Below are 230,686 nucleotides of genomic sequence, written 5' to 3'. Positions count from 1 at the left end.
ACTTCAACCCGATGATGGCGGCAGCAGGACGCGTGACGATTGCTGAAGTGGAGGAGATCGTAGAAACGGGGCAACTAAGTCCTGCAACAATCCACACGCCAAGCATCTATGTACAAGGGTTATTGCAAGCGGATCAGGAAAAACGAATTGAGCGGTTAACTACGCGATAAGGAAGGGGAATGTTCACCATGACGACAATTAATTACAGAGAAAGAATTGCTAGACGCGCGGAAAAGGAAATTAACAATGGCGATTACGTAAATCTTGGAATCGGCATGCCAACACTGGTCGCTAACTATATTTCGGATGATAAGACTGTTGTGCTTCAATCGGAAAATGGTCTTCTTGGAATCGGACCGTACCCGACGGAGGATGAAGTTGATCCTGATCTGATAAACGCAGGAAAAGAAACAGTTACGACAATCCCAGGATCGGCATTCTTCAATAGCGCGGAATCATTCGCAATGATCCGTGGCGGACATGTCGATGTTGCAATCCTTGGTGGAATGGAAGTGTCCGAAAAAGGGGATCTCGCGAACTGGATGATTCCTGGAAAGATGATCAAAGGCATGGGCGGCGCGATGGATCTTGTGCATGGCGCAAAGAAGATCATCGTCATCATGGATCATGTTGCAAAAGACGGATCAGCTAAGATTAAAAAAGAATGCTCACTTCCTTTGACAGGAAAAGGCGTTGTCCATAAAATCATCACGGAAAGAGCTTTAATTGACGTGACACCGGAAGGCTTGGAACTGAAGGAAGTTTTCGAGGGGTTCACTGTCGAAGACGTCATTAACTCGACAGAAGCTGAATTAAAAGTGAATATTGGTTGATCACTAAATGCCAAATCCTCGTTAATGAGCTTGGCATTATTTTTATCTATTGAATCAGACAACATATCTATCGAATCGAAAGAGTTATCTATTGAATATGCATAGTTATCTATTGAATCCGGAAATTTATTACCAAAAAAGGACCTTGGACTCACCTGCTTTGTAGCGGCTTCCATCAAATTATTAGACATCTAGTTTGTAAATTGGAACAATTTCGGGTACACTACAATAAACTGAATTCAAATAGCGTTGGCAGTGAAGAGGAACTAGTAATCGGTACGGTCGATTGAAGAGAGCAGGCGGTTGGTGCGAGCCTGTACGACTACGATGAACTCGCCTATGAGCCTGTATCGGTGAACGAAAAGTAACCGGTGCCGTTTTCCGCGTTAAGGAAACAAGTTGGGCGGCATTGCCGTCAATTTGGGTGGCACCGCGGGAGTATACATACCTCTCGTCCCTTATCTTTAAGGGACGGGAGTTTTTTAATTCCCGCAAAACGCGATTTTGTTTGTAATGGAAAGGAATGAATCAGAATGAGTTATCAACATGTACAAATCGAGAAGAAGTGGCAACAGTATTGGAAAGACAATAAGACATACAAAATGGTCAACGATGAATCAAAGCCGAAATTCTACGCCCTTGATATGTTCCCATATCCGTCAGGTGCAGGACTTCACGTCGGACATCCACTTGGCTATATCGCAACGGATATTTTAAGTTCATTCAAAAGAAAGCAAGGTCATAATGTCCTTCACCCGATGGGATGGGATGCATTTGGTCTTCCAGCCGAGCAATATGCAATTGATACGGGTAATGACCCTGCTGAGTTCACCGCGAAAAATATTGCGACGTTCAAACGCCAAATGGATGATCTTGGGTTCTCTTATGACTGGGATCGTGAAGTGAATACAACAGATCCGAAGTACTACAAATGGACGCAATGGATTTCATCCAACTGTTTAAAAAAGGCTTGGCGTATATTGATGAAGTGCCTGTAAACTGGTGTCCTGCACTTGGAACTGTCCTTGCGAATGAAGAAGTAATCGACGGGAAATCGGAACGTGGTGGCCATCCAGTAGAACGTCGTCCGATGCGTCAATGGGTATTGCGTATTACGGAATATGCGGATCGCCTACTTGAAGATTTGGATGATCTTGACTGGCCGGATAGCTTGAAGGATATGCAACGGAACTGGATCGGTCGTTCTGAAGGTGCTCAGTTGACATTCGAAATTGGCGGAACAGATCTTTCATTCGAAGCTTTCACAACTCGTCCGGATACGATTTTCGGTGCGACATATGCGGTACTTGCTCCTGAGCATAAGCTTGTTAAGCAAATTACGACTGCTGAACAACAGGCAGCAGTTGACGCTTATTTGGATAAAGTGAAAACGAAGAGTGACTTAGAACGTACAGATCTTGCGAAAGAGAAGACGGGCGTATTCACAGGCTCTTATGCAATCAACCCAGCAAGCGGCGAGAAGATGCCGATCTGGATTGCGGATTATGTGCTTGCTTCATATGGTACGGGTGCGATCATGGCAGTTCCTGCACATGACGAGAGGGATTATGAGTTTGCGGTTGAATTCAAATTGCCAATCGTAGAAGTCGTTGCCGGTGGCGATGTTACGAAGGAAGCTTATGTTGGCGACGGCGAGCATATCAATTCTGGTTTCTTGGATGGGTTGGGCAAAGAAGAAGCAATCGAAAAGGCAATTGCTTGGTTCGTTGAAAACGGAAAAGGCGAGAAGAAGATCACGTACCGTCTTCGCGATTGGCTATTCTCAAGACAACGTTATTGGGGTGAACCAATCCCAGTCATTCATTGGGAAGACGGTTCCATGACTACGGTCGATGAATCCGAACTTCCGTTAATGCTACCGAAGACGGATAATATCAAGCCAAGTGGAACAGGTGAATCTCCGCTTGCAAATATCGAAGAGTGGGTTAACGTCGTTGATCCGGAAACTGGCATGAAAGGCCGCCGTGAAACGAATACAATGCCGCAATGGGCAGGAAGCTGCTGGTACTATCTGCGTTATATCGACCCGGATAATGATGAAATGCTGATTGATCCGAAGCTTGCAGAACGCTGGTTGCCGGTTGACATTTACGTCGGCGGAGCGGAGCATGCGGTACTTCACCTTCTATATGCTCGTTTCTGGCATAAAGTGCTTTATGATATCGGTGTCGTTCCAACGAAGGAGCCATTCCAAAAGCTGTTCAACCAAGGAATGATCCTTGGAGAAGGACATGTGAAAATGTCTAAGTCTCTTGGCAACGTCATCAATCCTGACGATATCGTCCATTCGCATGGAGCGGATACACTTCGCCTATACGAAATGTTCATGGGTCCACTTGACGCATCAAAAGAATGGTCAACGAACGGCCTTGATGGAGCGCGCCGTTTCTTGGATCGCATCTGGCGACTATTCGTCAATGAAGATGGAACGCTTAGCTCGAAAATCGGAGGCACGCCGGGTGGCGCACTTGAAAAGGTGTATCACCAAACTGTGAAAAAAGTGACTGAGGACTTCGAAGGAATGCGCAATAACACTGCAATTTCGCAGATGATGGTGTTCATCAATGAAGGCTATAAAGTCGACTCGATTCCTAAAGAATTTGTTGAAGGCTTCGTCATCATGATTTCACCGATCACTCCGCATCTTGCGGAAGAGCTATGGGAGAAGTTAGGTCATAGCGAATCGATTTGCTATGTTGCATGGCCGTCCTTCGATGAATCGAAACTATTCGATGATACAGTGGAAGTAGCTGTACAAATCAACGGTAAAGTCCGTGCGAAGATCAATGTTGCTAAAGATATTACAAAGGAAGAATTAGAGAAAGTCGCGCTTGAAGATGATCAAGTGAAGCAATGGATCGATGGGAAGGAATTGAAGAAAGTTATTGCAATTCCTGGTAGATTGGTCAATATTGTTGCTGTTTAATAAATGAAAAATCCACGGGAAAGAGTAAATTCTTTTTCCGTGGATTTTTTTGTTGAAATCTTATCGGTGAGAGATACTATTGTTCAAAGGAATCCATCCCAGCCCAAGAACTGTCATCCTCGCTCGAGAATCGTCTTTCCGCGCTCAAGAATCGGATTCTGCACCGAATAATCTGCCGCCTACATTACAAACTCAATCCCTCGCAAACGCTCCGGCACTCATCCCCGCAATCCGTCCTGTAACAAGCGCAGATGTAATATTATATCCACCTGTATAACCATGGATATCCAATATCTCTCCGCAGAAGAAAAGTCCGTCTTTTTTACGTGAAGCCATCGTCTTCGGTTCGATCTCCTTCGTGGATATCCCCCACCTGTGACGAATGCCTTTTCAATCGGCTGCGTACCATTAACCGTCATTGGAAAGCCCTTTAACAAGCCAGCCAACTTACGGATTTTTTCATTTGATATTCCTGCGCCAGTATCAGCTGCATCAATTTCTGCCCTTTCGAATAAAAACAGAAGCCAACGTTCAGGGGCGACACCCTTCAAACTATTCTTAATCGCTTTCTTCGGATCTTCCTTCAACATAGCGTAAATCATTTGAAATGCCTTTTCTTCATTCATCGATGGCAAGGAATCAATCCGCATCTCAACAGGCTTCGCACCGTTTTTCATCCGTTCCTTCACGACAAACTGGCTGCACCGTAATATCGCAGGACCGCTTAATCCGAAGTGGGTGAATAACATATCCATCTGATGTGTAACCAATGTTTTTCCCTTGGCGTTCAATACGGATACAGCGACGTCGCGTAGTGCAAGTCCTTGTAATTCTTTTGATTGGATAAATGGTTCGCCGGACAATAAAGGGACTTCAGTTGGATACAATTCAGTCACAGTATGACCTGCTTTTTCAGCCCAAGGATATCCGTCCCCTGTACTGCCGGTTTGTGGGACTGCTTTTCCACCAACAGCAACCACTACCGCATTTGCACGGATTTCTTCCCCATCTTCAAGACGAACGCCTAAAATCCTCTCATCATCCATCAATAGTTTCTTAACACGAGTAGATAACCGCACTTCGACATTCAGACGATCCATCTCACTAAGCAATGCATTCACGACATCCTTAGCGTTATTTGAGACGGGAAACATCCTGCCGTGATCTTCCTCTTTCAAAGGAACGCCAAGCCCTTCGAAGAATGCGATTATATCCTCATTGTTGAAAACGGAAAATGGGCCGTATAAAAATCTCCCGTTTCCAGGGATGTTCTTAACGATTTCTTCGAGTGGCAAACGGTTTGTAACGTTACACCGTCCGCCCCCTGAAATGGATAGTTTATTGCCAAGTTTTTTTCCTTTATCCAAAAGAAGGACCTTGCCTCCCTTTTCGGCTGCAGCGATGGAGGCCATTAACCCTGAGGGACCCCCACCGATGATAATAACGTCATACATAAATGGAACCACACTTTCAGTTTTTCTCCATTATACATGAACTGTCCAATCAATTCCGCCTTGGCGGAATTGTGTCCAGATTTTTTCGAGCTTGCTCGAAAAGCTCCTTTGAAAATCTGTGACATCCCCCGGAGGGTTAACTTAATTCAGCCTGGATTTGCATTTTTATCCTATTAGGAGTAACTATTCGATCCGTCAATTTTTGTAGGGGTGGAACATAGGCTGAATTCAGTTAATCATTGTGAAAAGTGTCGGCTGGGGTTAAACTGATAAGTAGCTTTGTCAAGTAGTTCTTAAGATTGGAAGGATCAAATATGTCATCAAACCTTGTAAAAGGCACGGCCATTTTAACAATCGGGCTCTTTTTATCCAAGGCGCTCGGTCTTTTATATGTTATTCCGTTTTATGCCATTGTTGGTGAGGAGAATGTTGGTTTATATCAATATGCATACATTCCTTATAATTTGGCGTTAGCTGTTGCGATTTCAGGTGCACCACTGGCCATTTCAAAATTTGTATCAAAATATAATGCTGTAGGGGATTACGCTACCGGTCGGAAACTGATGAAATCCGGAATGCTTGTCATGGTTGTGACGGGGGTATTATCGTTCTTAGTATTATTTTTCATGGCAGAACCGATAGCGCATCTCGTCATAGATGCTGACGACAAAAATTTTACAATCGCAGAGATCACATCCGTCATTCGCTGGGTGAGCTACGCATTGCTTGTCGTCCCGCTTATGAGTATCGTCCGTGGTTACTTGCAAGGAAATCAGAAGTTTGAGCCGACTTCCGTTTCACAGCTTATTGAACAAATTGTTAGGATTATTGTCGTGCTTCTTGGGCGTTCATCGTAGTGAATGTTTTAGATCTCTCGCCAAGGATAGCTGTTAAATTTGCTGTGTTTGCAGCTTTCATCGGTGCGTTGGCGGGGCTGGTTGTTTTGTATAAATACTGGTTGAAATACAAACCCGAGTTCAAGCAACTGTATGAGAGCAGTCCACCGGCAAGTGATATTACTTTTTTCGATATGTACAAAGAAGTTATCGGTTATACAATACCTTTCGTTCTTGTTGGCGTTATCAATCCCTTATATCAATTCGTGGATATGATCACATTCAAAGATGCGATGAAATCAATTGGTTTAAAAGACGTCACGACTATGTATTTTACGATGCTCAACTTTTTGACACATAAGGTTGTCATGATACCCGTAATGGTTGCGACAGGGTTTTCAATGGCATTAATTCCTGTCATAACAGGTTTCTACACGAAAAAAGATCAGAAGGGAATCAGCAGGTCACTCGACCAAACATACCAGATCATGCTGTTTCTGACAGTTCCGATGGTCCTCGGACTGATAATCCTTTCAAATGAAATATATACATTTTTCTATAGCGAAAATTCAATCGGTGCCGATGTGCTGGCTACATATGCACCAGTCGCAATCCTGTTTGGACTCTTCACCGTAACAGCTGCCATCCTTCAAGGGATCGATAAACATAAATGGATTGTCTTTACATCGCTTACGGGCTTACTGGTTAAAATGATTTTGAATATCCCTCTTATCAAGCTTTTCGAAGTGAACGGCGCGATAGCTGCAACAACAATCGGATATGGAATAGCAGTTTCCATTAATCTGTTTGTGATATCGAAGGTGCTCAATTACCATTCGAGAATGGTGTTCAGGCGATTGATCCTTATCGGGATTTTCAACGTTATTATGTTTATTGCAGTCCACTTTACTTTAAAAGGATTACTTGCAATCAGTCCAGTTGGTGGTAAAATGCAAGCGCTGCTTTACGTTCTGATTTGTGCTTTTGTTGGGGCAACTGTGTATGGAGCCTTGGCGTTAAAATCAGGTCTTGCTCAAAAGTTATTTGGTGATCGTTTAACGAGAATTACGAAGAAGTTAGGGTTTGGAGGATAATCAATGCGTTTGGATAAATTACTCGCGAATATGGGATTCGGCTCGCGTAAAGAAGTGCGCCAGCTTCTGAAGAAAGGCGCAATACAGGTGAATAGTGAACAGGTGAAGGACCCTGCGCTTCACGTTGATCCAGAATTGGATGAAGTAACGATCCTTGGTGAGCGGATCGTATATAGGGAATTCATATACTTAATGATGCATAAACCGCAAGGGGTTATATCGGCGACAGAAGACCTTCGGGATCGGACTGTCATTGATTTATTGGATAATGAGTACAGACATTTTGAGCCTTTCCCGGTTGGCCGTCTTGATAAGGACACGGAAGGCCTGTTGTTAATCACCAATGACGGAAAGCTGACCCATGAATTATTATCACCGAAGAAAGAAGTTCCGAAAACGTATTATGCGCATATTGAAGGAGTCGTCACTGAAGAAGATATTGCGAGGTTTTCTGAAGGGGTGACGCTTGACGACGGTTATTTCACCAAACCTGGCAAGCTTCGGATTTTAAAATCTGCCGATGTATCCGAAATCGAACTGACAATTACTGAAGGGAAATTCCATCAGGTTAAGCGTATGTTCGAGGCTGTGGGTAAGCGGGTTATCTATCTTAAACGCCTATCGATGGGACCGTTGCAGTTAGATGAAGGGTTGAAGCTTGGGGAATATCGTGAATTAAAGGAAGATGAATTGGCTTTACTTCGCAATGAAAAAGCTGAACTGGATTGACAGTTCAGCTTTTTCAATTTCTCGCATGTGTTAACGTCTAGCTCCGGGCGGCAGCCTCTCGGGTCGCTTCGCCCTTGAAAGAAAAGGCAAAGAGCGCCTTTTCTTTCAAGTCCTCCAGCGCCTGTCGAGGCTAAACGCCGCCCTACGCTTTTGAGTGTCGTCTAGCTCCGGGCGCCAGTCCCTCGAGTCGCTGGAAGAAAAACCAAAAAGGCAAAGACCGCCTTTCCGGTTTTTCTTCCAGCGCTTGTCGGGCCTAAGCAGGCGCCCTACGCTTTTGAGTCGTCTAGCTCCGGGCGCCAGAGGCTCGGGTCATAAGTCAAAGCTACTGCGTGGCAAAGACCGCCACTCCGTATCTTCGCCTTATGCCTGTCGCCTCTAAGCAGGCGCCCTACGCTTTTGAGTTGAGTGTTGTCATAAGGGTAATTTAACTTTTTTCTGAGTTGTTGTCCATTTTCCGCGGGTTGGGCTTGTTATGAGTTCATTATATTCAAGAACGTTCAAATCCCGTTGTGCGGTGCGGCTTGTGATGCCGAATTCTTCTACTACGTTTTCGGTTGTAACCATGCCCCGATCAAGAATGTACAAGTAGACATCCTTAATACGGATAAGCATACGATCAGTAGCGGTATTCAACTGTGGAACCACTCCTTCATCTTCATTTTCCAAATCTATGGGCATGAGACTATTGAATGTTACCTATGCAAGTTGAAATTGGCCCCTGACAATGCACTCCTTTCAGCAGAACGCTGTATCGGATAAATGTTCCGATAATATAATTATAGCTTATTTTCGGCGATAGTAAAAGAATTTTTTGTTAATTCAATGTAAATTTTGCTTGGTACTTTATTTTCCAAGCTGAACATGTGAAAATAAGATAATAGGAAAGAGGGTGCCTAAGTTGGTAAATTGGAAAGAACAAGCATTGGAAAAACAGGATTTTGTAATTGATGATTTAAAGCAGTTGATTTCTATTCCTTCTGTATTAGATGAAGGTTTGTCCAGAGAGGAAGCGCCGTTCGGTCCGAGCCAAAGCGTGCGCTGGATTGGCTTTTAGAGGAAGGTAGGAAAGCTGGTTTTACCGTCAAAAATATCGACAATATGGCAGGGCATATCGAAATGGGCGAAGGCGATGAACTATTAGGGATCCTTTGTCACGTAGATGTCGTACCGGCCGGAAGTAACTGGACTTACGGGCCGTTCGAGGGTAGTGTAGCTGATGGGAAGTTGTTTGGACGTGGCGCAATCGATGATAAAGGCCCGACAATTGCTGCTTGGCATGCCATGAAAATGGTGAAAGAAGCCGGCATCCCTCTGAATAAACGGGTACGTCTCATTATTGGAACTGATGAGGAAAGTGGATTCCGTTGTGTTAGACGCTATTTTGAAAAAGAAGAGATGCCGACAATCGGGTTTGCACCGGATGCAGATTTCCCGATTATCAATGCCGAAAAGGGAATTTCATCATTGGTCTTTTCACAAAAAACGAATACGCCAGATGGACAATTACTTGACTTCAAATCAGGAAATCGGACGAATATGGTGCCTGACCATGCTCAAGCAGTCATTGGTATTGGATTCGCTGAAATTAAGGATCGGTTTGAAAGCTTTATGGATTCCTATGATTACGGTGCAACAGCAAACGGAAATGATCACGACAACGATAAGTGTCAACGGGAAATCCGCTCATGCGATGGAGCCCAATAAGGGTGTGAATGCAGCTGTTGTGTTGGCCTCCTTCCTGAATGAAATCTTCACAGATGGAGCATCAAAGGAATTCACACAATTCATTGTGGATGCATTTGGAAATGAAACACGTGGACGCTATCTTGGCCTAGATTTCAATGATGAAATATCAGGTGATACGACTTTGAATGCAGGTATCGTTTCTTATACACCTGAAGAAGGTGGACGAGTTAACGTAAGCATGCGCTATTCGGTTACGTATCCGTTTGAGGAGAAAGTTGACAAATGTACTGATGTGCTTGTAGATTCTCCTTTCAACTTAGAGGTGAAATCCAATTCAAAACCACATCATGTGGATGCAAATGACCCGTTCATTAAAACATTGCAGGAAGTTTATACAGCATACACAGGTGAAGAGGCTGAACTTTTATCAATCGGTGGCGGTACGTACGCACGTGTGTTGGATAAAGGAGTCGCTTTCGGCATGCTTTTCCCGGGTAGGGAAGATGTTGCCCACCAAGCGGATGAATATGTATATATAGAGGACCTTATAAAGGCGACAGCCATATACGCGGCGGCAATCAGCCGTTTAGTGTCTAATGAGGAAGGGGAAAGATAATGATTCACTTTATCGACGGGCAATTTTTAGCGAAGGATAGTATTAACGTTTCCATTGACGATAGAGGCTATTATTTTGGAGACGGTGTTTACGAAGTCGTAAAAGTATATGATGGTGAATTATATACTGCAGAGGAGCATATCGAGCGTCTATTTCAAAGTGCTTCAAAAGTTAAAATGACCGTTCCTTATTCCGAACAGCAGTTAATTGACATTGCCAAGGAATTGGTTAAGGTTAATGGAATCGTGACAGGGCATATTTATATGCAAGTGACCCGCGGAGTTGCTGCGAGGGTACATCAGTTCCCGAACCCCGGAACTGCACCTGTTGTAACAGCGTATGCGGTCCATAATCCAAGACCGATGAAAACTATCGAAAATGGAGTACGGACGATAATTGTTGACGATATTCGATGGCTCCGTTGTGATATTAAGAGCTTGAACTTATTAGGGAATGTCCTTGCTAAACAGGAAGCTTATGAAGCAGGATGTGCCGAAGCGATTTTCGTACGGGATGGTATTGTGACAGAAGGATCTTCTTCTAATATGTTTGGTATCAAAGATGGTGTTGTTTACACACATCCTGCATCAAATCTCATTCTAAATGGAATCACCCGTCGAGTTGTATTAAAATTATGCGAACAAAACGGAATAACTGTAAAAGAAGAAACATTCTCACCTGACGAAGCTCTTGAAATGGATGAGTTTTTCATGACTTCTACGACAGCAGAAATTACACCAGTTATTATGATTGATGGGAAAGCGATTGGGTCAGGCGAACCTGGTCCTATAACAAAGAAATTACAAGAGGCTTTTACCCGTCAGATTCCTGTTTCAGTAGTAGGAGAATGATTATTGTCAATTGAACGGAGTTGATGGATTTGGCGCAGCTCGTCAAACTGCTTGATTATATTTCCCGCTATGAAAATGATTTATCACATTATCCTACACAATATATCAGGCTTAAAAAGTCCCAATGGGAAAGGATGAAGCTCCAATGGCAGAACGGAGCGGAATTCCCGGGCAGGGAAGAAATTCCTGAAGTGGAGGAGGAGCAGCTGAGGGAGGGGAATTGGCTTACCCCTCTTTTCAGTTTGTTTGGAAGGAGAAAGGAAAGAGAGTTTGAGGCTGAGACTGATGAAATGGATGTCGTGACGGATGAAGTGAGTGAGTTGGAAAATTTCGGATTTAATCCTTACGTCTTATCAAACCCCGGCAATCTTGAACATCTTCGCAAGCTCTTTTTAGATCAGCTATTTCATTTCCAGTTGAAATGGGCAAGCTCTACATTGCGGGAAACATCTCACCTAAGTGCGAGGTTCATGGGAGATAATTTGCTTAGAAGCTTTACCCAGCAACTGCCCGACAGTTTTCTGCTATTCTATTATCCAATCCTTCAAGTGAAGAAAGCCCCGGTTGAAGTGGATATTATATTGGTAACCCCACTCGAATGTCTGTGCATCACAATAGTGGAACAGGAAGATATTGCAGCGTATGTTGCTAATGGAGATCGTTTTTGGACGAAAAAGGTTGGTACCAAGGAATCAAGGATCCTTAATCCTCTAATTGGGCTTAATCGAATGGAGAAAATCATCTCGGGGATTTTCAGTACCCAAGGAATTGACTTCCCTATTAAGAAATTCGTACTATCAAGAAACGGGTACATCGATTATCCCGGATCCCCGTTTGATATTAAAATTATAGACCGCCGGACGTATAATGAATGGTTCACATCACTCCAACAATCCACTTTTCCAATGAAGTTCAACCAATTCAAGGCGGCCCAGTCGATTTTGGATAATGTCCAGACTACAGCATTCAGCAGGCTGGATTAAATGAATGACAACGATAAAAACGAAAAGAAATGAGTGTAAATAAAATGAGGCTGCGCAATAAACCATGGGCAAAAGACTTCATGGCAGAACATCCAGATGTACTAATCAACGAAGAAGAAGGAGCAGTGAAGGATTGGAAGGCGATTTTCAACAATGAAAACCCAATCCATGTAGAAGTAGGTACTGGTAAAGGTCAATTCGTCATCGGAATGGCATTAGCGAATCCGGACATTAACTATATCGGTATTGAACATTTTGATAATGTTATTGTATCCGCTTTGGAAAAGGCCATAGAGGCGGGAAAACCATCGAACCTGAGATTACTTCGGGGAAATGGTGCTAATATGGAGGACTTATTTAAGGCTCGAGAGTTGGATCGTATTTATCTAAACTTTTCAGATCCATGGCCAAAAACCCGACATGCAAAAAGAAGACTTACGCATGAATCATTTTTGGCAAGATATGAGGAGGTTTTGAAGAAAAAAGGTGAAATCCACTTCAAAACGGATAACCGCAAACTATTTGAATACTCACTTGTTTCCATGTCTTCTTATGGCATGATATTGAAAGATGTCTCCTTAGATCTACACGCAGAAATGCCTGAGGATAACATCATGACGGAATACGAAGAGAAATTCTCGGCAAAGGGACAACCTATTTATCGGTTGGAGGCAATGTTTAACAATTAGGGAAATGCAAGAAAGGGGATGTTTTGGTTGGATACATATATATTTCACGATATGAAAATTACTTGGCTTGATGGTGGTGTGAACTTTCTTGATGGAGGTACCATGTTCGGAGTGGTTCCTAAGGCATTATGGTCCCGGAAATATGAAGTGGATGAGAATAACTTGATCGAACTCAGAACAGATCCTATTCTCATCTCCTATGAAGGGAAAAACATCCTGATAGATAGTGGAATAGGTAAAGGGAAGCTATCTGAAAAAATGAAGCGTAATCTTGGTGTGCGTGAGGAGACGAAGCTTGAGGAAAGTCTAACGGAGCTTGGTTTGAAGCCTGAGGATATCGATATTATCTTAATGACGCATCTTCATAACGACCACGCCGCAGGCTTAACAGGCTGGGTGGATGAAAAGCTTGTCTCGGTTTTTCCGAACGCAGAAATTCATGTTTCAGCAGTCGAATGGGATGAAATGAGAAACCCGAATATCCGCTCAAGAAACACATATTGGAAAGAGAATTGGGAGCCTATCCAGCATCAGGTGAAAACATTCAATGAACATACAACTATAGTTCCTGGGATTGAAATGATTCATACTGGAGGCCATAGTGACGGCCATAGCGTCATCAAACTAACCCAAAACAATGAAACGATCTTGCATATGGGAGATATCATGCCAACACATGCACACAGCAATCCGCTATGGGTGCTTGCTTATGACGACTATCCAATGACGTCAATCTTTGCGAAGGAAAAACTGATGAAAGAAGCCTTGGCAAACCATTATCGATTCATCTTTTATCATGATGCAGTTTACCGTCTTGTCCAATGGGATGAAAGCGGCAAGGAAATTACAGAATCAGTTGCCCGGACTAAATAAAAAATACCGTCACATGGAAAATGTGTGACGGTATTTTTTACTTCATTTTACTTCTGAATCAATTCTACAACAGTGCCTGTTTCTGCATTTGCTGCGAATTCAAATTGTTCAAGTTCGCCATTTCTAATCCGCGAAATGCCGCCCCTATATACTTCCATCGATAAGACATTGTTCGTAAACGGTTCTGGTTTCATGACAATCCATGATCCATCAATAGGCCCCTCTTTTTGAAAGCTTCCTTTACATCATTTAAGACACGTTCTGCTGGAGTTTTCGGGTTCAGCTTTTCAAAAGCCTGATTAACAATCAGTCCAGCTGCTACACCTGTTAAGACTCCTGATACGAAATCTTTCACTTTCATAGTTTGAAACCCCCTCATCAATCTCAATCAATCTTACCCAAGTGTACCATATTTCAGTGGTGATTTTACATTCGATTCGGTGAAAAGCATTAAAATCCTGCTTCGGTAAAATTAATTCGCAAAGCTAAATATTCGTGATGGATAGTTTTTGACTCCTGCATTATACTTAAGGGAGTACATAATGAATTGGGGGAAACTTTTCATGAATAACGAAACATTAACAATGTTTAAAACACTTACTGAATTACCTGGTGCACCAGGCAATGAACACCTTGTTCGTGCTTACATGCGTGAAGAACTTGGGAAGTATTCTGATGAACTCATTCAAGATAATCTTGGAGGAGTGTTCGGTGTCCGTAAAGGTCCAGAAGACGGTCCAAGAATCATGGTAGCAGGGCATATGGATGAAGTTGGCTTCATGGTATCAAGTATCACAGATAACGGAATGCTCCGCTTCCAGCCACTTGGTGGTTGGTGGAGTCAAGTATTACTTGCACAACGTGTTCAAATTATTACAGACGCTGGTCCAGTTGTCGGTGTTATCGGATCAATCCCACCTCACCTACTAAGTGATGAAGTTCGAAATAAACCAATGGATATTAAAAATATGCTTATCGACATTGGTGCCGATGATAAAGCCGATGCTTTGAAAATTGGTATTCGTCCTGGACAGCAAATCGTTCCAATCTGCCCGTTTACACCGATGGCAAACGAAAAGAAAATTTTGGCAAAAGCATGGGACAACCGCTATGGCTGCGGTTTGGCAATTGAACTTTTGAAAGAGGTTCATGGCGAAAAGCTTCCGAATACTCTTTACTCAGGAGCAAACGTTATGGAAGAAGTAGGTCTTCGTGGAGCTCAAGCAGCTGCAAGAATGATCAATCCAGATCTTTTCTTCGCATTGGATGCAAGCCCAGCAAACGACGCTTCTGGCAATAAAAACGAATTTGGCCAGCTTGGAAAAGGTACGCTTCTTCGTATTTTTGACCGTTCAATGGTGACGCATCGTGGAATGAGAGAGTTCATCCTCGATACAGCTGAAACGCATAAAATCCCTTATCAGTACTTCATTTCCCAAGGTGGAACGGATGCCGGTCAAGTTCACGTTTCAAATGAAGGCGTACCAAGTGCTGTCATTGGTATTTGTTCAAGATACATTCACACAGCTGCATCCATCATTCACACGGATGATTATGCTGCGGCAAAAGAGCTTCTTGTAAAACTTGTCAAAGCTTGCGATAAAACAACAGTTGAAACGATTAAGAGCAACGTCTAATAATAAACAAAAGACCATCCTTCATGACAGGATGGTCTTTCGTTTACTAAATTCCGCAGATGCCGTTTATTTCCGGAAGCGCTCGTTAATTTCGGAAACCGCTCGTTTATTCCGGAAACCGCTCGTTTAATCTCAGAAGCGCTCGTTTATTCCGGAAACCGCTCGTTTAATTTCAGAAGCGCTCGTTTATTTCCGGAAGCGCTCGTTTATTCCAGGAAGCGCTCGTTTAATCCGGAAACCGCTCGTTTAATCCCAGAATCGCTCATTTATTCCCGCAACGAAAGGAGAATCGCATGAAATTCATCATTGGATCGACTAACCGGGCAAAAGTTAAGGCGGCTCGTACAATTATAGCTAAACATTTCCCAACTTCTGAACTCCATGAAGTGAAGGTATCATCCGGAGTGAAGATCAGCCCATCGGAGATGAAGAAACACGAACAGGTGCATTAAATCGAGCAATAAATGCTGCAAATGAACACGTTGGGGCAATCGGAATTGGTCTCGAAGGCGGCGTCCGAATGCTCGATAACGAAATGTTCCTTTGCAACTGGGGTGCACTCGTTTTACCTTCCGGTGAAAAATTCACAGCTGCCGGTGCCCAAATCCCTTTGCCAAATAGCATTGCTGCAGAAATACATAAAGGAAAAGAATTAGGAGTCGTCGTCGACGAATATTTCCAAGCGAGCGGCATTCGCCATAGTGAAGGTGCAATTGGCATGTTCACAGCCCACTCAGTCACCCGCGACCTGCTTTTCGAACATATCATGCAGTTATTAATAGGCCAGTTGAAGTTCCACCAAACATCACGCTGAACTGCTATATTTGCATATGTCGATTATTATCTTTAAAATAGATATCGGCTATTTAAATAGATTGGAGGAAGCCGAATGTTCCGCATATGGAAATTCCTATTCCTGACACTACTCTCAATAACAGTACTTAGCGCTTGTGGGAAAACCCTCGAAGAAAAGGCTCTGGACGGAATTGCAGCCGCAAAAACTGCATTCGAACTAAATGACAAAGCCGTTAATGCTGAAGTTGAGAATGTTTCCTTGTATAAGCCAGCCGGTTTTACGATTTCTAAAAGTTCCAATGGACAAAATATTATCATGAAAAAAGGTGATGAAACCTTTCTTCTTTTCATCAATCCAAATGAAAACAGGGAGAGCCGCCTGTTTTACGACCTATTGGAAAGAAACGATAAATCTGTCCGCTATGAAGAAATATTCACTGATGATGGCTATTTTGGCTTTGCATCCATTTTGAACAAAGGTGAAGATCAAGTCGAACTTATAACAAGTGTCGGTGGGATTAAACTAACAACAATTACTAAAAAGAAGAACATAGAAAGCAAGATGGCCAATATGATGGAAATTGTACGTTCCATTGAGCAAGGCTTGCAATAATTTTATAATATAGGCGGTCACACGGCGCAACATGCGAAGCGGCGAGCGGCCGCTTATTTTTAGAAAGGATGATGAATATGAATTCATCTAAGCTTGTAGAGTTATTGAAAGAACGTCTTCCGTCAAAAGAATTAGAATGGCGTTTCGATAGAAAAACGGACAAAGTAAGGTTGGAGCATAGCGTTTTGAAAAAGGGAATGGATATTTCATTACCAGAAATCCTTGCGAAATATGAAACGAAACAAGAATCCGCAATTAATGAAGTGATTTACACCATTAAAGAAACATTTAATGCAATGGAAATCGAACAGTCAGAAGGATTCAGTAAAGAAGGTGCGATTTACCCGGTAATCCGGTCCACTTCTTTTCCTCAAACCTCCAAAGCTGGGAATAGATTTATCGTCAAAGACCATACGGCAGAGACAAGGATCTTTTACGCACTGGATTTAGGCACTACTTATCGATTGATAGATGAAACAATGTTGGATGCTCTTGGTATGTCAGAGCAAGAAATAATGGAGTCAGCCATGTTCAAGGTAAGATCATTGCCGACGAATATGAAGAAAGATGAAGTGGCAGATAATGTGTTTTACTTTGTTAATAATAATGATGGTTATGACGCAAGCCGTATATTGAACCAGGCCTTCCTAAAAGAAATGGAAGGGGAAATCGAAGGTCATATGACTGTTTCCGTCCCCCATCAAGATGTGCTTATCATCGGCGATATTAGAAATGACACGGGTTATGATGTACTTGCACAGATGACAATGCAGTTCTTTACAGTGGGGGCTGTTCCAGTTACATCATTGTCATTTATTTATGAAGATGGTAAATTAGAACCTATCTTTATAATGGCGAAAAATCGGGTCGCGAGAAAGGAAAGAAAAAAGAAATGAATATCTTTTACAATCAAAAAAGTGTTGGGGACGTCCTTTTAGTACAAGTTACGACTGATCGTCCGAAAGAGACAGAAATTACTTCTGTGAATGATATCACATTAATAAAGGATGCATCTTCTAAAGAAGTTGCTGCATTTAACGTTTTCAATGCTTCAAAATACGTTGAAATCAACGGAAATGGACAAGTTGAAACGACAGAGGAAATTGTAGGAAAGCTGAATGAGGCATTAAAAACAAATGGTGTCGATCTTGAGCTTGATGTGGATCTATCACCGAAATTCGTTGTTGGGTTTGTAATTGAGAAGGATAAGCATCCAAATGCAGATAAATTAAGTGTTTGCACTGTAGACGTTGGAAACGAAAAACTCCAAATCGTCTGTGGAGCCCCGAATGTTGATAAGGGCCAAAAAGTGGTCGTTGCAAAAGTTGGAGCTGTAATGCCTTCGGGATGATCATTCGTGATGCAGAATTAAGGGGAATTGCATCATCAGGGATGATTTGTTCTGCAAAAGAACTTAATTTGCCGGATGCCCCAACAGAAAAAGGTATCTTAGTCCTTCCAGAGGATTCTCGAATTGGTGAGCCATTCAGTATCTAACTTGCTGATCTTAAGTTAGCAACTTGGTTATTTTTGGCAGGAAGTGATCCCGAATTGCCGTCAATATCCGTCCAACGTACTGTGAAAAACAGTACGTTTTTCTTATTTTGGGCCCCAGATTGATTTAACCGACAAAAACCTGCTAAAATAGAATGATCGACTTGAAAAGAGTGATAGATTTGACTTGGTTTAAAAAAGTTATGAACAAAATATTTGAATCCGAAAAAGATGAAAGACCCGAAGATACATATACTATAGAAGATATCGATGTTGATGATAAAGTAGAAGACGCGAAAGAAAAACCGGCTTTTCGTTTTCCAATAATAACTGACGCTGAAATATATGGCTGGGAACCAGACTCTGAAAATGATAGTAACGAAATAGGAACACTTACGACAAAATTGGATGATGAAGAAGATTTTAAACCTATTCCTTTATATAAAAATGAAAGATGGCCAAGTGAAAAGGAAAAAGGGAAGATTCATAGGGCGACTACATCATCTAAGTACCTTACTAATAGAGTGATTGAAACTGATCTGAATCAAGTAAACTCAATTACTGAAAAAGAGGAAAGCAGAAAAACGACCGTAATCAAACAGAATAAGCGACCATTTACACCAACTACTGTTCCTTCTCCTGTGTACGGCTATATGAAACCTACCAAACGGCGGGAAAGTACTTTGGAAATTGAAGATGAGGATTTGGCTTTGAGTTCTTCCTCGATTAAAACGGCAGTTAATGAATATGAAGAAAAAGTTAGTAAAGACATACAGGTGGTGGATGAAATTGACCGCATTGAATCGGAAAATCATGCACATACTTCCAATAATGATATTGAAGTAAATGAACGATTTAATGAGGTACCACATCTAAATGATAGTCAAGTTAAAGATCAGATGCCAATCGACGACAATGACCAGTCTGAAGCAATTCAAGAAACGATTGTTTCGATTGAAGAAGACAATGTTCTTGAGGGAAAAAGCGAAGCGATTGAACTTGAATCTACCGATGCATCGCCTACTCAAAGTGACTCTACTGAAACCGATGATTTAGATTCAACCCAAGTAATTACGGAATCAGAAGAAGTGGAGCCGCAGAAAAAGGAACGAATTGTCCCTTTCAATGTATTGATGTTGAAAAACGATAAACAAAAGTTAATGGAACGTGAAGCGAAAGAAAGTATTTCTGAAAATAAGGAAACGGAGACTAATCTTCATAGTCAGGTGCCGGAATCTAATTTGGATGAAGAAATGAGTTTGCCACATTACGCATTCCCTTCAAAAGATTTCCTTATACAGCCCGAAGCGCATATCGAGGATACAGAATGGCTTCAGACTCAATCAGCGAAATTGGAAGAGGCACTTTCCTATTTCTCCATTCAAGCAAATGTTATTGAAGCGGTACAGGGTCCCACAGTTACGCGATTTGAATTGACTGTCGGACATGGAACGAAAGTGAGCAAGGTTAGAAATCTAACCGATGATTTGAAACTTGCTTTAGCAGCAGAAGATATCCGAATTCAGGCACCGATCCCTGGAACCAGTTCAATTGGCATTGAAATTCCGAATCGAAAACCAAGGGCTGTTCGAATATCTGAGGTCATAGAAACAAAAAGGTTTCAAGACTCTGAATCACCGTTGGAAGCTGTACTTGGACTTAGCTTGACCGGCGAACCGGTTACGATTGACTTACGTAAAATGCCACATGGGATGATTGCAGGGGCTACTGGTCCGGAAAATCCGTGTGTATAAATTCAATTTTAGTTAGTTTACTTTATAAATCATCACCGACAGACTTGAAAATGCTTTTAATTGACCGAAAATGGTTGAGCTTGCTCCTTTCAATGGCATTCCACACTTAATCAGTCCAGTTATTACTGATGTGAAGGCTGCTACAGCTGCCTTAAAGTGGGCTGTTGGCGAAATGGAACGGCGATATGAACTATTTGCGCATGTTGGTGCAAGAAATATTGAACGGTACAACGAGATGGTTGAAAAGGATCGTAAATTCTCATTGAAACTGCCATACTTGTTAATCGTAATTGACGAGCTTGCGGACTTGATGATGATGGCACCGGCGGATGTTGAAGTTTCAATTGGACGGATCACACAGAAGGCAAGAGCCTGTGGTATCCATCTAATCATTGCGACACAACGGCCATCCGTCGATGTTATTACGGGTACAATAAAGGCGAATGTACCGACGCGTATTGCTTTTTCGGTTTCATCCCAAATAGATTCCCGAACGATCATTGATACACCTGGGCAGAAAGGCTTTTAGGTAAAGGTGATATGCTATATCTTGGAAACGGCCAATCTTCAGCGATTCGATTACAGGGTACATTTGTCACGGATGCCGAAATTGAACGTATAATAGAACACGTTCAGAACGAGGCGGCTCCCGAATACCTATTTGGTCAGGAAGATCTTTTAGCCAATGCAATGGAGGAAGAGGAATCCGACCCACTTTTTGTTGAAGCATGCCAATTTATTATCAATCAGGGAAGTGCTTCGACATCCCTTTTGCAGCGGAATTTTAGCATCGGCTATAACCGTGCGGCTAAATTGATGGATCGTATGGAAGAATTAGGTTTCATATCAGAGCAAAAGGGAAGTAAACCACGAGATGTTTTTTTAACGGAAAATGATTTTGATCAATTCCTTAATAGAACCGATAAATCCCAAGTTTAAATTTAAATTTATAGAATAACGCATTACTTTATGTTTGAGAATATAGGAACAGAAACGATCCCGGGAGGTTGCAATATGACATTGTTCCATTTTACGGGAATCAAAGGATCGGGAATGAGTTCCCTTGCACAGATTCTTCATGATTCCTCCCATACAGTACAAGGTTCGGATGTAGAGAAGTATTTCTTTCCGGAAGACCCGTTGCATGAAAGAAAAATAACGATTTTACCATTCGATGAAAATAATATAAAACCGGGGATGACAGTAATTGCAGGGAATGCTTTCCCTGATAGTCATCCTGAAATTGTGAAAGCTAAAGAAACAGGCGTTGACGTAATTCGCTATCATGAATTTTTAGGCAATTATATGAAAAACTTCATCTCAATTGCTATAACAGGATCACACGGTAAGACTTCGACAACTGGATTGTTGGCGCATGTCTTGTCCGGCAATTCACCTACTTCTTATCTGATTGGTGATGGCACTGGCAGGGGGATTGAGAATAGCGAGTACTTCGTTTTTGAAGCATGTGAATACAAGCGGCATTTTCTTGCCTATGAACCTGATTACGCCATAATGACTAATATTGATTTTGACCATCCGGATTATTTTAAAGACCTTGCTGATGTACTGGATGCATTCGGGGAAATGGCTTTAAAGGTAAAAAAGGCGATTATTGCTTGTGGAGATGATATTCATCTACAACAAATACAAGCGAATGTCCCTGTAGTGTATTATGGATTTGATGAAGGAAATGATTTTTCAGCGAAAAATATTAAGAAATCCGAAAAGGGTACCATGTTCGATGTATATGTGAGAAATGAGTTCTATGATACGTTTACGATTTTCTTGCCTGGTGACCATGCCATTTTAAATGCCCTTGGCGTCATTGCCCTTTGCCATTATGAAGGGATTGCGGCTTCTGGTATTAAGGAAAGACTTGCAACATTTAACGGTGTGAAAAGACGCTTTTCTGTTACAGAATCACATGGTAGGGTAATTGTGGATGACTATGCACATCATCCGACTGAGATAAAGGCTACATTGCAATCGGCGAGGCAGAAATATCCTAACAAGGAAATCATTGCGATATTCCAGCCTCATACTTTCACACGTACTGCAGCGTTACTCCAACAGTTTGCGGAAAGTTTACAGACAGCGGATCACGTATATCTATGTGATATATTCGGTTCCGCGCGCGAGCAATCCGGTAACTTATCAATTAATGATCTAATCGATAAAATTCCAGGAGCTAATCACCTATCTCTTGAAAATATTGATGTACTTGATGTGCACGGAAATGCAGTTTTCTTGTTCATGGGTGCTGGTGATATTCAAAAATACATGAATGTTTTTTCGGAGCATACCGAAAAAGAGGAAACAGCCTAATCCGTTTGGATTGGCTGTTTTTTATTTTTGTAAATCCCGGATTAGTCTCATTAGATGAAAAACAATTTCTTTAATAAAAAATAAAGGGGATTTGAAAAGTTTGTCGAAAAAGGTTAAAGATGGCTGAGTTTATTTACCTACTTTAAAGGGTAGAAATTATTTATGTATGTATATCGGAAGGAGGAAGTGCTATGCAAGTATTATTGTATATTGCGGCCATCGTCGCTGCAGTGGCTTTTTTGATTTTATGTATTAGCCTGGCGATGACCCTAAGTTCATTAAAAAAGACACTAAAAAGCGTTTCGGAAACTATGGATAATTTGACGAACCAGTTGGAGGGTATTACATCGGAGACAACTGAACTCCTTCATAAGACAAATGCCCTTGCGGAGGATATTCAACAGAAATCCGAAAAATTGAACACTGTTGTGGACGCAGTAAAAGGGATGGGTGACTCTGTCAGTAATTTGAACAGCTCAGTTCATCGAATTACCAACTCAATTACTGTTGAAGCTGAAAAGAACAGTGATAAAATAGCCCAAGCAGTGCAGTGGAGTAACGTTGCTTTTGGAATCATTGGTAAAGTAAGGGAAATGAAAGAAGAGCGGTCATCAGGTTGGACAGTCTATAAGTCGGATCCAAATCAAAAAAGATTGCCAAGCCCAAAGTAATTGTTATCTATCTAAAACTGAGTAGTGACCAAAATATATTTAGGAGGAATTAACATGACTGAAAAACTAAAGGACGCACAAAACCAGCAATATTATGGAAATCAGGAATATAAAAATACTTTTGGGGAACCATCACATCTACCTGTAAATTATCCGTATCGCTCCAATACTGACGACTTCTATGAGGAGGATAATTCAGGAGCTGGAAGCTTCCTACTTGGCGCTTTAGTAGGCGGAGTGATTGGTGCGGCTGCAGCATTATTCCTCGCTCCTAAGACGGGCAAAGAGATGCGTGACGACTTTTCAGACCAAGCTGTCCACATTAAAAACAAAAGTATTGAGTTAAGTACAGTTGCAAAGGACAAGGCAACTGAGATTTCTGCTGTTGCCAAAGAAAAGACAGATGAATTAGCTAAAACAATCCAAGAGCAATCTGGTCAGATCGTTGATAAAGTAAAGTCGATGACAAATAAAACATCTGTCCCGATGCACGATGGTACAGTTTCGTCTGAAGGCGAAGAACAAATTGAGTTTGTTGAAAATAAAACCGAAGAAAACAAAGAGTCTGCGGATCATCAATCAACAAAAAACAGTACTGTTGCATACGATAATAGCGAGAATATCGGTGAAGAAAAGAATGTAAATCAAAATCATATCTCAGTTGAAAAAGAGAAATAATAAGTTTTTTATGAAGGTAGAGGGAAACTGAAAAAGTTCCCTTCTGCTTTTTAAATTAGGCCGATTCACATCAAACTCCGTGAATTAGTGACAATTTACAGAAATGACGTGACATTTCGAATGCATTTCATTATACTTGGACTATTATACAAAAATGCAACATAGAATTCCTTCTTCGAAAAGGGAATGATGTGTATGGGGAGGAGACATAATGATGAGACAAAATGGGTTGGATGAACTTCGCAGACAGGTTGATGGGCTGAATAACCAAATACTGAACTTGATCAATGAACGCACATCTGTTGTTCAGGAAATTGGCAGGGTCAAGGAAAAGCAAGGTGTGAACAGATACGATCCGATTCGTGAAAGAGAGATGCTAAACGCACTAGTCCAGTCAAACAAAGGTCCGATCCCAAATGGTATTTTAGAACAGATTTTTAAAGGGATATTCATGTCAGCTTTAGAAATTCAAGAGGACGAGCAACGTAATGCGCTGCTTGTTTCACGTAAACGTAAACCCGAGGATACGATTGTAAATGTAAACGGTGAAGAAATTGGAAACGGTTCTCCTACATTCGTCTTTGGGCCATGTGCTGTTGAATCGTATGAACAAGTTTTGGCAGTCGCTCAATCGATTAAAGCTAAAGGATTGACGATGCTAAGGGGCGGTGCATATAAACCGCGTACGTCTCCTTATGACTTCCAAGGACTTGGTCTTGAAGGATTGAAAATCCTAAAGCGCGTATCAGACGAAACGGGATTGTCCATTGTAACTGAAATTATCACACCATCCCATTTGGAAGAGGCTTTGGATTATATAGATGTTATCCAAATAGGTGCCCGTAACATGCAGACTTCGAATTGTTGAAGGAAGCAGGTATGGCGAATAAACCAGTTCTATTAAAACGAGGCTTAGCTGCAACGATTGATGAATTCATTCATGCGGCTGAATATATCATTTCTAAAGGGAATAGCCAAATTATGCTATGCGAACGTGGTATCCGTACGTACGAACGTGCGACGCGTAACACATTGGACATCTCAGCTGTTCCAATCTTAAAACAAGAAACCCATTTACCAGTATTCGTTGATGTTACTCATTCAACTGGAAGGAAGGACTTATTGCTTCCAACTGCAAAGGCGGCTATCGCTGTAGGTGCAGATGGAGTTATGGCTGAAGTGCATCCTGATCCAGCAGTTGCATTATCCGATGCTGCACAGCAAATGGATATTAAACAGTTCGACGAGTTCTATGCGGAGCTACAAAGGTTTATGAATACACATCAAACCATTTGAAAAGTGGAAATGCAGTAGGAACTTTCTGTAAAAAGCGCCGGACCTTTTAAGGTACCGTGCTTTGATTATAATAAGAGTAAACGAATACATAATCATAATGAAGGGAAGGAGATTCGATAATGTCAGTAACAATTTATGATGTAGCAAGAGAAGCGAATGTTTCGATGGCGACAGTATCTCGTGTTGTGAACGGCAACCAAAATGTAAAGCCGGCAACGCGTAAAAAGGTGTTAGATTGCATCGAGCGCCTTGGTTATCGACCAAACGCAGTGGCAAGAGGACTTGCCAGTAAAAAAACAACAACTATAGGTGTCATCGTCCCGGACATTTCGAAAAGCTACTATGCAGAACTTTCCCGCGGTATTGCGGATATAGCAACGATGTATGAATACAATATTATCCTTTCCAATTCAGATAAACGTCCAACAAGGGAAGTTGAACTTTTTGAAGATCATCTTGGAAAACAAGTTGATGGTGTAATTTTCATGAGTGACTCCCTGTCTGACGAAATTCGGAAAGAAATGGCGACAGCAAATGTTCCAGTTGTGTTAGCCGGTACTCTTGACGCTGGCACGAATTTGCCGACAGTGAATATCGATCATGAAGATGCAGCCTATCAAGCGGTTAAGAAATTGATTGAAAATGGACATAAACGAATTGCTTATGTATCCGGACCTCTATCCAGGGATATCAATCGTCTTTGCAAGAAGGTAGGTTACGAAAAGGCATTGAAAGAAGCTAATTTACCACTTATTGATGAGTATTTCATAGAAACGAATAATACGTATGATGATGCGTATGAAAAGTGGAAGTTGATTCGTGATTTGGATGAGAGGCCGACAGGTATTTTTGCTGGGAATGATGAAATTGCTGTTGGTATTATGAATGGGCTAAGAGATGATGGTTTATCGGTGCCTGATGATATTGAGATGATTTGTTTCCAACATACACTATTGTCGAGAGTAGTTAGACCGCAGCTGTCTGCAGTTGTTGTTCCTTTGTACGATTTAGGGGCAGTTTCGATGCGGTTGTTGACGAAGTTGATGAATGGTGAAGAGGTTGATGATGTTAGTGTTATTTTGCCGCACCGTATAGAGGAACGTCAATCGACGAAGTGATAAAAGCTGTTCTGGGGAAACGAAAAGCGGAAGGCGCTTGCCCAGATGCGACAGGCATAAGGCAAAGATGCGGCGTGGCGCTCTTTGCCACATAGCAGCTTTGCCTTATGACCCGAGCATCTAACGCCTGGAGCTGGACAAAATAACCGGAACAGCTTTTATTTATGGAAGTTACTAAAGACTCGTTTATGAAGATTTCTCAACTGAAAAACCGTGCAGCACGTTGATTTGCGCTTCAGACGGCACGCTTTCCGGAGGGCGTGCGGTGAACCAACCCGTTCGCTTCGCTGCCGTTGGTTGTTTCACCTGTCAGAGCAAAGACGTGCTCCTTTTCGCTACGCTTCACTCGCAAGAGCCGTTCTTCGTTACGGCTCTCGCTAATCCTCCCGGAGTCGGCCGTCTTCCGCTACAATCAACTACGAGTCTGCTTCTGTACTACAAACGCGCCAAATCGTAAAAAGAGTAACACACAATATCGTTATTTTGGATATGGTATGCCATAAACACTGACAAATTCTCCTCAGATTGGCATTTTTAAACCAGAAAAGCGGTTATCACCACTCAAGCCGACTTTATCACCACTTAGGGTATGTTTATCACCACTCAGAGGACTGTTATCACCACTTGTACGAGGTTTATCACCACTAAGCTTCAAAAATGATGAAATATCAATGATTCTTCAATGTCCTTTACATACAGCTCAATCCTAAAAAGAACACTCACTTTCTATCCTAACTTTTAGCTAAAGAATAATTGTCACCGAAAAGTCCAACTGAAACGCATAGCAACAGTTTATAGAACTATTGTTGATTCCGAATGATGTGTAGTGCTTTGATTAGCATTTGGGTGTTTTTTTCTGTTATTTCGGCCTTTCTTGGAATTGGGTCGTATAATGGTTTTGGGTCTTGCCATGTTTTGATAAGTGGGACAGGGGATTGGTTCCCCCAAGCGTTGAGCCAATCCTCGGGTAGGTTGCCGGTTGGGGCAGGGATTTGTTTCATGGCTAACCAAATTTGTGACCATGCTCTTGGCACGACTCGCCAAATATCGTATCCACCACCGCCAACGGCAATCCATCGGCCCTCACAATATCGCTCTGCAATTTCTCTTGCAATCCTTGGTATTTGTTCAAAGATTTCCGTCGTCCCGTATAAATGTGTTAATGGGTCGAAGTAATGCGCGTCAGCTCCGTTTTGTGTCAGAATGACATCGGGTTTGAAGAAAGCTGCTACTTCCTCGATGGCGGTTTTATAAATTTCAAGAAATGATTCGTCCTCGGTGAATGCATCAATCGGGAAGTTGAATGAAGTCCCATATCCTTTTCCATTGCCGCGTTCCGTGACACTGCCTGTGCCGGGAAAAGGTATCTGCCTGTTTCATGAATGGAAAGTGTGCAAACGTCTGGGTCATCGTAAAAGGTCCATTGGACTCCATCGCCGTGATGTGCATCGGTGTCTATGTAAAGTACCCGTGCTCCGTATTTTTTTTGCATGTATTTAATGGCGACCGAACTGTCGTTATAGACGCAAAATCCCGATGCTTTGCCACTGAACCCGTGATGAAGCCCGCCGCCGAGGTTCACAGCATATTTTGACCTGCCTTCCATCACTTCATCAACTGCAGTCAAAGTTCCCCCTACAAGCATTGCACTTGCTTCGTGCATATTTGGGAAGATGGGAGTGTCTTCTGTGCCGATACCATAAACAGAGCCGATATCATCACTAACTTGTCCTTTGCCAGCCCTTTTTACAATATCTATAAATCGCTGATCGTGCACCAATAAAAGTTCTTCGTCCGTTGCAATCCTTGGAGCGATGATATCTTCATCGTTTATTGCGTTTATTTTCTTTAACAGATCCAAAGTTAGCACAAGTCTTTTTTGATTGAAAGGATGGGATTCGGAAAATGTGTATCCAAGTTGTTCTTTTGAATAGATGAATACCGCTTCTTTTTTCATAAGTCCATGCCTGGAACATTCGGCCATAAAACCTCAAATCCATTATTCTTTAACCCTTTAATAACATTAAGTGGATTCATTGTTTTAAGTCGAATAACGAGAATTTTATTATCTTCATTTTCTTTATCCGGATAGACGAGTATACTTTGGACGTTTATTTTATGCTCGTAAAACACTTTGGATACTTCAAACAGAATGCCTGGAATGTTAGGGACACGCACTTCGATTTGTGAGCCCGGTTGATGGGCACCTGTTAATTCAATATATTTATACAGAAGGTCGGTCTCTGTTAAGATGCCGACCAATTTGTTGTTTGACACAATTGGAAGACAACCGATTTGATTATCATAAAAAACAACCGCTGCCTCCTCGACAAAGTCCATGGGATGCCCGGTAATCGGATTCTTTGTCATTATTTCGGATAAAGTTTTTTTGTAAACGGTTACATCCGTCGTATCAGAATAAAGGGAGGGTAACACTTCTTTCATATCTCGATCAGTTATGATTCCAAGCAGTTCCGTCGTTTCTGAAACGATTGGAAGATGCCGGATTTTCTTTTCCTGCATAATTGACAATGCGTCTTTGACGGTATGGTGGGGTGAAAGTGAAAAGACGTTCCTCTTCATAATTTCCTCGATAAGCATTCTTAACTACCTCCTATCAATACATGAAACGATTCATGAATCGCAAACTATCAAATTCCTGAACCGATTCCTGATCTACTCGCTTTCCAATTTTGGCCATTAAGCAATTTGCAGGATGTGAACTTATTTCGGGGTCGTCAGTTGCGTAGTATACGAGACCGCCGTGATTCATCATCTTTTCCATCACTTTTCGATATTCCCATACATTCAATTTTGTTCCTTTTAAATCCCAATGCCAATAGTACTCTGTTGTCAGGATTATATAATCCTCCATCGCATCATCCATCATTGAGACTTCAAGTAAGGTTTTTCCAACGCCACCACTGCGATATTTGGGAATGACTTCGATTGCTCCTAATTCGATAAGGTTTTCCATTTTCCCGTGTGACCATCTTTCGAGGGGATCCGGATACAAATAGGTAACATAGCCGACTATCTCATTATTATCACGAGCAACAATGATTCTGCCTTCAGGAAGATCAGCAATTTCAATTAACGCTTTGTGTTGCTGTTCTGGAGGTCTGAATGCTATTAGGTCCTTATGGAAATCGAGACTTGCTAATTCCTTTCCGGGAATTGGGCCTTCGATTATAAGGTTTCCGTTCTTATGTTTGATTTCCATTGCATTATACGTTTTGACATGTTCCAAATTTATCACCGTCCTAATCAATAGACCTTATTTAAGTATACAACAAATAATGACTATGGTAATTGGAATTCATTAAAAAAACTAATAATGATGATGGGCCACGTTGATTTCCGCTCCGGGAGGGCAGTCGACGAATCTACGGGAAGTCGTTTCGAGTCTATGGGAAGTCCGCATCGGTCTACGGGAAGTCTGCTGCATTCTATGGGAAGTCCGCGTCGGTCTATGGGAAGTTGGGGCCGGTCTATGGAAAGTTGCACTCACTCTACGGGAAGTCATAGAATTTCGAATTGCTTCAGAACCTGGAACCATACACTACTTCAAGACGGATGATAAGCTTTCAAAAGATTTAGGTAAATCTATGGTAAAATAAGTTAAAAGGTTGTTTTGTTTGTTGAAGAGTAGAAAGGAAAGGAGGGTGAGTATGCTAAAAAGGAACATTTTAACTCTGACTTTTGCCTCGTTGTTATCAATCTTACTTATTGCTGCTTGGTTTGTATATGCAGACGGAGAAGAACTGTTAGCCGTTTTTCCAATGGCGTTCTTTATAAGTTGGTTTGCAATTCCCGTTATATTACTGAACGGACTTCCTGTGTCACTTCTATCAGAAAAATTAACTAAGCGGTTTTCAAATAATCAGCGGATATGTTGGTCTTTTGTTATCCACGCTATCTTTGGTTTGGGATTTATATTTATCGTAGGACTTTTATTTGAGTCCCAAACATTAATACGGGATTTTAGCCAATTCTGGAGAAGTTATGAAATGTTTTTTATTGCATCGATCATAACTTCTATATGCTTTTGGGTTATAGATGAATGTTTAAGATTTTGTCTAGGAAAAAAGGCGGAGGTATTTTGAAGATGTCCAGAGGCAAGTACTATTGGCTATTAGATAGTATATTGTTTTAAATGAGCTATCTACAGCAAACCGAAAGGTGGATTATAATATGGGTTTAGCATTGGATTTTGCGCGTGCTGTATTGCCCTTGTAATAATGGGAGGAATTTCAGTATTTGTAATTCTAAGAATGAAACATAAATATGAGGATGGCACCCTGGGTAAGAAAAAAACAAAAGGCGCTCAAAATTTATTGGATAGTTTAATACCATTCGGAATGATGATTGGTATTGCTGTTGCTGTACTATTAAGCATATTTTCAGCAATTTCCTTACTATCTGCAATGACCTGGGGACCTGGGATAGGTTTTTTATTTGGATATTTTGCTTATGAAATTTATAGCAAAGAAGATGAGAGTCATTCGTAATAACTGTATTCCTGAAAGTGGTGCAATTCTAGGAAAAGGCTTTAAGCCTGTTCGGTTAAATGAGATTGTTGACCGATAGTTTTGGTTATTTATTTTTTAGGGGGAATAAAACGATGACTGATCGACGTGAAATTGTTAATGTTGAATTTACACAGAAGACATATGATAAAAGTAAAATGGATACGTGGTCTAAAGAACAGTGGAAAGAATGGGCTGGGGAGCCGGATGACAATACAGGTATCCAAATACCGTTAATTAATGATAATAGATTTTACTTGAAAATAATGGGGATTTATTATAATGAAGAAACGAAAGAAATGTTTTTTGGTTTTGACTCACAAAATAAACTTGACCGAAACATAAATATTCAATTCGGTGAGTGGAAAATTGATGAAAGTACTTTTAATTTATCAATTTCCGACAGAAGACTCCCACTTCAAGGAATGTGAAGGGCAAAGCCCAATGAGTAAGTGGGAGATGAATGTCGGTTAGGCATAAGCCTAAAGATTAATTTGTTTGAATACTTAGTATTTTAATAGTATAATTAGTGTTAAGCAATAGAAAGGCTGACACTACAATGAAATTAGATAGCAACAACCATTCAGTGTTCTTACTGTATTATCATCTTGTTTTGGTCGTTAAATACAGAAAAAAAGTTTTCAATGATGAAATGTCTGACTACGCAAAGGACATGTTTGTAAAATTTGGTGAGAAATATAATATATCATTAGTTGAATGGAATCACGATTCCGACCATATTCATATTCTATTCAAGGCCCATCCAAACACAGAAATGTCCAAGTTCATCAATGCTTATAAGAGTGCAAGTTCTCGAATGATCAAAAAGGAATTTCCACATGTTAGAGAAAAACTGTGGAAGGAAATGTTTTGGACAAGAAGTTTTTGCTTGCTAACCGCTGGTGGTTCTCCTATCGAAGTAGTAAAACGGTATATTGAAAATCAAGGTTTGAAGTGAGGTGAGGTCAATGCTGGTCAATAAAGCGTATAAATTCCGTATCTATCCAAACAAAGAACAGGAAATACTGATTGCTAAAACCATCGGTTGCTCACGCTTTGTATTCAATCATTTCTTGGCGCGTTGGAATGACACCTACAAAGAAACAGGCAAAGGATTGACATACAATTCCTGTTCTGCCGCATTAACACGGCTGAAAAAGGAACTGACGTGGTTAAAGGAAGTTGACAGCATTGCCCTCCAATCTTCACTTAGGAATCTCGCAGATTCATATGGACGCTTTTTTAAACGGCAAAATAAAGCACCCCGATTCAAATCGAAAAAGAATAAAGTACAATCCTATACAACAAAACATACGAATGGAAATATTGCGGTTGAAGGAAATAAAATCAAACTTCCTAAACTTGGGTTTGTCCGTTTTGCCAAAAGTCGCGAAGTTGAAGGCCGCATTCTTAATGCAACGGTCAGACGAAATCCATCTGGGAAATATTTTGTATCCATTCTGGCTGAAGTGGAAATACAGCAGTTAGCAAAGACCGGCTCTTCCATCGGCATCGATGTCGGTCTGAAGGAATTTGCAATCCTGTCAGATGGGACGCTATACAAAAACCCCAAGTTTTTTCGAACGATGGAGAAAAGGCTCGCTGATGCACAGCGCATCCTCTCCAGAAGGCAACGATTAGCTTTAAAGAGAAACTGTAAACTTGATGAAGCAAAAAACTATCAAAAACAAAAACGGAAAGTCGCCCTCCTGCATGAAAAAATCACAAACACACGAGTGGACTACTTGCATAAAATTTCTACCGAGATTGTCAAAAACCACGATGTCATCGGTGTTGAGGATCTGCAAGTATCAAACATGTTAAAGAACCGTAAATTAGCAAAAGCGATTAGTGAAGCATCCTGGTCCCAATTTAGAACAATGCTTGAATACAAAGCGAAATGGTATGGCAAGCAAGTTGTTGCTGTTTCTAAGACATTCGCAAGTTCCCAACTTTGTTCATCTTGTGGATACCAAAATAAAGACGTTAAGCATCTCGCACTGCGCGAATGGTGCTGCCCCTCTTGTGGTGCGCATCACGATAGGGATATTAACGCAAGTAAAAATATTAAAAACGAAGCCGGAAGGCTTCTAACCGTAGGGACTGCGGGGATAGCCTAATCAATAACTGACGGTTACGTCAGTGTTCTTAGGAATCTCCACTTCAAACAAACTGCAAGTTTGTTAAGTGGCGAGAGGTTCAACTCATGAAAAACCTTACTATTTGAAAAAGCGTTCCGAAGTAAGAGGTTTTCAAAAATCCGTGGAACGCACTTATTTAGAAAGCTGGGACTCCATATCAATTGAGATCAATCTTCTCGATGCTGAAACTAACCTATGCATTAGAGAATTTGAATTTCAAATTGAAAAGCGTTTAGTTCGGTTATTTATATAATGATGGGTAGAAGATCCGAAGGGAAAGTTTTATTTGGACAAAACTCAAGTAATGGTATATTTCAGTATATATGGTGAAGATTTTCCAATCGACTTAGTGACAGAAACATTGGGAATTGAACCTACAAAAACCTATAAAAAGGGTGATGCTATTAAAAGACCCTTTAATCAAAACGTTACTTCAACAGGCATTCATTACCGAAAAGAAACAGCTTGGGAATTAAGCACAGGATATCAGGAGTCTATTGACGTGAAAAACCAAATGGATCCAGTATTAGGACAGTTGATAGGTAAAAGGGAATTAATAAATCAATTGAAAGCGGAGTTTAAGTTAGAGTGCCACTTTTCAATTGTCATAGTAATGGAAAATGGGTATACACCTGGTTTGCATATTGATAATGAACAGGTTGAATTTGCAAATAGTATAAAAGCTGAATTTGATATTGATTTGTATGCGAACCCTTATGATGAAAACCTTAGCGGATTACACTAACAATCCATATTCAATATAAGCATGCAATGGAAGCGTCCCACGGGCGCTTTTTTTCTTGCATAAGAAGAGAAGCAAACTTATAAAACAATCAAAATATACCAAAATGTTAGCTAATATAGAAGAATTACTGTAAAATAGTAGGGGTCAAATGTTCTTTGAAAGGGTGATAGGAATGGAGAGTAAAATGTTACCTGTAATGCAGGGGGATTATCAATTGCAGGATTATGACCAAACAGCGAAGGAATTTCAATGGTCAGAGGCAGAGAAGGAATTCAGCTGGCATAAGACCGGGCTCATTAACATCGCGTATGAGGCTGTGGATCGACATGCCGATTCCTATCGAAAAAATAAAGTGGCGCTTTATTACAAAGATGCAAATCGTAAAGAGGCCTATACTTTTAATGAGATGAAGAGAATGTCAAATAAAGCTGCCAATGTGTTACGAAATCATTCAACATTGGAAAAAGGAGATCGTCTTTTTGTATTCATGCCAAGATCTCCAGAATTGTATTTTTCAATACTTGGTGCCCTTAAAATGGGTACGATTGTTGGGCCGTTGTTCGAGGCGTTCATGGAGGGGGCAGTATACGATCGCCTATCTGATAGTGAAGCAAAAGCGATTGTTACAACACCCGAATTGGTCGGCAGGATACCTGTTGAAAAATTACCTCACTTAAAAACAATATTTCTTGTGGGAGAGAATATTGAAGAGGATACATTGCATGTTGACTTCATGAAACATTTTAAAGAAGCGTCCCCATACTTTCAGGTCGAATGGATGGAACGAGAATCTCCGACGTTGCTTCATTATACTTCGGGATCGACGGGGAAACCGAAGGGTGTGCTTCATGTACAAGAGGCGATGGTGCAACAATTGCAGACGACAAAATGGGTTATGGATTTAAAGGATGAAGATATCTTCTGGTGTACAGCGGATCCTGGATGGGTTACTGGGACAGCCTATGGAATCTTTGGACCAATGCTTGCTGGAGCAACATCGCTGATCCTTGGAGGAAGGTTTTCAACGGATAGCTGGTATGAAGCCATTCAAGACTATGGTGTAACTGTTTGGTACAGTGCGCCTACAGCATTTCGCATGCTGATGGGAGCAGGAGCGGGACCATTGGAAAAGTATGATCTCTCATCCTTAAGACATATTTTATCAGTTGGTGAGCCACTCAATCCAGAAGTAATTCGTTGGGGGATGGAAGTTTTCAAACTGAGAATCCATGATACATGGTGGATGACAGAAACTGGTGCCCAAACAATATGTAATTTCGGGTCTTTGCCTATAAAGCCCGGGTCGATGGGGAAACCGGTTCCTGGAATTGAAGCTGCTATAGTAGATGATCGTGGACAAGTATTACCTCCAAATCGAATGGGGAATTTGGCGATTAAAAAAGGCTGGCCAGCTATGATGCGTGCTATTTGGAATAACCCGGAGAAATATGATTCTTATTTCATGAATAATGAGTGGTATGTATCAGGCGACTCTGCTTATATGGATGAAGATGGCTATTTCTTCTTCCAAGGTCGTGTTGATGACGTCATCATGACAAGTGGAGAGCGAGTAGGTCCTTTTGAAGTGGAAAGCAAGTTACTTGAACATCCTGCGATTGTCGAGGCTGGAGTGATTGGGAAGCCGGATCCGGTCCGTGGAGAAATCATTAAAGCTTTTGTTGCACTTCATGAAGGATATGAACCATCTGAAGAACTTTCCGATGATATTAAGCAGTTCGTCAAGAAAGAGCTTGCAGCACATGCGGCTCCGCGTGAAATCGAATTTAAAGATAAACTACCTAAGACACGAAGCGGAAAAATCATGCGCCGTGTATTGAAGGCTTGGGAACTGAACTTGCCTGAAGGTGATTTGTCTACAATGGAAGATTAATAAAACCAATATAAAAGGGACCCCATGAAGTTATGGGGTCCCATTTTCTTAATCGTCGTCATCATTTCCGGATGGCGGCTTTTTATTACCGTTATTTCCGTTGTTTCCATTTCCTTTGTTACCCTTATTATCGCTATTCCCATTATTTCCAGTTTCATCGCCATCATCGCCTTCATCATTACCTGGAGGAGGGGTTGGTTCTGTTTTATCATCTTCTTTGTCCTCGTCAGGCTCAGTTGCTGGTGGTTCTGGTGGCTCTGGGCTTTCAACTGTAATACTATTCGATGCTTCAGATAAAAGACCAGTTATATCTACAGCTTTGACATGGTAAGTGCCAGGTCCTACAGATATAGAATTAGCCGATCCATCGAACACTGTAGCTATCTTAGTGTTATTTTGGAAAACATAATAACCGATAATATCGTTCGATGAAGATTCAGTCCAAACTAAATTTGAACCTTCGATTGACGCGCTTACCCCGCTGGAGCAACATCGTCGGCTGGGAATTCCGCCCCCATACAACACCTGATGAGAATATGGACGAGGACGGGAATAGTTTTGAGGCATCGCCGCCCCAAGATCCAAGCATCCTGTCAATATAGCTTTGGCTTACTCCAGTACCACCTGCAACAATGAATTCAGAAGGGGTAGATGGAAGTGACATATACCGGCTGCCTTTGACAGAAACATAGGAGGCATCGATTATGCTGTCATCAGGCTCAGTTGGTAACATTACTTTCGAATTGAATAGGTCAGATCTGATTAAACCAGCATTTGAACAAGCCTCAGACGGGGCCAGTCCCGAAATCGCACAGAATGGTTTAGAAACTACTCCTTCAGGTTGCTTAAATGAGTCGCCAGCACCTATAATGTCAGGTTTCACTTCATTTGCCTTGTTCAATAATCGACTAAATAGCATTGTCGTTCGGGTCGTCGGATGCATTTGCCCGGTTCCCCTCGTGTACAATTTTCGCGTATGGTCTTTATATCCAAACCATAGACCAAGCGAAACATTAGGATTATAACCGACCAACCAAGCATCCCCATATCCATTTGTTGTACCTGTTTTTGCAGCAAGATCTGTATTGAAGTTCATAAAGCCAGGCACTTGTTGTCCTGTACCTCCAGGCTTTACGACATCTCTTAGCATATCGGTGATGATATAGGCAGTCTCAGGGCTAAATACATCAACCGGTTTTACTTCATGTTGATAAACGATGTTGCCGTTCATATCCTCGATTCGGTCAATGATATACGATTTGATAAACTTCCCACCGTTTGCAAAAGTTGCAAAAGCATTTGTATTTTCCTCGACACTTACCCCAATCTTCATCCCACCATATGATGTGGAATAGTTCACATAATCTTCGGCGTGTAGTTTCGTAAAATTCATTTTCTTTAGAAATTCAGCAGGCCGCTTATCAATAATTTCATTGTATAACCGCGCTGTAGGAAGGTTCAGTGATTCGGAAAGTGCCTTTCTTGCTGGGATTATCCCGTTTTCCAAATCAGCGTAATAGTTTGATGGACTCCAATCATCATTGCCAACTTTTATATCAAATTTGACATCGACTACTGGACTGCCCGCTCCGATAACCCCATATTCGATTGCGGGAGCATAGACAAGAAGTGGTTTCATCGAGGAACCGTTTTGTCTAAATGCTTGTGTGGCATGGTTCAGTGCCATCAACTGATGATCACGTCCGCCTACGAAGGATAGTATACGACCTGTATTGTTTTCAAGCATGATGGCCCCAACTTGAACGGGGTCATCTTTCAATACGACTTCCCCTGTACTGAGGTCCTTTTCTTCGCGAGTATATGTAAACCCGTAATATTCGAATTCCTCAGCAACTTTATTCATTTCATCATAGAGAGTCTTATCGATTGTTGAATAGATTCGGTATCCGCCTGTACGCATTTCACGTTCAGCAAGTATCTTATATTTTCCTTTGACTTTATCATCTTCTTCAAAGCGTTCTGGATCGATTCCGTCTTTTTTAGCAAGCATTTCCGCAAAAATATCTTTAGTTCTTTCTTGGATTTCCTGCGTTAAATAAGGGTATCTTTCTGTTGCTCGCAACGTTTTTTCCCTAAAGTCCTTTGTAATATCGTAATTGATTGCTTCTTCATATTGTTTTTCTGTAATATAACCTGTTTCTTTCATCCTGAAAAGGACAGTTTTCATCCGATCAATTCCAGGTTTGATATTTTTTTCGTTTTTCTTTCCACCACCATAATAACTGCTAAGAAATGGTGTATAGGCAAAAGGTGCTTGCGGTATTCCAGCGATGTACGCCGCTTGGGGAAGATTAAGATTTTTTGCTGGAATGCCGAAAATCCCTTCAGCAGCAGTTTCGATTCCTGCAATATTTTGCCCCATAGCGTTTCTACCATATGGAATGATATTTAAATAGGCTTCCATTATCTCCTCTTATCCATAAAATGCTCAATTCGCATGGCAAGAAGAATTTCTTTCGCCTTCCGTTCATATGAAACTTCATTCGTCAGTATTTGGTTCTTTATTAACTGCTGTGTTAAGGTCGAACCACCCGTCTGACTCGAAGAGTTTGTAACGTCTTGGAAAAGTCCACGGAAAATCGCTTTTGGAACAATTCCATTATGTGTTTCAAAGTATTCATCTTCCGTTGCCAATACGGCATCAATGACGAATGGAGAAACATCTTTTAAAGTAGTTAGTTTCCGTTCAATATCAGAGTTTACTTTACCCAAGTATATATCATTTGAAAAATAGATTTCTGATGTCTCTTCGTAGTTGAAAATGGCGTTACGCATTTCAGTTTTGGATCGAAGGGGCTCTTTCGCAACAAGTGAAGCAAAGTAACCGGCTCCAACGGAAGTTGCAAAAACTCCGAGTGTCAACCCAAAGATAAGGAATAGAAGGAAGAGATTCCAAACTACCCCAGAAGTAATACGAACACCTTTTGCCCACCCTTTATTCTTCAACGCTTCAAATTTTTCTTCTATTAAGTCAATCCTGTTTTTACGTTTTTTGTTCAAAATTTCATCCCCCCAAAATCCTTCCTATTATAGCACATTTCGGGCAAATCAATATAAAATGTTTGACAATCGGATATTTTAGATTACAATAAGGATTATATAATTTTTCGATGGTGAAGGAGCCGAAGTAGCGGCGATAAATCCGTTTAGAGAGGCAACGGTTGGTGAAAGTTGTCCGGGGTATCGTTGACGAATTACAGCTTTGGAGTGCGACGCGTACGCGGCGATAATGCGTCTTTGAGCGGAGAATTATTTTGATATTCTCAAGCCGGGTGGTACCGCGTTAAATGAACTATTTCATAACGTCCCTGCATGATTTCCAGTGGAATCGTGTAGGGGCTTTTTTATTTTATTGGAGGGATTAGGATGACGAACGAGTTAATAGAGGACTTGAAATGGAGAGGCCTCTTATACCAGTCGACTGATGAAGAGGGTCTTGAAAAGGTATTGAATGAAGAAAAGATTTCATTATATTGCGGAACAGATCCAACGGCGGACAGCTTGCACATTGGGCATATCGTTCCATTTCTAACGCTTAGTCGTTTTCAAAAACATGGCCACCGTCCGATTGTTCTTGTCGGTGGAGCGACAGGAATGATTGGTGATCCATCATTCAAAGCTGACGAGCGCCAACTACTTTCTGAAGAACAAATTGCGAAAAACGTGGCGGGTATCCGTAAACAGTTAGAGAATATTTTTGATTTCGGCAATGAAAACGAAAACGCGGCTATTTTAGTCGATAATAAAGACTGGTTCGGAGAAATGTCCGCTATTAGCTTCCTCCGTGATTATGGAAAGCTGTTAAGCATCAATTATATGTTAGCTAAGGAGAACGTTGCATCCCGTTTGGAAACAGGTATTTCCTTTACCGAATTTTCGTATATGCTCGTTCAAGGTTCTGACTTCAGCCATCTTTACGATAAGTATAATTGCCGTTTGCAAATTGGTGGTTCAGACCAATGGGGCAATATTACAACAGGGCTTGAAATTATAAGAAAAACACATAATGATGAAGCGAAAGCATTCGGAATCACTATGCCACTTGTAACGAAAGCGGATGGCACGAAGTTTGGTAAAACAGCGGGCGGATCTGTTTGGTTGGATCCTGAAAAGACATCTCCATATGAGTTCTATCAATTCTGGATCAACACAGCCGATTCAGACGTTATCAAGTATTTGAAAATCTTTACGTTTGTTGAAAGAGAAGCAATTGAGGTACTGGAAGTTTCCGTTCAAGAGGAACCGCATCTACGAAAAGCGCAACAAACATTGGCGGAAGAAATGACGCGTCTTATCCATGGTCAAGATGCTTTGGATCAAGCAATTCGTATTTCGAAAGCATTGTTCAGCGGAGATTTGAAGGCGCTGACGGTCGAGGAAATGAGAGATGCATTCAAGGATGTTCCGACATTTGAAATGGAGTTGGCTGATAAGAATATCGTCGAATTCATCGTAGAAGCGGGTGTGTCACCTTCTAAACGCCAAGCGAGGGAAGACGTGACGAATGGTGCGATATCGTTGAATGGTGAAAAGGTGACAGATACAGCATATGAAGTGACAGCTGCTGATCGTTTAGACAATGCGTTTACAATTGTCCGCCGTGGTAAGAAAAATTATAAAATGGTGAAGTTTATTTAATGCATAATGGCCAATCCTGTGGGGGATTGGCCTTTTTTTTGAAAGGAAGTCGGTGATAAACGCTCGAGAGTCGGTGATAACGCATAAACCCCTCACATTTTCATGCATTCTTCTTCGCGGTCGTCCGTTTTTCTAGACGCGGGTTTCTTCTTTTTAGTCTTATCAAGAGACGCTTGCAATGCAGCCATTAAATCGGTTGTATTCGATGGCGAAATTGGCTGTTTCTCTTTCGCAGCAACAGTAGCATTGCCTGACTTTTTCTCCTCAATCAATTCCATCAATGCCGTTCTGTACTCATCAGTATATTTTGTCGGGTCAAATACAGTCGTCAGTTGATCGACCAATAAAAGTGCGGTATCCAGTTCTTTTTGCACGACTGTATCCTCGCTCGGAATATTCCCGACATCCTCTACATTTCTGACTTCGTCAGGAAAGTGGATTGTATTCATCAATAATGCCTCTTCATAAACCCTCAACACAGCCAATTGCTCTTTCGAACGGATAATGATTTTGGCTACACCAATTTTACCGGAGTCCTTTAAGGCCTTGCGCAATAAAGCGTATGCCTTTCCGCCGTTCGCATCGGGTGCCATGAAATAGCTTTTTTCAAAATAAATTGGATCAATCTCCTCCAACTTCACAAAATCAATAATTTCCACAGCTTTATCTTCATTTTCTTTCTTCAACTTCTCTAACTCTTCATCATCCAGTACGACGAACTTATTTTTTGTATACTCATATGCCTTCACGATATCTTCATTCTGAACTTCTCTATCACAAACAGGGCATACCTTTTGATAACTAATCGGTGAATTGCACTCCTTGTGAAGTTGGCGCAATTTAATATCATTATTTTCCGTAGCTGCATGGAGTTTGATTGGAATATTGACTAATCCGAAACTGATGCTGCCTTTCCATACTGTGTGCATAAAGTCACCTGCTTTTATTTTTAGTATGAGAGCATCTTTCATTCCTATGTATACGAAATGAAATCGGTCTAACACTAAGAAAAACAGTGGAGAGCGATGTAATGAAACCAATGTTAATGTCTGATGCAAATGAAATACCAGTAGGGAAAGAATGGATTTATGAAACGAAATACGACGGTTTCCGAGCAATTCTTCATTGGAATAAAGAAGGAATCCAACTATTCAGTAGGAATGAAAAACGGCTAAATGATATGTTTCCAGAAATTATAGAAGCTTGCCGTCGAATTGAACATTTGATCAAACCATTCCTGCCTATTGTTTTTGACGGGGAATTGGTCTGTTTGCAAAACGATTTCAGAAGCGAATTCTCCTTCGTGCAAACGAGGGGGAGGATGCGGAAGAAAGAAGTGATCGCTCAACATTCGATGGCCTTCCCATGCCAATATATCGTCTTCGATCTTATCACTTTCAAGGGGAAGGATATGGCCAAGTCCGCACTTGAAAAGAGAAAAATGGAACTTAAAAAGTGCTTCGAAAAAATGGAGCTGCCATGCCAGGTTCAGTATCGGCACGAAAGCCTCCTTCAATTGATAGAAACATTCACTGAGGAGAAGGTATTGTGGAATCACGTCAGAATCAGCAATGGGGAAGGGATCATTGCCAAGCAAAAGAAAAGCATTTGGAGCAACGAAAAACGGACGAATCAATGGTTGAAAGTGAAAAACTGGCGGCAAGTTTCAATTATTATAACGAAATATGAACAGGTGAATGGATTCTTTACGGGTGCTGTCTATCATGAAGGCAAGGTCATTGAGGTGGTAACATTCAAGCATGGTATGACAGACGAGGAAATGAAAACGTTAAGCGAATTATTTCTCTCGAATGGGATAAACATTGGCGATTCCGTTTATGAAATTGCACCTTCTATCTGTGCGAACATAAATTGCATCAGCTTTGACGGGAAGCATTTGCGTGAGCCAAGGTTCCACTCTTTTGCATTTGAAATGAACCCAGAAGAATGTGAGTGGCGGCATATGCTAAGACAGTTGAATCCGATTCCAGAGAAAGTCCAAGTCACGCATCCCGACAAGCCGGTTTGGCCTAAGAGTGGCATAGAGAAGGACGACTACTTACTATATTTGCAAATGGCGGCACCATTCATGCTTCCGTTCCTTCAAGAACGGCATCTCACACTAATACGTTTTCCTCACGGTGTTCCCGGTGAAAAATTCTATCAAAAAAGCGTTCCTGATTATGCTCCCGATTTTGTGAAAACTTCAAGGGATGAAGATATTGACTACATCGTTTGCAATGATATCACGACATTACTTTGGTTAGGAACCAACTTGCGCTCGAATTCCATATTCCCTTTCAAACAATCGATACAAAAATGCCGACAGAAATCGTCTTCGATTTGGACCCACCCTCCGTCGAAGAATTTTCCCTATCCGTTGAGGCAGCAGTACGTTTAAAAGCGATATTCGATCAATTCCAACTAACTTCCTTCGTCAAAACATCTGGCGGTAAAGGGTTGCAACTATATATTCCGATCCCATTCAACACCTTCACCTATGATGAAACCCGCATCTTTACAAAATTCGTCTCGGACTTCCTATGCGACCAAGAACCGGAATGGTTTACGACGGAGCGGTTGAAGAAAAACAGAGGAAACAAACTTTACCTGGATTATGTCCAACACCACGAAGGAAAAACGATTGTAGCTCCTTATTCGCCGAGGGGTACCGAAATAGGGACAATCGCTACGCCGTTGAAGTGGGAAGAGGTAGGGGAATCATTAAGACCTGAGCAATTTACAATAAATACCGTGATGGAACGGATGAAAACAATCGGTGACCTATTTAGGGAATTCAGGAAAGTGGGGGAGGCGCAGCCGTTTGCAGTCGTACTTGAGCAGTTGAAAGAGTTGTTAGAGGAAAAATAACCCCTTGATATTGCAAAAGCAATATCGGAGGAAATTTTAAGAAAAACGGCGTTGGAAAAAGCAAAAAAAATAACGCAAGAATGCTGTTATATCAGTATCTTGCGTTATAAATGAACAGTTTTGATTTAAACTTGATGGTAAAGCACCTTTTTTATTACTCTAATTCCTTCCATTCATCAGTGAAGTGTCTTTTAACTCTGTCATTACCCTTCAAATGCATTTAATGCATTAACGCTAAGGGCTAGCAGAACCTGCTTTTAATGCTGTGGCTACAAAAATCGCCTCAGTAATCTCCTCCATGGAAATATCTAACTCTTTCGCTTTTTTTGTGTGTAGTTCAATACAATAGGCACAACCAGTAACATGAGCAACTGCAATTGCCATAAGTTCTTTATCTTTTCTACTTATTAATCCCGGTTTCATGGCTTCCATATCAAATTTATTGAAGGATTTAAATGTTTCGGGGTTTAACGCGCCGAATTCCTTAAATCGCAACATATTTGATCTACTATATAGATCATAGTCCTCTTCAGCTCCATCATAAGCGTTTAGTCCGTTTAAGCCATGGGCTAGTGCGGAACCAGCTTTTAAAGCCGTAGCAACCATAATTGCTTCTTGGATTTCCTCTTTAGAAGCTTCTAATTTTTTAGCTGCTGTTACATGTGCTTCAATGCAGTAAGGACAGCCCGTTACATGCGCAATTGCTACAGCAATTAGTTCCTTAGTTCTCTTCGGAATAAGACCTTCTGCTAAAGCTAATCGATCAAATGCAATAAATGCTTTGAATGTGTCCGGGGCAAGTTTTCCTAACTCCATTAATCTACTAGCATTTGATTTTTGAAATAAACTATTGTTTGTCAATTTATAGCCTCCAGTTAAAAAAACATAGTCAATCTTCTTCGTAGCTTATTTCCATTTGAACTTTACCAGATTTGTATTTCCAAATTGCATATGAACTTGCAAGAGCAAGTATTACAATGTTTCCCAGAACCAAATTTATGCTTAAATCCTTAGATAATAAGTAAACTTGGAAGCCAGATGTCAATGTGGCTAAAATACTTATGATCCAAAGGGTTGTTTTTGAAGTGCGAAACTTCGATTTTGCCCACAAATCAGGAACTACTTTCGGTAATCTAACTGTAGCGATTGAAAGTACTAGGAGTAAAACATTATTTAGAATTAGTGCAAAACTTGCTATTCCACCTATATTCCAGCCGGTAATAATCGGGATTAACCCCAAAATGTAAAAGATGGTTAACAGTATATGTGGAGTTTTATATTTTTCATTAATTGCTCCTAACCGTTTTGGAAGCCATCCGTCAATACTAGCTTGAAGCACCGGTTTCGTTACCCATCCTAATGTCGCATTTAGAGTTGTGGCCAAAGCAAACATGGCGCCGCCAACAATAAAGAATACATATATTGGATAAGGTAAAATTTCAAAGGCTACAACAGTTAGCGGTTTATTTGCAACTTCGCTAATAGGCAATACACCTGCAGCAACTGTAGCGATAAAAGCATAGATTATTGCAACTAAAACCGTTGAAACGATCAAAACGAATGGGATATCTTTTGTTGGATTTTTTGCTTCTGCACCAAAGTTTATAACAACAGAAGCTCCACCTGTCGCAAAAGTCAACAAGGCAGCAGCAGCAAACAATCCTGTAATTCCTCCTGGCATGAACTCTGCACCTGAAAAATAACCAGGCTGAATATGCGGCATCCCGAAAACAACGAATAACGTTAATGCTAAAGCCATAACAATAACCATAATCGTTTGTACCTTAGCTGCTTCTTTTACACCAAATAAATTCGCTAAATAAAAAATGGTCAGGATTGTAACAGCAATTAATGTAGAATTTATTCCAGGAATTAGCGCTAAGAAATAGTCTGCAAAGGATAAAGCATACATTGCTATTGAAATATTAGTTATTATATAGATAATTGTATAGAATCCAGCAAATCGATTCCCAACAAGAAGTGCTGCTTGTGTATAAAACCCACCCCTCAATCGAACCGTTCCAGCAACTACAATCTGGGTAAATGCCATAATGATAACAAACACTGCGGCAATCATGAACGCAATGTTTACAGACTTTCCAGTCATGCCAATGGCTACTCCAGCCAATGCGAATAGCCCAGCCCCAATAATTTGTCCGATTGCAATGGACATTAGGTCCCCTCTACCTAAAACTCTTTTTAGATCTTTAGTTGAAGATTGTTTTTGCTCTGTTATCGGAATATTTTCGGTTACGACAGCTTGTGTATGTGTATGTTCCATGTTTTTCCCCCATTTGTGTTCCCAATGTAATTGTTTATTATACTTCCTATGCTTTTATAAGATTTATAGCTTCTACATCCTGAAATTCCAAAGCGATTCTTTCAAGTGCTTCTTTTATGAGTGGACGAGGTGATGGAATGCAAATTCTTTGAAAACCTTCTCCACCATCTCCGAACATATCCCCATCCTCAAGTAAGACATTCGCTTTATTGTAAATACGATCATGAACCTCTTTAGATGAGAGTCCATAACCCCTAAAATCCAGCCACATAACGTAGGTTCCTTCGGGAATGTTCACTTTTACTGTAGGCAAGTTCTCTGCTAAGAAACTCTTCACATAATCCATGGTGTCATCAATATATTGATTTAATTGCTCTAGCCATTCTTCTCCTTCGTTGTAGACAGCAATAAGAGCTGAAACTGTAAACGGAGATGGTAGCTGCATACCCATTGCTTCAGTAAAGGTGTTTCTCATCTCTGTATTTGAGATGATGACATTTGTACAATGAAGCCCAGCGACATTAAAAGTTTTATTAATTGCTGTACAAGTAATAATATGATCTGTATTGTCCGCAATCTTTGCTAAAGGAGTAAAGGTTTGATTCTTTCTTATAAGATCCCCATGAATTTCATCAGCAACAATGATGACATCATTTTCTGCACAAATATCAGAGAGCTTTTTCAATTCTTCTACAGTAAAAATTCTTCCGGTAGGATTATGGGGATTACATAGAATAAACATTTTTGTGTTTTCTTCTTTGGCTTTTGCTTCAAAATCCTCAAAATCAATTGAGTAATAGCCTTCAGAATCACATTTCATGGCGTTATGTCTTACAACCCTGCCATTCCCTTCTACAGCTGTTGTAAATGGAGGATAAACAGGTGGTTGAATAATGACGCCATCCCCAGGATTGGTTAATGCTTTTACAGCTATATTCAATGCATGAACTGTTCCAGGGCTATATACGATTTCCTCCTTTTTGATTGTCCAGTCATGTCTCTTTCTAAACCAATGCTGAATAGAATCATAGTACTCATCAGGAAAAACGGAATACCCAAAAATACGATGCTCAACAGTTTTGTGAAGCGCATCTATCAATGGTTGCGGGACAGGTAAATCCATATCAGCTGTAAATAATGGAATTGTCTCATTATCATACCTCTCTGTTAAACCAACCTGTTTAATTAAGTCACCACCATCCCATTTTAAAGAATAAGTATTTCTTCGATCTACCATTTCATCAAAATTGTATTTCATCCTCTTTCTCCCCCTTGGTTTGATAATCGATACTCGTAATGAATAAAAGCGCTTACATTTTGTTTCAAAAACAGTTTAGCACCTAAACCATTTTATTGTCAACAGTATTTTCGATATCTTTTAAATAATGTAAATCGTATCTTAATAAAGCGTTATAGAATGAAATACAACTCTTAATCTATGCTACAATCAGTTATAATGATAAGCTTCACAATGAAAGTAGGTGGAAATTTGGAAAGAGAGGAAGTTTTTTTTGAACTTATGGAAACGCTTTATGAGGTGTCTCGATTTATTAGTTCCTACGAAAGTGTCCCAAGGAAATATGGAACTGAGGATGAACTTTATATGGTGGAGGTTCATACGCTTAATTTAATTGGAGACAAAATAAAAACAACTACTTCAGAGATTGCTACTATTACTAATCGCACGAAAGGTGCCGTTTCCCAAATGGTTGATAAACTCGTTAATAAAGGGTTAGCCGTTAAATATAAAAACCCTAATAATAATCGAGAGGTTATTATTGAATTAACAGCCAAGGGGAGTGTGGTTTATGATTATCATAAAGAGCTTGATAAAGAGGAATATGAATATCATTTAAGTAAACTAAATCAATTTACAACCGATGATTTTAAGAATTACATTATGATATCCAGATCAATTATTGATCAGGCAAAATGGAATAGTGGTTTCAAATGATGGCTGAAGGATTCAGATTGATTTCATTCCGAATCCATTATTTATCAGCAGAAAAAAAGCTTTAGAAACCTTGACGGATCAAGGTTTCTAAAGCTTTTATGATTCTTAATATTAACGAGAGTAGAACTCAACGATAAGAGCTTCGTTAATTTCAGCAGCAAGTTCGCTGCGCTCAGGCATACGTACGAATGAACCGACTTTAGTGTCAGCATTGAAAGTAACGTACTCAGGAACATAGCTGTTCACTTCAAGAGCTTCGTTAACAACATCAAGGTTTTGAGATTTTTCACGAAGAGAGATCTCTTGACCAATTTTTACGCTGTAAGATGGGATATCAACGCGCTTGCCGTCAACCATGATGTGACCGTGGTTAACAAGTTGGCGTGCTGCACGACGAGTGCGTGCAAGACCCATGCGGTATACAAGGTTGTCAAGGCGAGTTTCAAGAAGAATCATGAAGTTTTCACCGTGTTTACCAGGCATTTTACCAGCTTTGTTGAAAACAGTTTTAAATTGACGTTCGTTCACGCCGAACATGAAACGAAGTTTTTGTTTTTCTTGTAATTGCATTCCGTATTCGGAAAGTTTTTTACGTTGAGTAGGACCGTGTTGTCCTGGTGCGTAGGGCGTTTTTCGATTTCTTTTCCTGTACCGCTTAGCGAAACGCCAAGACGACGGGAAAGTTTCCAAGATGGACCTGTATAACGAGCCATAAGAGACTCCTCCTCTATTTTGGTTTTATTTTGTTGTAAAATAAGAACCAGATGTATTCAATCCTTGTGCCATTCTATTTCTTGCATCCTCGCCTCAGCAGCCTCGAGGTTACACGATGCACCTTGTTGAAAGGAATAGACTGGACAGCATGGATCATACAACTGCTGCAACTATTTTACACAAGTTCCATCTTAACAATTATTAGAATGACAGTCAAGTTATTTTCCTTTTTTATAATTGGAAGACCCAATAGTAAACACTGGTTAATAAAGGATAGTTGAATTACAATATGTTTATAGATATCGGTGAACGGTAGATGAGGGGATAGTATGTATAATCATGAACTTACGGTTATTGAAATGAAATGTGCTGTTTTCGATTTGTTTTCAAGTAAGATTGATGAACTATCAATGGAAGAAATGCTTCATGAATGCAAAAGGATGTTTATGAGTCATTTTGAAATTATGAATGCAGATATTCTTTTATATGATAATAATCGTTTTATTCCATTGATAGAAGGTAAAATTATGGGAAATGGGAGTAAATCCCGTACAACAAAGGATTATCCAATTGTTAACATTTCGCTGTTAGCTCATACGGGTGATATAAATGAGGATTCACTTATTATTCGTGATAACAGGCTAAATCCGCTTGCAGCCCTAATCTTTACAGCGACTGACAAATGGCATTCATTTGCTGAATCACCTTATTTGAAAGATGTAAAGAAGGTGCTTGGCACTTTTGTTGGTCAAGTCGTGAAAGTTCATCAGCTATCTGACAATGAGTCGATGTATAGACGCTTGTTTGAAGTGACGGAACACTTTAATTCGACAATGGACAGCGATGTGATCATTGAGGAAATGATGAGGGCGGTACTCAAGTCCTTTTCCGGATATGAAGTGCAACTCCTGCTTTCTCAGGAATATAACGATAAGACAAAGGGTTATCGTTTATTCGATTATGTGAATGAACGTGCTTCGGCTGTTGATGCATTTTTATCTGGCGATTTAACGATCGAGAAAAACGCGGAAGATCTTAATGGCATCTTGATGAATGCTGCAATTGGGGGAAGACAAGGTACTTATGGGGTTTTGCAAATCGTAGCAGTTAATGGGACTGACTTTACAGCTACTCAAAAAAACTTTATAAAATTGATAACAAATGTTGCGGGAAGTGCCCTTGAAAACGCAAATTTATACGAACAATCATACCGTCTTGTAAGTGATTTGCAATTGGTCGATGAAACTTCCAAGGAATTGAATAGTAATTTGGATATAGAGGATATGTATGACTATCTTGACGTGCAGTTCAGGAATGCTTTCAGTCCAGATGAAATGGCGTTTGTTACAATACAGGGGAAGCCGTCGATTCAATTGCTCTAACTTCCAATACCTCCTTTTTTAAACAGGAGGAAGGTCTGAAGGTAGTCGAAAACATTCTTTCACGTTTACAGAATGGGGAAGATTCGATTTTTGATGTAAATAGTAAAAGTGATGAAGAAATCTCTGGTTTTACTTCGCTTGTAGCACTTCCAATCACAAATAACGTGAATATGATTGGGTTTGTCATCCTTTTACATAAGGATGATTCCTTCTCATTTGATAATTTCAAGCTTCTACGTTCGCTCATTGGTCATTCCTCATTGGCGATTTCGAACGTTATGCTTCGTGACCAATTGCAAGATCTTGTTAACAAGGATAATCTGACTAAGTTATTTACCAGAACGTATTTTGATCAGTATGTAGCTTCATCGATAGAAAATGGGGAATCAGGTATATTTCTGTTGATGGATATTGATGATTTCAAATTGGTAAATGACACATTCGGCCATTATATTGGTGACATTGTCTTACAGCAAATGGCATCCTTTATTAGTTTAAAATTGGATGGAATAGGTTTTGCAAGCAGATGGGGTGGAGAAGAGATAGCAATTTTCCTACCTAATGTTTCGTTCGAAAGCGGCGTGGAATTTGCCCAATTACTTGTTAAAGAAATACCCGCTATTACAGAACCAAGCGTGACAGTATCTATTGGTATGGGCGAATGGTTACCAAACGAAGGTACCTCTTTTAACGAACTGTTTCAATCAATCGACAAAGCCTTATATCAGGCAAAAGGAAATGGGAAAAACCAATTCATCATACATGGAGTGGCTTCAGCAAATGGACTTTGCTGAAGTTACTCCTTTTCTCTTTTTCTTTTAAGATAAAAAGTGTAGAATGAAATCAGGGAATGTAAGTGCTTACATTTGAAGAAAGGCGGGATTGGGATGAAAAAGAACAAATTACACAAAGACACACTTGTAGTGCATGAAGGTTATGACGATACGAAACATCATGGTAGTCTAGCGGTACCACTTTATCAGACATCGACATATTCTTTTGATACTGCCGAACAGGGGGAAAAACGTTTTTCGGGGGAAGAGGCGGGCAATATCTATTCCAGAATTGGAAATCCGACCGTCCGTGTTTTAGAGGAAAGAATGACTGCACTTGAGGAGGGCGGTGGTGCGCTTGCATTCGGTTCTGGGATGGCTGCAGTAAGCTCCATTCTGGTCCACTTGACTAAGGCTGGGGACCATATACTTTGTTCAAGGGGAATTTACGGCTGTACGTTTGGCTTATTAAATATAATGAAAGAAAAATACAACATTACACATAGTTTGATCAGCATGACAAGCGAAGAGGAGATTGAACAGGCGATCACACCTGAAACGGTATGTATTTACGTTGAAACGCCTATTAATCCAACAATGGAATTGGTAGATTTGCATTTAATCGTGAAGGTTGCAAAGAAACATGGTCTCCGTGTTGTTGTTGACAATACATTCACCTCTCCATATTTACAAAATCCGTTGGCCATTGGAGCCGACTTCGTTCTCCACAGCGCAACGAAGTATATTAATGGTCATGGAGATGTTATCGCAGGATTGCTTGTAGGAAAAGATGCTGACGAGATGGAGAAGCTCAGATATAGCGTTCAAAAGGACTATGGAGCCATTATGTCGCCATTCGATGCATGGTTATTGATCCGTGGGTTAAAAACATTACCAGTCCGAATGGAAAGACATACAGCCAACGCGGAAAAGCTCTTAGTCTATTTAAAAGGCCAAAGTTTAGTTGAAGATATTTACTACCCATTTGACAAGGGGAATCCTCAATATGAAATTGCTGAACGTCAAATGAAGGCAGGCGGGGGATTGATATCATTTACAGTGAAAGGCGGTAAAAAGGGTGCCCAGTTATTCATGGATAGCCTTTCGTTGATAAAAATCGCTGTAAGCCTTGGTGATGCTGAGACGCTTATTCAACACCCTGCCACAATGACACATTCATCCGTACCTGAGGAAGAGCGTGGCAAAATGGGGATATCGGATTCTTTACTCCGTTTATCGGTAGGACTTGAACATCCAGAAGATTTGATTGCCGATCTAAAATCGGCGTTTACCATATTGGAGAAAACCAACTCATTGCATGCTAATTAAAAACATGGCCCGTAGCTTTTTTCGGGCCATGTTTTTTCATATATGTTTAACTAAAACTTTTACAAGCTCTTCTAAACCTTCTCGGTCATCATCGTTAAAACGGTCAAGCTCAGGGCTGTCAATATCAAGTACTCCAAGCAAGTTGCCGTCCTTTATAAGTGGAACGACAATCTCCGAACGAGAAGCGGAATCACAAGCGATATGGCCAGGGAACTGATCGACATCCGGAACTAAAATCGTTTCTCGGTTCAATGCGGACGTTCCGCAAACGCCCCTTCCAAGCGGAATTCTAATACAAGCCGGAAGCCCTTGAAATGGCCCAAGGACAAGTTCGTCCTCACCGTCTAATAAATAGAAGCCCACCCAATTGATACGGTCAAAGAACTGATTCAATAAAGCAGATGCATTGCTTAAATTTGCGAAGCGATTTGGCTCACCAGAAAGCAAGGCGTCAAGCTGACTTGTCAACTGGCTGTATTTTTCTTTCGGTTTATCAGAATAAGTCATAGCAGTAAACAAAAAAACACCCCCAAAAATAATACTTCAAGTATACGTTTCTTTCATACATTCTACAAATTTCGCGCATTTTGACGGAAAAACACCTTTTTCCCTATAATTCGTCCGTTTTCGATACGAAAACACTTTAAACATGTTACTATATAAGATAATATTATTTTACAGTGGTTGAAGTATGTTTAAACTGAGAAACGAAAATTTACGTTATTTAACTTTATATAAGTGACTTCGGAATAGGGGGATCACAATGATGAAATACTTCATCATTCCAATAATAGTTTTACTTGTACTTATGAGCATCGCCTTTTTATTCAGGCGAAAACATATACGAGAAATTGGTAGGCTTGAACATGAAAAAATGCAAATCCAGAACAAGCCGATTTTTGAAGAAATGATGAAAGTCAAACAGTTGAATATGACTGGTGAAACAGAGGAGAAGTTTGAACGGTGGCGCAGTGAATGGACAGAAGTCATCGACGTACATATGCCTAAAATTGATACCTTACTATTTGATGCGGAAGATATGGTTGATCGGTTCCGATTTAAAAAGGCTACATCCTTCGAAAAAGAGATCCAGGAAAAAATCCGACAATGCGACAAGAAGAAAAATGAAATTTTAGATGAGCTGAATGAATTGATTGGCAGCGAAGAAAAGAACCGCATTGAAATAGAGAAACTTCGTGAACAATATCGCCAAGCGCGTAAAACAATTTTAGCCCATCAACACGCATTCGGGATGACTGTTGGACCTTTGGAAAAGGAACTTGAGGCATTCACACCGAAATTTCAAGAGTATGATGAGTTGACCGCAAATGGAAACTATTTATTAGCGCGTGAAATTGTATTAACACTCACATCAAGAGGAGAGCAACTTTCAATTCTGATTCATGATATTCCATCATTGCTTATAGAACTTCAAAGCAAAATACCGGCAGCTATCAGGGAATTACGGAACGGGATCAGGGAAATGGAAGGTCAATCGTATTCATTGAAGCATCTTGAGCTGACAAAGCAATTAACTGAAATTGAAGAAGGCATTGAAGGGCAGTTAGCCAAAATGGCCGATTTGGAAATCGATTCAGTTAGACAGCAAGTTACGGAAATGCATGACCGGATTGACTCGTTCTATGATGCGCTTGAAAATGAAGTGAACGCTAGACATTACGTCGAATTATATTTTAATGAAATCGAAGAAAGTCTTGCTGCTATCACCCAATTGACAAAAGAAACTTCTGATGAAGCAACTTACGTTCAGCAAAGTTATCGCTTGGATGAAAAGGAAGCAAAGATACCCCAGTTAAGTTTGAAAAAGCTTGAAACTTTACAGAAACGCTATGATACTTTAACGATTTTGCTACAGGATGAAGAATCCGCCTATTCTTCATTGCAAACGGAGCTAAAGGAAATCTCGGATGAACTTGAAGGAATTGAAGAGGAACGGGAAAGACTTGCAAACCGTATGAAAAACCTTCGGATTGACGAAAATAACGTTAGAAACAAGTTGAATAATCTTTCTAAGGAACTGCAAAATGTAGATCGGAAATTACATCGGGGGAACATTCCTGGTATTCCTGATGAGATGGATGCCCGTCTTGAAGAAGCGGAAGAGCAATTGTATTTGGTTAGCCAAAGCTTACAGGAAGTTCCATTGAATATGGCAGTTGTTGACGGCTATTTGGCAAATGCGACGGTTGTGGTGGAAGATGTAAAGGGTAAAGTAGAGGAGCTATTGGAAAATGTCATGCTCATCGAACGAATTATCCAATATGGAAATAGGTATCGTGCCGCAAATCCTGCGATGAATGAGCGTTTGCTGATGGCGGAGGAGTCATTCAGGCAATTCCGTTATGCGAAGGCATTAGAGGAAGCGGCGACAGCGGTTGAGGAAGTTGAGCCGGGTTCGATGAAACGGATAGAAGAGATGTTGAAAGAGCATGTGTAAGAAAAAAAGCCACCGGCATTAGTGCAGGTGGCTTTGTCACGTAAATGTGTAATGAAATATTAGCAGTTACTATATCGTTGATTGAAGCGGAGGGCGGCGACTCCTGCGGGAACAGCACGAGCTGAAAGCCCCGCAGGAGCAAAGCGACGAGGAGATTGAAGCCGTGCCCGCGGAAAGCGTCCGCCGAAGCGGAAATCCTTGCCAATTCATGCAAGATTTTTTTATAGAGAGGGTAGTTATTTATGATTTATTTTGATAATAGTGCAACGACACAGCCGAATGAAAGTGTGCTTGAGTCTTTTATAGCAGCCAACATGCGCTTTTACGCGAATCCTGCATCTCTTCATCGAATGGGAAGGGAAGCGGAGGTTTTGTTAAAGCGTTCAAAAGAACAGATGCTTACTCTTATTGACAATGAAGATGGAGAAGTTGTCATCACATCTGGAGGAACGGAAGCGAATAACTTGGCGATAATTGGGTTTGCCCAAGCTTATAAAACAAGGGGCAATCATATTATTACGACCGAGATTGAACATCCTTCGATTTTAAATGCATGTCGCCAATTAGAAGGAGAAGGATTTGAAATCGATTATCTTCCGGTCGACGATTCTGGCATGATTTCATTAAAAGAATTGGAAAGTAAGTTGAAAAAAGAAACAATACTTGTCAGTATCATGCATGTTAATAATGAAATTGGAACGATACAACCGATTTCTCAATGTGCAGAGTTAATAAAAAGAAATGGACGAGCCATTTTCCATTCGGATTGTGTACAAAGTTTTGGAAAACTCCCAGTAAGTATGGAGTCATTGGGTGTTGACGCTATTACAATTTCAGCTCATAAAATTAATGGACTAAAAGGTTCTGGTGCATTGTTTTTGAAAAAACCTATTAAACCAAATGCTATAAATTTCGGTGGCGGCCAAGAAAATGGTTTAAGAAGCGGGACAGTATCCGTTCCAAATGCTGTTTCCATGGCAAAAGCAATGAGAATAAGCGCTGTGAATAATGAGAGCAAACATTTTAGGGAATGGAGAAATAAAATTATTAATGTTTGTGATGAAATTGAACTTGTTGAAGTCCTTTCTCCACAAAATGCAGCTCCTCATATAATATCGTTAGCGTTCAAGTCCATTAAAGGAGAAGTCGCCATCAATTATTTTCAAGAACAAGGCATTATTATTTCCACATCAAGTGCCTGCTTCTCGAAAAATAAAAGTGCAAGTCATGTCATTGAAGCAATCGGCTTGGATAAAAACTTTAAAAACGGTGTCATCCGTGTAAGTTTCGGCAACACTAACACTGAGGCGGAAATAGAGACATTCATAAAGGTTTTACGACAATTCGTGGAATTGATTGAGAGGGGAATTTAATAAATGGAATGGAATGAAATTTTAATACGGTACGGTGAAATATCTTTGAAAGGTCGGAATCGGAACGTATTTGTACGTAAATTGAAAAACAATATACATGCTGCAATACGGGATTTACGCACAACTCGTATTAATGCTGAACGAGATCGAATGTTTTTAATCGCAGATGATCAGGATGATATGAAAAATGCGATGGAAAGGCTCTCCGCTATTTTTGGCATCCAATCATTTAGTCCGGTTGCAAAATGCGAAGCGGATTTAGATGCTATCAAGGCGAAAGCATTGGAAGTAATCGGTTCTGATGAAACAGATGGCCGTACATTTAAAGTGGAGATTAAACGCGCTGATAAAGACTTTCCATATGTAACCGGGGAACTACAACAAGAAATCGGCGGACATGTATTGCGCCATTATCCAGAGCTTGTCGTCCAAATGAAAAAGCCGGATATCATTTTGTTGGTAGATATCCGAAAAGAAGGTGCGTTCCTAACGTCAAAAGTATATAAAGGTGCTGGTGGAATGCCAGTGGGGTCAAATGGACATTCATTATTAATGTTGTCAGGTGGAATTGATAGTCCGGTCGCTGGTTTCCAACTTATGAAGCGCGGTGTATCCATCGACGCAATCCATTTTGCAAGCCCGCCATATACGAGTGAATTGGCAAAAAGAAAAGTATTGGATTTAACAGAACAACTAAGCTCATTCGGTGCATCTGTCCGCCTTCATATAATCCCATTTACGGAGCTTCAACAAGCTGTCGTTCAACAAGTACCGGATAATCTGTCTATGACGACTACAAGAAGAATGATGCTTCAAATCGCGGATAAGGTACGGGAAGAGATTGGTGCATTGGCAATTGTTACAGGGAGAGTCTTGGCAGGTTGCTAGTCAAACGCTTGAAAGTTTAACGGCCATTAATGAAGTAACGACGACTCCAATTTTAAGACCGCTTATTGCAATGGATAAGCTTGAAATTATTGAGATCTCTCAAAAAATTGGAACGTACGATATTTCAATTAGACCATTCGAGGATTGCTGTACAATCTTTACACCTTCAAATCCGAAAACAAAACCAAAACTTGAAAAGGTACATCATTATGAAAGCTTTTTTGATTTTCAGCCTTTAATCGATGAAGCGGTTAAAAACAGAACGGTAATCGAAGCTGATTCAGAGGAAAAGAACCATTATGATTTTGAAGACCTCCTATGAGTTGGATGAAATTACCAATAAAAATCCTCGCATGAAAATCCGCATCCGGTCCATTCTATAGTCACAAGGAGGTGACAACAACATGGCTAACAACAACAGCGGTAACTCAAACCAACTTCTTGTTCCAGGAGTACAACAAGCTATAGACCAAATGAAGAACGAAATCGCAGCAGAATTTGGTGTTAACCTTGGACCGGACTCCACATCGCGTGCCAACGGATCCGTCGGCGGAGAAATCACTAAGCGATTAGTGCGTCAAGCCCAATCACAAATGCAAGGCTACCAAAAATAAAACAAATGAAACTGTCCCGGATCTCCCCGGGGCAGTTTTTTTCAAAAAAAAAACTGCGATAAATTAAAAATTTATCTGCATGATTTTCCGGATACAGTCCATTCTATAGTTACAAGGAGGTGACAACGACATGCCAAACAGCGGAAATTCAAACCAACTACTTGTTCCTGGAGTACAACAAGCCATTGACCAAATGAAGAACGAAATCGCAGCAGAATTTGGTGTTAACCTTGGACCGGACTCCACATCGCGTGCCAACGGATCCGTCGGCGGAGAAATCACTAAGCGATTAGTGCGTCAAGCCCAACAACAAATGAATGGTTACCAACAATAATTTATGGCTGTCCCAGTTTTTCTGGGGCAGTTTTTTTGTGGTGTTTGAGTTATCTATAGCCGAGTATTCACAAAAGATTTGATAATTATTCAAATTTCCAGAAAGAAAAGAAGTATGTTTTGAACTATTACTGCTGAGTTTGTATAATTGAACTATACAAAAAGGAGGAGAAACGAATGAATCGCGAGCAATTAGTGGCACCTGAGAAGTATAATCTTGTTTCTGAATTCGAAAAGTACGCAACTGGTGATGGAAAGCGCGCGCTCATTTATGTGAATTCAAATGGCGATGAAAAAGAAATTACATACGATGATTTGATGGTATCTGCCAATAAAGTCGCTAATGTTTTCATCGAAAACGGCCTGGGTAAAGGCGATGTAATCCTTGTGATGGTACCACGTTTAATCGAAGCCTATATAACATATATCGGCGCTTTGAAGGCAGGTATTGTAGTCATTCCAAGTTCGGAAATGCTACGCTCCTCCGATATAGAATACAGATTGGAACATAGCGGTGCAAAGGCAATCGTTGCTTATGAAGCATTTATGGATCAGTTTGAATCTGTTAATAATATGAATGATGTTAAACTATTCGTTATTGGAAATTCGGAAAATGGTCAGCATTCATTGACCGAATTGATGAAAGATGCCTCTTCTGAGTTCGATGCATCCGAGACGGAAGGGTCCGATATGGCTTTTCTTTCTTATACTTCAGGCACAACGGGGAAACCGAAGGGTGTCGTTCATACCCATGCTTGGGGCTATGCACATCTGAGAACTGCGGGACCTAACTGGTTGGGCATTAACGAAGGAGACATTGTGTGGGCGACAGCAGCTCCAGGTTGGCAGAAGTGGATCTGGACGCCATTCCTTTCTGTTTTAGGAAGCGGGGCAACAGGTATAGTTTATAACGGACGTTTCGACGTGCAAACATATTTGGAAATGATTAAGAAATATAACGTAAATGTCTTATGCTGTACCCCTACAGAATATCGTTTCATGGCCAAGGCTGAAAATTTGCAGGACTACGACTTGTCCTCTTTAAAAAGTGCAGTTTCCGCTGGCGAACCGTTGAACAGGGAAGTAATTGATACGTTCAACAAAATCTTCAATCTTCAAGTTAGAGATGGATACGGCCAAACCGAAAATACATTACTGGTCGGAACGATGCTTGGAATGCAAGCACGGCCAGGATCGATGGGAAAACCGACCCCGGGTAATCGTGTTGAAATTATTAATGAAGACGGAATTCCAGTTTCAGCAGGAGAAGTCGGGGATATAGCTGTACATATTTCCACACCAGCACTATTCAAAGAATATTTGAATGATCCGGAACGCACGAAGATGCAGTTCAGAGGAGACTATTATGTAACGGGTGACCGTGCGAAACTTGACGAAGATGGGTACTTCTGGTTTGAGGGGCGAGGTGATGATATCATTATCAGTTCCGGTTATACAATAGGCCCATTTGAGGTGGAGGATGCATTGACAAAGCACTCAGCTGTAAGAGAATGTGCTGTTGTAGGCAGCCCTGATGAAGTTCGCGGTGCAGTCGTCAAAGCATTTATCGTATTACGCGACCCGGAAATGGAACACGAGGAAAACTTAATAAAGGAACTACAAGATCATGTGAAGTCATTAACAGCACCTTATAAATATCCACGTAAAATTGAATTCGTTAAAGAATTGCCAAAGACAGCATCTGGTAAAATCATGCGTGTTGAGTTAAGAAAAGCCGAGCTAAATAAAGGATGAATTAAAACCGGCCATCCATTTATAGGAGGCCGGTTTTTAATAATAATATTGTCATTTTAGAGAGAGAGTAGGCAACCTTTATGCAGAATGAAAAAAGCGGTGTACTTTGGGTCGTAGCATCTTTTTTAATATGGGGGATTATGCCCGTTTATTGGAAACATTTATCTCATGTGCAAAGCGATGAAATACTAACGGGACGTATCGTGTGGGCATTCTTTTCCACGCTTCTTTTAATTCTTATTTTAAAGAACGGAAAACAATTGCTTCAGGATGTAAGTGAGCTTTGGAAAAAACAGTTTCAATTCTGGAGTCTTTTTATAGCTTCCATACTCGTTACATCCAACTGGTTTATTTACATATGGGCTGTTAATCATAATTATATTGTGCAAACTAGTTTAGGCTATTACATTAATCCGTTAGTTTCTGTATTGCTTGGTATCTTTTTTCTAAAGGAAAAATTATCTTCACTACAAAAGATTGCCTTCCTGTTGGCGGCATCGGCTGTTGTGATTCTGACATTTTCATATGGGAAATTCCCTTGGATTGCCTTAACCCTTGCGGTCACTTTTGCTGTATACGGGTTTATTAAGAAAAGAATTCAATTGGATTCACTCCGTGGATTGGCGATAGAAACCTTGTTCATGACACCATTTGCAATAGGATATTATATTTATCTGTTCATGAAAGGGCAGGCTGTCTTTTTGCATTCGGATGTAAAAACGGACATACTTCTTGTACTGACTGGAGTAGCAACCGCGCTTCCGCTCGTCTTGTATGCGAAGGGTGTGCAAATGATTCCTTTAAATGTGTCGGGCTTCTTCCAATATATCGCGCCAACGATGATGTTGTTTTTGGCAGTAGTGGTTTATAAGGAGTCATTCTCCTCAATTGAAATGCTTTCGTTTTCAATTATATGGGCAGCCCTAATCCTTTTCACCATTTCCAAAGTATATGAGACAATATCAATGAAAAGAAATGCGCATTAATTTACTGGGAATATCTAATAATGTTGATCTGCGCTTCAGGCGGACGGTTTCCAATCGAACCACGAAGAGTTCGATTTGCCGTATTTCTGCGCCTTTTGCAGAAATTAAGGCAGGGGTTTCCCCCAGGAAAAGCCGTTACGAAGCACGGCTTTTGCGAACAAAAGCGAAGCGTTGAGAGCATTATCGTTGCACTTCGCCGCCTTCCGCTCCAATCAACAGAAATACCTTATACATAAATATTAGTTAATAAAATTTTATAAAAGACAATATTGGACAGAAAATTTAAAGGGATTTCTAATTGATTGTAGTGGAGATTGGCGACTCCTGCGGGAATAGCATGAGCTGAAGACCCCGCAGAAGCGTAGCGCCGAGGAGGCTGAAGCCATGCCCGCGGAAAGCGTCCAATCGGAACGGAAATCAATGGTATAGTATTTACTAATATTAAATGAAACATTTTATGAGGGTTGGACGTATATAGTGGTGGAGAATAGAAGGAGGAAGTAACCTATGACAATGAAACGGTGGATCGCGATCATAGTAGCGGCGGTTCTGATATTTATTTCAGTGGGCGTCAATTCGCTATCGTACATATTCACAAGGGATGTTAACGGTTTTTTAGAACAAATGGGTGCAACAAACAATGCATATAGTGAAAAAGTAATCGAGCAAGGCACTAACAGAGATCGGATCGCTGTCCTCAAATTAGACGGCGTCATTCAAGACGTTGGAAGCTCCATTTTCGCAACAACGGGATACAACCATCAATTTTTCATGTCCCAGCTAAATGACGTACTTAACGACCAATCAGTGAAAGGAGTAATCCTTTCTGTCAATACACCAGGTGGAGGTGTAGTTGAATCATCCGATATTTACGATTCAATCCGGGAAATTCAAATTGAAAAGGAAATTCCCATCTACGTGGCGATGGGTGGAATGGCTGCGTCGGGCGGATATTATGTCTCCGCACCAGCAGAAAAGATCTTCGTACATCCGGAAACAATTACAGGCTCAATCGGAGTCATCATGGAAAGCATAAATTACTCCAAATTGGCCGAGAAATACGGCATTGATTTTAATACGATTAAGACAGGTCCTTATAAGGACATTATGAGTGGTTCACGTGAAATGACTAAAGAAGAACATAATATGCTTCAGGAAATGGTTAATGATTCCTATGAGCGCTTTGTAGGGATTGTAGCTGAAGGTCGTAATATGTCAACTGAAGCTGTGAAGAAAGTAGCCGATGGCCGAATTATGAATGGCAGACAAGCAATAGAATCGGGTCTTGCAGATGAAGTCGGCAAGTTGGGTGATGTGATCGATGCAATAAAAGCGGATTATAAACTGGAAGGTGCAACAGTATTTGAGTATGCACCTATGGACAGTTTCGCATCGATTTTCGGAGTGAATGTAGGGAATCTATTTGGCCGTAATGTGGAGTCGGAACTGATTGGTAAGTTACTTTCAGATTATGACGCCCCAAGAATGATGTATTTGTATGGTGAAAAATAAGGGAGGGGAACTGACATGACGGATGATGTAAATCAAAATCAATCGATGGCGGATGTTACCGGGCAAAGTCACCTTCCACAATATGAAATTATAAGAACAGAACAATTCAGGCCGAAATTGGCGGGTTTCTGGACCCGTTTCTGGGCTTATGTAATTGACTTGATGATGGTGTCAGCAGTAAGTGGAATTCTCATCAAACCGATATTTAGAATTTTTGACATCAAAATTTCCAATCCGGGCTTTCTGCTTTTCAGTTCGTACAAGGTGGTAATCTTTGTAGTATTCCTAACTTACTTTGCCCTAATGACGAAATTTTTCAGTCAAACAATCGGGAAAATGATAATAGGCATTAAAGTTGTTCAAAAAGACGGTGGGGAGCTTTCTTGGGGAACAATTCTTTTTAGAGAGGTTATCGGACGTTTCATATCGAAACTTTTGACTATTCCTTACCTATTGGTGATTTTTATGCCTAAAAAAGAAGCATTGCATGATCTGTTTGCGGATACCTATGTCATCCATGAGCAGTCATTCGAAAAAGAAGTGGTTGAGACAAAGCGTTTGCAAAAGGGCGAAGAGTTGCAAGCGGGAACAATTGTTTAGTAGAATGAAATGAAATGATATAGGAGGCGTCTTCATGGCTAATGTTACTTTTAAACAAAATCCCGTTACATTGCTTGGTAAAGAAGTTGCGGTAGGCGACAAAGCTCCAGATTTCACAGTTCTTTCGAATGATTTACAGCCAGTTACATTGAACGATTCAAAAGGAAAAATTCGCTTGATCAGCGTTGTTCCTTCACTTGACACAGGTGTCTGTTCTTTGCAAACGAAAAAATTCAACGAAGAGGCCTATTCACTTGGAGATGATGTTGAAGTTTTGACAATCTCCGTTGATCTTCCTTTTGCTCAAGCAAGATGGGTCAATGCGGAAGATGCTATGAACGTCAAGACGTTGTCAGACCATCGTGATCTTTCATTTGGTGAAGCATTTGGCGTCGCTATAAATGAATTGCGTTTATTAACTCGGTCTATCTTTGTCATCGACAAAGATGATACTGTCACTTACGTAGAATATGTAAATGAAGTAACGGATCATCCGGATTACGAAAAAGCGATTAAAGCTGTAAAAGAATTAACCAAATAATAATTGGCCCACTCGGAAACGGGTGGGCTTTTAACAGCAATATATTTTTGAGAATTGATAAGAGGGATAAAAATGGTAACAAATACTGAACATATCTTTAAGTTTTTAGACGAGTTTGCTACTTCCAATAAGGAAAATCTTTATTTAGAGTCCATAATTGAGGCGTGCAATCAATGGTTATCTGGCGAAGTTATGCCAAGGTTAAATGCGTCAGTTACAAAGGAAGAAATTCGTAGAGGCATTCAGCTCGCGGTTTTAAAAGGAATGAAGGAGCACGCGCAACCGAATCATCAGATGACGCCTGACGCGATTGGCATGCTGATCGGGCACTTTGCAAGTCGACTGATGGATAAAAAAGATCAAGTGACATTATTAGATCCCGCTGCGGGCACAGGAAATCTCTTGTTTACTGTTATGAATGCGATGGGTGAGAAAACGGTAGCTACATCCGTAGAAATCGATGAGCTATTAGTAAGACTTTCAGCGGTTTCCTCAAATTTACTTGAACAGCCTGTACAGTTTTTTGTACAGGATGCGTTGCGTCCATTAATGGTTGACCCGGTTGATTTAGTTGTTTGTGATCTACCAGTTGGGTTTTATCCTGATGATGACAATGCACTCAATTTTGAAATGATGCCAGCCGAAGGACATGCTTATTCGCATCATCTATTCATCGAACAATCCATGAATCATTTGAAGGGTGGGGGATATGGCATTTTCCTTGTCCCGGCTTCCCTATTTGAATCGGACCAATCATCCTTGCTTCACCGATATGTGAAAAAGAATGCACTGGTACGTGCGGTTATTCAACTGCCGGAGTCATTATTTAGAAGTACGGTTCATGAGAAAAGCATCCTTGTGCTTCAGAAGCCTGAAGCGAACATGAAAGGCACACCTGATGTCCTTTTAACGAAAGTACCGACTATGTCGGATAAACATGCAATGGCATCATTCTTGCGTAAGATTGATGAATGGGTCGATGAACAATAAAAGTAAGTACAAAAAAAGCGACATGCTGTTCCTATTCGGAATGGCATGTCGCTTTTTTAATTAAACTTGAATTAATAAATAATTACTTCTTCGTTAACAGTCAAGGCTTTTTGTACGATAAGCAGTTGTTCGTCATTCAATGGAATCATAGGTAAGCGGACTCCGCCGACGGAGACCCCTGTTAAATTCAACGCGGCTTTTACACCGGATGGGTTTGGTGCGACGAAAAGAGCTTTCATCATTGGCAACAGTCTGCGATGTTCTTTTGCGGCCTGTTGAATATCGCCAAGTTTAAAGTTTCGAATCATAGATTGCATTTCGTTTCCTATTATATGTGATGAGACGGAAACAACACCTACCCCACCAATAGACAAAACTGGAATTGTTAAAGCATCATCGCCGCTATACAGTGAAAAACCGACAGGCGTCCGGTCGATGACCTCGGACATCGCGTCTAAATTACCGTTAGCTTCTTTGAGGGCCACGATATTTGGAATTGCCGATAGGCGGACGATTGTGTCTACCGTGATGTTGACGACACTGCGTCCAGGAATATTGTAAAGCATTACTGGTAGGGAAGTGGCTTCTGCAATTGTCTTAAAGTGCTGATATAAGCCTTCTTGACAAGGATTATTATAATAAGCTGCGACAAGCATTACTGCATCTACACCAATATTTTCTGCTTGAATAGTCAGCTCCACGGATTCTCTTGTGTTGTTTGAACCAGTACCGGCAATAACCGGAACCCTTCCGGCAACGACATCTACAGTAAACTTGAATAACGTAATTTTTTCTTCTGTCGTCAATGTAGGTGATTCACCTGTAGTACCAGCCACTACTAAAGCGTCAGTTCCGTTCGCAAGTAAATGATTGATCAAGTTTCTTGTTGCAGGGAAGTCAATTTCCCCATGCTCGTTAAAAGGTGTCACCATAGCTGTTACAATTTGTCCGAAATTCATAATCTCCACGTCCTATCATTTATTTTTTAAAAAATAAATAGAGGGTGGAGGGCGGTTTGTTGATGAACGCAAAAAGCAACAACGAGGGCTCGTTGTTGCTTTGAAATAATAAATAAATTATTTCTCTGCATAAGATAGCCCTCCATATAGTTTCCTATATGACAATCCTGGACTTATTCAACCCAGAACCAGCTTCAAGAAGAATGAGATTCTCTCCACTTCGGCAAATTCCCCTTTCCACACTCATCACAGGATCTCATTATCCTCCGAATGTGTACTGATGGTCTTTGCGCCTCTATCCTTACTTCAAAACTTTCGAAATAAGTAAGTATTAAATTACTAAAACCTTAACCCTTATTGATAATAAATGCAAGCAAAAGTTATTAGATTGGACTAAAGTAATGTATATTATTAAAAATAGTCTGCAAAAATGGTGATTTCCGCTTTGGGAGGACGCTTCAATCATCAGAAATATCAATGGAATAAAATAGAGAAAAATTAGAAGTTCATGTATTCTTTTCCTTATAGAACCATCGGGGTTTGTAATAATGATTGGAATGAATTTATTCCCTATCCTTTTGCTCTATGGGTTGCCAAGTTCCGTACTATCCGATTTTGTCACTAAAAAATTAAAGGGGATAGGAAGAGTGGGAGCTGCATTAGTAATTCATTTAATTCTTGCTACTGCATTTATCATGATTATACATAGAAATGAAGAGGGTTGGGAACCAATGAAATTTCTTTTATTGCTCTCTCTTCTATCTTCTTTCCTTTTTTGGAGTGTTGATGAGTTACTTAAGATTTATAAGGCCAAACAAATTCGTATGAAGAATGGTGATTTGAAAATTCATTAGAAAAATCATTTTGATGATAGTGCATTCGTAATCGATGGTGCAGATTGCAATGTTTCATAAAGTAGTTCAATTGAAATTGGGAGAGGGAATTTATGAAGTTTCTAAGTTCTGTCTTTTTTGCGCTTGAAGTATAGAAACAAACACTTAGTTGATTGGAGCGGAAGACGGCCGACTCCGGGAGGATCAGCGGGACAGGTGAAACAACCAATGGAAGCGAAGCGAACGGGTTGGTTCACCGCACGCCCTCCGGAAAGCGTGCCGTCTGGAGCGCAAATCAACAGTACCCATAGCATAATTGATAAAGGGCTGTCACAGACAATCAGTTTTTACTGACTATCTAGACAGCCCTTTCTGCAATATGTTTTATTCTTCAGGTGTTCTTACAACAAGCACATCACATGAAGAGGATCGTACGATGTTTTCAGATACGCTACCAATCAAGAAGCGTTCGACTTTGTTTAGTCCAGTTGCTCCGCAGATAATAAGGTCAGCCTCGACTTTTTTTGAAATGTCACGGGAAATCATTGTTTTAGGGGAGCCATATTCTACAATGATGTTCACATTTTGCAAACCTGCAGTTTCAGCTTCTTGCTTATATTCATTAAGTAATTCTTCGGCAAATTTCTGTGCCCGTTCGGCGATGGAACGATCGTATGCCTCTACAGCCGCATATGAACGTGTGTCGATGATATTCACCAAATTCAGTGTAGCATTGTTCCGCTCTGCTATGCCAACTGCTTTTTTGAAAGCCCATTTAGATTCCTTGGATCCATCAACAGCCACAATAATTTGGTCATATTTTAGTACCATGTTCTTCACTCCATCCTGTAGATTTTACTTACATATTAATTATATTCTACAAAAATCACAAAAACCCTTCCAATTTCCTGACAAATTCGACGAAATTGTCACAGTGGGGAAAGTGTATTCACTTAATATAAATCTGAAAATTCGATTGTATAATTAAAATGCGGCAATCTAATAACAAATCTGATAGAATTGATTGTACATTGGTCCTTTCATATTATGTGTCGAATCGGCCAACTTATTATCAATATTTAGGGGGATTGGAAATGCGCATAGGTGTTCCAAAAGAAATCAAGAATAATGAAAATCGGGTTGCAATGACGCCTGCTGGGGCTTTCAATTTGAAATCTGCAGGACATGAGGTGTTGATCGAAACAGGAGCGGGTCTTGGATCGAGCTTCACTGATGAAGATTATGTCAATGCAGGCGCGGAAATTGTCGAGACGGCAGGTGAAGCTTGGGAAGCGGATATGGTCATGAAAGTTAAGGAACCGCTTGCATCTGAGTATGGTTATTTCCGCGAAGGGCTTATTTTATTCACATATCTACATCTTGCTCCTGAATTGGAATTGACTAAAGCATTACTTGATAATAAAGTAATTGGAATCGCTTACGAAACTGTACAAGTCAATAATTCTTTGCCATTATTAGCTCCTATGAGTGAAGTGGCTGGAAGAATGGCTACTCAAATCGGTGCGCAATACCTTGAGAAAATCAATGGGGGTAAAGGAATCCTTCTGTCAGGTGTTCCTGGAGTATCACGCGGTAAAGTAACTGTAATTGGTGGGGACAAGCGGGTACAAATGCCGCTAAAATTGCAGTTGGGATGGGTGCACAAGTAACTGTCTTGGATTTATCAGTTGATCGTCTTCGCCAATTAGATGAAATGTTCGGAAACGACATCCAGACTCTTGTTTCCAATCCATTCAATATTGCCGAATCAGTCAAGGAATCTGATCTTGTTATAGGATGTGTATTAGTTCCGGGTGCAAAGGCTCCGAAATTGGTTTCTGAAGAAATGGTTAAATCGATGAAGCCGGGCTCTGTACTTGTCGATATCGCTATCGACCAAGGTGGAATCTTTGAAACATCCGACCGTGTAACTACTCACGACAATCCAACGTATGAGAAGCATGGAATCGTCCATTATGCTGTCTCAAATATGCCAGGTGCTGTTCCACGCACGTCAACAATGGCATTGACAAACGTAACGGTGCCATATGCATTGCAAATTGCAAATAAGGGATATAAGCAAGCGTGCTTGGATAACCCTGCCTTGCAAAAGGGGATCAATACATTGGAAGGCCATGTCACATACAAAGCTGTTGCTGAAGCGCAAGGCATTGAGTATGTGCCTGCAGAAACTTTATTGGGGTAATGAAAACGCTGTCCGGAAAACCGGACAGCATTTTTTATGCTTCTATGATTTTTAATTCTTTAGGGAACTTAGTTAAAACTTCAACTCCGTCAGCTGTGACGACGACATCATCTTCAATACGCACACCTGTGATTTCTGGATTATAAATTCCTGGTTCTATCGTAAAGACCATGCCCTCTTGAAGTTCAAGATCATTTGTCCCGGTGATGGATGGGAATTCATGTACAGAAATGCCGAGTCCATGCCCGAGGCGGTGGGTGAAGTACTCACCATATCCGGCTTCCGTTATGACATCTCAGAACCTTGTCCAATTCACGTGCCTTCACTCCAGGACGGACTAAATCCATTGCCGCCTGTTCGGCTTTTCTAACTGTTTCATAAATCTCACGCTGTTTTTCGGATGGCTCTCCAAATGCCACTGTTCTTGTAATGTCGGAGCAATATCCTTCATAAACAACACCGAGGTCAAATAGAATGAAATCGCCTTTTTGGATTTTCCGGGAACCTGGTTTGCCATGAGGAGATGCAGTTTTTGGACCAGACAATACCATCGTATCGAATGACATCTTTTCTGCGCCTTTTCCCTTCATTTCAAACTCGATTGCCATAAGGATTTCGAGTTCTGTTTTTCCTTCAGCAATCTCCTTACAACCTACTTCTATTGCATAATCAGCTAATTCTGCCGCCTTTCGCAGCTTTATAAGCTCGTCTTCGCTTTTTATATTTCTTAAGGAATTCAACTTTTCATCAATACGGGAAATTGTTACACCTTCGAAGAGCTCTTCCATTCGTTCCATTCGCTCAACTGTCAAATGAGATTTTTCGATAGCGATTTTCTCTAACGAAACATTTCTCTTCCGTGCGGCTGCAGCAAGTACTTCCCAAGCATCTTCCGTATCTTGGTGTCCGACGGCTTCAAAATTCCAACCGGAAGCCTTCAAATCAGGCACTTCCATTAATGGGCAGATGACGAATGGTTCAGCTTCCTTGAATACCATTACGCCTAAAAGTCTTTCATGTGGTTCACTTTTAAAACCGGATACATAGAAAACATTGTCTGGAGTTGTAATGAGCGCTGCATCTAAATTTTCATCTTGCAAGAATTGCTGAATGTCCTGAATTTTATTCATATTGACCCTCCTCTTTGGATAATTTTATCATACCAAAAAAGAGGGTTTTGTGTTTGATTATCGAAACAAGTAAGTATGAACGTATATGGAGGGGGATTTTAAATGAAGATTTCTTATCATGGACATTCTGTCGTGAAGATTGAAACGGCGGGAAAGACGATATTAATAGACCCATTCATCACGGGAAATGAATTGACTGACCTAAAGGCATCCGATCAGACGCCTGATGTTATTTTGCTAACGCACGGACATAATGACCATGTTGGAGATACGATTGAAATTGCTAAAAGATACAACCCGTTAATCGTAGCTCCTAATGAACTTGCCGTTTACCTCGGTTGGCAGGGACTCAATACTCATGGCATGAATATTGGTGGAATGAATGAGTTTGAGTTCGGGAGCGTTAAATTAACGCAGGCATTCCATAGTTCTTCTTACACAACGGATGAAAATGAAATCATCTATACGGGAATGCCTTCAGGGATCTTATTTACCGCAGAAGGAAAAACGGTTTACCATGCCGGAGATACTTCGCTATTTGGTGATATGGCTTTAATAGGGAAGCGTCAGACAATCGACGTAGCATTCCTTCCGATTGGGGATAATTTCACAATGGGACCTGAAGACGCTGCGGTCGCTGTAGAACTGTTGAATCCCAAACTTGTTGTGCCAATTCATTACAATACATTCCCTCCAATCAGGCAAAATCCGCAACAATTTAAAAATCTTGTATCAACTCACGAAGTGAACATCATGCAGGCTGGAGACTCAATAGAAATTTGAATATTGACCGATTCGAACAGTGGAATTATGTTCTGAATCGGTTTTTCAATTAATTCGAAATCTAACAATGCCTTGGTAAACGCTATTCTTTTTGATATATGATAAAATGGGAATAGGTAAATAGAGAAAAAAGGTGAAAAGATGTCGACTAAACATGAATTGATCTTACGTTATATCGAAGGGTTAGCGGTCGGCGAAAAAATTTCCGTCCGGCAAGTTGCAAAGGCCTTGTCAGTTAGTGAAGGCACAGCATATCGGGCAATTAAGGAAGCTGAAAACCAAAAGCTCGTCAATACGATTGAGCGAGTGGGAACAATACGTATTGAAAAGAAAAAGAAGGAGAATATTGAGCGACTGACTTATGCTGAAGTCGTCAATATTGTTGATGGGGTAGTTTTAGGAGGTCGTGATGGACTTCATAAAACACTAACCAAATTTGTCATTGGAGCCATGAAACTTGAGGATATGAGACGATACATAGACGCGGGCAGCTTACTGATTGTCGGAAACAGGCTAAGGGCACATGAGCTTGCATTAAGCGCAGGTGCAGCTGTCCTAGTCACAGGAGGTTTCGATGTTGCCGATGAAGCAAAAAAGCTAGCAAATGAATTGAATTTACCTATCATCTCATCCAGCTATGATTCATTTACGGTTGCGACTATGTTGAACCGGGCGATTTACGACCAATTAATAGAAAAGGAAATCCTGCTTGTAGAAGACATTGTGACACCCCTTGAGAAAACAATCACTTTCTTCCCGAAGGACAATGTCGGTTATTTTAACGAAGTGAACCGTAAAACGGCACATTCCGGGTATCCGGTCATAGAAAAGAACGGTAGGCTGATTGGAATTGTTACATCACGGGATGCAGTAGGAAAGAATGAAACGGATCTGATTGAAAAAGTGATGACCCAACATCCAATAACAGTAAGTGGTAAAACAAGTGTTGCATCCGCTGGTCATAGCATGATTTGGGAGGGCATCGATTTAATGCCGGTAGTGAGTGATACTAACATTTTAGAAGGTATCATTAGTCGGCAAGATGTACTGAAGGCATTGCAAATGACGCAAAGGCAACCACAACAGGGCGAGAAAATAGATGATATCGTTAAAGGACAGATGAAAGCGGTGCCGGATCACCCGCAGAATGTCGAATTCTCTGTTGTCCCTCAAATGACAAATCAATTTGGATCATTATCCTATGGGGCATTGACGACGCTTTTGACAGACGTTGGCAACCGGGCGATTAAAATGCGTAAGCGCGGTGAAAGTGTACCTGAAAACATGACAATCTACTTCATTAAACACGTACAGCTTGGAAGTGTAGTCACCGTTGAACCAAGAATCCTCCAGATGAGCCGTAGGTTCGTTAAAGTGGACTTCGACCTTTTCTCAGATTCGGAACTCATTGCCAAAGCGATGGTCATGTATCAGTTGTTTGAGAGATAACGACAAAAGCGGAGGGTGGCGGTTAGCTGCGACAGGCATAAGGCAGATCTGCGAAAAGGCGCCCTTTGCCTTACAGCAGAGCTGACTTATGACCCGAGCAGCTGCCACCTGGAGCTAGACGAAAAACAAAAAAAACTGATGCAATGTGCATCAGTTTTCGTTCAACCTTGTCTCTTCGTCAACATACTGCTTATAATGCTTTGTTGCTTTCGTATTGAAATAGATGATGTATGCACCAAAGGCGATGAATAACCCGGAAACCAAATAGGTGACAATGCCTTGAAAAAGAATAAGCTGGTTTATGCCAAAGAAAAGCAGAAGTCCGCCTAAGAAAGATCCAGCTTTACTCGCAAACATTTTTTTACGGATTGGAAATACATAACTTGTCCTAAATTGACGAGTTTTAAAATAAAAATAGAAAACACCAGATGCTACGATGAAAAAGACTAAAAAGAAATTTATTGTTTTCATAAAAAGGCCTCCATCAAAGAACTTCTTCCATTGTAGCGGCTTTATTTTGGGATTGCGACTAAAAATCATTGAAACGTGGAGGAAACTGAAATTGAAAAGACAAATCATCGACACAATTGAGAAATATGACAAGATCATTATCCATCGACATGTCAGACCGGATCCAGATGCATATGGATCTCAGGTAGGGTTAAAGGAATTGATAAAAACAAACTATCCTACTAAACAAGTATATGCATCGGGAACGCATGATGAAATGCTTTCTTATTTAGCTACTCAGGATGTAGTAACTGCATCCGACTATGATAACGCACTTGTGATTATTACAGATACTGGGAACACTGAGCGGATTGATGCGGAGAATTACTTGAATGGCGCTTTTATACTGAAAATAGATCATCATCCTAATGTCGATCCGTATGGTGATCTGAGATGGGTTGATACAGAATCCAGTTCTACTTCTGAAATGATTTATCTCTTATTCGAAGAAGGACAGGAGCATTACGGCTGGAAGATGTCTGATGATTGCGCGCGCTTACTCTATGCAGGGATTGTAGGGGATACTGGTCGCTTTCTCTTCCCAAGTGCAACAGTAAGAACTTTTGAAATTGCAAGCAGCCTTATTAAATATGATTTCGATCGAACTCGTCTTTTTGCTGAAATGTACGAAGAAGATCGTAGACTGCTTCATTTGAAAGGGTATATGTATCAAAATTTTACAATCGATGAAAATGGCTCGGCTTTCATTAAAATCGATAAGTCGATATTAAAGGAATTTAATGTAACTGCTAGCGAAACCTCTCAGCTTGTCGGGGCCCTTGGCGATGTAAAAGGAATATGTGCCTGGGTGATTTTTGTTGAAGAAGATGATCAAATTCGAGTGCGTTTACGTTCGAAAGGCCCTGTGATCAACAAGTTAGCGGCTGAGTATGACGGCGGAGGACATCCTTTGGCTTCAGGAGCATCTGTTTACACATGGGAAAAAGCAGATGAGATCATTGCCAAATTGAAAGTATTATGCACGGTGAAATAACGGGTCGGAGGGGTTGAAATTGGTTCTTGTCTATCCACAAATTGTAACCGGCGCCGATCTATTGCGCGGAATTATAAAACTCGACCACTTAGCCCCCCTTCTGAAAAGGAGAGGGGCTAAATCCGTAGGAATCGTCAATTCAAAAATGTACGGAGTACGTTCATTTTATAATGTAATGAAGAAATACGATATCCACCCGGTTATCGGTCTATCGATCCGTCTTGATATTACTGAAGGAAAGGATGTGCTCCCTTTCGCCTATGCAAAGGATGATAAGGGATATGGCAACTTACTTAAAATCAGTAGTGCTATGGCGACAAGGGAACAGGAGACGCTGCCATTAAAATGGCTGCAAGCTTACAGTGAGGGCTGTGTCCTTATTTGCCCTTTGACCGATAAATCATGGGAAGAGTGGCGGCTAACCGACACCATTGAAAAAATAGGAAATGCTTGCCAAACGGTTTACATCGGAGTTTCCAGACCAGGCGGTGTAAGACATCCTTCCGAGGAAGAGATTCAAAGAATTAGTGAGGCGAACGGAATAGAGATAACAGCCTTCCATGAGTCAAGATATCTTATGGAAGAGGATGCGTTCGCATTTGAAGTCGCCACTGCCATTCGATCCGGATATAAGTTAAATGACCCTTCTCGACCCAAAATCGAAGTTTACGATGCTTTTCTTCCTGAAGAAGAACAATTTCAGAACTGGTTTTCAGATCAGCCTGAATGGCTTGAAAATATGTCAGGTATAATGCTGTCCTGCAATGCGGAATTACCGCCGAGTCAATTTCAGATGCCTGCTTTTCCGGTTCCAGTAGGTGAAACCTCAGCTACGCTATTAAAGGAACATTGTGAGGAAGGGTTGGTAAGACGACTTGGTTCCGTAACCCCGACCTATTTTGAAAGAATACAATATGAGCTAAAAATAATAGAATCCATGGGGTTCTCCGATTATTTTTTAATCGTAGAGGACTTCATGCGTTTCTCGAGAGAACAGGGTATTCTTACAGGACCAGGAAGGGGTTCTTCCGCGGGGTCACTTGTCGCTTATTCACTCGGTATTACAGACGTAGATCCTATCAAATACGGACTTATCTTTGAGCGTTTCCTGAACCCGGGAAGAATTACAATGCCCGATATCGATATCGATTTTGCAGATAATCGACGCTCTGAAGTTATTGAGTATGTTGCCAAAAAGTATGGGAAATCACATGTAGCTCAAATCATTACGTTCGGCACTTTGTCGGCTAAATCTGTTGCTCGAAATGTTGCCCGGGTATTCGATTTTAGTAATGAAGAAATGGGATTTCTGTCAAAACAAATACAAGAAGGTCATAGCAGAAAACTGGAAGACTCTGTTAAACACTCAAAGGCGCTTCAGGATTGGATTGCTTTGGACCCTATCCGAAACAAATGGTACCAAGCAGCGAGGGCTTTGGAAGGATTGCCAAGAAATGCCTCAACGCACGCGGCAGGCGTCATTCTTTCCCCAGTCCCACTTGTGGAAACAGTTCCCCTACAAAACGGGACAGACGATATTTACTTAACGCAATGGGCCATGGGAGACGTTGAAGAAGTCGGCTTATTGAAAATGGACTTTCTTGGGTTACGGAACCTAACATTGATGGATCGTATCAAATCCATGATTGAGCATGACAAAGAAGTCGTGTTGAATTTCGAAGAAATACCTTTAAATGATCAGAAGACTTTTGAGTTGTTCAGGGAAGGGGATATGACAGGGGTATTCCAGTTCGAATCAGACGGAATGAGAGACGCCTTAAGACTTATTAAACCTGACGAATTCAGTGATATCTATGCCATAAATGCATTATATCGTCCGGTCCGATGGAAAACATTCCTCTATACAGCAGAAGGAAAAATAATAATGAAAAAGTCCATTATATTCACCCTCAGCTTGAACCGATTTTGAAAGAGACGGAAGGCATCATCGTCTATCAGGAGCAAATCATGCAAATAGCCGTGCGAATTGCAGGATTTTCAATGGCTGAAGCGGATCTTTTGCGAAGGGCAGTAAGTAAGAAGAAAAGAGAAATATTGCGACAAGAAAGGGAGCATTTTGTTAAGAGTGCAGTAAACAATAACTTCCCAGAAAAATCGGCGAGTGAAATCTATGATTTGATCGTTAAATTTGCGGATTATGGATTCCCGAAAAGCCATGCCGTGGCGTATTCCTTGATCTCCTACCAATTAGCCTTCATCAAAGCGAATGAACCTGCATATTTTTACGCAGCTCTCTTATCGTTAGCGACGGGCAACCAAGATAAAATAATGGAATACATCCATGAAATAAGGAGTAAAGGGATTACAATTCTGCCGCCATCAATCCAAAAAAGTAAATTTTCACATATCGTTGAAAATGGTTCGATTCGTGTTGGACTTGGCGCCATTAAGGGCGTGACCCCTTCATTTTATAACGTTGTAAAGTCAGCGCGAACAAAGGTTGGTTGGAAATCATTATTCGATTTTTCTGCTGCCATCGGCGGAACAAATTTCACGGAAAAAGCTATTATTCCATTAATAAAAGCAGGTGCACTTGATGAATTTAGAGAAAACAGATCTGTTCTGTTAGCATCTATCGAAGCTGCCGGAATCATGCAATGTTTATCGGTTCCGAAGGGGAAGATGACTTACTCCATGACGTCATTTATTCCATAGCAAAACCGAAATACACCCCAGGTGGAACAATGCCCAGATTCGCTATGTTGGAATACGAACGGGAAGTGTTGGGTTTCTATTTATCTGAACATCCAGCATTGGAAATGAAAAAGAATTTAGGCGGCAATATCATTGACCTTGTAGATGTCCCTAATGTTAGGGAACGTAGCATATTGAAAGTCGCCGGCTTAATTCGCGAAATCAAACGCATACGCACCAAGAAAGGTGAAGCAATGGCTTTCCTAACTCTACAAGACGAAACTGGCGAACTATCCTGCACACTATTTCCTAAGCAATACGCTGTAAGCAATGTTCACCTACAAGAACTCGCAATGGTACAACTTGAAGGAACGATGGAAAAACGCAACGGCCAAACCCAGTTGATCGTTCAAAAAGTTAATAAAATTTAATTTCAGGGGTAAACAGGTGAAGGAATGCAAATGCTATCCTTTACCTGTTTTATTATTTTTGCTGGACATAATTATGGGCTAACCAGTATTTCCGATATTTTTCCTTAAAATCGCTTTACGCAACTCCCATTTTTCTGTATGCTATTAGACATGAGTGGTCAGACCACTTTTCGGAAGATGAATTACCTAAAGGGGCGGGGCCCAATGCAAAATACAAAACCATCATCTAAGATGTTTCTTGACATAGTTGGAGAACTAAGGCTCATGATTAAGGCAGAAGGTATAGAAATTGGTGATAAATTACCGTCTGAACGTGTACTGGCGGAACGTCTACAAGTAGGAAGATCAACAATCCGCGAAGCACTTCGAAGCCTTGAGTTATTAGGACTAATTGAAACACGCCGTGGAGAAGGTACATTTTTGGGGGATTTCAAAAAACATCAGCTTGTTGAGGTTTTATCTACATTCATTATGCAACAGCCTGATTCTGCCAAAGATGCAAGAGAAACTCGCATTATCCACGAGAAGGCTGCAATCCAATCTATTTGTAAAGACCCACAAAAACAACAGCTCCCGGTTTGGAAAAGCCTATTAGTAAGGTTGGAAGAAGAAGGTTCCATATTAAGAGAAGATATTGTCCGGGAAATGATTGTAGCAACGGACAACCGCTTATCATTGAAAATCTGGTTTCTATTGAAGCAATATAGCAGAGTGCCTTATGGAAAAATGACAGAAACGAATGAAAGCCAAATTATGAATGCATTGCTTGAAAACTTGCTTGGTGGGCACGTTTTCGAAGCATTGGAATCTTACGAAAAATGGATAGAAAAAATTGAGGGGGAAGAATTACTATGATCCGAGATCTTTTTACAAAACATAAAAAGAAGCAAGCGATAACGATACCTTCAGCAGAAGCGAAAAATGATGTGCCTGAAGGGATTATGACCAAATGTCCGGAATGTAAAGAAATCATATTGACTAAAGATCTTTTGAAAACTGCAAAGGTTTGTCAGAAATGTGGTCATCATTTTAAGATGACTGCATGGGAGCGGGTGGAATGCTTATTTGACGAGGACACCTTTGAGTCAATGGATAATCATTTGAAGACGGAGAATCCATTGAATTTTCCATCTTATATGGAAAAAGTGGCATCTGATAAAGAGCAGACTGGATTGAATGAAGCTGTATTGACCGGAACTGGAAAAATTGGTGGAAGTAAGGTTGCGGTTGCCATTATGGATTCCCATTTCCGCATGGGTTCTATGGGTTCTGTTGTTGGTGAAAAAATAACTCGTGCAGTTGAACATGCAACTGAATCAGGTCTTCCTGTCATTATCTTTTCAGCAAGTGGCGGTGCAAGGATGCAGGAAGGTATCTTATCGTTAATGCAGATGGCAAAAACAAGTGTGGCACTGAAACGCCATTCCGAAAAAGGTTTATTATATATTTCCGTGATGACATATCCGACAACTGGTGGTGTTTCGGCAAGCTTTGCATCTGTTGGGGATATTAATATTGCCGAACCAAAAGCTTTGATTGGTTTTGCCGGTAGACGTGTTATTGAACAGACTGTTAGGGAAAAGTTGCCGAATGATTTCCAAACAGCGGAATTCCAATTGAACCATGGTCAACTGGACGCTGTCGTTCATAGGGAAGATATGAAAGAGACTCTTTCCAAAATCATTCGACTTCATGTTAGGGAGGAAAATGCACATGAGTAAGACACTAACGTTTGAAGAACCAATCATTAAACTTCGTGAGAAAATTAAAGAATTAGAGGAATTTACAAATTCGTCTGAGGTTGATTTATCAACAGAAATTGAAAACCTTAAAGTGCGATTAAAGAATCTTGAAGAAGAAATTTATGAAAATATGGATCCGTGGGATCGTGTACAGGTTGCAAGACATCCAGAACGTCCTACATCGCTCGATTACATTAGTGATTTATTCGAAGATTTCATGGAGTTTCATGGGGATCGGGTATTCGGAGATGATGCTGCGATTGTGGGCGGGATTGGTTTTTTTGAAAATCAACCAGTTACCATTATTGGCCAACAGCGTGGTAGGGATACAAAGGAAAACCTAAAAAGGAACTTTGGTATGCCACATCCTGATGGGTACAGAAAGGCATTACGCTTAATGAAACAGGCTGAGAAATTCGGTCCACCAATCATATGCTTAATCGATACAAAAGGAGCATATCCAGGAAAAGCTGCTGAGGAACGTGGGCAAAGTGAAGCCATTGCCCGAAATCTTGTTGAGATGGCGGGACTTAAAGTGCCTGTTATTTCAATCGTAATTGGTGAAGGAGCAAGTGGTGGTGCACTTGCAATTGGCGTCGCTAATCATTTCCTGATGCTTGAGAATTCATGGTGTTCGGTTATTTCACCTGAAGGGGCGGCTTCCATTCTTTGGAGAGATGCGTCGCTCGCAAAGCAGATGGCTGAGGCGATGAAAATCACTGCACCACATCTGTTGGAAATGGGTATAATTGATGATATCGTCCCTGAAGTAATGGGAGGGGCCCATAGAGATCCTAAGAAGCAATCTGAATTTATACGTGAGGCGCTTAGAAAATCTCTTGATGCCTTTAAGGGAATGGATGGGGAAAGCTTGATAGAGAATCGGTATTCTAAATATAGAAACTTAGGCGTATTTACTGAGTAAGGAAGGATGCGAGGTTTTTTCGCATCTTTTCGCCTTTTTTGAAATACATACCAAGGAGTGTTCTTGTTGAAAAAAATCGGTGTTCTAACAAGTGGAGGAGATGCTCCGGGCATGAATGCAGCAGTTCGTGCAGTTGTCCGTAAGGCCATACATGATGGTCTTGAAGTTTCTGGTATATTCAATGGATATCAAGGGCTTATTCAAGGGAAAATCGAACAATTACAACTTGGCTCCGTCGGTGATATTATTCAACGGGGGGAACAATGCTAAGATCTGCCCGTTCAGAGGAGTTTATGACTGAGGAAGGTCGAAAGAAAGCGGTTCATCAATTAAAATTGAACGGCATCGAAGGTCTTGTCATTATTGGTGGCGATGGATCATTCAGAGGGGCATTAGAATTGGTCAAATTAGGTATTCCATGTGCTTGTGTTCCAGCTACTATAGATAACGATATTAATGGAACCCAATTTACAATCGGTTTTGATTCGGCATTAAATACAGTCATTGATGCAATTGATAAAATACGAGATACCGCCACATCTCATGAACGTACATTCATCATCGAAGTGATGGGCCGAGATGCTGGTGACCTTGCACTTTGGGCTGGATTGGCTGGTGGAGCGGAAACAATTCTCATTCCTGAAGCAGGTTTTGATATGGATGAAATTGTCAATCGATTACAAAGTGGAACAGGGCGTGGCAAAAAGCATAGTATTATCATTGTTGCTGAAGGTGTCATGTCTGGCTCAGGCTTGTCGGATTTATTAAAAGAAAAGGCGAATATTGAAACAAGGGTTTCCGTATTAGGGCATATTCAACGGGGCGGCTCGCCTTCTGCAAGGGATCGCGTCATTGCAAGCCAATATGGTGCGAGGGCTGTAGAAGTGCTGCGTGAAGGGCGAAGTAGTGTTGCAATTGGTATGCAAAACAATGTGGTGGTAGACTATGATTTAGAAGTGGTATTTAAACCAACAGACCACTCCTTAGATATGGAATTATACAAATTATCAAAAGAATTGTCGATTTAAAAAGCACAATATGAAAGGGCGTATTGTAATGAGAAAGACAAAGATTGTTTGTACCATCGGACCGGCGAGTGAATCACCAGAAATACTTGAACAGTTAATGGAAGCAGGTATGAACGTAGCACGATTGAACTTTTCACATGGATCGCATGAAGAGCACAGAGCCCGAATTTCGGCTATCCGGGAAGCTTCGAATAAGACAGGGAAAGTTGTAGGAATTCTGCTTGACACGAAAGGCCCCGAGATTCGTACACATTCCATGAAAAATGGACAAGTAGAATTGATAACTGGCCAACATATCGATATCTCGATGGCTGAAGTGGAAGGTACAGACGAAGCCTTTTCAGTCACATATGATAAATTGATTGAAGACGTTGACAAAGGTTCTGTCATTCTTTTGGATGATGGACTTATTCAGCTTGAAGTTCTTGGTTTGGATAAAGAAAATGGACTGATCCATACGATTGTTGTAAATTCTGGTATTTTGAAGGATAAAAAAGGTGTCAATGTTCCGGGTGTATCCGTGCAACTACCTGGCATAACAGAGAAAGATCAGGAGGATATTTTATTCGGCATTGAAGAAGGTGTTGATTTTATCGCGGCATCTTTCGTCCGTCGTGCTTCTGATGTTATGGAAATCCGGGAGTTACTTGAAAACAACGGCGGTGCAGCTATTCATATCATACCTAAGATTGAAAACCAGGAGGGCGTTGACAATTTAGATGAAATTCTGAATGTCTCGGATGGCTTAATGGTTGCAAGGGGAGATCTTGGCGTGGAAATCCCTGCCGAAGAGGTTCCCCTTGTTCAAAAAAATATGATTGAAAAATGCAATCAAGTTGGAAAACCAGTCATTACAGCTACGCAAATGTTAGATTCGATGCAACGCAATCCGCGTCCTACAAGAGCAGAAGCAAGTGACGTAGCAAACGCTATTTTGGATGGTTCTGATGCAATCATGCTTTCTGGTGAAACAGCAGCAGGACTCTATCCGTAGAATCGGTCCGTACAATGGATCGAATTGCTCGGACAGCGGAAGGTGCAGTAGATTATCATTCAGTGGTATCAACTCGTCGACGTGAAAAACAAGGAAATATGACGGAATCAATTGGTCAAGCAGCTGCCTATACAGCTATTAATCTAAAAGTTAAGGCTGTATTGGCACCGACTGAAAGTGGTCAAACGGCAAAAATGATTGCTAAATATAGACCTGGTTGTCCTATTATCGCTATTACTGCATCTGATGAATGTTCAAGAAAATTAACTCTTGTATGGGGAATTTACCCGATTATTGGAGAAAGAGTCCATTCCATAGACGCGATTTTACAAGAGTCAGTTGAGGAAAGCGTAAAGCATCAATATGTTACTCATGGCGATGTTGTCATTATTACTGCAGGTGTTCCTGTTGGTGAGGCAGGTACGACGAATTTAATGAAAATCCATGTCATCGGTGATATGCTTGCGCGAGGACAGGGGATTGGGAAAACAGTTGCATTTGGCGAAGCGATTGTTGCCAAAAATGCAAATGAAGCCTTGAACCATAATTTGGAAGGAAAAATCCTTGTCACATATGCATCTGATCGAGATATGATGCCTGCGATTGAAAAATGTGCAGGACTCATAACAGAAGAATCTGGTTTGACGAGTCATGCGGCAGTAGTTGGATTGAGTTTGGGAATCCCGGTTATCGTTGGCGTGGATAAAGCGACTGAAGTAATTGCAAGTGGTCAAGAAATTACAATGGATGCGGAATCCGGCGTAATTTACAATGGGCATGCAAGAGTTTTATAATAATATTAGTATACAAAAGGCTGACTTTCGAATCTTTTCGAAAGCAGCCTTTTTAGGAATGGAGTGGATGTATTGAGAAAACGCTGGTGCTTACTTTTATTTTATTGCCTACTGCGGAAATCGCGTTACTCCTTTATTCGGGAAAAACATTTGGTGTTCTGCCAACGATTTTTATCATCATCGCAACGGGTGTAGGAGGAGCCTACTTGGCGAAGACCCAAGGACTCAGAGCTTGGACCGATTTGCGGAATAGAATGGCATCCATGGAAACCCCGGGCAACGCTGTCATTGATGGCGTTTGTATTTTCCTTGGCGGAATTCTTTTGATCATGCCCGGCTTTATCACAGATTTAGCCGGTCTTTTACTTTTGTTTAAATGGCCAAGAAATATTATACGTCCTTTTATCATCAAATGGATTTATGAAAAAATGAAAAAAGGTCAGATTGTTATCCGGTAAAATACGGATTCATTTTCAGCTTCAGGGCAGCAAATAGCAGGAATGGCGTTAATAGTATGCCAGGAAGACCGAAAAGATAAAAAGAGCAGACCGTTATGAAGAAGGCATGGATCGGTTTTACGCGAAAAGCCGAAGCCCACATATAGGATTCCGCCAATTGTCTAGTCGTAAGAACGAAGATATATAGAAGGATAAGCGAAACACCGATGAAAAATTGGTTTGAATAGAAAAAGAAAGCTGACATAGGAAGCAAAAACAGACCAATTCCAAGTAATGGCAAACTGTCTACAAGTGAGACAAGGAATGCATTTCCGATCGGGGATTCGAAGCCTAATAATGAAAATCCAATACTCAGAACGATAAATGTCAGAAGGAATAGTCTTGCCTCTACAAAAAAGAATGTGCCTATTAATTCACCTGATTTAGTGAAAATCCTTTTAGAGGATTTTCGCATCTTAATCGGGAAATAAATAAGAAACCAATAACGGTTCTTGCCAGACTCACGTAATGCAAAAAAATAGGCAACTAAGAAAATGAATAGACTGAAAATACGTTGGAAAAAGGTAGCTGTAAATGTAATGGCATATTCTAACAATGCATGTCCATATTCGATAAATTTCCCTTCAAGGAACGAAAAAACTTTTCCGGATAAATCGGTTTTACCTGTGTACTGAGCAAGATGACGCTCCACAATTGGAATTGTATCCATCAACCCGTGCAAAGCTATAAATGAAAACGTACTAATTATGAACAAGATGGAGAGCATCACACATAGTGTAGCGATTGTTAAAGGAAGTCGTGTCATCGTTCGTATGGCTGTTAAAATTGGAGCGGTAAAGTAAGCGATAATGATTGCAATTCCAACTGGAGGAACCATAAAGATTAATATTGCGGCGATAATTGCAGGAGTCCATTGCAAAACCAAAGATTGGTAAGGCTGTTGTAAGACGCGGTTTTTCAACAATAATTCATCCTTCTAAAATTATTTTACTACTAAAACAAGCGTTTCCATTCACAAAGCTGTAATATTTGCTTATAATAGTCATGTAAGCGTTTCAGGCAGTACTAAATAAAAATATAGATTTGCCTAGATTCACAATATTTTGTTGTAGATAGTAGGCAAAATTGACTGAAGGAGCGATTTAAATGACAGCATCAAAAGGTTTGGAAGGAATCGTAGCTACACAGTCCGCCATCAGTTCTATTATTGATGACACCCTTACATATGTCGGTTACGATATCGACGACCTGGCAGAGAATGCAAGCTTTGAGGAAGTTGTTTATCTATTATGGCACCAACGTTTACCAAAAGAGGACGAGCTTGCTGTGCTAAAGCAGCAACTTGCAGACAATATGTCTATTCCTCAAGAAGTACTTGATCATTTCAAAACATATCCAATTGCTGATGTACACCCAATGGCTGCATTGCGTACAGCAATCTCCCTTCTTGGATTATACGATGAAAAAGCAGAAGATATGTCTGATGAAGCAAACTATGAAAAAGCGATAAAATTACAAGCGAAAGTTGCAACTGTTGTAACCGCATTTTCACGCATCCGTAAAGGACAAGAGCCTGTTGCTCCTAAAACAGAGCTTGGTTACGCAGCAAATTTCCTTTATATGTTGAATGGTGAAGAACCTGAAGAAATTGCAATCGAAGCATTCGACAAAGCTTTAGTTCTTCATGCAGACCACGAATTGAACGCTTCCACATTTACGGCACGTGTTTGTGTGGCAACTCTTGCAGATATCTATTCCGGTGTTACTGCGGCAATTGGAGCTCTAAAAGGCCCACTTCATGGCGGTGCAAATGAGCAAGTTATGAAGATGCTGATGGAAATCGGATCAGAAGAAAATGTAGAAACATACATTAGAGAAAAACTTGACAATAAAGAAAAAATTATGGGCTTCGGCCACCGTGTATACCGAAAAGGTGACCCGCGTGCAAAACATCTTCGTGCAATGTCGAAGAAGTTGACAACACTTCGCGGTGAAGAAAAATGGTATAACATGTCCGAAAAAATTGAGTCCATTGTGACAGGTGAGAAGAACTTGCCTCCGAACGTTGATTTCTATTCAGCTTCGGTATATCATTCACTTGGTATCGATCATGATTTGTTTACACCAATTTTTGCGGTTTCCCGTATGTCCGGTTGGACAGCACATATTTTGGAGCAATACTCCAATAATAGACTAATTCGTCCACGTGCGGATTACATCGGACCAGATCTGCAAAAATATGTACCTATCAATGAGAGATAACAAAGTTGTAAACTCCCCGATAGAAAATTTATCGGAAAGCTGAAAAGTAATCCATGGGGCGGTGCAGAAATGTACAAGCCCCCTCATCATGAAACGGAGGAATTCAAAATGGCAAAAATCACAGTAACTGACGGCGTTCTAAACGTTCCAGACAAAGCGACAATCCCTTTCATCATCGGTGACGGTACAGGTCCTGATATTTGGCATGCTGCTTCACGCGTATTGGAAGCTGCTGTTAAAAAAGCATATGACGGTCAAAAGGAAATCGAATGGAAAGAAGTTCTTGCAGGAGAAAAAGCATTCAATGAAACAGGCGAATGGCTACCACAAGAAACACTTGACACAATCGATGAATACCTAATTGCGATTAAAGGACCGTTGACTACACCAATCGGTGGTGGATTCCGTTCATTGAACGTTGCTCTTCGTCAAGAATTGGATCTATATACTTGCCTACGTCCTGTACGTTACTTCGAAGGTGTACCTTCTCCAGTTAAGCGCCCTGAAGACTGCGATATGGTCATCTTCCGCGAAAATACGGAAGACATTTATGCAGGTATCGAGTACAAAGAAGGTTCTGATGAAGTTAAGAAATTAATTTCATTCCTTCAAGATGAGATGGGTGTTGATAAAATCCGTTTCCCTGAAACTTCAGGAATCGGTATCAAACCAGTTTCTGAAGACGGTACAAAACGCCTTGTTCGTGGTGCACTCAACTATGCACTTAAAGAAGGCCGCAAATCTTTAACACTTGTACACAAAGGAAACATCATGAAATTCACTGAAGGTGCTTTCAAAAACTGGGGCTACGAAGTTGCAGAGCAAGAATTCGGCGACAAAGTATTCACTTGGAACCAATACGATCAAATCAAAGAAGCAGAAGGTACAGACGCTGCGAACAAAGCACAAGCTGACGCAGAAGCTGCTGGCAAAATCATCGTAAAAGATTCGATTGCTGATATCTTCCTTCAACAAATCTTGACTCGTCCGAAAGAGTTCGAAGTTGTTGCTACAATGAACTTGAACGGTGACTATATCTCCGACGCACTTGCAGCACAAGTCGGCGGAATCGGTATCGCTCCAGGAGCTAACATCAACTATTTAACTGGACATGCGATTTTCGAAGCAACTCACGGCACAGCACCAAAATATGCTGGTCTTGACAAAGTAAACCCTTCTTCCGTATTGCTTTCCGGCGTTATGATGCTTGAGCATATGGGATGGAATGAAGCGGCTCAAATGATTACTGAATCTATCGAGAAGACAATTGCATCTAAAGTTGTAACGTATGACTTTGCACGTCTAATGGATGGAGCAACAGAAGTAAAAACATCCGAATTCGCAGATGAATTAATCAAAAACCTATAAGAGAAACAATAGACCGGGAAGCCTAAGTGCTTTCCGGTTTTTTAATAAACAGATAAAGGTTAACAAATCACTTGCTCGCAACGCTTCGCTTGTGCTCCCTTAGGGTCGCAGAAAACATTGCTCGCAAACAAACGCCGTTTTTCGTAACGGCGTTTGCTTGCCCTTTCCCAGTGAAAATTGATACACTTTCAATAACAACAATTATTGCTCTATAAATAAAGGAGGAAAAAAGTTGATATTAGGGAAAAAGAGGCGGATTGGTAGGGATATTGAAAAGATCGTCATCGGGGAAAAATTAAAACTAACCGAAAAAATCGAAGACAAAGACCTTCTCCTTTATCTTGGCTTAACAAATGACGCAAACCCGCTCTACATCCAACATGATTATGCTTCTCAAACGAAGTTTGAAAAACCAGTTGTTCCACCAATCATGTTAACCGGTTTCGTCACTTCGGCAATCTCGAAATACTTGCCAGGGCCAGGCTCTCACGTTACAGAGCAACATTTACGATTCCCAAACCCTGTCTTTCATTATGAAACTATAGAATTCCTATTCGAAGTAATCAAAGTAGAAATCGATAAAAAATCGATTGTTATTATGATAGAAGCAACAAATGAAAACAAACAAACCGTTATTTCGGGGAATGTGACAGTAATTCCTCCATCCACAGAGAAAAACCTCACCGCGCAAGCAATGGAGAACTTTTAAATTCCAGAAAAATATTATCAATTTTTAGGGGGATGACGGGTATCGTGAACAAGATATTGATAGTCGATGATGAACAGCCAATTCGTACGTTACTCGATTATAATCTTAAACAATCCAACTTTGAAACTATTATGGCGGCAGACGGTGCACAAGCCATTCAGCAAGTTGAAGAAGAAAAACCAGATTTAATTTTACTTGATCTTATGTTGCCCATTATTGATGGAATTGAAGTTTGCAAAATCCTTAGAAGTCGCAATATAAATACTCCGATTATTATGCTCACTGCAAAAGGCGAGGAACCTGACAAGGTTTTAGGATTAGAAATCGGTGCAGATGACTATATGACAAAACCGTTTAGCCCAAGGGAGGTCATAGCGCGTGTTAAGGCTGTCCTGCGTCGCAGTCAAGAGAGTACTGGTGTTAAGGTGACGGATGATCGTGACCATATAATTACGTCAGGTCCGCTCACTGTACATCCTGAACAGTATGAGGCTTATCTACGGGAACAATCATTGGAGTTTACGCCGAAAGAATTTGAGTTACTCGTCTACTTCATGCAAAATAAAAACCGTGTACTTACCCGTGAACAACTATTAAGTGCAGTTTGGAACTATGACTTTGTTGGGGATACACGAATCGTTGACGTGCATGTCAGTCACCTGAGAGAAAAAATTGAAGAGAATACAAAAAAACCGCTATTCATTAAGACGGTCAGGGGAATCGGATATAAATTCGAGGAGCAAAAGGTCAAATGAAAAGTTATTATTATAGGCTTCTTCTTGCTTTCACTGTTATTTTTTTAATTCAATTGACTGGTCTTGGTATCGTCCTTGGCCAGTTTTTTTATCTGATTGACCATCCAATTTCAACACAAGTACAGCATAAGTATTTGCTTTTCCTTGCTGTTACTTTTTCTATTGTATTTTTCATATCCATATTCATAGCATCCCGTGTCATTCGCCAATATACGAAACCCATTGACTTTATGACAAGAACAGCAAGAAAACTTGCAGAAGGGGATTATTTGGCAAGAACTCCAATCGAGGAAATAGGGATTGACAATGAGCTTGGGCTTGCTTTAAATCAAATTGCTAAAACTTACAGGAAACTTCAATTTTACGGACGATGGAAAAGGAACGATTAAAGACGTTGATTGAAAGTATGGGAAGTGGACTTTTAATCTTTGGAAGGGAAGGCACTGTAAATTTACAGAACGGTGTTTTTGAAAAGACTTTTGGATTTTCAAGCGATTCTTTGATAGGAAAGAGTATTAAAGAAATAGGTTTTCCTGAAGAAATTGAAGTCTTAATAGAGGATGTGTTCCTGACGGAAAAAGTCACGGAACGTCAAATTAGGAGAGATGAATCGTATTTCAATGTTTATGGAGCACCGGTTATCGGGCGACATGGCAATTGGCTTGGCATTATCATTGTCTTCCACGACATAACAAAGTTAATACGCTTGGAAGAAGTACGAAAGGATTTCGTTGCAAACGTATCACATGAATTGCGAACCCCAATTACATCCATTAAGGGCTTTACGGAAACCTTATTGGACGGGGCGATGAATGAACCTCAACTATTGAAGGATTTCCTCGAAATCATACAAAAGGAAAGTGACCGTCTGGATGTGCTTATTGATGATCTTCTCGAATTGTCACGAATCGAAAGAGAGGGCTTCTATTTACACTATGGATCCGTGCATATTTCTGATGTGATAGACGATGCGATGAAAATCGTCTCAGGGCCACTTGATAAAAAGGGAATGAAGATCATTTTAGAAGGTCAGTCAAGGATTGGTGTGGAAGCTGATAAGGATAGACTTATCCAAGTGATGGTCAATCTATTGATAAACTCCATTAATTATTCAAAAGAAGGTACCACAATTTTTATTACGACTTCTCAAACCGCAAAGGAGGTCATTATTCAAGTAAAGGACGAGGGCATTGGTATAAAACAAGATCAATTACCAAGGCTGTTTGAACGTTTTTACAGAGTCGACCGTGGCCGGAGCAGAGAATCCGGTGGTACTGGACTTGGCTTAGCCATCGTAAAACACTTGATTGAAGCACATGCTGGAAAGGTTACTGTTGAAAGCGAATTGGGTGTTGGAACTGCATTTACCATAACTCTACCAAAAAAAGCCGCATAATGCGGTTTCTTTTTTTGAAACTTATTTGAAGTATGTCCGTATGATTAATAGATACATATGAGAAGGGGGAATTACAAATATGAGCACACGCCGAGCATCGATAGCGACAGGACTTATTATCGCTGGGATTCTTTTAGTTGTTATCGCATTTACTACTTGGTACACCGTGGATGAATCTGAGCAGGCAGTTGTTATCACCTTCGGTAAGGCGGATACGCCCGTAACCGAATCAGGTTTGCATTTCAAATTACCATGGCCAATCCAAGAGGTTGAAAAACTTTCAAAAGAAACTTTCAGTCTTCAATTCGGGTACAAACAAGACGCGAGTGGAGAGCTTGTCTCTTTTGACAAAGAAACAAAAATGATTACAGGGGATGAATATATCGTCCTCGCAGATCTCGTAGTTCAATGGAAAATTACGGATCCGCAAAAGTTTTTATTCAATTCCCAAAAACCGGAACAAATTTTGCATGACGCTACTTCTGCCTCAATTAGATCTGTTATCGGAAGCTCGACGATAGATGCAGCGTTGACGGATGGAAAGGCGGAAATTGAAGGGAAAACACGGGAGTTACTACTACCCTTGTAGGAAATTATGATATCGGTATTTCAATTCAAGGTGTCAAATTACAAGACGTTGAGCTTCCGAACGCGGAGGTACGTGCGGCTTTCACTGCTGTAACGGACGCAAGGGAAACTAAAAACACAAAAATTAATGAAGCCCAAAAGTATAAAAACAAACGGGAAAACGAAGCAATCGGTGAGAAGAATGCAATTCGGTCACGTGCATTAGGTCAAAAAACAGCGCGTATTGAGCAGGCCCTCGGAGACGTCGCCCTCTTTAACGATCTTCATGCGGAATACTCAAAAAACGTAGCGATTACACGACAACGTCTAATCATCGAAACATTAGAACAAGTATTACCAAAAGCTAAAATCTATATTATGAATGATGATGGAGAAACATTGAAGTATTTACCATTACAGCAGTTAGAGAATCAAACACCACCACCGGCTACTAAAACGGAAGGGGGAGGCAACTGATGTCGAATGAAAATCCATTTAAAGGCATTGAAGAGAAATTTATGGAACGTCAACGAGCAAAACAGAATAAAGCGGGAGATCCCCAAAAGGTCATAACGCCAAAACGCCCATTCAATATGAGAAAAACTGTGAAAACAGCAATCACGCTTACGGTACTATTTGCATTGGCAATTATCCTATTAGCGAATGTATTTATCGTTAAGCAAGATGAATACCGCGTTGTACGACAGTTTGGAGAGATTACAAGAACCATTGACGAACCAGGTTTGAATATGAAAATCCCATTCATTCAAACCGTCTCCACTTTACCAAAAAACCAAATGATCTATAACGTTTCTGAAGCGGAAATTACAACAAAGGATAAAAAACGGATCATTATTGACAACTATGCTGTATGGAAAATAACAAATGCGCAAAAAATGATCTCCAACGCCCGAAATATCGTCAACGCTGAATCCAGAATGGAAGAGTTCATCTATTCGGTTATTCGGAACGAAATGGGTCAGTTGAATTATGTCGATGTTGTTAATGATGAAAACTCCGAGCGGGGGAGCTTAAATGACCGCGTCACAGCAAAAGTGAATCAATTCCTTGACGAAGGGAATTACGGAATTGAAGTGATAGATGTTCGTATGAAACGAATTGACCTTCCTGAAGAAAACGAGCATTCCATCTACACAAGGATGATTTCTGAACGGGAATCAACCGCTCAGGCTTATCTCTCTGAGGGGGATGCGGAAAAGCAAAGAATTGAAGCGGAAACAGACCGTGAAGTGCAAGAGTTATTGGCGACAGCCCAAAAAGAAGGAGCAATCATCCATGCAGAGGGAGAGGCAGAAGCAGCAAAAATATACAACGATGCCTTCTCCAAGGACCCAGAGTTCTATAATCTATATCGAACACTGCAGTCTTACTCACGCACTATTGGTAACGATACAATGATCATCATGCCTGCTGACTCGCCATACGCGAAAATCTTAACAGGTTACCTCGAATAACAGAAGACGTCATTTTCATTTCTCCTTACCAACATGGTAAGATAAATGGAGATGACGTTTTTTTATCAAGGGAGTGAGCGGATTTGTCAAAAGAGAAAATTGTACTTTTGGATGGGAACAGCTTGGCGTATCGAGCATTTTTTGCCCTACCGTTATTAACGAACGACACAGGAATCCATACGAACGCTATCTATGGATTTACAATGATGCTACAAAACATCCTAAAAGAGGAAAAGCCAACACATATACTCGTCGCTTGGGATGCAGGTAAAACAACATTCAGGCATTCAACATTCAGCGAATACAAAGGTGGACGCCAAAAAACACCACCGGAACTTTCTGAGCAATTCCCGTATTTACGGAAATTACTTGATGCATTCCAAATCCCACAATACGAACTCGATCAGTACGAAGCCGATGACATTATTGGAACATTGAGCAAAACTGGGGACGCGGAAGGCATGGAAGTCATCGTCATTTCTGGTGATAAAGACTTGACTCAACTTGCAAGCGACAATACAACAGTTTGTATTACACGAAAAGGTATAACAGATCTTGAGAAATACACACCTGCACATGTGATGGACAAGTACGGACTTTCACCATTACAAATCATTGATATGAAAGGCCTTATGGGAGACCCTTCAGACAATATTCCTGGTGTGCCTGGAGTTGGAGAAAAAACTGCCATTAAACTATTGAAGGAATACGGTTCAGTCGAGAAAGTTTACGAATCATTGGATAAGGTTTCTGGTAAAAAACTGAAAGAGAATTTGACTGAGAATGAAGAAAAAGCATTCATGAGCAAAAGACTCGCTACGATTGAAGTGAATGCACCCATTACCATTTCGATTAAGAATTTGGATTATCCTGGACCTGACGAGGAAAACGTAAAAGCACTTTATGAAGAATTGCAGTTTAAAACGCTGCTTGAAAAAATGGCTCCACAAACTGAAAGTGAACCGATTAAGGAAATCAACGTTCATATCGTAACTGATCCGGATACCATTGAACTTGCAGACGAAATGGCACTTCATGTTGAAATGATCGATGAGAATTATTTAGCCTCTGAAATTTCAGGCATCGGTATGACCGACGGTGAAACCATCATCTTTATTCCGTTTGAAGTCGTCATTAAGTCGGATAAGTTGAAAAAATGGTTCCAGGACGAACAAAAGAGAAAGTTCGCAACTGATTCAAAAGCATCATATGCATCTTTGCTAAGACATGGTATCGAAGTGAATGGTTTTGAATTTGATTTATTATTGGCGACCTATATTGCAAACCCTTCTTCCAGTTACACAGATGTTGCATCTGTTGCCAAAGAATTCAACTACTTCGATATCCAATCAGACGAGGTTGTTTATGGAAAAGGTGCCAAAAAGGCATTACCGGGAGAAGAAACACTTGCAGATCACGCCGGAAGGAAAGCCCAAGCTGTCTGGAAACTGAAGCCGATACTGGAAGACAAGCTTCGTGATAATGAGCAATTTGAGTTGTACCGTGAGCTTGAAATGCCATTAGCTAAAATCCTTGGGAAGGTGGAAACAACGGGAGTCAAGACTGACTTAGGCATCCTGCGTCAAATCGGAATTGATTTATCTGCGAGGCTTTTAGAGTTGGAATCGATCATCTATGAAATGGCGGGACAAAAATTCAATATTAATTCGCCCAAGCAACTTGGTGAAATTCTGTTCGAAAAAATCGGTCTGACACCAATTAAGAAAACAAAGACGGGATATTCTACTGCTGCTGATGTATTGGAGAAACTTGAAAGCGAACACGAAATTATCGGTTTCATCTTGACGTACAGACAGCTTGGAAAGCTGAATTCAACTTATATTGAAGGACTAACTAAGGAAATCCACGAAGATGGTAAAATTCATACTCGTTTTCAACAAGCCTTAACCCAAACAGGTCGTTTGAGCTCGATTAATCCAAATCTGCAAAACATCCCAATCCGTTTGGAGGAAGGCAGGAAAATACGAGCAGCATTTGTTCCATCCGAACCAGGCTGGCTAATGTTTGCAGCGGATTATTCGCAAATTGAACTGCGTGTCCTTGCCCATATGTCTCAAGACGAAAAAATGATAGCAGCTTTCCAAGAAGGCGAGGATATTCATACAAAAACAGCGATGGATGTGTTCGGCGTAGATAAGGATGGAGTTTCCTCAGATATGAGACGGACTGCTAAGGCGGTCAACTTCGGCATTGTCTATGGCATCAGTGACTATGGCCTTTCTCAAAGTTTGAATATAACCCGTAAAGAAGCAGGGAAATTCATCGATACGTATTTGGAGACGTTCCCTGGAGTTAAACAATATATGGAAGATATTGTTGCAGATGCGAAAATGAAAGGTTATGTCGTTACAATGATGAATAGAAGACGCTATTTACCTGACATAACAAGTTCTAATTTTAATCTAAGAAGTTTTGCAGAAAGAACGGCGATGAATACGCCAATCCAAGGAACAGCCGCAGACATCATCAAAAAAGCGATGATTGACATGGATGCAAGATTGAAAGAAGAAGGCCTTCAAACAAGGATGCTTCTTCAAGTACATGATGAATTGATTTTTGAAGCACCAGAAGATGAAATAGAGAAATTAAAGGAAATTGTACCTGAAGTGATGGAATTCGCGTTAACACTTGATGTTCCTTTGAAAGTCGAGTGGGCGTATGGACTATCCTGGTATGAAACGAAGTGAGGAATTAGTATGCCGGAACTACCTGAGGTTGAAGGTGTTGTCCGTGAATTGGCACCTGCGTCAAAAGGTCGTACCATTTCTGAAGTGAAGGTTTCAGATGTGATCCGAAGTTCTAAGGAATTGGGTAAAGAAGCAATTGTCAAAGGAAAGACGCTTGATGATTTTATAGAAGAACTTTCCCAAATGACGATTATGGATATTACAAGAAGAAGTAAATATATTTATTTCCATCTTAAAAAAGAAGGTCAGCCACATTTGTTGGTGAGCCATTTGGGAATGTCAGGTGCGTGGTTTGTCGTGGATTCTTTAGATGAGGTGACGGAACGAAAGTTCAGAAACCATATCCATGTCATTTTCACGATGGACGATGGCGGAATGTTAGTCTATTCCGATATACGCAGATTTGGGGAACTGCGCCTATTAGGTAAGGAAGAGGACTATTCTCCGTTGTTGAAAATGGCACCGGAACCTTTCTCTAAGGAAGCTATAGATCACTTTCTGACTATGGCTTCCACTCCTAAATATGCACGGAAACCGATAAAGGAAGTCATTATGGATGGGCATATTATTTCGGGATGCGGTAATATTTATGCAACTGAGGCTCTTTTTCGAATGAATATACATCCGAATCGAACGACCGAACGGATCAGTGAAAAAAGGAAAAAGGAATTATTCGAAGTGATTGTTGAGGTTTTACAGGAAAGTATTGATGCTGGTGGAAGCTCCATTTCTGATTATCGAAATATTAATGGAGAAGCAGGTACAATGCAGACTCGACTTAAAATGTATGGAAAAAAAGTTTGTGGTCAATGTGGTAGTTCGACGAAAAGCCTAAAGATAGCCGGAAGAACTTCCGTCTATTGTCCAAAATGCCAAAGGTGAGAGGGTGAATCCAATGATCATTGGTTTGACAGGAAGCATCGCGACCGGTAAAAGCACCGTTTCACGTATGTTAAAAGAAAAAGGCTATCCGATTGTCGATGCGGATGAAATTTCAAGGCAGGTTGTAGAGCCGGGAAGTAGTGTGTTGGAAAAAATAGCCGATGCATTCGGAAAAGAGATTATTGATCAAGATGGTCGGCTTAACCGTGAAAAGTTAGGCGGCCTTATATTCAATGACCAACTTGAACGTGAAAAACTGAATGCGATTATGCATCCTGCTGTCCGCCAAGAAATGATTCGTCAAAAGGAATTATGGCTTGAAAAAGGGTTTAATACGGTCATAATGGATATTCCATTACTCTTTGAAAGTAAGCTTCAATCCTATGTCGAGAAAATCATTGTCGTCTCTGCAACTCCTTCTATTCAACGAAAGCGTTTAATGGCAAGAAATAATTTAACTGGCGAAGAAGCGGATGCTCGAATCAATTCACAACTCCCAATTCCCGAAAAGGAAAAAGGGGCGGATGCCGTTATTAATAATAACGACACTTTGGAAGAAACTGAACGACAGCTTGATGCGATTTTAGCAAAATGGTTCGTATCACCATAAGTATATTCTCTGAAAAGTGGAACATTTTCAATTGCCTCACAAACTCTTTCCACATAAGTAAAATGTGCTATACTAATTATCGGATAAATGATAAAAAGTATAACATAAAGCAGGGGGATATTTTTACATGACTACTTCGATAGCGATAAATGGATTTGGTAGAATTGGACGTATGGTTTTCCGCCAAATTATCACAGAGGACGACGTGAATGTAGTTGCGGTAAACGCATCATATCCGGCTGAAACTTTGGCCCATCTGATTAAGTATGACACAAATCATGGAGTGTTTGACGGAGACATCGTCGTTGAGGAAGATGCTCTGATTGTTAATGGGAAACGTGTCCAATTATTAGCAGAACGTGATCCATCCAAGTTGCCATGGACTGACCTTGGTGTCGATATCGTAATTGAAGCAACTGGAGTATTCAACTCCCGTGAAAAAGCTGTTCTTCATCTTGAAGCTGGTGCGAAAAAAGTTATTTTAACTGCACCTGGTAAGAATGAAGATATTACAATTGTTTTGGGTGTGAATGACGATCAGCTCGATATTGAAAAACACGATGTCATTTCAAATGCAAGCTGCACGACAAACTGTCTTGCTCCTGTAGCGAAAGTGCTTAATGATACATTCGGCATTGAAAACGGATTGATGACTACTGTACATGCTTATACAAATGACCAAAAGAATTTGGATAATCCTCATAAGGATCTTCGTCGTGCACGTGCATGTGCCCAATCGATTATTCCAACTTCAACAGGTGCTGCAAAAGCGTTATCACTTGTATTGCCTGAGCTTGAAGGAAAAATTCATGGTATGGCACTTCGCGTTCCGACTCCAAATGTATCGTTAGTTGACTTAGTTGTAGATGTAAAAAGAGATGTAACGGTTGAAGAAGTGAATGAGGCATTTAAAGAGGCGGCAAATGGCGCACTTTCAGGAATCCTTCGTTTCACAACTGAACCTTTAGTTTCTGTCGATTTCAATACAACAACCGAATCTGCAACAATTGATGGGTTGTCTACAATTGTTATGGGTGACCGTAAGGTGAAAGTTCTTGCTTGGTACGACAACGAGTGGGGTTATTCTGCACGTGTTGTCGAATTAACTCAAAAAGTTGCAAAAGCACTCAATGCTTAATTGAATCTATTAAAATAATGAAAAGCCGTCCAAGTTCTTGTATGACTTGGACGGCATTTTTATTTCTTTCATCCCTCTCAAAAACCACATCAGTAATTTCTTTAGGATCCCCTTCGATTTTTTCGACAAACTTCTGTTATAATCAATATACTATAGGGAAATTCGGAGGAAGACGAAATGATATGTCCAGCTTGTCATTACAATGGCACAAGGGTAGTCGATTCCAGACCGGCTGAAGAGAATCGATCCATTCGAAGACGCCGTGAATGTGAAAAATGCGCGTTTCGGTTCACAACTTTTGAGAAAGTGGAAGAAATGCCACTTATCGTCGTGAAAAAAGATGGGTCCCGGGAAGAATTCAATGGAGAAAAATTGCTTAGAGGATTAATAAGAGCGTGTGAGAAAAGGCCTGTTGAGTTAGAGGCATTAAAAAACATTGTTTATTTAATAGAAAAAGAATTAAGAAGTTCTGGGATTGTTGAGATCAATTCCGAAGATGTCGGTGAAATGGTGATGGGAAAATTGGCCGATGTCGATGAAGTTGCCTATGTACGATTCGCTTCGGTTTACAGACAATATAAAGACATAACAGTTTTCATCGAAGAGTTAAAAAACCTCCAAAACAAAAAAGATGAAACAAATCTTTGATATATATTTTAAAGGAACTTGTTGGTATTCAAGAGGCTCCGATGATTGGAGCAGTAGGCGGCGATACCCGCGGAAAGCGTCCGCCTGAGCGAAAAACAACAAATTTACAATTGATGATGAAAGAGGGGTTCCGAATTGCTTTATCAAGAACTGCAACCAGTAGATTCATTCAAACTAAAGATGGCAAGTCCATTTTCGGACTATGACCGGCAACTCCTCACACTATTTTACCAACCGTTAATCGGCCCACAAGCAATGAGTCTTTTCATGTCTTTTTGGGCTGACGCGGAACGAGAAAAAGAAAATGAGTTTAACCATTATTACTTAATGAATTTATTAACCATGCCATTGGGACAAGTTTTCGAAGCTAGGATTTCACTCGAAGCAATCGGCTTGCTACGCACATATTGCAGGACTGTTGGCGATGATCGCTCCTTCGTGTACGAACTGCTTGCACCAATGGATGCAAAATCCTTTTTCGATGATCCGCTCTTATCTACATTCCTTTTTAGTAAAATTGGAGAGCAAGCGTACCGCGGATTAAGGAATCGTTTTTTGGATGAAAATTTAGTTGAGGGTACTTATAAAGAAGTATCACGTACTTTTTTAGATGTTTACAAACCGATTCGTTCTGGGGCATCTGAACAAGTGGATGAAACAGGTGATATAAAAGGACGAAATGAATCGAAAGGTATTCAGATTGCTCATTCTGATTTCGATTTTAACTTATTACGTTCTGGCCTTTCTGAACAAATGGTTCCAAAATCATCCCTTGCTTCGGTTTCCAAGGAATTGATCGAGAAATTGGCTTTTCTTTACTCCCTTACACCGATTGATATGCAAAAAGTTATCATGATGGCTTTAGACGAAAATTTAAGGTTACCTGAAAACAGAGTACGAAAAGCCGCTGTCGATTATTACAAGACGAACATTTCGCAAAACGTCCCAACGATTGAAAAAGTCTTTACGAAAGAACGAGCTATACCAATTGAGGAGCCGAAATCGCGTGAAGATAAATTCATCTTCTATATGGAAAATACTGCGCCTCGGGAGATGCTGAAAGACTACACTGGAAATGAACCGCTTCCTGTAGACGTTGAACTTGCTGAAAGACTAGTGACTGTTCACGGATTTCCGATTGGCGTCGTAAATGTATTACTTCACTATATAATTATTCGCAACGACGGTAAAATTACAAAAAACTATGCGGAAAGAATCGCTTCGCATTGGGCGAATAAAAAAATTGCGACAGCAAAAGAAGCGATGGAAATATCGCGGAAAGAACATGACCAGTACATTAAATGGCAAAATGAAGGAAGTAAGAAATCCACTTCCAAAAGGAAACCGACAAGGGTAGAGAAGGTACCAGAATGGTTTTATCAAAATGATGAGGAAAAAGTGCAGCAACCGGTATCCGATGTAGATCCGTCTATTGACGAAAAACGCCGTCAACTGCTTGAAAAACTCGATGCTATGAGAAGTGGGGTGAAATGAGTTGGAGCGAATTGGAAATACATTGAAGCGAGTTTTTAACGCCTCAGAACTAACCGCAAGGTACGAGCAATTGAAGAATGAAGTAATGGAGTCTCCGGGCGTCCAACAGTTCATCACCGATCATTCAGATCAAGTCGATAAATCGGTCGTCGACAAAAGTTTGGGGAAATTATATGAATATACAACGGCTTCCCACCATTGTGAGAAATGCCCGAATATCGAAGGGTGCGTCAATGTGATGAAAGGATTTGAGCCGAAACTTGTGCTCAGCCAAGGATTCATTGATCTCGACTATGTAAAATGTCCGAATAAACTTGTCGATGATGAACGCCGAAATGTGTCTAATATGATTGAAAGCATGTACATGCCGAAAGACGTCATGGAAGCACGTCTACATGACGTGGATCTCGAGCATGATAATAGCAGAATCATTGTCGTTGAGGCTGCAGCTCAATTTTTAAGTGAAATTAGCGAAACAGGAGAGTTACCCGAAAGAGGCCTTTACATTTACGGACCATTCGGAACAGGAAAGTCCTTTATTTTAGGTGCGCTCGCAAATGAGCTTGCCAATCTTCGCATCCGGACGGTTGTCGTTTATATTCCAGAATTCCTAAGAGAAATGAAGCAATCAATCCAGGATCAGACATTGAATGAAAAAATCGATTTCGTAAAAAGAGCGAAAGTGCTCATGTTAGACGATTTTGGTGCGGAATCTATGTCCGCTTGGGCACGTGATGAAGTAATCGGAACCATATTGCAATACCGCATGGCGGAGAAGCTTCCTACGTTCATCACGTCGAATTTCAATTTCGATGAACTGCAGCACCATTTGACGTATACACAACGTGGCGAGAAGGAAGAAGTCAAAGCCGCGCGGATTATGGAACGCATCAAAACGGTTGCGAAACCTGTCCAGTTGAAGGGGAAAAATCGAAGAAACATGTAGGTTGAATTATCCACTTGCAAATTTCTTAAACATTCCTTATACTAATGGATATTATATTCGAAAATGTGTTGAAGAGGACATGAGTCGGTTAATCCACTACCAGAGAACAGGGTCGCTTGGCTGGAAGCCCTGAAGTGAAGATGATCGATTTACCACCTCGGAGCAGCATCGGCGAACCCTTTTAGTAACCGATGACGGACCCGGCCCGTTAGCCGTTTCGAGCTTCATCTTTCCAGTTTTCTTTTTGTATGACTGGATAGAAGGAAGAAGGGTGGAACCACGAGCAACAGCCTCGTCCCTTTATTGGGATGGGGCTTTTTTGTGTTTTTTTATTGATTAAAAGGAGATCCGTTGATTGAAGCGGAAAGCGGCGACTCCTGCGAACGCCGTAACGAAGAACGGCGTTTGCGAGCAAAAGCGCAGCGTTGCGAGCAGGAATGACAAGACGGCTGCCTTAATTTCTGCAAAAAGCGCAGAAATACGGCAAATCGAACTCTTCGTGGTTCGATTGGCTGAAGCCGTGCCCGCGGAAAGCGTCCGCCTGGAGCGGAAATCAACATTTTATAAAATAATGAGGAGTGTTTGCAATGGCAGAAAATATTCATTTTAAATTTCCAGATGGTGCGATAAAGGAGTTCCCAACAGGTACAACAACAGAAGAAGTAGCAGGCTCCATCAGTCCAGGCCTTCGTAAAAGCGCATTGGCAGGTAAAATTGGCGACAAATTAGTAGACCTGAAAACACCAATTCACGAAGATGGAGATATTGCAATCATTACACCGCAATCTCCTGAAGCCCTTGAAATTCTACGTCACAGTACAGCTCATTTACTGGCACAAGCCGTAAAACGCAAATTCCCGGACGCGAAATTAGGAATTGGCCCAGTAATCGACAGCGGTTTCTATTATGACATTGATTCTCCAACACCGATTACAGCTGAGGATCTGCCTGAACTTGAAAAAGAAATGAAACGAATCATTGGTGAAAACCAAGCTGTAACACGTGTGGAAGTATCGCGCGAAGAAGCAGAAAAACGTTTCAAAGAAATTGATGACCCATATAAAATTGAACTGTTGGAAGCAATTCCAGAAGGGGAACAAGTATCCATTTATGAGCAAGGAGAATTCTTCGACCTTTGCCGTGGTATACACGTACCGTCTACAGGCAAACTAAAGGAATTCAAACTGCTAAGCATCGCAGGTGCTTATTGGCGCGGGGATTCCAAAAATAAAATGCTTCAAAGGATTTACGGAACAGCTTTCTTCAAAAAAGAAGAACTTCAAGAACATCTTCGCATGTTAGAAGAAGCCAAAGAACGTGACCACCGTAAGATCGGGAAAGAATTGAATTTATTCACGAACTCCCAAAAAGTAGGTCAAGGTCTTCCACTTTGGCTACCAAAAGGTGCAACAATCCGCCGCATCATCGAAAGATATATCGTAGACAAAGAAGTGAAACTTGGTTATGACCATGTTTACACACCGGTTTTGGGAAGCGTAGAACTATACAAAACTTCAGGACACTGGGGACACTACCAAGATGGCATGTTCCCTGTAATGAGCATGGACAATGAAGACCTTGTTCTTCGTCCAATGAACTGCCCGCACCATATGATGATCTACAAAAACGGCATCCACTCGTACAGAAACTTGCCAATACGTATCGCTGAGTTAGGAACGATGCACCGTTATGAAATGTCAGGGGCACTTTCTGGACTTCAACGTGTTCGTGGAATGACACTAAACGATGCACATATTTTCGTCCGTCCTGATCAAATCAAAGAAGAGTTCAAACGTGTTGTTCAACTCATCATCGACGTGTACAAAGACTTCGGTATTGAGGATTATTCCTTCCGTCTTTCATACCGTGATCCGGAAGATACTGAGAAGTACTTCGACGACGACGAGATGTGGGAACGTGCACAAAGCATGTTAAAAGAAACAATGGATGAATCTGGACTTCCATACGTAGAAGCAGACGGTGAAGCTGCATTCTATGGTCCGAAACTCGATGTACAAGTGAAAACAGCAATCGGAATGGAAGAGACATTATCGACAGTCCAACTCGACTTCCTTCTACCTGAACGTTTCGACCTCACTTACGTCGGAGAAGACGGCAAACAGCATCGCCCAGTCGTCATTCACAGAGGCGTTGTATCAACAATGGAACGTTTCGTAGCATTCCTGATCGAAGAATACAAAGGCGCATTCCCGACTTGGCTTGCACCAGTTCAAGTTGAAGTTATTCCAGTTTCGCCTGAAGCTCACTTCGACTATGCAAATGAAGTTCGCGAAAAGTTAGTCGCAGCTGGATTCCGTATCGACCTTGACAGCCGTGACGAAAAAATCGGATATAAAATCCGCGAAGCACAAGTGCAAAAAATCCCGTACATGCTTGTACTTGGAGATAAAGAAGTAGAATCCGGCGAAGTAAACGTACGAAAATACGGAGAACAAAAATCCGAAAGCATGCCATTCAATGACTTCTTGAAACTAATACAAGCAGACGTATCCCACGAAAACTAATACTAGTGGACGCGGGAATAAATAAGTAAATCAACACTCCATATCGCGCCAAGTGCCTTTAAACAAATAAAAAACCCTTCAAAATATGCGTTTATGCGTATTTGCAGGCATTTATAAGCGTTTGAACCGCTTTATGCGTATCTGGCCAAACTTATGCGTGTTTATGGTGATTTATAAGCTTTTCAATCGTTTTATGCGTCTTTAAAGAAATTATTAACTGCGACACTTAATACTAATACTCTCCGTTGATTGAAGCGAAAGGCGGCGACTCCTGTGGGGTTAAGCGCGAATGGTGAGACCCCGCAGGAGCGAAGCGACGAGGAGGCTCACCCGCGCCCCACGGAAAGCGTCCGCCTGCAGCGTAAATCAACTGTGAAATTTTTATGTTGACAATGAATAAATCAGGTGGTAGACTTAATAAGGTTAATGAATACAGTTTGTGGTATAAGAAGGAGCTGCCCGCTTCTCACCTGATCGACGCATAACGTTGTTGACAGGTTAGCACATGAGTGAACGTGCCGTGCATTTAATGCATGTACACATAAGCGGGTAGACAAAAGTTACTTTTGTCTACTTTTTTTATTGTCCGGCTCTTATTAACGAATGAACTATGGGACCGTCGGAATGCCTGACGGTATACCCAAACCGTGTATTCGCGAGACAACATTCGGAGGTGGATTACTATTAGCAAAGACATGTACGTAAATGAGGGCATCCGTGCCCGCGAGCTTCGCCTGATTGACCACAACGGCGACCAGCTTGGAATCAAATCCCGCATCGAGGCACTTGAAATTGCAGCCCGCGCGAATTTGGATCTTGTCCTTGTCGCTCCAACAGCAAAGCCACCAGTAGCCCGTGTCATGGACTATGGTAAATTCAAGTTTGAGCAACAGAAGAAAGAACGCGAAGTAAGAAAGAATCAGAAAATCATCAACCTCAAAGAAGTCCGCTTAAGCCCGACGATCGACGAGCATGATTTCCAAACAAAACTTCGCAACGCTATTAAATTCCTGCAAGCAGGCGACAAAGTAAAAGCGTCTATCCGTTTCCGTGGTCGTGCAATTACGCACAAGGAAATTGGACAACGTGTGTTGGACCGCTTCGCAGAACTATGCAAAGAAGTCTCAACGGTTGAAGTGAAACCGAAAATGGAAGGCCGGAGCATGTTCCTAATACTTGCCCCGACTGCCGAAAAAAAGTAACACGAACGATTTAGGAGGAACAGATCATGCCAAAAATGAAAACTCACCGCGGATCCGCGAAACGTTTCAAAAAAACTGCCACTGGTAAAGTGAAACGCGGCCGTGCTTATACAAGTCACCTTTTTGCTAACAAGTCAACAAAAGCGAAACGCCACTTGCGTAAAGCTTCACTTGTTTCTTCAGGCGACTACAAACGTATCCGTGAAATGATCACATACATGAAATAATCTTTAAACAATTAAAACATTCTTTAGGAATAGCAGGAGGTAATGAACTATGCCACGCGTAAAAGGTGGAACAGCGTCGCGCAAGCGCCGTAATCGAGTATTGAAATTAGCTAAAGGCTATTTTGGATCAAAACATAGACTTTACAAAGTAGCAAACCAACAGGTCATGAAATCATTCAACTATGCATACCGTGACCGCCGTAATAAAAAACGTGATTTCCGTAAACTTTGGATCACACGTATCAACGCGGCTGCACGTATGAATGGTCTTTCATACAGCACAATGATGCACGGTCTTAAATTGGCTGGCATCGAAGTGAACCGTAAAATGCTTGCTGACCTTGCAGTAACAGATGCGCAAGCATTTGCACAACTTGCAGAAACAGCAAAAAAATCAGTTGCAAAATAATTGATTTAACCTCAAAACCTCGCGCCGAATTATCGGATGCGAGGTTTTTTAGCGTCTTAATAATAAAAATAAAAGTAATAATAGTTCTTCTTCCTTTGTCTATTCAATAAAGTGTAGAATAGGGGTAGGGGAGTTGAGAATGATGCAGGCAGTGATAATTAGTTGGATTATATTCCTATCCGTATGGACATTTGCAGCAATGGGCTATGATAAAAGACAGGCAAAAAGAAAAGGAAGAAGAATTCCGGAGAAAAACCTTTGGCTGCTGGCAATCTTTGGAGGAGGCATTGGTGCGTATATCGGAATGATGGTTTTCAATCATAAAACGAGACATACAAATTTTCGCATCGGATTTTTAGTATTAGCGATTATCTACATAAGCATCATCGTTTATAGCCTGGGCATCGATCTATTTGGAATGGATAATCGAAACTTATAACATTAAAAAAGCCCGTCACTACTCAACGGGCCTTCATTAACTTTTCAATTGGATTTTTCCAGCTGATATCTGCTTTCGGATAATTCGAATTGATTTCAGAGGACAAAAAATGGAAGTCATCTTTAGAAAATCCTTGTAACTTTGTTTCATCCTTTACCCAGACAAAGATTGAAACGACTTCAAAGGAATCTTCTGTAGTCCCTAAATACTTTTCACCTTCAAAGAGGGCACCCTTATATGTGATAAAGAAGTTCTTCCTTACATTTTTAACATCATCATAAAAATAATATTGCTCTTGTTCATACGCCTCGTCCAGTTTCCGCTTGGGGTCGATTAAATAACGAATGCCCCGGTAGAATAGATAGACAATGAATGCAATGATGACAAAACGGATTATCAAGGCCATAACAGTATCCCCTCACAAATAGATATAGTCTCATACCTATACGGATGAGAATCAGATTGGTTTCAAGATATTTTTATTTTGGAGGATTTAAATGAACTTTTCAACCTTATTCACGATGCAGCGAGAATTAGATCGTTTCATACAAACAAATCAGAACATTAAACAGGATGTATTTAGGGAAAAAGGGCTTGCGCTTGTTGTAGAGCTTGCGGAGTTAGCAAATGAAACAAGATGTTTTAAATTCTGGAGCACAAAAGGTCCATCCGAGCGAGCGGTAATCTTAGAGGAATATGTGGATTCCATCCATTTTATTTTATCACTTGGCATAGAAAAGGGTTTTGATTCTCTGGAAGAATGGCCAGAGGGTGAAGTGAATGGCGAACTAACGGAAGTTTTTATCCGTACGATAACATCAATTCAGACATTCATCAATGAGCCTACAATTGGTAACTATGAAAATGTATGGATTCATTATGGTTCAATAGCTTCAAAGATCGGTTTTTCTTATGCTGAAATAATTAATGCTTATATAGAGAAGAATGAAGAAAATTATAAACGGCAGCGAACAGGCTATTAATTATTTAATAGAAAAATAATTAATATTGACATGGCGACCTGTGGAAAATATTATAGAGATAAGTAAATAGGAGGAGGCATTACCGTGAATGATTGGAGTAAAGAAGACTTTGGAGTAAGACTAAAGGCCCTTAGGGAGCAAAGAGGCTTATCAATGATGGCCTTTGGCGCGGCAATTGGTACATCAGCAAGTAGGATTAAAGATTGGGAGAAAGGTAAGAATGCCCCTCAGCTGCCTGGATTGCAAAAATCTCAGACAGGTTTAATATTTCAACTGATGAACTGATTTTAGGGGACCCAAATACATCCCGTGCATTTACTACAAATAGTACTTCAAATGTGGATATGCTCTATGAACGATTACGTGAAAATCTAAGCATTGGAAATGTTGAAGATGAGCAAGATGGAAACTTAACAGAATTATATAGTTCAGTCGATGCGATGAATAAGGATCGGTATCGAAGCGGTAGAGGTAGACGGCTGGCAGAGCGTGAACTACTTACAATCTTGACAGAATTACCTAAAAAAGATGTTTTAGAATTATTGGAGCTTGCCAAGATTAAGAAGCGTTGGATTTAAAGATTAGTGATACGAGGGAAATTAAAAGCAATACTTATTATTTTCATACTTACATTGTTAGTTGGCCTATATCTATATAAAGAAAATTCCTCGATAGGAGTCACCTTCCTCGAAATAGAGTCATTGAGGATACCAACGTCCTTCGATAATTATCGAATCGTTCAATTGTCGGATATTCACGACTCGGAATTCGGTGAAGACAACTCGAAGCTTGTGAATAAAGTGAAACAACTATCTCCAAACGCAATATTTATCACTGGAGATTTTATCGATGGAAATCGATATGATCTGGAACAAAGCCTAAAAATCATTAGACAGTTACAAGCTGTTGCACCTTTCTTTTATGTGACAGGTAATCACGAAATTTCCACGAATGATGTCGAGTTTATCAAAGGAAAGTTAGACGAGTTAGGTGTACATGTATTGACCAATGAATCCATAATAATTGGTGACGAAGTAAAAATTGCCATTGGAGGCATAGATGATCCGTTATCCAGTTCGTTAGCTGAGGAGCAGTATGTGGAAGAGGCATTGGAGAAAGCTTTTGAAGATGTCCCGGAAGATATGTTTAAAATGCTACTATCACACCGTCCTTATGAATTAGATAGCTATGTGACTAAAAGAATTGATCTTGTTTTCAGTGGCCATGCACATGGAGGGCAGATTAGAATTCCGGGGATTGGTGCTCTTATTGCCCCCGGACAAGGATGGTTCCCTGAATATACTTCAGGTATTCATGAAAAAAGCGGAACCCATTTGGTAATTAGCCGTGGCCTTGGAAATAGTATTATTCCAATACGGGTATTCAATCAACCTGAAATAGTGGTTGTTACATTAAAGTCGCTTTCAACTGAATAAGCATAATCATAGTCATAAGCGCAAAGAATAGTCTTTGCGTTTTTTGTTATTAGTATGAAAATAATTCGGTAATGTTGTATGATAGAATTGCAGACAATTTAATGAATAATATATATTTGAATTGTCATGATTAAGTTAATAGAATAAGGGTCAAAGTTAAGAATTTAATCTATACTGAGAGTAAAAGGGAAGGGTTGGGTCATTTTGACGGAAAAAGCAAAACCATTGACAGATTTAGCAATTGCAAACGCAGCAGTCATGAAGCCTATTCTAGAAATCGCAGAAAATGCGGGTATTCCTGAAGAGGCAGTGGAACAATATGGCCGCTACAAAGCGAAAATCGATGTAAACAAATTGCCTGTTACCCAATCGTTTGGGAAGGTGGTTTTAGTGACGGCAACAAGTCCGACACCGGCGGGTGAAGGGAAGTCCACTGTAACTGTCGGCTTGGCTGATGCATTGTCAAGATTAGGTGAGAAGTCGATGATTGCTTTGCGTGAGCCATCACTTGGACCAGTCATGGGCATGAAAGGCGGCGCAGCAGGGGGTGGGTATGCACAAGTATTGCCAATGGAGGAAATCAACCTTCATTTCAACGGCGATATTCATGCAATTACAACGGCAAATAATGCACTTAGTGCACTTATAGATAATCATATTCATCAGGGGAATACACTGGGATTGACCCAAGAAGGATCACTTGGAAACGTGCACTTGATATGAACGATCGTGCATTGAGGCATATTACAATTGGTCTTGGCGGTCCTACACAGGGAGTTCCGAGGGAAGACGGATTTGATATTACGGTAGCTTCAGAAATCATGGCTGTATTCTGTTTGGCAACAAGCCTGCCAGATTTGAAAGAACGTCTATCACAAATGGTGATCGGATATACCTATCAGAAAGAGGCAGTAACGGTTAGGGACCTCGGTGTTGAAGGAGCTCTTACATTATTGTTGAAGGAGGCCTTCAAACCGAATCTCGTACAAACAATTGAAGGAACTCCTGCTTTAATCCATGGAGGTCCATTCGCAAATATCGCACATGGTTGTAACTCGTTGATGGCTACAAACACTGCAAGGCAACTCGCAGATATCGTTGTGACGGAAGCTGGCTTCGGATCGGATTTAGGTGCCGAGAAGTTCATGGATATTAAAGCCCGTAAAGGTGGATTTGCACCAGATGCAGTCGTAGTTGTAACGACAATCCGTGCATTGAAAATGCATGGCGGGGTAGCTAAATCGGATCTTGGTGCAGAAAATGTCCAAGCAGTAATGGATGGAATCGTCAACTTGGAAAAACATTTGGAAACAGTTAGGGCTTTCGGGGTTCAACCAGTTGTTGCATTGAATCGCTTTATCACTGATTCTTCAGCGGAACTTGATTATGTTCTAAAATGGTGTAAGGATAAGGGCGTACGTGCGGCATTGACAGATGTATGGGGACTTGGAGGCGAAGGTGGGTTAGACCTCGCTAAACAAGTTTTAGAGCTTATCGATGAACCAAATGACTTTGCGCCACTTTATAATGTCGAACAGTCCGTAGTGAAAAAATTACGACTATCGTTCAAAAAGTGTATGGTGGTAAAGGAATTGTCTTGACGGATAAAGCGCGAAAAGACCTTATACAGATAGAACAAAATGGGTGGGATATCCTTCCCGTCTGCATGGCAAAGACGCAATACTCATTTTCAGATGACCCTAAAAAGCTTGGAAGACCTGAAGATTTCACGATTACAATTCGTGAAATCATCCCAAAACTTGGAGCTGGATTCCTTGTTTGCCTAACGGGGGATATTATGACTATGCCTGGCTTGCCGAAAACTCCGGCGGCACTTAACATGGATATAGATGAAAAAGGAAATGCAGTAGGATTAATGTAATAGGGATACCAACTTAATAAACAAGGAGAACCGCTTTTTTTTAAAAAAAGGCGGTTCTTTTCTATTCGTCATATAAGCGGAATTTCCTGGATGGTAGGATTGGAATGGTATATAATGATACAAAAGGCATAATTCAATTGTCATGGAAAGGAAACTCTAAGTTGTTAAATAACTTCAGATTAAAACTTACGATTATCCTGATCGTTTTTTCACTTATTATTTCTATCATTATCGCAGTGTTTGATTATACGAAATTACGTAAAACGATAATGACTGCCCAGGAAACACAAATTTCTATGGCAGAAGATAAAATCATTGGTAATTTATCAACGATTGACAAGATCTACGAACTATTTGACGAACAAACCTCTGAAGTGATGCAAGCCAACACGATGGAATTACTTGAACGATATGAGGATAATCCCGATTTTAGAAATTGGGATTTCGAAATGTTGAAAGAAGAATTTGAGATGGATGTATTCATTCTCGATCATACAAATACGATTATACATAGCAGTTTTGTCGAAGATGTTGGCACGAACTTCGAAGAGTGTTGCCCTAGGTTTTCAAATCTATTGGATGAGCGTCGGCAATGTACACTGTTTACCACTGACGGCATGGACATTCAGTCAAGAACCGGCGAGGTTAAAAAGTTCAGTTATATGCCAACGCCAGACAATAAATACCTTATCGAGTTAGGCTTCCTGTTAGAGGACCAAGACATTTTTAATCAGTTTAATTTTCTCGATACAATCGACGAACTTGTGAAAGAGAATGATACCATCAATTCGATAACAGTATACAACTCAGGTGGAACCCCAATTGGTGTTAAAACGGAAAACTTTGAACAAAGGTTTATTCAATCGCCACATAAGGAAGTGTTTGAAAAAGTACGGGGAAGCGCCAAACCTGACGAACTTGTTTTGCACGAAGATGGCGGTCGGGTGACGTATATACATCCCTTATTCGGCAGATGAGAAAAAGGGATTTTCAACTGAGCGTGTTGTCGAAATTGCCTATAATAATCAAGAAATGGCAGGACTGCTTAAAGAATATAAGAATCAATTTATTCTACAGTTGTTAGTTATCCTATTCGGTTCTGTCGGCTTGTCATTCTTTATCGCACGACTTGTATCTCAACCAATCCATATGGCCTTCCATGATAGTTTGACGGGCCTGAATAATCGTCATGCGTTTGAAGATGAAATTAGTAGGCGGCTTGAACAGAAGGATAGAAGTTTTGGTCTGATGATGATTGACTTGGATAATTTCAAATGTGTAAATGATGAATTGGGGCATGGGGAAGGCGATCGGATATTGAAAATTGCCGCCGCGACAATCGATGAAGTAATCGGAGCAGATAATTTTGCGGCGAGAGTCGGAGGAGATGAATTTGTGGTGTTGGTTGATATGAAAAACAGTCCCAACGTGGAAGCCATTGCAAATCATCTACTTCAAACAATGAATGAACGCATGGATGCTCAACTATCGGATGAAAAAATCCGAACTTCCATTAGTATTGGTGTAGTAGTTGCAACTGAAACCGATACATTTGAGTCATTGTACAAAAAGGCGGATATGGCATTATACGAATCAAAAGATAGAGGTAAAAATCAATTCAATTTTTATGAATCTGCTTTTAGTTAAAACGTAAAGGGCTGCCAGAAAAATGGCAGCCCTTTAGTATTATAATGCTTTATCATCAACTTGGTTGAGCCAGTCTTCGATGGAACCGACTACCGATTCGACACAGCCGTCTTCAAATGGTGAAATGAGGTTTGCTTCTGCAACAAGCTCAGTGAATTTTTTTGAACCGCCTAACTTGCAGAGGTGCAAGTAATCATTCCATGCTTCCTCGCGATTTTCGAATGAACGCTTCCAGAATTGGAAAGCACATATTTGAGCCAATGTATAATCAATATAATAGAATGGCGATTCATAAATATGTGATTGACGTTGCCAAATTGAACCTGCTTCAAGATATGGATTGCCGTCGTAATCTCGCATTGGCAAGTACGTTTTCTCGATTTTTTTCCATGCAGCCTTACGTTCAGCAGGCGTCATTTCTGGGTTTTCATAAACGATGTGCTGGAATTCATCAACTGCAACTCCGTACGGTAAAAATAACAGTCCACTGCTTAAGTGTGCGAACTTGTATTTTTCCGTTTCATCTTCAAAGAACAGCTCCATCCATGGCCATGTGAAGAACTCCATACTCATGGAATGGATTTCTGCGCCTTCGTGAGTTGGCCAAACATATTCCGGAATCCCGATATTACGGCTGGAATATACTTGGAAAGCGTGACCGGCTTCGTGCGTTAGAACATCGATGTCACCGGATGTTCCATTGAAGTTCGAAAAGATGAATGGAGAATCATAATCATCGATGAATGTGCAATAACCGCCTGTCTCTTTTCCTTTCTTTGCTTCAAGGTCAAGAAGATGCTTGTCCGTCATATAGGTGAAGAATTCATTGGTTTCAGTAGAAAGCTCAGCATACATCTTTTTGCCGTTTTCTATGATCCACTCAGGCGTGCCCTTCGGTGTTGCATTTCCGCTTAGGAAGTTAAGGGATTGGTCGTAGAACTTTAATTCATCTACGCCGATACGGTCCGCTTGGCGCTTATACAACTTTGTTGCAAGTGGCACAATATGGTCTCGGACTTGGTCACGGAAATTCTTTACCATTTCGGCATTATAACCAATTCTGTTCATACGTGCATAACCTAACTCAACAAAGTTATCAAATCCAAGCTTCGTTGCAATTTCATGTCTGACTTTGACGAGATCGTCATAAATACGGTCGAACGCTTCACCGTTTTCAGCGTAGAACGAGTAGGACGCTGTCATTGCTGCTTTCCTTACATCCCGATCTGTGGATTCCGCATAAGGTCCGATTTGTGCAAGGGTTAATGTTTTCCCATCGAATTCTATTTGAGCAGATGCAACAAGTTTCGCATACTCAGTAGTCAGCTTATTTTCCTTTTGAAGTAATGGGAGGACCTCAGGTGAGAAAGATTTGATTGCATTGTCTGCCAGTGCAAATAATTGCGATCCCCATTTATCTTCAAGTTGCTTACGGAAAGGAGTGGCGACCAACTCTTTGTAGAAGGATGTTCCAAGCTCCTGGAATTTTGGTCCGATTTCATCAAAGAATTCACGTTCTTTTTGATAGAACTCGTCATTCGTGTTGATGGACGAGCGGATATAGGCCAGGTTTGCATGTGTGGAATAATTACTTCCGATGGCATTTAGCTTTGCGATAACTTCGTTCTGTTCTTCAAACGAACTTGCGGAACGGAAATGTTCAAGCAATCCATTAAATTCACTTTTGATGCTTTCCATGTCCGGTCTTGTGTACTGGTACTCTTCAAATTTCAGCATACTCCTACCCCCGTTTAATTAATGTGAAAATTTTTCACTATCTTCATTGTTCAACAATCAATCAGAAAATGCAAAAGAAATATTGGTAAAGTAGGATTTAATTAATGAATGGGAGATCGGAGAGGGAGGTATGCATCGTTCTATGGGAGGTCATGGCGGTTCTACGGGAAGTCATGGCGGTTCTACGGGAAGTCGTGGCGGTTCTATGGGAAGTCGTGGCGGTTCTATGGGAAGTCGTGGCGGTTCTATGGGAAGTCGTGGCGGTTCAACGGGAAGTTGCTGTGGTTCAATGGGAAGTCGCGCGTGCTCTAATGGGAAGTTTCGCGTGTTCAATGGGAAGTCGTGGCGGTTCAATGGGAAGTCGTGGCGGTTCAATGGGAAGTTGCTGTGGTTCAATGGGAAGTCGCGCGTGCTCTAATGGGAAGTTTCGCGTGTTCAATGGGAAGTCGTGGCGGTTCTATGGGAAGTCGTGTTGGTTCAATGGGAAGTCGTGGTGGTTCTATGGGAAGTCGCGGCATTTCTACGGATGTCACTTGAAAAGACATTAGTTGTGCTCCGCATTCCAGTTTGATGTAAAATAAGGGGAATAAATAATGTAAGGGTGAGCGAAATGGAAGTTATTGAATACAGCATGAATGAACTAATCGATCCGACAGGGATACTTTCAGGAAGACGTTTTGAATTCCGTATTTATGTTAAGTTCGATGAGGAAGATGAGCTTTACACAGAGCAAGGGACAGGTATCAGAGTTATCTATGCAATGGAAGGTGAGGAAGGGAAAGTTGTATCCTACAATCTGTTTGAACGGGCAAACGATAAGGTACTCGACTTTGCACTTGAGGAAGACGAAGAAGCCGAAATTGCAGCTTTCTGTGTAGAACATTTAACGGAAGATTAAATAGTGGAGGAGGAGTTCAAATCTTGGCTCATCCTCCATTTTAGATAAAACAAATAGTAACTCCTAAATCAATAAAATAGTAGTATATTATATAATGATTTGAACTAATAATTAATATATTTTAGTGACAAATTATAATAAATGACCCTTGTTACTTAATCAAATTGCGTGTTTTTATTTGAAAAATAGTAGATAATGTGTAGAGTAGATAGGTGAGGATACACCAAAACAGTTTTCGCATGCATCCTAAGTCAAAGAAAATTGGAGTGTTTATAGATGAACAATGAAATTGTCGATATTACAATTATAGGCGGAGGACCTACGGGGCTTTTTGCTTCTTTTTATGCAGGCATGAGGGAAATGTCCGTTAAAATTATCGATAGTCTTCCTCAACTTGGTGGCAGCTTATCGAACTTTATCCAGACAAATATATTTATGATGTAGGTGGTTTTCCAAAAATCCTTGCAAAGGACTTAGTTGCAAATCTTGTAACGCAAGCACATTATTCTAAACCTGAAATCCTTCTTGGGGAAACTGCAATTTCCGCAGAGCGTGATGGGGATCATTTCATCCTCAAAACTGATAAAGGAACTCATTTAACACGTACAATTCTATTAACTGCAGGGATTGGTGCTTTCCAACCACGTAAAATTGGTTTGGCAGAAGAAAGTGACTTTGAAGGAAGCACTTTGCATTACGGCATCAAAGACCTTTCATTATTTAAAGATAAAGAAGTACTTATTTGCGGTGGAGGAGACTCAGCGGTAGATTGGGCGTTAATGCTTGAAGATATCGCTTCAAACGTGTCCCTTGTCCATAGACGCGAACGGTTTACTGCTCATGAAACGAGTGTCAACCAACTGATGTCTTCAAAAGTGAATGTGCTTACTTCGCGCGCTGTTAAATCGATTGTTGGCGAAGACGGTATTGTAAAGGAAGTCGTTCTTGCACAAAAGGATGGTCAAGAAGCGACTGTGGCGGTCGATCATGTAATCGTCAATTACGGTAACATTTCATCCCTTGGTGCGATAAAAGAATGGGGACTTGACATGGATCGTAACTCGATTATTGTCAACTCAAGAATGGAAACGAATATTGAAGGGATCTATGCTGCGGGTGACGTTACAAGCTATGATGGCAAGGTGAAACTAATTGCTGTTGGATTAGGGGAAGCACCTACTGCCATAAACCATGCCAAAGCATTCATCGACCCGAAAGCAAGACTTCAACCATTGCATAGTACTAGTGTATTTAACTAAAAAAACCGGCAAATGCCGGTTTTTTGTTTGGGTTATAATAAAAATGAGATTACAAATATAATTAGAAGTGGTCCAATCATAACCAAATATCCTATCGGATTGCCAAAGTTAATCGTCCAACCGACCCGAACCTTTTTTCAACAAAGATGGAAGGGTCGTTTTTATTTACATAAAATACACCGGCCTTCCAGTATTGGTCATCATCTAAATCTGTAATGCCCGGTGTCTCCTCATCGATAACTTCGGTTTTAATACGAGAACCTCCCTGACCGACTTTGAATGCGTAAAATGCTGTTGCAAGTAAGATGATAAGGAAGAAACCAAGTGGCAATACCATCATCATCATTGAGCCTGCAAATTCACCATGGATTGTTGTCAGTTGAAGGAAGCCGAAAAGGATTGTTAATAATACAGTCGTTAAAAACATAAACCAACTTGTATACTTCCTAAAGGATAATTGTTGGATGCGGGACGAATTTCTTCTTGCAGCATTTAACTTCACCCCGGATTTCTTCGTGAACGTATTGATGGCTACCATCATCCCCTGCACGACAAGTAAGATTAGTAAAAGTGCAATGACGGAGAATGGACTTTTTTCACTGAAAGCATCGGGTTGCCCATTAGGTCCCCAGTGTGTGGGAATCATGTCTGGCATTGCTGAATATTGGCTAACTGTATAAACGATCAAACCTATCGTAATCGCCATAGGCAATGCGAAAATGAATGAAGGAAGCATTTCATCATTGGACCGGCTGGCTAAATCAGCAACCCTAACCTTTTTAAGATTTTCTCCCCATTTCATCTCTCGTTTTCTTTTAGTCGTTTGTATATGGAAATACAAATATAGAATCATGCTTGTAATAAGAATACTGAACTGGATAATCAGTCCGATAATGACGAACGTTTCTTCTCGTAATTGGCTGCCAAAACCCCAAAATGCTAATAGAAGTATACCAAGCAAACCAACTAATAGTGTAATTGTCGAATAGATTTTTTTATAGCTGGACAGTTTCTCATCTTCAACATACAATTCTGGAATCGTCACACCGAAAACAATAGTTTTTTTAAGCAATCGTGGAATTGCGGCTTGAATCAGTGTTAAGAAAATAATGATTGCAAGAAATATGGATACTATCATTCTTCTTCCCTCCGAATATCTGAAATGATTGATGTTGCCATTGATAAAATTTGTTTCTCATCCATTCCGTAGACAATCGATTCTGCAATTAGGGGCTTCATGAATTGTTTAATAAGTTCGACTTGGGACACGCTTGGTCCAGTGTTTGAAATTGAATTAATGACTGCTCCCGACTTAGGAATGATTTGAATGATGTTTTTCCGTTCAAGTTCATGATATGCCTTATTCACTGTATGCATGTTAACGCCGAGGTCTGCCGCCAGGGAACGGACCGATGGCAAAGCTTCGGAAGGTTGTAATGTTCCAGTTGCTATCAACTCGATTAATTGATTAGCCAATTGAGTATATATCGGGATTTCCGATGTCGGTTCAATTTGAATGAACAATTTCATCCCTCCAATCTGTTCTAACTTCATTATAACAGAGGTTTTCCGGAAAAGATAGAAAAACCCTTGAACGAATTGTTCAAGGGTAGGGACTCATAAATCTGATACAGTAACGAATTGATAGCCTTCATCCTCTAAGAAAGTGAGTATAGCGTCAAGGCCGTCCGCTGTCGATTGGTGGATGTCATGCATAAGAATGATGCTGCCGTCTTTTGTGTTTTGTTTAACATTCTGAATCAGTTTTTGTGAATTGCGATGTTCCCAGTCGCGTGTGTCAACATCCCATAAAATGATGGGGAGATCGGATTGCTTACGAACCTTTTCATTCACAGCACCGTATGGAGGTCTGTATGCTTTGACTTTTGCTCCAGTCACCTCTTCAATAATCGCAGATGTATCGTTAATTTCTTTTGCAATACGTTCAGGAGTCAATTTTGTTAAATCAGCATGATTCCAAGTATGGCCTGCCAACTCATGGCCTGCGTCGAAGATTTCCTTCGTAAGCTCTGGGTAATATTCCACTCGACTGCCTAACATGAAAAATGTTGCTTTTGCATTGTGCTTTTCGAGTATATTTAGGATCTGTATAGTTACCTTCGGATCAGGACCGTCATCAAACGTTAAAGCTACTTTTTTACCATTAGTGATAGTTTCCGTTGATTCTTCAGAATCTCCATCTTCAATCGGGTCATCAGATTCAGTATCGTCAGTTGAATCTTCCTTTTTTTCATCAATAATGGGCGTTTCAGTTTTCGGAATTTCAATATCTTCAACTTGCGGTTTAAAAGCATCCATCAGAAGGTTGGCTGTTTTCACCATAGATATAGAGATGATAGGAGGTCCTACGGAATCATCGGCTATTGTATTTTCATCGAAGTAAAAGATCAGTGAATCGTCGGTAATTGCGTAGTTCTGGAAATTTTTCCAATTTGGTTCTGTATATAGCTCAACTTCGTGAAGGTGAAGATGACCTGTTAACGTTTCGTCTTTTTGGATTTCCATTATCACCAATGAAGATAATTGGCTTAATCGATCAATATCTCCCTCTAATAAATCAGATATGGAATAGCTATCTCCCGTTTCGGGATTAACATGGAAGGTACGGATTTCCGTAGATCCTTTAGGTGAATCACTGAAATTACTGTTGTTTACAAGTACAAAAGAATAGTTTCCTGAAGAATGCGCAAGTGTTTCATAGGATATATTCAATTCACCTTTTGTATTTTCATCGAGAAGACTTTTGTTGTTCATTGTTTCCTTATATTCTTCTTGAACGTTCATTACATAATTTAGAACTCTTTCATTAAAAGAATCAATTGTACTTTGGGGATATTGGATAGCAAAAGGGGCTTTTTTGTCATTTGATGTTTTGGTTACAATTTTAATACCTGGATAATTGGAATCTATCACTTCTGTTTCTATTGATGAAGCCACAGTTGGTTCTTCTTCATTAACAATGGGAGTTGAAGCAGTGTGATTTTTATTTGATGATAAGATTAAAAGAATCGCAGTAACGGTTAATAGAATTATCGTCGAGGAAAAGATAATATCAATCCAAATGGACCGAGTTTTGTGGCGTAGCTTTTTCATAATGCGGGACTCCCTTTATCATTATTTCAATGGAACCTAATTAATCAGGCCTTCTATTTTGTTAGACGTGAAGATATGATAGATAGTTTCAGACTCTCAAAAAAAATGTCGAATCTTCGATACTCATAGTATACACCATCCTTGCTATGAAACAATTAGATTTAAAAGGAAAAGATTATGATTTTATAAAAAAAGTAGTTGCTTTCCGCGGGCATCCGTTCTGGCATTCCTGCTCCCTTGGGGTCGCAATAAACATTGCTCGCAACGCTGCGCTTTTGCTCGCAAACGCCGTCCTTCGTTACGGCGTTCGCAGGAGTCGCCGCCCTACACTTCAAGCAACAAGAAATACCTTTAACATATAATCAGATGTATTAATTAAATACTTTTTCAATATCGGGTTTTGTGATATAATGTCTGAGGCCCGGATCTTGCAAATACGGGCGAGCTGTCATGTGTTTACAATTAAATAGTTGTAAAACCGATCAGGCTGTTAATTCTACTGCAAAGAAAACAAACAGAAGGTGGTCGAAGAAATGGAAAAAGGAGCATATCGGGTATTGTTGTACTATAAATACGTACACATCGAAGACCCAGAAACATTTGCTGCCGAACATTTGGCGTTTTGTAAAGAAAATGGATTGAAAGGTCGTATTCTTGTCGGAACCGAAGGCATAAACGGAACTTGTTCAGGCACTATTGAACAAACCGATGCGTATATGGCTATGATGCATAGCGATGAGCGCTTCAAAGATCTTTGGTTCAAAATCATGAGACTGACGGACATGCATTCAAAAAAATGCACGTGCGTCATAGAGATGAAATTGTGAACTTAAGCCTTGAAGAGGATGTCAATCCTCTGGAATTGACAGGACAATATTTGAAGCCTGAAGAATTCTTAAAAGCTATGCAAGACGAAAACACAGTTGTGTTTGACACAAGAAATGATTATGAATATGATCTTGGACATTTCAGAGGGGCGATTCGTCCTGATATTGAAAATTTCCGCGATCTTCCTGAATGGGTTCGTGAAAATAAAGAACTTTTTGAAGGTAAAAAAGTCCTTGCCTATTGCACGGGTGGAATCAGATGTGAGAAATTCACAGGCTGGATGAAGCGTGAAGGGTTTGAAGACGTTGCGCACTTGGAAGGCGGAATCGTAACGTACGGTAAAGACCCTGTGGCGAAAGGCCAACTATGGGACGGTCAATGTTATGTATTTGACGAAAGGATTGCTGTACCTGTGAACCAGGTTGAGCATGTTATCGTCGGCCGCGATCATTTTGACGGTACACCTTGCGAACGCTATGTGAACTGTGCGAATCCTGAATGTAATAAGAAGATCCTTAGCTCTGAAGAAAATGAGCGTTTGTATATGCGCAGTTGTTCGGACGAGTGTCGTGTCCATCCGCGCAACCGCTATTTTGTTGAGCTGAATATGACGGTGGAAGAGTTCGATGCACGTATGGAAGAAATCGAAAAACGTCGTAATGAAGAAAAGATTGCAAATTAATGGGACTGTTCATAAAGTCGATATAACGACTTTATGGACAGTTTTTTTGTAATAAACGAGCGGATTCAGAAATAAACGAGCGGATTCAAGAATAAACGAGCGGATTCAGAAATAAACGAGCGGATTCAGGAATAAACGAGCGGATTCAGGAATAAACGAGCGGATTCAAGAATTAACGAGCGGATTCAAGAATAAACAAGCGGTTTCAGAAACTCCCACGTCCAAAGCAAGCCCCGATTATTTTTTATAATGATGCCGGTAGGAGAAGAAGTACGCGAGCAAGCCAGATATCGGAATAAAGCCGATACTTAAAAATATGAAGAGCGGCTGCAATATACCATCAAATATTTGAAAGAAGGCAACGCTCGAAATGACGACAACAGAGATAACAAGCATTGTAGAAAAGGCGATTTTATAAGCGTCTCCGCTAATTTGTTGTTCCCGTTCATCTTTCGGATTGAATTCCGGGATGAGATGCCCGTAGAAGGCGATTCTTCCGCCATTTTTCTTGATATGTTTCCTTTGATGGAAATAGATTAATAACAAGGAAAGTAGGACAAATGCTTGAAAGTAAAGATGAGAACTATTATGGTTTGCACCTGTATTATGAAGAACACTAAACATAAGCAGGCAGAATGCTACGATTAACATGATTCGCAGTACAATCGCAATTGTTAAGTCTCTCATAGAAACCTCACCTTTCACTTGTATTGCAGTACTTTATAAACAATGAGATACGAAATCAATCCGACAATAGGGATTGATGCAGTTGTAAAGAGTGGGTACCAAATATGGTCGACGAAATAATTTGGGATGTACATATATGATCCAATCATTAATAGTGAATAGATAAGTAGAATAGAAAACGCATGACTAACTGCTTTTCTTGTATTGCCGACAGCCCTTTCGTCAGAAACATCATATTCGAAGGTGAGAAATGAACGTTTATCGGCATTTTTATTTCTCCAAACGATAATCACTAGGACAATGTTGGCGACTAAAAAGTATGGTGGTTATTATGACAAATAGACCAGGCCATGGGGAGATGTACAAGCTGAATCCATCAATAAACCCTCGTTCCATCTGAATAAAACTTTGCTCTAACTTTAAATAATCGTAAACCATTACAGATAGTGAAATGAACAACATAATCCGTAAAAAAACAGCGATATTCATTTTCATTTTTCAACTCTCCTCCTTCGAAAATATTTCCTCGATCGGCAGTTTGAAAACTTCAGCCAGGTTCATAGCTAAAAGCAGGGAAGGGGTGTAACTCCCTTTTTCCAACGCGACAATTGTTTGTCTCGTCACACCAACTAAATCTGCCAATTCACCTTGCGTAATATCAAAACGTGCCCGTAGCTCTTTCACACGATTTTTAATCAAATCGAAGCCTCCTCTGCTGAATGGAAACTATCACTTGTGTGTATAGTACACTTTACAATATGTAAAGTCAACCATACATATGTGAGAAAAATAAAAATAGTCCTACTGTACTTTAAATGGTTGTCGACAATGGGTAAATGGTATACTACTATCACAGAAATAATACTGGAGGAAATGGATTTATGGAATGGAAAAATATTTATCGTGGATTCTTAATGGGAATCAGCGACTTGATTCCAGGCGTGAGCGGAGGAACAATAGCGTTCATACTTGGTATATATGATCGGTTATTAACCGCGATCAGCGGATTTTTCAGCCGGGACTGGAAAAAACATATTGGATTTTTAATGCCGCTTGCTATTGGCATTGGTCTTACATTATTGCTCTTTAGTCGGGTAATCGACTTCTTATTAAAAAATTATCATCAGCCTACGCAATTCTTCTTTCTTGGACTGATCATCGGTGTTATTCCGTTCATCTCGAAACAGGCGGGTATGAAAAAGAATTTTAAGTTTGGACATTATATCTTGTTGCTTGTTGTTGGGGCAGCTCTTGCTTCGACTTCTTTATAAGTCCGGCTGATTCTACAGTAATTACTTCATTGACGTTGAAAAATGTGTTGGGCCTTTTCTTTGCAGGATGGTTAGGTAGCATGGCAATGCTCTTACCTGGTGTTAGCGGCTCTTTTATCTTACTCCTGCTTGGTGTATATTCGACTGCGATCAATGCGCTTTCTACGCTCAACATCCCCATTATCATTGTCATTGGGACTGGTGTTATAGTTGGTTTTATTGTCAGCAGTAAAGTAATTCGTTTTCTGTTGGAAAACTATACCTATGCAACATTCGCAAGCATTATTGGTTTGATCATTGGATCAATATTTGTCATCTATCCTGGGATACCGGAAAGCGGAACCCCGTTCGTGATGAGCATTATTGCACTCATCACGGGGCTGATTGTTGCCAATATCTTCAATTCAGCAAGTCCTTCATCTAAATGAAAGCTGTCATAATTACAATCCAGGAAATATGAATGCTAATTACCACAACATAGACGATAATCGCTATGACGATTAAGTTTTTCAAATTAGATGATGGTTTTACGAAACGCATTAATGTGAATAAGAAAAATGGCAGACTTAATTTTACAAAATAAAAAAGAACAATGCTTAAATCGTATATGTATCTAACGAATGGATTCGATTCTTGGATATGACCATTGCGCAATCCAAGATCAGTGAAGAGGGCATCCATCAAACATAAACAAAAAAGAAGAAAACATGTATTCAATAATCGATCCTTGGATTGTGGAAGAGTTTTTGCTGTTTCCATCTTCATCATCTCTCCTGTTTTGTAACTTTCTATAACTGTTAGGATATGAAGTGGAAGAGGGTTTTATTCCATGCGGGCCAATTATTTGGCAAGAAGATAATTAAAGAAAACGCCAACGATAGGGGAGAGGCTCCCCGTACGTTGGCGTTTTCTTATTTTACAGTTTCTTGTTCTAAAACATCACTCATCGGAATGCCTAATGCATTCGCGACTCCTTCTCCGTAAGCCGGATCAGCAAGATAGCAGTGTCGAATATGTTTGTACTTAATTTCCTTAGGTGCATCACCTAAATTACGTGCAGTATTTCCGAAAAGTCTTTCCTTCTGATCATCGTCCATCAAGTTGAACAATTTACCAGGTTGTGTGAAGTAGTCATCATCGTCTTCACGGAAATCCCAATGTGCGGCATCTCCATATACTTTAAGTGGTGGCTCTTTGAAGTCCGGTTGCTCTCTCCATTCGCCGAAGCTATTTGGCTCATAAGAAGTTCTGCCTCCGTGATTTCCGTCAACACGCATTGCTCCATCGCGGTGGAAACTATGGAATGGGCACTTCGGTGCGTTTACAGGAATTTGGTGATGGTTTACACCAAGACGGTATCTTTGTGCGTCGCCATATGAGAACAATCTTGCTTGCAACATCTTATCTGGTGAGAAACCGATCCCAGGCACGATAGCTGCAGGAGTAAATGCTGCTTGTTCAACTTCTGCAAAGTAGTTGTTAGGATTACGATTCAATTCGAACTCACCAACTTCAATAAGAGGGAAGTCACCTTTATACCAAACTTTAGTTAAGTCAAATGGATTATAAGGCATGTTCAATGCTTCGTCCTCTGTCATTACTTGGATATACATCTTCCATTTCGGGAAGTCCCCATTGTCGATTGCTTCAAGCAGGTCGCGTTGGTGTGTTTCACGGTCAGTACCGATCAACTCTGTAGCTTGTTCGTCAGTCAGATTTTCAATTCCTTGTTGGGAACGGAAATGGAACTTGATCCATACACGCTCGTTATCAGCATTGATCATACTGTATGTGTGGCTGCCGAATCCATGCATATGACGATATGTTTGTGGAATTCCGCGGTCACTCATGACGATTGTAATTTGGTGTAGTGCCTCAGGCAGGGATGTCCAGAAATCCCAGTTGTTTGTTGCACTACGCATATTTGTACGTGGATCCCGTTTAACGGCATGGTTCAAGTCAGGGAATTGAAGTGGATCCCTGAAGAAAAAAACCGGTGTGTTGTTTCCGACTAAATCCCAGTTACCTTCTTCTGTATAGAACTTAAGAGCGAAACCACGGATATCACGTTCAGCATCAGCCGCACCACGTTCGCCGGCTACAGTAGAGAAGCGGGCAAACATCTCTGTTTGTTTTCCAACTTCAGAGAAGAGCTTGGCCTTTGTATATTTAGAAATATCATTAGTTACCGTAAATGTTCCATATGCACCTGAACCTTTTGCGTGCATGCGGCGCTCAGGAATGACTTCGCGATCAAAGTGGGCAAGTTTTTCAAGTAGCCATACATCCTGTAAAAGGACTGGACCGCGTGGACCTGCTGTCATAGAGTTTTGGTTGTCGACTACTGGAGCACCAGCTGCGGTAGTCAACCTTCTTTGAGAATGATTATCATTATTCGTCATTGATAATGCCTCCTTGACTAATAGTCTTGTATCTTCACCTCCAACTATAGCATATGTAGTATATGAATACTACAGTTATTTATAATAATTATCGATAAAGAATGGCTATTTATATCTGAATAATAGGAAGTCCAAGAGTTATCAATTATAGGATGATAAAAAATGAAGGTACCCAACCAAAGGGTACCTTCGCTAAATCGCTTCTTTATTTACTGAAATGGAAATTTGATCCAATAACCAATTGATAAACAAATAACCGTTGAAACACCAGTACCAATTGATGCGAAAATCAAATATCGCCGCATATCCATTTCAGCACTTCCTGATAAATAACAGATGATATGTCTCATCCCAGGTACAAAATACCCCAAAGTTACTGCCCATGGTCCATATTTTTCAAACCATCGATCCACACGCTGAAGCCGGTTAGGGGATAGTCTGAACCATTTTCCATATTTAGTCAATAAAGGCTTTCCTAGATTTCTACCCAAAGCATAGGTGAAAACTGTTCCTGTCATCACACCTAAAATGGTAATAATTAATGCGGCAGGATAATTTAATGTCCCAATCGAAGTTAAATGTCCAATGAATGCAACTACGAGTTCGTCGGGAAGGGGTAATCCGAATATGCCTAAAGCTAAAAAGAAGTAAACAGCAAAATAACCATAATGAAGAATAAAATCATTGAATTGTAGCATATCTTTCCCCTTCTTGTGAAGATTTCCGTGATTCTTAGGTGCGGGGAGTAAGCTTCCATTCTCCAATCGACTGTCCCAATCTTACCTCAGAATTTGTCGAGATGGTAGATTGGAATGCGTTTTTATTCTCAAGTAATAAAATGACTGTAGAACCAAAAGAAAAGTAACCGAACTCCTCTCCTTTTCGGCATTCCTTCGATGAATCATTTATGTGGATGCTATTGACATTAAGGGCACCCACCTTAATCATTGCGATTTTGCCGTGCGAAGTCGATAGTTCAGAAATGAGCCGATAATTTGTAGCGAAAGGTTGATTGCCAAGACGCAGCCCTAAATCATTTACTGGAAATGAAGTTGTGCCAAGAGCGTATCGAGATAACAATTTGCCGTCGTATGGATAGTGGAAATGATGATAATCTCTTGGTGAAAGGTAAAATACATAAAAGAATCCACCTTCATAGACATTTGCTATCTGGTCATCTCCCAAAATTTGTTTTATACTATATAGATAATCTTTGATCATGAAAGTCTGATCTCGCTCGATTGTACCGGAAGCACTCAGAATTCCATCTACCGGGGATATCAATATTTCATCTTGAAAGTCGATTGGACGTGCACCTTGTTTTAAATTTCGCGTAAAATAGGCTTGAAGGCTATCATAATGTTCAATAGGAAACTCAGCTTCTTCCTCATTGATAGTATATGTCCGAGCGAAAGGTTTTATCAGCTTTCGACTAAACCGAGAGCTTGTCACGGACTTTAATAGCGAAGAAGAAACAGGATGCCCGGTTAGTTCTACAAAGTATTTGAACAATGCTTTTTTCATTCCATCAGTCTCCAATGCTTTAAATAAATCAACCATACTAAGATGGAGGAATCATTATGTTTTTATCGAGATACTTAGATTATACTAAAATTAAAGGTCAATTGGCTAATGCAATTACTGTTATAAATCTCAGCTTTGGAATAATAGCGATTATCCTTATTGCACGTGAACTTAGTCATATGAGTTTAGTTTTCATCTTCCTCGCTGCTCTTTTCGATCGTTTCGATGGAATGGTCGCACGTCATTTCCATTCCGAGTCTTTGTTCGGTAAAGAACTTGATTCGTTAAGCGATTTAGTTTCTTTTGGTGTTGCCCGGCGCTTCTAATCTATATGACTGACTTATCCGAGATGCTATGGGTAGGGATTGCAGCTACTGTATTTTATATTGTTGCGGGTGCTATCAGATTAGCTCGATATAACGTCAAGGAATTCGACGGTGCGTTTTATGGTGTGCCGATTACAGTGGCGGGTGTACTCTTAACATTATGTTACTTCCTGAGTCCATACATCGGACCTCAGTTTTTCGTAATCATCATGGTCGTTCTTGGATTTGCGATGATAAGTAATATCCGTATTGCTAAAGTATAACATTGACAGGCGGAGGGAATTTCCTTCGCCTGTTTTTTTGTGTACTCGTATACCTAATTTTAAATGACGATATCAACTAACCGTCAAAAAACTTGCGCTAGGGAAATCCGAGAGTAGGTTCAGGAATCGTTGCTGCTCGTCCCATTGTTGATCGAAATGAGCATTTAGGCCTGTTTTAAAAAACATTCCAAGTTGAGTATCCCTTTTGATCTTTTCTATCTATATAGATGGTGAAGGGGGAGTCATGAATGACATACTATCTAAAGGAATACGCACGCTTCTCAACAATTGAAGAAATGGACGCAGCTACCGAACAGCATTTAATGAAACATTGGGATGAACTGACGAAATCAGATCGTCAGGTTCTCGAAGTGATTCGTCGGTATTCGGTAAAATATGGCGCAGCACATTTGAAACACAGAACAATCGAGGAGATTATCGGTAAAGCGAACGTGACGGTGAGGCGCGCCATAAGCAAGCTTGTAAGCTTAGGCATCATTGATAAAATCCACTTTATCCGCCCAGTAATGAGCGGACTCGGCGCTAACATTTACATCATTTTGCCTTTCGATGAACAGGGGAAAATGGACGACCGTGACCATGACGACAAACCGCATGAGGACGAGGAAACCAAGGGGATTTCAGAGGGTCAAGCTCTTCTTTCTAAATCTCTATTAAAATCTAAAGATCTTAACTACACGTCTCAGCAAGAACCGTCAAGGTTATCCACAAGTCTATTTGGTCGGATGAAAGATTTGCTTGCTGGAACAATTGGTGAAAGTAAATTAGCCCGTGAGTTCTTCGGAATTCACAGGGCTATCTCCGGACGGATGATGAAATATGAAATTTATCAAGAAGATGGACATGTATTCGAAGACCTTGCTTATCGTGCATTGATGATCACAGTGATGGCAACGAAGAAGAAAGTAATCCATAATTTGCCGGGGTATTTCAAGGGTGTTTTAGATAAATTGATCGATGAAACATATTTCAAGGACATTTTCATGCTATATGATAAGCCGGTATGGAACTGAAAAGGATATAGCTTAGCCTCTGCTGAATGACTGGGTAGCCGTAATGTCTTCCATCCTTGGTTTAGAAAGTATATTTATTGCTTTTGACTGAACCTTTTGAAATTGAAAGGTTGATTCATGTTATAATAAATGACTAATGGATTTTTAAGGTAGTGGTAATCGGCATCAATATCAGCTCTAAAAAAGATGTTGCTACCTTAATTAAAGTTTACAGGTTGGATATATTGTGGTAATTCAAAGGGGATTTGTACAGTGAAGAAAATAATAATAATACTTGTATTTATTGTTAGTGTTGTAGGTATTTATCTTTTAAATGTAGCATCCAAAGACGATATGGTTGAAATTAGAAAAGTTGTTGTTTCATTAGAGAAACCAGAGTTAAGGGTAGCCCATATTGAACTACTTGAAAAAAATAGCGCGGTAGCGTTTTATGAATGGGGTCGTGGTGAAGAATCTTCATTTGGGAGTGTACTCTTAAAAAAAGGACTTTTAGGTTGGGAGATAATTAACGGAGGAAGTTTGTATCTGTTAGAGGAATCAAAGGTAAATTGGGGACATTTAGATCTGCGAGATAATTTATCGAATTATACAGATTTACTAAGAGGGAAAATAACCGACCCTAAGATAGAAAGAGTTAATGTTATTACAAAGAACGGAATAAAATATCAAGCTACAGTAAGAAAATATAATAATGATGATGATAGTTTTTGGTTCCTAATTTCAAATGGAGAGGAACTTTTAGGTGCTACCATCATGGCGATTTCTTTTGAAGGGGATGTAATTGAGGAAATTCAAACAAGTAATTGACTTTTAACAAACGGACCAGTAGCTGAATAAATGTACATAATATCAAGGATTGTCCAACCGGGACTTTGGAGGTTTTATAATGGATATTTTATTGCCTATTGGTTTTGGAATTGCTGTAAATTTAGTTGTCTTTTTAGTATCTAAAAGTTTAAGACAAAAAAATGAACGGTCATTATTAATTTGCTTAATTGCCTTTTTAGTGGTTTTATTTGTCTCTATTATTATAGGTTCTTGGGTGGGAATGGGGATAGGGGTTGTTAGTTTAGGAATGTTAATTTTTGTGATTCTTACTGGTATCATTATTGCTCTAAAAAGTGACAGGGAATATCAAATTATTAGGCGAGATAACTGAAGATGAATTGCGCCCCATTTTCACTAACCGCGGAAGTTGAAATTCTCCTCTCAGTAAGTGTGAGGTGCAAGATCCTCGTTGAATTTCGAATTGTTTCAGAGATGGTTTAATTACAAGGTATATAGAAATAGGAATACTTGCAATAAGACATCAGAAATCATATTCGAAATAGCTTTTCACGAATTTAGACATGCGGTTTCTGTCATCTGGTTCGCCAATTTGGTCCAAATCAAAATCATAGAAGTACAAATACGCGATACGTTGGTGTTCATCGGAAGTACCAATCATCCCAAAGGATTTCAGATAGCCGTTTCCTTCCAACACTCGGAACACATAGCTGTTTAGTGAGAAATCAACATCCGGACTACTTGTATCAACGCTCGTTTCAGACGTGGCTTTTAGGTTGGAGATCACGTAGTCTTCTGCGAGTTTCCCTTTTTCTCTTTCATAGGTTTGCATGTCATATTCGATCACAAGCACTACCGAGTTGGCCTCGAAGAAGAATATCTTTTTTTGCGTATGTCGGTATTCGATGTCCTTGTATGTTGGCAATTCGTCAAGAGCGGGCATCACGTCTTTTGCTTCCGCATCCATTGCGGTACCCGTGTTCAGGTACTCATCGATATCCGTACTTGTCTTGCTGCAGCCCGTCAGCAGGAGTACAATGGTCATCATGATCAAGAGTCTAATAAGCAAAACAGATTGTCGTTTCAAAACTCCCATCCCCCTTCAATTTTGCTTTTGATAACAATTCCGTTCTTCTTATAGAACAATCCTACTCCAATAGTTGAACAAGAAAAGTACCGTCTAACAGCTATAATATGCTTTTTTAATTTTTATGAAAACAATTTGGCACTTCATGTAACGAATTCGATTTCCATTCTATAGATTAGTGTACCAGCCATCATCAAAAGATAGGAGGAATTTAGCAGGGTTGTTGTAACTTTTGAATATTGAGTTGCGGTAGTCATGCATCTTCTTTGGTTTGTGAAGGTGTGTTTTTTTGTTTTAAATGAAGATTTTGAAATCAGGTGTAACACTCATGATATAATAGCTTAAAGGAATTTTAAGGGAGCGTTACCTATGCATAATTCGCACATTATTTGAGGGAACCATCCTTCCAATCAATAAAAATAAAAAGACGCGATTCTTGAATTAGAATCAGCGCCTATAGCCACTTACTTCATGGCATTTTTCGTTAACTCCTCAAATTCCTTGTCCGAGATAATCCGATGAGAATACGATATAACACTATAATTGGCATTCCCCCCGTTACCAGGGAAACGAATCGTCATGCGAATTAACTTGTAGGGTGGACTATGTGCACCTTCGAATCCGATGACCCGTAATGTGACATCGTATTGGCCATTATTTTGGGATATTTTTTCAATTCTTTCGTTTTCGAATAACTGAGTATCGCCGTGAGCTTCCATAATATCAAGGATTGTCCAACCAAGACTTCTCAGAAATGCCCCTTCCAATAAACTTGGAAATTGATCTTGAGGGATTATTTCAGTATCTGCAGTTGCTTTTGGAGTCCCACCGAAACTGAGCAGAAGAAATGTAAGAATTATTGCGGGGAGCATAGTTTTATTCATCCGGAACACCACCTTTTGAGATATAATTCCCTAAATGACGGCGCTTATGCTTATCGGGTGAATATCGTAATCAGAGGTTACTAAATTAAGAGGAAGTGTTCATATGCAAACAATAGACTATACAATCGAACCCCCTGAAGATTTCAAGCAAATGCAATCCCTATATGAATCACTGGGATGGAACTCAATTAATTTGACGATTAGCGAGCTAAAACAAATGTGTCTCGGAAGTTGGTATACAATTTATGCCTTTGAAGGGGAACAATTAGTGGGGACGGGACGCGTCATATCGGATGGTGTGATTACTGGAATCATCTGTGGATTAGGCGTTCTACCGAAATATCAGCGCAATGGTATAGGCAAAGCAATATTGAATCGTCTAATTCAACATTGTGAATGTAATCGGGTTATTCCCCAACTCATGTGTGAAGAGCATTTAGAGTCCTATTATGAAAATTTTGGATTTGAGAAGTTTACTGTTGGTATGTCGCGAAAAATAAATCGATAGTAGGGGGACGTTAAGATGGCAAAACGTGGTGCTGGAATTGCATTTATTGCGATATCTGCTTTTTTAATATCGGTTAAGTATATAAGTGCTGCAATTTTTGGTTCTGGAGTTGCAAGTTGGGATAAGGGGTTATTTGATGCGATGCTCTCTTATGTTGGAAATACTTTAAACATTTTTAGTCTATTGTCTTTACTTGTAGGTATTTTATATATCGCATGGGGAGAGTATGAGGAATTAAAACGTAAAAAGGAAACTACTATCTAATCTTTATATAATCAGTCCATATTGCGGTAATGACATAAATTTCATAGTATTCTTGTGGAAATTCACGGCGAAATAATTCAAAAGGAGTTTACGATGAATTATAAGATTATATTTTTTGATGTTGATGGAACACTTATAAATTATGAAGATGGTTGTATTTCTACAAGTACAAAGAACGCTATACGAACGCTGAAAAGTAAAGGAATCAAATTAGTAGCAGCAACCGGTAGACCATTATCGATGTGTCAGGAGTTAAAAACTTTAGGAATAGAAACCTTTATCACAGCGAATGGTGCGTATACTAAACACCAAGATGAAGTGATTCATAAAATACCATTACCAAAACACATTGTTCATTCCGTAAAAGAAATCGCGGAAGAAAATAAACAAAGTCTTTCTTTTTTTACAGAAGAATTAACAATGAACGGAATACAGAGTCCTCTTACCTTCCAAGCGATGAGTGAGACACTTTCATTAACGGAATATCCTAAGCTAAATGAAGAAAATCATAATGAAGAGATATACTTAATGTGTTTATATGCCGGAGAAGAAATCATCCGAGATTATGAAATACAATTCCCAAATTTAATATTTCAACGCTGGCATCCACATATCGTCAATGTTTTGCATGAGGATGTGTCAAAATCAATTGCCATTAAAGAGGTGTTGAAGTATTTCAATATACATTATAGCGAGGCAATCGCATTTGGTGATGGGGATAACGATATCGATATGTTAGAAATGGTAGGCTATGGTATTTCCATGGGAAATGGAAGTGATAAATTAAAAAAGAGTGCTGACTTCGTAACGAAAAAGTCAAATGAAGATGGAATTGAATTTGCATTACGCTATCTTCAATTAATCTAATATCGGGGGATTGGATCAATGTTATATGAATTGTTTAAATATAATTGGCAAGTTAGAGACGAATGGATTGAATGGTCTGATAAATGCTGACTTTTCGTAAATCAAAGAAGTCTTGAGAGCGCATTCAATATCAATAAAATAAAACGAGGTAGGCCGCTCGGTTAGTTTGAATCTTATTCAACTCGATTCTTCTATAAATGATAAATAGATGGGGGAATGAATATGAGTCCAATCGTCAATATTTTTATTTTTGTTTTAATAGTAATACCTATGTTTATCTATTCAGCTTACCTGATTTTTGTAATGTTGAAGAACACTGATTCAGGGAAAAAGTATATTCTGTTCGGAATACAAGTTTCATTGATTGGTGGAATATTAGTTCTCGATGACAATATAGACTTTAATGGATATGAGTACAGTATTGTTATTTTAGGTCTAATTCTTTCAATCGTGGGAATGAGCAAGAATAAATATTCTTCATAAAACATAATTAAGCAAACGGGTGCAGTTGTCGCAAATCAGTTGCGCCTCATGCGGGCCATTTTGTCAGGAGTGTTTGTCAGTTGAAATTTAAATTAGTCGTGACTCTATTGATGCTCAGCATAGCTCTGAATTTGTTTATTTTAGGAAAATGGTTACTAATTGAGCAATGGTATACACCATCTTCAGAGGAAAAGATTATTTTAAGCGAAATGATCCAAAAGACAGTCGAGAGCGAAGACTTTAAGAGGATTGCTGAAGATGAGAATATAGTGGCTATAGAAGCGAGTATGGACAAGAGAAAAGGTGGGAAGTTCCCTTATTATTTCGGTGTTAGTGTCCGGACTGATAAACAAACATTCATATTCTCTTGTAGCAGTAAGGAATGCGAGACAATGGAAAATGGTGAATGGACATACTCCAGATATAAAGATGAAAAACCGCGCCTTCCTTTTAGTGAATAAAAGGCCAATAATATATTGCAATATGGCCAAAAGTTAAAATGCTGATGTAACCTAATTGTGAAAACAACTGTAGGATGATACACGGGGATTAGAACAAGTTGCAGGGATAATTATTACAGCAAATATGGTGTATTTGAAGGGAAAGTATGAAATCTATAGGGGATTTATGTATTCTATTGGGGATAGTATTAAGTTTGGTAGGTTTACTTTATAAGCTCGGAGTATCTGATTCAATTTATTTCCAATACGCATTCGCGATAGGCATCATCTTGTTTGGCATTGGCATTCTATTAGATGGAATAGCTAAAAGAAAAATATAACCTGTATTTATGACTGGCTTTCGCGAAACGGGCGCAATTCCGGAACAAGGATGTGCGGCCCTACTACAATAGGGGGATAGTATATGAAAACAAAATTAACTGTTTTATTTTTGCTATTAATGACTTTCATTATTTTCATTTACTATAAGGTAAACTATAAGGATTTTGATGAAGCTATCAGCGAATCGAATGTTCAAGTTGATGAGGTTTTCCATACTATTGACTTTGATGATTACAAGATTATTTTTTATGGCGATGGTGATGTTTTATCTGTGGCATCAATTGAAAAGACCCTTCTCGGCTATCGGTGGGTGTTTGGGGCGGGAAGTAAGCTATTCAATGAAGAGGATAGAATGTTGACAAGGGCGTTTAGTAACATAGAGTCCACTAATCAAAAATCGAATAAAGAACTAATATCCCTGACTTTCGGGGTAATTAATGATCCTTTGATAGAGTCACTTGAGATTAAATATAAAGACAAAGATTTTGCCGAGGCTACAATCATAGAAACAAGTAAGGGACGAATTTGGTATTGCTTTTCGAAGCTCCCAATTAATTATGATCCCGAAGTAAAAGTCAATTATATGGACGGAACAGAAAAGAATGGTTGGCATTGAACGGGCGCTTTAAAAGGAAAACGAAAGGCACTGGAGGAAGGACATGGGTAGAGATAACGAAACTCCTGAAAAAAGAAGAGAGAGGCTAAGGCAAAAAGAATTAAAGCATCCCTCCAGTAGTATTCGCGGAAGTAACCTGTCTGATCTTGTTGGTGGTTTAGGGTTGAAGGGTACTGGAATAATGATTCTTGTATTAATAGTTGGTTTTGTAATGTACTCCATATTTTTCCGTTAACAAGGATACTTTTTAAAGAAAGGAGGAAGAATGTGTTTTTACTTTTTTGGCCTTTCATGCTCGCTTCAATTGTCTTTTCATTAATTGCCTTAAGTAAGAAAAAGCCGTTGTTTCTCGTTATTTCTTTCTTGTTAATCATACCATTTTCACTTTACTTAGCTGCAACACCGCTATTTAAATGGTGGGGGTTAATCCTGCCGTTTTTTTATCTTGGTTCAGCTTTATCGCTTAGGAAAAATATTATGTGGTTATCGGTTTTGTTAATCCTGCCAGTACTATTAGTATTTGGCTGGCTTGGTTACGTTGTAATAACTCAATAAAATACATTTTAATAGAGAGATATTGCGGTTCTTCATTAAGAAGGATTGCTTTTTTATTTGCAAACATCTTTAAAAGCTAACCTTTTCCAATGAAAATTAAAGTTTTTATTGCCTAAAACTTCCTACGTAATCCATAGTTTCTTAAAAGAAACTACGCCACCTTAAAGTGCGTACTTAACATTCTGAGGGTTAGGGTAGATAATAGGTTCCATAGACACAAACAAATTAAAGGGAGGAATTAATGTTGAATAGCAAAATTTACAATAGAACAATTAGTCATAAATACACCCCTGAATTCCAACGTAATAGTGATATTCATACAATGGCTTGGGTAATTGAACCAGAACAATGGGAGCAACATGATCCCTTTTTGGTTATGGCACATGACCAGATGCGAAGCGGTGTCTTCGGAGTACACCCCCACCGTGGAATTGAAACAGTAACATATATGATTGACGGTAACCTAAATCATTATGATAGCAAACACGGTACAGGGGTCCTTCATCCTGGGGATGCACAATGGATGACAGCAGGACGAGGCGTTGAGCATGTTGAAGATGCTGCTCCTGGGGAATTGGTTAACCTGCTTCAACTCTGGGTCAACATTCCAGCAAAGCAAAAAATGACGGCAGCTCGGTATCAAGACCTTCGAAAAGACTCCATGCCACAAAAAGTGGAAAATGGTGTATCTACTAAGGTGTTTTCAGGCTCAGTAAATGGTTTAACTGCACCAACATTGAATATAACACCAGTTACGATGGTTGAATTTAAAATTGCAGCAGGAAGTGAAAGTACCCAGAAATTCCAGGGTCTTATAATGGATTCTTATATGTTGTAAAAGGTTCAGGCACTTTTGGTTCAGAGCATACACCTGGTAAAGCTGGTGAGGTATTGTGGCTTGGTTTAGGTAAATCTGCAGAAATAAGTGATATTAAAATCAAAGCTGAAGAAGATATGCATGTCATGCTGTATGCAGGAGAACCGATTGGCGAACCTGTTGCAGCAAGAGGTCCATTCGTTATGAATACAGAAGAAGAAATTCTTCAAGCCTTCGCTGATTATAGAAATGGGACATTCCTGGACTAATGCAGGGAATTAAAGGCAAAAGGGTCTAAAAATACTAATTCGCGCTTCCCGTTACAACAATTGGGTCGGATTGTTGAAAATCATGGGGGGGAGAGGGGGCTATAAATGTACAATGATTTCTATGGTAGTTTCAGTTCGATAGTTTTAGGTTGGTTGTTTTGGTGGATAGCTTTGCTATTTTTTCAACGGCTTGCGAATCGCTACCCCAAAAATACTTGGAGGAAGGATATAATCTTAACTTTTTTCCAAAGTATATTCGTCATAATTTTACTTCCAACCATAGCCTATTTCATTCGACCTGACTAAATCTTGTGTAGCATAATCAACTGAGTATCGCCGTGAGCTTCCATAATATCAAGATAGTCCAACCAAGTCTTCTCAGAAATACCCTTCAGCGGTGTTTAGGACATCGTGAGCAAGCCGCCGGCGACGTTCGAATGGGAGTAATGAAAGAAACTCCAAAAACCCACTACAATTTAGGGTTTTTGGAGTTTCTTTTTTAGAAGTCAAACCTGCACAGAGATGGCCTTCATTTCATTAATTTTTTGGAGCGTAGTAACAAGATTTGTCTTCTCGTCTTCGTCCTCTGCGTAAAGGTACCATTCCACAAGCCTGTATCCGAATATGAGAAGGATCATCTCGTAGACGCAATGATCAGCGATATGGGATACATCTACATACTCCGAAAAGCCTTTATAATACGCGGGAACGCATCGCTGGTAGTATTCAACCATGTGATTGATATCCGCTTCATCCGCAATCAAGCTCGCGAGATCCTCTCCCAAGTACCCCCATCCAGATGTGTCCCAATCAATAAGTGCAATTTTCCCGTCGGCATAGATCAGATTGGTCACCCAGAAGTCCCGGTGGCAAAGCACGAGGGGCAGTCTCTCGATGCGGGATAGTATCTCGTCTGCGTACTTATCGATGTCAATGAGCATTTGCCGCAAGTGCTGCGGCAATTCGCAGTCTTCCGAGCGTATATAATTGTAGACGACCGGCCATGACCGGTAATGCAGATACGTATTCTTCATCAGATCTGCATGGCTCAGGTTGTTCAGACTTTGTAGTGCAGCGGGCTGTTCCGCATACAGTTTACCTTGGTAGCGTCCTAACTCAAGTGCTGCTTGTTCATACATGTCACCGGTCAAGTCTAAACCGGTTACGCCGTCGATATATTCCAGCCACAGCTGAAATTCATTTTCTTCGGCATTCATCTTGGCGTGATAACAAAGTGGCCAGCGGAAGGAATCCGAGAACGTCGCTTCTAAGTCGGACTCATATAGATCATATTCCCGTCGCCATGAACCTAAATCTCCGTAACGCTCCCATTTCTTCTGGATTTTCAGTACTGTACTGTACGGCGATTTTTCACCATCCGCGGTTTCGGCGATCCCCGTTATTAGATATACATTTCCCACAGTTCCGCCCTGTAACTGTGTGGTTTGATAGTCGGCATAAACGATTTCCTTTTTGAATTGTTGGCTTAAGGCATAGATCAGCGTTTCGTATTTAATAATCATTTCTTCTATTCCCCCGTTTTCTTCGTTTGCTCGCTCCACATGGTGAACATTTTGTTTGGACCCCTCTTGTCGATAAAGTAGCTCATTTAATGTTGATTTTCGGACGCAAAAATGCCACGGACAAGCAGCCTCTATAGAAGCTGTGTCGCGCGGCATCAGGACGCAAAAAAGATACGACCTATATCGTATCTCGCAAACAGCAATATTCACGAAAGGTTACTTTGGATGGCATACCAAATAATACGGGCGTTTCCCGCATTTTCGCGAATGCCTACTATTCAGTTTTAAGACCAAACCACCATATAAGTAGTTGCCATTTAAACACATCTCCCTTCGTGTCAGGAACTTGGCTTTTGCTAAGCTATCTATAGAATAACTCGTTTTGAAAAGTAAATCAATTCCCGACGGCGCAGGTATTTAGTTGAATCAGTTATGTAACCTTCTTGTATAGAATTCGTTTGAATTTATGTAAAGATTCCACTGCTTTGATAATGAAAGGGGTAACCAAATGACAAGAAGAAAAACTATTATAGTAGTTGCCGCGATTATGTTATCAATTATTTTAATGAAAGTATTAAAAAAAGACGTATGGGATGCTAATGAAGAACTTTTGAAACAAGAGGTAATGAATATTGGTGTTTCCAACGAGTTAGTAAATTTATCCGATGTCACTCCATTTGAGTGGGATTTAGTGTATTCTTTTGACCCGTACACATCTAAAGATACAATTTATCGAACCGTTGGCTATAAGTGGGATTCAATTAGTGAAACGATAAACGGTGGTATGAATCAATTAGTTTTTATGAAAGATAAAAAAGTGGTTTGCTATGTATATGGTTATCCCGCAAATAATGGTTATGGAATTTTCTTTCACAGCAAAAGTAAAGACGTTTCGACTTCTGCTTCTGTACTTAGTTTTGAAGATGATTTGATTTTTCAGGTTATAAGAGGGGATAACGTTATTCTTCTAACGAAAAATGAATGACTCTTCTGCAACAACAATAATCTTTAAGGAATAAGCGAAGCGCATTCGATTAATAATTGTTATCCAATTGCAGTCAAAATTTGGAGTGAAATTAAAAACAGTTAACAGAACTTAGCGCTGTACACTTTTGGCAAGGGGTATCCTTATTTAAATTGAAAAGTTCTAAAAAGATATGATAGGAAAGTGGGGAGATATATGGAAAGGAGTGTACTTGTTTCAAATATAGCAAATAGAATCTTAAGTTTAAAAAGGCTCCATCCAATTAGAGTAGGAGTAAGTGGAATAACGGCATCTGGAAAGACAACGTTTGCTAATGAGCTTATGGAAGAACTTCGAAGTAGAAAGGTGGATGTAATTAGGATTAGCATAGACAATTTTCATAATCCAAGAATTATTCGATACAGACAAGGAAGGGAATCAGCTATTGGTTATTACGAAGATGCTCACGATTATGATTCCTTTAAACAGAAACTCTTAATACCTTTAGGTCCCGGAGGAAACCTTCATTATCAAATAAAATCTTTAGATTTGGCAACGGATGAATATGTGAACCCAGAAATAAAAACAGCAAATATAGATATGATTTTTATTATTGATGGAACTTTCTTATTTAAAAAGGATTTATATAACCTATTCGATGTTAAAATATTTGTTGAAACTGACTTTGAGTTAGCCAGAAAAAGAGGAGCTAAGAGAGAAGAACAGGCATTTGGAAGTTTTACAAAAGCAGAGGAAATGTTCCTAAATAGGTATCACGTTGCTTCGAAACTCTATTTAGAACAACACACACCGCAACTTGATGCAGATATAGTTATAAATAATAATGATTTAGATAACCCATTTATTGTTTAAAAGAAATTTATACTTCAACAGGTGCTTTAGTTGAAGAAGGAATGTCTATTATTAATGGTGAATTATTATCCAATAGATGTTTTTAAGGATGGTGATAAATAGATGTGGAAGGACTATATAAGTTCAATATCAAAAGATTATTCTTTCAAACCACCGGCAACTAAGGCTGAAATAATTCAAATTACAAAGGAACTAAACGTGGAAATATCAAAAAAAATGTTTGAATTATATAATGAAACAAATGGAGTGTTGGATAGTTTCGACTGTCCTTTAATATGGTCAACTTCACAAATAGTAAAAGATAATTTGTTTTTTAGGAATTTTGGTGACTATAAAGATATTTATATGCCATTTGACCACTTGTTATTTTTTTCAGATAACGGCTGTGGTGACCTATTTGGCTTTAAAATATTAAATGGTAGCATTCAAACAGAAGATATTTATGTATGGAACCACGAAGATGACAGCAGAACGTGGGTTGCTTCATCATTGGAAGTATTTATAAAAGGTTGGATTACTGGTGAAATTACTACTTAGATAAAGGTATTTGCTTATTATAGTAACAAGGTGCTTTACCTGAAGATCGTAGGGCTTAGTCGGCTCTTTTTTCTTCAACCAAGGGAGGGAAAATAATGTCCAATGAAGTAAGGTCAAGGAAAATAATTTTAGATTTAGCAGTAACCTTAGATGGATTTATTGAAGGGAAAAATGGTGAAGTTGATTGGTGCATAATGGACTCTGAGATGGGGTTTACTAATTTCCTAAATCAAATAGATACTATTTTATATGGAAGAAAAAGTTACGATTTGTGGGGACAATATACTCCGACAATTGAAGATACTGAAGCTGAAAAAGAAATGTGGGGATTAGTTCACAGTAAAGTTAAATATGTTTTTTCAAAAACGCAAAAAGGGACTGACGAAAAAGCAGTATTCATAAATGAAGATATTCTTGAAGAAGTAAATAAAATAAAGAATAAGCCCGGTAAAGACATCTGGTTATATGGTGGAGCAAATCTTATATCCACCTTTATCAATTTAGACCTTGTTGATGAATTTAGACTATCTGTACATCCTGTGGTTTTGGGAGAGGGAAGACCGATGTTTATTGATATTAAACAGAGATTGAATTTGGAATTAATTAATACAAGAACTTTCTCCTCCGGAGTTGTTCAACTAATCTACCATTTGAAAAGAAATTAAATTGTACTACACGATAGATTAAATTAAGATGATTATAAAGCCGAATACACTCAAATATTCAGCTTTATAATCTATGAAGGGCTAAACTACTTCCATATATCCATATATTTTTTTTTGTATTTTTTGTCGTCAACTATATCAATTAAATCCAGTGCCGTTTGTTTAATAAACTCATCATTGTAATAGTCAAATAAATTTTTCATGTTTTGAATAATGTCATTACGAATTAAAGTGAAATTTTTTTCATCTTCACATTTTTTAAAGCGCTCAACCATAAATTCCATAACCATTTTTAGTTGGGCTGTACCTGCAATTCCGACTTTCCATATAGATTGGAGACTATGTCTAGCTGTAACAAATTTTTCATCTTTAGTTACCTTCCACAATTCAGGGAAATCCTTCATAATTCTCATCTCGGGGTCGCTTTTAGCTAGATTGGCTAAATATTGTGCTGCACGAGAGCGTTGATGGTTATCTTTATGAGTTAAGTCCTTTATTAGTTGATTCCATACTTCGTAAGCCCAATCAACTTGTTGATCAGTTGCTTTTAAAATAATTTGATAGGCTTCATAACGCTCATCTTTATCGCCCGATTTAGATTTATTAAATGCCAATTTTATTTGATTATCCACTTTCCCACCACCTTATTTATGTTATAACGCTGAAATATGTTAACCTGCCCCGTTGGGTGTTGGGCATCGTTTCTCAAACTTTAATTTATTTTAGCATAGATTCCTCATCTAATATGGTATTGCATAATCAGGCGTAATTACATTTAGAAGCGCTCACTTAGTTGATTGTAGTGGAAGGCGGCGACTCCGCCCGCCCTGGGAAAGCGTCCGCCTAAAACGAAAATCAACGATTTCACCCGATTAATTCATTCCCTTGGTGCCTTTAGCAAATCTCTGTTATTCTATAGGAAAAGCATCTAGTTGAAAGGAGAAGCGATCATCCAACTTACGAGAGATCATGATTTAATCAGGATAATTGTAAAAGATATAGAAGAGCTACGTGAACCAGAGAAAATCAGCCCAACTGTTCTGCAGAAATTCTATGCATTATTAGTTGTCAATGAAATACATAGCCGCGACGAAGAACGATTGCTGCTTGAAAAATAAAAATGAAAAGCGCCAGCGAAGGTGCTTTTTTCTTTGATGAATTGAAAGAGGTGATCCCGATCGATAAAGCATTGTCCATATTATCTTCTTATTTTGGATATACTTCCTTTCGGACAGGCCAGGAAAATGCCATTAATAATGTTTTGGAAGGAAAGGATACACTTTGCGTCATGCCGACAGGCGGTGGAAAATCCGTTTGTTATCAAGTTCCGGCTTTGGTTATGGAGGGAACTGTTTTAGTCGTATCCCCTTTAATTTCATTGATGAAGGACCAAGTCGATGCGCTCCATCAAATTGGAATCCCTGCAGCATATATAAATAGCACATTATCAACAGAGGAATATTTCGGTACGATGGAAATTGCTGCGGAGGGTGGATATCGTCTGCTATACGTTGCTCCTGAACGGTTTGAGTCCCAATCCTTCGTACAGCAAATTAACAGAATGAAAATTCCTATGATCGCGATTGACGAGGCACACTGTATTTCTCAATGGGGTCATGATTTCAGACCAAGTTATCGGATGATGAGCAGAGTCATTCAATCATTTGAAAAAAGACCAGTTGTTTTAGCGCTGACTGCTACAGCGACACCAGCCGTCCGTGACGATATTTGCGAACAGTTGCATATCGAAAGCGATCATACTGTAATGACCGGATTTGAACGGAGCAATCTTACCTTTTCCGTCATTAAGGGTCAAGATCGAGAAAAGTTTGTTAAAGACTATGTGAAGAAAAATGAAGGGGAAGCGGGTATTATTTACGCCGCCACTCGTAAAGCCGTAGACCAAGTTCATGCGATGCTCGAACGGACCGGGGTGAAGGTGGCAAGGTATCATGCTGGCCTCTCGGATGTTTTCCGGCAAACGGAGCAGGATCGGTTCTTAATGGATGAAGCGACTGTCATGGTAGCGACAAATGCCTTTGGGATGGGAATTGACAAAAGTAATATAAGATATGTCATTCATTATCAAATGCCAAAAAATATGGAAAGCTACTATCAGGAAGCAGGTCGTGCCGGTAGGGATGGACTTGATAGTGAATGTACGCTCTTATTTTCTTCACAAGACGTTATAACACAGCGTTTTCTGATTGACCAATCGCAGGATAGCCAACGAATCCCCGCGGAACTTGAAAAACTACAGTCGATGATCGACTATTGCCATACTGAATCCTGCTTGCAAAAATTCATCATCGCCTATTTTGGTGAAAGCGAAATTGAAGATTGCGGCCGCTGTGCAAATTGTACGGATACACGGGAACGCTTCGAAGTGACTGTTGAGGTTCAGAAAGTACTCTCATGTGTGATACGAATGGGGCAGCGATTCGGTAAGACGATGATTGCTCAAGTGTTGACTGGCTCCCGTAACAAGAAAGTGTTGGAATTCGGTTTTGACAAACTGACAACATATGGTTTGATGAAAGAACGGAATGCAAAGGATGTTTCCGATTTTATCGAATTCATCATCTCCGAAAACTTTTTAGGCGTGGAGAATGGTCAATTTCCGATTATATACGTCACTGAGCAAGGGAAGGATGTATTGACCGGCAAAGTGAAGGTTTTCCGTAAAGGATCCGTTGAAACTAAACAGATTACAAAGGAAGATCCGTTGTTCAATCAATTGCGCGCACTTCGCATGAAACTTGCCCAAGAAGCAGGGGTACCTCCTTTTGTTGTCTTTTCCGATAAGACATTACGTGATATGGCTGCAAAAATGCCTGTCACAGAAGAAGCGTTTTTGGAAGTCAACGGAGTAGGGGCTGCAAAACTCGAAAGATATGGGGAAGTATTCATGGAGGAGATCAAATCCTATTCTGCAGAACTGGTATAATATGAAAAAGAAAAAACAGGTGAAGGGAATAGTTCCCTCCACCTGTTTTTTAGATTAATCAAGTTAAGCCTATCATTCTGATGTCAATTGTAGGTTTCTTTTCATACCAAGTATCGTATACAGTGCCACGGCCAATAGGATTATGCCAGTAAGCATGAACGCGCCTTTGAACGTTAAATCCAAGTAACCGATTAAACTTGAGCCTGCAACGACGCCGATCGAAAAGAATGCATAAAAATAGCCATAGGCTTTCCCGCGGAATTCGGCGGAAGATGAGTCGATCAGTAAGGAATTAATCGATGGGAATAGGAAAGAAAAACCGATTCCGTATAGCATCATAGCTACATAGTGAAGTGAAAGTTCCGTAATCTGACTTAGGAATAGCATGCTCAAGCCCATCATGGAAATTCCGAATGCCAATGTGATCATTGGACGTACTTTGTCAAAAATACGGTTAATCGGCAATAGGAAAATCAGTATAGCAACGACACCGAACGTACTAAGCAGCATACCTGTCGTTTTTGTATCAAATCCAAGCGCTTCAACTTTCAAGGGAAGTATCAATGCCAATACCCCTTGCGAAAACATCAGGAAGAAGGCTCCTGCAAATGCTCTTACCATTCCTGGATGTTTGAATAGATACCGCACCCTGAAATGCTTCGTCGACTTTGAATGCTGTTTTTTCTCGTATGTAAATGAACGTAATAGGAAAAAAGCTGCAATGGCAAGAATGAACATAATAACACCATTCACTGACATGATGAAAGGAGCACTTGTTTTCGTAGCAACAATTCCACTATAAGCTGGTCCGAAAATCGCCGCCATTCCAACAAACGCACCAGAAATTGCAACACTTCTACCTCTCTTAGATTCTTCTGCACGATTTGCAAGAAATGTAAAAGCTGCAGGAACGATTAACCCTTCCATAAATCCATGGACAAATCGGATACCTAAAAGCGAGGTAGGTCCGATGGCAAATGTATATAGTAGCAGCGATGCTCCCGACGCAAACAAACCGACCAAAAGGATGATGAAAGGTCCTCTTTTATCTGTCAGAAAACCTGAAATGACATTTCCGATTGTATTTGAAAATGAATACATACCCACTGCGAGACCGGTCATGAAAGACGATGCGCCTAACGAAAACGCGAATGGACTCATTATCGGAAGCTGTGAAAACAAATCAAAAAATGAGAAGAAAACGATTAAATAAACAAACGCACGCATATGAAATCCTCATTCCATTTAGTTATATCTACCCTACTACTGTACCATTTAAATCGAAATAGATAAAAGGATAGATTTTGACAAAAGAAAAATTAGCAAATTAATAGGAGTAACGTTAAAATGTAAGAATACTTTGGGCGAAAGGGATGTTGTTAAAAATGGATACAAAAACAAGAATTGGAATTGTTGGATACGGCAATTTAGGTAAAGGTGTAGAATCAGCGATTTCTCAAAATGATGATTTAACACTTACAGCTGTTTTTACAAGAAGGAATCCTGCAGAGCTGAAAGTGCATAGCGGTGTCCCAGTTCTCCCATTGGATGACATTGAAAGCTATGTAAATGACATCGATGTATTAATTCTTTGCGGTGGATCTAAAAATGATTTGCCGGAACAAGGTCCTGCGCTTTCTAAATTATTTAATACAGTTGATAGCTTCGACACGCATGCGAAAATTCCTGAGTATTTTGAAGCAGTCGACGCTTCAGCCAAACCGAACGGAAAAACTGCAATCATTTCTGTTGGTTGGGATCCAGGATTATTTTCCATCAATCGCCTATATGGTGAATCAATTCTTCCAGAGGGTGCAACCTACACATTCTGGGGTAAAGGTTTAAGCCAAGGTCATTCGGATGCTGTCAGAAGGATTAAAGGAGTTAAAGGAGCTGTCCAGTATACAATCCCTGTAGAGGCAGCGGTGGATAAAGTGAGAAGTGGCTCCCAACCTGAACTCTCCACTCGTGAAAAACATACACGTGAATGCTTTGTTGTTCTTGAAGAAGGGGCGGATGCTGCTCAAGTTGAACAGGCCATCGTGACAATGCCTGATTACTTTGCGGACTATGACACAACAGTGAATTTCATAAGCGAAGCGCAATTGAAAGAGGAGCATGCAGCAATGCCACATGGCGGTTTTGTCATTCGAAGCGGCAAAACAGGCGAGTCTAACAATCAGGTAATGGAATTTTCCCTAACGTTGGAAAGTAATCCTGAATTCACTTCGAGTGTCCTTGTTGCTTATGCACGTGCGGCTTATAAGATGAATAAAAACGGAGAAACCGGCGCAAGAACTGTGTTCGACGTTGCACCCGGATTACTATCACCGAAGAGTGCTCACGAACTTCGAAAAGAGTTGCTATAAATTTCTTTCAAATATCTGTTATTTCATCTATACTGAAAATGTGGTTTTTATTTAGGAGGGCGAAATGAATGGGGAAACTTGACGAAACATTAGTGATGTTAAAAGACTTGACGGACGCGAAAGGAATTCCTGGGAATGAACGCGAGCCTCGCGAAGTAATGAAGAAATATATCGAGCCGTTTGCTGATGAAATCGAATATGATGGACTTGGTTCTTTAATTGCTAAAAAAACAGGTGTTGCCGAAGGTCCAAAAGTAATGGTTACAGGTCATTTGGATGAAGTTGGTTTTATGATTTCTAAGATTGACGACAAAGGATTCCTTTCCTTCCAAACTGTTGGCGGATGGTGGTCCCAAGTTATGCTTGCTCAACGGGTTACAATCGTGACGCGTAAAGGAGATACGGTGACTGGTATTATCGGTTCGAAGCCACCACATATCCTTTCTCCGGAAGCGCGTAAGAAGCCGGTTGATATTAAGGACATGTTCATCGATATCGGTGCCACTTCCAAAGAGGAAGTTATGGAGTGGGGAGTAATGCCTGGAGACATGGTCGTTCCTTACTTTGAATTCACAGTCATGAACAATGACAAATATTTGCTTGCAAAAGCATGGGATAACCGAATCGGCTGTGCAATTGCAATTGATGTCATGAAAGCATTGAAAGACGAGAACCACCCGAATGTCGTATTCGGTGTTGGCGCTGTCCAAGAGGAAATCGGATTGCGTGGCGCGAAAACAGCCGCTGCGAAAGTCAAGCCGGATATTGCGTTTGCAGTTGATGTTGGTGTTGCTGGAGATACACCTGGAGTGACTTCTAAAGAAGCGTCAAGTAAAATGGGCGATGGTCCTCAGATTCTTCTTTTTGACGCTTCAATGGTATCCCATAAAGGTTTACGTGATCTTGTCGTTGACACAGCGGAAGAGCACGGCATCCCTTATCAATTCGACGTGATCCCTGGCGGCGGAACAGATGCTGGGTCAATCCATGTGAGCGGAAACGGAGTTCCTTCACTCGCAATCTGTATCGCTACACGGTATATCCACTCTCATGCGGCAATGTTGCATAGAGATGATTACGAAAATGCAGTGAAACTGATTGTTGAAGTCATTAAAAAGCTTGATAAGGACACTGTACACCGTATTACATTTGAATAAGTTTTTTAAAAGACCGCACCCTTTTGACGAGGGTGCGGTTTTTTGTATTGTGTCGTTTTAGTTTTTACTTCCCGTAGAACTGGGTGGACTTCCCATAGAAGTGTTTGGAGTTCCCGTAGAACCGGGTGGACTTCCCATAGAAGTGTTTGGAGTTCCCGTAGAACCGGGTGGACTTCCCATAGATGCATGTTGAGTTCCCATAGAACTGTGTTGACTTCCTGTAGATGCATGAAGAGTTCCAATAGGACCGCATGAAACATTTATGCTTAAAATTTCATAAAAATTCATTTGACTTTATATTTATGCATGAATATACTATTTCTAACATCACATTATAAGGAATGGAGATGATCAAATTGGTGAAAATGCATTTATCGGCAGTGAATATCGGGCACAATATAGAAGATCAGCTTAAAGGACGCGACATGTTAACGTTGTTAGATTATACGAATGAGGAAATCACTTATTTATTGCACAAAGCATTAGTCATGAAAAAAGAAACACTATCAGGCAAAATGCCCCCCATTTTACCGGGGAAAACTCTCGGCATGATTTTTGAAAAACATTCCACAAGAACAAGGATTTCTTTCGAAGTCGGTATGGTTCAGCTTGGCGGGCATGCAATGTACATGAATGCAAGAGATTTACAAATTGGCCGTGGCGAGTCGATACATGACACAGGAAAAGTATTATCCGAATTCCTCGATGGGGTTATGATACGTGCAAATTCCCATGAATCCGTTGAGGAACTTGCGAAGCATGCATCTATTCCAATCATCAATGGATTAACGGATCTTTTCCATCCATGTCAGGCACTTGCGGATTTATTGACAATGATTGAAGTGAAAGGCTCAATTGTCGGTAAAAGAATCGCTTACGTAGGAGACGGAAATAATGTGGCACACTCATTAGTCATCGGCGCAGCGAACATGGGAATGCATATTGCGGTTGCAACACCTGCTGGATACGAGTTCAATCAAAAGCTTTTCGCAATGGTGCAAAAAATAGCGGCCGCAAACGGTGGGTCGGTTTCAAACTTACGATCCGGTTGAGGCTGTCGAAAATGCGGATGTTGTTTATACGGACGTCTGGACCAGCATGGGGCAAGAAGAAGAGTCGGCTCATCGACTGGAGGTCTTTAAGGATTTTCAAATTAATGACAAACTGGTCGGTCATGCGAAAAAGGATTACATGTTTTTACACTGCCTACCTGCACATCGTGAGGAAGAGGTTTCCGCTTCCGTAATCGACGGCCCGAATTCCTATGTTTTCCAACAGGCAGGCAATCGGTTGCATGCACAGAAGGCTGTATTAGCTACGCTTTTGAAATAAAAGAGAAGTGACCGGAATGTGGAGGAACCTGTAGTAGCGTGGGAGTTCTCGTTTACACGATTAGAGTTCTCATTAATTCGTGAAGAGTTCTCGTTTAAGCGCTTGGAGTTCTCATTAATTCGTAAAGAGTTCTCGTTTAAGCGCTTGGAGTTCTCATTAATTCGTGAAGAGTTCTCGTTTAAGCGCTTGGAGTTCTCATTAATTCGTGAAGAGTTCTCGTTTAAGCGCTTGAAGTTCTCATTTATTCGTGAAGAGTTCTCGTTTAAGCGCTTGGAGTTGTCATTCTTCATTAAAGAGTTCTCGTTTACAAGCTTTGAGTTCTCGTTCTTCGATGAAAAGTTCTCGTTCATGAATTAAGAGTTCTCATTCTTCATTGTAAAGTTCTCATTAACACAAGATAGGACAAAAAAAGCTGTCCAGTCGACTACCTGGACAGCTCTTTTATCATTACATATTCATCGTCCTGCAAATGCTTGTGCAAGTTCGCCGGTAATTTTAGTTTTCTCTTGCTCATCCGCATTGACCCACAACTTTTCAAAAAACACACCAAGACCTGGCAGTAAATGCTCTTCTCCACGCTGCAGTGCATCTTCCACGACGTTGCGTATATCAGTCGCTGAGTTATTCGTCATGTTTGCAGTAATTGCGTCGCGTATTTGAAAATTCATGATATCATCCTCCTGCACTCATTTTGGACACAATGATCGCCAACTATACGGACATTTGTTACACTGAAAAGAAAAAGGATGTCTTGAAATAAATGAAAAGAATCGAATCGACTCAAAACGCACTTGTTAAGCATTGGAAAAAACTTGCAACCTCTAAAAAAGACCGAGATAAATCGGAAGAATTCCTCGTTGAAGGATTTCATCTCGTCGAAGAAGCTATTAAATCCGAAGGCACTGTGATTCATTTGATCGTAAGGGAGGACGTTGAACTTCCGACCAATTGGAAAACTGATAACCTTCAAATGATTGAAGTGACTAAGGCGGTTGCGAAAGAATTAGTGGAAACAGAACAATCGCAAGGAGTTTTCGCTCATTGCCGCCAACCTAACTATTCAGAAGCTACAACGGATTCATGGAAAAAATATTTGTTCATCGATGCTGTCCAAGATCCTGGCAATATAGGGACAATGATCAGAACTGCCGATGCTGCAGGGATTGATGCCGTAATTTTAGGGAAAGGTTGTGCGGATCCTTACAATCCGAAAACCGTCCGCTCTGCCCAGGGATCCCATTTCCATCTTCCAATCGTAAAAGGAGAACTCGGCGATTGGATAGAAATAGTGAAATCAGCCAATATTAAACTTATCGGCACTGGTTTGCAAAACGCCGTTGACCATTATAGCGTTGGGCCATTAGATGAATTTGCGATAATCGTTGGAAATGAAGGAAGTGGCGTCTCTGCTGACTATTTGTCGAAATCAGATGAGATCGTTAAAATCCCGATTTACGGTAAAGCTGAATCATTAAATGTAGCCATCGCTACAGGAATTCTTCTCTACGCTTATGGCAAGAAATGATTTTGGCAAGTTGAAGTATTGAAGGAAATCGGGTATAGTAATGCTGTAAATAAAATTAAAAGCTGTGACCGGGAAAAGTAGACAGTTTGCAACCAACAGGAAATTTGCACCGTGACTGAGAGTGCAGATAGGCGAATGACCGTTGAAGTTCACCCCGAGAGCTGCCGCTTGGACCAGTTTTTACTGTAAAGGCGTGCCGGTAGAGGGCCGTTAATCCAAATGAAGTGATTATGCATATTCTTGCATAATAATCAGGGTGGTACCGCGAACTCGTCCTCGTCCCTTTTTAGGGGGCGGGGTTTTTTTATTTCGAAAGGAGAATGAAAATGGAACAACAATTACAGCAGTTGAAAGAAGAAGCGTTGAATAAAATTCAAGACGCTTCAACTGTCAAGGACTTAAACGACGTCCGTGTCGCTTATCTTGGCAAAAAAGGACCTATCACTGACTTACTAAAAGGGATGGGGAAACTTCCAGCCGAAGAGCGCCCTAAAATGGGAGCATTGGTAAACGTCATCCGTGAAGCAGTGACCGAATCACTCGAAGCACGCATGACACTGCTTGAAGAAGAGGCCATCAACGCCCAATTGGAAAAAGAGGCAATTGACGTCACGTTACCTGGACGTCCGATTCAAACGGGCAATCACCATCCATTGACAAGAGTCGTTGAGGAAATCGAAGACTTCTTCATCAGCATGGGCTATGAAATTGCAGAAGGTCCTGAAGTTGAGAAAGACTACTACAATTTCGAAGCGCTTAACTTGCCGAAAGGTCACCCAGCTCGAGACATGCAGGACTCCTTCTATATTTCTGAAGATGTTCTACTGCGTACTCATACTTCACCAGTCCAAGCACGGACAATGGAAACTAAAGGCGGGGAAGCAATCAAAATCATCTGCCCGGGTAAAGTGTATCGTAGGGATAATGACGACGCGACACATTCCCATCAATTCACACAGATTGAAGGACTTGTCGTAGGTGAAAATATTAAAATGAGTGATTTAAAAGGGACGCTTGATCTGTTCGCGAAGAAGATGTTCGGTGCAGATCGAGAAATTCGCTTGCGCCCAAGCTTCTTCCCGTTCACTGAGCCATCCGTCGAAATGGATATTTCTTGCTTCAAATGTGGTGGAGATGGATGTAATGTATGTAAAAAAACTGGCTGGATTGAGATATTAGGTGCTGGAATGGTGCATCCATGTCTTGCGCATGGCAGGATACGACCCAGAGGCTGTAACTGGCTTTGCATTTGGAATGGGGCCGGAACGGATTGCAATGTTGAAATACGGTGTTGAAGACATCCGTCATTTCTATACGAATGATGTTCGGTTCATATCACAATTCCATCGGTCAGAAGCGTAAGGAGGAGAAGACAGACATGTTAGTATCTACAAAATGGTTGAATGAATATGTAAATATAAAGGGCATTAAGCCGGAAGATCTTGCAGAAAGAATAACGCGTTCAGGGATTGAAGTCGATTCCATTATTGACCGGTCTCAGTCAATGACGAATGTAGTTGTCGGTTATGTAAAGGAATGTGTAAAACATCCTGAAGCGGATAAATTGAACATTTGCCAAGTTGACGTTGGGGAAGAAACGACGCAAATCATTTGCGGAGCGCCAAACGTCGCCCAAGGCCAGAAAGTTATCGTTGCACGCCCTGGCGCAGTTCTACCGGGTGGGATGAAAATTAAAAAAGCAAAACTTCGCGGTGAAGAATCGAACGGGATGATCTGTTCATTACAGGAGCTTGGCATCGAAGGGAAGCTTGTAGCAAAAGCGTATGCTGAAGGCATCTATGTATTGCCACAAGATACGGTTCCCGGTGAGAATGCACTTCCATTGCTTGGACTTGACGATACGGTACTTGAATTCGACTTGACGCCAAACCGCTCGGATGCTTTAAGCATGTTAGGTGTCGCTTATGAAGTAGGCGCAATTTTATCACAAGGGATTGCACTTCCGAAAATTGATTATAAAGAGTCTGCCGAAAAAGCGGAGGATATGTTGAAACTACGCGTTGATGCATCTACCGATAATCCGATGTATGTAGCAAAAGTTGTGAAAAATATCAAGATTGCCGAGTCTCCACTTTGGCTTCAAAATTATTTGATGGCTGCAGGCGTTCGTCCTCATAATAACGTCGTCGATATTACGAATTATGTACTAATGGAATACGGGCAACCACTTCACGCATTCGACTACGACCGCCTTGAGTCTGGCGAAATCGTCGTCCGTCATGCTGAAGAAGGGGAATTGATCACGACGTTGGACGATGCAGAGCGTAAGCTTAATTCCCATAACTTAGTCATTACGAATGGTAAAGAGCCAGTAGCGATTGCTGGTGTCATGGGTGGAGCGAATTCAGAAGTCCATGACGGGACGACAACTGTTGTAATTGAATCAGCTTATTTTGCACCATCTTCTGTCAGAAGGACGTCAAAAGAAGTTGGACTTCGAAGCGACGCAAGTACTCGCTTTGAAAAAGGTGTTGACCCGAACCGGGTGCAGGAAGCGGCGGAACGCGCTGTGCAACTATTGGCGGAGCTTGCTAACGGTGAAGTCCTCTCCGGATCAGTAACATTTGACGAGCTTGATAAGACGGCTGAGCGCATTACAATCTCACCGGACTATATCAATAATAGACTTGGCATGAAGATATCAATGGATGACATGCTTACTATATTGGAACGTCTTCGTATCCCGACACAAGCGGTCAACGGCCAATTAGTAATTGATGCACCAACACGTAGACAAGACTTACGGATTAAAGAAGATATTATTGAGGAAATCGCTCGTATGTATGGATACGATGAAATTCCAAAAACTCTTCCTGTATCGGAATCCACTCCGGGTGGACTCACTCCATATCAGGCAAAACGTCGAATCGTCCGTCAATACCTTGAAGGTGCAGGTCTATACCAAGCAATCACATATTCATTGACTTCTAAAGAACATGCACAGGCTTATGCTTTGGAAACAGCACCGGTAACGGAATTGCTAATGCCGATGAGTGAGGACCGTAGTACTCTTCGCCAAAGCCTCATTCCTCATCTATTGGAAGCTACTACCTATAACGTCGCACGCCGAATCGATTCGGTGGCATTGTATGAAACAGGTTCTGTCTTCCTTGGTGAAGAAGAGGACGGATTGCCACGTGAGGTGGAACATGTCGCTGCTGTTCTGACTGGTAAATGGGTCGATCATGCATGGCAAGGCGAAACTAAAAAAGTGGATTTCTTTGTGGTGAAGGGAATTATTGAAGGAATGATGGAGCGACTTGGCCTTTCTGACGACTTATCATTCGAAAAGACTTCAATTGACGGAATGCATCCTGGACGTACAGCAAACATTCTTCTTAAAGGCGAGCGTATTGGTCTAATTGGTCAACTACACCCAACAGAGCAGAAGAAACGTGACCTAAAAGAGACGTTTGTGATGGAATTGAATCTTGAGCATATCCTGTCTGTCGACACAGAAGAGCTGTTATATTCACCTGTTCCACGTTTCCCATCGATTTCACGTGACATTGCACTCGTTGTGGAAAGCGGAACTTCTGCGGGTATTCTTGAAACAATCATCCGTCAAGCTGGCGGGAAGTTATTGAAAGACGTGAAACTCTTCGATCTATATGAAGGGGATAATGTCGAAAAAGGCAAGAAATCACTTGCATTCTCATTGACATATTTCGATCCTGAACGCACATTGACAGACGAAGAAGTCGTCAAAGCGCATGATAAAGTATTAAAAGCTTTAACTATGGAAGCAGACGCACAGCTTCGTGGTTAATCGAATATAAATAAATAAGACCGCCATTGGAGAGAACTTGACTCCAAGGCGGTCTTTTTCCATTAATCCCTAACATTAAAGCCGATATTCAAATTCAATTTATATGATTCAGGCTCAATGGTTTCATCAGCATTCTCGATAAAAAAAATTGCAAGTCCATTAACAACATAATTACCCTCAGGAAAGCCCTTATTAATAATCGTTTGAATAAATTCTATCGTCTCTTTATCATCATTATCACTATAACCGCCCGCGAAGCGATACTTTTCACGCAGTGGTTCCCCTTTGACCAACGTTGTTCTTATCAAGGGATCATCCATTGCATATTCGATTTCAATACCTCTTGATAGCTCCTTGATTGGAAATTCAAATGGTGATGCGGAGTGGGAGATTTCAACTGATTCCTGATTTCCTATATACGTTAATTCGGCAAATATGGCAGTATCTCCAAATTCGGAATAAACATCCTTCTCGGTATATAATCTGTAGATGAAGTCATCTGCTTCAACCTGCGCGTCTTGTGGATAGCTAATAGTGTTGTTAGACCCTTCATTGTTAGTAATGTCTTTCGATGAGCAAGCGGAAAGTAGTGCAAGAAGGAGAACAGAAAATACAACCCTTTTCAAACTTTTCATCGTTATAATTTCCTTTTAAGCGCAGCAATTTTCTTTGCCTTCTGTGCATTTGCAAAATGCCATTTGGTCATTGATTTCAACGTATCTTCGCCGCTCTTTAATAAAATCTTCGCTGCAGCTTCATCCACAATTTTTCCTGCCCCTTTAGGAAGTTGAACGCCAGCTAAATCACTCAACCGGTCCATCTCCTCTAAAAAAGCAACCCTTGCAATAATCGAAGCGGCAGCAACAGCGAGATGCAACCCTTCAGCTTTCGTCGAAAACAAGACATTCTCACGGACAATTTCCTGTTCATTTTTAATATGATTATAATAAATGCCACGTTCAGCGAACTGATCAATAAGAATGTAATCAGGCTTTTCGCCCTTCATTTTCCGTAAAACATGCTTAAGCGCCTGATTATGAAGCAGAGCTTTTATCTTTCCTTGCGACCATCCTTTTTCCTGCACTTTGTTGTACTTGTCATTAGTCAACGTGAGGACACTGTGGATAAGTGCTGCTTGCAAATCAGGGGCAATCTGCCGCATATAATCATCATTCAACTGCTTCGAATCCTTTACGCCCAATTCCCTTACCAGCTCTATTTGTTCAGAGCTAACGTAACAAGCCGCCACAGTAACAGGACCAAAGAAATCGCCTGTCCAGTTTCATCAGACCCGACGACCGATAACTCCGAAAACCGCTCAGGCAAAATCTCCCCTTTGGCAGTAGGTTTTGTAGGCGATTTCTGCCCATCAACACTTCCCCAAATCGCAGCCTCCCGCATCGCGCCTCCACCCTGAAAAAGCACCTTTCCCGATTTATAAGCCGTTATCGCTGCATCCGGCAACTTCGCAGCAAACACAACCCCAGGCGCATTCCGCGTCACTTTAAACGCAGCATAATGCGCCATCAACCCATCCAACTTAGCCTTATCCAATAGCAGCACACTATTACTCATAAACGTCTCCCTCTCCATAACCTTATATCCATATTGTACAATAATCCAAGAAGTAGATGCTTGTATGGATATGTATTTATTAAAAGTGATACTGAGTTGATTGGAGTGGAAGGCGGCGACTCCTGCGAGAGCCGTTACGAAGAACGGCTTTTGCGAGTAAAAGCGCAGCGTTACGAGCAGGGAGTTGTTAGCCGCTGCCTTAATTTCTGCAAAGGTCGCAGAAATACGGCAAATCGAACTCTTCGTGGTTCGATTGGAAAGCGTCCGCCTGAAACGGAAATCAATGGTATAAAACTATCCCTTCTCTTTCCAACTAAAACCGTTTCATGGTATGATTGGGTACATAGTTTTCACATTGGAGGTTAAGGCAGTGGCAGACCAACAAAAGACGCGCCTTACGGTTGACATTTATGGACAGACATATACAATTGTCGGCAGTGAATCAAGCAGTCATGTTCGGCTTGTCGCTTCGATGGTTGACGAAAAAATGAGGGAAATCAGCTCACGCAACCCTTATCTCGACAGTGCCAAAATTGCTGTCCTAACCGCAGTGAATAGTGTACACGATTATTTGAAATTAAAAGAACGAATTGAACAATTGGAAGAAGAATTGAATAAGCTGAAGGGTTGACGGGTGTATATGCTTGATTTACTTATAGTTTTCCTCCTGCTTGGAGGCTTGATTACCGGATTTAGACGGGGGCTTATCGTACAACTTATCCATATGACAGGCTTCTTTATAGCACTAATTATTGCTTACATATACTACAAACAGTTAGCGGATAAGTTTGTTTTATGGATACCATATCCAGGAGTCACAGCCAGCTCGAAATTAGCGTGGACTGTGGAACAATTAGATTTAGATCAGACGTTTTATAGGTTATTGGCGTTTGTACTCATATTCATCGTTGCAAAATTTGCATTGCAGTTAATTGCCTCGATGTTCGATTTCCTTAAGTATCTACCAGTCTTAGGTTTTGTTGCACGTTTTGCTGGTGCTGCTCTTGGATTTATTGAGTTTTATATTATTATATTCCTATTACTCTATCTATTGGTTATGTTGCCATTAGATTTCATCCAAGGATTTATAGGTAAGTCGATATTGGCGGGTGCAATGTTTGAACATACCCCATTATTTTCTGAGATGGTGAAAAACTGGTGGTATATTTACACCAAATAACAGATTACGGCTTCCCCTTGGTTGGAGGGAAGCCTTTTTCACAGAATAAGATTGGTTGAATGGAGGAGTGGTTTACGTGAATAAAAAAACGATCATTCGCACGTTCGAAAAAATTGCTCTATATATGGAACTGTTAGGGGAGAATCCGTTTAAAGTCGGAGCATTCCGTAAGGCGGCCAATGTTCTGGAACTGACCCCCGCAGCCTTTCCGAAATGGATGATATTTTATCTTTGAAAGGGATCGGCAAAGGGACAGGCGCTGTTATTATCGACCTAATTGAAAAGGGAGAATCCGATTTACTGAAGGAGCTTGAAAATGAAGTCCCAAGTGGGCTGATTCCATTGTTAAGGGTGCCTGGATTAGGCGGCAAGAAAATTGCGAAACTCAGAGAAACGCTTGGAATTGACTCCATCGAATCTCTTCGAAATGCATGCGAGTCAAATGAAGTGAGTAAGGTTCCGGGATTCGGCAAGAAAACCGAGGAAAAGATCTTGCACGAACTTGAAATCCTTGGGACACGAAAAGGGAAACTGCCGGTTTGGCAAATTGAATCCGTTGTACTTGCAGTTGAAGAGGTACTACGTAGTATACAGGAGATCACCCGCTTCTCGGTCGCAGGAAGTTTCCGTCGTGCTGAAGAAGAAAGTAGTGATGTCGATTTTATCGTTGTGACGGATGAACCGGCCATTGTTCGGGAAAAGCTGTTGGAGACCCTGCCGGTTGAAGAAACAGTCGCTGCTGGGGATGCCAAACTATCCATTGTCCTGGATATGGCTGACCTAGTCGATGCGGATTTCCGCTTTGTAACGGATGACCAATTTGCGACTGCATTGCATCACTTCACCGGTTCGAAGGATCATAATGTGAAAATGCGTCAACTTGCTAAAGCAAAAGGGATGAAAATAAGTGAATACGGTGTAGAACTAGAAGATGGTACTATGGAAACGTTCAAAACCGAAAAGGAATTTTTCGCTTATTTTGATTTGCCTTTCATCCCACCTTCCTTGCGTATGGACGGTCGTGAAATTGAACGTTCGGAAGAGATTGCACAATTGGTTACATTTGAAGATATCCGCAGCGATCTCCATATGCACACAACTTGGTCTGACGGAGGATATTCAATCCGCGAGATGGTGGAAGCATGTCGAAAAAAAGGCTATTCCCATATGGTTATCACAGACCACACTCAATATTTAAGAGTGGCGAACGGTCTGACGCCAGAAAGGCTCAGGGAGCAAATTGCGGAAATTCGTAAGTTGAATGATGAATACGATGATATCGAGATCTTTTGCGGTACTGAAATGGATATTTTGCCAGATGGTCGTCTTGACTTCGATGATGATTTATTGCAAGAGTTGGATTTTGTTATCGCATCCATCCATTCGAATTTTAATCAATCGCAAGAGCAGATCATGGAAAGATTACATTCAGCTATCAGCAACCCGTATGTTCACATGATTGCACATCCTACTGGCCGAATCATCGGACAAAGAGAAGGCTATAATCCGGATGTCCACCAACTGATTAAATGGGCGAAGGAATACGATAAAATCCTTGAATTCAATGCCAATCCGTATCGTTTCGATCTGGCAAAGGAATATTTAGAAGAAGCGCAAGAAGCTAACGTCAAGATTGCTATCAACACCGACGCGCATGCAATTGATCAATTGAAGCATATGGAAATAGGTGTTAAATATGCTCAAAAAGCTTGGTTGAAAAAAGAGACGGTCGTAAATACATGGCCGCTTGGCCGTTTCATCGAAGAAATTATACGGAAGTGAAAGGAAGTGTGAGACATTGGAAAACCGTGTCTTGAAAACACTTGAATTTGATAAGGTCCGGGATATTGTTGCGACATACTGCACATCGTCTGCAGGACGTGCATATATGGAGAAATTAGTGCCAGTCACTGATTTTAATGAAGTTGTTCGTTTACTTGAGGAGACGGATGAAGGCCTTGCCATTCTCCGTGTGCGAGGAAATGTCCCGATGGGGGGCATTAGCGACATTCGCCCACATGCAAAACGGGCACAAATTGGCGGGGTCCTTAGCGCTTATGAATTAATGGAAACCGCCAATACGATTCGTGCAAGCCGCATTCTAAGGCAGTTCATCGAATCAGTAGATGCTGATGAAGATATTAAGATTCCCCATTTTCTCGCGAAGAAAGAATCTTTGCCGATTCTGACAGGACTTGAACATGAGATTAATGCTGCAATCGATGATAACGGTCATGTTGTTGACAGTGCATCGGGTACGCTCCGTTCGATACGTCAAAGTCTGCGCATCCAAGAAGGCAGAGTACGTGAGAAATTGGAAGGATATACGCGTGGTCGAAATGCGACGAAGATGCTGTCAGATTCAATCGTGACCATCAGGAACGATCGATTTGTCATTCCGGTAAAGTCAGAGTACAGATCACATTTTGGTGGAGTCATCCACGATATGTCATCTTCTGGCCAAACATTATTCATTGAGCCGGATGCGATTGTGCAAGCGAACAATGAAATCCGAAACTTGAAGATGAAAGAGAAGGAAGAAATCGAAAAGATCTTGCAGGATTTATCGATAAAAGTTCAAGCAGTTGCACATGAACTATTTGTTCTTGTCGATGTGTTATCCGAAATCGATATTATCCTTGCTAAATCGAAATATGGGACTGCCCATAAATGTACGAAGCCTGAAGTGAACAATGAAGGGTATATCCGCTTGGCAAAAGCGCGTCACCCATTGTTGCCAATAGAGCAGGCAGTGGCGAATACGATTGAATTCGGCAAGGATATTACAACAATTGTTATTACCGGACCGAATACTGGTGGAAAGACAGTAACCTTGAAAACCGTAGGATTATGTACATTAATGGCACAGGCTGGACTTCCAATCCCAGCTTTGGACGGTTCGGAAATTGCCGTATTTGACTCCGTCTATGCTGATATTGGTGATGAACAATCTATCGAACAAAGCTTGAGTACGTTTTCTTCCCATATGGTGAACATCGTCGATATTCTGAAGAAATTCGACTCCCGTTCACTACTTATTTTCGATGAGTTGGGATCAGGAACCGATCCTCAAGAAGGTGCTGCATTGGCAATTTCTATTTTGGATGAAGTCCATGGTACGGGTGCCAGAGTTATGGCGACAACGCATTATCCGGAATTGAAGGCATACGGTTACAATCGACCGGGTGTAGCAAATGCAAGTGTGGAGTTTGATATCGATACGTTAAGCCCTACTTATCGTTTATTGATCGGTGTGCCAGGTCGGAGTAATGCTTTTGAAATTTCAAAAAGACTCGGCCTTCATGAACATGTCATTAATCGTGCTAAGAAATTTACAGGCACTGACCGTGGTGAGGTTGACTCAATGATTGCTTCCTTGGAGTCGAGCCGCGTTCAATCCGAAAAGGATGCGGAAAAGACGCATGCACTGCTAATTGAAACGGAAACCTTAAAACGTGAATTGGAAACGAAACTCTCAGAGTTCGAGGAAATGAAAGAAAAGCTTGTTGACAATGCAAAAGAGAAAGCCAAGAAAATTGTTGACGATGCTCGAGTTGAATCAGAAGCGGTCATCTCGGACTTAAGGGCTCTACGCCTAAACGCTGGAGCAAACGTTAAAGAACATGAATTAATCGAAGCCCGTAAACGATTGGAAGGCGCCGCTCCGGAAGATAAAAAGAAAAATATCAAAGCAAAAGTAGCACCACGCCCATTAGAGGTTGGCGATGAAGTCAAAGTCATCACATACGGCCAAAAAGGCACACTCATCGAAAAGGTATCCGAAAAGGAATGGATTGTCCAAATCGGCATCTTGAAGATGAAGTTGGACGAGTCTGTTTTAGAATATACAAAACCTGAAAAGATGAAGGATCCAGTAGTATCAGCATCTGTCCGAGGACGGGATTCCTACGTTAAATTGGAACTTGACCTACGTGGCGAACGATACGAAGATGCATTGCACCGAACAGAAAAATACTTGGATGACGCACTTTTATCCAATTACCACCAAGTCTCAATCATCCACGGAAAAGGGACAGGTGCCCTTCGTCAAGGTGTTCAAACCTATTTGAAAAACCACCCACGAGTAAAAAGCTACCGATACGGCGAAGCCGGTGAAGGCGGCCATGGCGTCACTGTTGTTGAATTGAAATAAATATTTATTGAAAACGAAACCTTTCTCGCTTTCATTCGTAAAAGTTAGATTAAACGAATGACAAAAGGAGTAATTTTAAAATGACAGAAACAGGATTTTGGAGCCATCCGCTCGTCGAAACAACAGGCTACTTTAGCGTCGTAGTCCTTTGTCTTATCGTTTCGATGGTACTATTCGAACTGGTCACCAAATATAAGAACTGGGAAGAAATCCGTAAGGGGAATGTGGCCGTTGCAATGGCCACCGGAGGAAGGATATTCGGGGTGACGAATATCTTCCGCTACTCCATCGAGCAGCACAACACGCTTCCACAAATGATTGGATGGGGATTATTCGGATTCATTCTACTAGTCATCGCCTATATTCTTTTCGAATTTCTCACACCGAAGTTTAATATCGATAAGGAAATCGAAGCTGATAATCGTTCGGTCGGATTTATCTCATTGACGATTTCGGTAGGACTTTCATTTGTAATTGGAGCAAGTATTTCATAGGAGTTAAACAATGGAGAAATTATCAAAAATATTACTCGTCGTTTGCGTTCTATTTATTCTTGTTGGAGTATATTGGATGTTTACAAATACGCCTTGACTGAAAAGTTATCAGTCAAGGCATTTTTTTCATAGTTGAAGTAATATTCTATTTGAAAGCGGATTCATTTATCGATATAATGAACTAAGAAGGAATTTTCAAAGAATTTGATTATGAAAAGGGGGTTATATAATGACGGAGAAACCATGGTTGAATTTGTATCCGAAGGAAATCCCGAAGACGATCGAGTATGATCGGATTCCGTTGCAGGAATTCCTAACAAGGTCCAAGGATAAATTTCCTGATAAAACAGCCATGCACTTCATGGGGAAGAATATCAGCTATAGCGAGTTCCATGATTCAGCATTGAAATTTGCAAACTACTTGAAGTCCCTCGGAGTTGAAAAAGGGGACCGCGTAGCCATCATGCTACCAAATTGTCCGCAAGGTGCAATTGCCTACTTCGGTATCCTCTATACAGGTGCTATTGTTGTTCAAACGAATCCGTTGTATACGGAAAGGGAATTAGCTTATCAAATGGTCGATTCAGGGGCTAAAGTAATCATTTCGCTTGATATTTTATTCGGCAGAATTTCTAAAGTCGTAAAAGAGACGAAGTTAGAGCATGTGATCATCACTGGTATTAAAGACTACTTACCTTTCCCAAAAAATCTCGTCTACCCATTCATTCAAAAGAAAGAACACGGCATCGTAGTGAAGGTTGAGCATCGGGGATGAATCATCTTTTTACTGAGATTATGAAAATATCAAAACCGGAATTAGTGTCATATGATTTCAATTTTGACGAAGATATTGCATTACTCCAATATACGGGTGGAACGACTGGTCCGCCAAAAGGGGTTATGTTGACACATGCAAATCTTATTAGCAATGTGCAAATGTGTAATGCATGGTTGTATAAAAGTGAAGAAGGCGAAGAGACTGTCTTAGGAATACTACCATTTTTCCACGTGTATGGAATGACGACGGTTTTAATCCTTTCTGTCATGCTTGGCAATAAAATGGTCTTAATGCCTAAACCTGATTATGACATGGCTTTAAAGCTGATCGATAAGCAAAAACCGACCTTATTCCCGGGTGCGCCGACACTTTATATTGGTTTATTGAACCATCCGCAATTATCGAAATATGATCTTTCATCTATCAAGGCATGTATTAGTGGATCCGCTGCATTGCCAGTCGAGCTACAGGAAAAGTTTGAAAGGGTTACTGGAGGGAAATTGGTTGAAGGGTACGGCTTGACCGAAACGTCTCCAGTTGCAATTGCTAACTTTGTCTGGGAAAAGAGGCGTGTTAAAGGTTCCATCGGTGTACCATGGCCTGATACGGATGCCTGTATACTTGGTCCGGATTCTTCTGAGCCATTGCCAAACGGTGAAGTTGGGGAAATTGCAGTGAAAGGTCCACAAGTAATGAAGGGCTATTGGGATAAACCGGAAGATACTGCAGAGACATTCCGCGATGGCTGGCTTTTGACGGGTGATTTAGGCTATATGGATGACGAAGGGCATTTCTATGTAGTTGATAGAAAGAAAGATATGATCATCGCCAGCGGTTTTAATATTTATCCGCGTGAAATCGAAGAGGTACTTTACGAGCATCCCGCAATAATGGAATGTGTTGTTGCAGGTATTCCTGATCCTTACCGTGGGGAGACTGTGAAAGCCTATATTGTTTTAAAAGAAGGAGAAACGGTATCAGAAGAAGAATTAGATAAGTATTGCAGGGAGCATTTGGCGTCGTATAAAGTGCCCAAGAAGTACGAATTCAGAAAAGAACTTCCAAAGACGGCAGTCGGTAAAATATTACGCCGCACATTAATCGACGAAGAAAAAAAGAAGATGGAACTCGAGTTAAAAACTTCGTGACGAAAGACTTGACGATAACCGAATAAACGATTATTATGAAAATATGAATGAACAGTCATTCATATTTTCTTCTTTTTGGTGGTGAGAACAAATGAAACGCGATAAACCCAAATATAAGCAAATAGTAGATGCAGCTGTCATCGCTATTGCTGAAAACGGCTATCACCAGGCGCAAGTATCAAAGATAGCGAAGGAAGCAGGCGTGGCGGACGGGACGATTTATCTTTATTTTAAGAATAAAGAGGATATCCTGGTTTCCGTTTTCAGGGAGAAGATGAGTGTCTTCGTTGAAAACGTGAAAGAGATCATTGCAACGGAAATAACTGCGAGAGAAAAGCTGTTTAAAATGATAGAAAACCATTTCCGTTTGCTATATAGCGATCGCCATCTTGCAATTGTAACCCAATTGGAATTGCGCCAGTCCAATAAGGACCTGCGTTACAGAATCAACGAGGTGCTTAAGGAATATTTGGTGTTGCTCGATTCCATTTTAAAAGAAGGAATTGAAAAAGGTGAATTTGACGGACAAATCGATATTCGCCTAACACGGCAAATGGTTTTTGGCACGATAGATGAAACAATTACCTCTTGGGTAATGAATGATCAAAAGTATGATTTATTGAAATTAGCACCTGAAGTACATCGCCTTATATTAAATGGCATGAAATCTTAATAGTACTCATGGCGAAAACATCGTCTTGTTGGGGAAGGGACGGGATAAAATGGAGTTCTTGAAAATTGTCAGGGAAGATGGCGTGGCGACTGTATCAATCAACAGACCGCCAGCCAATGCGTTATCAAGTGGTCTAATCCAAGAGATTGATAGAATGCTTGACTCAGTGGAGAATGATGATTCAGTAAGGGTCATCGTCTTTCATGGGGAAGGACGATTCTTCTCGGCAGGAGCAGATATTAAAGAATTTACGACTGTTTCATCTGGGGAAGAATTCACTAAGCTTTCAGCTGCGGGGCAAGACGTGTTCGAACGGCTGGAAAGCTTTAAAAAGCTGGTTATTGCAGCAATTCATGGAGCTGCCTTAGGTGGCGGACTGGAGCTTGCAATGGGCTGTCATATTCGGGTCGTAACAGAAAAGGCCAAGCTTGGTCTGCCTGAATTGCAACTTGGATTAATCCCTGGATTTGCCGGGACACAGCGCTTGCCTCGATATGTTGGAGTGGCAAGAGCTGCAGAAATGCTTTTAACAAGCGAACCGATTACGGGTGAGGAAGCTGTTCGCTTCGGACTAGCCAACCATGTGTTTTCGGAGGAGGAACTACTTGCGAAGACAATGGAAATGGCGAAGAAAATCGCAAAGAAAAGTCCGATCGCCATGAAAGCCGCTTTACAGATGCTTCAATTTACCAAGTCGGACTCCTTCTATGAAGGCGTTAAGGCAGAAGCCGATTCATTTGGTGAAGTATTTGTTTCAGAAGATGCCAAAGAAGGCATTCAGGCGTTCATTGAAAAAAGAGAACCACAGTTCAAAGGGAACTAAATAAGCCGAGGAGGTATGCAATATGAACATTTATGCATTGGTTAAGCGTACATTTGACACAGAGGAAAAGATCGCAGTATCAAACGGCAAGATTGTAGACGATGGCGCTGAATTCATTATTAACCCATATGACGAGTACGCTATCGAAGAAGCGATTCAAGTTCGTGATGCGAATGGCGGAGAAGTGACTGTCATTACGATCGGAGACGAAGAGGCTGAAAAACAGCTGCGTACGGCGCTAGCAATGGGTGCGGATAAAGCTGTTCTTATCAATACTGAAGATGACCTTGACGAAATGGATGAATTCACAGTAGCCAAAATCATCGCGGAGTACTTGAAGGATAAAGATGCAGATTTAATCATTGCTGGAAACGTTGCCATTGATGGTGGCTCTGGACAAGTTGGTCCACGTGTTGCAGAACTTTTAGGCATCAATTACGTAACAACAATCACAAATCTTGAAATAGATGGCACTTCAGTGAAAATTGTACGTGATGTAGAAGGGGATTCCGAGACAATTGAAACGTCCCTGCCGCTATTAGTCACTGCACAACAAGGCTTAAACGAGCCACGCTATCCTTCCCTCCCTGGCATCATGAAGGCGAAGAAAAAGCCGCTTGAAGAGCTTGAGTTGGATGATTTGGACATCGATGAAGATGATGTTGAAGCAAAAACTGAAACGATCGAAATCTATCTTCCACCTCAAAAAGCTGCTGGACGTGTCCTTGAAGGTGACTTAGCTGATCAAGTGAAAGAGCTTGTGGAACTTTTAAATAAAGAAGCAAAAGTGCTTTGATTGAAATTCATACAGTAATGGGAGGGACTCAATATGTCTAAAAAAGTATTAGTACTTGGTGAAGCTGAGAAGGAGCATTACGAAACGTTTCATTTGAAGCAATTGCTGCAGCGAAAACGGTATCAGGCGTCGGCGAAGTCGTCGGCGTATTATTTGGAGATGCTGTAGAATCTTTAGGCGCAGAAATGATCACATACGGTGCAGATCGTGTTCTCACGGTTGAACACCCACATTTGAAACACTATACATCAGATGGATTCGGCCAAGCTTTCATGGCTGTATATGAGCAAGAAAAGCCAGATGCAATCGTTTTCGGACACACATCATTAGGAAAAGACCTATCTCCAAAGATCGCAAGTAAGCTTGCTTCAGGTTTAATCTCTGATGTTACAGCTATCGAAGGAGAAGGGGACGATGCAGTATTCATCCGTCCAATCTATTCCGGAAAAGCATTCGAAAAAGTGAAAAACAAAGAAGGACTTCTTTTCATTTCAATCCGTCCGAACAATATCGCACCATTGGCTAAAGACGACAGCCGTTCAGGAGATGTATCTTCAGTTTCAGTTGATATTACAAATCTTCGCTCCGTCATTAGCGAAGTTGTCCGTAAATCTACTGAAGGTGTAGATTTGTCAGAGGCGAAAGTTGTTGTTGCTGGCGGACGCGGAGTGAAAAGCGCTGAAGGCTTCGCACCACTTGAAGAATTGGCAAAATTGCTTGGCGGTGCGGTAGGAGCATCCCGTGGAGCATGTGACGCTGACTACTGCGACTATTCATTGCAAATCGGTCAAACTGGTAAAGTCGTAACACCAGATCTTTATATCGCTGCAGGAATCTCCGGCGCTATCCAACATATGGCTGGAATGTCCAACTCCAAAGTAATCGTAGCGATCAACAAAGACCCAGAAGCGAACATTTTTAAAGTAGCAGACTATGGTATCGTAGGAGACTTGTTCGAAGTCATCCCTATGATGATTGAAGAGATTAAGAAGATTAAAACTAATTAATAGTAGAAGGGCTCCTATACTAATAGGGGCCTCACTACTGTAGACAAACACCTCGAATTTTGGTGTTTGCCTACAGTTTTTTTAATATAGATAAAGCTATAAATGGATATTATGACAAATTATCAAACCAGAATCCCGCCGCGCGCTCAAGACACCGCCTTCCGCGCTCAAGAATTCCACCCGCGCCCAAGACACCGCCTTCTGCGCTCTATTTATTCAATAATAGTGAGTATGTAACCATCTTCTTATTCAAGTAATGTGTGCTTTACTTGAAGATCGTTGAGCTTCTAGAGGCTCATTTTCTTATTGAACTAACGGAGGTTAGTTGAATAAGAAGAAAAACGAATAATGCGTATTTGACTCATATTAGTGAACGAACAGGTCATACTAAGATAAAAAGGTGTGGCTTTATGAAACAAGCATTTTTTGTTTTAACATTAATTTCTTTAATCATTCTTACAGGTTTTGTTAAGAAAGACCAAGACAAATGCCTTCATTGTAAAGAATGCTATGATACCGCTTGGGATGACGGGTATAGGACGGGTTATGGTACAGGAACTGTAAATGAAAGGTATCGAATCACAAGAAGCCTGATTCAATTAGGAAAAACGGATGAAGAACTTGTTCACATGATACCAACAAGCTATGTGGAATTAAAGGACGTAAGAGAGCAGCTCAAACTCTTACGTGGTTATTTTGAATTTGAGGTATCAAGCTACGAGAAAGCAAGAGAACTTTTAAAAGAAGGTAAATCAAACGAAGAGATTGTAGAAAAAACAAACTTAAGTTTCTATGAATTAGAATTGGTGAAACAACAACTGAAGCAAAATAATGGAAAATTCAAATGGGAAGTGAATAACTAAGGGACTTAAGCCAAAGTGATAAGTCTTTGTGAACTTAACTAAAATATTGTGAAGAAATGTACTTAAGCTAACGGGTGCTTAGTTGAAGAAGACTATACTGCGAAATAGAACTTCCATATTATTATGAGTTCTAATTCTTCCAACTTGCATCAACATTAAACTTTAACGGAGCCTATTAATTAATAGAAAACCTCTATCCTCAACTACCCCGTAAATGTTAGACACCAAACTATCATTTACGGGGTATATTTTACGTGCTTTCAAAAGAAATTTAGCCAAATGAAAAGCTCTAAAATAGGATATTTCTTCGTTATGCCGAAAAATCGTTTTTTATGTTTACTAAACTTTCTAACTACGGTAGTGTTAAGGGAATGATTATTGTGTTCCCTTTTTTTGGATGAGTAAAAAATTATGAAGGAATTAACAAGAGGGGGTTATGACTTGTTTTATTATATAAAAGCTACGCTTAGGGAGCGTTGGCCGATATTTCTTGTTGTGATGTTAATTTTAAGTTGTCTTGGAATGGGTTACGTAGGTGCTCAATCGGTGTCGGAGCGGATGGTTATCCAAACGAAAGATGACCTCGATAAAAATTGGCGCTATCAATACGATATTCTCGTTTTACCCGAATTATCAGACCAAACGAAAGGACTGGATGACGGTTGGATTGCACCACAAGCAAGTCTTTCAAGTTATGGCGGCATTTCGCTTGAGGATCTTGAAGTAATACGAAAAATACCTGGAGTTCAAGTTGCAGCTCCTCTCTCTCATATTGGTTATGTTGAAGTGTTTTCTATGTTAGCGTCATATCAAGATGATAAAGAAGGGGATTATTCGTACGTCGAACATTCAGCAGTCGCCTTTGATGGACTTTCCGATATTACAATCTCTGAATCAAATAGAATAAATGAATATAGTGCCTATTATGGCGGGAGTCCGGTTGGTTTTGACCCAGAGAAATACAGCCATCTATCGAATAAATTGTCAGAGGAGAATTCTGGTTGGAAAACGTTTATGCCGGCCGGTACAAATTTGAGACAACCGAACTATCTCATGCTCATTGCGATTGATCCGGAAGCGGAGGAACAATTATTTACATTGTCCGACAGTTTGGTCATTGGTAATTCACTTCAAGAGGCGGAGATTGGAAATTCAGGAAGTGCACGCCTCATTCCAATTATTGCATTGGCTGACGGTCAGGCTAAAATGACCGAAACGTTGAGAATTTCCAGAATTCATGTGCCGGAAGATGTTGATGAAAGTGATTTTATAGACGGGGCAACAGAGTATTTGCTTAATTTGCCTCGTACCGAAGTGGTTAACTTATCACTAGATACGTTTTCCGAGCAATGGAAGTATAAATATGGTGAACTTAGTCTGCTTGGAAAGGATCAAGTTAGATTGAAATCAGGTGGAATAGCTGCTTCTAGTGAGGCGTTACTCTATCGTTTTACTCCAATTCAGTTTGAATCTAATGGAAAAACAGACACTGGCATTCCTCTTATGAAAGCACTAACTGTAAAAAATACCGATCCATATGACATTCGCACGATTAATTTGTATAGAGGAGAAGCGGAAGAATATAGATCCGTAGGATATGGTTTAAAAATCATTGATTTATATGATTCAACGAAAATCGTTCCAAAATTTAAGGGAACTTGGAAAGATGGGGACCCAGCAGATGTTTACACGCCTCACCACAGCATGATTATCGAGGATGGTGCTGGAAATAAAATAAATCCAACTCCACTTTTCCCACTACCTTATAAAGATACCTATTACACGGGATCCCCTGATGCAATAACGACAATCGAAGCGGCGTCTATTTTCTATAGTCCCGAAGATATATTATCATCAATTCGTGTCGTTGTAGAAGGTGTAGAAGAGCGGACAGATTCAAGTCAGCACAAAGTGGAAGCAGTCGCTAAACAGATTATGGATCTAACAGGCCATCATGTTGAAATTATGCTCGGTTCATCTTCTTCGAAAGTTCATGTCGATCTCGATACAGATAAAGAAGGAGTAGCGGGAGTAGTCGAGGAAGGGTGGCAACAAGCAGGCGTTAGCTGGTCCATTCAAGAACATATAGAGAAATCAAATATCATTCTATTTTTCTATCTACTATTAGTTAGTTTTGTTTTCTGTTATACGGTTATTACGCACAGCTTACTACGTCGCTCCACTGAATTCGCGATGCTTCGTGCAATCGGATGGTCGAGACGGAAGATAGTAGGTATTCTTACGTTTGAAATCATCACACTAAGTGTATTTGCACTTATTCCGATTGCAGTCGCGAATATTTGGTTGAAGATTTTGCCGTCGTATGAGTTTTTCATCATCTTCTTGATCGTCATTCCAATTATCGCAATTGGTTATGTAACGGGTAGCCGAAAGGCATTGAAGTTATCCCCGCGGGCGGGCTTGGAAGGTGAAGGAACACAGTGGAGTTTCATGCGGCTATTCAAAATAAATGGCTTACTTTCGTATGTCGTGCATCAATTAATTAGACGCCCACTACGATTTGGGTTATTGGCAATCGTACTTGCATTGACCGCATTCATGTCGATCCTCTTCGTCGCAACCCAGCAAAGCTTGTCGGATTTCTTATTGCTTAGTTTTCTAGGTGAAACGATTGATTTGAACTTGAAAGGTTTTCAAACTGCTTTTCTTGTCGTAGGTTTGATTTTGACGATTGCAATCGTGTTTTTACTGCTATTCCTCAATATTACTGAGCGCAAAAAAGAGTTTTTTATTTTACGTTCTGTCGGTTGGTCTTTACGTAGAATACAAATGTATTTAAGTGTCGAAGTTACTTTAATTGCGCTATTGGGATCCGTTATAGGTGCCATTGGTGCGTACTTGTTGTTAACGATCTTCTCGTCACTATGGATTCCGGTTTGGATGCTTGTACTCATCATCGTAATGCCGGTTGTTCTATTGTTAGGTTTTTCTTTGGCGATTGTTCAAAGTATGAAAATGAGTGGTGTTGTAAAAGACCAACATGCTGCTTAACGAAGGGGTGGAATAATTGATTACATTAAAATCAATTCGAAAAAGCTATATCTCGGGTGGAGAAAAAGTAGAAGTATTAAAGGATGTCTCCTTATCAATTGATAAGGGGAAGTATGTTTCGATTACAGGTCCTTCTGGTTCCGGTAAATCAACGCTCTTACACTTAATTGGTGGATTGGAACCAATCGACGAAGGGGAAATCTGGGTTGGCGAGCAGCCCGTCCATAAAATGAAAGATAATGATCTTGCTAAACTTCGACTCAAGAAAATCGGGTATGTATTTCAACAATTTCAATTGCTCTCAACTGCGACAGCTCTTGAAAATGTAATGATGCCGTTATTGACGATGTTTTCATCTGCGGAAATCAAAAAAAACGCAGAAGAAGCATTAACACGAGTAGGTCTTGCACATCGACTTCATCATTTGCCGTCGCGTCTTTCTGGGGGAGAGCAACAGCGTGTCGCCATTGCAAGGGCACTTGTTACGAAACCGGAAATTATTTTAGCCGATGAACCAACAGGGAATTTGGATTCCGAAACGGGAAATAAAATTATCGAATTGCTCGAAGAAGTTCATGCAACGGATGGTGTGACAATTGTTCTTATCACACAGGATCCCGCCCTTGCAAAACGTGCGCAGGAAACAATTCATGTTCTTGACGGGGCGGTGAATAAAATTGAGTCGGAAAAAGTAGAGGTCGTCGTATGAAAAAATGGTTCACAGCTTGTGCGGTATCCATCCTTCTACTCGGCGGCTGCAATCCGAAGCCCCAACAGGAGGAAGAAAAGGTATAGAGGACGTAATTATTACAATTGAAAATGCAGAAAAGCTGAAAGACACTGACACCGTATACAAAACGGCAGATTTGCTCGAAGGACTAGAGCGTATTTACCGCTATTATGGAAATGAATTCCCTGCTGAAGAGCAGGCGAAAATTGATGTGTATGAGGACTTTGGAAGAATCTCTTATGTCGATTTCATGGGACTCATGGCTGAACGCGGGATCGATACATTGCCTTCTTACAAAAGTGCTAGGGATATTGAATTGGCTCTTAAAGAAGGGAAACCAGTATACGCTGAATTTATGTTAATTAGCGGGGAAGAGTGGAGAGTTCTCTTTTACGGTTATTCTGACGATGATTTCGCTTATTATAATTTGAAATCTGGAGCACTGAAGACGATTGACAAAAAGCGAATTGAAGCACTTGATGAATTTGAAACGATCATTCCGTATGAAATAGGAGAGCTGACCGAAGCGGAAAAAGAAAAATCCTTAGTATACGTTCGACAAAAAATAACAGATGCTTATTGGAAAGATGATTCAACTGGCTTCAAGAAATATCTCCCCATTGCTGAACAGAATGATTGGCTTGATAACGTTAACGTCGGGTATGGTTATTCCTATCACTATCTGTTCCACGATCCACAGCCGGAGCGTGTAGCGAAAATTGTGGATGCGGAATTGAAGAGGTGGCGAGAACCCTACACACTTGAAGTTGCCTTGAAGTATTTCTCCTTAACAAATGATGAAGTGGAAATAGAGCGAACGATACGAGACATTCAGATTATGCAGGGGCACCGGAGGGAAACCCTTCAATACATTATTGATAATGGTGCTAAATACGGCAATCCAGAAAAGGCGGCAGAAGCAGCAGAAATGTTGAAGAAAAAGAAGCAATAAAAAATGAATAACGGGTTCGGTTGATGGGGAGATAACATTAAAAAACACATCTTACAGGGATACAATTCACATATGAATTGGTGTCCCTGTTTTGTTGTTGCATCAATATTTAATGGCTTTATATTGACGAATTGGTACCACAATTGGTACAGGGATTAGTAGCAGCGCATAAATTTATGTACCATTGTTAATTCCGTTGTTAAAACACTTGCAATAGGATCTTGGAGAGAAAAATATAGAAGGAAGATGAGAAATCTATGCTAATAGATATTGAAGATTGTGAAATATTGTTCTTCAACTAACGGGGCAGGTTAGTTCAACAGGGAGGTATAATTGGGTGGATGTCGAATAGTTAACAAAATGGGTAACGGTTAAATAGAAGGGGGCATGAAATGGTTGGTATAATTATTACACTGATTTTCCTGTTTTGTTTTATTCTGTTTAGAAATGGTATCGCTTTAAATAACGTAACGATTGAATTTACAATCTTATTCATAGCATCCTCATTGATAATCCTCTTGTTTTGGAAATCACGAAATGAGCTTCCTAAAAAAATTGGAATTGGTATCTGTACCATATTAATTTTACAACTAGGGGTTATTAGTTTGTATGCATACGATAGGCAGTCGAATCAATTACTAAATGAACAAAATCGTTTATTAGTCATTTTAGGGAATTCCTCTGACTATCAACAATTAAACCTTAGTTTTCAAGATATTGATAAAGTCTATTTAGTTGGAGATGCGAAGAAAGGTAATTTTAACCATCCATTCGATTATAGGATTGAACTTAAAGTTAAAAATGAAGATAAAGTTTATCAATTTCAATGCAAGGGACAAGGACCTTGGTGCAAAGAATTGGGATTAATAAATGCAAAATAGGTTTATTGTTTTTTCCCATCAACCGAACCCGTTAGTAAAAGAAAAGGATTTCTTCTTCAACTAACGGGTGCTTGTGCGGCCGAGCCTAGGTCGTATCATATAGCGGGTGGGATTCCCGTCGAGAAAGAACTAGCCATTCACTCGTAGCGAGTCTTGGAGGGCTAATGGTAACAGTAGCCTTTAAGCGTAGACAGTTAGGTGGCGGGCCGAAAGCCAACTGGTTGAAGGGATTGAGCTCCATAATGTTAGTAAATCGAGAGGGCTGATGCTTTAAGCACGGCAGAAAGCTACATTTTATCCATCGTTAAAGGCAAGAAGGATAAAACCTCTCTGGAGTCAGAGACCTTGGCACGTCACACATTGATATGATACGGCAACTCGGGAGACCCTACCGGTCTTTTCTTCTTATAGAAGAGTATGGTGTACAAGCGATAATAAGCAAGGAAACCAAATGCCGTTGTAGGGAGTCGGATAGCAGCGTAGTACCAATGAAGTTGGGTAATGCCGATGGAGGAAAGGCTGCTACCAAGTGATCACCCTCACTAGGGACACATTTACTACACACAGCGGTAGAGATAATAAATGTAAACTAAACTATTGAGGATAGCAGAGTCAGTGTGAATGATGATTTGGAGGAGCCGTGTGCGTAAATAGCGCAAGCACGGTTCTGTGAGGGGGGAGAAACACAATCTACCGCAAGGTAGAGAGGTTCTCTTCTACTCGACTACTTAAGAACATTGGGCTACTAAGACAGATCAATGTTCTTATTGAACTAACGCAGCAGTTTAGTTGAAAAGTGTATAGAACAATTAAGTAACTTATTTTACCGTAGTCAGTCTAATGGTACGAGGAGGGATAACGTGAAAGTACCAAGATTATTTTTCAGTTTGGTTTTTTTCGTAATATTAACTGCTTATGGATGTTCCAGTTCATCAGGTTCTAGTTCATCAGGTACAGGTAAGTTAGAAGTTCATAGTCCTGGAAATCCTAGTGCCGAAGAAGTTCTAACATCAGACCCTGAAGCTGATATATTTCAATTCGAGGGTTTAATTTACGTTAATGGAATTGACTGGGTCGGGGAATTAACTTTAACAAAGGGCGCGCAAGTAGGGGAAATCAAAAAAAGAAATGATACAGATACAAACTTTGAAAATGAAATGTCAAATAAGCTACCTGTTGGTGCAAAGATTTTTTCACCTATCGAAAAGAAAGGTCCTATTTTACTCGTGGAATCCGAAGGAAAAATCTTGAAGTACCATGCACTTATAGAGGGTTAATGAATTTTCCTATATTCCGAAACGGGCGCAATTGTCGTTTATTTAACTAACGGGTGCTTTAGTTCGTGCGAAATGTTCCTGGCTCAAATGAAATGTGGTCACACAATTTCGGTAAAGGTCAGGCAGTTTTTAGATTTCTAAAATTGAAGGGTTATATCGAGGAGTCGAATGATGAGGTAACGCTCTGAAAGGCTCCCCCTGCGTCGAATAGCACGCTGCTTAGTAAGGAACAGCGTGTTATAAGCTCGGCTAATAGGCGTGAGAATTTACCGTAACAGTTCGGCTGACGAAATCCTACCCGATGGGGTGGTGTAAATCATGGTGCTTGGGTTGAACAGATATGGTGAGAATGCAATGTAAATACAATAAGATACTGTATTGCTGACGAACTTCTGAATGTACGGGTCTACAAGCACATTATATAGAAATGTATTTACTACCAAATGTAGGGTTAGCTGTGGATGAGTAAGAATTGACTATATAAAAATCCATCTTGTGTTATAGGCACATGTGATGCTAACAGGCTCATAGGAAGCACCTAAGTTTGTTCCATAATAGATGTAACTCAACGTGTAAGCCGATAACGTGGAGAGCTTACTCTCGGTGAAGCGTTGGAAAGGAAAATAGTCGTGAGAATAGCGACTATATAACTTTTCTTCATATCGGTGAAAGTGGTGGCACAGTACCATTGAAGCGTGTAATGAACGTGGAGGGATAGCCACTAGACTATTAAAAGATTCATTCACCATGCAAGACAGTTCTTCAACGATTAATGAGGTTCTTGTGAGACTAATAGAGGTTCAGCTCCGAAGGAGCCACCGACTTGTTAAAACGAAAGAAACTGAGGCACAACGAGTATTATGATATGCAGTTCCATTTTGATTCTTTATATGCTCAAAGTGCTAATGGTCAAAATTTTTATGGATTAATCGATTTAATGCAATCCGATGAAAACATTCGATTAGCTTATCGTAATATTAAACGAAATACCGGCAGTAGTACGGCAGGGTATGATGAATTAACGATTGAAGATATAAGTCAATTGTCCGTGGTGGAAGTTGTATCGACGATACAACGAATGTTTGAACGTTATGTACCCAAAGCTGTTCGACGGGTTTATATCCCGAAGACAAACGGAAAAACACGTCCTTTAGGGATTCCGACTATTTGGGACAGATTGTTCCAACAATGTATTCTCCAAGTGCTTGAGCCAATCTGTGAAGCAAGGTTTTATAAGCACAGCTATGGCTTTAGATCAATTCGCAGTACACATCATGCGAAAGCCAGGTTCGAGACTCTCATTAATCGGGCGTGTTTATATCACTTCATTTTGGAGAACATACCGTCCAATGCTCTTATCGCCGAAAGGGTATCCCGATTAGGAGATGTCCGATAGGACAGAATAACCTTCTTCGCTGCGTCAAAGAAGAAAAAGAGATAGTGCCAACGGCCGTTCACGCGGATGTAGGTCTCATCTCCACAGAATTGGTCTGACAACGCATAAGGAAAATGGTCAATGTAAGGCTTTACTGTTAATGCAACTCTGTTCATGTAATTGAGCACGCTTTGATAAACATACTTTTGCCAAATGAAGTGTTAAAAATGATACAGTTTTTAGATTTTAGAGTATTTGATAATTAATTTATTTACTTAATGAAACCCCTAATTCAACATAAGAACTAGGGTTTTTAGCAAGATGATCAGTTTTTTTCTAAATAGCTCCCCTTTATTTGTACAGTTTGCGCCTCTTCATGCGCTTATACTAAACAGCGAAAGCACTTATACAAGCTGAACTGTTTGAAGTTACCCTTTATTTAATGGGTATACGCATAGAATTGTGCATTAATCTAACTGGAAACGGAGTATCTGGTTTTTCTGTTGGTTCCCCTAATAATATAAATCTAATACTTTCTTTTGCTTTATGATTTTCTAGATTCACCGGGAGTACCGCTTTGGAATTGGCTGGTACTAGAATTTGTTCCAATTTTTCCGCATTATAATCTGAAAATAAATATAAATGCCCTTTCAATTCGAATTCCAGATAATTATTAATCAGTAAATAATATTTTTTTTCCTCGATAGAACTAACTTCGGTTGACAACTCCTGATCTTTGTATAAAAACAAAGAAATCATATCACCTTCATGAGATTCTTCAATTTTTGTAACGGGTTTAAAACTATCTTCAAATTTAGCTAAATTATTATTATTATTATTATTTTGTACATATAGTGAGAAATAACTATGTGCAAATATCTTTTGTGATTGTACCTTTTCTAATTCATCGAAAGTTTTATTATCAATATACTTTTCACTATATATATACACAACGTGCTTCCCTTTTGGCAATCCTGATAAAGTAAAATCTACTTTGACTTCGCCTTGTTTTGGAACTGTAAATATATGATACCTGGTTTTTTCACCATTAATCTCCATCATAAGTGGTGAAATATCTTCCTCAATTATTGCATACATTATTCTTTTTTCTTCTTTTTGTACATTATTGGTTAATATATATGTAGCTTGCAGCTGTCCCTCTTTATTTGTTTCAAAAGCTAATTGATCACGATCTATTTCAAACCTTTCGTCTATATTCACTTCAACTCTTCGTTCCTCAACTGTTCGTTCTACAGTAGTTATATTTGGTTCTTTATTCATAGAATCCCTCTTAATTTCTTTCTCTTGAAAGACCATATATAGGGTTATGATTAGAGATATAGCTACTATAAAAACAAAAAAATATTTTTTGTTTTTCACTTGAATTCATCCCTTCTTAATATTAAATATAAAAAACCATAAAGAAAAACTCTTTATGGTTAATAAAACTATTTCACTACAAGTTTATCAGTGGTTACTTTAGTCTCGGAGATTAATGGCATATTGATATAATGTACTCCTTCAGTAAGCATTGTAGTTCCAACAGGCTGACTTGGAGATGTAGTTTCAGCTACAACCATTCCTTTTGTATAAGATTTGGATTCAGAAGCTATATCTATAATAGTTAATCCCGTAGAACCTTTTGGTTGTTTATATAAAGTGCCGATAACTTGAAACAATACAACGATTGTATCAGCGTAAGTAGCGTTTATTGCATAGTAACCTGAACCTTCGTTCATTATATACGAAGAACCAGTTCCCCCAACCAAAGCTGTTTCACCTAAAGTGCTAATTTCATCAAGGTTTTTAAGTTGAAATTCTACTTTTGAAGGCGGTAAGTTTTCTAAATCAGGATTATTCGGATTAATTCTGTCAGCAGTCCAATACCAATCCGGTAAATTTTCCTGAAATTCTTTAACTCCATCCAAATCTTCCGCAAAAACTGTTGAAAATGATGTAGTAGTAGCAAGTATTACAGATGCTGCAAAAATTTTTAGTGACTTCATTTTTTTCCTCCTTTTATATTTACTACCTATATTTGTTAAATATTACAAATACATAATACCACATAAATAAAATAAAAGATACAGAATATTCAACTCGCATTGAATACCGATCTCGTGACGAATAAAAAGAAAAACTTAATTTTTATGTAGCAATTACTGCGACGTTTGTTTGCGTTACCGTTAATATACACTTTAGGGCTTCCTTCATTTGATGTTGTTCTGACAGCGTTGTTTGGAAAGGGAAGTAGTTTAGCAGTTATTCTGTCTGTAATATTGATTGCAGCAGTCCTTTTCGGAGTAGGAAAATCTCTTAAAGTACGCACATAACAAACGGGCGCGATTGTTGAAAAAAATAATTAAAGGGGTGGCAATCGCCGCCTCTTTTTAATTGGGCTAGTGCAATCCCTGTAGTGAGCAAGGAAAAAGGGTTCTTAATTTTCCCATTTCTGGTTAGTTGCAACTTCCGTTTCAATAGCAATAACAAAAAAACACCCAAAACCCATATACATCAAGGGTTTCAGGCGTTTGGTCGTTTGTCATTTAGTAGGGTTAGTCTGAATTTAGCTTATACTTAAAAACAGAATAAAAATGAAAGAAAAGTTCCCCTTCCGTGTATAAGGACACCAAAGCCCGAACTATTTGGACATCAAAGTTCGGACTGTTACTATCTTTTAAATTTCCCCCATATATAATTTTTCATTTAAACTTCCAATTTATCTTTACTTTTATTCAGCTTTTAAACATTCTGGTTACTTATAAATTTTTGCAGTCAAGCGCTATTGATCAAAAAATAACGCAATCCTTATCTCAGGTATGCGCTCTATATTCGTAAAGTCCACTGACTCTAGATAAGCATCGCTTAGATTAGCACTTAAATATCTTGCCATTCCAGTTTTGGCCTTTTTCAAACCGAGATTTTGATAAAACTCTTCATTCCCAGTTGTTGCTACCAAATGTACACAAGACACATTGCTTAGTGCTATTCCTTTTCTTTGATAATCCTGATAACTACATAAATTAGTTCAGGCATATAGACCAAGCTATATCTGCATAGTAGATTGATATTTAAATATTTGTAAAATAGAAATATTATAATATAGTTTGAATTGGATACCAATAAAAACCAAAATTGGAGGTCGTAAAATGAAGAAAGTGCTTTTTAGCGTTTTAGGGCTGTTTTTGTTTTTTTCAATTTGTAGTACCGTTTTTGCTTCTACAATCTATTGGCCTACCACATCTAAGGAAATTAATTCAGGGTTCGGAATGCGGATTCACCCTATATCTGGGGAATTAACAATGCACAATGGTATTGATATTGCTGCGTTAAAGAAAGATAGTCAGGGTAAAGGAATTGCAGGCGATCCAGTTAGAGCAATGCATAATGGAGTAATTTCACGGGCAGGTTTAATGTCAGGCTATGGACTTGTTGTGATGATTGACCACGTTGGTTCACATCAAATAAATTATAAAAATGTTCAAAGTGTTTATGCTCACTTAGATAGCCTAAACGCTAACACTAGAACTGGAGAAACAGTAAGTGGTGGGACAACTATTGGAACTATGGGGAAAAGCGGGGACGTAACTGGAGTACATTTACATTTTGAAACTAGAGACTGTGCTACTCCTGAATGCGTTTTTTCCAAATCTATTCCCCATAACCCTATGAGCTGGTATAGTGGTGGCATTACTACATTAATAGAGGAGAATCATGAATTATTAGATGAAAATTATGGGTTATATGATGTCGAATTAATTTTTGAGAAACCTTATTTTTATCCAATAGAAGAACTAGAAAAAATGACGCCTGAAGAGTTAATTGAAATAGGTTATCCAAACCCTTATGAATTTCAATAATTAAGCACAAAAAGGAAGGTATCCATTATTTTAAATTCACCTATAGAATAGACACTTAAAAAAAGTGCTATCTATAGGGTGCTTTTTGTGTAATGTGAAAATCAACCGAGATTATGTAGAGATGAAGAACCATGAACAAAAAATAATTTGTACAACAGGGATTGAAAGAAATTTTACCACAAAAAACCAATGGTGCTTGTCCCAATTTTGAATGCCAACTTTTTGGAAATCATCGGAAAAGATGTTTCCTATACAATACAGAAATCATCTTTTCCGGGTAGCTTAGGCCTTTATTAAAGTGTCATTTACAAAGGGTACATAATAATTTGGAGTGTCTTCCTTTTACATTAATTATCGTTATACTCTTTCCAGATATTAGGGATGTTTTTCATTTCTGGATTATCCCATAATTCTGGACCAGGATAACTTATATATAAATAAAGGTCGCTATTAGGAACATGGGTTGTTGCTTTTATACCTTGAGCCGTTTTCTCTGAATAGATAATACGATCGTAATAATCTTCAGGCCCTGAAGAAATAAATTTAAATCCATCGTATTGGGTAAACAATTCTTCAAAGTAGTCTTTATCTACTTTTATTAATACAATCGAACTTAATTTATTATTATAAAAATGGAACCTCGCTACCCCATCATAATTTATGAGGAAATCAGATGCAAATCCTCCATCCGTTTGACCTATTATATAGTTAACACTTAATCGTTCAATTACTTTTAATGGTGAGTCGCCTAATGTTACTCCTTGAATATATAAGTAGCCTTCTTCTTCCTTGAATGTAGGTTTGGCTAAATCTACATTCAAGTCGGTTGTAGAAGTTTGTTGACTTTTAATCTCCTGGTCCGTCTTATATAGATATTCTGCCTTTTTTTCCAAATGCGGTTCCGCAAAGGATAGTGTTACGATAAGATTTTCTTTAACAGGCTCCGTTGAAGCCTGTATTATTTGATTGGTCTCAATAGAGTAGAAAAAACGATCGTCATTAATGTGCAAAAATTCAAATTTAAATCCCGCATAATCTTTAAATAGTTCATCAAAGTAGGCTTCATTTACATTGACATAAACTATCGAATTTAATTTATCTTCAATAAAAGAGAATTTCGCCTGGCCATCATAATCCATTACAAAGTCTGCATCACTGCCATCCTCTTGCACTATTATAAAATTGTCGCCTAACGCTTCGATTACTTTTGATTGGGAGTCACCTAACGTTACGCGGTCAAGATAAAGTAAGCCTTGTTCTTCGGAGATTGTTGGTTTTGATAAATCTATGTCTAGTTCCGTTGGAGACGGTTGTTCGGCTACAGAAGGTTCATTTTCAGTCAATACTTCGTTTAAGACAAAAAACATTGCACTCATTGTTAATACAGCAGTAATTACTCCATATCTCCAATTACGTCTTGGTTTTTGTGGTCTGTTTTGAATATCATTTAAAACATTTCGCATAACCTTTTTTTTACTCTCAGTTAAATCCTTCACTTCAGAAGGAATGAATTTATTCATTTAACAGAACCTCCCATTCAATTCCTTTTAGTTGATTTCTTAAAATCTCTTTCCACGCCTTAATCTGCTTTTAACTGTACTTTCTGGAATGGATAAAAGACTTGCTACTGCAACAATCGTCATTTCATGAAAATAATAGTATATGAGGACCTCGCGTTGTTTCAATGGCAATTCAAGGATTGCATCTGCGATTATTGTTTGTTCGTCTATCCTAACTAATTCATCATGTATTATTTCAAATGCTGATAGAAACAATTTGTTTTGCAATTGGATTTTTCTATAAGCCCAGCTTTTTAAATAATCTTTACTTTTATTAACAGTCATTTTTGTTAGAAAAGCCTTTAATTCACCTCGATTTTCATACTTACTTTTATTGTTATAAAACTTTATGAAGACTTCCTGTACAATATCTTCTGCAACTTGAAGATCCTTCACGTAATAATAAGCAAGCCGAATTAGAAACTCCAAGTTTTGAAACATTACTTCTTCTATTTTTTTAGTGTTCACAGCTTCAACTCCTTTCGTTACATAGTAAACGATTCTCAACACTACAAAGTTTATATTTTTCGAAAATAAAACTCAGTTCGGACTTTGGTGTCCTTCTACATCCCTTGTTCGTTAACTATCAGACAAAAATATTAGTTATAAAATGTCGAATAGAAACTAATAAAAAGAGCCCAAAAAGCAAACCGAAAGTGAAGGTAGCAGTTGTTATTATATTCACACGTGAGCGATTAACACTTAATATTGAAACTGGTATGCTTATTAAAAGGGTAATAGCAACTATTACTTTTATCATTTCGGTTCCCAACAAGTATACCGGAATTAAAATTACACCAATAAGAAAATAAAAAAATGGGTCACTTCTTTTCGCGTTTTTTATTGCCTTCAAATCTAAACCTCCTATTCATCATCCATTGAAATAGAGGATGAGAACGGAGAACTTTTAAAGTTCGATTTGAAGGATTACGAACCCGCCTCCAAAAAGCTAGCACCCTCGATGGAGGAAGTTGATAAGGAGACGTTACGGATCACTTTACCAAGCTTCGTCAAAGTTGACGGGACTCTGGACTTCGTGAAGAACTATGAAGAAAAGCTGAAAGCATGTACAAATCTGATCATCGACGTACGAAACAATCATGGAGGAAACGGAAAATCTTTTTCGAACTTATTGCCATACATTTTCCCACCAGATGAACACCCGAGCACGGACGGTGAGTTGAAGGAGTTAAATTATACCGATCGAAACTCGGAGCTGTTCATCCAGCTCTGCCAGCAGCTGAGAAAAAACATCACTGATGAAGAGACACTGAAATTCTTTGACTCGATTGAAGAAGAATGTGAAAAATATCGCGGTCAAGGTTTTGTGACAATGGACTTTTCGGATGAATTGGAGGCGGAAGCCTTAAAGTTTGAAGGTACTGATTCCCCTTAGAACGTAATCGTGATGACGGATGTCTATTGCGCAAGTGCCGCTGAATACTTTGTGGAGATCTGCATGGAGTCTTCCAAAACTACCGTAATCGGACGCGCCACAATGGGCGTCAATGACTATAGCGATTTGCTCATCAAAGAATGGGATGACATGTACTCACTCTACTACCCGATGTCCCGCCGCGTCCACAAGACGTCGAACGATCCGTTGCACGGAAAAGGGGTTCGACCTGATCATTATATCCCTTGGACACCTAAGCATATAGATGACGATTTGGATCTTTTGTATGCGATGGACATGATAAGAGAAAGCAAGATGGCGGAAGGATGATTTGCAGGCGTTTCTAAGCGGATTGGGCGCGGGTTTTTTGGGCTTTATATCACTATGCTGATGTTTATAGATGGAATGGCAATACTACGAAAAAAACTATGAATTTCATTTTTCAGAAAAGACAAGAACGAATTTACAGGTGAGTAATTTCCACAAATGGGCGCGATTGTTGAACAAAATAATTAAAGGGATGGCGCCATCTCTTTTTATTTGGCCAGTGTAATCCTTGTACCAAGAACGGATGCGTCTTTCTTTCCCCATTTTAGGTTAGTTGCACTTTCCGATAGGAGGTCCACCGCGTTCTATGGGAAGTCCCGCCACTCCTATAGGAAGTCCGCCGAGTTCTATGGGAAGTCGAGGCACCTCAATGGGAAGTCCACCGCGTTCTATGGGAAGTCGAGGCACTTCAATGGGAAGTCCACCGCGTTCTATGGGGAGTCAATGCACTTCAATGGGAAGTCCACCGTGTTCTATGGGAAGTCGGGGCACTTCCATGGGAACAGTCTTATAATAGTAGAAGCAGATATTTCGCTCGCATTTCACCGTCATGCTATAATGCAGACATAGTTGATTTACTAAAGGAGGAAGATTTTAATGGCTATAGTTCACGCGACTGACCAAGATTTTAAAGATCAAACAAAAGAAGGACTTGTACTTGTTGACTTTTGGGCAACATGGTGCGGACCTTGTAAAATGATCGCTCCAGTATTGGAAGAGCTTGACGGCGACCTTAACGGAAAAGCAACTATCGTTAAAGTTGACGTTGACGAAAACCAAGCTACTGCAGGCGAATACGGAATCATGTCGATTCCAACTCTTGTTCTTTTCAAGGACGGAGAAATCGTCGATAAAGTTGTAGGTTTCCAACCGAAAGAGCAACTTGCATCATTGATCGAAAAACACGCGTAAGACTTTATTTAAACCGGGAACCTTTACAGGAACCCGGTTTTTTAGTAGGTGAGAACTATGAATGAAATAATTGAGAATAAACTGTCCTTATTGCCAGATTTACCCGGCTGTTACTTGATGAAGGATCGTCAAGGCACAATCATTTATGTGGGTAAAGCAAAAATCCTGAAAAACAGGGTCCGTAGCTATTTCACCGGAACCCATGATGCCAAGACACAACGGCTTGTCGGGGAAATCGAGGATTTTGAATATATCGTTACTGGATCCAATATAGAAGCACTTATACTTGAGCTAAATATGATCAAACAATATGATCCGAAATATAACATCATGTTAAAAGATGATAAAACATACCCTTATTTGAAAATAACCTCAGAACGTCACCCGAAGTTAATTGTAACAAGACAATTGAAAAAGGATAAAGGGAAGTATTTCGGCCCTTACCCGAATGCGACCGCGGCCCATGAAACAAAAAAACTATTAGATCGGCTATATCCCTATCGAAAATGTCATCAATTACCGGATAGAGTATGCCTCTATTATCATTTGGGACAATGCCTTGCCCCTTGTGTCAACGAAGTTTCTGAGGAAACGTATAAGGAAATGGTTGATGATATTAGCAAATTCCTAAATGGCGGCTATAAAAATGTGAAAAATGATTTGACTGAAAAGATGTCAGCCGCCGCGGAAAATTTAGAGTTTGAGCGGGCAAAGGAATTTCGGGACCAGATTGCAAATATAGAAGCCGTCATGGAAAAACAGACAATGATGATGAATGACTTCACTGACCGAGATGTTTTTGGATATGCAGTAGAAAAGGGTTGGATGTGCGTCCAAGTATTTTTCGTCCGCCAAGGGAAACTGATTGAAAGGGATGTTTCGATTTTTCCGCTTTATCAGGAGCCGGAGGAGGAAATGCTGACCTTTATCGGGCAGTTTTATGGAAAGTCAGGACATTTGACACCAAGGGAGATTTTATTGCCCGAAGGCATTGATCGGGAAATTGTCCAACAGCTATTAAATGTAAATGTGTTCATACCTCAACGGGGAAAGAAAAAGGATCTCGTGAAACTATCGATAAAAAATGCGGAAATTTCGTTAAGTGAAAAGTTCCAGCTCATCGAACGCCAAGAACAAAGGACAATCGGAGCTTGTGATGACCTCGGGAAGGCGATGCATATTGCCACTCCTCTACGAATTGAAGCATTTGACAACTCCCATACGGGTGGTGTTGACCCGGTATCTGCGATGGTATCTTTCATAGATGGGAAACCAAATCGCAAGGATTATCGGAAATACAAAACGAAGACTGCCGCTGCCCATGATGATTATGGTGCAATGCGCGAAGTGATTAGAAGACGGTATGTAAGAGTGTTAAGAGATAATCTCCCATTGCCAGATTTGATCATCATTGACGGTGGTAAAGGACAGATGGAGATTGCACGTGAAGTTATTGAGGATGAATTGGGGTTATCGATCCCGATAGCAGGACTTGCTAAAGATGAAAAGCATCAGACGGCACAATTGTTGTATGGGAATCCTATTGAAGTAGTCCCATTGAAACGAACAAGCGAAGCTTTTTATCTGCTTCAGCGAATTCAGGACGAAGTACATCGGTTCGTTATAACGTTCCATAGGCAACGAAGGGATTCGAATACATTGACTTCCGCGTTGGATGGGCTACCGGGTGTGGGTCCGAAAAGGAAAAAGCTTCTATTAAAGCATTTTGGTTCAATGAAAAAAATCCGCGAAGCCTCAGTAAATGAGTTGAATGATGCAGGTCTCCCCCTAAAAATTGCCGAAACCGTGAATCAGTATTTCAAGAAGGACGAGTAAAAGGAGCTACATCGCAAAAGATGAGCTCCTTCTTAATTCAAATTTTCGTTTTTGGATCCCATTTCACTTGAAATCGAATATGATTTTCTTTCGGAACTTTTTCACCATAACATTCAGTGAGGAAGCCGTTAAGCTTCTGGAACTGTTCAGCAATGAACCCAGCCTCAAGTTGATAGGACCTTTTTTCCAATACAGTCCGATCTTCTTGGTTCAATATGAAAATAGCTTCGTCTTTAGATGTTTTACCAGAGAAGGGAGTAAGGGTGCCCCATCCAGCTTCAATAAAGAAATCTGGCAGCTCGTTGACTGAAAAAATCGGGAATTTCCTTGCTACGTCTTTTCCTGCCCAGTAAAGGATGTCATCTTCATGTTTGCCAAGTATTTTGGGAAGGACATGATCTCGTAAGATTTCGTATCCAAGTCGTGTGTGGGTGTCGTATGTAAGATTATCCAAAACATGCAATCCTTTCGGGGAAGTCCAAATATTTGATGAACTTTTGAAGATGTCGATAAAAGTTCACATCGCCTTGACCTCCTCAAAAGCGAGGAGTACAATGGACATGTTATCATATTGTACCATGAAGAGACATGCCGTAACCGTTCCTCATTTGTACAAAAAGTGAAGACTTTTCCGGTCATATCTCATTCAAAAGGGAGGGTAAAAGACTTGTCGAGAGAATCAGATTTTTACTTGCGCCGACTGCATTCTTTGCTCGGAGTTATTCCGGTTGGGTTATTCGTAGCTCAGCACTTGGTTATCAACCATTTTGCAACGCGCGGTGAAGAGGCATTCAATACCGCATCCAACTTCATGGGGAGCTTGCCATTTGTCTTGTTCCTGGAGTGGTTCATTATTTATATTCCGTTAATGTTCCACGGTTTTTATGGGGTGTACATAGCTTTCACTGCGAAAAATAATGTTCAGCGCTACGGAACATTCCGTAACTGGATGTTCTTCTTGCAACGTGTGACAGGTGTATTCTTGGTTATATTCATTGCTTGGCATGTTTATGAAACAAGAATTCAAAAGGCACTTGGTGCAGAAGTGAATTTCGATATGATGGAAAACATTCTATCAAATCCATTCATGCTTGCGTTTTATATCGCTGGTGTATTGGCTGCGACATTCCACTTGGCTAATGGACTTTGGTCTTTCGCTGTCACATGGGGAATCACACAATCTCCACGCTCACAAACGATTGTTACATACATAACAATCCTCGCTTTCTTGGTTCTTTCTGTAATTGGTGTACAAGCTTTATTAGCATTCGTTGTTTGAATAACAGAATAGTATACGATAATTTTTAGAACATGTAAAATTTGAGGAGTGAAATATAATGGCAAAAGGCAGATTGATTGTCGTCGGCGGCGGACTTGCGGGCTTGATGGCAACTATCAAAGCTGCGGAAGAAGGAGTCGGGGTTGACTTATTCTCACTCGTTCCGGTTAAACGCTCCCACTCCGTTTGTGCACAAGGCGGCATTAACGGCGCAGTGAATACAAAAGGTGAAGGTGACTCTCCAGCAATCCACTTTGACGACTCAGTTTACGGCGGAGACTTCCTTGCGAACCAACCACCTGTTAAAGCGATGGCTGAAGCTGCACCAGGAATTATTCACTTGATGGACCGAATGGGTGTTATGTTCAACCGTACACCTGAAGGCTTACTAGATTTCCGCCGCTTTGGTGGTACGTTACATCACCGAACGGCTTTTGCTGGCGCAACGACTGGCCAACAGCTCTTATACGCATTGGATGAGCAAGTTCGCCGTCATGAAGTCGCTGGACTTGTTCAGAAATACGAACACTGGGAATTCCTCGGAATTATTATGGATGATGAAGGAATTTGCCGTGGGATCAAAGCACAAAATCTAAAAACTATGGAAATCAAAGCATTCCCTGGTGATGCGGTCATCATGGCTACAGGCGGACCTGGAATTATCTTTGGTAAATCTACGAACTCAGTCATCAACACTGGTTCAGCGGCTTCCATCGTTTATCAGCAAGGTGCTAAATATGCAAATGGTGAATTCATTCAAATCCACCCGACTGCAATTCCTGGGGACGATAAACTTCGTCTGATGAGTGAATCAGCACGTGGTGAAGGTGGACGAATTTGGACATATAAAGACGGTAAACCTTGGTACTTCCTTGAAGAAAAATATCCTGATTACGGAAACCTCGTTCCGCGTGATATTGCGACGCGTGAGATTTTCGATGTGTGTGTCAATCAAAAATTGGGTGTTAACGGGGAAAACATGGTATACCTCGACCTTTCCCATAAGGATCCACACGAGCTTGATATCAAGCTTGGAGGAATCATCGAGATTTATGAGAAGTTTACAGGTGATGACCCACGCAAGTTGCCGATGAAAATCTTCCCGGCTGTTCACTATTCAATGGGTGGACTATGGGTCGACTACGAACAACATACAAGCATTCCTGGACTGTTTGCAGCTGGAGAATGTGACTACTCTCAACACGGCGCGAACCGTCTGGGGCTAACTCACTTCTTTCCGCTATTTATGGTGGAATGGTTGCGGGGCCGGAAGCTGTTAAATATATGCGCGGCGTAAAACGTACTGCTGACGAATTGCCATCCACAATTTTCGATACTGCTATTAAGGATGAGCAACAGAAGTGGGAAGCAACGTTGAAGATGGATGGAACCGAGAATGCTTATATGCTTCATAGAGAACTTGGCGAAATCATGACTGACAATGTAACGGTTGTTCGTTATAACGACAAGCTTCAACAAACGGATGATAAAATCCAAGAGCTTCTTGAGCGTTATGAAAATATTAGTGTTACAGATACACAACAATGGTCGAACCAAGGTGCAACTTTCACACGTCAATTGAAAAACATGCTGTACTTGGCTCGTGTTATCACTCTCGGAGCGCTTAACCGTAATGAAAGCCGTGGCGCGCATTACAAACCTGAGTTCCCGGAACGTGATGATGAAAACTTCTTGAAAACGACAATTGCAGAGTTTGACGGGAAATCTGCGCCGATCCTTTCTTATGAAGAAGTAGATGTTTCCTTGATTCCACCTCGTAAACGTGACTATTCTGCGAAGAAGGAGGATTGACACAAATGAGTGAGCAAACAGCTGTCTTAGATCAGCAAGTTGCAAGTAAAACAGTTAAGTTTGAAATTCAACGTCAAGATACACCTGATTCAAAACCATACTGGGAAAGTTTTGAAATCCCTTATAGACCTAATATGAACGTAATTTCCGCGTTGATGGAAATTCGTCGTAACCCAGTCAACGCAAAAGGGGACAAGACGACTCCCGTAAACTGGGACATGAACTGCCTTGAAGAAGTATGTGGTGCATGTTCAATGGTTATTAACGGGCGTCCGCGTCAATCATGTACAGCTTTAGTTGACCAGTTGACACAACCGATCAAACTTGAGCCTATGAGAACATTCCCTGTTGTCCGTGACCTTATTGTCGATCGTGAATTCATGTTCGACTCATTGAAACGGATCAAAGCGTGGGTTCCAATTGACGGAACGTATGACCTTGGTGAAGGTCCACGTATGCCTGAACGCAAGCGTCAATGGGCATATGAATTGTCTAAATGTATGACATGCGGTGTTTGTCTTGAAGCATGTCCAAACGTTAATGATAAGTCTAACTTCATCGGTCCTGCATTAATGTCACAAGTTCGTCTATTCAATGCGCATCCAACAGGCGCGATGAATAAAGACGAAAGACTTGCGACAATCATGTCAGACGGCGGTATCACTGAATGTGGTAACTCACAAAACTGTGTTGTCGCATGTCCGAAAGGCATTCCATTGACAACTTCAATCGCTGCGATGAACCGCGCGACAACTGTACAAATGTTTAAAAACTTCTTCGGAAGCGACCATATGGTTGATTGATTAGAAACTAAAACTGCCACAGAAAGTTGAAAACAACTTTCTGTGGCGGTTTTTTTTATTACAAAAGGCTCGCGCGTCCAAAGCGAGCCGCCCTGCGTCCAAAGCGGATCCCCGCGCGCTCAATACTTACGTTCCGCGCCCAAGAAGTGCCCGCGCGCGCTCAAGAAATCCGTTCCGCGCTCAAGAAGTGCCTCCGCGCGCTCAGGATTACGTTCCGCGCCCAAGAAGTGCCTCCGCACGCTCAAGAACTCCGTTCCGCGCCCAAGAAAGTCCCCCACGCGCTCATGAAGCCCCTTCGCACACCTGAACCCAATCACGGTCGTAGAAAATGAAATCCGTTAGCCGGGTTTGGTATTGTATTGGATACTACCCAACTATTTGATATAATAAAAGAATGAATGTTCATTCATTTAAAAGGGGGAGCAGTAACGATGAGGATTTCATATATTGAGGATATGGAGAAATGGATTGAAGAATTTACATTTTCAGTACCGGTATCTGTTCGTTTTTCGGAAACGGATATGTACGGGCATTTAAATAATACAGTGACATTCACTTATTTTGAATATGCCCGAATCGAATTTTTAAAGGAAGTCGGGCGTATGGCGGATTGGCTTGATCCAAAAGGAACGACTATTCCTGTCGTTGCGGATTTACAATGCTATTATATGAAACAAGTCTTTTTTGATGAAAAATTGTCGATTTTTGTTAAAGCAGCTTCAGTTGGTAATAGTTCGGTAGATATTCATTATATGGCGAAAAACAATAACAATGAATTGGTTTTTACAGGTAGAGGAACACTCGTACAAATTGATCGGAAAACTGGCAAATCAGTTCCTTGGGAAAGTCAGCAAAAAACTGCATTTTCCTTGTAGTTTTGGTACTCAAGCCGGCACAGCCTAAACCATCTTCACATATTGTAAAGTGAACGTGGATAGGAGGGGGCGCGTCTTGACAGGAGAAATGAAAAACCGTTCGTTGCTGACAGCAAGGGAGCGAGAAATCTTTCATCTATTAGTAGATGATCACACGACGAAAGAAATCGCGGGACGGCTCGGCATTAGCGAAAAAACCGTCCGGAATCATATTTCTAATACCATTCAGAAATTAGGAGTATCCGGAAGGGCACAAGCGATTGTCGAATTGTTGCGATTAGGGGAACTATCACTGAATTAAACCATTGTCTTGTTGTTCGATTTAATATGAACACCAAGTTGAAGCCAAGAGTATACCAAAATTGTTGAAATCCCCTGGTAATTTAAGTAAATACTACCGAATCTCTGTAAAACAGTTGCGTTATATGTAGAAAAAGGTGACAATGAGTAGATAGTAATTCGTTTTCAGGGAGCTGGTATACGTGGCAGAAAACAATGGAGTTAGTATTGACGGTGCCAATAATATTGCCCGGATGGAAAAGGAACTTCGATATATATCAGGGATAATTAAACAACAAGGCCGTAAAATCTTAAGTAATTATACAATTACCACTCCTCAATTCATTGCGCTGCAATGGTTATTTGAGCATGGTGATATGACCATTGGTGACCTATCCAATAAGATGTATCTTGCGTTCAGTACGACGACTGACTTGGTCGATCGAATGGAAAACAATAACCTTGTTAAGCGAGTTCGTGATGAACAGGATCGACGTGTTGTGCGCATCCACTTATTGGTTGAAGGTGAGCGTGTGATTGAGGAAGTAATTGACAAACGTAGACACTACTTGAATAACGTGTTAGAAGATTTTTCCGAAGTAGAAATCATCGAGTTCTCCCGATTGTTAACTAAATTGCATAAAGAGATGATCAAGGATTGAATATCTCGAATAATGCTCCAATCGGGGTTATCGATTCCGGTGTTGGCGGTTTAACCGTCGTAAAGGAAATGATGAGTTTTTTACCTGAGGAAAAAATAATTTATATTGGCGATGATGCGCGGTGTCCGTACGGGCCACGTTCAGTTGAAGAAGTGAAAAGATTCACAATGGAGATGGCTTTGGCACTTTCTGATATGGGGATTAAGATGCTCGTTGTTGCATGCAATACTGCAACCGCAGTTGCACTGGACGATTTGCGAAATCGGTTCCCTTTTCCTGTATTAGGTGTTATCGAACCGGGAGCAAGGGCTGCTTCTCAAGTTTCGCCAACCCGAAGAATAGTTGTTTTAGGAACGGTTGGAACCATTAAAAGCAGGGCATATGAACATGCAATCTCTGCAATCTCTGCAGAAACAGTAGTCTACCCCCTCGCTTGTCCAGAATTTGTTCCTCTTGTTGAAAGTGGTCAATATAAACAAACCGATATTCGCCCGATCATGAAAAAAACCTTGGAGCCAATCGCTCATTTGGATTTTGATACGGCGATTTTGGGATGCACGCATTATCCTCTTCTGCATAATCATATTCAAGAGCAATTACCAAGCGGGGTGACAATTGTATCCTCGGCTAATGAAACAGTCAAGGATGTCAAGAGGACTTTGTCCGAGCTTGGTATTGCAAACAACCTTGTTGAACATAAAAAACCAATCTTCTATACTACAGGAGGATTGGGAGAGTTTATCGAAATTACTTCCGATTGGCTTAAAATTGAAAATCCCGATGTAAGACATTTAATACTATAAAACCCGGAAGCCTAAAATGGCGACCGGGTTTTTGCTTTGGTGAAATTGTCTATGATAAGATGGATTCTGAATTCAACTAGTGGAGGTATTCAATATGAGACAAGATGGAAGAACTGCAGATATGGGAAGGCCGGTAACGATTGAAAGGGACTATTTGATCCATCCGGAAGGTTCGGTATTGATTTCAGTCGGGAACACAAAGGTGATTTGTACGGCTACCATTGAGGAAAGGGTCCCACCATTTCTAAGAGGAAGTGGACAAGGGTGGGTGACGGCAGAATATTCCATGCTTCCAAGGGCCACCGGTCAAAGGACTCAAAGGGAATCCTCAAGAGGTAAAGTGGGCGGAAGAACAATGGAAATCCAACGCCTAATTGGACGTGCAATGCGTGCTGTGGTGGATTTGGAAGCGCTTGGTGAGCGGACAGTATGGATTGACTGCGATGTTATTCAGGCAGATGGCGGTACACGAACAGCATCGATTACTGGGGCATTTGTTGCCATGTCTATAGCAGTTTCGAAATTAACATCAAAGAAGGAATTGAAGAAGTTCCCGATTCGTGACTATTTGGCGGCAATCAGCGTTGGGAAAACGGAAGAAGGAGTGCTTATCCTGGATCTTGACTACCCAGAAGATTCCGCGGCGGCTGTCGATATGAATGTCGTCATGACTGGTGCAGGTGAATTTGTGGAGTTACAAGGTACGGGTGAGGAAGCAACGTTCACAAGACAGGAAATGAATGATCTCGTTGAACTGGCAGAGTCTGGTATCCAGCGCCTGATTGGAATTCAAAGGGAAGTTTTAGCTGATGTCGGAACACAGATCGGTCGAAAGGAAGGCGAATAATACCATGAAAAAGATTTTGATCGCAACGAACAACAAAGGGAAGGCTAAGGATTTTGAAGCACTTTTCAATCCTTATAATATAGAAGTTCTCACTTTAAATGATTTAGAGCAGGACATTGATGTGGAAGAGACGGGTGTCACTTTTGAAGAGAATGCAATTCTTAAGGCTGAGACAGTATCCAAGCTTTTGGGAATCACAGTCATTTCGGACGACAGTGGACTTGAGATCGATAAGCTGAACGGCGCTCCAGGCGTCTATTCTGCTCGTTACGCAGGTGCAGTGAAGAGTGACGAGGCAAATATCGAAAAAGTCCTCACAGAGCTTCAGGGAGTGCCTGAGGCGAAACGTACGGCACGCTTCCGTTGTGTTCTTGCTGTCGCAGGTCCGGGTCAGGAGACTGTTACATTTTCAGGTAGCTGTGAAGGGGTTATTTTGGAAGAGAAACGAGGAACTAACGGTTTTGGTTATGATCCAATCTTTTTCAACCCGGAAATGGACCGGTCCATGGCGGAATTGTCCCCCGAGGAAAAAGGTCGTATATCACATCGTGGCGCAGCGCTAAGACAATTAGAGGAGCATTTGCCGCAGTTGTTAGACTCGATCGGTGAACAACAATGAAAATCGTTGTAATGAGCGATTCGCATGGTGATAAGGAAACGGTGTCTGCCGTTTCCGCATTGTCTGCGGATGCTAAATTCCATTGCGGAGATAGTGAGTTGTCTGCAGAAGATCCATTGCTGAGTAAAATGCATATAGTAAGAGGAAATTGTGATAGTGATTTAAGGTTTCAAAAGTCGCTTATAATTGAAATAGGCAACAAACGGATTTTAACGGTGCATGGTCACGAGCATGATTGCAAACGGACGTTATTGCCTTTATTTTATTCCGCGAAGGAACACGAGGCGGACATTGTCCTTTTTGGTCACTCCCATTTGTATGGTGCAGAACTGCAAGATGGGATCCTATTCGTTAATCCAGGAAGCACATTGCTTCCAAGGGCAGGCAAGGAGCCGACATTCGCAGAAATTGAATGGGATGATGTAGGTGGCTGCAAGGTTTCATTCAAAAATATGGATTTTGAGATAGTTGATTCGGTTGAATTAATAAATATCTAAAAAAAGCGTTGACTTTTTTTGCAAGCCTGCCTATAATAAGATTTGTCGTTGGCAAACGTTGGTTGTTAACAGCATGTCTCAGTAGCTCAGCTGGATAGAGCAATGCCCTTCTAAGGCATCGGTCGGGGGTTCGAATCCCTCCTGGGACGTTTTTAAACGCACGAAACCTTAAGAAATAGGTTTCGGGCGTTTTTTATTATAGAAGGATTTCAAATTTGGGATTTATGCGTGATTTAGCAGATTTATGAGTTTTTTAGGATGTTTATGCGTATGTCAGTTAGTTTATGAGCATTTGAAGTGATTTATGCTTGTTTAGTGCTGTGTATGCGTGTTTCGAGGATTTTATGGGCTTTGAGCAATTAATCTTATGCGATAGCTGTTTGTAACTGTCTAAAGCGGGTATGTGTTATTGAAATAAGCAAGATGACTGTAGTGCGTCCTATCCATCAATCGGATAAGGCGCTTTTTTTGATTTATGTATAATTTTTAATCTCCGGGAATAGAATGCAGAAAATATGCTTTTAGTTGCTTGCAGTTACTTGCAGTTCACTTGCAGTTAGAATAGAATGGGGTGTAAGAGGTGAAGATCATGCTAACGATGTATGAAAAAATGGCCTTCGATGAGAGAGCGGAAAAAATAACGGAACGAATATTTGAGGATAAAAGTGAAAGCATTTTATTTTTCAAAGTCTTGGTAAACTATTTAGACATGACTTCAAAAAACAAATTGGGATTGGACAAGTTGTCTGAATCTGTTCTTGAAAATTCAACAGAGATGAAAAGCTATTTCTCTAAAACCTTAAAAGTTATGGCTGATATTGCCGTACAAGCGGATGAAATTTTACCTGTATATACAACAGGGCAGCTATCTAAATTTTTCGGAGTTTCAATCACAACCATCAATAATTGGATAAATGAAGGAAAATTTATTGGAGTAGAGAGAAGCGAAAGGAATAGCCAAGCCCGAATCAGTGCGGATACCTTGTGGATGGCTAAAACAGGTAAACTTTACTCTGTAGCCCAAATCGTAAACGAATGGGAAGAAGAACAAGATGCATTAGGCAACAATAGATACGACAGCGAAGAAAAGAATTTTTTAGTCGATCAAATGGCTTTATATGAGAAAAAATACGGGGGAGATTTCGAGAGTACATTGGGAATGAAAGATGGTTTGTCTCCTGAAGAAGAGACAGATGCTGCTGCTTGGTCCTATTTTAGAAGAAAGTTTGACGCCATACGCGATGACAAATCTGCCGCCAACTAATTATTCTATATTAGAAAAGTAATTTGATGAAATAATTGAAATTCGAAATGGTGCTAATGGCTTTCCCTCCGCAACATCTTCCCATTGCATTCTCAATTATTTTTAGAACCTGTAGCCGGAGCCCCACCCGGTAGGACGCTTTCCGCAAAAGTAGCATCAGAAATAGCGAATATCTATGCACAAATCGATTCTCTATCGGGCCATATTATTTAGTTTAGCTTAATAATTAAACTGGATTCTTTAAACAAGATTGTCATAATAGAGATATTGTAATATATTTATAGAATAAGACTTTTAGGTTAGGAGAAAAGACATTAAGAAAATTTTATATTATGTTTCTATTACTGACTGCACTTGTACTAAATGCATGTAGTCAAACTGAAGAAAAAACAAGTAATTCGGCTGTACCTGAAGAAAACTCAGAATTAGGTGTTACAGATTCTGACACTACTAAATCGGAAGAAGTGGAAGAAGTTCAGTCTGTTGATTCAGATGTGTTATTTTTAGCAGATCAAAATGAGCAATTGGGTGGAGAAGCTTTTAGTGATAGTGGATTAAATGAAAAATCTCAAATTGTTGATAAAGATGGGTATACATACATTCTAACACCTTCTATAGACACGCGAAGTGAATCTGGTACTTTATACGTTTCTATATTAAAAGGTGATGAATTTATCGTTAAGGAAAAAGTTATAGATATTGAAATGCCTTCAAAAGATAGTGATGATAGGTATAGATATACAAAGACTGCTTTTTATGAAAATACACTTTTAATCGTTTCAAGAGATTCCACTAAGTACAGATCCCCTAATCAATTTATCTTTACTACTGTAACGGTTAATGAAAAAGGAGAGGCAGAAACGAAAGAAGTTAGAAGAAGCGTATCCGATGATAATAACTTGGAAGATTCATTGATTTCTGGATTAAAGGGATATTATTACTTTGAAAAAACAGATAGTAATCATGCAAATATAGTTGATAAGGATGGAAAATTATTATATAGCTTCAGCATGGATGGTACATATCCGGTGAATTCGGATGTAGTATTTCTTGACGAAGAAAATGGAAGAATCTATTTCTATGGTTCAGATGGAAATATAGCTTTCGATTTGAACCATAGCGAAATGATTTGGGATGCAAATGGCTCAGAAATGTTATATGATTTTCCAGCAGGGTATAGAGTAAGTCGTTTAGCGAGTAATAATGGAATGTATATTTTGCGATATAATAGCTCAACCCAAAACGCTTTATATTTTTATGAAATAAATAATGGTGAGCCTGCACTTGCTAGTAATGGGATTATGGAATCTGCTTTAGAAGCGAAATATGAATATAGCGACATCCTGTCTATAGATGATAAATTCGTAAATGTTTATAAAATCGTTATCTATAAAGGTGAACCAACTATTCAAAAATTCTCATTTACACGTGTTGACCTATAAATATAAGATGAAATTAGATGATCTTGGCGAAATGTCGAGGTCATCTTCTTAATTAGAAAAAGAGTATCTAAACCATTTATTAATTCCTTCAATTTGTTAAGTCGGAGTTCGTATGTAGATAGATTCCGCTAATACACCAACTTGAGAAATAACTTAATAATATGATGCCACTTAATATTTGTCAGACGTGTTTGTTATTCACTTAAATTCCCGAAGAAAGTTTGTTTACAAGAACAACACATCGTAGTGTTTGATTTCATCATTTCTAATTTATAGAGTTCTGTTTTTAATCCCGGCCTTTGGAGCCAGATTTGCTAATATCTCATAGCAATAAATAGCACGATATTCTCCATTGAGTGCTTTCGAAAGATCATTGATGATTTTCATGTTTGTAGAAGGTTGCCTGGAGTTACGGTTCATTAAATTTTCACCTCCAGTTTTTTGTAAGCCGAACTTTGTATTCGGCTTTTTATTTTGCCTGAACCCGAAATCTATAACTGGAAAGCACATTGTTAAAAAGTAGCATATAATAGTATATTATTTTGCGAAAGGGTTGAAAAGAATGTATTATCCTACATATGGGTATCCATATCAACACCCATATTACAGTAACGCATCGATGTATTATTATGGTGGGAACACAAATCAGTGGAACCCTCAAGGTCCTGTTCTTGTAAATCAACTTGATTCATATCAAGTATTAAATGGTAATAATAGTTTGGCAATCAGAGATTACGGAAGAAGTCCTTTTGTTATAAATATTAATGAGGCAACTAAACAAAATAATACGTATCGTACCGCTTTGTGGACTGGAAATCACCTGCAGACTACGTTAATGAGCTTGAATCCAGGAGAAGATATCGGTTTAGAAATGCATCCTGACGTTGATCAGTTTTTACGTATAGAACAAGGTCAAGGTGTTACACAAATGGGTAAAAATCAAAATCATTTAGACTTTAGAAGAAGTGTAGAGGATGATTCGGCTATTTTTGTACCTGCTGGAACATGGCACAACTTAAGGAATACCGGTAATGTTCCGTTAAAGCTATATTCTATCTATGCACCACCTAACCATCCATTTGGAACGATCCACTCAACAAAAGCAGATGCAATGTCTGCAGAGAAAGGGAACGCTCATCATAATGGAAGTCCCCTCATTGATGGTAAAACACCAGATGAATGGATACGATACACGGAGTTTTTAGTCAACGAAGGGTTAGAAGATGTTAAAAAAGGAATAAATGCTTTACACATTCTACAAGAATTTATACTTATGGGGGTTCTTGTAGGGAAAGGATATGCTCCTGAAAAAGCATATGAACTGGTGGAAGAATGGGAAAGAACAGGGGTATCGAAACTACTGCAACAAAGCAAAAATATGTAGAAGTAGAGAAAAATATGAAAAAGAATACATTTTAAGATAGCGTAATGGGTGTGTAGAGTTTGTTTGTAAAAGAAAATGCGTACACAAACTCTACACACAACTTTCAAAACCCCGTAATATCAACGTCCCAGTTAAAACTTATAAGTACTCCAGGGACGTACCTAAACGTGCGAAACCTTGAAAATTAGGTTTTGGGCTTTTTTTATTTTTACCTGCTGCTATTATGCGGGATTATAGACGTTTATGAGCGTTTAACGTGATTTATGCTTGTATAGAGCTATTTATGCGTGTTTAGGGAATTTTATGAGGGATTTGTGCTGTTTTATGGCCAGGGGAACGTATGAATCAATAGGCGACCATGTTCAAGAGATTATAACTTTTCCAAACGGGTATATGATGAAATAAATAAGTTAGATGACTGTAGCGCGTCCTATCCTTGAATTGGATAGGACGCACTTTTTGATTTAATTAACAATGGTTCTTGAACCCTCTCGACAATTTTGGTATAACGATATTTGCATTTGGTCTTATGAAAAATATTCCAACTTACACTATTTTAATATAACTAATAAAATAGGAACATTCTACATTATGTATGGTCCTATTTAATCAGTCCAAATTACGCAGATGAAAAGCGTTATCTTGATTAAGTGAATGGGAGGTAAGGGAATGAACAGATTTCGAAAAAAATTACGAGATAAGAAAAGCAGCCCTTACAGCATGGATACGCGTACGGCTTCCCACGGGGGCAGAATATATTTGCCAGCAGGGCTGGCAAAGCATCGGTTATGCAACGCCAGCCACGTTAGGTGCAAGCATTGCGGCACCACATAGACGTGTGCTTCTATTTACCGGGGAAGGCTCCTTGCAAGTGACATTCCAAGAAATCAGCACTTTGCTGGACAATGGCTGTCGTCCAATTCTGTTTATCCTTAACAATAGCGGCTACACAATTGAAAAATATTTGAACGTCAAGACATCAAATCAGAGATACAATCAAATTCCTGCCTGGCACTATACGCAACTGGCCGAAGCCTTCGGAGGCAAGGCATTCGCTGTTAAGGTGCGTACCAACCAGGAACTGGATGAGGCGATTGAGATGGCGGTGAAAGCGCAGATGGGTGAACTATGCGTAATTGAGATGATTGTCAACGATCCTCTGGACTCACCGGAATATTTGATCCGGCTCCGTAACCAATTGGAGAAGCAGTAGGAAATGTCGGGTGGTATGTAACCCCATCGATCGTTGATTTTTGGTGTGCCCATTGCATTCAGAATTGGTTAGAACCTGGCACCTAACACTTATTTTTGTGATGTCAGTAATAGTCTCTTCCCTGTATGTATATACTGTGACTATACGACGCGGAAAGGGGTATGGTACAATGAATCCAATACGAGGAGGGGTTGTTGTGAAGGTACAAAAATGGGGTAATAGTCTTGGTTTACGTATCCCGGCTACTATTGCACAACAAGTAAATATCTCAGAGGGGACTGAGGTTGTATTGAGCGTTGATACTAACCAAACACTTGTCGTAAAGCCGTTAAAAAAGAAACCTACTCTTGAAGAGTTATTAGCAAAAATCACACCCGAAAACAAGCATCATGAAATCGATTTTGGGACTGAGGGGAATGAACATATTTGACACAAGTACCTAATCGTGGGGATTTGGTGTATTTAAACTTCTCCCCCCAATCAGGGCATGAACAACGTGGCCGTCGCCCGGCCATCGTTTTATCCCCAAAGTCCTTTAACGATCTAACAGGATTTTCCGTTGTCTGCCCTATAACAACTCAACAAAAAGGCTACCCTTTTGAAGTTGAAATACCATATGGATTGGCAATAAACGGAGTTATATTAACGGATCAAGTAAAAAGCCTTGATTGGCGTTCAAGAGGATTGAACATCGAAGGCCAAGCCCCGGAAGAAACAATAATTGAATGCCTAAACTTGATTAGTACATTTTTACTTATAGAAGAGTAAGATCTACCGTAAGACTTCAAAGGAAATGTGGGGTGAACATTTAGGTGTTGGTATTTAAAGAATTATTTAAATGAAAACCGCTTCAGTCAAGTGTGACGGTAGCGTTTTTTTGCGTGGGGATTTTTCCGCAGGCAAGATATCGGTCAATCGGCACGAGTTATCGGTCACTTTCGCGAAGTTATCGGTCAAATTTCAATAGATATCGTCGTTTCGTTACTTTAGTCCCAACTGGGTCACGACGTCATAATAAATAATTAAGGATTAATCTCCTTAAATGTGGAACTTTCTTTTTCTTGCATGGCAGTTTATTTCTAAGTCATAAAGGAAATCTTATATAGAAGGAATTTTATTTAACGTAATTCAAATTAAAAACAATCTCCTAGGATTGCAGCGGAAAGCGTCCGCCTGAAGCGTAAATCCGTGATTAAACGTTTACCAAGTACGATTATTTCATTTCCAGTTAGAAAATCCTATGTGATATATTGGAAGGACGAAAGAAGGTGAGACCCGTGAGAAACAGACATAGATATGGAAAGCTTTTAAAAAAGGATAACGTCGTCATGTTCCCTGGTGCCCTGGAACAACTGATTGATAAAGGATTGGATGCCGTTGAAGACACCGACTTCAAAGGAGCAGTGGAAGCGTTTGAACAAGTATATCATTTCGATCCTGAAAACCCACGGCTACTTGCACCATACGCAATAGCCTTATACGAATCACAGAATTTCGATAGAGCTAAAAAAGTTGCCACCCAATTACTTCATAGCGGAACAACAGAATATCTCTACGCTATGGAATTATACCTGGCAATCAGCATTCAATTACAGCACTATGAAGAAGTTGAAATGACAATCGAAGCACTCCTTGATGAAGAAATTGTGCCGCCAGAAATGGTGAAGAAATTCAATTATTTACGAGAGCTGAACAGAAGACTTTCCCATAGATACGTCGACCATGACGAATCAGGAGACATCAACGAACACTTTACCATAGAGCAATTCATGGACTTATCAGTAGATGAACAACAAGAATTGCTTGTTGCATTTGAAAATGGTTCGTTCGATAATTCAATAAAAAAAGTTCTTGCAGAGGTTGTCCAAAAGGATGAAATACATCCAATCGTCATTACGTATGCCCTTGTCCTACTTTACGAATCCGGATATGACGAAGAAGTGTCCGTCAAAAAATTTGGGAACACTAAAAAAGTCATTCCTTCTAAGCTCAATCTTCCCGGACAGGATGAGCGTTCAATTGAGGTGGTTAATCGTATAGGTGAAATAGCGGAGAAGGACCGTCAAGGATGCAGATGGCGATCGATGCGAGTCAGCGCTATGGAATAATCGCATATCCATTTAACTGGGATGGCTATTCAACGGAAGAAGTCGCAAACGCTTATACACAATACATAGAAAGCATGTTTTTAGGGGAGCCTATGCCAGCCGCGGAATTGAATTCGTTGATAAAAAAAAATCGATGAGCAGACAGATAGATAACGCATTAAATCTGTTGAAAGATAGAAAGACTATGATATACTGTAAGGGTTGAAAATGGCGTATTCAATAACGAAAATATATTGGTCATAATGATTCGGAGGTTTTTTTAATGTCTGTTAAATGGGAAAAAGAAGAAGGTAATAAAGGTACACTAACAGTTGAGGTGCCTGCTGAAAAAGTGGACGCTGCAATTGATGAAGCATTCAAGAAGGTTGTAAAAACGGTTCAAGCACCAGGATTCCGTAAAGGGAAAATGCCACGTAAAATGTTCGAAAGAATGTACGGTGTGGAAGCACTTTACAATGACGCGCTTGACATCATCCTTCCGGAAGCATATTCAAACGCACTTGACGAATCAGGCGTAGAGCCGATTGCACAACCAGAAATCGAAATTGACGAAATGGAAAAAGGCAAAGCGCTTATCTTCAAAGCACATGTTACTTTGAAGCCAGAAGTTAAACTTGGTGACTATAAAGGCCTTGAAGTGAAACGTCAAGAAATTGAAGTTACTGACGAAGAAATCGAAGAGCAACTAAAAGAACGTCAACAAACATTTGCTGAAATGGTTATCAAAGAAGACGGCGCTGTAGAAAACGGCGACACAGTAAACCTTGATTTTGAAGGATTCGTTGATGGCGAAGCTTTTGAAGGCGGTAAAGCTGAAGGATATGACCTTGAAATCGGTTCAGGTTCATTCATTCCAGGATTTGAAGAGCAACTTGTTGGTTTAAAAGTAGGCGAAGAAAAAGACGTTGAGGTTTCTTTCCCAGAAGAATATCACGCTGCTGAATTAGCTGGAAAACCTGCTGTATTCAAAGTGAAAATTCACGAAATCAAATCAAAAGAAATTCCTGCACTTGACGATGATCTTGCAAAAGAAATCGACGAAGAAGTTGAAAGCCTTGAAGCTCTTCGTACAAAATTAAAAGAACAAAGTGCTGAAGAGAAAAAGGTGCTTCTGAAACAGCATTGCGTGATGATCTTGTAGAAGCTGCTGCAAGAAACGCTGAAATCGATATTCCAGAAGTAATGATCGATTCTGAAGTCGACCGTATGGTAGATGAGTTCGGTCAACGCCTTCAAATGCAAGGCATGAACCTTGAACTTTACTTCCAATTCTCTGGTCAAGACGAAGCGGCTTTACGTGGCCAAATGAGAGACGATGCACTTAATCGTGTTCGTGTTTCATTAACACTTGAGGCAATCGGTGCGGCTGAAAACCTTGAAGTAACTGAAGAGGAAATCAACGCTGAACTTGAAAAAATGGCTGAACAGTTTAAGATGGAAATTGATCAAATCAAACAAACTTTAGGCGGTACAAGAGTTCTTGAAAATGATTTGAAATTCAATAAAGCCGTTGAATTCTTAGTAGCAAACGCTAAAATCACTGAATAATTGTAGTTGAATAATACAAGGTGCGGTTTTCCGTACCTTGTTTTTCATAGCTAAAATTATCCCTTTTGGTAAATGATGAGCAGTTCGAATTAGTTGCTTAAAACGAGGGAATCTTGTAAGATTGTCACTTGAATAGGGGTGAGCTTGATGTTCAAATTTAATGATGAAAAAGATAATCTAAGCTGTTCTTTCTGTGGTAAAACCCAAGACCAAGTTAGAAAATTAGTTGCAGGTCAGGGTGTCTATATTTGTGATGAATGTGTTGAACTATGCGCGGAAATCGTTGAGGAGGAAGTAGGCCTCGATGAACATTTCGAGCTAAAAGACGTTCCAAAACCACGTGAAATCCAAGGCATTTTAGATGAATATATTATTGGCCAGGATCGTGCTAAAAAGTCATTAGCCGTTGCTGTATACAATCACTACAAACGTATCAACACGAATAGCAAGGTTGATGATGTTGAGATCGCTAAATCGAATATTGTTTTGATCGGTCCAACTGGTAGCGGTAAAACTCTATTGGCACAAACTTTGGCGCGTATATTGGATGTGCCTTTTGCAATCGCTGATGCTACTTCACTAACTGAAGCGGGATATGTCGGCGAGGATGTTGAGAATATTCTTTTGAAACTTATTCAAGCTGCGGATTTTGATATTGAGCGTGCTGAAAAAGGTATCATTTACATCGATGAAATCGATAAGGTCGCACGTAAATCGGAAAATGCATCCATTACTCGTGATGTCTCCGGTGAAGGGGTTCAGCAGGCGTTGCTGAAAATTCTTGAAGGTACGGTTGCGAGTGTTCCACCTCAAGGAGGACGTAAGCATCCACATCAAGAATTCCTTCAAATCGACACGACGAATATCTTATTCATCGTTGGCGGAGCATTCGATGGAATGGAAGAAATCATTAAGCGTCGTACTGGGCAAAAAGTGATTGGATTTGGAACGAATACGGAAGAAACTCCGACAGAAGAAGCTTCTTTGCTTTCGAAGCTAATTCCTGAAGATTTACAGCGTTTTGGCCTTATTCCAGAATTCATCGGCCGTTTGCCTGTAATTGCAACGCTTGAACAGTTAGATGAGCAGACGCTTTACCAAATCCTCACAGTCCCTAAAAATGCCATTGTAAAGCAATATCAAAAAATGGTTGAACTTGACGGGGTTGAATTGAAGTTTGAAGAGGATGCACTTTTAGAAATTGCTAAAGAAGCGATTGAACGGAAAACGGGTGCACGTGGCTTGCGTTCAATAATTGAAAACATAATGTTGGATATCATGTATGAACTTCCATCGCTTGATGAAGTTACAGAATGTATCATTACGAAAGAATCCGTCCTAAAGAAATCAAGCCCGATTCTTTATCGAGAAGATGGTACAATATTCGATCTCGATCAAGAGAAAAATACGGCATGATATTTGGAGGAATCAAGCTGACTCCGGCGATGCGATCTTTTCGCTCTTCGGTTGTCGGCTTTTTCCACCTTATATGACTGGCCAAATTGGATATACATATCTTATGGAGGTGACTTCCGCATGCCAAAGAAAAAAAAGCTACAAGTGCCTTTGTTGCCTTTGCGCGGGATGTTGGTTTACCCGACGATGGTTTTACATATTGACGTCGGGAGAGAGCGCTCCGTATTTGCGGTGGAGCATGCAATTGCAAATGGTAATCTAATCATGCTTGCTTCACAAAAAGATACAAGCGTTGAAAGCCCCGACGCGGATGACCTATATAAAATTGGTCTATTAGCTCACGTCAAATCATTGACTGAACTGAATAATGGAACATACCGGTTATATATCGAAGGCATTGAACGTGCAAAATGGACGAATTATGAGGAAGCCGATTTATATCCAGTTGTTGATATAGAAAGGATTCCAGAAGATACAGAAGCTGGCCCAGAAAGCATTGCGCTTATGCGTACATTGCTTCCGTATTTCAAGAACTTCGCCACTTATTCGGCGAAGGTGTCACAAGAGACGTTCGATTCAATCGCTACCATCGAAGAACCCGGAAGGCTTGCGGATATGATTGCTTCACATTTACCATTGAAGGTTTCCGCAAAACAGGAGATTCTTGAAATCATCGATGTGAAAGAGCGTCTAGAATTCCTTATTAATAAGCTACATAATGAACAGGAAATTCTTGAATTGGAACGGAAGATCAACAACCGTGTAAAAGAAGCAATGGAACGGACACAAAAAGAATTTTATCTGCGCGAACAGATGAAGGCTATTCAAAAAGAACTTGGGGACAAAGATGGAAAAAGCATCGAGGTTGTCGAGTTAACTGAGAAAATCGAAAATGCAGGAATGCCCGATCATGTTAAAGAAGCTGCATTCAGAGAACTTGATCGTTATGAAAAATCCATTCAGCATCAGCTGAAAGCGGGGTTATCCGGAATTACATCGATTGGTTGATTGCTTTACCTTGGTCAGATGCATCGGATGATCAGTTGGACATTAAACGTTCGGAAACAATCTTAAATCGCGACCATGAAGGGTTGGAATCTGTTAAGGAACGAATTTTGGAATATTTAGCCGTCCGTCAAATGACCAATTCATTGCGTGGTCCAATTCTTTGTCTTGACGGTCCTCCGGGTGTAGGGAAGACATCTCTTGCCCGTTCGATTGCGGAATCGTTAGGACGGACTTTTGTCAGAATTTCACTCGGTGGTGTAAGGGATGAATCCGAAATAAGAGGGCATCGTCGCACTTATGTCGGTGCAATGCCAGGACGGATCATACAAGGTATGAAAAAAGCAGGTAAGGTAAATCCGGTATTTCTGCTTGATGAGATTGATAAAATGTCTAACGACTTTAGGGGAGACCCTTCTGCTGCAATGCTTGAGGTTTTGGATCCAGAGCAAAACTCCACCTTCAGCGACCATTACATTGAGGAGCCGTATGATCTATCAAATGTCCTGTTCATCGCCACTTCGAATGATTTAGGCTCGATACCAGGTCCATTAAGGGATCGAATGGAAGTTATTTCAATTCCAGGCTATACAGAAATAGAGAAACAGGCAATTGCTAAAAATCATCTGATTCCAAAACAGTTAAAAGAACATGGCCTTACAAAGTCCCAAGTGCGTATAAATGATGAAGCAATCAAAAATATTGTTCGTTATTACACAAGGGAAGCAGGCGTCCGCGGTTTGGAACGTGAAATTGCGAGGATTTGCAGAAGAGCCGCAAAACAAATTGTTACTGGGGAAAAGAAAAGTGTTACCGTCAGTGCAAAGACCCTCGAAACACTTTTAGGCAAGAAAAAGCATAGCTATGGTCAGGCTGAAAAGAAAAACCAGATTGGTGTAGCGACAGGTCTTGCCTATACGACGGTTGGTGGGGATACTTTACAAATAGAGGTTTCACTGTCACCAGGCAAAGGGAAATTGATACTGACTGGAAAATTAGGGGATGTCATGAAAGAATCCGCCCAAACAGCACTTTCCTACGTTAGATCCAAGGCGGAGGAGTTCAAGATTGACCCCGAATTCCATGAAAAAAGCGACATTCACATCCACGTACCGGAAGGCGCAGTCCCTAAAGATGGCCCTTCTGCGGGTGTAACGATTGCAACTGCTTTAGTTTCGTCATTGACAAAGCGGCCAATCCGTCGGGAAGTTGGAATGACTGGTGAAATCACACTTCGGGGCAGAGTGTTGCCGATTGGCGGAGTGAAAGAGAAATCGTTGAGCGCTCATCGGGCGGGATTGACAACGATTATTTTGCCAGAAGCGAATGAACGTGATATTGAAGATATACCTGAAAGTGTACGTAGTGAGCTGACATTCAAGCTTGTTTCGGATGCTGAAGAAGTATTAGCAATTGCATTAGAGGAGGCATCCGAATGAAGGTCAACCAAGTTGAGATGATAATGAGTGCAGTAAAACCAGAACAATATCCAGATGATGGATTCCCGGAGTTTGCTTTAGCGGGACGTTCGAATGTAGGAAAGTCGTCATTTATCAATAAAATGATCGGCCGAAAAAGTTTAGCGAGGACTTCCTCCAAACCAGGTAAGACTCAGACCTTGAATTTTTATAAAATCGAGGAAAAGTTATTCTTTGTGGACGTACCCGGTTATGGGTATGCGAAGGTCGCGAAATCTGAACGTGAAGCATGGGGTGGTATGATTGATCGATATTTGACAGGCAGGGAACAGTTGCGTGCCGTTGTGCAAATCGTGGATTTGCGTCATCCGCCAAGTAAAGACGATTGCATTATGTATGATTTCCTTGGTCATTATAATATCCCAACAATTATCATCGCGACGAAAGCGGATAAAATACCTAAAGGTAAATGGGAGAAGCATAAGAAAATCATCCGAGATGAATTGTATTTGCGAGCTGGTGATCCGATAATTGTTTTTTCATCTGAAAAAGGGATTGGAATGGACGAGGCATGGCGTGAAATCGAAAAAAGAATGTAATGAAAATCCGGATGACGTATCATCCGGATTTTTTACCTATAGAGTCCTTCCTAAACCGTAGATTCTTCAATGTTTAGTCACATTATAAACCGATTAAAATAATGGAATATGTTATAATCGGATATGTAAAAATGAACGGGAGAGGTGTGGGCACCTTATGAATACAATCGTGGTCGGTGTTAACTACCGAACAGCTCCAGTTGAATTAAGGGAAAAATTATCTTTTGTGGAGGCAGAATTGCCGAAAGCTATGCAAGCACTGCAAAAGGAAAAAAGCATATTGGAGAACACAATCATTTCAACGTGCAATCGGACTGAAATTTATGCAGTTGCCGACCAAATTCACACTGGACGCTATTATGTTAAACGGTTTTTAGCCGATTGGTTCAATATGGATATAGAGGAATTATCTCCTCATTTACTTATATACGAAAATGATGCAGCGATTGAACATTTAATGAGAGTAACTGCCGGAATCGATTCTATGGTCCTTGGCGAAACACAGATTTTAGGACAAGTTAGGGACAGTTTCTTAAAGGCTCAGGAAATCGGTACGACAGGTACAGTCTTTAATGAATTGTTTAAACAGGCGGTAACGCTTGCGAAGCGGGCTCATTCTGAAACGGCGATTGCTGATAATGCAGTCTCTGTATCCTACGCTGCAGTAGAGCTTGGAAAGAAGATCTTCGGTTCATTGAAAGATAAACATATCGCAATCCTTGGAGCAGGTAAGATGGGTGAATTGGCGATTAAGAATCTTCATGGTAGCGGCGCAGGAAAGGTCACTGTAATAAATCGAACTTTGTCGAAGGCAGAAGAAATGGCGCGCCAATTCGGCGGAAATGCCAAATCAATGCAGGAATTGCAATGCACCTTGTTGGAAGCTGATATTTTAATTAGTTCTACAGGAGCAACAGATTTTGTCATCGATTTTGAATTGATGCAATTTGTTGAGAAACTTCGTAAAGGAAAGCCGATTTTCATGGTGGACATTGCCGTTCCACGTGACTTGGATCCAAGAATCGGTGATTTGCCTAACGTCTTCCTCTACGATATCGATGATTTACAAGGTATCGTTGAAGCAAATTTGGCAGAACGTAAACGTGCAGCTGAAGAGATCGGTTTGATGATTGAAGAGGAAATCGTCACCTTTAAAGAATGGATTGCAACCCTTGGCGTAGTTCCACTTATAGCGCAATTACGTGAAAAGGCACATCACATCCAATCTGAGACAATGGCCAGCATTGAAAACAAATTGCCAAGCCTAACAGAACGCGAAAAGAAAGTATTGAACAAACATACAAAGTCAATCATCAATCAATTATTAAAAGAACCAATCCTTCAGGCAAAGGAATTGGCCATGGACGACAACGCAGCAGAAAAATTAGCCTTGTTCAAACAAATCTTTGGGCTTGCAAATGAAGACGAGGCAGAGCAAATTGAATCACAAGCAACTAATCAGCAAAAGAAGCCTGTTAACATTGCAAAAAAGATTGCCCAGCCTGATTTATCATTTTAAAATATGGCTGAAATGACTATGGCAAGATTCCATGAAATAATAATAATCCTGTACGCGGTAAGTCTTGTATTTTACTTCATCGACTATTTGAATACGAATAAATTCGCACACCGCAGCGCATTTTGGATTTTATCACTTGTCTATATCATGCAAACAGGCTTCCTTATCGCTACCGTATTAGAAAAGAAACAATTTCCGATCCTTTCACTATACGAAGGGATTTATTTCTATGCGTGGCTACTCATCTCGTTATCAATGGTTTTACAGGTATTCTCAAAAGTCGGGTTTGCCGTATTCTTTTTAAACGTAATCGGCTTTATTTTCATGTCTATATACGCATTTGCACCAATGCAAATTGAACAATCACCGATTGGTGAGTCTTTACTCTCGGAGTTGCTATTTATCCATATAACGTTCGCTATTCTTTCTTATGCAGCATTCGCAATGTCCCTTGTATCTGCCATACTTTATCTACTTGTATATAAATTGCTGAAGGAAAAGAAATGGACAAAACAGTTTGGTCGATTACCTTCGCTTCATCAAACATTGACAGGTATGAAAGTATCAATCTATACAGGAATACCTGTTTTGTTAGTAAGCCTTATTTTAGGGATACAGTGGGCGTTTGTCGCGTTAGATGATTGGTTGTTAACCGATATGAAAATCATCGGGTCGTTTCTTATAATTATTCTTTATAGTTTAGTATTGTTTTTACAAAGAAGAGGAAAACTGACAGCGAACGATTTTGCTTGGGCGAACGTCTTCGCTTTTCTTTTTGTCATCATTAACTTTTTTCTTGGAAGCAGATTATCACAATTCCATTTTTGGATTTGAACCTGAAGAATATTTAACAGCGGAAGGAAGATTGTATTGAGGAAAATCATAGTTGGTTCACGACGGAGTAAACTTGCACTGACACAAACTAACTGGTTTATTGACCAACTGAAAGCAGCTGGAGCACCATTTGAATTTGAAGTGAAAGAAATTGTGACGAAAGGGGATAAAATTCTCGACGTCATGCTTTCAAAGGTAGGGGGCAAAGGTTTATTTGTTAAAGAGATTCAACAAGCCCTTTTCGATAAGGAGATTGACTTTGCTGTTCATAGTATGAAGGATATGCCAGCAGTTCTTCCGGAAGGATTAACGATTGGATGTATTCCTCCACGTGTAGATCCACGCGATGCCTTTATATCCAAGGATCATATTAAATTCATGGACTTGCCTGTTGGCGCAGTAGTTGGTACGTCAAGCTTACGTAGGAGTTCTCAACTACTTCTATTACGTCCAGATCTTGAAATTAAATGGATCCGAGGTAATATCGACACAAGACTGAAAAAAATGCAAGATGGCGAATATGATGCGATTCTCCTTGCTGCTGCTGGATTGAAGCGAATGGGATGGAGCGAGGATGTCGTTACTGAATATATGTCCATCGAAGACTGCATTCCCGCGGTTGGTCAAGGGGCACTTTCTATTGAATGCAGAAGCGAAGATGAAGAATTATTGGCGGAGCTTGCAAAAGTTTCTGATCCAAAGACATGGAAAGAAGTAGATGCGGAGCGGACGTTCCTTTCCGAAATGGATGGATCATGCCAAGTTCCGATTGCCGGATTTGCAGAATCAGTCGGAGATGAAGTCGAATTGACCGGATATATTGCTTCTCCTGATGCTAAGCAAGTATTTAAAAAGACGATACGCGGTAAAGATGCAATTGCAGTCGGAAAAGAAGTGGCGACCGCATTGCAGGCAGAAGGAGCTTCTGAAGTGATTGAGAAAGTGAAGGCGGAAATGGATGCCTGAACATGGGTCACTGCTTGGAGAAACCGTGATTTTCACAGGGACGCTCAAGACGCTTGAGGTTTTTGACCTTGTCCGGCACTATGGGGGCGTTCCTGTTTCCATTCCTCTTATCCAAGTGAATGAAGTTGAAGAGCAGACGGATGAAACAAAGATGAAAAACTGTGCAAACTTTGATTGGCTTATTTTCACAAGTCAAAATGCAGTAAGGGCATTCCAATCCAAAATGGAACGCTTTGCTATATCTGTGAATGAAATTCCTTCGAAGATTGCGGCTGTAGGCACACGTACTGCAGCAGCACTAGAGAAAATCGGATTTTCCGTTGAATTCATTCCATCTGTATTTAGTGCGGATGTATTTGTGAAGCAATTTAAGCCTACTAATGGAGAATTGAATGTACTTTTCCTGAAAGGAACTCTTGCAGGAAGTATAATTCGCGAAGAATTGCCATTCGAAGTCAAGGAATGGACGGTTTATGAAACCGGAGCAAAACGTGATTCGATCGATTCTCTTGTAGATTTATTGAAAAACAAGAGAAATTGTAGTGTTCTGTTTGCAAGCCCATCTGCTGTCCGAGTTTTTAAGGAAGATGCTGTACCTATCATCGGTTGGGAAGGCTATACAATTGGTGCGATAGGGCATATAACCGAAAGGGCGCTGATTGAGGCTGGAGCGACAGTGGATGTTAAGCCAGAAATTTATACTCTTAAAGAACTTGTTAAATCTTTGTCTAAAAGAAAGGATGAATTCCGATGACCCAATTACATTTCCGACGTAATCGCCGTTTGCGTACTTCTAATACGTTACGCTCGATGGTGAGGGAAACTATTTTGACGAAAGAAGATTTCATTTATCCCATTTTCGTAATTGAAGGGGAAAATGTGAAAAATGAAATCAGTTCGATGCCAGGCATATATCAATTATCAATTGATCGATTAATGGATGAGGTGGATGAAGTTGTTTCTCTTGGAATCCCATCGGTCATTCTTTTTGGAATTCCTGCAACGAAAGATTCAACCGGAACAGGGGCTTATGATGAGCAAGGGATTGTCCAGAAAGCGACAAGATTGATAAAAGAAAAGCATCCTGAACTTGTTGTTGTGGCGGACACTTGTCTATGTGAATATACGGATCACGGCCATTGCGGTGTTGTACATGGAGAGAAAGTATTGAACGATCCTTCATTGGATCTACTCGCGAAGACTGCGGTCAGCCAAGCTGAAGCAGGCGCCGATATCATTGCGCCTTCCAATATGATGGACGGTTTCGTTATTGCGATTCGCCAAGCATTGGATGAAGCTGGTTTCGAAGATATTCCAATCATGTCTTACTCGGTGAAATATTCTTCTGCTTACTACGGTCCATTCCGTGATGCGGCTGATTCAGCCCCACAATTTGGGGATAGAAAGACGTACCAAATGGATCCGGCTAACCGGATGGAAGCCCTTCGTGAAGCAGAGTCTGATGTTTTGGAAGGGGCTGACTTCCTTATCGTTAAGCCTGCACTTTCGTATTTGGACATTATGCGCGATGTGAAAAACAGTGTGCTGCTTCCTGTTGTTGCCTATAACGTTAGCGGAGAGTATTCAATGGTAAAGGCGGCCGCGCAAAATGGATGGATCAATGAAAAGGAAATCGTTTTGGAAACTTTGACAAGTATGAAACGCGCGGGTGCAGACCTCATTATGACATACCATGCAAAAGACGCTGCGCGTTGGCTGGAGGGAAAATAAATGGGAAGAAATTTTGAAAAGTCTAAGCAAGCGTTTGCGGAAGCAGTGAATTTAATGCCAGGAGGAGTTAACTCTCCCGTCCGTGCATTCAAATCGGTTAATATGGATCCGATTTTCATGGCTAGTGGGAAGGGCCCGATCATTACTGATATCGATGGTAATGATTATATTGACTACGTTCTGTCATGGGGACCCCTAATTTTGGGACATGCAGACCCGGATGTTGTAGAGGCTATCAAAAATGTAGCTGAAACTGGAACAAGCTTTGGGGCACCGACATTGTTGGAAAATGAATTGGCGAAAATCGTTATCGATCGTGTACCGTCTATCGAGGTTATCCGGATGGTTTCTTCAGGGACCGAAGCGACAATGAGCGCATTGCGTTTGGCACGTGGCTATACGGGGCGCAATAAGATTTTGAAGTTCGAAGGATGTTACCACGGTCATGGTGATTCATTGCTCATTAAAGCGGGTTCTGGGGTTGCTACACTTGGCTTGCCAGACAGCCCTGGTGTTCCGGAAGGTATTGCGAAGAACACGATTACAGTGCCTTATAATGATTTGGAAAGCGTCCGGGTCGCATTCGAACAATTCGGAGATGACCTTGCATGTGTAATCGTTGAACCTGTTGCCGGCAATATGGGTGTTGTTCCGCCGGAGCCTAAGTTCCTCGAAGGATTGCGTGAATTGACCGAGAAAAACGGCACATTACTGATCTTTGACGAAGTGATGACTGGTTTTCGTGTCGATTATAATTGTGCCCAAGGTTATTTCGGCATCACACCGGATTTGACTTGTCTTGGAAAGGTTATCGGAGGAGGACTTCCTGTCGGTGCCTACGGCGGAAAACGTGAAATTATGCAGCATATTGCACCTGCCGGGACTGTATATCAAGCAGGTACGCTATCCGGAAACCCATTGGCAATGACTGCGGGTATCTCAACGTTGAAAAAATTGACACCTGCTTCATATGATCATTTCAAGAAACTTGGTGATCAATTAGAGGCTGGATTCCGCGAAGCAGCAGAGAAATACAATATTCCACATACTGTAAATCGTGCTGGATCAATGATTGGCTTCTTCTTCACGAATGAAAAAGTGGTCAATTATGATAAAGCAAAGTCATCCGACCTACAATTGTTTGCTGAATATTTCCGTTTAATGGCGGAAGAGGGAATCTTCCTGCCACCTTCCCAATTTGAGGGCATGTTCCTTTCAGCAACACACACAGAAGAACATATCGCTCGAACTGTAGAAGCATTCCATAAAGTATTCTCTCAACTCGCACGCTAAATTTATCAAACCATCCATTGTCATTAAGCCGACGATGGATGGTTTTTGTGAATTAATCCTTTTTCTTCTACCTTTCGGGCTTGTTGCATATAATGCCAAGAGAATTGAGGGAGGGAAAAAGTATGACAAAATTACAATGGGATATGAAAGAGGTATTCTATTTCCCTACGGATGTTGGGGTACCAAGTTCTGCACGCGTTGTTAAAGTAAAAGCAGGATTTACAGAAAAACGTTCAGAAGATGCAGTGCGACTTTCAGGCATTTATCATATAGCTGCCAAAGTCGAATTTGGGGAAGGTCAGAGGGCTGAAATGATTCCTCAGGAAGTGGTTTATGTAGATGATGTAGAAATGGATGGTCAAGTAGGTTATTTCGAATATGCAGTCCCGCTGAATATCGATTTGCCTCCTGAAGTTGAGCATCCATTGCGTGTAGAAGCGTCAGATGTTAATGCCCACTTTGACGGACAAGGTGCGTTGACCATCGCATGGAATGTAAATTGTGCTCATGGTGCCTCGAATAATGAAGCTGCGGTAGAAAATACAAAAGCCGAAGAAACCGCAAGTGTTCAGGCAAGCGAAGTAGTTGCGGAAGTTAAACAGGATAATGCTACAGCCCAATCTGTGCCTGAGGAAACTATTAGCAAGGCCAAGCAGGCGGTCGCCGAATTGGAACCTCAACAAGCAACGGCACAGGCTGAAGAAACTCAACAAGTACTAATAACCGAGGAGAAACTGGCGGTTGCACATGTCAGCGAATCCCATCAAGAAACAACTTCGCAACAACAAGCCACTGCGAAGCTTGTACCAGAAGTAACAGCAACGTACGACAGCAGCTCATCGAATGGTGATGATATACTGTCCTACATTGCAGAGTTGCCGGATGGATGGTCAACGACAAGTTTCCGTTCAAATGATGTTTTTGTAGAGTAGGAAAGCGATTCCGCAAAGCAAGCAAAATAAGAGGAAATCGCCTGTCGTAGGGACGATTAAAAGTCTGATCAGTTGAAAAACAGTGATCGGTATGATGATGCCCTTACAATAAAATCTGCATTTTCGTAACCAAGGCGGCAATAAATAGGGGTTGTATCCTTTTCTCATACTACCTTCCTTTCGTAATGTACTTGACAAAGTCTCCTTCTGTAGCATACAATGCTCATAACTATATAATGATGCATTGAACGGGAGAGTACGCAGATATCATTTATTCAAGAGAGGGCGCCATTGGTGGGAGGGCCTATAAATGAGTTGCGGAAAGTCACCCGGGAGCAGTTTCCGTGAATTAGAGTAGCGGAAGCCGGTTTGAAACCGTTATTTGTTATGAGGCATATACGCAATCTGTATATGCGAATAAAGGTGGTACCACGAATAACTCCTTCGTCCTTTTTGGCGAATGGAGTTTTTTTGTTTTCTGCTTTTATTCAAAATCTTAAATTGGAAGTACAGAGGAGGAGTTCATATGTCAACAGAAAACCTATCAATGCCAACGAAATATGAACCGCAATCGATTGAAGCGGGTCGTTATGAATGGTGGCTGAAAGGCAAATATTTTGAAGCTCAACCGGATAGCGGGAAAGACCCGTATACAATTGTCATTCCACCGCCGAATGTGACAGGTAAGCTTCACTTAGGGCATGCTTGGGATACGACGTTGCAGGATATCCTGATCCGTATGAAAAGAATGCAGGGCTACGATGCACTATGGCTACCAGGAATGGACCATGCTGGTATTGCGACACAGGCAAAGGTTGAAGAAAAGCTTCGGGCTGACGGAAAATCCCGATATGATCTGGGCCGTGAAAAATTCGTCGAAGAGACATGGAAATGGAAAGATGAGTATGCAGGCCATATCCGTGCGCAATGGGCTAAGCTTGGTCTGGCACTTGATTATTCCAGAGAGCGCTTCACATTGGATGAAGGATTATCCAAGGCGGTCCGCGAGGTATTTGTAAAACTGTATGAAAAAGAGCTTATCTACCGCGGCGAATATATTATTAACTGGGATCCGGCGACGAAAACTGCATTATCGGATATTGAGGTTATCCATAAAGATATTCAGGGTGCATTCTATCATATGCGCTATCCACTCGCAGACGGAACGGACAGCATCGAAATTGCTACAACACGCCCTGAAACGATGTTAGGGGATACGGCGGTAGCGGTTCATCCGGAGGACGACCGGTATAAGCATTTGATCGGAAAAACAGTTAAATTACCAATTACTGGCCGTGAAATCCCGATAATTGCAGATGATTATGTCGATATGGAATTCGGAAGCGGTGCAGTTAAGATTACACCTGCACATGACCCTAACGATTTTGAAATCGGAAACCGTCATGATCTTCCTCGTGTTCTTGTCATGAATGAAGATGGCAGCATGAATAAGCTTGCTGGCAAGTATGAAGGAATGGACCGGTTTGAATGCCGTAAGACAATCGTTAAAGATTTGCAGGAAATGGGCGTTTTATTCAAAATCGAGGATCATTTGCACTCGGTTGGCCACTCGGAACGTAGCGGAGCAGTTGTTGAACCGTATCTGTCAACACAATGGTTCGTAAAAATGGCGCCTTTAGCGGAAGAAGCGATTAAACTTCAACAAAGTGAAGGGAGGTCAACTTCGTTCCGGAACGCTTTGAAAAGACGTATTTGAACTGGATGGAAAATATCCACGATTGGTGTATTTCCCGTCAGCTATGGTGGGGACATCGGATTCCAGCTTGGTATCATAAAGAGACAGGTGAAGTCTTTGTAGGACATGAAGGGCCTGAGGACATTGAAAACTGGAACCAGGATAACGATGTTCTTGATACATGGTTCTCATCTGCGTTATGGCCATTTTCAACAATGGGCTGGCCGGATCTTGATAACGAGGAGTTCAAACGTTATTATCCGACAGATGCGCTTGTTACAGGATATGATATCATTTTCTTCTGGGTTTCTCGGATGATTTTCCAAGCCCTTGAATTTACGGATCAACGTCCGTTCAAAGACGTATTAATCCATGGTCTTGTTCGTGCTGAAGACGGCCGCAAGATGTCGAAGTCGCTCGGCAACGGTATCGATCCTATGGAAGTAATTGATAAATACGGTGCGGATGCATTGCGCTTCTTAGCTACTGGTTCTTCACCTGGTCAGGACCTTCGCTATTCGACAGAAAAGGTTGAAGCGGTTTGGAACTTCGCGAATAAAATCTGGAATGCTTCCCGTTTCGCTTTAATGAATATGGATGGCATGAAGTATGATGAAATCGATTTAACAGGTGAAAAATCTGTAGCTGATGCATGGATACTTACTCGCTTGAATGAAACGATTGAACAAGTAACGAAGCTCTCTGATAAGTATGAGTTCGGTGAAGTCGGCCGTGCATTATACAACTTCATCTGGGATGATTTCTGCGATTGGTATATTGAGATGGCGAAATTGCCGTTGTACGGAGAAGACGAAGCAGCGAAGAAAACGACACGTTCGGTTCTTGCTTACGTACTCGACAATACAATGCGTTTACTGCACCCATTAATGCCGTTCATCACAGAAGAAATTTGGCAGAACCTTCCGCATGATGGAGAGTCGATTACAGTGGCGGCATGGCCGGTTGCAGATTCGACACTAACCGATTCTGCAAAGGCATCTGATATGAAGCTATTGGTTGACCTCATTCATGCAGTTCGTAACATCCGCGCTGAAGTGAACACGCCAATGAGCAAAAAGGTTCCTTTATACATTGCTGCGAAAGATGAAGCTACAGTTCAAGTATTGGAATCAAATCGCAACTACATTGAACGCTTCTGTAACCCGGAAACTCTTGAAATCGGAGTTGGTATTTCAGCACCGGGCAAATCGATGTCAGCTGTTATTACAGGCGCAGAACTATTCTTGCCACTTGAAGGTTTGTTGAATATCGATGAGGAAATTGAGCGTTTGAAGAAGGAGCTTTCTAAATGGGAAGGCGAAGTGAAACGCGTCCAAGGCAAGCTGTCCAATGAGCGTTTTGTTTCGAAGGCTCCTGAGGCAGTCGTTGAAGAGGAACGTGCGAAAGAGAAGGATTATTTGGAGAAGAAGGCGGCAGTTGAGCGCCGGATTGAAGAATTGAATGAGATTTAATGAATAAAAAGAGTTGGGACGCCCGAGAAAAGGGGTCCCAACTCTTTTTATTTAAGCATTGCGCTCGTTTATTCTTTCCATCAGCTTCTGAGCGACTGAAAAATCATGTGTCGCATATAATGATCTGGCGCCGACGGGATCTTCAATTTCATTTAACAGCCAACTGCCGTCCGGTAATAAAAGAAAATCGATTCCGATATAATCACTTTTTAATGCGCGTGCTATTTTTCGTACTTCTTTCTCCTGCGAGGAAGAAAGTATGTATTTCTCCACGGATCCGCCAAGCGTATAATTCGATTTGAAACCGTCGTTACCTATACGCTTGACAGCACCTAAAACTTCATCTCCAAGCATGAAAACACGAATGTCGGTTGCATTGGATTCAATGTAAGGCTGGACGATTAATTGACGACTAAGATATTGATTCAAAAACTGCTCCGCCTCATTTACCGTATGACATAGATATACTTCAGTTCCTCCATGGCCATCGACTGTTTTCAAAATGACTGGGTAGGCAGCAATACCGTCAACTGACTTCAATCGCTTCGTAGGTACCGCCGGAATTCCTAATAGCGTCGCGAATTCAAATGTCTTCAATTTATTATTTGCAATCCGGTTCACTTCTGAACGATTGATTACATGAAGTCCTGCTGATTCCCATTTAGCCGATAAATCAAAATTTCGATCACGGAATAATATGAAATCCGCATCGGAGTCAGGTTCTTCATTGTCGACTAGTAAATTCATTGTTAGATCAAGCTGTGCTGCATGCACCATCAAATCATCGATAAACCCGTGATTGCGCTTTGCTTCCTTCGATGAATAATAAACATGCCCTTTCATGAGAGCTTACCTAAAATGTATTCAATCATCTTGTCGGCTACATTAATGCCGGTCACGTTATAAATGTTGCGGATATGGGCAGCGGCGTTCACTTCACAAACAAGTGGTTTTTCATTATCACCATATAATAAATCAACTCCAGCAAATTCAGCCCCGACTGCTTCTGCAGCACGAATTGCAAGCTCTTTCTGTTCAGCAGTCAACTCGATTATGCTTGCAACCCCTCCATTCGTAATGTTCGCCCTGAAATCAGTTTCAGAAGAACGATGCATGGCGGCAACAATTTCTCCACCGACGATATTCACGCGGATATCCCGTCCTCTGCTTGTTTCGATAAATTCCTGAAATACATAATCGACTCCGCGTAATTCATCAACTTTCGTAAAGAATGCCTCTTCAGTTTCGATTAAATACACCTTCATGCCAAATGACCCGTGGCCTTCTTTAATGATCATAGGCAAGCCTAACTTTTCATGAACTCCCTCATAATACCCGGATCCTTCAATTGTAAATTTCGGATAGACTTTCGCGCAATAATTGTTAAAGGCATTGCAACTTCATTCTTCGCAAGCTGGATATATTGCTTCGCTTTATTATCGCAAGTCTCAATCACTTCCGGATCATTGAAAACAGGGATTCCTGCATTTTTCAAATACGTTGCGAGCAAGATGTCTTTGTCCAGGAAAACGACGAAATCCGGACGCTCTGTAAGATTTTCATTCAAATTCATCATCACTTCGTAATTTCTTTTAAGTTCCGCACGAACACCAGCCCGCTCAGCAGCATCTGCCAAAAGCTCCGCTTGGTCGCGGAATTTATCACTCGTTAAACTTCCGTTGTAAATGACCCAACAACTTTTCATATCGTTCCCTCCGGCCGTGATATACTCTACCTATGCTGATTCTATCATAAGGAGAGAGTGTTTTGATTCCGAAATTTAATGAGTATAAAGAACGATTTGAACTATATAGCGATGATGCGATTAAGCCTGGGTTAGATAGCGTTATTGCAGCTCTGATGAAAGTGGGGAATCCCGAAAAGCAGTTGAATGTCATTCATGTGGCTGGGACGAATGGGAAAGGTTCAACAATTGCATTTATGGAGTCCATCTTGAAAGAACATGGATATTCAACTGGGGTATTTTCATCTCCTGCATTGGTCGATGTTCATGATCAGATTCGTCTTAACGGCTTGCCGATCAATCAGGAAGAAATGGACAAGTCGTTTATCCAGATGAAAGAAGCCGGACTAAGCGGAATGCTGACGGATTTTGAATTACTTACTGTGGCCGCCTTCCTGACCTTCAAAAGGAATGCGCCTGATTACATACTTTTAGAATGCGGTATGGGGGGCAAATTAGATAGTACAAACGTCGTGACACCACTTGTTTCAGTTATCACATCGATAGCGCACGACCATGTCGGATTTCTTGGAGCTACCCTAAAAGAAATAACTGAACAGAAGGCGGGGATTATTAAGGAGAATATACCTGTCGTGATTGGCTTGTTACCGGTAGTTGCTAACAATGTTATTCGAAATAAGGCGTTGGAAATGAACAGCGAGTTAATGATATACGGTAAAGATTTTAAAATGATGCCTGGCGAAGTATTTGAAGGGAAGATTCAAGTTTCTATTCCAAAAAGAAAGATGAAAGGCCCACATCAGGCGATAAATGCAGCAATAGCTATTGAGGCGTTATGGAAAGCGGGTGTAAACTTACAAGAAGAAGTTGTAGCAAAAGGAGTTGCCAACACTTCGTTACTTTATCGGTTTCAAGAGATTGCGCCAGGGGTCTTTGTGGATGGTGCTCATAATCCGCAGCTGCGAAGATGTTAGCTGAAACGATTCGTAATGAATTTCCCAATGAAAAAGTGGATTTTGTAATCGGTATGTTGAAAACAAAAGACATTCGTAGAACATTGGATGAATTGATACCTGTTGCTCACTCGTTTACCTTTGTCGATTTCGACCATCCACAAGCTGCCACTGCTTTGGAATTAATGGAAAGTTGTCTATATAATAAAAAAAGGATGACAAATCTCATTAATGATACTATAATACTAAGTAAGGAAAATAATAGAAAGCGAATAGTCGCAGGCTCGCTTTATTTACTGAATAGACTTTTGACCTAATGTTATACTGGAAAACTAAGTGTAATCATTATGGAACCGGTTACAAAAGGGTCCGCTGATTGAAAACTTGTTGAAAATTTGTATATTCTGATTGAGTTGGTAGGGGTAAGTGGGTTGTCTGATAAGAATTGGTCTACAGCATCTCAGTTTATCATCTGGTTCCTTATAGTTCCTCCGGGTATGTTTTATTTCCTTTCAAACCAAATGCCCGAAGAACTTAATATATCGTATCTCTTTTTATTTATCATTTTTAGTATGTTGACGACTTTATTCCCTATTAAGCTAAAAGGGGACCCTATAACTTTAGTCATGTGGGTGACGATACCTGCATTTCTTCTATACGGTATTGCCATTGAAATGATCATTATGCAATTTGCTGCAATTGCAATCCTTTTTGTTTCAAAGGGTACTATACAAAATAAAATCCAACGCTTTTTAATTAATTCGTTGATGATGTTCTTGCTGTCAATCGTTAGTGCTGGGGCTTTCTATTTAGTCGGTGGTCAAGTAGGTTCTACGGACTTTTGGTCTCTTTCTTATAGGGGTTTCGGTTTATAGGCTTATTCACACAGCTGCAAATATAGGGTTTATTAAATTTTATTTGCAGATTCGAGGTATGAAAAGCCTATACACGAAAAAAGACATTGGGTATGAGTTTTCAAGTATCGTATTGATATTGCCATTAGCTTTAACGTTTTATTTCCTATTAAATTTAGTTGGTGCACCATCATTTTTACTAATGGGAGTACCGTTTTTCTTAACGATATTTTTCATACGGCAATATGGCCGATCTGAGAAAGTAAATGAGTATATCAAAAGTGTAGGAGAGATTGGGAGTAGCCTATCTGTATTGACTGATGTGGACCAAGTGACTGAAAAATTCATAATGAAAAGTCAAGAGTTATTCAATGCCGATATTGTTTTTCTGTTTAACAATCATAATCAATGGTTGGAACTCGATAAGGCTTATGATAAACCCCATTTACTTCCTAAGGATACACATTCAATTCGGTTAGGCGAAGGCATTGCGAGGATGGTGCTTTCGACCAATGAACCTGTCATCTATACAAAAAGTAATGATTTTAAACAATTCTCGATCTCCTCTGTTCCTGACGAAATCGAAAGTGTCCTCTGTATACCGATGACTCATAATAATCAGACTGGTGGAATTCTTCTATTAGGATCAAATCGGAAATCTGCATTTAAAGATTACCATTTGAAGATATTGGAATTACTTGGTTCTTATTACATTGTAGCGCTTGAAAAGGCCCGTTACGTGACAGAGGCCTTGCTTAAAAGTGAAAGATGTGCATTGACTAGTCTTTACAACTATAGATATTTAGAAGATAGACTACATTATGAAATGGAACGCATGCAGAAAAAGGATATTGAAGATCTGTCCGTAATCATGCTTGATATTGATCGTTTCAAAGTAGTAAACGATACGTACGGGCATCAAAGTGGAAACGACATATTAAAGGAATTGGCGAAAGTTCTTAAGGGTGTTTTACCTGAAGATGGAACTGTAGGACGGTATGGGGGGGAAGAATTTATCTACCTTTTACCGGGGTTCTCTAAATCGGAAGCTTTGGAATTTGCAGAAAAACTTAGAGAAACGATTAGACAGCATACATTTTCAATCATCCCGGACTTGAGCTCGGATAAACGGAAAATCGAAGTGAATATCACAACAAGTATTGGGGTAACAAGTGCGCCTTTTGATACAGATGAGGCGATGGCCTTGCTTCGAAATGCCGATCGGGCATTATATATAGGAGCGAAGCAGGCTGGGCGTGATCGGGTCGCGGTGTACGTGAAATAAAGGGTGGAGGGACAGGGAATGAATGTTACTGCTGCAAATAAAAGAAATATATATGTATTGTGGCTATTAATCGTTCCTTTTGCCTTTTATGCCGCTCTGAATTTCTTTCCATCTAATAGTTATGATTATTTAAATATGATCATTTATCTGTTGTTTTTGATAGCAATCATGATGATTTCAATTCCAGTGGATAGAGTTTCTATTACTCTTGAGAGATGGATCATTTTCTCACTGTTCTTCCAGTATGGTGTCTTATCGGAAATGGTTTTTATGCAAATTGCAATGTTCGTCTTATTATTCACGTTAAAATCTTCTACCCCTAAGACATTTAGATTTGCTTTCAACTCAATTGTTTTTTCTGTAGTTTCACTTGTGGGAGGCTATGTTTTTTATGCATTCGGTGGTTCTTTGCAAAATATGTCTTTGGCTAATTTCTTTATAGCAGGTTTCATATATGCGTCGGTCTATTCATTGGTCAATAGCGCATTGCTCATCCTAATCTTTAAAATGTTGAAGCAAAAAAATGCGGTCACGAAAAAGCCGTGTTATGGGATTTTGTCGTGACAATCCTGTTATTGCCGTTTGCCATTATCTTCACCCTTCTGTTTCAACAAATTAGCGGAAAGGCTTTCTTGCTAATAGGGGTGCCTTTCATATTAGTTTTGTTAGTTACAAGTAAATATCTGAAGTCCGATATATTGAATGATTTACTTTCTTCAGCAGCTGTAATCGGCCATCATCTCGCTGAAAGTCTTCGTGTGGATGACGTCTTACGTACATTTGTCGAGAAGATTAAAAATGTCATCCCTTACGAAAGTGCGTATATCATCGATTTGCGTGTTGGGGGAAATTTGATCATGTTATCCTGTGTGGAAGGTGAATTTCAGCGCAAAGAAGCTATGAACTTTTCATTCCCAAGTAAAAATAACGTGAAGGACGGACTTGATGTCGAGATGACAAAAATGTATCTGACAAGGAAAAGTCTATCTGCATTGAATGGTTTTACATTTGCCCCCTCAGTTGAAAGTGTACTGGCGGCCCCTGTAAAAAGAGATGGTAAAACGGAAGGATTTCTCATCTTGACTTCAAATCAGAAATACGCTTTTGATGAAGTGCAAACGAAAATGGTGGATCTATTGACTAGCTATTTTGCGACGGCAATGGTGAAGGCGAGGTATTATGAAAAAACAGTGGAAAAGAGTACTCGATGTGCATTAACAGGAATACACAACTACCACTATCTTGAACAAAAACTGGATGAGGAAATTGTTCATTTCCATACAGGAGAAGTTCAAAGTCTGTCTGCCATTATGCTGGATATTGACCATTTCAAGTCCATTAATGATACATATGGACATCAAAGCGGCAATGATTTGCTTGTTTCACTTGCGAATCTCCTTTCGAAGTTTCAGCATAAAGGGATGACATTGGCCGATATGGAGGAGAGGAATTCACAATTATCCTACCAAACTTTTCAAAGGATGAAGCTATTAAACTTGCAGAGTTGATTCGCAAGGACGTCGAAAAATCAAAGTTTGAAATCATCCCGGACTTATCCGACAATAATGAACCGATTAATGTCCAAATGACAATTAGCCTCGGAGTTGCCACTATGCCGGAAGATGCAAAGGACGGGAAGGATCTCTTAAGAAACGCCGATCGTGCTCTTTATATTGGTGGCAAACAGGCGGGACGCAACCGTGTCGGAATATATGAGGAGAATAGTGGTATGAAAGTGACAAATTAAGGGGAAACAGAATACTACCATACAATAATGCTGGAAATGAGTGATTGAATGGAGATTGTCTGGTTAGCCTTATTTTTCATATATGGCTGTGTTTTTGGTTCTTTTTTCAATGTGGTTGGACTTCGGGTGCCGAAAAAGGAATCAGTTGTTAGACCGCCATCCCATTGCACAACATGTGGTCGGAAACTAAGGCTTTTTGATCTAATCCCTGTTCTCTCATATGTCGTCCTCCGAGGGAAATGCAAAGGGTGCGGACAAAAAATAAATGCGATTTATCCCTTCATTGAGCTTATTACTGGCGTCTTGTTTGCCTATGCCTTTTTTCAACTTGGCTTCAGTAAGGATTTGATCATCGGGATTCTGTTTGTTTCGTTGCTTGTCATCATAACCGTATCCGATATTTCTTATATGATCATCCCTGATAAAGTGCTTCTCCCTTTCGCTATTTCGTTTCTGATCCTTAGATGGCTAATACCTATGTCTCCATGGTGGGACAGTTTTTTAGGGGCGGCAATCGGTTTCAGTGTGCTATTTATTATAGCCATCGTGTCGAAAGGTGGAATGGGAGGCGGAGATATAAAGCTATTTTTCGTCATTGGTCTTGTTTTAGGCACTATAAACACATTATTGACGCTGTTTCTTGCTTCAATTATTGGTTCGATCGCGGGCGTTTTTGTCTTGAAGAAGACTGGTAAAGGGAAGAAGACTCCTGTCCCATTCGGACCGTCCATAGCACTTGCTGCTATCATTTCTTACTTTTACGGAAAAGATTTTGTCGAATGGTATCAGCAATTATTCTTTTAAGTCGATAAATTTTTTAGGACAAGGCGACATACGTCTTGTTCTTTTTCATGTCTTTTCTGATACGGTTACTAAAAACGGGGTGGTCTGGCATGAACTTCAAAAAAAAGTATTCTAAGGTGACAGTAGCGGCGGCTATGCTTCACGGTGTCATAGTCGGTATTGCGGCTGTTGCGATTGTTGGTTTTTTAATCGTAGGAATGAATGGAAAAGGGAAAGAAAAAGCAGTGGAGAACGAGGTGGTAACGAACAATCCGCAAGAGACAGTCGAAACGACTCCGACATCCGGGCCGGCTATCATCTCAAACGAAGCACCCTTGAAATTATACGCAAAGCAGCATGGGGTTTTCTCCTCGGCAGAGTCAGCCAGACAACTCTTTGCGGATGATCCGGCTCTTGGAAAGGCCGCCATCATAGAAGTGGGGGGGGCAATATTATGTGTGGAGCGCTATTGGCGTCGTCGAGGAAGAAATCGATGTTAGTGAGTATGAAGGAACTTTCCGTAAGCCGTTCTTCGTGAACACAAACTCCTGTAATACGGTTGGAGCAGGGAAATTAAGGAAGGCATTGGTAGAGACGGAATTATCACAAATTAAAACTTTGACCGTTACCTCGGAAAGTGAAAATGAGGATCCGAAAGTTGCTGACTTCCGAAAGAATATTGTTGCTGTGACCGTGTTTACAAACGATTTAAGGGTTATTCGTCTACATCTTTTAAACCATTATTCCCATAACAATGGCTGTGCGGTTATAAATTTTTAACGTTGAAATACGGGCCGAAATGGAATTTCTGCGGTTTTATGAAAATTTTCAATTACCTCCTTCTCAAGTATGATAATGAAAAAGGAGGTAGAAGAAATGCAATTCATTTCGGAGAGACAAATTATTTTGGCGTCAGGTTCGCCAAGGAGACGGGAACTTTTAGGCGTTTTAGGGCTTCCCATTAAAGTGTTGCCAAGCAATGTCGAGGAAAATGTTGAATTGATTGATAAGGACTTTAATGATTATGTCCAAAAACTTGCGGTCAAAAAAGCTGCAGCTGTTGCGAATATGAAGCCCGATGCGGTAGTTATTGCTGCTGATACAATCGTTGTTTTTAAGGATGAAGTCTACCCTAAACCGGCAACAAAAGAGCAAGCTGAAACATTTTTGAAGACATTCTCTGGAAAGGCACATTCGGTTTTCACGGGAGTGAGCATTCTTGGCGGTGGAAAGGAAATTGTTTTTTCTGAAGAAACGAAAGTGGTATTCAAGGAACTTGATGACAAGCTGATAAAGGCATATGTCGATTCTGGGGACCCGATGGACAAGGCTGGTGGCTATGGCATTCAAACTGCTGGCGTCTTGTTAGTTGATAAAATAGAAGGCGACTATTCGAATGTAGTAGGCCTCCCACTCGCTAAATTGGTAGAAATTTTACGCAGGGAACGTATCATCCAACTGAAGGAGGGTGAATGATTCCTTGACTGCGGACCTAAAAGATAAAATGATGATCCGGGATGTACATATCGCGGACAGACCTCGTGAAAGGCTTATCCGCCAAGGTGCAGCAAGTTTGTCGAACCAGGAGTTGGTCGCTATTCTGCTAAGGACAGGTACGAAGGAAGAATCCGTATTATTACTTGCGAATAGAATCTTGAACTCATTCGATAAGATACAGGACTTGAAAAATGCAACTGTTGAGGAAATGATGGCGGTAAAGGGGGTTGGACAGGCAAAGGCCGTCCAACTACTTGCAGCAGCGGAAATTGGAAAAAGGATTCACCGTAGGCATTCTGAAGGACGGTATGTCATAAAGTCACCTGAAGATGCAGCTGCCTATTTAATGACGGACATGTCCTCGCTGCTGCAGGAGCATTTTGTCGTCCTTTTTATGAACGTTAAGAACGAAGTATTGCATAAACAGACGATTTTTATCGGCAGCTTAAATTCATCCATCGTACATCCTCGCGAAATTTTCCGTGAAGCCGTGAAACGATCGGCGGCTTCGATTATTGTTTCACATAACCATCCTTCTGGAAATCCATCGCCATCACCTGAGGATATCGAAGTAACAAAAAGGTTGGTAGAAGCCGGGTCTATTATGGGAATCGAGCTGCTCGATCATATCATTATCGGCGATCATCGTTTTATTAGCCTAAAGGAAAAAGGCTTTATGGGTTAGTAAGTTACTCCTTGTTTAGTAAAATGTGTAAGTGTAATTGACTAACTTTAATGGCTCAACTTACCGTCGTTGATGGGTTAATTGCTTTTATTACAAAAATATGAAAAAACAAGGCGTAAGTATCAAAACTTTGCTTATTTCTCTTGAGGCTGTGAATTTGTTCCCCAATCCGTTATAATGTGGTGTATGATTTCAAGAAGACCATTTTTAAACGGTCGAATAGAAAGGAAGAACAAATTTGTTTGGATTTGGAACGAGAGATGTCGGGATTGACCTCGGCACAGCAAATACATTAGTTTTTATAAAAGGAAAAGGGATTGTTCTACGCGAACCATCCGTCGTTGCGAAAAATACAGTTACGAATGAAATTGTTGCGGTCGGTTCGGCGGCTAAAAATATGATTGGACGTACACCGGGATCTATAGTGGCAACGCGCCCGATGAAAGACGGAGTCATTGCGGATTTTGAAATTACAACAGCGATGATTGAACATTATATGAAAGAAGCGACTAAAGCTGCAGGAGGCAATTGGAAGAAGCCGAATGTCATGGTTTGTGTTCCTTTCGGTATCACATCAGTCGAACAGCGCGCAGTGATAGACGCAGCGAGACAAGCGGGTGCAAAAGATGCGTTTACAATCGAGGAACCGTTTGCTGCAGCAATCGGTGCGAATTTACCTGTTTGGGAACCTACAGGCAGCATGGTCGTCGATATAGGTGGCGGTACTACAGAAGTTGCTGTTATTTCTTTAGGCGGAATCGTGACAAGCGAATCGATTCGCGTCGGAGGTGACTCAATGGATGGCGCAATCATCAGCTATATTCGTAAAGTCTATAATCTGACAATCGGTGAACGTACTGCAGAAGCCATCAAGATTGAAATTGGCTCAGCGAGAGTATCTAGTAAGCCAGAAAAAATGGAAATCAGAGGCCGTGATCTTTTAACAGGTCTACCAAAAACATTAGAAGTTTCCTCTGATGAAATTGTTGAAGCACTTCGTGAATCCATTACACAAATTATTGAAGGCGTTAAGAAAACATTGGAAGCTACACCACCGGAACTTTCCGCCGACGTTATGGAGCGCGGAATTGTATTGACGGGTGGCGGAGCACTTCTTGAAAACTTGGACAAGGTCATTTCGGATGAAACGAATATGCCTGTCTTCATAGCAGAGGACCCTCTTGATTGCGTAGCAATTGGAACGGGGAAAGCGCTGGATAATTTTGATGTGATTAAAAAGATGCAAGCTAGGTAATGAGGGAGGATTTTGGCAATGCCGCGATTTTTTACGAATAAACGGTTGATATTATTGCTAGTAGGCGTCATCGTCCTTGTGGCATTGATTTCATTCACATTAAAAGACAGGCAAAATGCCACCCTTCCAGAACAAATCGTAAAAGATGTCGTCGGTTTCGGGCAATCACTTTTCTCGAAACCGGCACATTATATTACCGGCACGTTGGATAAAATCGATGGAATCTTGAATACATATGAAGAAAACATACATTTGAAAGCAAGATTAAAAGAATATGCTTCCACGCAGGCTGAACTCGCAGATGTGAGGGCTGATAATGAGAAGTTACGTCAAATCATCGGCAAGGAAGAAAGTCTTCGTGATTATTCTCCAATCCATGCAACTGTCATTTCTCGAAATCCCGATCAATGGGAAGAGAAAATCATCATTGATAAAGGGACAGTGGAAGGTGTTAAGTTGAATATGGCTGTAATGACCTCAAGCGGTTTAATCGGAAAAGTAGTCCTTGTCACCCCATTCAGGTCGACAGTTGAACTGCTTTCGACAGAAAACCGTAATTTTCGGGTTGCAGCAGTCATTCCTGGTAAAGAATCTATTTTCGGTTTGATAGAAGGATATGATCGGACTCGTGGAGAATTAATCATGAAGAGGATTGATTCCGATTTCGATGTGAAGGAAGGGCAATTGGTTCAGTCTTCTGGTCTTGGCGGAATTTTTCCAAAGGGACTGCTAATTGGTGAAGTAACAGAAGTGTCTACGGATGACTTTGGATTGACAAAATTGGCGTATATCCGTCCTGCTGCAGATTTTGGCATGTTGGATCATGTAATGGTGGCAAAAAGATCATCCGTTATTGTCTCTGGTACGGATGGAGATGTGGCTGAGGAAGAAGATGTAGCCGTGGAAGAAGAGGGGAGAATGGATCGTGATCAGGTTCATAATCCCTCTTATTGCCGTCATATTATTTTTCCTCGAACCGGTTTTCAGCCTCTTCTCACCCGTGACAATCGGGGATGGACAATACACACTTGTACCGCGATTTGTCATTGTTTATCTGATTTTTATCGCCGTTTATTATAGTAGGCAACGTGCAATCATCTATGGAATCGTACTTGGACTCTTGTATGATATGTATCACATTGATATTATTGGAGTATATACTTTTTTATATCCGGCGATTTGCTATTTAGCAACATTGATTATTCGCCAAGTGTATCGTCATATTATTACTGTGATGCTCTTATCGCTAATAATGGTTGCGCTGCTTGAAATCTTATCATACTTTTTCGCGAGTCTAATTGCTCTTACAGCAATCGGGTTCGAGGATTTCCTGATGAGCAGGCTTTCGCCAACAATGATTGCCAATTCCATCTTCGTTTGCATGTTTGGCTATTTCTTTAAGCAACTTATCGATAAAAGAGGATTGGAAAAGGCCGGATTATAAACCTTGAAAAAATGTGAGGGACGCAAATGACGAAACAGCACTATGTAACAATAAAAGGGACAAAAGACGGACTTGTCCTCCGACTTGACGACAAATGCGCTTATTCGGACATGATTGCAGAACTCCGCAATAAAGTCAGCGAAAACAGTCTTGAAGGGCTGGCAGAAGTAAAAGTCCATATCGGAAGTCGATATTGTAATGAAGAAGAACTTAAAGAAATTATGAATATCGTCCATGAATCACCACATTTACGAGTTTCGAAGATTCAAAGCGAAGTGATTACTCTTGAAGAATGCAATCGAAGGATCTTAGAAAACCAGTCTGAAACCTATATCGGAATTGTCCGTTCGGGACAGGTCGTGAAAGCTGATGGAGATCTTGTCGTAATCGGTGATGTCAATCCGAACGGCAGGGTTGTGGCGGCGGGTAGCATATATATTTTAGGAAGATTGAAAGGGATCGCACATGCGGGGGCGACTGGTAATGAAGAGGCGGTCATTGCAGCCTCATGGCTGGAAGCCACGCATTTGATGATAGCGGATAAGATGGAAACGATGACGGATGAACTGACGATACTGTCGGATCAACCCGAGATGGAATGTGCATACATACATCCGAATGGTTTCATAGCCATCGACCGTTTACAGGAGCTTCGGATTCTCCGGCCCAATCTGTCAACATTTAAAGGAGGGAGCTAGTGGGAGAGGCAATTGTAATTACGTCTGGAAAAGGTGGAGTCGGTAAAACGACAACATCTGCGAATCTTGGGACAGCATTGGCTCTACAAGGTAAAAAAGTCTGTTTAGTGGATACGGATATTGGTCTTCGTAACCTTGACGTCATCCTTGGTCTTGAAAACCGTATCATCTATGACCTCGTAGATGTAATTTCAGGCCGATGCAAAATTCATCAAGCACTTGTCAAGGACAAACGTTTTGAAGATGGACTATTTTTGCTTCCAGCAGCACAAACGACGGATAAAAATGCTGTCAATCCGGAAGAAATGAAAGAACTCATTACCGAATTAAAAAGGGACTATGATTATATTTTAATCGACTGTCCCGCAGGTATTGAACAAGGTTATAAAAATGCCGTAGCCGGAGCGGATCGAGCAATTGTAGTGACGACACCTGAAATTTCAGCAGTACGGGACGCTGACCGAATCATTGGACTTCTTGAACAGGAAGATATTGAACCTCCAAAGCTCATTATCAATCGTATTAAGAGCCGACTTGTGAACAGCGGCGATGCACTTGACGTCAATGAGATTACAATGCATTTATCTATCGATCTTCTTGGAATTGTGCTGGATGATGAAAACGTTATCTCCTCCTCAAATAGAGGGGAGCCAGTTGTAATGGACCCTTCGAATCCGGCGGCTATCGGCTACAGAAACATCGCCCGCCGAATTTTAGGCGAATCTGTTCCACTTATGTCCCTTGACGAAGGAAGACCTGGATTTTTCGGCAAACTTAAATCATTATTTGCAAAATAATCAACTCTTGGCTTAATCGCCAGGGGTTTTTTTTATGTAATTCTTGTAAATGATCCAAATTAGACATTTGCCCATAATATTCATAGTACGACCGTCATATACTGAGAAAAAAGGTGGTGTGGCGGGGTGAAATGGAAAACAAAGTGGGTGCTTGCAATTATCGTAGCAATTAGCGTATTCAGCTTTGCCAAATTGGAGGAATTAGGCGTCATAAACAAACCAGTTACCCAATATATAACGACGGGTAAAGACTTTATTGTCATGAAAAAATGGGTCTCTTCTTTCTTTAGCGATCCAGAAGAAGACAGAATCACTGTCTCCTCTGATAACACTGAAGAGCTTCCTTTTGCTGCATATGAATCGATGCAACCTTATAAGGACGGCGTCATCGTATCCTACACAAATGCGATGCCTATTACCGCCCAAGGGGACGGGCTTGTCGTGTTTACTGGCTTTACTCGTCAATCCGGCAAAACGATTACTGTCCTATACGAAGATGGCGATGAGGTCACATATGGATTTGTTGGATCCTTACAAAAACTTCCCTATTCAACTGTAAAAAAAGGGGACACGCTCGCATTGATGAATGATGAAGCAATCTATTTAAAAGTCAAAAGGGAAGGGACCATACTTGATGCTGCAATACTGGCAACCTATTTTTCGGAAGACAGTAAATGAAGCTTCGACTTCATCCCATTTTGGTGCCCTTCTTCCTTTTGCTCTTCATATCAGGTGGTTTTGCTCTTTACGCACTCATATTCATGTCGTTACTCATACATGAGGCCGGGCACATCGTTGCGGCAAGAGCTTCCGGGATGAAAGTCCGTATTTGCACGATTTTGCCATATGGAGGAGAATTGCAGATTCCTAGTAGGTATCTCTACGGAAAAAAGCAACAAGTGATGGTTGCGATCGGTGGACCAATCGCGACGGCAATTCTCCTATTCATAGGATTAATCGTTCCGTTTCCAGGTAATGATCAGTTTGTACGAATCCAATTAGCTATTTTGTTTCTAAATTTATTGCCGATTCTCCCGCTTGACGGTGGACAAGCTTTATTAGCCCTATTGGAAAGTGATGCCAATAAATATAAAGTCAGATCAGCATTTTTAATTTATTCGATTTCAATTTTGAGTGTATTAATTCTATTATTATTTATAGGTTGGCCAAAAACGGTTTTGGCTATTGCACTTGCTTTATTTTTATTGGTCCAAAATATATCCGCTTTTAAGTTCCGTAAATATGAAAGAGCATATGAGTTGCTGAAAAGAAAACAGTTGACGTCATAAGCCGTGCATGGTAATATTTTAATGTTATTGTTTGTAGCACCCGTGCTACAACCGCTCTGACAAGGTACAAGTATCCGTTTAGGATCACCCAAGAAGGCGAGTCTGAGTCTAAAGAGGAGGTGCAAGTATGTACGCAATCATTGAAACAGGTGGAAAACAAATCAAAGTCGAAAAAGGTCAAGAGGTTTTCATCGAGAAACTAGTCGGTGAAGCTGATGAAACTGTAACATTCGACAAAGTTCTATTCGTTGGTGGAGAAGACGTGAAAGTTGGCGCTCCATTCGTGGAAGGTGCTTCTGTAACGGCTAAAATCGTTAAACAAGGCCGCGCTAAGAAAATCACTGTATTCAAATACAAGCCGAAAAAGAACTACCACAAAAAGCAAGGTCATCGTCAGCCATACACAAAAGTTGTCATCGAAGGCATCAACGCGTAAGCGGGCATGATCAAAATCATTATTGATGAAAAACAATCGGGTCGTATCAGCTCTTTTGAGATGAAAGGCCATGCCGATTTCGCAGAACATGGAAAAGATCTCGTCTGTGCGGGTGCATCAGCGGTTTCATTCGGAGCCGTCAATGCCGTGATCGCACTCACTGGAATAACACCGGATATAGAGCAAGGATCCGATGGAGGTTATCTCAAAGTGGTTTTTCCGGAGACGGAGAAAGACGACGAAATTCAACTAATCGTGAGGGCAATGATTGTTTCATTACAGACGATTGAACAAGATTACGGGCAACATATAAAACTTATTTTCAACCGATAGGAGGTGGCACTAATGTTACGTTTGGATCTCCAGTTTTTTGCATCGAAAAAAGGGGTAGGTTCTACAAAGAACGGTCGTGACTCTCATTCGAAACGTCTTGGCGCAAAGCGTGCTGACGGACAATTCGTTTCTGGCGGCTCTATCCTTTATCGCCAACGCGGAACAAAAATTCACCCAGGTGAAAACGTTGGCCGCGGCGGGGACGATACACTTTTTGCGAAAGTTGACGGCGTAGTTCGTTTCGAACGATTTGGCCGCGACAAGAAAAAAGTAAGTGTGTACCCTGTAGCTCAAGAAGCTTAATGTTATAACTGACATTGAAAGGACTGCATTTTATGTGCAGTCCTTTTTATTTTTAATTTTTCATCATTATTATCAAAGTGCTTGGTAAGAATTGTAGCGTCCGCCTAAAGCGAAAATTCGATATATCCTCCCATTATTTTTGACGAAACTCATATTCAAAATGCTATACTGTATAGTATGA

The 230,686-nt window shown here is 40.5% G+C and carries 212 protein-coding genes, 1 tRNA gene, 39 pseudogenes, 1 riboswitch and 4 other annotated features (1 of these 257 cut by a window edge); of the genes and pseudogenes, 199 read left to right on the top strand and 53 right to left on the bottom strand.

The window, feature by feature from the left end; translation table 11 throughout:
• The 3 genes and pseudogenes from QNH10_RS17005 to leuS all read left to right on the top strand — a co-directional run.
• Window positions 1-170: pseudogene (locus QNH10_RS17005) on the top strand (CoA transferase subunit A); it begins 516 nt to the left of the window's first position.
• 18 nt (window positions 171-188) lie between these two features.
• Complete coding sequence (locus QNH10_RS17000) at window positions 189-833, top strand: 3-oxoacid CoA-transferase subunit B (RefSeq protein ID WP_283732501.1); 645 nt, start codon at window positions 189-191, stop codon at window positions 831-833.
• Between the two features lie 246 nt (window positions 834-1,079).
• Window positions 1,080-1,295, top strand: a binding site (T-box leader).
• A 71-nt stretch (window positions 1,296-1,366) separates the two neighbouring features.
• Window positions 1,367-3,780, top strand: a pseudogene (gene leuS, locus QNH10_RS16995) (leucine--tRNA ligase).
• Between the two features lie 192 nt (window positions 3,781-3,972).
• Here leuS and QNH10_RS16990 read toward each other — a convergent pair.
• Window positions 3,973-5,234, bottom strand: a pseudogene (locus QNH10_RS16990) (BaiN/RdsA family NAD(P)/FAD-dependent oxidoreductase).
• A gap of 314 nt (window positions 5,235-5,548) precedes the next feature.
• On the opposite strand from QNH10_RS16990, the pseudogene QNH10_RS16985 reads away from it, so the two are divergent.
• Together QNH10_RS16985 and QNH10_RS16980 are read left to right on the top strand one after the other, a co-directional pair.
• Window positions 5,549-7,164 (top strand): annotated as a pseudogene (locus QNH10_RS16985) (putative polysaccharide biosynthesis protein).
• A 3-nt stretch (window positions 7,165-7,167) separates the two neighbouring features.
• Window positions 7,168-7,893, top strand: coding sequence for a pseudouridine synthase (locus QNH10_RS16980; protein ID WP_283732500.1), 726 nt, complete (start codon window positions 7,168-7,170; stop codon window positions 7,891-7,893).
• Between the two features lie 411 nt (window positions 7,894-8,304).
• Here the strand turns inward: QNH10_RS16980 and QNH10_RS16975 are convergent, their stop codons facing one another.
• The gene (locus QNH10_RS16975) at window positions 8,305-8,526 is read right to left on the bottom strand and encodes a DeoR family transcriptional regulator (protein WP_283732499.1); all 222 of its coding nucleotides are present in this window, start codon (window positions 8,524-8,526) and stop codon (window positions 8,305-8,307) included.
• A gap of 265 nt (window positions 8,527-8,791) precedes the next feature.
• Between QNH10_RS16975 and QNH10_RS20780 the strand changes: the two genes are divergently transcribed.
• From QNH10_RS20780 to QNH10_RS16950, 7 genes are read left to right on the top strand one after another with little or no spacing between them, the layout of a single operon-like run.
• Window positions 8,792-8,947: a hypothetical protein gene (locus QNH10_RS20780; RefSeq protein WP_347177905.1), complete on the top strand. Its 156-nt coding sequence runs from the start codon at window positions 8,792-8,794 to the stop codon at window positions 8,945-8,947.
• Window positions 8,932-9,597: a Sapep family Mn(2+)-dependent dipeptidase gene (locus QNH10_RS20775; RefSeq protein ID WP_347178070.1), complete on the top strand. Its 666-nt coding sequence runs from the start codon at window positions 8,932-8,934 to the stop codon at window positions 9,595-9,597. The genes QNH10_RS20780 and QNH10_RS20775 overlap by 16 nt, the downstream gene beginning before the upstream one ends.
• On the top strand, window positions 9,584-10,195 hold the full coding sequence (locus tag QNH10_RS20770) for a M20/M25/M40 family metallo-hydrolase (RefSeq protein WP_347177904.1): 612 nt from the start codon (window positions 9,584-9,586) through the stop codon (window positions 10,193-10,195). The genes QNH10_RS20775 and QNH10_RS20770 overlap by 14 nt, the downstream gene beginning before the upstream one ends.
• The gene (dat, locus tag QNH10_RS16965; protein WP_283732498.1) at window positions 10,195-11,046 is read left to right on the top strand and encodes a D-amino-acid transaminase; all 852 of its coding nucleotides are present in this window, start codon (window positions 10,195-10,197) and stop codon (window positions 11,044-11,046) included. The genes QNH10_RS20770 and dat overlap by 1 nt, the downstream gene beginning before the upstream one ends.
• Before the next feature lie 29 nt (window positions 11,047-11,075).
• Window positions 11,076-12,029 (top strand): NERD domain-containing protein, encoded by a 954-nt coding sequence (locus tag QNH10_RS16960; RefSeq protein ID WP_283732497.1) that lies wholly within the window; start codon window positions 11,076-11,078, stop codon window positions 12,027-12,029.
• A 44-nt stretch (window positions 12,030-12,073) separates the two neighbouring features.
• Window positions 12,074-12,718, top strand: coding sequence for a tRNA (guanosine(46)-N7)-methyltransferase TrmB (trmB, locus tag QNH10_RS16955; protein ID WP_283732496.1), 645 nt, complete (start codon window positions 12,074-12,076; stop codon window positions 12,716-12,718).
• 27 nt (window positions 12,719-12,745) lie between these two features.
• Window positions 12,746-13,591, top strand: coding sequence for a YtnP family quorum-quenching lactonase (locus tag QNH10_RS16950; protein ID WP_283732495.1), 846 nt, complete (start codon window positions 12,746-12,748; stop codon window positions 13,589-13,591).
• A 47-nt stretch (window positions 13,592-13,638) separates the two neighbouring features.
• Here QNH10_RS16950 and QNH10_RS20765 read toward each other — a convergent pair whose 3' ends face one another.
• Both QNH10_RS20765 and QNH10_RS20760 read right to left on the bottom strand, forming a co-directional pair.
• Window positions 13,639-13,785 (bottom strand): hypothetical protein, encoded by a 147-nt coding sequence (locus QNH10_RS20765; protein ID WP_347177903.1) that lies wholly within the window; start codon window positions 13,783-13,785, stop codon window positions 13,639-13,641.
• Complete coding sequence (locus QNH10_RS20760; protein WP_347177902.1) at window positions 13,782-13,952, bottom strand: hypothetical protein; 171 nt, start codon at window positions 13,950-13,952, stop codon at window positions 13,782-13,784. Before QNH10_RS20760 ends, QNH10_RS20765 begins: the two co-directional genes overlap by 4 nt.
• A 202-nt stretch (window positions 13,953-14,154) precedes the next feature.
• On the opposite strand from QNH10_RS20760, the gene QNH10_RS16940 reads away from it, so the two are divergent.
• From QNH10_RS16940 to ccpA, 12 genes and pseudogenes are all read left to right on the top strand, one after another.
• Complete coding sequence (locus QNH10_RS16940; protein WP_283732494.1) at window positions 14,155-15,228, top strand: M42 family metallopeptidase; 1,074 nt, start codon at window positions 14,155-14,157, stop codon at window positions 15,226-15,228.
• Window positions 15,229-15,521: 293 nt separating this feature from the next.
• Window positions 15,522-16,042, top strand: a pseudogene (locus QNH10_RS16930) (DUF84 family protein).
• Between the two features lie 75 nt (window positions 16,043-16,117).
• On the top strand, window positions 16,118-16,636 hold the full coding sequence (locus tag QNH10_RS16925; RefSeq protein ID WP_283732492.1) for a hypothetical protein: 519 nt from the start codon (window positions 16,118-16,120) through the stop codon (window positions 16,634-16,636).
• Between the two features lie 77 nt (window positions 16,637-16,713).
• A complete protein-coding gene (locus tag QNH10_RS16920; RefSeq protein WP_283732491.1) occupies window positions 16,714-17,532 on the top strand; it encodes a DUF1444 domain-containing protein in 819 nt (272 codons plus the stop codon).
• Window positions 17,529-18,133, top strand: a pseudogene (gene ytpR / locus QNH10_RS16915) (YtpR family tRNA-binding protein). The gene QNH10_RS16920 and the pseudogene ytpR overlap by 4 nt, the downstream one beginning before the upstream one ends.
• 152 nt (window positions 18,134-18,285) lie before the next feature.
• Window positions 18,286-20,413, top strand: a pseudogene (locus tag QNH10_RS16910) (DNA translocase FtsK).
• 11 nt (window positions 20,414-20,424) lie between these two features.
• Window positions 20,425-20,823 carry a DNA translocase FtsK gene (locus QNH10_RS21275; protein WP_430541072.1) on the top strand — a complete coding sequence of 133 codons (399 nt, stop codon included), beginning with the start codon at window positions 20,425-20,427 and terminating at the stop codon, window positions 20,821-20,823.
• A 75-nt stretch (window positions 20,824-20,898) separates the two neighbouring features.
• Complete coding sequence (gene murC, locus QNH10_RS16905) at window positions 20,899-22,212, top strand: UDP-N-acetylmuramate--L-alanine ligase (RefSeq protein WP_283732490.1); 1,314 nt, start codon at window positions 20,899-20,901, stop codon at window positions 22,210-22,212.
• Window positions 22,213-22,403: 191 nt separating this feature from the next.
• Window positions 22,404-22,883: a DUF948 domain-containing protein gene (locus QNH10_RS16900; RefSeq protein WP_283732489.1), complete on the top strand. Its 480-nt coding sequence runs from the start codon at window positions 22,404-22,406 to the stop codon at window positions 22,881-22,883.
• A gap of 54 nt (window positions 22,884-22,937) precedes the next feature.
• Window positions 22,938-23,561, top strand: a complete 624-nt coding sequence (locus tag QNH10_RS16895; protein WP_283732488.1) for a YtxH domain-containing protein — start codon at window positions 22,938-22,940, stop codon at window positions 23,559-23,561.
• Between the two features lie 214 nt (window positions 23,562-23,775).
• Window positions 23,776-24,857 (top strand): annotated as a pseudogene (locus QNH10_RS16890) (bifunctional 3-deoxy-7-phosphoheptulonate synthase/chorismate mutase).
• Window positions 24,858-24,976: 119 nt separating this feature from the next.
• Window positions 24,977-25,975, top strand: a complete 999-nt coding sequence (gene ccpA / locus QNH10_RS16885) for a catabolite control protein A (protein WP_283732487.1) — start codon at window positions 24,977-24,979, stop codon at window positions 25,973-25,975.
• An 800-nt stretch (window positions 25,976-26,775) separates the two neighbouring features.
• Here the strand turns inward: ccpA and QNH10_RS16880 are convergent.
• From QNH10_RS16880 to QNH10_RS16870, 3 genes and pseudogenes are all read right to left on the bottom strand, one after another.
• A pseudogene (locus QNH10_RS16880) lies at window positions 26,776-27,959 on the bottom strand (acetoin utilization protein AcuC).
• Window positions 27,929-28,576 carry an acetoin utilization AcuB family protein gene (locus QNH10_RS16875; protein WP_283732486.1) on the bottom strand — a complete coding sequence of 216 codons (648 nt, stop codon included), beginning with the start codon at window positions 28,574-28,576 and terminating at the stop codon, window positions 27,929-27,931. Before QNH10_RS16875 ends, QNH10_RS16880 begins: the two are co-directional and overlap by 31 nt.
• A gap of 16 nt (window positions 28,577-28,592) precedes the next feature.
• Complete coding sequence (locus QNH10_RS16870; protein WP_283732485.1) at window positions 28,593-29,225, bottom strand: GNAT family N-acetyltransferase; 633 nt, start codon at window positions 29,223-29,225, stop codon at window positions 28,593-28,595.
• A 103-nt stretch (window positions 29,226-29,328) separates the two neighbouring features.
• Here QNH10_RS16870 and QNH10_RS16865 point away from each other — a divergent pair, with 103 nt between their 5' ends.
• The 8 genes from QNH10_RS16865 (at window position 29,329) to acsA (ending at window position 35,281) form a co-directional block, all read left to right on the top strand.
• Window positions 29,329-29,595 carry a hypothetical protein gene (locus QNH10_RS16865; protein WP_283732484.1) on the top strand — a complete coding sequence of 89 codons (267 nt, stop codon included), beginning with the start codon at window positions 29,329-29,331 and terminating at the stop codon, window positions 29,593-29,595.
• Window positions 29,596-29,646: 51 nt separating this feature from the next.
• Window positions 29,647-30,081 (top strand): hypothetical protein, encoded by a 435-nt coding sequence (locus tag QNH10_RS16860; RefSeq protein ID WP_283732483.1) that lies wholly within the window; start codon window positions 29,647-29,649, stop codon window positions 30,079-30,081.
• Between the two features lie 135 nt (window positions 30,082-30,216).
• Entirely contained in the window at window positions 30,217-30,486 is a 270-nt protein-coding gene (locus QNH10_RS16855) for a hypothetical protein (protein ID WP_283732482.1), read from the top strand.
• A gap of 113 nt (window positions 30,487-30,599) precedes the next feature.
• Window positions 30,600-30,935 (top strand): hypothetical protein, encoded by a 336-nt coding sequence (locus tag QNH10_RS16850; RefSeq protein ID WP_283732481.1) that lies wholly within the window; start codon window positions 30,600-30,602, stop codon window positions 30,933-30,935.
• 128 nt (window positions 30,936-31,063) lie between these two features.
• Window positions 31,064-31,462: an IS200/IS605 family transposase gene (gene tnpA / locus QNH10_RS16845; RefSeq protein ID WP_283732480.1), complete on the top strand. Its 399-nt coding sequence runs from the start codon at window positions 31,064-31,066 to the stop codon at window positions 31,460-31,462.
• Between the two features lie 10 nt (window positions 31,463-31,472).
• On the top strand, window positions 31,473-32,624 hold the full coding sequence (tnpB, locus tag QNH10_RS16840; RefSeq protein ID WP_283732479.1) for an IS200/IS605 family element RNA-guided endonuclease TnpB: 1,152 nt from the start codon (window positions 31,473-31,475) through the stop codon (window positions 32,622-32,624).
• Window positions 32,625-32,931: 307 nt separating this feature from the next.
• Window positions 32,932-33,390, top strand: a complete 459-nt coding sequence (locus QNH10_RS16835; protein WP_283732478.1) for a DUF4279 domain-containing protein — start codon at window positions 32,932-32,934, stop codon at window positions 33,388-33,390.
• Window positions 33,391-33,562: 172 nt separating this feature from the next.
• Entirely contained in the window at window positions 33,563-35,281 is a 1,719-nt protein-coding gene (gene acsA / locus QNH10_RS16830) for an acetate--CoA ligase (protein ID WP_283732477.1), read from the top strand.
• A 48-nt stretch (window positions 35,282-35,329) separates the two neighbouring features.
• On the opposite strand, the gene QNH10_RS16825 is transcribed toward acsA, so the two are convergent.
• The 3 genes and pseudogenes from QNH10_RS16825 to QNH10_RS16815 form a co-directional block, all read right to left on the bottom strand.
• Window positions 35,330-35,656 (bottom strand): hypothetical protein, encoded by a 327-nt coding sequence (locus QNH10_RS16825; protein WP_283732476.1) that lies wholly within the window; start codon window positions 35,654-35,656, stop codon window positions 35,330-35,332.
• Window positions 35,657-35,717: 61 nt separating this feature from the next.
• Window positions 35,718-37,028, bottom strand: a complete 1,311-nt coding sequence (locus QNH10_RS16820; RefSeq protein ID WP_283734675.1) for a transglycosylase domain-containing protein — start codon at window positions 37,026-37,028, stop codon at window positions 35,718-35,720.
• Between the two features lie 537 nt (window positions 37,029-37,565).
• Window positions 37,566-38,077 (bottom strand): annotated as a pseudogene (locus QNH10_RS16815) (transglycosylase domain-containing protein); the annotation flags it as partial.
• A gap of 591 nt (window positions 38,078-38,668) precedes the next feature.
• On the opposite strand from QNH10_RS16815, the gene tyrS reads away from it, so the two are divergent.
• Window positions 38,669-39,940 carry a tyrosine--tRNA ligase gene (gene tyrS / locus QNH10_RS16810; RefSeq protein WP_283732475.1) on the top strand — a complete coding sequence of 424 codons (1,272 nt, stop codon included), beginning with the start codon at window positions 38,669-38,671 and terminating at the stop codon, window positions 39,938-39,940.
• A 92-nt stretch (window positions 39,941-40,032) separates the two neighbouring features.
• Here the strand turns inward: tyrS and ku are convergent, their stop codons facing one another.
• The gene (ku, locus tag QNH10_RS16805; protein ID WP_283732474.1) at window positions 40,033-40,869 is read right to left on the bottom strand and encodes a non-homologous end joining protein Ku; all 837 of its coding nucleotides are present in this window, start codon (window positions 40,867-40,869) and stop codon (window positions 40,033-40,035) included.
• 101 nt (window positions 40,870-40,970) lie between these two features.
• Here ku and QNH10_RS16800 point away from each other — a divergent pair.
• Window positions 40,971-42,811: pseudogene (locus QNH10_RS16800) on the top strand (DNA ligase D).
• A gap of 234 nt (window positions 42,812-43,045) precedes the next feature.
• Here QNH10_RS16800 and QNH10_RS16795 read toward each other — a convergent pair.
• The 3 genes from QNH10_RS16795 to QNH10_RS16785 are packed head-to-tail and all read right to left on the bottom strand — an operon-like array spanning window position 43,046 to window position 46,350.
• On the bottom strand, window positions 43,046-43,672 hold the full coding sequence (locus QNH10_RS16795) for a carboxymuconolactone decarboxylase family protein (RefSeq protein WP_347177899.1): 627 nt from the start codon (window positions 43,670-43,672) through the stop codon (window positions 43,046-43,048).
• 28 nt (window positions 43,673-43,700) lie between these two features.
• Window positions 43,701-45,092 carry an APC family permease gene (locus QNH10_RS16790; protein ID WP_283732473.1) on the bottom strand — a complete coding sequence of 464 codons (1,392 nt, stop codon included), beginning with the start codon at window positions 45,090-45,092 and terminating at the stop codon, window positions 43,701-43,703.
• A gap of 46 nt (window positions 45,093-45,138) precedes the next feature.
• The gene (locus QNH10_RS16785; protein WP_283732472.1) at window positions 45,139-46,350 is read right to left on the bottom strand and encodes a MalY/PatB family protein; all 1,212 of its coding nucleotides are present in this window, start codon (window positions 46,348-46,350) and stop codon (window positions 45,139-45,141) included.
• A 231-nt stretch (window positions 46,351-46,581) separates the two neighbouring features.
• Between QNH10_RS16785 and QNH10_RS16780 the strand changes: the two genes are divergently transcribed.
• Window positions 46,582-47,046, top strand: a complete 465-nt coding sequence (locus tag QNH10_RS16780) for a MarR family winged helix-turn-helix transcriptional regulator (RefSeq protein WP_283732471.1) — start codon at window positions 46,582-46,584, stop codon at window positions 47,044-47,046.
• A gap of 111 nt (window positions 47,047-47,157) precedes the next feature.
• Here the strand turns inward: QNH10_RS16780 and rpsD are convergent.
• Window positions 47,158-47,759 (bottom strand): annotated as a pseudogene (gene rpsD / locus QNH10_RS16775) (30S ribosomal protein S4).
• Between the two features lie 330 nt (window positions 47,760-48,089).
• Here rpsD and QNH10_RS16770 point away from each other — a divergent pair.
• The 3 genes from QNH10_RS16770 to megL all read left to right on the top strand — a co-directional run bounded on the left by QNH10_RS16770 (window position 48,090) and on the right by megL (window position 51,244).
• Window positions 48,090-49,142 carry a hypothetical protein gene (locus QNH10_RS16770; RefSeq protein WP_283732470.1) on the top strand — a complete coding sequence of 351 codons (1,053 nt, stop codon included), beginning with the start codon at window positions 48,090-48,092 and terminating at the stop codon, window positions 49,140-49,142.
• Window positions 49,143-49,312: 170 nt separating this feature from the next.
• Window positions 49,313-49,936, top strand: coding sequence for a GGDEF domain-containing protein (locus QNH10_RS16765; RefSeq protein ID WP_283732469.1), 624 nt, complete (start codon window positions 49,313-49,315; stop codon window positions 49,934-49,936).
• A 93-nt stretch (window positions 49,937-50,029) separates the two neighbouring features.
• Entirely contained in the window at window positions 50,030-51,244 is a 1,215-nt protein-coding gene (gene megL / locus QNH10_RS16760; protein ID WP_283732468.1) for a methionine gamma-lyase, read from the top strand.
• A 36-nt stretch (window positions 51,245-51,280) separates the two neighbouring features.
• Here megL and QNH10_RS16755 read toward each other — a convergent pair whose 3' ends face one another.
• A complete protein-coding gene (locus QNH10_RS16755; protein ID WP_283732467.1) occupies window positions 51,281-51,763 on the bottom strand; it encodes a GAF domain-containing protein in 483 nt (160 codons plus the stop codon).
• A 247-nt stretch (window positions 51,764-52,010) separates the two neighbouring features.
• Here QNH10_RS16755 and ezrA point away from each other — a divergent pair, with 247 nt between their 5' ends.
• The 11 genes and pseudogenes from ezrA to QNH10_RS16700 all read left to right on the top strand — a co-directional run bounded on the left by ezrA (window position 52,011) and on the right by QNH10_RS16700 (window position 63,294).
• Complete coding sequence (gene ezrA, locus QNH10_RS16750) at window positions 52,011-53,702, top strand: septation ring formation regulator EzrA (RefSeq protein ID WP_283734674.1); 1,692 nt, start codon at window positions 52,011-52,013, stop codon at window positions 53,700-53,702.
• Window positions 53,703-53,944: 242 nt separating this feature from the next.
• Window positions 53,945-55,075: a cysteine desulfurase family protein gene (locus QNH10_RS16745; protein ID WP_283732466.1), complete on the top strand. Its 1,131-nt coding sequence runs from the start codon at window positions 53,945-53,947 to the stop codon at window positions 55,073-55,075.
• A gap of 3 nt (window positions 55,076-55,078) precedes the next feature.
• A pseudogene (gene thiI, locus QNH10_RS16740) lies at window positions 55,079-56,285 on the top strand (tRNA uracil 4-sulfurtransferase ThiI).
• An 82-nt stretch (window positions 56,286-56,367) separates the two neighbouring features.
• The gene (locus QNH10_RS16735) at window positions 56,368-56,577 is read left to right on the top strand and encodes an alpha/beta-type small acid-soluble spore protein (RefSeq protein WP_283732465.1); all 210 of its coding nucleotides are present in this window, start codon (window positions 56,368-56,370) and stop codon (window positions 56,575-56,577) included.
• 130 nt (window positions 56,578-56,707) lie between these two features.
• Window positions 56,708-56,911 carry an alpha/beta-type small acid-soluble spore protein gene (locus QNH10_RS16730; protein WP_283732464.1) on the top strand — a complete coding sequence of 68 codons (204 nt, stop codon included), beginning with the start codon at window positions 56,708-56,710 and terminating at the stop codon, window positions 56,909-56,911.
• A 176-nt stretch (window positions 56,912-57,087) separates the two neighbouring features.
• Window positions 57,088-58,665 (top strand): acyl-CoA synthetase MbcS, encoded by a 1,578-nt coding sequence (mbcS, locus tag QNH10_RS16725; protein ID WP_283732463.1) that lies wholly within the window; start codon window positions 57,088-57,090, stop codon window positions 58,663-58,665.
• An 80-nt stretch (window positions 58,666-58,745) separates the two neighbouring features.
• Window positions 58,746-59,651, top strand: a complete 906-nt coding sequence (gene rarD / locus QNH10_RS16720; RefSeq protein WP_283732462.1) for an EamA family transporter RarD — start codon at window positions 58,746-58,748, stop codon at window positions 59,649-59,651.
• Between the two features lie 507 nt (window positions 59,652-60,158).
• The gene (sppA, locus tag QNH10_RS16715; RefSeq protein ID WP_283732461.1) at window positions 60,159-61,163 is read left to right on the top strand and encodes a signal peptide peptidase SppA; all 1,005 of its coding nucleotides are present in this window, start codon (window positions 60,159-60,161) and stop codon (window positions 61,161-61,163) included.
• A gap of 15 nt (window positions 61,164-61,178) precedes the next feature.
• A complete protein-coding gene (locus QNH10_RS16710; protein ID WP_283732459.1) occupies window positions 61,179-61,763 on the top strand; it encodes an RDD family protein in 585 nt (194 codons plus the stop codon).
• A gap of 34 nt (window positions 61,764-61,797) precedes the next feature.
• Window positions 61,798-62,304, top strand: a complete 507-nt coding sequence (gene tpx / locus QNH10_RS16705; protein ID WP_283732458.1) for a thiol peroxidase — start codon at window positions 61,798-61,800, stop codon at window positions 62,302-62,304.
• A gap of 72 nt (window positions 62,305-62,376) precedes the next feature.
• Entirely contained in the window at window positions 62,377-63,294 is a 918-nt protein-coding gene (locus tag QNH10_RS16700; RefSeq protein WP_283732456.1) for a class I SAM-dependent methyltransferase, read from the top strand.
• Window positions 63,295-63,365: 71 nt separating this feature from the next.
• On the opposite strand, the gene dapA is transcribed toward QNH10_RS16700, so the two are convergent.
• Window positions 63,366-64,253 (bottom strand): 4-hydroxy-tetrahydrodipicolinate synthase, encoded by an 888-nt coding sequence (gene dapA / locus QNH10_RS16695; RefSeq protein WP_283732455.1) that lies wholly within the window; start codon window positions 64,251-64,253, stop codon window positions 63,366-63,368.
• A 127-nt stretch (window positions 64,254-64,380) separates the two neighbouring features.
• A riboswitch (Lysine riboswitch) is annotated at window positions 64,381-64,559 on the bottom strand.
• 242 nt (window positions 64,560-64,801) lie between these two features.
• Here dapA and QNH10_RS16690 point away from each other — a divergent pair.
• A complete protein-coding gene (locus QNH10_RS16690; RefSeq protein WP_283732454.1) occupies window positions 64,802-65,107 on the top strand; it encodes a hypothetical protein in 306 nt (101 codons plus the stop codon).
• Between the two features lie 363 nt (window positions 65,108-65,470).
• Here QNH10_RS16690 and QNH10_RS16685 read toward each other — a convergent pair whose 3' ends face one another.
• On the bottom strand, window positions 65,471-65,917 hold the full coding sequence (locus QNH10_RS16685; protein ID WP_283732453.1) for a universal stress protein: 447 nt from the start codon (window positions 65,915-65,917) through the stop codon (window positions 65,471-65,473).
• A 263-nt stretch (window positions 65,918-66,180) separates the two neighbouring features.
• On the opposite strand from QNH10_RS16685, the pseudogene ald reads away from it, so the two are divergent.
• Window positions 66,181-67,292 (top strand): annotated as a pseudogene (ald, locus tag QNH10_RS16680) (alanine dehydrogenase).
• A 34-nt stretch (window positions 67,293-67,326) separates the two neighbouring features.
• Here the strand turns inward: ald and QNH10_RS16675 are convergent.
• Window positions 67,327-68,422 (bottom strand): annotated as a pseudogene (locus tag QNH10_RS16675) (M24 family metallopeptidase).
• 102 nt (window positions 68,423-68,524) lie between these two features.
• Here QNH10_RS16675 and QNH10_RS16670 point away from each other — a divergent pair.
• Window positions 68,525-69,205, top strand: coding sequence for a metal-dependent hydrolase (locus QNH10_RS16670; RefSeq protein WP_283732452.1), 681 nt, complete (start codon window positions 68,525-68,527; stop codon window positions 69,203-69,205).
• 141 nt (window positions 69,206-69,346) lie between these two features.
• Window positions 69,347-70,654 carry a DRTGG domain-containing protein gene (locus QNH10_RS16665; RefSeq protein ID WP_283732451.1) on the top strand — a complete coding sequence of 436 codons (1,308 nt, stop codon included), beginning with the start codon at window positions 69,347-69,349 and terminating at the stop codon, window positions 70,652-70,654.
• Window positions 70,655-70,804: 150 nt separating this feature from the next.
• On the opposite strand, the gene QNH10_RS16660 is transcribed toward QNH10_RS16665, so the two are convergent.
• On the bottom strand, window positions 70,805-71,125 hold the full coding sequence (locus QNH10_RS16660) for a YtpI family protein (protein WP_283732449.1): 321 nt from the start codon (window positions 71,123-71,125) through the stop codon (window positions 70,805-70,807).
• A 91-nt stretch (window positions 71,126-71,216) separates the two neighbouring features.
• On the opposite strand from QNH10_RS16660, the gene QNH10_RS16655 reads away from it, so the two are divergent.
• The 10 genes and pseudogenes from QNH10_RS16655 (at window position 71,217) to QNH10_RS16610 (ending at window position 81,185) form a co-directional block, all read left to right on the top strand.
• The gene (locus QNH10_RS16655) at window positions 71,217-72,158 is read left to right on the top strand and encodes a DHH family phosphoesterase (RefSeq protein WP_283732448.1); all 942 of its coding nucleotides are present in this window, start codon (window positions 71,217-71,219) and stop codon (window positions 72,156-72,158) included.
• Between the two features lie 13 nt (window positions 72,159-72,171).
• Window positions 72,172-74,201 (top strand): annotated as a pseudogene (gene dnaE, locus QNH10_RS16650) (DNA polymerase III subunit alpha); the annotation flags it as partial.
• Between the two features lie 246 nt (window positions 74,202-74,447).
• Window positions 74,448-74,834 carry a helix-hairpin-helix domain-containing protein gene (locus tag QNH10_RS21270; RefSeq protein WP_430541126.1) on the top strand — a complete coding sequence of 129 codons (387 nt, stop codon included), beginning with the start codon at window positions 74,448-74,450 and terminating at the stop codon, window positions 74,832-74,834.
• On the top strand, window positions 74,777-75,244 hold the full coding sequence (locus QNH10_RS16640) for an OB-fold nucleic acid binding domain-containing protein (RefSeq protein ID WP_283732445.1): 468 nt from the start codon (window positions 74,777-74,779) through the stop codon (window positions 75,242-75,244). The genes QNH10_RS21270 and QNH10_RS16640 overlap by 58 nt, the downstream gene beginning before the upstream one ends.
• Before the next feature lie 204 nt (window positions 75,245-75,448).
• Window positions 75,449-76,099: a FadR/GntR family transcriptional regulator gene (locus tag QNH10_RS16635; RefSeq protein WP_283732444.1), complete on the top strand. Its 651-nt coding sequence runs from the start codon at window positions 75,449-75,451 to the stop codon at window positions 76,097-76,099.
• Entirely contained in the window at window positions 76,096-76,965 is an 870-nt protein-coding gene (gene accD, locus QNH10_RS16630) for an acetyl-CoA carboxylase, carboxyltransferase subunit beta (protein ID WP_283732442.1), read from the top strand. The genes QNH10_RS16635 and accD overlap by 4 nt, the downstream gene beginning before the upstream one ends.
• Window positions 76,958-77,911 (top strand): acetyl-CoA carboxylase carboxyltransferase subunit alpha, encoded by a 954-nt coding sequence (locus QNH10_RS16625; RefSeq protein WP_283732441.1) that lies wholly within the window; start codon window positions 76,958-76,960, stop codon window positions 77,909-77,911. Before accD ends, QNH10_RS16625 begins: the two co-directional genes overlap by 8 nt.
• Window positions 77,912-77,977: 66 nt before the next feature.
• A pseudogene (pfkA, locus tag QNH10_RS16620) lies at window positions 77,978-78,939 on the top strand (6-phosphofructokinase).
• A 28-nt stretch (window positions 78,940-78,967) separates the two neighbouring features.
• Window positions 78,968-80,727, top strand: a pseudogene (gene pyk, locus QNH10_RS16615) (pyruvate kinase).
• An 86-nt stretch (window positions 80,728-80,813) separates the two neighbouring features.
• On the top strand, window positions 80,814-81,185 hold the full coding sequence (locus tag QNH10_RS16610; RefSeq protein WP_283732440.1) for an FxsA family protein: 372 nt from the start codon (window positions 80,814-80,816) through the stop codon (window positions 81,183-81,185).
• Here QNH10_RS16610 and QNH10_RS16605 read toward each other — a convergent pair.
• Window positions 81,175-82,146, bottom strand: coding sequence for an AI-2E family transporter (locus tag QNH10_RS16605; protein WP_283732439.1), 972 nt, complete (start codon window positions 82,144-82,146; stop codon window positions 81,175-81,177). The two genes, QNH10_RS16610 and QNH10_RS16605, sit on opposite strands and share 11 nt — an antisense overlap.
• Before the next feature lie 185 nt (window positions 82,147-82,331).
• Between QNH10_RS16605 and citZ the strand changes: the two genes are divergently transcribed.
• From citZ to QNH10_RS16495, 22 genes and pseudogenes are all read left to right on the top strand, one after another.
• Window positions 82,332-83,447 (top strand): citrate synthase, encoded by a 1,116-nt coding sequence (gene citZ, locus QNH10_RS16600; RefSeq protein ID WP_283732438.1) that lies wholly within the window; start codon window positions 82,332-82,334, stop codon window positions 83,445-83,447.
• 108 nt (window positions 83,448-83,555) lie between these two features.
• A complete protein-coding gene (icd, locus tag QNH10_RS16595) occupies window positions 83,556-84,815 on the top strand; it encodes an NADP-dependent isocitrate dehydrogenase (protein WP_283732437.1) in 1,260 nt (419 codons plus the stop codon).
• A 232-nt stretch (window positions 84,816-85,047) separates the two neighbouring features.
• Entirely contained in the window at window positions 85,048-85,524 is a 477-nt protein-coding gene (locus tag QNH10_RS16590) for a MaoC/PaaZ C-terminal domain-containing protein (protein ID WP_283732436.1), read from the top strand.
• 41 nt (window positions 85,525-85,565) lie between these two features.
• The gene (locus QNH10_RS16585; protein ID WP_283734673.1) at window positions 85,566-86,279 is read left to right on the top strand and encodes a response regulator transcription factor; all 714 of its coding nucleotides are present in this window, start codon (window positions 85,566-85,568) and stop codon (window positions 86,277-86,279) included.
• Window positions 86,276-86,668, top strand: a complete 393-nt coding sequence (locus QNH10_RS16580; RefSeq protein WP_283732435.1) for a hypothetical protein — start codon at window positions 86,276-86,278, stop codon at window positions 86,666-86,668. Before QNH10_RS16585 ends, QNH10_RS16580 begins: the two co-directional genes overlap by 4 nt.
• The gene (gene pnpS, locus QNH10_RS16575) at window positions 86,650-87,675 is read left to right on the top strand and encodes a two-component system histidine kinase PnpS (protein ID WP_283732434.1); all 1,026 of its coding nucleotides are present in this window, start codon (window positions 86,650-86,652) and stop codon (window positions 87,673-87,675) included. The genes QNH10_RS16580 and pnpS overlap by 19 nt, the downstream gene beginning before the upstream one ends.
• A gap of 79 nt (window positions 87,676-87,754) precedes the next feature.
• Window positions 87,755-88,719, top strand: a pseudogene (gene hflK / locus QNH10_RS16570) (FtsH protease activity modulator HflK).
• Window positions 88,719-89,717: a protease modulator HflC gene (hflC, locus tag QNH10_RS16565; RefSeq protein WP_283732433.1), complete on the top strand. Its 999-nt coding sequence runs from the start codon at window positions 88,719-88,721 to the stop codon at window positions 89,715-89,717. The pseudogene hflK and the gene hflC overlap by 1 nt, the downstream one beginning before the upstream one ends.
• A gap of 83 nt (window positions 89,718-89,800) precedes the next feature.
• The gene (gene polA, locus QNH10_RS16560; protein ID WP_283732432.1) at window positions 89,801-92,425 is read left to right on the top strand and encodes a DNA polymerase I; all 2,625 of its coding nucleotides are present in this window, start codon (window positions 89,801-89,803) and stop codon (window positions 92,423-92,425) included.
• Between the two features lie 9 nt (window positions 92,426-92,434).
• On the top strand, window positions 92,435-93,307 hold the full coding sequence (gene mutM / locus QNH10_RS16555; protein WP_283732431.1) for a bifunctional DNA-formamidopyrimidine glycosylase/DNA-(apurinic or apyrimidinic site) lyase: 873 nt from the start codon (window positions 92,435-92,437) through the stop codon (window positions 93,305-93,307).
• Between the two features lie 13 nt (window positions 93,308-93,320).
• Entirely contained in the window at window positions 93,321-93,917 is a 597-nt protein-coding gene (coaE, locus tag QNH10_RS16550; protein ID WP_283732430.1) for a dephospho-CoA kinase, read from the top strand.
• 127 nt (window positions 93,918-94,044) lie between these two features.
• Window positions 94,045-95,055 carry a glyceraldehyde-3-phosphate dehydrogenase gene (locus tag QNH10_RS16545; protein ID WP_283732428.1) on the top strand — a complete coding sequence of 337 codons (1,011 nt, stop codon included), beginning with the start codon at window positions 94,045-94,047 and terminating at the stop codon, window positions 95,053-95,055.
• 177 nt (window positions 95,056-95,232) lie between these two features.
• The gene (nrdR, locus tag QNH10_RS16540) at window positions 95,233-95,703 is read left to right on the top strand and encodes a transcriptional regulator NrdR (protein WP_283732427.1); all 471 of its coding nucleotides are present in this window, start codon (window positions 95,233-95,235) and stop codon (window positions 95,701-95,703) included.
• Complete coding sequence (locus QNH10_RS16535; RefSeq protein WP_283732425.1) at window positions 95,700-95,909, top strand: hypothetical protein; 210 nt, start codon at window positions 95,700-95,702, stop codon at window positions 95,907-95,909. The genes nrdR and QNH10_RS16535 overlap by 4 nt, the downstream gene beginning before the upstream one ends.
• Window positions 95,839-97,197 (top strand): replication initiation and membrane attachment family protein, encoded by a 1,359-nt coding sequence (locus QNH10_RS16530; RefSeq protein WP_283732423.1) that lies wholly within the window; start codon window positions 95,839-95,841, stop codon window positions 97,195-97,197. Before QNH10_RS16535 ends, QNH10_RS16530 begins: the two co-directional genes overlap by 71 nt.
• Window position 97,198: 1 nt before the next feature.
• Window positions 97,199-98,143: a primosomal protein DnaI gene (gene dnaI, locus QNH10_RS16525; protein WP_283732422.1), complete on the top strand. Its 945-nt coding sequence runs from the start codon at window positions 97,199-97,201 to the stop codon at window positions 98,141-98,143.
• A 355-nt stretch (window positions 98,144-98,498) separates the two neighbouring features.
• Window positions 98,499-98,753 carry a hypothetical protein gene (locus QNH10_RS16520; RefSeq protein ID WP_283732420.1) on the top strand — a complete coding sequence of 85 codons (255 nt, stop codon included), beginning with the start codon at window positions 98,499-98,501 and terminating at the stop codon, window positions 98,751-98,753.
• Complete coding sequence (thrS, locus tag QNH10_RS16515; RefSeq protein WP_283732419.1) at window positions 98,731-100,668, top strand: threonine--tRNA ligase; 1,938 nt, start codon at window positions 98,731-98,733, stop codon at window positions 100,666-100,668. Before QNH10_RS16520 ends, thrS begins: the two co-directional genes overlap by 23 nt.
• Before the next feature lie 695 nt (window positions 100,669-101,363).
• Window positions 101,364-101,870, top strand: coding sequence for a translation initiation factor IF-3 (infC, locus tag QNH10_RS16510; protein WP_283732418.1), 507 nt, complete (start codon window positions 101,364-101,366; stop codon window positions 101,868-101,870).
• Between the two features lie 26 nt (window positions 101,871-101,896).
• Window positions 101,897-102,097 (top strand): 50S ribosomal protein L35, encoded by a 201-nt coding sequence (gene rpmI, locus QNH10_RS16505; protein ID WP_041075504.1) that lies wholly within the window; start codon window positions 101,897-101,899, stop codon window positions 102,095-102,097.
• A 49-nt stretch (window positions 102,098-102,146) separates the two neighbouring features.
• Window positions 102,147-102,506: a 50S ribosomal protein L20 gene (rplT, locus tag QNH10_RS16500; RefSeq protein WP_283732417.1), complete on the top strand. Its 360-nt coding sequence runs from the start codon at window positions 102,147-102,149 to the stop codon at window positions 102,504-102,506.
• A 139-nt stretch (window positions 102,507-102,645) separates the two neighbouring features.
• Window positions 102,646-102,945 (top strand): DUF1294 domain-containing protein, encoded by a 300-nt coding sequence (locus tag QNH10_RS16495; RefSeq protein ID WP_283732416.1) that lies wholly within the window; start codon window positions 102,646-102,648, stop codon window positions 102,943-102,945.
• Window positions 102,946-102,967: 22 nt separating this feature from the next.
• Here the strand turns inward: QNH10_RS16495 and QNH10_RS16490 are convergent, their stop codons facing one another.
• Window positions 102,968-103,351, bottom strand: coding sequence for a sigma-w pathway protein ysdB (locus tag QNH10_RS16490; protein WP_283732415.1), 384 nt, complete (start codon window positions 103,349-103,351; stop codon window positions 102,968-102,970).
• Window positions 103,352-103,442: 91 nt separating this feature from the next.
• Here QNH10_RS16490 and QNH10_RS16485 point away from each other — a divergent pair, with 91 nt between their 5' ends.
• The 7 genes and pseudogenes from QNH10_RS16485 to QNH10_RS16455 all read left to right on the top strand — a co-directional run bounded on the left by QNH10_RS16485 (window position 103,443) and on the right by QNH10_RS16455 (window position 108,893).
• Complete coding sequence (locus QNH10_RS16485; RefSeq protein WP_283732414.1) at window positions 103,443-103,928, top strand: dUTP diphosphatase; 486 nt, start codon at window positions 103,443-103,445, stop codon at window positions 103,926-103,928.
• 84 nt (window positions 103,929-104,012) lie between these two features.
• Window positions 104,013-104,213 (top strand): helix-turn-helix domain-containing protein, encoded by a 201-nt coding sequence (locus QNH10_RS16480; RefSeq protein ID WP_283732413.1) that lies wholly within the window; start codon window positions 104,013-104,015, stop codon window positions 104,211-104,213.
• Between the two features lie 59 nt (window positions 104,214-104,272).
• A complete protein-coding gene (locus QNH10_RS16475) occupies window positions 104,273-104,506 on the top strand; it encodes a hypothetical protein (RefSeq protein ID WP_283732412.1) in 234 nt (77 codons plus the stop codon).
• A 6-nt stretch (window positions 104,507-104,512) separates the two neighbouring features.
• On the top strand, window positions 104,513-105,364 hold the full coding sequence (locus tag QNH10_RS16470; protein ID WP_317941247.1) for a metallophosphoesterase: 852 nt from the start codon (window positions 104,513-104,515) through the stop codon (window positions 105,362-105,364).
• Window positions 105,365-105,622: 258 nt separating this feature from the next.
• Window positions 105,623-107,246, top strand: a pseudogene (locus QNH10_RS16465) (formate--tetrahydrofolate ligase).
• Between the two features lie 104 nt (window positions 107,247-107,350).
• Window positions 107,351-108,223 carry a hypothetical protein gene (locus QNH10_RS16460; protein ID WP_283732411.1) on the top strand — a complete coding sequence of 291 codons (873 nt, stop codon included), beginning with the start codon at window positions 107,351-107,353 and terminating at the stop codon, window positions 108,221-108,223.
• Between the two features lie 55 nt (window positions 108,224-108,278).
• Window positions 108,279-108,893, top strand: a complete 615-nt coding sequence (locus QNH10_RS16455; RefSeq protein ID WP_283732410.1) for a GGDEF domain-containing protein — start codon at window positions 108,279-108,281, stop codon at window positions 108,891-108,893.
• A 39-nt stretch (window positions 108,894-108,932) separates the two neighbouring features.
• On the opposite strand, the gene QNH10_RS16450 is transcribed toward QNH10_RS16455, so the two are convergent.
• A complete protein-coding gene (locus tag QNH10_RS16450; RefSeq protein ID WP_283732409.1) occupies window positions 108,933-110,630 on the bottom strand; it encodes a M3 family oligoendopeptidase in 1,698 nt (565 codons plus the stop codon).
• Between the two features lie 104 nt (window positions 110,631-110,734).
• On the opposite strand from QNH10_RS16450, the gene QNH10_RS16445 reads away from it, so the two are divergent.
• From QNH10_RS16445 to QNH10_RS16435, 3 genes and pseudogenes are all read left to right on the top strand, one after another.
• Window positions 110,735-111,178, top strand: a complete 444-nt coding sequence (locus QNH10_RS16445) for a hypothetical protein (protein ID WP_283732408.1) — start codon at window positions 110,735-110,737, stop codon at window positions 111,176-111,178.
• Window positions 111,179-111,240: 62 nt separating this feature from the next.
• The gene (locus tag QNH10_RS16440; RefSeq protein WP_283732407.1) at window positions 111,241-111,528 is read left to right on the top strand and encodes a DUF6509 family protein; all 288 of its coding nucleotides are present in this window, start codon (window positions 111,241-111,243) and stop codon (window positions 111,526-111,528) included.
• A gap of 276 nt (window positions 111,529-111,804) precedes the next feature.
• A pseudogene (locus QNH10_RS16435) lies at window positions 111,805-112,787 on the top strand (NAD(P)/FAD-dependent oxidoreductase).
• 91 nt (window positions 112,788-112,878) lie between these two features.
• Here the strand turns inward: QNH10_RS16435 and QNH10_RS16430 are convergent.
• The 3 genes from QNH10_RS16430 to QNH10_RS16420 form a co-directional block, all read right to left on the bottom strand.
• Entirely contained in the window at window positions 112,879-113,925 is a 1,047-nt protein-coding gene (locus tag QNH10_RS16430) for a DUF1648 domain-containing protein (protein ID WP_283732406.1), read from the bottom strand.
• Window positions 113,922-114,317 (bottom strand): GntR family transcriptional regulator, encoded by a 396-nt coding sequence (locus tag QNH10_RS16425; protein ID WP_317941241.1) that lies wholly within the window; start codon window positions 114,315-114,317, stop codon window positions 113,922-113,924. The genes QNH10_RS16430 and QNH10_RS16425 overlap by 4 nt, the downstream gene beginning before the upstream one ends.
• 87 nt (window positions 114,318-114,404) lie before the next feature.
• Window positions 114,405-115,901, bottom strand: coding sequence for a polysaccharide deacetylase family protein (locus QNH10_RS16420; protein WP_283732403.1), 1,497 nt, complete (start codon window positions 115,899-115,901; stop codon window positions 114,405-114,407).
• A gap of 533 nt (window positions 115,902-116,434) precedes the next feature.
• On the opposite strand from QNH10_RS16420, the pseudogene trhO reads away from it, so the two are divergent.
• Window positions 116,435-117,411 (top strand): annotated as a pseudogene (gene trhO / locus QNH10_RS16415) (oxygen-dependent tRNA uridine(34) hydroxylase TrhO).
• 237 nt (window positions 117,412-117,648) lie between these two features.
• Here trhO and QNH10_RS16410 read toward each other — a convergent pair.
• The 3 genes from QNH10_RS16410 to QNH10_RS16400 form a co-directional block, all read right to left on the bottom strand.
• Window positions 117,649-118,098: a hypothetical protein gene (locus QNH10_RS16410; protein ID WP_283732402.1), complete on the bottom strand. Its 450-nt coding sequence runs from the start codon at window positions 118,096-118,098 to the stop codon at window positions 117,649-117,651.
• 14 nt (window positions 118,099-118,112) lie between these two features.
• Window positions 118,113-118,391: a hypothetical protein gene (locus QNH10_RS16405; RefSeq protein WP_283732401.1), complete on the bottom strand. Its 279-nt coding sequence runs from the start codon at window positions 118,389-118,391 to the stop codon at window positions 118,113-118,115.
• A 205-nt stretch (window positions 118,392-118,596) separates the two neighbouring features.
• A complete protein-coding gene (locus QNH10_RS16400) occupies window positions 118,597-118,797 on the bottom strand; it encodes a helix-turn-helix transcriptional regulator (RefSeq protein ID WP_283732400.1) in 201 nt (66 codons plus the stop codon).
• A 182-nt stretch (window positions 118,798-118,979) separates the two neighbouring features.
• On the opposite strand from QNH10_RS16400, the pseudogene QNH10_RS16395 reads away from it, so the two are divergent.
• Window positions 118,980-119,797: pseudogene (locus tag QNH10_RS16395) on the top strand (DUF368 domain-containing protein).
• Here the strand turns inward: QNH10_RS16395 and QNH10_RS16390 are convergent.
• From QNH10_RS16390 to QNH10_RS16375, 4 genes are all read right to left on the bottom strand, one after another.
• The gene (locus QNH10_RS16390; RefSeq protein WP_283732399.1) at window positions 119,790-120,128 is read right to left on the bottom strand and encodes a DUF5658 family protein; all 339 of its coding nucleotides are present in this window, start codon (window positions 120,126-120,128) and stop codon (window positions 119,790-119,792) included. The pseudogene QNH10_RS16395 and the gene QNH10_RS16390 sit on opposite strands and share 8 nt — an antisense overlap.
• A gap of 152 nt (window positions 120,129-120,280) precedes the next feature.
• Window positions 120,281-121,771 (bottom strand): catalase, encoded by a 1,491-nt coding sequence (locus QNH10_RS16385; protein WP_283732398.1) that lies wholly within the window; start codon window positions 121,769-121,771, stop codon window positions 120,281-120,283.
• A 209-nt stretch (window positions 121,772-121,980) separates the two neighbouring features.
• Window positions 121,981-122,469, bottom strand: a complete 489-nt coding sequence (locus QNH10_RS16380; protein ID WP_283732397.1) for a DedA family protein — start codon at window positions 122,467-122,469, stop codon at window positions 121,981-121,983.
• A gap of 34 nt (window positions 122,470-122,503) precedes the next feature.
• Entirely contained in the window at window positions 122,504-123,295 is a 792-nt protein-coding gene (locus QNH10_RS16375) for a phosphatidylserine decarboxylase (protein ID WP_283732396.1), read from the bottom strand.
• Between the two features lie 56 nt (window positions 123,296-123,351).
• Here QNH10_RS16375 and QNH10_RS20750 point away from each other — a divergent pair, with 56 nt between their 5' ends.
• The 5 genes from QNH10_RS20750 to QNH10_RS16355 all read left to right on the top strand — a co-directional run bounded on the left by QNH10_RS20750 (window position 123,352) and on the right by QNH10_RS16355 (window position 126,077).
• Window positions 123,352-123,621, top strand: coding sequence for a CDP-alcohol phosphatidyltransferase family protein (locus tag QNH10_RS20750; protein WP_347177898.1), 270 nt, complete (start codon window positions 123,352-123,354; stop codon window positions 123,619-123,621).
• Between the two features lie 5 nt (window positions 123,622-123,626).
• Window positions 123,627-123,884 (top strand): CDP-alcohol phosphatidyltransferase family protein, encoded by a 258-nt coding sequence (locus QNH10_RS20745; RefSeq protein ID WP_347177897.1) that lies wholly within the window; start codon window positions 123,627-123,629, stop codon window positions 123,882-123,884.
• A gap of 248 nt (window positions 123,885-124,132) precedes the next feature.
• Window positions 124,133-124,918, top strand: a complete 786-nt coding sequence (locus QNH10_RS16365; protein ID WP_283732395.1) for a helix-turn-helix domain-containing protein — start codon at window positions 124,133-124,135, stop codon at window positions 124,916-124,918.
• Between the two features lie 252 nt (window positions 124,919-125,170).
• Window positions 125,171-125,725 carry a hypothetical protein gene (locus QNH10_RS16360; RefSeq protein WP_283732394.1) on the top strand — a complete coding sequence of 185 codons (555 nt, stop codon included), beginning with the start codon at window positions 125,171-125,173 and terminating at the stop codon, window positions 125,723-125,725.
• A gap of 79 nt (window positions 125,726-125,804) precedes the next feature.
• The gene (locus tag QNH10_RS16355) at window positions 125,805-126,077 is read left to right on the top strand and encodes a YesK family protein (RefSeq protein ID WP_283732393.1); all 273 of its coding nucleotides are present in this window, start codon (window positions 125,805-125,807) and stop codon (window positions 126,075-126,077) included.
• 150 nt (window positions 126,078-126,227) lie between these two features.
• On the opposite strand, the gene QNH10_RS16350 is transcribed toward QNH10_RS16355, so the two are convergent.
• On the bottom strand, window positions 126,228-126,791 hold the full coding sequence (locus QNH10_RS16350; RefSeq protein ID WP_283732392.1) for a hypothetical protein: 564 nt from the start codon (window positions 126,789-126,791) through the stop codon (window positions 126,228-126,230).
• 464 nt (window positions 126,792-127,255) lie between these two features.
• Entirely contained in the window at window positions 127,256-127,675 is a 420-nt protein-coding gene (locus tag QNH10_RS16345; RefSeq protein ID WP_283732391.1) for a DUF3888 domain-containing protein, read from the bottom strand.
• A gap of 103 nt (window positions 127,676-127,778) precedes the next feature.
• On the opposite strand from QNH10_RS16345, the gene QNH10_RS16340 reads away from it, so the two are divergent.
• The 9 genes and pseudogenes from QNH10_RS16340 (at window position 127,779) to QNH10_RS16300 (ending at window position 132,836) form a co-directional block, all read left to right on the top strand.
• Window positions 127,779-128,183: a GNAT family N-acetyltransferase gene (locus QNH10_RS16340; protein ID WP_283732390.1), complete on the top strand. Its 405-nt coding sequence runs from the start codon at window positions 127,779-127,781 to the stop codon at window positions 128,181-128,183.
• Window positions 128,184-128,198: 15 nt separating this feature from the next.
• Entirely contained in the window at window positions 128,199-128,447 is a 249-nt protein-coding gene (locus QNH10_RS16335) for a hypothetical protein (protein ID WP_283732389.1), read from the top strand.
• A 93-nt stretch (window positions 128,448-128,540) separates the two neighbouring features.
• Window positions 128,541-129,314 (top strand): Cof-type HAD-IIB family hydrolase, encoded by a 774-nt coding sequence (locus tag QNH10_RS16330; protein WP_283732388.1) that lies wholly within the window; start codon window positions 128,541-128,543, stop codon window positions 129,312-129,314.
• A gap of 563 nt (window positions 129,315-129,877) precedes the next feature.
• Complete coding sequence (locus QNH10_RS16325) at window positions 129,878-130,258, top strand: hypothetical protein (protein ID WP_283732387.1); 381 nt, start codon at window positions 129,878-129,880, stop codon at window positions 130,256-130,258.
• A gap of 176 nt (window positions 130,259-130,434) precedes the next feature.
• Entirely contained in the window at window positions 130,435-130,578 is a 144-nt protein-coding gene (locus QNH10_RS16320; RefSeq protein WP_283732386.1) for a hypothetical protein, read from the top strand.
• Between the two features lie 83 nt (window positions 130,579-130,661).
• A complete protein-coding gene (locus QNH10_RS16315) occupies window positions 130,662-131,195 on the top strand; it encodes a hypothetical protein (RefSeq protein ID WP_283732385.1) in 534 nt (177 codons plus the stop codon).
• A 43-nt stretch (window positions 131,196-131,238) separates the two neighbouring features.
• Entirely contained in the window at window positions 131,239-131,430 is a 192-nt protein-coding gene (locus QNH10_RS16310; protein WP_283732384.1) for a DUF6366 family protein, read from the top strand.
• A gap of 32 nt (window positions 131,431-131,462) precedes the next feature.
• The gene (locus QNH10_RS16305) at window positions 131,463-131,750 is read left to right on the top strand and encodes a hypothetical protein (RefSeq protein ID WP_283732383.1); all 288 of its coding nucleotides are present in this window, start codon (window positions 131,463-131,465) and stop codon (window positions 131,748-131,750) included.
• 241 nt (window positions 131,751-131,991) lie between these two features.
• Window positions 131,992-132,836: pseudogene (locus QNH10_RS16300) on the top strand (pirin family protein).
• A gap of 506 nt (window positions 132,837-133,342) precedes the next feature.
• Here QNH10_RS16300 and QNH10_RS16290 read toward each other — a convergent pair.
• Window positions 133,343-134,359: an aminoglycoside phosphotransferase family protein gene (locus QNH10_RS16290; protein WP_283734669.1), complete on the bottom strand. Its 1,017-nt coding sequence runs from the start codon at window positions 134,357-134,359 to the stop codon at window positions 133,343-133,345.
• A 508-nt stretch (window positions 134,360-134,867) separates the two neighbouring features.
• Between QNH10_RS16290 and QNH10_RS16285 the strand changes: the two genes are divergently transcribed.
• From QNH10_RS16285 to QNH10_RS16270, 4 genes are all read left to right on the top strand, one after another.
• On the top strand, window positions 134,868-135,344 hold the full coding sequence (locus QNH10_RS16285) for a hypothetical protein (RefSeq protein WP_283732381.1): 477 nt from the start codon (window positions 134,868-134,870) through the stop codon (window positions 135,342-135,344).
• A 195-nt stretch (window positions 135,345-135,539) separates the two neighbouring features.
• Window positions 135,540-136,196 carry a nucleoside/nucleotide kinase family protein gene (locus tag QNH10_RS16280; protein ID WP_283732380.1) on the top strand — a complete coding sequence of 219 codons (657 nt, stop codon included), beginning with the start codon at window positions 135,540-135,542 and terminating at the stop codon, window positions 136,194-136,196.
• Window positions 136,197-136,298: 102 nt separating this feature from the next.
• The gene (locus QNH10_RS16275; RefSeq protein WP_283732379.1) at window positions 136,299-136,733 is read left to right on the top strand and encodes an SMI1/KNR4 family protein; all 435 of its coding nucleotides are present in this window, start codon (window positions 136,299-136,301) and stop codon (window positions 136,731-136,733) included.
• Window positions 136,734-136,828: 95 nt separating this feature from the next.
• Window positions 136,829-137,398 carry a dihydrofolate reductase family protein gene (locus tag QNH10_RS16270; protein ID WP_283732378.1) on the top strand — a complete coding sequence of 190 codons (570 nt, stop codon included), beginning with the start codon at window positions 136,829-136,831 and terminating at the stop codon, window positions 137,396-137,398.
• An 86-nt stretch (window positions 137,399-137,484) separates the two neighbouring features.
• Here the strand turns inward: QNH10_RS16270 and QNH10_RS16265 are convergent, their stop codons facing one another.
• Entirely contained in the window at window positions 137,485-138,030 is a 546-nt protein-coding gene (locus tag QNH10_RS16265) for a hypothetical protein (protein WP_283732377.1), read from the bottom strand.
• 300 nt (window positions 138,031-138,330) lie between these two features.
• Here QNH10_RS16265 and QNH10_RS16260 point away from each other — a divergent pair, with 300 nt between their 5' ends.
• Both QNH10_RS16260 and recQ read left to right on the top strand, forming a co-directional pair.
• A complete protein-coding gene (locus tag QNH10_RS16260) occupies window positions 138,331-138,516 on the top strand; it encodes a hypothetical protein (protein WP_283732376.1) in 186 nt (61 codons plus the stop codon).
• 2 nt (window positions 138,517-138,518) lie between these two features.
• Window positions 138,519-140,345, top strand: coding sequence for a DNA helicase RecQ (gene recQ / locus QNH10_RS16255; RefSeq protein WP_283732375.1), 1,827 nt, complete (start codon window positions 138,519-138,521; stop codon window positions 140,343-140,345).
• A 72-nt stretch (window positions 140,346-140,417) separates the two neighbouring features.
• On the opposite strand, the gene QNH10_RS16250 is transcribed toward recQ, so the two are convergent.
• A complete protein-coding gene (locus tag QNH10_RS16250; RefSeq protein WP_283732374.1) occupies window positions 140,418-141,572 on the bottom strand; it encodes an MFS transporter in 1,155 nt (384 codons plus the stop codon).
• 158 nt (window positions 141,573-141,730) lie between these two features.
• On the opposite strand from QNH10_RS16250, the gene QNH10_RS16245 reads away from it, so the two are divergent.
• Entirely contained in the window at window positions 141,731-142,714 is a 984-nt protein-coding gene (locus tag QNH10_RS16245) for a diaminopimelate dehydrogenase (protein ID WP_283732373.1), read from the top strand.
• A gap of 68 nt (window positions 142,715-142,782) precedes the next feature.
• Complete coding sequence (locus QNH10_RS16240; RefSeq protein WP_283732372.1) at window positions 142,783-143,871, top strand: M42 family metallopeptidase; 1,089 nt, start codon at window positions 142,783-142,785, stop codon at window positions 143,869-143,871.
• A gap of 5 nt (window positions 143,872-143,876) precedes the next feature.
• On the opposite strand, the gene QNH10_RS16235 is transcribed toward QNH10_RS16240, so the two are convergent.
• Window positions 143,877-144,113, bottom strand: coding sequence for a hypothetical protein (locus QNH10_RS16235; RefSeq protein WP_283732371.1), 237 nt, complete (start codon window positions 144,111-144,113; stop codon window positions 143,877-143,879).
• A gap of 123 nt (window positions 144,114-144,236) precedes the next feature.
• On the opposite strand from QNH10_RS16235, the pseudogene argF reads away from it, so the two are divergent.
• Window positions 144,237-145,203, top strand: a pseudogene (gene argF, locus QNH10_RS16230) (ornithine carbamoyltransferase).
• A gap of 18 nt (window positions 145,204-145,221) precedes the next feature.
• Window positions 145,222-145,560, top strand: a complete 339-nt coding sequence (locus QNH10_RS16225; RefSeq protein WP_283732370.1) for a hypothetical protein — start codon at window positions 145,222-145,224, stop codon at window positions 145,558-145,560.
• A 98-nt stretch (window positions 145,561-145,658) separates the two neighbouring features.
• Here the strand turns inward: QNH10_RS16225 and sspI are convergent, their stop codons facing one another.
• Window positions 145,659-145,871: a small acid-soluble spore protein SspI gene (sspI, locus tag QNH10_RS16220; RefSeq protein ID WP_283732369.1), complete on the bottom strand. Its 213-nt coding sequence runs from the start codon at window positions 145,869-145,871 to the stop codon at window positions 145,659-145,661.
• A 92-nt stretch (window positions 145,872-145,963) separates the two neighbouring features.
• Between sspI and QNH10_RS16215 the strand changes: the two genes are divergently transcribed.
• The 3 genes and pseudogenes from QNH10_RS16215 to pheT all read left to right on the top strand — a co-directional run bounded on the left by QNH10_RS16215 (window position 145,964) and on the right by pheT (window position 150,518).
• Complete coding sequence (locus QNH10_RS16215) at window positions 145,964-146,728, top strand: TrmH family RNA methyltransferase (RefSeq protein WP_283732368.1); 765 nt, start codon at window positions 145,964-145,966, stop codon at window positions 146,726-146,728.
• Window positions 146,729-146,783: 55 nt separating this feature from the next.
• Window positions 146,784-147,015 (top strand) — a binding site (T-box leader).
• 39 nt (window positions 147,016-147,054) lie between these two features.
• Window positions 147,055-148,090: pseudogene (pheS, locus tag QNH10_RS16210) on the top strand (phenylalanine--tRNA ligase subunit alpha).
• A 16-nt stretch (window positions 148,091-148,106) separates the two neighbouring features.
• Complete coding sequence (gene pheT / locus QNH10_RS16205) at window positions 148,107-150,518, top strand: phenylalanine--tRNA ligase subunit beta (protein ID WP_283732367.1); 2,412 nt, start codon at window positions 148,107-148,109, stop codon at window positions 150,516-150,518.
• A gap of 62 nt (window positions 150,519-150,580) precedes the next feature.
• On the opposite strand, the gene QNH10_RS16200 is transcribed toward pheT, so the two are convergent.
• Window positions 150,581-151,153, bottom strand: a complete 573-nt coding sequence (locus QNH10_RS16200) for a hypothetical protein (protein WP_283732366.1) — start codon at window positions 151,151-151,153, stop codon at window positions 150,581-150,583.
• Window positions 151,154-151,155: 2 nt separating this feature from the next.
• A pseudogene (gene rnhC / locus QNH10_RS16195) lies at window positions 151,156-152,093 on the bottom strand (ribonuclease HIII).
• Window positions 152,094-152,153: 60 nt separating this feature from the next.
• On the opposite strand from rnhC, the gene QNH10_RS16190 reads away from it, so the two are divergent.
• The 18 genes and pseudogenes from QNH10_RS16190 to QNH10_RS16105 all read left to right on the top strand — a co-directional run.
• A complete protein-coding gene (locus tag QNH10_RS16190) occupies window positions 152,154-152,459 on the top strand; it encodes a hypothetical protein (RefSeq protein ID WP_283732365.1) in 306 nt (101 codons plus the stop codon).
• A gap of 4 nt (window positions 152,460-152,463) precedes the next feature.
• A complete protein-coding gene (gene zapA / locus QNH10_RS16185) occupies window positions 152,464-152,724 on the top strand; it encodes a cell division protein ZapA (protein WP_283732364.1) in 261 nt (86 codons plus the stop codon).
• A 9-nt stretch (window positions 152,725-152,733) separates the two neighbouring features.
• Window positions 152,734-153,273: a CvpA family protein gene (locus tag QNH10_RS16180; protein ID WP_283734668.1), complete on the top strand. Its 540-nt coding sequence runs from the start codon at window positions 152,734-152,736 to the stop codon at window positions 153,271-153,273.
• A 76-nt stretch (window positions 153,274-153,349) separates the two neighbouring features.
• Window positions 153,350-155,055, top strand: a pseudogene (polX, locus tag QNH10_RS16175) (DNA polymerase/3'-5' exonuclease PolX).
• Window positions 155,056-155,071: 16 nt separating this feature from the next.
• On the top strand, window positions 155,072-157,426 hold the full coding sequence (locus QNH10_RS16170) for an endonuclease MutS2 (protein ID WP_283732363.1): 2,355 nt from the start codon (window positions 155,072-155,074) through the stop codon (window positions 157,424-157,426).
• Between the two features lie 80 nt (window positions 157,427-157,506).
• A complete protein-coding gene (locus QNH10_RS16165; protein WP_283732362.1) occupies window positions 157,507-157,920 on the top strand; it encodes a DUF350 domain-containing protein in 414 nt (137 codons plus the stop codon).
• Window positions 157,921-158,149: 229 nt separating this feature from the next.
• Window positions 158,150-159,846 (top strand): annotated as a pseudogene (locus tag QNH10_RS16160) (AMP-binding protein).
• 91 nt (window positions 159,847-159,937) lie between these two features.
• A complete protein-coding gene (gene fadR / locus QNH10_RS16155; protein ID WP_283732360.1) occupies window positions 159,938-160,519 on the top strand; it encodes a fatty acid metabolism transcriptional regulator FadR in 582 nt (193 codons plus the stop codon).
• Between the two features lie 49 nt (window positions 160,520-160,568).
• A complete protein-coding gene (locus tag QNH10_RS16150; RefSeq protein WP_283732359.1) occupies window positions 160,569-161,342 on the top strand; it encodes an enoyl-CoA hydratase in 774 nt (257 codons plus the stop codon).
• A gap of 22 nt (window positions 161,343-161,364) precedes the next feature.
• Entirely contained in the window at window positions 161,365-162,138 is a 774-nt protein-coding gene (locus tag QNH10_RS16145; RefSeq protein WP_283732358.1) for an electron transfer flavoprotein subunit beta/FixA family protein, read from the top strand.
• Window positions 162,139-162,171: 33 nt separating this feature from the next.
• A pseudogene (locus QNH10_RS16140) lies at window positions 162,172-163,145 on the top strand (electron transfer flavoprotein subunit alpha/FixB family protein).
• A 410-nt stretch (window positions 163,146-163,555) separates the two neighbouring features.
• Window positions 163,556-164,008, top strand: coding sequence for a hypothetical protein (locus tag QNH10_RS16135; protein ID WP_283732357.1), 453 nt, complete (start codon window positions 163,556-163,558; stop codon window positions 164,006-164,008).
• Window positions 164,009-164,449: 441 nt separating this feature from the next.
• Window positions 164,450-167,020: an ABC transporter permease gene (locus QNH10_RS16130; protein ID WP_283732356.1), complete on the top strand. Its 2,571-nt coding sequence runs from the start codon at window positions 164,450-164,452 to the stop codon at window positions 167,018-167,020.
• 16 nt (window positions 167,021-167,036) lie between these two features.
• Window positions 167,037-167,729 (top strand): ABC transporter ATP-binding protein, encoded by a 693-nt coding sequence (locus tag QNH10_RS16125; RefSeq protein WP_283732355.1) that lies wholly within the window; start codon window positions 167,037-167,039, stop codon window positions 167,727-167,729.
• 4 nt (window positions 167,730-167,733) lie between these two features.
• On the top strand, window positions 167,734-168,702 hold the full coding sequence (locus QNH10_RS16120; protein WP_283732354.1) for a hypothetical protein: 969 nt from the start codon (window positions 167,734-167,736) through the stop codon (window positions 168,700-168,702).
• A gap of 392 nt (window positions 168,703-169,094) precedes the next feature.
• Window positions 169,095-169,583, top strand: a complete 489-nt coding sequence (locus tag QNH10_RS16115; RefSeq protein ID WP_283732353.1) for a hypothetical protein — start codon at window positions 169,095-169,097, stop codon at window positions 169,581-169,583.
• Between the two features lie 860 nt (window positions 169,584-170,443).
• A complete protein-coding gene (locus QNH10_RS16110) occupies window positions 170,444-170,860 on the top strand; it encodes a hypothetical protein (protein ID WP_283732010.1) in 417 nt (138 codons plus the stop codon).
• An 823-nt stretch (window positions 170,861-171,683) separates the two neighbouring features.
• A pseudogene (locus QNH10_RS16105) lies at window positions 171,684-172,190 on the top strand (group II intron reverse transcriptase/maturase); the annotation flags it as partial.
• On the opposite strand, the pseudogene QNH10_RS16100 reads toward QNH10_RS16105, so the two are convergent.
• The 3 genes and pseudogenes from QNH10_RS16100 to QNH10_RS16090 all read right to left on the bottom strand — a co-directional run.
• A pseudogene (locus QNH10_RS16100) lies at window positions 172,184-172,432 on the bottom strand (DDE-type integrase/transposase/recombinase); the annotation flags it as partial. The pseudogenes QNH10_RS16105 and QNH10_RS16100 overlap by 7 nt on opposite strands.
• 238 nt (window positions 172,433-172,670) lie before the next feature.
• The gene (locus QNH10_RS16095; RefSeq protein ID WP_283732352.1) at window positions 172,671-173,615 is read right to left on the bottom strand and encodes a hypothetical protein; all 945 of its coding nucleotides are present in this window, start codon (window positions 173,613-173,615) and stop codon (window positions 172,671-172,673) included.
• A gap of 68 nt (window positions 173,616-173,683) precedes the next feature.
• The gene (locus QNH10_RS16090; RefSeq protein ID WP_283732351.1) at window positions 173,684-174,241 is read right to left on the bottom strand and encodes a hypothetical protein; all 558 of its coding nucleotides are present in this window, start codon (window positions 174,239-174,241) and stop codon (window positions 173,684-173,686) included.
• 1,143 nt (window positions 174,242-175,384) lie between these two features.
• Here QNH10_RS16090 and QNH10_RS16080 point away from each other — a divergent pair.
• On the top strand, window positions 175,385-176,095 hold the full coding sequence (locus QNH10_RS16080) for a M23 family metallopeptidase (RefSeq protein WP_283732350.1): 711 nt from the start codon (window positions 175,385-175,387) through the stop codon (window positions 176,093-176,095).
• Window positions 176,096-176,442: 347 nt separating this feature from the next.
• On the opposite strand, the gene QNH10_RS16075 is transcribed toward QNH10_RS16080, so the two are convergent.
• The 3 genes from QNH10_RS16075 to QNH10_RS16065 form a co-directional block, all read right to left on the bottom strand.
• Window positions 176,443-177,615: a hypothetical protein gene (locus QNH10_RS16075; protein WP_283732349.1), complete on the bottom strand. Its 1,173-nt coding sequence runs from the start codon at window positions 177,613-177,615 to the stop codon at window positions 176,443-176,445.
• Window positions 177,616-177,654: 39 nt separating this feature from the next.
• Complete coding sequence (locus QNH10_RS16070; protein ID WP_283732348.1) at window positions 177,655-178,122, bottom strand: sigma-70 family RNA polymerase sigma factor; 468 nt, start codon at window positions 178,120-178,122, stop codon at window positions 177,655-177,657.
• A gap of 118 nt (window positions 178,123-178,240) precedes the next feature.
• Window positions 178,241-178,507 carry a hypothetical protein gene (locus tag QNH10_RS16065; RefSeq protein ID WP_283732347.1) on the bottom strand — a complete coding sequence of 89 codons (267 nt, stop codon included), beginning with the start codon at window positions 178,505-178,507 and terminating at the stop codon, window positions 178,241-178,243.
• 108 nt (window positions 178,508-178,615) lie between these two features.
• Between QNH10_RS16065 and QNH10_RS16060 the strand changes: the two genes are divergently transcribed.
• From QNH10_RS16060 to uvrC, 4 genes are all read left to right on the top strand, one after another.
• Window positions 178,616-179,050 carry a S41 family peptidase gene (locus QNH10_RS16060; RefSeq protein WP_283732346.1) on the top strand — a complete coding sequence of 145 codons (435 nt, stop codon included), beginning with the start codon at window positions 178,616-178,618 and terminating at the stop codon, window positions 179,048-179,050.
• Between the two features lie 63 nt (window positions 179,051-179,113).
• On the top strand, window positions 179,114-179,380 hold the full coding sequence (locus tag QNH10_RS16055; RefSeq protein ID WP_283732345.1) for a hypothetical protein: 267 nt from the start codon (window positions 179,114-179,116) through the stop codon (window positions 179,378-179,380).
• 594 nt (window positions 179,381-179,974) lie between these two features.
• Window positions 179,975-180,289, top strand: coding sequence for a thioredoxin (gene trxA, locus QNH10_RS16050; protein ID WP_283732344.1), 315 nt, complete (start codon window positions 179,975-179,977; stop codon window positions 180,287-180,289).
• A gap of 57 nt (window positions 180,290-180,346) precedes the next feature.
• Entirely contained in the window at window positions 180,347-182,125 is a 1,779-nt protein-coding gene (gene uvrC, locus QNH10_RS16045; RefSeq protein WP_283732343.1) for an excinuclease ABC subunit UvrC, read from the top strand.
• 37 nt (window positions 182,126-182,162) lie between these two features.
• On the opposite strand, the gene QNH10_RS16040 is transcribed toward uvrC, so the two are convergent.
• Window positions 182,163-182,579, bottom strand: coding sequence for a YslB family protein (locus QNH10_RS16040; RefSeq protein WP_283732342.1), 417 nt, complete (start codon window positions 182,577-182,579; stop codon window positions 182,163-182,165).
• Window positions 182,580-182,792: 213 nt separating this feature from the next.
• Here QNH10_RS16040 and QNH10_RS16035 point away from each other — a divergent pair, with 213 nt between their 5' ends.
• From QNH10_RS16035 to QNH10_RS15890, 30 genes and pseudogenes are all read left to right on the top strand, one after another.
• Window positions 182,793-183,404, top strand: coding sequence for a succinate dehydrogenase cytochrome b558 subunit (locus QNH10_RS16035; protein WP_283732341.1), 612 nt, complete (start codon window positions 182,793-182,795; stop codon window positions 183,402-183,404).
• A gap of 58 nt (window positions 183,405-183,462) precedes the next feature.
• A pseudogene (gene sdhA, locus QNH10_RS16030) lies at window positions 183,463-185,216 on the top strand (succinate dehydrogenase flavoprotein subunit).
• A 5-nt stretch (window positions 185,217-185,221) separates the two neighbouring features.
• The gene (gene sdhB / locus QNH10_RS16025) at window positions 185,222-186,019 is read left to right on the top strand and encodes a succinate dehydrogenase iron-sulfur subunit (RefSeq protein ID WP_283732340.1); all 798 of its coding nucleotides are present in this window, start codon (window positions 185,222-185,224) and stop codon (window positions 186,017-186,019) included.
• A gap of 431 nt (window positions 186,020-186,450) precedes the next feature.
• The gene (locus QNH10_RS16020; protein ID WP_283732339.1) at window positions 186,451-186,894 is read left to right on the top strand and encodes an acyl-CoA thioesterase; all 444 of its coding nucleotides are present in this window, start codon (window positions 186,451-186,453) and stop codon (window positions 186,892-186,894) included.
• Window positions 186,895-186,982: 88 nt separating this feature from the next.
• The gene (locus tag QNH10_RS16015; RefSeq protein ID WP_283734667.1) at window positions 186,983-187,195 is read left to right on the top strand and encodes a helix-turn-helix domain-containing protein; all 213 of its coding nucleotides are present in this window, start codon (window positions 186,983-186,985) and stop codon (window positions 187,193-187,195) included.
• 232 nt (window positions 187,196-187,427) lie between these two features.
• The gene (locus QNH10_RS16010) at window positions 187,428-187,835 is read left to right on the top strand and encodes a MarR family winged helix-turn-helix transcriptional regulator (protein ID WP_283734666.1); all 408 of its coding nucleotides are present in this window, start codon (window positions 187,428-187,430) and stop codon (window positions 187,833-187,835) included.
• A gap of 68 nt (window positions 187,836-187,903) precedes the next feature.
• The gene (gene murI / locus QNH10_RS16005; protein WP_283734665.1) at window positions 187,904-188,638 is read left to right on the top strand and encodes a glutamate racemase; all 735 of its coding nucleotides are present in this window, start codon (window positions 187,904-187,906) and stop codon (window positions 188,636-188,638) included.
• A 94-nt stretch (window positions 188,639-188,732) separates the two neighbouring features.
• Complete coding sequence (rph, locus tag QNH10_RS16000; RefSeq protein ID WP_283732338.1) at window positions 188,733-189,485, top strand: ribonuclease PH; 753 nt, start codon at window positions 188,733-188,735, stop codon at window positions 189,483-189,485.
• A 4-nt stretch (window positions 189,486-189,489) separates the two neighbouring features.
• On the top strand, window positions 189,490-190,104 hold the full coding sequence (locus QNH10_RS15995; RefSeq protein WP_283732337.1) for an XTP/dITP diphosphatase: 615 nt from the start codon (window positions 189,490-189,492) through the stop codon (window positions 190,102-190,104).
• Window positions 190,101-190,601, top strand: coding sequence for a metallophosphoesterase (locus QNH10_RS15990; protein WP_283732336.1), 501 nt, complete (start codon window positions 190,101-190,103; stop codon window positions 190,599-190,601). The genes QNH10_RS15995 and QNH10_RS15990 overlap by 4 nt, the downstream gene beginning before the upstream one ends.
• A 75-nt stretch (window positions 190,602-190,676) precedes the next feature.
• A tRNA-Arg gene (locus QNH10_RS15985) sits at window positions 190,677-190,750 on the top strand.
• A 449-nt stretch (window positions 190,751-191,199) separates the two neighbouring features.
• Window positions 191,200-191,865, top strand: coding sequence for a MerR family transcriptional regulator (locus QNH10_RS15980; protein WP_283732335.1), 666 nt, complete (start codon window positions 191,200-191,202; stop codon window positions 191,863-191,865).
• 332 nt (window positions 191,866-192,197) lie between these two features.
• On the top strand, window positions 192,198-193,307 hold the full coding sequence (locus QNH10_RS15975; RefSeq protein ID WP_283732334.1) for a hypothetical protein: 1,110 nt from the start codon (window positions 192,198-192,200) through the stop codon (window positions 193,305-193,307).
• 562 nt (window positions 193,308-193,869) lie between these two features.
• A complete protein-coding gene (locus tag QNH10_RS15970; RefSeq protein ID WP_283732333.1) occupies window positions 193,870-194,691 on the top strand; it encodes a cupin domain-containing protein in 822 nt (273 codons plus the stop codon).
• A gap of 730 nt (window positions 194,692-195,421) precedes the next feature.
• A pseudogene (locus QNH10_RS15965) lies at window positions 195,422-195,904 on the top strand (thiamine pyrophosphate-dependent enzyme); the annotation flags it as partial.
• 169 nt (window positions 195,905-196,073) lie between these two features.
• Window positions 196,074-196,334: an AbrB/MazE/SpoVT family DNA-binding domain-containing protein gene (locus QNH10_RS15960; RefSeq protein ID WP_283732331.1), complete on the top strand. Its 261-nt coding sequence runs from the start codon at window positions 196,074-196,076 to the stop codon at window positions 196,332-196,334.
• Complete coding sequence (locus QNH10_RS15955) at window positions 196,331-196,672, top strand: type II toxin-antitoxin system PemK/MazF family toxin (RefSeq protein WP_283732330.1); 342 nt, start codon at window positions 196,331-196,333, stop codon at window positions 196,670-196,672. The genes QNH10_RS15960 and QNH10_RS15955 overlap by 4 nt, the downstream gene beginning before the upstream one ends.
• 509 nt (window positions 196,673-197,181) lie before the next feature.
• On the top strand, window positions 197,182-198,012 hold the full coding sequence (locus tag QNH10_RS15950; protein WP_283732329.1) for a tetratricopeptide repeat protein: 831 nt from the start codon (window positions 197,182-197,184) through the stop codon (window positions 198,010-198,012).
• Entirely contained in the window at window positions 197,973-198,149 is a 177-nt protein-coding gene (locus QNH10_RS15945; RefSeq protein ID WP_283732328.1) for a hypothetical protein, read from the top strand. The genes QNH10_RS15950 and QNH10_RS15945 overlap by 40 nt, the downstream gene beginning before the upstream one ends.
• Before the next feature lie 125 nt (window positions 198,150-198,274).
• Window positions 198,275-199,560, top strand: a pseudogene (gene tig, locus QNH10_RS15940) (trigger factor).
• Window positions 199,561-199,707: 147 nt separating this feature from the next.
• Entirely contained in the window at window positions 199,708-200,976 is a 1,269-nt protein-coding gene (clpX, locus tag QNH10_RS15935) for an ATP-dependent protease ATP-binding subunit ClpX (protein ID WP_283732327.1), read from the top strand.
• A gap of 120 nt (window positions 200,977-201,096) precedes the next feature.
• A pseudogene (gene lon, locus QNH10_RS15930) lies at window positions 201,097-203,420 on the top strand (endopeptidase La).
• Window positions 203,417-203,998, top strand: a complete 582-nt coding sequence (yihA, locus tag QNH10_RS15925) for a ribosome biogenesis GTP-binding protein YihA/YsxC (protein ID WP_283732326.1) — start codon at window positions 203,417-203,419, stop codon at window positions 203,996-203,998. Before lon ends, yihA begins: the two are co-directional and overlap by 4 nt.
• Before the next feature lie 157 nt (window positions 203,999-204,155).
• Window positions 204,156-205,517, top strand: coding sequence for a glutamyl-tRNA reductase (gene hemA, locus QNH10_RS15920; protein WP_283732325.1), 1,362 nt, complete (start codon window positions 204,156-204,158; stop codon window positions 205,515-205,517).
• A 3-nt stretch (window positions 205,518-205,520) separates the two neighbouring features.
• Window positions 205,521-206,351 carry a cytochrome c biogenesis protein CcsA gene (gene ccsA, locus QNH10_RS15915; RefSeq protein WP_283732324.1) on the top strand — a complete coding sequence of 277 codons (831 nt, stop codon included), beginning with the start codon at window positions 205,521-205,523 and terminating at the stop codon, window positions 206,349-206,351.
• A gap of 36 nt (window positions 206,352-206,387) precedes the next feature.
• Window positions 206,388-207,317 (top strand): hydroxymethylbilane synthase, encoded by a 930-nt coding sequence (hemC, locus tag QNH10_RS15910; RefSeq protein ID WP_283732322.1) that lies wholly within the window; start codon window positions 206,388-206,390, stop codon window positions 207,315-207,317.
• Window positions 207,310-208,071 (top strand): uroporphyrinogen-III synthase, encoded by a 762-nt coding sequence (locus tag QNH10_RS15905; RefSeq protein WP_283732321.1) that lies wholly within the window; start codon window positions 207,310-207,312, stop codon window positions 208,069-208,071. Before hemC ends, QNH10_RS15905 begins: the two co-directional genes overlap by 8 nt.
• Window positions 208,068-209,048 (top strand): porphobilinogen synthase, encoded by a 981-nt coding sequence (gene hemB, locus QNH10_RS15900; RefSeq protein WP_283732320.1) that lies wholly within the window; start codon window positions 208,068-208,070, stop codon window positions 209,046-209,048. The genes QNH10_RS15905 and hemB overlap by 4 nt, the downstream gene beginning before the upstream one ends.
• Entirely contained in the window at window positions 209,049-210,341 is a 1,293-nt protein-coding gene (gene hemL / locus QNH10_RS15895; RefSeq protein ID WP_283732319.1) for a glutamate-1-semialdehyde 2,1-aminomutase, read from the top strand.
• Between the two features lie 122 nt (window positions 210,342-210,463).
• Complete coding sequence (locus QNH10_RS15890) at window positions 210,464-211,273, top strand: hypothetical protein (protein ID WP_283732318.1); 810 nt, start codon at window positions 210,464-210,466, stop codon at window positions 211,271-211,273.
• Here the strand turns inward: QNH10_RS15890 and QNH10_RS21385 are convergent.
• Window positions 211,250-211,441: a hypothetical protein gene (locus QNH10_RS21385; RefSeq protein ID WP_283734664.1), complete on the bottom strand. Its 192-nt coding sequence runs from the start codon at window positions 211,439-211,441 to the stop codon at window positions 211,250-211,252. The genes QNH10_RS15890 and QNH10_RS21385 overlap by 24 nt on opposite strands.
• Window positions 211,442-211,508: 67 nt before the next feature.
• Window positions 211,509-211,728, top strand: a binding site (T-box leader).
• A gap of 71 nt (window positions 211,729-211,799) precedes the next feature.
• On the opposite strand from QNH10_RS21385, the pseudogene QNH10_RS15880 reads away from it, so the two are divergent.
• A pseudogene (locus QNH10_RS15880) lies at window positions 211,800-214,441 on the top strand (valine--tRNA ligase).
• Between the two features lie 51 nt (window positions 214,442-214,492).
• Here QNH10_RS15880 and QNH10_RS15875 read toward each other — a convergent pair.
• Genes QNH10_RS15875 through QNH10_RS15865 form a run of 3 tightly spaced genes read right to left on the bottom strand, consistent with a single transcriptional unit; the run spans window position 214,493 to window position 216,146 of the window.
• A complete protein-coding gene (locus tag QNH10_RS15875; protein ID WP_283732316.1) occupies window positions 214,493-215,284 on the bottom strand; it encodes an ATP-grasp domain-containing protein in 792 nt (263 codons plus the stop codon).
• On the bottom strand, window positions 215,281-215,739 hold the full coding sequence (locus QNH10_RS15870; RefSeq protein WP_283732315.1) for an ATP-grasp domain-containing protein: 459 nt from the start codon (window positions 215,737-215,739) through the stop codon (window positions 215,281-215,283). The genes QNH10_RS15875 and QNH10_RS15870 overlap by 4 nt, the downstream gene beginning before the upstream one ends.
• Window positions 215,740-215,747: 8 nt before the next feature.
• Entirely contained in the window at window positions 215,748-216,146 is a 399-nt protein-coding gene (locus QNH10_RS15865) for an ATP-grasp domain-containing protein (RefSeq protein ID WP_283732314.1), read from the bottom strand.
• 62 nt (window positions 216,147-216,208) lie between these two features.
• On the opposite strand from QNH10_RS15865, the gene QNH10_RS15860 reads away from it, so the two are divergent.
• The 21 genes and pseudogenes from QNH10_RS15860 to rpmA all read left to right on the top strand — a co-directional run bounded on the left by QNH10_RS15860 (window position 216,209) and on the right by rpmA (window position 230,505).
• Complete coding sequence (locus QNH10_RS15860; RefSeq protein ID WP_283732313.1) at window positions 216,209-217,120, top strand: bifunctional folylpolyglutamate synthase/dihydrofolate synthase; 912 nt, start codon at window positions 216,209-216,211, stop codon at window positions 217,118-217,120.
• Window positions 217,114-217,416, top strand: a complete 303-nt coding sequence (locus QNH10_RS15855; RefSeq protein WP_283732312.1) for a folylpolyglutamate synthase/dihydrofolate synthase family protein — start codon at window positions 217,114-217,116, stop codon at window positions 217,414-217,416. The genes QNH10_RS15860 and QNH10_RS15855 overlap by 7 nt, the downstream gene beginning before the upstream one ends.
• A 114-nt stretch (window positions 217,417-217,530) precedes the next feature.
• On the top strand, window positions 217,531-217,974 hold the full coding sequence (locus tag QNH10_RS15850; RefSeq protein ID WP_283732311.1) for a hypothetical protein: 444 nt from the start codon (window positions 217,531-217,533) through the stop codon (window positions 217,972-217,974).
• 58 nt (window positions 217,975-218,032) lie between these two features.
• Window positions 218,033-219,238, top strand: coding sequence for a sensor domain-containing diguanylate cyclase (locus tag QNH10_RS15845; RefSeq protein WP_283732310.1), 1,206 nt, complete (start codon window positions 218,033-218,035; stop codon window positions 219,236-219,238).
• An 18-nt stretch (window positions 219,239-219,256) separates the two neighbouring features.
• Window positions 219,257-219,802: a hypothetical protein gene (locus QNH10_RS15840; protein ID WP_283732309.1), complete on the top strand. Its 546-nt coding sequence runs from the start codon at window positions 219,257-219,259 to the stop codon at window positions 219,800-219,802.
• A gap of 695 nt (window positions 219,803-220,497) precedes the next feature.
• Window positions 220,498-220,985: pseudogene (locus QNH10_RS15830) on the top strand (GGDEF domain-containing protein); the annotation flags it as partial.
• A gap of 48 nt (window positions 220,986-221,033) precedes the next feature.
• Entirely contained in the window at window positions 221,034-221,789 is a 756-nt protein-coding gene (locus QNH10_RS15825) for a prepilin peptidase (RefSeq protein ID WP_283732307.1), read from the top strand.
• Window positions 221,790-221,878: 89 nt separating this feature from the next.
• Window positions 221,879-222,268 (top strand): hypothetical protein, encoded by a 390-nt coding sequence (locus tag QNH10_RS15820; protein ID WP_283732305.1) that lies wholly within the window; start codon window positions 221,879-221,881, stop codon window positions 222,266-222,268.
• Window positions 222,225-222,548, top strand: coding sequence for a hypothetical protein (locus QNH10_RS15815; protein WP_283732304.1), 324 nt, complete (start codon window positions 222,225-222,227; stop codon window positions 222,546-222,548). Before QNH10_RS15820 ends, QNH10_RS15815 begins: the two co-directional genes overlap by 44 nt.
• Window positions 222,549-222,644: 96 nt before the next feature.
• Window positions 222,645-223,244 carry a nucleoside triphosphate pyrophosphatase gene (locus QNH10_RS15810; RefSeq protein ID WP_283732303.1) on the top strand — a complete coding sequence of 200 codons (600 nt, stop codon included), beginning with the start codon at window positions 222,645-222,647 and terminating at the stop codon, window positions 223,242-223,244.
• A gap of 28 nt (window positions 223,245-223,272) precedes the next feature.
• The gene (gene radC / locus QNH10_RS15805) at window positions 223,273-223,950 is read left to right on the top strand and encodes a RadC family protein (protein ID WP_283734662.1); all 678 of its coding nucleotides are present in this window, start codon (window positions 223,273-223,275) and stop codon (window positions 223,948-223,950) included.
• A 238-nt stretch (window positions 223,951-224,188) separates the two neighbouring features.
• Complete coding sequence (locus QNH10_RS15800; protein ID WP_283732302.1) at window positions 224,189-225,205, top strand: rod shape-determining protein; 1,017 nt, start codon at window positions 224,189-224,191, stop codon at window positions 225,203-225,205.
• Between the two features lie 18 nt (window positions 225,206-225,223).
• Window positions 225,224-226,099, top strand: a pseudogene (mreC, locus tag QNH10_RS15795) (rod shape-determining protein MreC); the annotation flags it as partial.
• A 31-nt stretch (window positions 226,100-226,130) separates the two neighbouring features.
• On the top strand, window positions 226,131-226,649 hold the full coding sequence (mreD, locus tag QNH10_RS15790) for a rod shape-determining protein MreD (protein ID WP_283732301.1): 519 nt from the start codon (window positions 226,131-226,133) through the stop codon (window positions 226,647-226,649).
• A gap of 26 nt (window positions 226,650-226,675) precedes the next feature.
• Entirely contained in the window at window positions 226,676-227,347 is a 672-nt protein-coding gene (gene minC / locus QNH10_RS15785; protein WP_283732300.1) for a septum site-determining protein MinC, read from the top strand.
• Window positions 227,347-228,144 carry a septum site-determining protein MinD gene (gene minD, locus QNH10_RS15780; protein WP_283732299.1) on the top strand — a complete coding sequence of 266 codons (798 nt, stop codon included), beginning with the start codon at window positions 227,347-227,349 and terminating at the stop codon, window positions 228,142-228,144. The genes minC and minD overlap by 1 nt, the downstream gene beginning before the upstream one ends.
• Before the next feature lie 126 nt (window positions 228,145-228,270).
• Window positions 228,271-228,822 carry a M23 family metallopeptidase gene (locus tag QNH10_RS15775; RefSeq protein WP_283732298.1) on the top strand — a complete coding sequence of 184 codons (552 nt, stop codon included), beginning with the start codon at window positions 228,271-228,273 and terminating at the stop codon, window positions 228,820-228,822.
• Complete coding sequence (locus QNH10_RS15770) at window positions 228,819-229,433, top strand: metalloprotease (RefSeq protein ID WP_283732297.1); 615 nt, start codon at window positions 228,819-228,821, stop codon at window positions 229,431-229,433. Before QNH10_RS15775 ends, QNH10_RS15770 begins: the two co-directional genes overlap by 4 nt.
• A 39-nt stretch (window positions 229,434-229,472) precedes the next feature.
• Window positions 229,473-229,547, top strand: a sequence feature (ribosomal protein L21 leader region).
• 13 nt (window positions 229,548-229,560) lie between these two features.
• Complete coding sequence (rplU, locus tag QNH10_RS15765) at window positions 229,561-229,869, top strand: 50S ribosomal protein L21 (protein ID WP_283732296.1); 309 nt, start codon at window positions 229,561-229,563, stop codon at window positions 229,867-229,869.
• Between the two features lie 6 nt (window positions 229,870-229,875).
• Window positions 229,876-230,202, top strand: coding sequence for a ribosomal-processing cysteine protease Prp (locus tag QNH10_RS15760; RefSeq protein ID WP_283732295.1), 327 nt, complete (start codon window positions 229,876-229,878; stop codon window positions 230,200-230,202).
• Between the two features lie 12 nt (window positions 230,203-230,214).
• Window positions 230,215-230,505, top strand: coding sequence for a 50S ribosomal protein L27 (rpmA, locus tag QNH10_RS15755; protein ID WP_251624735.1), 291 nt, complete (start codon window positions 230,215-230,217; stop codon window positions 230,503-230,505).
• Window positions 230,506-230,686 lie beyond the last annotated feature (181 nt).

The sequence above is a fragment of the Sporosarcina thermotolerans genome, from assembly GCF_030067815.1.
Taxonomy (GTDB): domain Bacteria; phylum Bacillota; class Bacilli; order Bacillales_A; family Planococcaceae; genus Sporosarcina; species Sporosarcina thermotolerans.
Note: the sequence above shows the minus strand (reverse complement) of the source record. Positions and strands in the feature narration are given on the sequence as shown.

What these genes read in the sequence shown, in the direction of transcription:
- QNH10_RS17000 (WP_283732501.1), top strand. Translation starts at nt 189, where the DNA reads ATGACGACAATTAATTACAGAGAAAGAATTGCTAGACGCGCGGAAAAG.
- QNH10_RS16980 (WP_283732500.1), top strand. Translation starts at nt 7,168, where the DNA reads ATGCGTTTGGATAAATTACTCGCGAATATGGGATTCGGCTCGCGTAAA.
- QNH10_RS20770 (WP_347177904.1), top strand. Translation starts at nt 9,584, where the DNA reads ATGGAGCCCAATAAGGGTGTGAATGCAGCTGTTGTGTTGGCCTCCTTC.
- dat (WP_283732498.1), top strand. Translation starts at nt 10,195, where the DNA reads ATGATTCACTTTATCGACGGGCAATTTTTAGCGAAGGATAGTATTAAC.
- trmB (WP_283732496.1), top strand. Translation starts at nt 12,074, where the DNA reads ATGAGGCTGCGCAATAAACCATGGGCAAAAGACTTCATGGCAGAACAT.
- QNH10_RS20765 (WP_347177903.1), bottom strand. Translation starts at nt 13,785, where the DNA reads ATGAAACCAGAACCGTTTACGAACAATGTCTTATCGATGGAAGTATAT.
- QNH10_RS20760 (WP_347177902.1), bottom strand. Translation starts at nt 13,952, where the DNA reads ATGAAAGTGAAAGATTTCGTATCAGGAGTCTTAACAGGTGTAGCAGCT.
- QNH10_RS16940 (WP_283732494.1), top strand. Translation starts at nt 14,155, where the DNA reads ATGAATAACGAAACATTAACAATGTTTAAAACACTTACTGAATTACCT.
- QNH10_RS16925 (WP_283732492.1), top strand. Translation starts at nt 16,118, where the DNA reads ATGTTCCGCATATGGAAATTCCTATTCCTGACACTACTCTCAATAACA.
- QNH10_RS16920 (WP_283732491.1), top strand. Translation starts at nt 16,714, where the DNA reads ATGAATTCATCTAAGCTTGTAGAGTTATTGAAAGAACGTCTTCCGTCA.
- QNH10_RS21275 (WP_430541072.1), top strand. Translation starts at nt 20,425, where the DNA reads ATGCTATATCTTGGAAACGGCCAATCTTCAGCGATTCGATTACAGGGT.
- murC (WP_283732490.1), top strand. Translation starts at nt 20,899, where the DNA reads ATGACATTGTTCCATTTTACGGGAATCAAAGGATCGGGAATGAGTTCC.
- QNH10_RS16900 (WP_283732489.1), top strand. Translation starts at nt 22,404, where the DNA reads ATGCAAGTATTATTGTATATTGCGGCCATCGTCGCTGCAGTGGCTTTT.
- QNH10_RS16895 (WP_283732488.1), top strand. Translation starts at nt 22,938, where the DNA reads ATGACTGAAAAACTAAAGGACGCACAAAACCAGCAATATTATGGAAAT.
- ccpA (WP_283732487.1), top strand. Translation starts at nt 24,977, where the DNA reads ATGTCAGTAACAATTTATGATGTAGCAAGAGAAGCGAATGTTTCGATG.
- QNH10_RS16875 (WP_283732486.1), bottom strand. Translation starts at nt 28,576, where the DNA reads ATGCTTATCGAGGAAATTATGAAGAGGAACGTCTTTTCACTTTCACCC.
- QNH10_RS16860 (WP_283732483.1), top strand. Translation starts at nt 29,647, where the DNA reads ATGCTAAAAAGGAACATTTTAACTCTGACTTTTGCCTCGTTGTTATCA.
- QNH10_RS16855 (WP_283732482.1), top strand. Translation starts at nt 30,217, where the DNA reads ATGGGAGGAATTTCAGTATTTGTAATTCTAAGAATGAAACATAAATAT.
- QNH10_RS16850 (WP_283732481.1), top strand. Translation starts at nt 30,600, where the DNA reads ATGACTGATCGACGTGAAATTGTTAATGTTGAATTTACACAGAAGACA.
- tnpA (WP_283732480.1), top strand. Translation starts at nt 31,064, where the DNA reads ATGAAATTAGATAGCAACAACCATTCAGTGTTCTTACTGTATTATCAT.
- tnpB (WP_283732479.1), top strand. Translation starts at nt 31,473, where the DNA reads ATGCTGGTCAATAAAGCGTATAAATTCCGTATCTATCCAAACAAAGAA.
- acsA (WP_283732477.1), top strand. Translation starts at nt 33,563, where the DNA reads ATGGAGAGTAAAATGTTACCTGTAATGCAGGGGGATTATCAATTGCAG.
- QNH10_RS16820 (WP_283734675.1), bottom strand. Translation starts at nt 37,028, where the DNA reads ATGCTTGAAAACAATACAGGTCGTATACTATCCTTCGTAGGCGGACGT.
- tyrS (WP_283732475.1), top strand. Translation starts at nt 38,669, where the DNA reads ATGACGAACGAGTTAATAGAGGACTTGAAATGGAGAGGCCTCTTATAC.
- ku (WP_283732474.1), bottom strand. Translation starts at nt 40,869, where the DNA reads ATGCACACAGTATGGAAAGGCAGCATCAGTTTCGGATTAGTCAATATT.
- QNH10_RS16790 (WP_283732473.1), bottom strand. Translation starts at nt 45,092, where the DNA reads ATGGAACATACACATACACAAGCTGTCGTAACCGAAAATATTCCGATA.
- QNH10_RS16785 (WP_283732472.1), bottom strand. Translation starts at nt 46,350, where the DNA reads ATGAAATACAATTTTGATGAAATGGTAGATCGAAGAAATACTTATTCT.
- QNH10_RS16770 (WP_283732470.1), top strand. Translation starts at nt 48,090, where the DNA reads ATGTATAATCATGAACTTACGGTTATTGAAATGAAATGTGCTGTTTTC.
- QNH10_RS16765 (WP_283732469.1), top strand. Translation starts at nt 49,313, where the DNA reads ATGATTGGGTTTGTCATCCTTTTACATAAGGATGATTCCTTCTCATTT.
- megL (WP_283732468.1), top strand. Translation starts at nt 50,030, where the DNA reads ATGAAAAAGAACAAATTACACAAAGACACACTTGTAGTGCATGAAGGT.
- ezrA (WP_283734674.1), top strand. Translation starts at nt 52,011, where the DNA reads ATGAAATACTTCATCATTCCAATAATAGTTTTACTTGTACTTATGAGC.
- QNH10_RS16745 (WP_283732466.1), top strand. Translation starts at nt 53,945, where the DNA reads ATGATTTATTTTGATAATAGTGCAACGACACAGCCGAATGAAAGTGTG.
- QNH10_RS16735 (WP_283732465.1), top strand. Translation starts at nt 56,368, where the DNA reads ATGGCTAACAACAACAGCGGTAACTCAAACCAACTTCTTGTTCCAGGA.
- QNH10_RS16730 (WP_283732464.1), top strand. Translation starts at nt 56,708, where the DNA reads ATGCCAAACAGCGGAAATTCAAACCAACTACTTGTTCCTGGAGTACAA.
- mbcS (WP_283732463.1), top strand. Translation starts at nt 57,088, where the DNA reads ATGAATCGCGAGCAATTAGTGGCACCTGAGAAGTATAATCTTGTTTCT.
- rarD (WP_283732462.1), top strand. Translation starts at nt 58,746, where the DNA reads ATGCAGAATGAAAAAAGCGGTGTACTTTGGGTCGTAGCATCTTTTTTA.
- sppA (WP_283732461.1), top strand. Translation starts at nt 60,159, where the DNA reads ATGACAATGAAACGGTGGATCGCGATCATAGTAGCGGCGGTTCTGATA.
- QNH10_RS16710 (WP_283732459.1), top strand. Translation starts at nt 61,179, where the DNA reads ATGACGGATGATGTAAATCAAAATCAATCGATGGCGGATGTTACCGGG.
- tpx (WP_283732458.1), top strand. Translation starts at nt 61,798, where the DNA reads ATGGCTAATGTTACTTTTAAACAAAATCCCGTTACATTGCTTGGTAAA.
- QNH10_RS16700 (WP_283732456.1), top strand. Translation starts at nt 62,377, where the DNA reads ATGGTAACAAATACTGAACATATCTTTAAGTTTTTAGACGAGTTTGCT.
- dapA (WP_283732455.1), bottom strand. Translation starts at nt 64,253, where the DNA reads ATGAATTTCGGACAAATTGTAACAGCTATGGTGACACCTTTTAACGAG.
- QNH10_RS16690 (WP_283732454.1), top strand. Translation starts at nt 64,802, where the DNA reads ATGATTGGAATGAATTTATTCCCTATCCTTTTGCTCTATGGGTTGCCA.
- QNH10_RS16685 (WP_283732453.1), bottom strand. Translation starts at nt 65,917, where the DNA reads ATGGTACTAAAATATGACCAAATTATTGTGGCTGTTGATGGATCCAAG.
- QNH10_RS16670 (WP_283732452.1), top strand. Translation starts at nt 68,525, where the DNA reads ATGAAGATTTCTTATCATGGACATTCTGTCGTGAAGATTGAAACGGCG.
- QNH10_RS16665 (WP_283732451.1), top strand. Translation starts at nt 69,347, where the DNA reads ATGTCGACTAAACATGAATTGATCTTACGTTATATCGAAGGGTTAGCG.
- QNH10_RS16660 (WP_283732449.1), bottom strand. Translation starts at nt 71,125, where the DNA reads ATGAAAACAATAAATTTCTTTTTAGTCTTTTTCATCGTAGCATCTGGT.
- QNH10_RS21270 (WP_430541126.1), top strand. Translation starts at nt 74,448, where the DNA reads ATGGAATACATCCATGAAATAAGGAGTAAAGGGATTACAATTCTGCCG.
- QNH10_RS16640 (WP_283732445.1), top strand. Translation starts at nt 74,777, where the DNA reads ATGTTTATCGGTTCCGAAGGGGAAGATGACTTACTCCATGACGTCATT.
- QNH10_RS16635 (WP_283732444.1), top strand. Translation starts at nt 75,449, where the DNA reads ATGCAAAATACAAAACCATCATCTAAGATGTTTCTTGACATAGTTGGA.
- accD (WP_283732442.1), top strand. Translation starts at nt 76,096, where the DNA reads ATGATCCGAGATCTTTTTACAAAACATAAAAAGAAGCAAGCGATAACG.
- QNH10_RS16625 (WP_283732441.1), top strand. Translation starts at nt 76,958, where the DNA reads ATGAGTAAGACACTAACGTTTGAAGAACCAATCATTAAACTTCGTGAG.
- citZ (WP_283732438.1), top strand. Translation starts at nt 82,332, where the DNA reads ATGACAGCATCAAAAGGTTTGGAAGGAATCGTAGCTACACAGTCCGCC.
- icd (WP_283732437.1), top strand. Translation starts at nt 83,556, where the DNA reads ATGGCAAAAATCACAGTAACTGACGGCGTTCTAAACGTTCCAGACAAA.
- QNH10_RS16580 (WP_283732435.1), top strand. Translation starts at nt 86,276, where the DNA reads ATGAAAAGTTATTATTATAGGCTTCTTCTTGCTTTCACTGTTATTTTT.
- pnpS (WP_283732434.1), top strand. Translation starts at nt 86,650, where the DNA reads ATGGAAAAGGAACGATTAAAGACGTTGATTGAAAGTATGGGAAGTGGA.
- hflC (WP_283732433.1), top strand. Translation starts at nt 88,719, where the DNA reads ATGTCGAATGAAAATCCATTTAAAGGCATTGAAGAGAAATTTATGGAA.
- mutM (WP_283732431.1), top strand. Translation starts at nt 92,435, where the DNA reads ATGCCGGAACTACCTGAGGTTGAAGGTGTTGTCCGTGAATTGGCACCT.
- coaE (WP_283732430.1), top strand. Translation starts at nt 93,321, where the DNA reads ATGATCATTGGTTTGACAGGAAGCATCGCGACCGGTAAAAGCACCGTT.
- QNH10_RS16545 (WP_283732428.1), top strand. Translation starts at nt 94,045, where the DNA reads ATGACTACTTCGATAGCGATAAATGGATTTGGTAGAATTGGACGTATG.
- nrdR (WP_283732427.1), top strand. Translation starts at nt 95,233, where the DNA reads ATGATATGTCCAGCTTGTCATTACAATGGCACAAGGGTAGTCGATTCC.
- thrS (WP_283732419.1), top strand. Translation starts at nt 98,731, where the DNA reads ATGGCAGAAAATATTCATTTTAAATTTCCAGATGGTGCGATAAAGGAG.
- infC (WP_283732418.1), top strand. Translation starts at nt 101,364, where the DNA reads ATGTACGTAAATGAGGGCATCCGTGCCCGCGAGCTTCGCCTGATTGAC.
- rpmI (WP_041075504.1), top strand. Translation starts at nt 101,897, where the DNA reads ATGCCAAAAATGAAAACTCACCGCGGATCCGCGAAACGTTTCAAAAAA.
- rplT (WP_283732417.1), top strand. Translation starts at nt 102,147, where the DNA reads ATGCCACGCGTAAAAGGTGGAACAGCGTCGCGCAAGCGCCGTAATCGA.
- QNH10_RS16495 (WP_283732416.1), top strand. Translation starts at nt 102,646, where the DNA reads ATGATGCAGGCAGTGATAATTAGTTGGATTATATTCCTATCCGTATGG.
- QNH10_RS16490 (WP_283732415.1), bottom strand. Translation starts at nt 103,351, where the DNA reads ATGGCCTTGATAATCCGTTTTGTCATCATTGCATTCATTGTCTATCTA.
- QNH10_RS16485 (WP_283732414.1), top strand. Translation starts at nt 103,443, where the DNA reads ATGAACTTTTCAACCTTATTCACGATGCAGCGAGAATTAGATCGTTTC.
- QNH10_RS16475 (WP_283732412.1), top strand. Translation starts at nt 104,273, where the DNA reads ATGCTCTATGAACGATTACGTGAAAATCTAAGCATTGGAAATGTTGAA.
- QNH10_RS16460 (WP_283732411.1), top strand. Translation starts at nt 107,351, where the DNA reads ATGGTATATAATGATACAAAAGGCATAATTCAATTGTCATGGAAAGGA.
- QNH10_RS16455 (WP_283732410.1), top strand. Translation starts at nt 108,279, where the DNA reads ATGGCAGGACTGCTTAAAGAATATAAGAATCAATTTATTCTACAGTTG.
- QNH10_RS16450 (WP_283732409.1), bottom strand. Translation starts at nt 110,630, where the DNA reads ATGCTGAAATTTGAAGAGTACCAGTACACAAGACCGGACATGGAAAGC.
- QNH10_RS16445 (WP_283732408.1), top strand. Translation starts at nt 110,735, where the DNA reads ATGAATGGGAGATCGGAGAGGGAGGTATGCATCGTTCTATGGGAGGTC.
- QNH10_RS16440 (WP_283732407.1), top strand. Translation starts at nt 111,241, where the DNA reads ATGGAAGTTATTGAATACAGCATGAATGAACTAATCGATCCGACAGGG.
- QNH10_RS16430 (WP_283732406.1), bottom strand. Translation starts at nt 113,925, where the DNA reads ATGATAGTATCCATATTTCTTGCAATCATTATTTTCTTAACACTGATT.
- QNH10_RS16425 (WP_317941241.1), bottom strand. Translation starts at nt 114,317, where the DNA reads ATGAAATTGTTCATTCAAATTGAACCGACATCGGAAATCCCGATATAT.
- QNH10_RS16420 (WP_283732403.1), bottom strand. Translation starts at nt 115,901, where the DNA reads ATGAAAAAGCTACGCCACAAAACTCGGTCCATTTGGATTGATATTATC.
- QNH10_RS16410 (WP_283732402.1), bottom strand. Translation starts at nt 118,098, where the DNA reads ATGAGAGACTTAACAATTGCGATTGTACTGCGAATCATGTTAATCGTA.
- QNH10_RS16390 (WP_283732399.1), bottom strand. Translation starts at nt 120,128, where the DNA reads ATGGAAACAGCAAAAACTCTTCCACAATCCAAGGATCGATTATTGAAT.
- QNH10_RS16385 (WP_283732398.1), bottom strand. Translation starts at nt 121,771, where the DNA reads ATGACGAATAATGATAATCATTCTCAAAGAAGGTTGACTACCGCAGCT.
- QNH10_RS16380 (WP_283732397.1), bottom strand. Translation starts at nt 122,469, where the DNA reads ATGCTACAATTCAATGATTTTATTCTTCATTATGGTTATTTTGCTGTT.
- QNH10_RS16375 (WP_283732396.1), bottom strand. Translation starts at nt 123,295, where the DNA reads ATGAAAAAAGCATTGTTCAAATACTTTGTAGAACTAACCGGGCATCCT.
- QNH10_RS20750 (WP_347177898.1), top strand. Translation starts at nt 123,352, where the DNA reads ATGTTTTTATCGAGATACTTAGATTATACTAAAATTAAAGGTCAATTG.
- QNH10_RS20745 (WP_347177897.1), top strand. Translation starts at nt 123,627, where the DNA reads ATGACTGACTTATCCGAGATGCTATGGGTAGGGATTGCAGCTACTGTA.
- QNH10_RS16365 (WP_283732395.1), top strand. Translation starts at nt 124,133, where the DNA reads ATGACATACTATCTAAAGGAATACGCACGCTTCTCAACAATTGAAGAA.
- QNH10_RS16355 (WP_283732393.1), top strand. Translation starts at nt 125,805, where the DNA reads ATGGATATTTTATTGCCTATTGGTTTTGGAATTGCTGTAAATTTAGTT.
- QNH10_RS16345 (WP_283732391.1), bottom strand. Translation starts at nt 127,675, where the DNA reads ATGAATAAAACTATGCTCCCCGCAATAATTCTTACATTTCTTCTGCTC.
- QNH10_RS16340 (WP_283732390.1), top strand. Translation starts at nt 127,779, where the DNA reads ATGCAAACAATAGACTATACAATCGAACCCCCTGAAGATTTCAAGCAA.
- QNH10_RS16335 (WP_283732389.1), top strand. Translation starts at nt 128,199, where the DNA reads ATGGCAAAACGTGGTGCTGGAATTGCATTTATTGCGATATCTGCTTTT.
- QNH10_RS16330 (WP_283732388.1), top strand. Translation starts at nt 128,541, where the DNA reads ATGAATTATAAGATTATATTTTTTGATGTTGATGGAACACTTATAAAT.
- QNH10_RS16315 (WP_283732385.1), top strand. Translation starts at nt 130,662, where the DNA reads ATGAAAACAAAATTAACTGTTTTATTTTTGCTATTAATGACTTTCATT.
- QNH10_RS16310 (WP_283732384.1), top strand. Translation starts at nt 131,239, where the DNA reads ATGGGTAGAGATAACGAAACTCCTGAAAAAAGAAGAGAGAGGCTAAGG.
- QNH10_RS16290 (WP_283734669.1), bottom strand. Translation starts at nt 134,359, where the DNA reads ATGATTATTAAATACGAAACGCTGATCTATGCCTTAAGCCAACAATTC.
- QNH10_RS16285 (WP_283732381.1), top strand. Translation starts at nt 134,868, where the DNA reads ATGACAAGAAGAAAAACTATTATAGTAGTTGCCGCGATTATGTTATCA.
- QNH10_RS16280 (WP_283732380.1), top strand. Translation starts at nt 135,540, where the DNA reads ATGGAAAGGAGTGTACTTGTTTCAAATATAGCAAATAGAATCTTAAGT.
- QNH10_RS16275 (WP_283732379.1), top strand. Translation starts at nt 136,299, where the DNA reads ATGTGGAAGGACTATATAAGTTCAATATCAAAAGATTATTCTTTCAAA.
- QNH10_RS16270 (WP_283732378.1), top strand. Translation starts at nt 136,829, where the DNA reads ATGTCCAATGAAGTAAGGTCAAGGAAAATAATTTTAGATTTAGCAGTA.
- recQ (WP_283732375.1), top strand. Translation starts at nt 138,519, where the DNA reads ATGAAAAGCGCCAGCGAAGGTGCTTTTTTCTTTGATGAATTGAAAGAG.
- QNH10_RS16250 (WP_283732374.1), bottom strand. Translation starts at nt 141,572, where the DNA reads ATGCGTGCGTTTGTTTATTTAATCGTTTTCTTCTCATTTTTTGATTTG.
- QNH10_RS16245 (WP_283732373.1), top strand. Translation starts at nt 141,731, where the DNA reads ATGGATACAAAAACAAGAATTGGAATTGTTGGATACGGCAATTTAGGT.
- QNH10_RS16240 (WP_283732372.1), top strand. Translation starts at nt 142,783, where the DNA reads ATGGGGAAACTTGACGAAACATTAGTGATGTTAAAAGACTTGACGGAC.
- sspI (WP_283732369.1), bottom strand. Translation starts at nt 145,871, where the DNA reads ATGAATTTTCAAATACGCGACGCAATTACTGCAAACATGACGAATAAC.
- QNH10_RS16215 (WP_283732368.1), top strand. Translation starts at nt 145,964, where the DNA reads ATGAAAAGAATCGAATCGACTCAAAACGCACTTGTTAAGCATTGGAAA.
- pheT (WP_283732367.1), top strand. Translation starts at nt 148,107, where the DNA reads ATGTTAGTATCTACAAAATGGTTGAATGAATATGTAAATATAAAGGGC.
- QNH10_RS16200 (WP_283732366.1), bottom strand. Translation starts at nt 151,153, where the DNA reads ATGAAAAGTTTGAAAAGGGTTGTATTTTCTGTTCTCCTTCTTGCACTA.
- QNH10_RS16180 (WP_283734668.1), top strand. Translation starts at nt 152,734, where the DNA reads ATGCTTGATTTACTTATAGTTTTCCTCCTGCTTGGAGGCTTGATTACC.
- QNH10_RS16165 (WP_283732362.1), top strand. Translation starts at nt 157,507, where the DNA reads ATGACAGAAACAGGATTTTGGAGCCATCCGCTCGTCGAAACAACAGGC.
- fadR (WP_283732360.1), top strand. Translation starts at nt 159,938, where the DNA reads ATGAAACGCGATAAACCCAAATATAAGCAAATAGTAGATGCAGCTGTC.
- QNH10_RS16150 (WP_283732359.1), top strand. Translation starts at nt 160,569, where the DNA reads ATGGAGTTCTTGAAAATTGTCAGGGAAGATGGCGTGGCGACTGTATCA.
- QNH10_RS16145 (WP_283732358.1), top strand. Translation starts at nt 161,365, where the DNA reads ATGAACATTTATGCATTGGTTAAGCGTACATTTGACACAGAGGAAAAG.
- QNH10_RS16135 (WP_283732357.1), top strand. Translation starts at nt 163,556, where the DNA reads ATGAAACAAGCATTTTTTGTTTTAACATTAATTTCTTTAATCATTCTT.
- QNH10_RS16120 (WP_283732354.1), top strand. Translation starts at nt 167,734, where the DNA reads ATGGTTCACAGCTTGTGCGGTATCCATCCTTCTACTCGGCGGCTGCAA.
- QNH10_RS16115 (WP_283732353.1), top strand. Translation starts at nt 169,095, where the DNA reads ATGGTTGGTATAATTATTACACTGATTTTCCTGTTTTGTTTTATTCTG.
- QNH10_RS16090 (WP_283732351.1), bottom strand. Translation starts at nt 174,241, where the DNA reads ATGAAGTCACTAAAAATTTTTGCAGCATCTGTAATACTTGCTACTACT.
- QNH10_RS16080 (WP_283732350.1), top strand. Translation starts at nt 175,385, where the DNA reads ATGAAGAAAGTGCTTTTTAGCGTTTTAGGGCTGTTTTTGTTTTTTTCA.
- QNH10_RS16075 (WP_283732349.1), bottom strand. Translation starts at nt 177,615, where the DNA reads ATGAATAAATTCATTCCTTCTGAAGTGAAGGATTTAACTGAGAGTAAA.
- QNH10_RS16060 (WP_283732346.1), top strand. Translation starts at nt 178,616, where the DNA reads ATGGAGGAAGTTGATAAGGAGACGTTACGGATCACTTTACCAAGCTTC.
- QNH10_RS16055 (WP_283732345.1), top strand. Translation starts at nt 179,114, where the DNA reads ATGGAGTCTTCCAAAACTACCGTAATCGGACGCGCCACAATGGGCGTC.
- trxA (WP_283732344.1), top strand. Translation starts at nt 179,975, where the DNA reads ATGGCTATAGTTCACGCGACTGACCAAGATTTTAAAGATCAAACAAAA.
- uvrC (WP_283732343.1), top strand. Translation starts at nt 180,347, where the DNA reads ATGAATGAAATAATTGAGAATAAACTGTCCTTATTGCCAGATTTACCC.
- sdhB (WP_283732340.1), top strand. Translation starts at nt 185,222, where the DNA reads ATGAGTGAGCAAACAGCTGTCTTAGATCAGCAAGTTGCAAGTAAAACA.
- QNH10_RS16020 (WP_283732339.1), top strand. Translation starts at nt 186,451, where the DNA reads ATGAGGATTTCATATATTGAGGATATGGAGAAATGGATTGAAGAATTT.
- QNH10_RS16015 (WP_283734667.1), top strand. Translation starts at nt 186,983, where the DNA reads ATGAAAAACCGTTCGTTGCTGACAGCAAGGGAGCGAGAAATCTTTCAT.
- QNH10_RS16010 (WP_283734666.1), top strand. Translation starts at nt 187,428, where the DNA reads ATGGAAAAGGAACTTCGATATATATCAGGGATAATTAAACAACAAGGC.
- murI (WP_283734665.1), top strand. Translation starts at nt 187,904, where the DNA reads ATGATGAGTTTTTTACCTGAGGAAAAAATAATTTATATTGGCGATGAT.
- rph (WP_283732338.1), top strand. Translation starts at nt 188,733, where the DNA reads ATGAGACAAGATGGAAGAACTGCAGATATGGGAAGGCCGGTAACGATT.
- QNH10_RS15995 (WP_283732337.1), top strand. Translation starts at nt 189,490, where the DNA reads ATGAAAAAGATTTTGATCGCAACGAACAACAAAGGGAAGGCTAAGGAT.
- QNH10_RS15990 (WP_283732336.1), top strand. Translation starts at nt 190,101, where the DNA reads ATGAAAATCGTTGTAATGAGCGATTCGCATGGTGATAAGGAAACGGTG.
- QNH10_RS15980 (WP_283732335.1), top strand. Translation starts at nt 191,200, where the DNA reads ATGTATGAAAAAATGGCCTTCGATGAGAGAGCGGAAAAAATAACGGAA.
- QNH10_RS15975 (WP_283732334.1), top strand. Translation starts at nt 192,198, where the DNA reads ATGTTTCTATTACTGACTGCACTTGTACTAAATGCATGTAGTCAAACT.
- QNH10_RS15970 (WP_283732333.1), top strand. Translation starts at nt 193,870, where the DNA reads ATGTATTATCCTACATATGGGTATCCATATCAACACCCATATTACAGT.
- QNH10_RS15960 (WP_283732331.1), top strand. Translation starts at nt 196,074, where the DNA reads ATGAATCCAATACGAGGAGGGGTTGTTGTGAAGGTACAAAAATGGGGT.
- QNH10_RS15945 (WP_283732328.1), top strand. Translation starts at nt 197,973, where the DNA reads ATGCAGATGGCGATCGATGCGAGTCAGCGCTATGGAATAATCGCATAT.
- clpX (WP_283732327.1), top strand. Translation starts at nt 199,708, where the DNA reads ATGTTCAAATTTAATGATGAAAAAGATAATCTAAGCTGTTCTTTCTGT.
- yihA (WP_283732326.1), top strand. Translation starts at nt 203,417, where the DNA reads ATGAAGGTCAACCAAGTTGAGATGATAATGAGTGCAGTAAAACCAGAA.
- hemA (WP_283732325.1), top strand. Translation starts at nt 204,156, where the DNA reads ATGAATACAATCGTGGTCGGTGTTAACTACCGAACAGCTCCAGTTGAA.
- ccsA (WP_283732324.1), top strand. Translation starts at nt 205,521, where the DNA reads ATGGCTGAAATGACTATGGCAAGATTCCATGAAATAATAATAATCCTG.
- QNH10_RS15905 (WP_283732321.1), top strand. Translation starts at nt 207,310, where the DNA reads ATGCCTGAACATGGGTCACTGCTTGGAGAAACCGTGATTTTCACAGGG.
- hemB (WP_283732320.1), top strand. Translation starts at nt 208,068, where the DNA reads ATGACCCAATTACATTTCCGACGTAATCGCCGTTTGCGTACTTCTAAT.
- hemL (WP_283732319.1), top strand. Translation starts at nt 209,049, where the DNA reads ATGGGAAGAAATTTTGAAAAGTCTAAGCAAGCGTTTGCGGAAGCAGTG.
- QNH10_RS15890 (WP_283732318.1), top strand. Translation starts at nt 210,464, where the DNA reads ATGACAAAATTACAATGGGATATGAAAGAGGTATTCTATTTCCCTACG.
- QNH10_RS21385 (WP_283734664.1), bottom strand. Translation starts at nt 211,441, where the DNA reads ATGAGAAAAGGATACAACCCCTATTTATTGCCGCCTTGGTTACGAAAA.
- QNH10_RS15875 (WP_283732316.1), bottom strand. Translation starts at nt 215,284, where the DNA reads ATGAAAGGGCATGTTTATTATTCATCGAAGGAAGCAAAGCGCAATCAC.
- QNH10_RS15870 (WP_283732315.1), bottom strand. Translation starts at nt 215,739, where the DNA reads ATGATCATTAAAGAAGGCCACGGGTCATTTGGCATGAAGGTGTATTTA.
- QNH10_RS15865 (WP_283732314.1), bottom strand. Translation starts at nt 216,146, where the DNA reads ATGAAAAGTTGTTGGGTCATTTACAACGGAAGTTTAACGAGTGATAAA.
- QNH10_RS15855 (WP_283732312.1), top strand. Translation starts at nt 217,114, where the DNA reads ATGTTAGCTGAAACGATTCGTAATGAATTTCCCAATGAAAAAGTGGAT.
- QNH10_RS15845 (WP_283732310.1), top strand. Translation starts at nt 218,033, where the DNA reads ATGAAAAGCCTATACACGAAAAAAGACATTGGGTATGAGTTTTCAAGT.
- QNH10_RS15840 (WP_283732309.1), top strand. Translation starts at nt 219,257, where the DNA reads ATGAATGTTACTGCTGCAAATAAAAGAAATATATATGTATTGTGGCTA.
- QNH10_RS15825 (WP_283732307.1), top strand. Translation starts at nt 221,034, where the DNA reads ATGGAGATTGTCTGGTTAGCCTTATTTTTCATATATGGCTGTGTTTTT.
- QNH10_RS15820 (WP_283732305.1), top strand. Translation starts at nt 221,879, where the DNA reads ATGAACTTCAAAAAAAAGTATTCTAAGGTGACAGTAGCGGCGGCTATG.
- QNH10_RS15810 (WP_283732303.1), top strand. Translation starts at nt 222,645, where the DNA reads ATGCAATTCATTTCGGAGAGACAAATTATTTTGGCGTCAGGTTCGCCA.
- radC (WP_283734662.1), top strand. Translation starts at nt 223,273, where the DNA reads ATGATGATCCGGGATGTACATATCGCGGACAGACCTCGTGAAAGGCTT.
- minC (WP_283732300.1), top strand. Translation starts at nt 226,676, where the DNA reads ATGACGAAACAGCACTATGTAACAATAAAAGGGACAAAAGACGGACTT.
- QNH10_RS15770 (WP_283732297.1), top strand. Translation starts at nt 228,819, where the DNA reads ATGAAGCTTCGACTTCATCCCATTTTGGTGCCCTTCTTCCTTTTGCTC.
- rplU (WP_283732296.1), top strand. Translation starts at nt 229,561, where the DNA reads ATGTACGCAATCATTGAAACAGGTGGAAAACAAATCAAAGTCGAAAAA.
- QNH10_RS15760 (WP_283732295.1), top strand. Translation starts at nt 229,876, where the DNA reads ATGATCAAAATCATTATTGATGAAAAACAATCGGGTCGTATCAGCTCT.
- rpmA (WP_251624735.1), top strand. Translation starts at nt 230,215, where the DNA reads ATGTTACGTTTGGATCTCCAGTTTTTTGCATCGAAAAAAGGGGTAGGT.